Here is a 230,686-nt window from a genome sequence, read left to right as displayed (position 1 = left end):
TTAAATCTTCACATATTTCTTTTGCTGTAGCTTCACTAAAAGCATTTTCAATCCATATTTTTGAATCCGTATCTTGGACAATATATGGCGTCATGATATCTCCATTATTTACAAAAGCACTATAAATAGATGCCATTTGAACTGGATTCATTAGTATTTGACCTTGTCCATAACCACTATCTGCAATTTGAATTTCATCATTAAATTTATCACTTGTGTATTGTGATTTATTTAAAGATAATTCAAATGGAATTTTTTCACCAATTTTTAACTTTTTATAACCACTTTCTAGATTATCTTTACCGATTTCTAATGCAGCTTTTGCAAAATATACATTATCTGAATAAATCAATGCATTTTTTAAATTATTAGGTTCTGGTGCATGTAAGGTTGTTACATAATAACTTCCCCAATTCGAATCTTTTTGCCATTTCATTTCGGCATTAAAATCTTTATCCTTATCTAATGAATCAGTATCTAAACCAATTGCACCAGTAATTGGTTTCATAGAAGACCCAGGAACAAACGTTGCTTTAAAACGATTATTCAATGGCTTCATTTCATTATTATTTAATTCATCCCATTTTTCTGTAGATATTCCTAAAATAAAATCATTACTATTAAATGATGGCGTACTTACTAATGCAAGAATTTCTCCTGTATTAGGATTCATTGCTACAGAAGCACTTTTATCTTGTTGATAAGCATTATATAGCTCATTTTGTAAATTTATATCAATAGTTAAATTAATATCTTTTCCATCTTCTCTTTCTTGACTAACGATACTAGAAATTTCATCACCATTATTATTAGCAACATATATTTCTACACCATCTGTTCCTTTTAGCTCTTTTTCATACGCTGCTTCAATTCCACTACGTCCAATATATGATGTTTCACTGTATCCTTCACCTTTATGTTTTTTTAAATCATCTGCATTTACTTTTTGCATATATCCTATTAAATGTGATGTTACTTCACCATATGGATATGTTCTTACAATTGTTGTTGATAACTTAACCCCAGGTACTGTTAATAAATTATTTTTCAATGTTTCATCATTTTTAGTAATTGTTTTCAAAGGAACAAACGAATCATCTTTAATCCATGAAGCACTCATTGTTTTTTGAATACTTTCTTTTGTCAATCCTAATAACTGTCCTATTTTTTCATAATCATTTTCACCATTTAACTTACCTGGTACTAATCCTACTAAATATGCTTCACCTTCACCAGCTAACATATTTCCATTTCTATCATTTATATTTCCTCTAGTGGCTTCATCTTGACGAACCCTTATTTTATAATCTTTTTTTAAAGTAGGATAAATAAAACTATCATCCCAAGATATTTTTCCATCACTTATTACTGTTTCATTATCAAACTCTGCTTTCCCTGCAAGAGTATCCATATTTACATGATATTTTAACTTTCCATCTTCATTATCTGTAATTTCAATACTAATATTTTTTGCTTCAATACCTTCATAGATATTTTCATTTCTTTCTATAAACTCATCCTGACTATAATTTTTTTTAGATTCATCATCAAGCATTTCATAAAGTTGCTTATATTTACCTTGCTCAACTTTTGCATAGTAATCCTCTAATACTTTTTTAGAATCATCCCCTGATAATAGCATAAATGCGATAACTCCAACAATTACAACTGCAATTATACCTACAATAATTAAAATAATCTTCTTTTGATTATTTCTTTTATAATAAACATCATACATATTAATTTCCTCCTAACAACTTAAGTATATCATCTTTCTTTCAATATATCATCAACTAAAAAATACTTTGCTTAACCACAATACATTTTCCCAACCACACTGCCAATATACAAAATATAACTGTCAATACTACATATATAAATGCTGTTAGAACTTTCCCATTGCTAATTAAATCAACTGTTTCCAAAGAAAAAGTTGAAAAAGTAGTAAAACCTCCACATATCCCTGTCTTTAAAAATAATATAACTCTATTATCTAACGAATATTTACTACCTAAAGCAACAACTACCCCAATTACCATTGCTCCAATAATATTAATAATCATTGTATTTAAAAAAGTTACTTTAATTGGTACCAATCCCATTAAATAACGACAGATAGCACCAATAAATCCACCTATTCCAACTACCAAACATTCAATCATTTAAATACCCCTTTTTTATAACAAAAGGACTGTAAACACAGTCCTAATCTTCATTACCGTCCCAACAATAAGTACATAATTTACATTTATCTAAACCAATTGCTTCAATCATATCATCTAAACGATGATATCTAAGTGATGTAAAATTAGAACGTCTTCTAATTTCTTCACACATTGTTTTGTATCTTTCACTATCAGGATCAGCGTATTCTTTTAATACTTCTTCACTAACATTATCACCTTCTAATTTTTGAATCACACGACGTGTAATCAAATCCAATTCTGAACTAGAACGTGAGAAATTTAAATATTTACATCCAAACATAATTGGTGGACATGCTGGACGTACATGAACTTCTTTTGCACCACTATCATATAAGAATTGTGTTGTTTCCCCTAATTGTGTTCCACGAACAATCGAATCATCAATCAATAATAACTTTTTATCTTTGATTAACTCTTTTACTGGAATTAATTTCATTTTTGCAATCATGTTACGTTGTTTTTGGCTCGTAGGCATAAATGAACGAGGCCAAGTTGGCGTATATTTAATAAATGGTCTAGCAAACGGTATATTAGATGCATTAGAATATCCTACTGCATGAGCTATTCCTGAATCTGGTACCCCAGCAACACAATCTGGATGAACATCATCTCGTCCTGCTAATAAACTACCACAGCGATTACGCATGCATTCAACATTTACGCCTTCATAAGTTGAAGTTGGATAACCATAGTAAACCCATAAGAATGAACAAATTTTCATTTTATCTCCTGGTTCTTGTTTAACTTCAATTTTATTTGGTTGCATAAAAATAATTTCTCCAGGACCTAAATCACGATAATGATGATACCCCAGATTTAAAAAAGCACTGCTTTCAAATGTTACACAATACCCACTTGATTTTTCCCCGATAATTATAGGTGTTCTACCCAATTTATCTCTTGCCGCATATATTCCTTCAGCTGTTAAAATTAAAATACTCATTGACCCTTTTATTAATTCTTGAGCATGCTTAATCCCTTCAACAATATTATCTTTTTGACTAATTAATGCTGCTACTAATTCGGTTGGATTAATTTCTCCAGAACTCATTTCTAAAAAATGTGTTGTTCCATTATCAAAACACTCATTTTTTAACTGTTCTAAATTATTAATTCTACCAACAGTAGTAATAGCGAACGATCCTACACTAGATTTAACTAATAAAGGTTGTGCTTCATTATCAGAAATACATCCAACACCTAAATTACCCTCAAATTCTTCAATATCCTTTTCAAATTTAGTTCGAAAAGGAGAGTTTTGAATATTATGAATTGATCTTTGAAATCCATCAGCTCCATGTACTGCCATTCCAGCACGTCTTGTTCCTAAATGTGAATGATAATCAACTCCAAAAAACAAATCCAATACACAGCTCTCTTTTGAGGCTACACCAAAAAATCCACTCATTATTAATTCCTCCTAATTTTACATTTCTATTGTATATTATTTATCACAAATTTCCTACATTTTTTTATCATTTAAATAAAAAATTTACAAACAAATAAAAAAATGGCACTATCTTTTAACTATTAAACATAATATTCCTGTATCAAAAAAGAACAGTAACAATAAATATTGTCACTGTTTCTTTATTATTTTACTATTTTTTTCTTTTCTTTTTAAGAAATGTAATAACACTTAATGATGAAATTAATCCAAGTGTTCCTAACATATTAATATCATCTCCTGTTTTTACACTTGTAGTATCACCATTATTTACTGGTGTACTTACTGTATTCTCTACATTTGATGGTGTACTTGGATTTGCTTGTAATCCGGCTATTGCTTTTTCTAATGTTGCTTTTGCATTATCTACTTCTTTTTGAGTGGCATTTGGATTATCAAATACTGCTTTTGCTGTTAATAAAGCATTTTCTACTACAGCATATGATGCTTTTGTATAGTTTACTCCGTTTAATCCTTCTGCCTTATTGATTAATTCTTCTAATAAGCTCTTATCTGGAATTAATCTTAAGTTCAAGAATGCTGTTACTAATTCACTGTATGCATTGTTTACTTCTTCTTGAATTGCATTTAAATCTTCGTATACAGCAATTGCTTCATTTAATTCTGTTTCAAATGCTGTCCATGTATCCTCAGTATACTTATCAGCTTCTAATCCGCTGACTTTATCGATGAATGCTTTTAATGCTGTTTTATCGCCTTGTTTAAAGTCTAACATATGCATTGCACTAGCAAGTCTATCAAATGCATTATTTACTTGTTCTTGAGTTGCACTAGCATCATTGTAGATAGTATTAGCTTCATCTCTTGCTGCAATGAATTCATCAGCTACTGCTGGTACAACATTAGCTAAATCTTCATCAGTAATTGCATTAGCTAAATCTACTGCAATCTTTAATGCTGTTTTTTCAGCTTCTTCAACATAAACTGGTGGAAGAGTAATAGCTTTTTCTAAACCATTTACTTCAACTTCATAAATTCTTGCTGCTGAATCTCCACCTTGTGTTGGTGTATCAACAATTAATTTAACATATCTTGCAATACTTACTGGAACATTATCGCTAGTTAATCCTGCAACATTTTCTTTTACATTTGCAACTTCAACATATTCATTACCATCTTTACTTACTTCGATACGATAATCACGGGTATTCAATCCAGAACCTTCTCCACCAATTTCTGCATGTGAAATTGTTACATTTGTAACTGTCATTTCTTGTTCTAAATCAATATATAATGTATGTGGTCTGTTATAACCTGTTGCACACCATTTTGTTGATGTAATACCATCAATTGCTTTTTCCGGTGCTTCAGAAGCTGCTGTATAACTTGATGCTGTAGCTGTTTTTCCTTTTGATAAGTTAACTATTTCATTATTTGCTTCATTAGAAACAGTTATAATTCCTGTTTTTACCTCTTCATCTTCTCCTAATTTATTTTTAGCTTTTAATGAGATTGTATAAACCCCTTCTTTATCATAACTAATTACTGGATTTTCTTCAGTACTTGTTTCAATATTTGCACCTTCAAAAGTCCATTTTAAATCAGTTGAAGAAACAGAACTTGTGTTAGTTAATTGAATTTCTTGCCCTGGAGTAACAAAAGTACTTGAAACTTCAAATCCTGCAACAGCATTTGGATTATAGTTAACTGCTTCATTAATAAATTCTAACGCAGTTAATTCAGATACTTTTTTACCTGCTTTTAATGATGGTAAATTTGCATTTAATGTACTCTTTAACGAATCAATGCTTTCACTATCACCTTCACTATAAGCAATAAATAACTCTAAAGCTAGTTTATCATTTTCACCTAAACTTCTTAATTTATTTAAATTTGCATCACAATGACTTAATTGATCAGCTGGCAATAATTCTTGTAATTTATCTGCAGCAAGAATCATATTATCAAATTCAGTAGTCAATGCTTCGATTTCTGCGCTAGCATCTTGACCTTTTGCATTTTTCTTAATAAATTCATCCATTAATGCTCTTACTTCTGGCGCATCGGCTCTACCAGTAGAAGCCCATCCTGCTACCAATCTTGTAGAATGGTTAGCAAAAGTATACATATATGGTGCTAAATCACCATATATATTTGTAATACTATCTTTAAATGATTTATCATAATCATACGCTTCAGTATTCCATGAATAATCAGCACCAGTAGATAAAGTTATTTTTGATAAATCAGCATGTTCCATTGGATTCATTACTAAGAAATCTAATTCATTAGCTAATCCTTTATCTAATCCATAAACTGGTCCCAATCCTAATTTATCAGTAATATAATCAGTAACTGGATAATTCCACCAAATACCTACACGTTCACCATAAATACTTTTAATAAATTCAGCATTAGCAATATCAATTCCTTCAGGTACCACTGCAGTTCCTGTCCATAATACTTTAATACTTGAATCTAATGTTTCACTAAAATTCTTAGTATAAGTATTTAATTCAGTTCCATTACTCATTGCATTTGTATCATATTCAGTTGGAACAGTAATTAATGGTGTAATATCACCTTTAGCTTGAATAAATTCTTTATTAAAACGATTTAATAAATTTGCTTGTTCTGTTCCTTGTTTATTTGCAATATCATCGAAGAAAATAGCAAAACTTCTAACTCCCATATCATACATTGCTTGACATTTATTAACTAAAGCTTGATAATCCGCTTCTGCATTTTCACCTGTTAATTGAATATCAATACCTGGAGAAAGTGCAAATACAAAATCAACTTTATTTTGTTTAGAAGTTTCAATCAACTCATTCATGCGTCCCATTTCATTTTCTGGATAAGGATCACGCCATTTTTCACGATGATATACATCATCTTTTGGAGCATAGATATATGTATTTAATTTTGATTTACCATAAAATTCAATTTGATTTAATCTATCTTGATGAGACCATGGGTTACCATAGAAACCTTCAATAGATCCTCTAGTTGTCATTGTAGGTTCATCTTCAATTTTAGCTTCTTTTGATTTTAAAACTCCTTCATCATTAACTGCTAATTGTGTCAATGTTTGAACCCCATAGAATGTTCCATCACCATCTTTACCTTCGATTAATACAGTTCCATTATTATCGCTATCAACAGCTAATACATACCCTTCATCATCTAAAGTATCTGCATCTACCAATCCTAAATTATCTCTAGTTGCATCTAAACCATCTACTTCATCATCTTCTTCACCGATAATAATAGTAGTAGATCCTTCTTGATAATCATCATTTACAGTAATTGAATTACTTTCTAAAAATTCAGTTAATTCTCTAACTGCATCTGCATCAGCTACATCTTTTCCTTTAATATTAACCGAATTAGTTATAGCAAGAATATTTTCTTCATAAGTTACTTTCTTAGGTGTTGGTACTAAAACTGGATTATCAACACTTTTTTGAGTTAACGTAGTAGCATTAATTGCTGGTATATTATAAGCCATAGTTGATGTTAACATTGCTGCTACCAACGCTGTTTTAATCTTTTTATTATTCATACCTTTTCCCTTTCATCATATAAATTTTAATTAAAGTAGGGGAATGACTCATGCCATTTACCCTACTATTTATTTTTAATCATTTTCTTTTTTTCTAAGAACTTTAGCTCCTGCAATACTTAATAATGCTAATCCTGCTAATGTTCCTACTAGTGCATCATCACCTGTTTTTACACTTACTGTTGTATCACCGTTACTTACTGGTGTTTTTGCAATATTGTCTACTGGTGTATTTACATTAGCTTCTAAGCTATTGATTGCTTTTTCTAATGTAGCTTTTGCACTATCTATTTCTTTTTGAGTTGCATTTGGATTTTCATATACTGCTTTTGCCACGTTTAATGCTTTTGTTAAGCTATCAAATGTTGCTTTGGTATAGTTTGCTTCGTTTAATCCATTTGCTTGATTGATTAATCCTTCTAATAAACTCTTATCTGGAATTAATCTTAAGTTCAAGAATGCTGTTACCAATTCATTGTAAACATTATTTACTTCTTCTTGCATTGCATTTACATCATTATATACGCCAGTTGCTGCTGTTAAGACTTCATTAAATGGTATCCATGTAGCTTCTGTGTATTTAGCAGCTTCTAAGCCACTGACTTTATCAATAAATGCTTTTAAGGCTGTTTTATCACCTTTTACAAAGTCTAACATATGCATTACTTTAGCAAGCCTATCAAATGCATTATTTACTTGTTCTTGTGAAGCTGTTGCATCATTATATACTGCATTAGCTTCATCTCTTGCCACTTTGAATTCATCAGCTACAACAGGAATAACATTTTCTAAATCTTTATCAGTAACTGTATTAGCTAAATCAATTGCAATCTTTAAAGCAGTTTTATCAGTATCTGTAACTACTTCATCTGATAAACGATCTAATGCTGCGCGTAAATTTGCTTGAACTTCACTAGTATCAACGCTACCATTAACATATTCTTTTTGTGCTTCTATTAAAGCATCGGCCATATTAGAGACTAATGTTAAATCTTTATTAGTAATATCATATGTTTGTGCTTCTTTAATTAAATTTTTTAATGCACTGTCTTCTTCAATTTGTTCATATGTAAATTTAATATCTTGAATTTGATACCAATATTTCTTTCCCTCAGTCAATAAAATTTTTACATATTTTACAGGTATTTTTTCAAAATCAGCAGTATAATCTAAATCACCTTCACTAATATGACCTACCTTGATCCATGAATCATTATCACTAGAAACTAAAAGATCAGCACTCAAAATCGCATCTGCTCCAACATCACTAGGTTGAATAATATTAATACTACTCATATTTACTAGTTTAGGAAACTCAAATACAACTTCATCTCCTTCGTTTTGATCAGCTCCAAACCAACATTTTGTTGATGGATCATTATCAAGCATTTTATCATAGCTATACATATCGCTAGGATATACTTTATCATAATAACCATCTGCAGAAGTTACTGTAGGAGTATTTCCATCAGGTTTCATTAAATTTTCTTTTGCAGCTTCAATTAATTGATAATGTTCTTTCATTGTTTCAATTGTAATATCATCGCTGTACAATTCAGCTTTTCCATTATCAATAGCTAATTTATATTGATCATATCCAGATACATAATCTTTACTAGACAATGGATAAGTGACTTCTACATATAAAGGATAATATTCTAATTTTACTGCTTTAGCTTTAATAGCTAAAATAGCTTCTAAAGCTTGATCAACTGCCAATTGTTCACTATTTTCATCATCATAAATGATTTTTCCAGCATCATATGCAATTTGATAATCACTAAATGTTTCTCTAATATAATCTTTACTATTTAATTGATTGTTTATTTCTTTACCTAATTGTGTTTTATCACAATGTAATTCATATACAAAAGTGTAACTTTGATCTTCTTTTTGATAAGCACCACTTACTGTTCCTTCAGAAACTAAACGATATCCGTAAATATCATCTGCTTCAAAACTATATTTATCTCCAATCGTTCCATACTTAACAACTGGATCTTTTAAAACTTTCCCTGTATCACTTACAAAATTAAGTGTAACTTTTCCTACATTTTCAGCTGGTAATATCTCTCCTACTTCAGGTAAAGTAGACCCCTTTTCAACTCCAGCTACATGACCCAAAATACGATAATTTTCTTGGAATTCTTCAAAACTTACAACTGAATTACTAGATGTATTCCATGATTTTGTTGCCATTGCTCTCATTTCATCACTAACATCATCATAAATAACATCTTCATCGACTAGATTTGGATTATCACACCAAATCCCCATTGATACACCTTTAATAAATTCTGCATCATCATCTGTAGTATTTTGTTGAAACTTACCAGGTGTCCATTCATCAAAAATCTTTTTATCAGCATTTAAATTATCAAATGAATGCTGTTCACGACCATCAGTAGGTTTATCATTACGCAATACATAATAGAAGAAACTTGCATTAAAATTATAAATTGTATCATGTCCTTTATCAATAAATGTTTGTAAATTTGCAATATCTCGATTCCATGACATTTGTGACCAAAAATCAACCCCGATATAATCATGCATTTTTATCATTTGTGGTTTTTCACTATAAGATTTTTCACCATAATAAATACCATCATTCCAAATTCTTGGTTTAAATCCATGATCGTGTACAAACTCTGCTAAATCATTAATATATTTAGCTATAGCATCTTTCCAAATTGCATCAGGACCAATTGTTTCCTTTGCAAATTGATTTAAAACTGATTTATATTGTGTAGTAAATGGTGGACGATCAAATTCCATATATTCATCGCCACCAATATGGAAATCTGTACATCCTTCAAACAATTCCATATATTCCAAATATAAACTACGAATATATTCAACTGCCTCAGGATTTGTAATATCTAAACCTGATTTATAATGTTCTCCCGTATTACTAATTTGTCCATATTCCGGATGTGCTTTTAAAATTTGATCAACATGACCCGGACTATCAAAAGACGGAATTACTTTAATTCCATACTTATTAGCCTCTTTAATAATTTCCCTTACTTCTTCTTTAGTAAGGTATTGATCAGATACAATTGATGGATCTGTTTCGCATTCAATTCTAAACCCTAAATTTTCTGAAAAATGCATTTGTAAAGTATTCATCTTCATATATGACATTTCTCTAATTTGACGAATAAACCAATCCTTAGAAATATATTTACGAGCACAGTCAACATGAAGTCGACGTTCTGCCATTCTTGGATAATCAACAATTGTTCCATAAACTAAACCATTATTACTAACCATTAAATTTTGAATTGTTCTTAATCCATATAAAACAGCATTTTCACTAGCTCCTGTCAAACAAACACCATTTTCATCTATTTCAATGCGATAAGCTTCGTTACTATTTGTAGCATCTGTGATATTATTTACATCTTCAATTGTAATCAATATATCACTTGTTCCTGCTTCATTTCCATATACCATTGCAAATGGTGAACTACTAACAATTTCTTTTTCAACAAATTCTGCATTAATTAATTTTACAACTTCAGCTAATCTTTCATTTGTGATATTTTCTTGATTAGCTAAAATCACAAATCTTGAATCTGTAGTTAACTGCCAAATCTTATGAGATTCATCTGCTTGATATTCCTGTAAAATTGGATTTGTTAAAGCTTTTAATTGATTATCAGTCAAATTAGATACTTCTACATTTTCAACTATCGAAGTATTTGTTTTAGCTTCAACTAAATAAGCTCCATTTGAAAGCATAACAGATGAAACAACTAATAAAGATAAAGATACTTTTTTTAATTTTGTTATTTTCTCTTTCATATTATTATTCCCTTCTTTATTACCAAAAGTTAACTCACTAATTTCACATTAGTGAGTTAAACTTTTATCCCTAAAACTAATTTCTTTTCTTCTTTTTAAGAAATGCGATAGCACCTAATGATGAAATTAATCCAAGTGTTCCTAACATATTAACATCATCACCTGTTTTTACACTTGCAGTTGTATCACCATTACTTACTGGTGTTTTTACTGTGTTATCTACAGTTACTGTTTGTAAGTCTGCCATTGCTTTTGCTAAAACATCTTTTGCATTATCTACTTCTTTTTGTGTTGCATTTGGATTATCAAATACTACTTTAGCTTCATTTAAGGCTTTTGTTAATCCATCAAATGTTGCTTTGGTATAATTTGCACTTTCTAATCCTTCTGCTTGATTGATTAAATCTCCTAATAAATCTTTATTTGGAATTAATCTTAAGTTTAAGAAGGCTGTAACTAATTCATTATATGCATTATTTACTTCTTCTTGCATTGCATTAACATCTTCATATACACTAGTTGCTGCTGTTAAGGCATCATTGAATGGTGTCCATGTAGCTTCGGTGTATTTAACTGCTTCTAAACCACTTACTTTATCAATGAATGCTTTTAGGGCTGTTTTATCTCCTTTTACAAAGTTCAACATATGCATAGCTTCTGCTAAACGATCAAAAGCATTATTTACATCAGCTTGAGTAGCATTTACATTATCATATACATCTTTAGCTTGTTGTAATGCTGCTTTAAATTCTTCTACTACTACTGGTACAACATTAGCTAAATCTTCATCAGTTATTGTAGTTGCTAAGTCTAAGGCAATCTTTAATGTTGTTTTGTCTCCTTTATAGAATTCTAATTTTTGCATTACTTCTACTAGACGAGCAACTGCATTATCTACTTCAGTTTGTGTAGCATTTTCATTATTATAAATTGCATTTGCTTCATCTCTTGCTGCTTTAAATTCTTCAACTACTACTGGAATTACATTAATTAAAGCTTCATCAGTAACTGCATTTGCTTTATCTACTGCTACTTTTAATGCTGTTTTATTTACTTCTTCAACTTCTTTTTGAGATGCAATAATTTCATAAATTGAAGGTGTTGGGTTATTAGCGTGGAATGTTAATTTCACTTCTAAAATTGTTTTATTTACATCAAATGTATTTGTTCCCTTATCTAAAATTCCAATATCGCTCCAGTTACCTTCAACATCTTTAACACTTACTGTTGCATTGCAAATTGAAGTTGGATCTTGCATAATCATTAATCTACCAACATTAGTGATTGATGTCATTGCATAAGTTAAAGTATCCTCGTCAACTACACTGTCAGGTGCAAATGCACTTGTTAAATCACGGTCATATAAATTACTTACATTACCAGTTGTAATAGTTGTATCAATTATATCAATACTATCATCACCTAAATTATCAACTGTTTTATTAAATGGAATTTCAAAAACTTGTACCCAGTTATCACTAGATTCAGTTGCACTAAATCTAATATAACGTGCCATTTGTCCATCTGCATTAAACGCAGCTTCACTTACTAGTTGTCCTTCAACTGTTTTTGATTGATAATTTTCATCTTTGATGATATCTCCAATTTGTGTCCAGCTTACACCATCAGTTGAAATTTCCATTTTTGTTGCAGCAAAGCCATCAATTCCATGTGAAGGACCTTTTGGATTACCAGCATAATAAATTGCTGTATCATACAATGGAATTTCTTTTCCTAAATCAACGCGAACATAACTACCAACTGTTGCTCCTGCACTTGAATAAAATTTAGTATTAATATTTCCATCTAATGCATTAGCGATAACATTATTTCCATATGTTCCTAAGTCTGTTTCAACTGTTTTAGTACCTGTATTATATACTGGAGCTACAACAATATTATCAATTGTTACATCAATACTTGCTGTAGTTTTATTTACAACTCTTACACAAGTAGCTGTTGCATCAACAGTAGCTTTTAGTGTTCCATCTTCTATTGCACCTTCAACATCTTCCCAAACAATTCCATTAATTGAAGTTTGAACTTTTAAACTTTCAAGATTATTTCCAGTTATACTAACATTAGAAACTCTCATAGCTTTTGGTAAAGCGATACCAACAGTTTCATTAGCTTTCATTGTTCCAATAATTGAACTTACTTGGTAATTACCCTTAGTTAATTCAACTGTTTTGTCAGCTAATCCTGACATTGTTCCAATTACAGTTGCTTGAGTTTGTGGAAAAACATTGTCCATTAAGTTAGATTTTATTTGGTCTACTGAATCTTTTAATAAAGGTTTAATACGTTTTTCACAAACTTTAACAACATTCATTTTAGTTCCGTTTGATTCAAGACTTTCTACCTTATATGTTTCAGCTTCTTTTAATTTAATTTCTGTTGTGTTGATATTAGATAGACAAGCATCAACATCTCCATTTTCAGCATCAATAAATGCTTGCATACTTGAAATACCTGCCTTTGCAACAGCTTCATAAGCATTTAGATGTTGTTCAATTTCTTCATATAAATTTTTATCTTCGATATTTCTCAAAGCATCAACATCATTATCCATTCTTGTAAATTCATCTTTTAATGCAGTTGCTGCTTCAACGATTCCTTCTTTATTTTGAAGCGCTGCTTTAAATGCTTCAATAGTATCTACTAAATATCTAGATTCATCAAATTCAAATCCATCTTTTATATATGAAATATTGTCTGCAAAACGTTGGAATGATTCACTTGCTTCTGGGACTAACTCATCAATAGCTCTAACCCAACTACTTGTTCTTTCAAAACCACCGATATTCCATGAATAATCAGCTCCAGAGAAAATTGCAACTTTACTTGCTTCTGCTTGTGACATTGGATTTAAGAAAAAGCCACTTAAATTATCAACATCATTATCCAGATTTTCTAATGGTGACATCATTAAATTTCCATCACAATAATCATTTACTGGATAATTCCACCAAGCCGCTAAATTCTTATCAGTTACACCAGTTTGATTTTTTGGCCATTCATAAGCATCCTTTGTGATTGCAGACATTGTATTTGCACCTGTCCACATTACTACTACATCATCATCTAATGTGCTAAAAAATGGTTTGAAATAAGAAGTCATACTTGGTCCCCATCCATTACAATAACGAGTTCCAACTACAATTAATGGATCTACATCACCTTTTACTTTAACCCATTCACGATTAACACGATTAATTAAATCCGCATGTTGTTGCCCATTTACATATCCACCTAAATCATCATATGAAATCCCAAATTGACGAACTCCTAGATTATATAGCTGTTCAAATTTATTAATCAACGCATTATAATCAGCATCTGTACTATAATTAAAGCCATTTCCTGGATGCACGCTCCAGCAAAAATTCATATTATCTTTTTTACCTTCAGCTGCTAATTGACGTAATTCTTCAGCTTTATCATCAGGGTACAATTCACGCCATTGATCTTTATGATATGGATCATCTTTTGGCGCATAAATGTATGTATTCATTTTAAAATCACTTGATTCGCTCATCAATGATAAACGATCTTCAAAGCTCCAAGGATATCCATAAAATCCTTCAACAAATCCTCTTAACTTAACACTTGGATAATCAGAAATTACAGTCTCTGCAATCTTATTATCTTTAGTTTTTTGTTCCAACATTTGTGTTAGAGTCATAAGTCCATAATATGCTCCATCACTATCTGCACCAACGATTTTAATTTCACCTTTTTCATTAGTATCATTGTTTGCACTTAAAATATATCCCTGTTCTTCGCTTAAAGCCCCAATATTACCACCTAAATTTTCAGCACATTCATCACAATGTTCGCTTGTTGATGAAATCAAAATGTTTGCTTTACTGTTATCTACTTTATCCGAAATAGTATAACTAATTCCATTTTCTTTAAGAATTTTTTCTAACTTTGGAAGTGTTGCTGATTCTTGTTCACCATGAATTACAACATTTACTTCTCCTACTAAACTCATTCCTTCTCCAGAAGTATATGTTATTTCTTGAGGTTTAGGATAAACATCTACTTTGACATCACTTGATTCTTGTGGTGCAGCTAGTATTTGTACTGGATTAGCTGTTACTAACGAAAATGCAAATGATGCTGCTAATGTACTTTTTAAAATTTTTCCCGCTTTACTTTTCACTGTCTTTATCTCCTATACTTATTTTTAGTTAATGCTCAATTATTTCCCTCCTTTTTTGATTGAAAATGTAAAAGACCGCAAAAAGTCATACTTTTAGTATAACTTATCACGGTCTTGCCTAATTAAAGTAACAATCCAATCTACATTAACTATCTATAACAATCATAACACCATCTTCAAACAACATCAACCAATATTTTATCAATTATTAAAATATTTTTATACTAGTAATAATAAAACCCGTCTTTCGAAACTATCACTACATTTCTTTAGAACTTATGTCCAATTTTAATATCAAAAATACTGATTTTTTCAGTGTTTTTGATTTTTTTTATTTATTTTTTAGGATATAATATTCATAGTGGTAGTAGTGATATATTATTTGGAGGTGTTTTCATGGCGTATTTCCTTAAAACCCGTCTTTAGAAGTTCTCACTATGAATCTTTAGAAGTTAAAATATCATAAATTTTATTTTACGCTGATTTTATCAGCTTTTTTTATTACTTTTTCTTTTATTGAATTATTTTTTACATTATTATTAACATAGTGATAGTAATGATATATTATTGGAGGTGCTTCTATGTCTTATTTCTTTAAAAAAATCATCAAAATGGTCACACTTATCTTTCCTGCATTGAAAGTTGTTGCTCTCATTTGTTTCTTTATTAAACAAAATGAATATAAAATTGATCTATGCTTATCTACTTAAGCCTATAATAAGTATAAAACATTTCATGAAACGATTTTATAACTTTATGATAGCTTAAAATTTATGGATAATGATCGTACTTATTTTGAAACAGATAAAAAGGCCTCAAACTTACTTGATACCAATCAAATTCCTATCGAAAAAATCTACTCTAAGAATATTATTTAAAATCAAAAATCATGAACAAAGGAAAAGATAGATGTCATTGATAAAGAGTTTAATCATATACAAAATATCACATTTTCTAAGCATTTTAATGTTAAATATAATTACCAGAAACATCAAAAAATTGAATAAAATAAAAAATGATACAAACAAAAATCAAAGCATAATTAATGAATCAGCTATAAAAAACTACCGTTTTCAAGATATAATTTACTTGCCACATCTAAAACAGCCATGGATAGTCAAAATACTTATCATAACTTATGATATATTTAAAATCATAAAATCGATTTAGCTACAAAAAAATAATATACAAGCTCATTTTCTTATGTATTATTAAGCGGTTTTATTAAAAAACAACAAACTATTACTTAACAAAAACAAACAAAATTGAATAGGGGCTAAGAATTAAAATCTTTCGCCCCTTTCACAACACCGTGCGTAGGGTTCCCTACACGGCGTTTCATAAGTTTATAGAGTTGTAATAATCTAGTGCACTTATAAATCCGTATATTTTTAATACTTCATTTGTAAGTGTCCTTTTTAGTATGAAGCTATTGGCGATGTGCCAGTAGCTTTTTCTTGTGTTTGCCCATTCCCATGCCTTACTTTTATTAATACCTAGTTTTTGTAAATTTCTATACCTTGTTCTTACTAACTTCCATCTTTTCCAATATATCATTCGTATTCTTCTTCTCATCCATGAGTCTATTTCCCTTAGATGTTTACTCATATTCGCTATCCTATAGTAATTCACCCAACCTGTAATGTATTCTTTTAACTCTTTAGCTAATTCCTTACTTGATATTGGTCGGTTCCTTTTGGTGATTTCCTTTATTCTCTTTTTCATCTTTTCTTTAGATTTCTTGTGAACAGTGATTCGTACATTACCACTCTTCTCTATATAAAATCCAAAGCCCAAGAATTTTATATCAGTAATATAGGCTACCTTTGTCTTCTCTTGGTTCACTTTTACAAATAATTTCTCTTCTAAATATCTTGTCACTGTTTCTTTGACTCTCATTGCACTTCTTTTACTTTTGAATAGTATGACACAGTCATCTGCGTACCTTACAAATCGATTTCCTCTTCTTTCCATTTCTTTATCAAATTCATTAAGATATATATTTGATAATAATGGGCTGAGTGGCCCACCTTGGGGTACTCCTTTTGTAGTTTCTTCAAACTTATGTTTTACTATGACTCCTGCATTGAGATATTTATGTATGAGTGATATAACTCTTCCGTCTTTAATAGTTTGTGACAATATCTGTATAAGTCTTGAATGGTTGACTGTATCAAAGTACTTCTCTAAATCTAGGTCTACTGTATATCGATATCCTTCATTGGCGTATTCGACTACTTTTCTTACTGCTTGATGGGCATTTCTTCTTGGTCGGAACCCATAACTATTGTCACTGAATTGGGGTTCAAATATTGGTGTCAGTACCTGTACTATCGCCTGTTGTATGACCCTATCCGTCACTGTTGGAATTCCTAACTCTCTTTTCTTTCCGTTATCTTTTGGTATTTCTACTCTTTTAACGGCTTGTGGACTATAATGTCCCTCCATGATAAGTTTCTTTAGATAAGACCAGTGTTGTGCGAAATGCGTACGAACTTCTGCGACTTGCATTTTATCTACACCACCACTTCCCTTATTACTCATAACCCTTTGGATTGCCTTTTCTATATTGGCATCCTCCATAATTGTTTCAAGTAACTTCTCATGTACTACAAATCTATTGGTGTTCTTCGTATGTGATATCTCTTGTTTTGATGTAGGATACACTTCTCCACTATTGTCGTATTCCGTACTATCTTCATAGAGTAAGCCTAATGATAGTTGACAGTATCCTATTTTATCTTGAGTATCTTTCATTTCCAGTTCACCTCCTTATGTTCGGTCCTTCGCTAGATAACCATTACAGTTATCATCATCACTACTATGACCTCGGCTGACTTCCTAGGACAAACGTTTCCACCATGATTACATTTTCATCATGTTCCTAGGACCTCCCACGGTAAGACATAACACTTTCATCCTATGTACCCACTATCTTTACACTGCTTATTCCGTCGTACTATTGGACTTCGATTTGTTTAGCAATCTCATCCGATAAGCTTCTGCCTAAAATAGTTCGTATTCCTTGGGTCAGGACTTTGCCTCCAACTTCCTCCCGTTCACACCTTACGATGGATACCTTGTCTTCGGCTAGTGGTTGGTAGTACGAAACCCCCACAGTGGACTTTCACCACCTAGTCTTATGTCATGCGTGGCACACTAAAACAAAGACGGTAAGAATAATAAACTCTTACCGTTTTTTCAACTAAACTCTCACTATATTTAGATATTAAATAGTAAAACTGAATCTATACCAATAACATCAGTACCAACATCAAAATTTATTTTCAAAACAATTTACTATTTATATAATCAGTTAATTTTTTACCTGTTTTTCAATTCTATCTAATGCTTCAATAACATCCCAACAAAAAGAATCATAGCCCACAATATCAATAAATTGGTATCTTTGCATCTGTGATTTAACATTTTTTTGAACACCAGCAAATAATAATTGAATCTTATTATTTTGACATAATGAATGTATATTAGTTAATTCACGAATTCCAGATTCATCAATTGATGATACCCCTCGCATTGATAAAATAATATATCCAGTATCATTAATACACTTTTCAATTTCTAAACTAAGTTGCTCTTGGTTTGCAAAAAACAACGGTCCTGCCAAGTAAACAACTTTAGTATCTTGATGATGATAGTTCAATTCTTTCCCAACTCTATTTGGTTCAATATTACTAACTTCAATATCTAACTCTGAACTATTAATTACAAATAAAACAATTGAAACAAATACTCCGATAATGATTGCAACAGTCAAATCAAAAATAACCGTTGCTATCATTGTAATTAAAAATTGACTTAAATTAGTTTTTATTTTTTTAGTAAAAAATCCCCTAATTTCTTGCCACTCGTTCATTCTCCAAGCTGTCATAATTAAAACACCAGCAAGCGCAGATAATGGTATTTTCGACATATATGGTCCTAATAAAAACATTGAAATTAATAATGCAACAGAATGAAAAATACTAACTAATCGTGTTTGTCCCCCCGCTTTAATTGCAACGCTTGTTCTTGCAATTGCTGCAGTTGCTGGAACACCACCAAAAAATGGGATGATCATATTACCTATCCCTTGTGCAAATAATTCCTGATCAGCATTTAATTTTTCATTTTTCATTTTACTAGCACTAGCACCACACAATAACGATTCAATCATCCCTAACATTGCAATACTAAACGCCGGCATAACCAGATTACTAATATTTTTAAAATTAATTGCACCAATAGATAAACGCGCTTCAGGAAATAAAGTAGTTGGTATTGCCCCAACTTGTGCTACATCTAACTTAAATATCAAATTGATAATCAATGCAATAATAATTCCCGCAAGAGACGAGGGAAAAATACCTTCCCATTTTTTAGGCCAGAAAATCATTATCACAATGACCAACATTCCAAAAAATACTGCTTGAGCATTAATATCAAATCCCAATTCAAAATATGAAAATATTTTTTCTAACATATTTGAACCCTTTGAAGTTACACCAAAGAAATTATCAAGTTGACCTCCAGCAATAATAATTGCTATCCCACTTGTAAAACCTGTTATAACACTTGCAGGAATAAATGAAACAATTCTTCCAAATTTAAAAATCGAAGCTAACAAAAGCATTAATCCTGAAATAAAACTTGCAACAAAAACCCCCTGCAATCCATATGTTGTTGATAAACCAATTAAAATTGCAGACATAGCACCAGTAGGTCCCGAAATTTGATATGAAGCTCCTGATAATCCCCCTATCAACAAACCTGCAACAATTGCAGTAATCAACCCTGCTCCTGCATCTGCACCACTACTTACCCCAAAAGCAAGTGCTAATGGTAAAGCTACTGCTGCAACAGTTAAACCTGCTAAAGCATCTTTAATAAGTTTTTGGCTATTGTAGCCAAAAAATTCATTTTTCAATCTCGACATATAGTCATCAAACATTTTCCTTCTCCTTCTTTTAAAAATCCTTATCCATTATAATAGTAATTACGTATATTTAAAAGAAAAAATCTATTTATTATCATATATTTTTATTAAAGAATTGATTTTTTATGGTATATAACTATTTTCAAAATAATGATTATCTAGTTTTTTAGATTTTGAACTTTTTTTATTAACTTAAAGAAAAAATTGAAGAATTTAAAATAAAAAACTACTTTAGATACATTTAATTTATACTTTTCAAGTAAATAATCTATATATAAAAATAAACTTTAAATAAAAAAACAGTTATTAATATAAACTATATGTGTTTAGCTTATATTCTAACTGTTTTTATTTAAACATAATACTCATTTTTTCTAGGCTCTTCAAGTTTCTTAGTAAAAGCTTTAGCAAATTCTTGATATTCTTTATCATGATCCATATTTTTTGCATGCAATGGACAAACCTTAATACACCTAAAACATGAAATGCATTTATCACTAATTGTTTTACAATCATCATCAATTGCATGAACAGGACATTTTTCAACACAAATTCCACATTTTTCACATGTTTCATTTGTATCAGGATGAAACTTACCTTTACTAATCCCCTCACGATATGGATACTTACCTGGTACTGAAACAAATGAGAAATTATCATCACGTATTTTCAAACGTACTAAACTTCCAAATAATGTATCACTATATACATCATCTTTATTAGGACGTCCTACTTGAATATTTCCATATGTATGTTGACCAACTAAAGCTGCAGCTGCAATTGGAATAAACCCTTGTTCTTTTACAACGTTAAATAACTCTAATAACGCATCATCATAATGTCTATTTCCATAAGTAACAGTAATTACACATGCAGTATGATCACCAGTAAACTTTTTCAATCGTTTCAATGCTTCAGGTAAAATTCTTCCTCCATATACCGGAAAGCCAAATACAACTACATCATGACGATCAAAAGTCATTTCCTCAATAGAATTATCTGTAGTTAAATCTATTTCCGTTAGCTCTCCTTCAAGACCTCGTGCAATACTAGCAGCAGATTTCTTTGAAGTAAATGTAGGCGAAAAATAAATTGCATATGTTCGATTAATTTTCATACCTCTACCTCCACTATTTTATTATATAATAAACCTCAAATGTAAACTGTTTATTACATTTTAATCCATAATATAAAAAAACTAGTTAAACTAGTTTTTTATGCCATTTTTGTTAAATCATCTTTAATTTCATTGAAAGCAATAGCAATATTTAAGCCATGATCTCCAATTCTTTCAAAGTCAATTAAAGTTTCAGTATATAAAGCACTATGCTCAACCGTACATTTTTTATCACATAAACGGCTTAATTGATTTACAGCAAACTCATGTGTAGTGATATCAATACTATCTTCAATAACATCGACTTTTTCTACGATATTATGTAACTCTTCTCGATCTAAAACATTTAATTCTTCTAAAATATTTTTCGTTAGGTTATTCATAATAGAAATTTCTTTAAGCGCTTCATCAGAAAATTTTTCATCATCATCATAAAGTTTTTTTGCTCTTTGTGCAATATTAATTGCATGATCACCAACTCTTTCTAAATCTCCAGCCGTTTTTAAAAACAGACCGATTGATTTAGATTCTTCAATTGGATACTCAGCAGAAATTGCAGTAGTTGTAAATTTAATTATTTCTTTATTTAAGTAATCGATATACTTTTCATCTTTTAATAATTGTTTATGTTTTTCTTCATCATAATCAACAATCAATTCAAATGAACGTTGTACATTTTTTTGTACTACATTAACCATATTTTGTGTTTCATTAAATAATTGTGTACTAACAATTGCACTTGTACCAATATGAAAATCATTTGTAAAAATAGAAGAATCTAAATATTTACTAGATAATTTATCTTCAAAGCCTTCTTTTTCAGGTAAAATCTTATACGCTAAAGTAACTAATTTAGTTCCAAATGGTAACAAAATAATTGTTGTAGCAATATTGAACACTGTATGTACATTAGCAATTTGAGCTGGAATATTACCTGGTGTCAATGATTGTACAAAATCAGCAAACGGTAAAAGCATACTGATTGTTACAAATATAATAGTTCCAATTAAATTAAATGATAAATGAATAATAGTCGTTCTTTTTGCATTTCGACCAGTTCCAACACTTGCTAAAACTGCAGTAATACAAGTTCCAATATTTTGTCCAAATAATACATATATTGCTGAAGGTAATGTAACTGCACCACTTTTCGCAAGAGCCTGTAAAATCCCAACAGATGCTGACGAACTTTGGATAATTGCAGTAAAAACAGCACCCACTAAAATACCGATGAATGGATTTTCAAAAGTACTAACAATTTGTACAAACTCCGGTGAACTTCTAAGCGGAACCATGGCGTTAGACATCATTTCCATTCCCATGAATAAAATTCCTAATCCTCCAATAATTGTCCCAAAAGCGTCAGTTTTTTTACTTTTAAAAAATACAATCAATGCAATCCCGATAAACGCTATAATCGGTGCTAATGCTGTAATATCTATTGCAATTAACTGTCCAGTAATCGTAGTACCAATATTAGCACCCATGATTACCCAAACAGCATTTGTTAAATTCATCAATCCAGCATTAACAAATCCAACTACCATAACAGTAGTAGCTGAAGATGATTGAATAACTGCGGTAATTAGTGCACCCACTATTACTCCTAAAAAACGATTGGTTGTAAGTTTTTCTAAGATACTCTTCATCTTATTTCCGGCAGCTAATTCTAATCCATTAGACATCATCGTCATACCATATAAAAATAGCGCCAACCCGCCACACATAGCGAATATGTCTGTAAGTTTCATTCTTTACCCCCTGTAATTTGGTATATTTTTATATTCTTAAAAACACAAGGTAAATTTAACACAAAATTTACAATATGCAAACATTATTGACAAATCTTAACAAACTCTTAACTTTTCTAATTTATTTTTTAATATTTTTTCTTGACATCTGGTCAAAATAAATTGGTATTTAATATAGACATTTCATTATACCATGCTGTCTATAAACAAAATTAGGGCTATGCTTTTTTTGTCGGTATAGGAGGAAAAATATATTATTTAAAAACTGAACAAAGTTTTAATAGTGCTCATTTTTTACATGCTTAAGATATCTTAAATTATTTAAATGAAAATGAGGTTATAAATATTACTTTAACTGGTGGTGACCCATTACTTCAAGATAATATTAATAATTACATTAATATATTGATTGATCATGGTTACAGTGTTGACATTGCTCCATTTATTAATGGTACGATAACCTATCTTTATCAAAATTGAACCATCTATAATCGTTGATTACATGATCAAACATCATTTAAATAACATCACATTACAATTACAGTTACATAAATTTATATAGCATGCTAATAAAAGAGATGTTTAAAATGATAGATACTAAAAAATAGAAGAACACATTTATGAAATTATTAAAGCATTAAATGATAATCCTAATTGTGAAGATTTAAAAGAAACATCAAAACGAGTAGCTAAAATATATAAAGAAGTCTTCATGTCCATGAATTATACAAATGAACAAATCGCTAAAATCGTACTTTTGTACGATTTTATTTTTTAAATAACTAAGATACATATTGTTTTGATAAAAAATATATAATAAAATATTTTTGAAAGCGTATTCTTTGGCTCGTATACAGCTTTCATATTATTATTAAGGGGGAAAGGATGAATGAAAAAAACATTAAAAAAATTCTAAAATTAATGTTAGCATTTGTTATTTGCTTTTCACAAATATCATTATTTAACGTTAACGCACAAACAGATGACAATCTAGCATTAAATAAACCTGTGGAATATTCAGGTGTTGAAGGTGGAAAAGTTTCTAATGGTGAATGGAAATATCCACAATTTATTGGTGAAAATATTGTTGATGGTAAAACAGATACTCGTTGGTCTGCTGATAAAACAGATAACCAATGGATTATCGTTGATCTACAAAAGGAATATAGTCTAGATAGTGTTACAATCAACTTTCATGCTGAATCACCAGAATACGAGATTCAAATAGCTCGTGAAGACAAACAATTTAAAACTGTTAGTAATGTAACAAATGGCAGTACAAATGGAGCAAGTTATACTAAAACATTTAACTTAATGGGCCAAAATGCACGCTATGTAAAATATCAACAAAATAAAATGTGGAAACATAGCACTAATAATCAATTCTATGGTAGCAGTATTATTGAATTAACAATTAAAGAAAAGAAAAATATTTCTGTTAGTGATGATACTTTAAGAATTGGAACATTTAATATTGCTGCAAATAAACAACCAAACGTAGATGAATTACGTGAATTAACTGAAAAATATAAACTTGAAGTTGTTGGTTTACAAGAAGTTGATCGAAACACTGGACGTAATCCATATGATATGTTAAATGAATTTGCTAGTACTACATATCCAAGCACATATTTTTCTAAAGCAATTGATCATGATGGTGGTGAATATGGTATCGCTAGAGCTTCTAAATATGAATTAACTGACGGAAAAACTGTAAATGTTGATTCAACTGGAGCAACAGAACAACGTGTTTATCAACGAATGGTATTTAAAAAAGGTGATTATGAAATTGCTTTTTATAACACTCATTTAAGTTATGAAACTGAAGCAATTCGTAAAAAACAAATGAAAGAATTAAAGACTGCAATCCAAAATGATAGTACACCTTATATTATTGTTACTGGAGATTTTAATGCTGATCAACATCGAAGTGAATTCAATTTATTTTTAGAGGAGCTAGATATGGTCAATGGCTACCAAGGAAAATGGTATGATACATTTAATGGTGTAGATGAAACGATGAAAGTTAATAGCGTTGACAATATTTTAGTATCTAGAAATCTTGCTATTGAAAATATTGAAATGGTAGAAACATCTTTATCTGACCATAATCTATTACTTGCTCAAGTGAAATTCTTAGATGAACCACAAGTATCAAAAGAATGGTTACGTGCAACTATTGAAGATGCTAAATCTTACAATAGTGAGCTTTATACAAAAGATAGTTTTGGTGCACTACAAAAAATGATTGAAACAGCTAATGAAATATATAACCAAGATAATGTAACTCAGGATAAAGTAAATGAAACTGTAACATTATTAAATGACGCCATTGCTAATCTTGAATTATATAATCTAGCATATAAAGCTGATGTAACTGTTTCAGGATGTGAAGTTTCAGATGGACGTTTTACTGGTCCAATGGCAGTAGATGGTATCATTTCTGCTACTTCACGTTGGTCTGGGGCTAAAACAAATGAACAATGGATGTTAGTTGATTTAGGAAAAATAGTTGAAGCAAGTGAAATTATCATTCACTTTGAATCAGAATGTCCTGATTATGAAGTACAAGTTTCTAAAGATGGCAAAAACTTCACAACTATCTATAGTGATAGAATGCTAGTCAAGGAGATACTGTTTCAAAACAAATTTCATTTGATAAACAAGAAATTCGCTATGTAAAATACGTTCAACATAAAATGTGGAATCATAGCAATGGTAAACAATACAGTACTAGTATTTATGAATTAGAAGTATATAAAGAATTTAATATTGAAAATATTGAAATCTTAAATAAATATGATGTAATTTCTACTGGAGAAACTTTCCAATTAGAAACAAAAATATCACCTGATGTAGCTGCACACAAAAAACTTGCATATACAAGTAGTGATGAAAATATTCTTCAAGTAGATGAAACTGGAAAAGTAACAGCAATTGCTGCTGGAAAAGCAACAATTACAGTTATGGCTAAAGACAATCCAGAAATAAAAACTCAAAAAACAATTCGTGTGGTTGATGGTCCTATTAAAGCGTTAGAATTTCGATTTGATGCAACTGATATAAATCTTTCAACACGCGATACACGTTTTTTAGAATATACAGTTTATCCAGAAAATGCTGTAAACAAAGATGTGGCTGTAACTTGGACAAGCAGTAATCCTGAAGTTGCCGCATTGAACAAAATGGAAAAATAAAATGTCATACAGTTGGTGATACTGTAATTACTGTTACAAGTAAAGAGGATTTAAATGTTAAAGGAGAAATTACAGTTCATGTAACTACACCAAGTTATAATAGTCAATATGATATTATGCATGATCGCTGGTTACGTCGTGTAGTTGGTGAAAACTTAAATCTTAAAGATGAAGACATTGCTGCATATGTCAAGAATATTGATCAAGAAGGTCAAGAATTATGGTCATCTTTAAATAAAGATGCAGATCGTACTTATTTATGGCAAAGGATCCCAAGTGATACTGTTTCAGCTGATTATACTACTCAATTTACTAAAATAAAAAAATTAGCACTTGCTTTTGGTGTTGAAGGTACTTCATTATATGAAAATCCTGAATTATTAAAAGATATTATTAGTGCAATTAACTTTATGGTAGTAGATAAAAAATATAATGGTAGCTATTCAACTGGAAACTGGTGGGATTGGCAAATTGGATGTACTCAACCATTAGTTGATATTTTAATGATCATTTCTGATTATAGTAATGATGATACAATTAATTTAGCTACAAAGAGTATTGAAGGATATGCAAAAAGACCATCTATTCAATGGCCAAATTACACTGCAACTGGTGCAAATCGTACTGATATTGGTCTTTCTGTTTTAGGAAGTGCAATTATTGCTAAAAATGATGACCGTATGAATTTAGTTAAAGATGAAGTTCCAGATGTTATGAAGTTAGTAACTTCTGGTGATGGTCTATATAAAGATGGTTCAGTAATTCAACATACAAAACATGCTTATACTGGAAGTTATGGTAATGAATTATTAAAAGGTGTTGGAAAAATAAAATCTATTATTTCTGGCACAGATTTTGATATTTTAGATCCACGTATTGAAAATGTTTATAATACTGTATTAAATGGATATATTCCTTTAATACATAAAGGGCAAATGATGTCTATGGTAAATGGTCGTAGTATCTCTAGAGCACCTGGTACAAATCCATTTACAACTGAATTTGCTGCTGGTTCTGAAACTATTTCTAATATTATGTTACTTGCTAGCGGTGCTAGTGATGTTTATAAAAATCAATTTGAAGCAGCTGTTAAATATTGGTTAACTGAAAGTCAAGGTTATTATGATTTTTATGCTAATGCTAGAGATTTTGATGCTCTATTAGGGGCAAAAGAAATTATGAATGACTCTAGTATCAAGCCATCAATTTATACTGGAATGAAAGTATATGGATCAATGGATCGTGTTGTTCAAGTAAATGAAAATTATACTGCGGGATTAAGTATGTATTCTTCTCGTATTTATAATTATGAATTTGGTAATACAGAAAATAAACATGGTTGGCACACAGGTTCTGGTGTTTTATATATTTATAATGATGATTTAAAACAATATGGTGAAGGATATTGGCCTACCGTTGATCCATATCGTTTACCTGGAACAACTGTAGACACTAAAGAATTAGCAGATGGTGCTGGATATAATAAAACTTCACCACAATCTTGGATTGGTGGTACAACAAATGGTACAAATGGTACCGCAGCAATGTATTACAATTCAACAAATCTAGGATTAGGAATGGACTTAAAGGCCCAAAAATCTTGGTTCTTTTTAAATGGAATGATTGTGAATTTAGGAACAAATATCACAGGTTCTACTTCTGCAAGCATTGAAACAACTGTAGAAAATCGTATGATGACAAGTGATGAAAACAAAATTTCAATTAATGGAGTTAATTGGGATGAAACTAAAGAAAGTAAAACATTAGATAATGGTTCATATGTTCACTTTACTGGTACTGGTGAAGGTAATGATATTGGATATTATTTTATTAAAGGTGGAAATGTTGACTTTGCTAAAGATACAAGAACTGGTAGATATGATGATATAAATGAATATTTTGTAAATGACATTAATTATACAAATACATTCTTTAAAATGGGTATCAATCATGGTCAAAATGCAAATAATGATAGTTATGAATATGTTATCTTACCAGGAAGTAGTGAAGCTGAGCTTGAAAACTTTGCAAAAAATAACACAATTGAAGTAGTACGTAATGATACTGATGTTCAAGCAATTAAAGATAGTGTAAATGGTATATTTGCAATGAATGTATGGACTATGGATCCAGTTACTGTAGAAGGTATTACTGTAAATGATTCGGCATCTATTTATACTGAAACAAAAGATGGTATCATGACAATTAATGTTAGTGATCCAAAACAAAAAAATGTTACTTTAAATGTCAAATTAGAAAAAGGTTATGAAAATGTAATCCAAAAAGATGATACAGTAACTATTAATGAGGACGGAAGCTTTACAATTGATACTACTAAAAGTGCTGGAGCAACACATACAATTGTTGTAAACTTAGAAAAAACAGACAAAACAGCGTTAGGTATCGCTATCGATCTAGCAAACCAAGCTAATTTAGATAACGTAATTCCTGCTGTAGTAGAAGAATTCAATGCAGCATTACAAGAAGCTAAAGATGTATATAATAATGTAAATGCAACTCAAAAAGAAGTAAATAATGCATTTGATAGACTTGCTAAAGCAATGCATATGTTAGACTTTAAACAAGGTGATAAAACAGCATTAAAAGCATTCATCGATAAAGTTACCGGATTAGATTCATCTAAATATACAGAAAGTACATGGACAGCATTTGATAAGAAATTAACTGAAGCAAATGTTATATATAACGATGTAAATGCAATGCAAGAAGAAGTAAATACAGCTTACAGTGAATTAGTAACAGCATTCTTGAATTTAAGATTAATTCCAGATAAGAGTTTATTAGGAGATTTAATCAATCAAGCAGAAGGATTAGACAGTGCAAATTATACAAAAGCATCATTTGATGGATTAACAAAAGCATTAAATGAAGCAAAAGTAGTATTTGAAAATCCAAATGCTTCACAAGTTGAAGTAGATAGTGCAAAAGCTACATTAGAAAAAGCAATTGCAGAATTACAGGCTAATTCAAGTACATCATCAAATGTAGATAACACAGTAAGTACATCAGTAAATAACGCTGATAGTACAAGTGTTAAAACAGGTGATAAAAGCTTAGTAGGAATGTTTGCAACAATAACATTATTAAGTGTAGCAGGATACACATTATTAAAAAGAAAAGAAAACAACTAATAAATTGCACAAAATGGGATGATTTATTCATCTCATTTTCTTTTATATAAAAATAATTTTATATTTAAATACTTTGTTAAATTCATATCCTTTAAACAATAAAAAGAGATTTTATCCATTAAATTTACATTTCAATAAGATTAAAATCTCTTTTCAGTTTATTTATTACATAATAATTTTTGCAATTCATTTACAGTTTTAACAATATAATCAGCATGATATTGTTTAAATTCTTGGACATTTCCATATCCATATTCAACAGCTATACATGGAAGATTATGTTCATGAGCACCAATAATATCATGCATACGATCACCGACCATAATTGCATCACCAAAATTAATTTGCATACTTTTTAAAACATATTCAATAACTTCACCTTTTTTACTTCTTCCATTTAATTCACTACCACCAATAAAATCAAAATATTTACTTAAATTAAAATGATCCATTATCTTTTTTGCAAATACTTCTGGTTTAGAAGTTGCAAGGACTAAAATTTTATCTTCCTTCTTTAATGCTTTTAAACATTCTTCTATACCTTCATAAACTTTATTATCAAAAATACCATCTATTCGATAATACTCTCGATATTTTTCAACTGCTAAAATAGCATCTTCTTCATTAAATCTATAAAATTCCTTAAATGAGTCTTTTAACGGCGGTCCAATAAAAGGTATCAATTTACATAAATCATCAACCTCTATTCCAAAACTATTTAAGGCATAACGAACTGATTTTGTAATTCCTTGCATTGGATCCGTAAGAGTTCCATCTAAATCAAATAAAATATATTTTCTATCCATAACAACCTTCCTAATAACAAAAACAACTCTTTTCATGATCATTGACAATTCCTACAGCTTGTAAATAAGAATAAATTGTCACCGATCCTACAAAGCTCATTTTCCTTTTTTTCAAATCCTTAGAAATTTCATCAGATAATGCTGATGTGGTTTTAATCATATTATCTTGATTCTTTATTATCTGATAATTTGTAAAACCCCATAAATACTTTGAAAAACTACCAAATTCATTTTGTATCTCAATGAAAATTTTTGCATTTTTAATAGCAGCTGCAATTTTTCGTCTATTTCTAATAATATCTTTATTTTCCATTAACTGCTCAATTTTATTTTCATCATATCTTGCAATTTTATTAACATCAAAATTATCAAATGCTATTTTAAAAGATTCTCTTTTTTTTAAAATTGTAATCCAAGATAATCCTGCTTGAAATGTTTCTAATAAAAACATTTCGTATAACTTTTCATCATCATAAACAGGTTTCCCCCATTCATGATCATGATAATCTTTATATATTGTAGAATTTTCATCTACCCAACTACATCTTTTTACCATTGTTCTATCCTCTCTTTGTTATTTTAACATAAACTATAAAAGTTTTATATTTTTTATTGACTCAGATTTCTTTTTTGTATAATATGTTAGTTAGTTTAATCTAACATTAGGAGGAAATATGAATATTATTACAATAATTTGTTTAATCTTATTTTTATTATGTCTTGTTATTCCTATGAATAAAAAAATTTCACGCTATCACATTCCTTTAGCATGGTCATTACTTGTTTTTTCAATTATTCATGGTATTTTGGAAACAAAAAATACAGCTATGATTACTGGTAAACTTGCATGGCTAAGTTTATTAGTTGTTATCATATTTGCTTATATTTTAAAAAGAAATAATCTAAAATGGAAAAAATATAACATATTACTATCTATTATTTTTTCCATTTTAGTAGTTATTCACATAATACAAGCTATTGTACTATAAAAAATATTACTATATTAAATACATAAAAACCACTGTAAAAATTATCTACAGTGATTTTTTACTAAGATCTAATTTATACCTATCTGTTTTATATTATCTTCGTTGAACATTCTTCTAAATTAATTACTTCATCTACTATTGGTAAATAAAATTCTGGTTCGTGACTAACTAAAATAACAGCTCCTTTAAAAGCTTTAATTGCTGTTTGTAAAGATGCTTTAGCATCAACATCTAAATGATTTGTTGGTTCATCTAAGACTAATATATTAGCTTCACGATTCATAATTTTACATAATCTAACTTTCGCATTTTCACCACCGGATAAAACTTTCATCAACGATTGAATATGCTCAGTTGTCAATCCACATTTTGCTAACATAGATCTTATTTCACCATTATTACGATCTGGAAATTCATCCCATATATATTCTAGTGCAGTTTTATTTATAGCTGCTTCTTCTTGTTTAAAAAAACCTATTTCAACATATGGATCTTTTTCTACTATTCCACTATATGGTGTTTGCATACCAATTAGTGTTTTTAATAATGTTGTTTTTCCTAAACCATTGACTCCTTTAATCGCAATTTTTTTATTTCTTTCAAAAATAATATTCATTGGTTTTGTTAAAGGTGAATTATAGCCAATTACCAAATCTTTACACTCAAATAAGACCTTACCAGGTGTCCTTGCTTCAAGGAAAGAAAACGTTGGTTTAATCTTTTCTTTAGGTTTTGCAATCAAATCCATTTTATCTAACTTTTTCTGTCTTGAACTAGCCATATTTCTAGTTGCTACACGCGCTTTATTTCGAGCAATAAAATCTTCAAGATCAGCAATTTCCTTTTGTTGTTTTTGATAACTTGCTTCTTGTTGTCTTTTTTTTAATTCAATTTGTTGTATATAATAATTATAATCTCCTTTGTATCTAGTTAAAATTCCATCTTCTAAATGATATATAACATTAATAACCTGATTTAAAAAAGTAATATCATGACTAACTAAAATAAATGCGTTATCATAATTTTTCAAAAAATTAATTAACCAATTAATATGCTGCTCATCTAAATAATTAGTTGGTTCATCAAGAATCAAAATCATAGGATTTTCTAATAATAACTTAGTCAATAAAACCTTTGAACGTTGTCCTCCAGATAATGCATCTACCGGTTTATCTAAACCAATATCATTTAAACCCAAACCACTTGCAATTTCTTTGATTTTAACATCAATCATATAAAAACCACCATGATCCAATATTTCCTGTATTTCACCAACTTCTTCCATTAGTTTTTCCATTGTCTCACTATCACAATTTGCCATTTGCTCATACATCGATAACATTTCCTGTTCTAAATCAAAGTAATATTTAAAAGCATCTTGTAACACTTCATAAATCGTTTGACCTGGTTTTAAAACTGTATATTGATCTAAATATCCAGTTGTAATTCTTTTACACCATTCAATTTTACCAGCATCAGGGGTAATCTTACCAGTGATGATATTTAAAAAGGTTGATTTACCTTCTCCATTAGCACCAACTAATCCAATATGCTCCCCATTCAATAACCTAAAACTTGCATTTTCTAAAATTGTTCTTCCACCAAAATCATGACTCACATTTTCAACATTTAAAATACTCATTATTTACCTCTTTTCATACAAATATTTAAATAACATACAAGATAATACATAAAAAATGCAGCACACTACCTAACAATATCCACAAATGCCAAATACTATGCATATAGCGAATTTTATCTCCAAGAACATAAAAAACTGTTCCTGCAGTATAAGCTATTCCACCTAACACTAATAATAAAACTCCATTAAAACCTACTGCTTCTGGTAATAAATTAAATTTAAAAACGATGCACCATCCCATTACTAAATAACAAATCATTGAAAATTTAGCATTACTTTCAATATCTATCGCATTTAAAACAATTCCAATAATTGTAAAAATCCAAACAACAGCAAAAATTGTCCAACCCCAAAATGGATCAATTGGTCGAATTGAACATAATACTACCGGCGTATAAGTACCTGCAATCAAAACAAAAATAGAACAATGATCCATTATTTGAAACACTTTTTTGCCTTTAGTATTTGGCGATAATCCATGATAAATACTACTCATAGTATACAGTAAAATCATAGAAACCCCATATATAATTCCTGACACAATTCCATATCCATTACCTCTAATTGCGCCAAAAACAATACATAACACTAATACCGCTATTCCAAATGCCCCTCCCACAATATGAGTTACCATATTAAATATCTCTTCTCCTCGAGTATAATTTGGCAACACACGATCATCAAGCTTTGTTCGTTTCATAAATACCTCCATCATTATATTAAAACAACAGTTATTTTTTCTAAAATTCTTATAAGCATTTTAAATCCATTTAATAAATATTACTAGTATTTAATTTACTATATAATATAAAAAATAACATTTTTCTATTATTTCCCTGGAAATTTTTAAAATATTTACTTCACTAAAAGAGTTTAACATAATAATCATACTCAAACCATACATACATTAATTTTCTATAAAAAAATGTGGAAATACTATCCACATTACCTAATCATCTTTAACTCATAATCAAATCCATACTTTAAAATATAATCTTCCAATATCCAATCATTATCATAGATTATTTTAGCTATTTTTTTACCAACATATCTAAAATGCCACGGCTCATTAACAATTCCTGTAAAAGAAGAACGATCTTTAGGATATCTCAAAATAAAGCCATATTTATGTGCATTTTTTACCACCCACTTATACTCATCACTATCTCCAAATACCATTCTTTTTTTATCAACAACACTTTGACTAGTAAGATTAACACCTAATCCTAATTGATGTTCACTAGAACCTGGCTTTGAAACTAATTTACTAGCAGTTATTTTATCATACTTCCTAAAATACTCCTCATATATTTCCATTTGACTTTCATAACTGCGATATCCACTATTTAAAACTAAATGATAGCCTTTTTTTAATGCATCTTGGTACATCTCTTCCAAAGCTTTAGCTGCATCTTTACGTAATTTTTTATTATTACAATCAGGTGCAATTGGTTCTTTATTTGATGATATGTATTTGCTTATATCTTTAAATGTTATTCCATTTATATTTAAATATGGCTGTATTTTTGAATAACTATAGTTATTATCAATTAATATTTGAAAGTCATTAATTAAAGCATGTTTCATTAATGAAATCATTTGATCATAAGTATAATTTAATTTAATTAATTTTTTATAGTATTTATCATAAAATGTATCAATATATCCAATCACTTCTTTTTTTGATAATTGTTTTTTATATTCTTGATATTTTTGATATTCTAGATAATGTTTATCATTATCAATATCATTCCACGATTTAATATCAATCAATTCACTATTATTCAAAAAACGTTTAACTGTTTCATCATCTAAATTTAAAATAACACTCTGTTCACTAAATGAATAACCCTTTAAAAATAAATTAATTCGTTCAAAATTAAAGAAAACAAATCCCATTAAAATAACTAAAATCCCAATAATAACAATAATATTTTCTCTCGATACTCTTCTTTTTCTATGTAACATTAACATTCCCCTTTAATATAATTTTTATTATCATCTTTAATCTAATTACTACTACATTTATTAATTTTAATCCCTCCATAAAATCTATATTTGATATATATATAATAATATCTAAAAATGAAGAATGTTTTTTTAATATTCCCATATAAAATTACTACAAAAAACATAATAATTTATTACATTTTTATTACAAATAAAAATGATCTATCAAAGATAGATCATTTAAATAACTATTTATTTGAATTAATATATTTATTTACTTGTTTTTCTAAAATCTTAAATGGCGCAGGACCTGTAGATAAAATTACTTCATGAAAATCTACTGCTGAAAATTTATCCCCTAATTCTTTACTTGCATTATTATATAGATCCTCAAATAAGAATCCAGATAAATAATATTGTAAATAATTTGTAGGTGTTTCAATAAACAAATTATATTGTTCTAACATAACTTCTTCATCATCAATATTAAAATTTTCTTTCCAGTAATTCTTATAATCCTCATATGTCCATCCATCATAATGAATTCCAATATCCATTAAACCAATCACAATTGATGTAAATTTATCATTTAAACTTAAAAGATGCAACACATCTTTATCTTCTACTGGAGCATACTTATAACCATTCCATTCTACATATGTTGCCCAGCCTTCACTATATCCATTATAATCCATTAAATATCTTACTGTTGGAATATTCTTTTGTTGTTTAAAATACGTATGTTGATACATATGCCCTGGATATCCTTCATGTTCAATTGTTCCAAACAAACTTTGTGAATATTCACCATTTATATAGATTAATTCTGGTGTATCAATTGGTGCATCTATTTTTCCTTGTAAATAAGCTGCTGGTGAGAAATTATCCTTCCATGCATCAGGTACTGTAATAATTTCATAATTTAAATTATCAATTTTAGGAAAATCTGTATTTATTGCTGTTTTTAAATAATCTAATGTTTCTGATACTGAAGTGAAGTCTGAATATTTTACATCATTTAAATTTGTCATATTAGCCAAATCTGGATTTTCTTGTATCAATGTTGTCATTTCTTGGTAAACTTCAAGCATTTTATTTTGAAGATATTCTTTAACCTCTGCAACACTCATATCAGTTCCAACTTCACCTTTAAGCATATCTTCATAATATTCTTTTCCATTAGGACTAAAATATAATCCTTGATTTTCTGTATTAGTTGGTGTTATTTTCTTTAATTCTTCTTCTAAACTAAGATATGCATTCTTTAAATTAACCGATATTAATTGTTCATTTTTTTGTTTTGCTTCAGTTTTTTGTTCATCATTTAAAAATTCTACTTCATCAATTCTTTGATTAATTCTTTCAATTAAATAAGTGTCTGTATTAGCCGTATAATTTTGACATTGCTCGATTGTTTTTTCTAAAATATTTTTAGGTAACCCACTTTTATTTTCTTGACGTTCTTTTTCAATTTCAGCATATTCTAAAAAAGTTTCCTGAGCACTTTCTAACATATTAAAATAACTATCTAAATCATTTTGACGTTCGAACGTATACTCACTTAAAAGTAATGGTAATTGTGCTTGAAAGCTAATAAAACTTCCTAAATAATTATTATCTAAATCATAATATTTATAATGATATTCTCCTCTTTCTAAATAATCTACTAAAATATCATATGTTAACTGTTGATCTTTAGATAGTTTATAATAATCAAATTCCTTTAATTCTTTTAAAATTTTATCACTTTCTTTTTTACTTTCTTTATAATCCTCTTCATCGCTACATGGAAGTTCCAATAATTCTTCTTCAAAACCATAATTACTTGGATTTTCAAATGTAAACTCCAAATTCATATCATTATCACCAAGTAATTTAGTAGGCAATTTTTCTATATAAGCATCAAATTCTTTTGAATCATTTTTAGTACTAGTAGTGTCTTTAGTATTACTACATCCAACAACATTAAATGCTAATAGTAAACCCAAAACTACCGATATAACTTTTTTATAATTTTTCATCTTATCACCATCCATATTATATTATTAACATCTTTTAGTTATTTTCAAAAATTTAAATGCTAAATCTTTTTATTATATCAACTTCACCCCACATCCCTAATATTAAGATACCATTTATCTATTAAGATGTAAACACTAACAAAATGTCAAATATTAAAAGAAGTGAAAACACTTCTTTAATATTTGATTTAAAATAATTACACTTTTTAATATAATATTATATTAACTAAAAATTCCCCTTTAAATAAACATTTGCAATAATATTTGCCACTTCATCTAATCCTAAATCACTATTTAAAGTTAAATCAAAATTCTTTAATTGCCCCCATTTATTAGTAGTATAGTAATTATAATAATTACTTCTTGTTTTATCTTTTTTAATTACATACTTTTTATAATCATCATGTACCTCTTTATATTCATTTTTTACTCTTTTTATCCTAGATTCTAATGGTGCATGAATAAATACTTTTAATACATTATCATAATCCTCCAAAATATAATCAGCACATCCACTTACAATGATACAAGCATCATAATTTGCAAGATGACGAATGATTTTTGATTGCATTGTATATACCTGGTCATTTAAAGGTAAACTAAGTGTCCCAGATGATAGGCTGTACATAAAACCAGATGCTTTTTGTTCAGAAACTTTTCTAATTACATCAACATCAAATCCCATTTCTTTAGCAGCTAAATCAATAATTTCATTGTCATAATAAACAATTCCTAATTTTTCTGCTACTTTTTGTGCAATTATTCTTCCCCCTGAACCATATTCTCTAGCAATAGTTATAATTTTTTTAGCCATAAATGCTACCTCCTTTTTTATATTTTAACATACTTCATCTATCATATAGTAATATTTTTATTATATATTTAGACCATATTTAAATAAAAATTTAATAAAATATAATATTTGTACCAAAAAAAACATAGTGCTATAATGTTTTAGATAGGAGATGAGTTTAATGAGTAAAGTTGATATTATATCTGGCTTTCTTGGTGCCGGTAAAACAACGTTTATAAAAAAATTAATTAAGGAAGTATACCAAGATGAACAAATTGTATTGATTGAAAATGAATTTGGAGAAATCGGTATTGATGGTACATTTATGAATAATAGCGGCATAGAAGTAACTGAAATCAATTCTGGATGTATTTGTTGTAGCTTGGTTGGTGATTTTGAGGTATCATTAAAAGAGGTTTTAGAAACATATCATCCTGATCGAATTATTATTGAACCTTCAGGAGTAGGTAAATTATCTGATGTAATCAAAGCAGTTAATAATATTTCTAGTGATAAATTAGTTTTAGATAATTATATAACTGTAATTGATGCTAAAAAATGTCGTTTATATACTAAAAATTTTGGAGAATTCTTTAATAATCAAATTAAATATGCTTCATTGATTATTTTAAGCAGAACTCAAGATATTAGTGATTTCCAATTAGATGAATGCATCAAAATCATAAAAAAATATAATGATCATGTAAATATTATCACTACTCCTTGGCTTCAACTAACTAAACAAGCAATCACTAATGCCTTTAGTAATACCACTCTTCAAAGTGATTTATTGAAACAAGTAAATGAAGATCATGAATGTTGTCATCACGATCATCACGAGCACCATGAATGTTGCCATCATGAACATCACCAAGATCATGATCACCATGCCGATGAAGTATTTACTAGCTGGGGCATTCAAACACCTAAAAAATACTCAAAAATACAACTTGAAGCTATTTTAAAAAAACTAAGTGAACATAGTGAATATGGTAATATATTAAGAGCTAAGGGATATGTTGATAGTAGTGAGGGTAAGTGGTTATATTTTGATTTAGTTCCAGGTGAATATCAAATTCGCACAGGACAAGCTGATTTTACTGGAAGAATTTGTGTTATTGGTGAAAATTTAAATGATGATAAATTATCAGTTTTATTTGATGAGGTAAATTAATGGAAACACGTGTTTATATTTTTGCTGGATTTCTTGATAGTGGAAAAACTTCATTTATCAATGATACTTTAATGAATCCTGATTTCTATAGTGGTGAAGATACTTTATTGATTAGCTTTGAAGAAGGTGAAGTTTCATACAACGAAACATATTTAAAAAAGTCAAATACTGCCTTAGAAATATTAGACTATGAAAAATTTACCACTTTACAATTAAAGCAATTAGAATTAAAATATCGTCCTACTCAAATCATCATTGAAGCAAATGGAATGATGGATTTAAATGTTTTTGTAAAAGAAAAAATTCCAGAGAATTGGAATGTTGTACAAGTATTGACTACTATTAATGCAAATACTTTTAGTATGTATTTAAATAATATGCGTTCTTTAGTATATGGTCAAATTGTATTTAGTGACCTAGTTATTTTTAATCGTTATGATAAAAGTATTAAAAAATCAATGCTTAGAAATAATGTTAAAGCAATTAACAGCAACACTCAAATTATTTATGAATTTGAAAATGGTACCATTGATACAACCAATATTATTGATGATTTACCATTTGATGTTAATAAAGATTATTTAGAAATAGAAGACCATAATTTTGGTATTTTCTGCATGGATGCTATGGATCATCCAGATAAATATGTAAATAAAACAGTTAAATTGAAAGGTAAATTTATTGGTTTGGATCGTTTAATCGAAAATGGTTTTATTTTAGGTCGACAAGCTTTAGTTTGCTGTGAAGAAGATACATCATTAATTGGGATGGTTTGTATTAGTCCTCTTGCAAGTAAACTTATTCCTGAAGAATGGATTGTTGTTGAAGGAAAAATATCTACTAGTTATGATCAAGAATATCAAAAAGATATTCCTATTTTAACAGTTGAACAGTTAAAAGTAGTCCCTCCATTAAAAAATCAATATGTAACTTTTGATTAATAAAAACAGCCTAAGCTGTTTTTATTTTTTTTCTTCCAAAACTTTTTTAATATAATATGATAAAATATATGGCACCTTTTCTTCAAAAGTATCTAATTGGCAATTCAATAATTCCTTTATTTTATTCATTCGATAATTAATAGTATTTCGATGCATATATAAATTTTTAGCCATTGTTAGTTGACTTTCCCCATAAATTAAATAATAAAATAATGTTTTCTCCAATTCTCCATGATGTTTTTGATCATAATCTATTAATGGTTGCAATAATCGATGATACATTTCAATTAATATTTGTTTATCTTCAATTGAAAAAAGAATCTGATACACTCCCATATCCTCAAAAAACACTATTGGTAACTTAAATTGCATTGCCATTAAAACCGCTGCCTTAGCACGTTTATAACTTAAATAAACCTGTCCAAGATCTTTCATTTGACTACCTATTCCCAAATATACTCTTTTATCATCAATTCGCTTTTTAGACCGTTTATGCATTTTATTAATTATCACTTTTAATTCATCTTCCTTAAGATTATTAACTATCAAAACAAAGTATTCATCATACCAAAAAAAAGCATACGAACTATCAATTTTCTCAAAACATAATTCTATTTGAAAAGCTATTTTTCTTCTTTCAATAGCATTAAAATTATCCGATCCTTCTACCTTAATTAAAACGACTTGAAAATCACCATCAACATCAAACGCACTCATTAATTGAGATCTTGCCTCTTCAATTATCTGGTTATTAGTCAAAATTTCTTGAAAAAGTTTAGATAGTTCTCGGTCTTCTTTTTCAGAATATAAACAACGCATACAAAAATCTTTAATCAAATCGGCAAGATGAACTTCCCATGGTATTGTTAAAAGAGGAAACTCTTGCTCATTACAATAATCAATAATCGGCAATGGTATTTCAAATATATACTTGCCGATATTTATAATCAAACCAACACTATTATACTTTATTAAACATTTAATAAGCATAAAAAGTTCCTCTTCACTTTGAAATCCATGACCAGTCGTTACAACTAATTCTTTACCCCATAGCTGTTGAATTATTGTTGTATCTTCAATCATATGTACCCAACTAATTGTATTACTACATCCTTCTTGCCCCGCTAATAATTTTAAATGATACTGTTCTTGACTTTGGTTTAAAGCATCCGCTAATGTAAATCCCATATAGTACACCTCCTATTAATATTTTATCATTATTTGTGCATAATGCACAAATAAACTTTATTTTTTTATAATATTTGTCTATTTTATTATTAAAACAATGTTATATAATAATATTGTATTAAAAATAAGACATTTAGGAGGGATTTGTATGAACAGTATGTATGGTTATTTTGTAGTTGATAATAATTACGATAATTATCCTTCATGGATAAAAAGTGAAAACTATATTTTTTGTGAAAATTTCTCAAAGATCTTAAACTATTTTAAAAAAAGATAATAACTATTACCACTAACTAAATAATATTTCTAAAATAAAAACTACCGATATAATGTATTTCACATTAATTATCGGTAGTTTTATTTTATTGAACTGCAAAAGTTAATTCAGCTTTACAAACAACTTTACCATTTACTTTTGCTATTGCATCACCAATTCCAATTGGTCCTTTTTGTTTAGTTAAAACACATTCCATTTCTAATACATCACCTGGTACAACTTGCCCTTTAAATTTACATTTATTAATTCCCCCAAAGAAAGCAATTTTACCTTTATTTTCTTCTTTAGAAAGAATTGCAATACAACCAACTTGTGCCAATGCCTCAACAATCAAAACCCCAGGCATAACATGATGTTGTGGAAAATGTCCACAAAAGTGCATTTCATTTACACTAACACATTTGATTCCTTTTGCCCATTGACCTGGCTGATAATCAGTAATACGGTCAACTAAGGCAAATGGATAACGATGTGGATTGATTTCTTGAATTTGATTACTATTTAATTCCATCTTCTATTCTCCATATTTCTTAAATACAATTGTAGCATTATGTCCACCAAACCCCAATGAATTTGACATAGCTACATTTACTTCTTGTTTTCTTCCTTTATTAGGTACAATATCTAAATCGCAAAGTGGATCAGGTGTTGTGTAATTAATTGTTGGAGGGATAAATCCTTCTTCAATTGCTTTAACACAAATAACTCCTTCAATTCCTCCTGCCGCACCTAAACAATGTCCTGTATTTCCTTTAGTTGAAGAAACAGCAACGCTATTGGCTGCATCTTTTAATGCAGTTTTAATTGCCATAGTTTCACCTTTATCATTTAATGGTGTACTTGTACCATGAGCATTAATATAAGTTACATCTTCAGGTTTAATATTTGCATCTTCTAAAGCGTTGATCATTGCCTTAGCACCACCTGAACCATCTTCTAAAGGAGCAGTAATATGATGGGCATCACAACTAACTCCATAACCAATCATTTCACAGTAAATATGAGCACCTCTTGCTTTTGCATGTTCTAATTCTTCAAGAACAATTATTCCAGCACCTTCACCCATAACAAAACCACTGCGATTTGCATCAAAAGGAATTGATGCATGATTTGGATCATTGTTATCACAAAGAGCTTTCATTGAAGAGAAACCACCAATTCCAAGTGGTGTAATACTAGCTTCAGCTCCACCAGCAACAATAATATCTTGATATCCATCACGAATATTTCTAAAAGCATCACCAATTGCATTTGTTCCTCCAGCACATGCTGTAACTGGACAAGTACAAATTCCTTTAGCACCAAGTTCGATTGCAATATTTCCAGCCGCTAAGTTAGTAATTGCCATTGGCACAAAGAAAGGTGATACACGATCATATCCTTTTTCTAATCCTTTGCTATGATCTTTTTCAATTGTAGCAAGACCACCAATTCCACTAGAAACTACTACTCCAAAACGATCTGCATTAATATCTTCTATTTTTAATCCAGAATCTTTAAAAGCTTCTTTTGCAGCAATTACACCAAATTGAGTGAATCGATCCATTTTACGAATTGCTTTTTTATCTAAATAATCTGCTGGATTAAAATCTTTAACTTCACCTGCAATTTTAACTCTTGTTAATTCTTTATCATAATTAGTTATTTCAGCAATTCCGCAAACACCATCTTTAATACTTTTCCAAGTTTCTTCTACATTATGACCAATTGCATTAATTGCTCCTAATCCAGTAACTACAACTCTTCTTCTTTCCATCATATCTCTCCTTACATCGCCATTCCACCATCAACATGAATAGTTTGACCAGTAATATATTTTGCATCATCACTAGCTAAGAAAACTACAGTATTAGCAATATCGCTAACTTCACCAAAAACACCTAATGGAATTTGTTTAGCCATGCTATCTTTAATATCATCTGGTAAAACATCAGTCATCGCTGTTTTAATAAAACCAGGAGCAATAGCATTAACAGTAATTCCACGACTTCCAACTTCACGTGCTAAAGACATTGTCATCCCAATAATTCCAGCCTTACTAGCAGAATAATTTACTTGACCTGCATTTCCCATTACTCCAACTACAGAAGACATTGAAATAATTCTTCCATAACGTTGTTTCATCATGATTTTAGTAGCATGTTTCATACAATTCCATGTACCTTTTAAATTAACATCAATAACAGCATCAAAATCATTTTCTTTCATTCTCATTAATAATCCATCTTTAGTAATACCAGCATTATTAACTAAAACATCAACTCTTCCAAATTCTTTTACAACATCTTTAAACATTTTTTCAGTTTCTTCAAATGAAGCAACATTAGCTTGTACCAACATAACAGTTGCTCCTAAACTTTCTAATTCAGCTTTTGTTGCTTTAGCAATTGCTTCATTATCACCAAAATCAACATAATTAACAACTATCTTAGCTCCCTCTCGAGCACATGTTAAACAGATTTCTTTACCAATCCCTTGGGCTCCACCTGTTACTAAAACCACTTTATCTTTTAATCTCATGTTATTCTCCTTTTAACCCCATTAATGTTTTTTCTAATGATGCTTGATCTTCAACTTGATATGTTTTAATACTCTTATCTATTTTTCTAATAAATCCACTTAATACTTTTCCCGGACCAATTTCAATAATTGTATCCACCCCTTTAGAAATCATATAACGGATACTATCTTCAAAATAAACTGATGACATAACTTGTTTTTCTAACATCTTTGCAATACTAGTGCCAGGCTCTAATTCTTTTGCAGAACTATTAAATACAACTGGTATTTGCATTTCATTAAAAGTTACAGTAGTAAACTTTTCTTTAAGTTCTTTACTTGCTGGAGCTAATAATTCAGTATGGAATGGTCCACTAGTATTCAAAGGAATTGCACGACATGCTCCTTTTTCCAATGCTAACTCACTAGCTTTAGTTACGGCATCTACTTCTCCGGCAATAACTAATTGGCCAGGACAATTATAATTAGCAATCGCAACAAAACCTAAATCTTTAGCTTCATTAACCGCTTCATTTAACAATTCACGATCTAAACCAATAATTGCAAACATCTTACTTTCTATTCCTGCTGCAGCTCTTTCCATAGCTTGACCACGGAAACGAACTAAATCAATTGCATCGTTATCAGTTAATACACCAGCAGCATTTAATGCTGAATATTCACCTAAACTCAATCCTGCAACATAATCAGGTACAATTCCATTTTCCTTCAATAATCTTGTAGCAATTATCGCAACAGTAACCATACATGGTTGTGTATTACTAGTTTTTGATAATTCTTCAATTGGACCTTCAAAACATATTTTTTTTACATCAATATCTAAATCAATATTATCAAATACATCTTTAGCTATTTGATAATTATCATAAAATGATTTACCCATTCCAACTACTTGGCTACCTTGACCAGCATAAACAAATCCTATTTTACTCATTATTTAAGTCCCTCTTTCAATTCATCCATTAATTCTTTTACTGATACAATTTTATCATTATGATATCCGTTACTACCACTAAAAACTAATCCTTCATCAAGATTACCCTTTACAGCATTAATTAAAGCATCACTTATACAATAAGGAGTAGTTTTAATATCACATGGTACTAAACAATTATAACATCTTTTTACCGGAATTCGCTCACCAGCTTTTAATTTTTCAGTAAGTTTAGTCATAATTGCTCTACCTGGCATTCCTACTGGAGACTTAACAATTTCAATATCCTCTTTTTTAGCATCGATAAATGCCTGTTTATATTTATCACTTGCATCACATTCTTTAGTACAAATAAAGCGTGTTGCCATTTGTACCCCATCTACACCTAAATCTAAATACTCTTGAATATCTTTACTATCATAAATACCACCTGCAACAAAAATCGGTATTTCTTTTTGATATTTTTCAATAAAAGGTTGAATCGTTTCTTTTACTTCTTTAAAAATATCAGCCAATTTAGCTGTTGTTTTATTCAAAACATCTTCTTTATGAAAACCTAAATGACCACCTGCTTCACTACCTTCAATAACAATAAAGTCAGGTATCACCTTAAACTTACGATCCCATGTTTTACAAATCAATTTAGCTGCTTTTCCACTTGAAACAATTGGTGCTAACTTAATTTTAGTATCTTTTACTAATCCTGGTAAATTCAACGGTAATCCAGCCCCTGAAATAATTGCATCAATTTTATTTTTTACTGCAACTTCCACCATTCCTGCATAATCAGTAAGAGCAACCATTGCATTAATTGCAACTATTCCTTTACCTTTTGCAATCTCCTTTGCTTTTTGAATTTCATTAGCTAATTCTCGGCGATTAGCTTCTACAGTATTTTTTTCAAAATCTGCAGCTCGATATCCAGGTTGAGCCGTAGAAATAACTCCCATTCCTCCATTTAAAGCAACATTTCCTGCTAAATTTCCAAGTGAAATACCTACACCCATACCACCTTGAATTATCGGTACTTCTAGAGTCATTTCACCAATTTTTACGCTTTTCATATTTAAAACTCACTTTCTAGTCTTTTAAACTCTTGATTACAATCATCAAATAACTCTTTAATTATTGTCGCTACTGGTTTAATTTCATTTACCATTCCGGCAACTTGTCCTGCCATTAATGAACCAGTATCTATATCACCTTCAAGAACTGCTCTTTTTAAAGAACCTAGAGTATATTTTTCAAGTTCCATCATATCAGCACCCTCTTTTTCACGCTTGATATATTCTTTGGCCATCTTGTTTTTAATAATTCTAACTGGTGTCCCTGCAATTCTTCCTGTTACAGTTGTACTTGTATCTTTAGCTTTGATAATTGCTTGTTTATAATTATCATGAATTGGACATTCTTCACTTGCAAGTAAGCATGTTCCTACTTGTACCCCACATGCACCAAGAGCATAAGCTGCTAATAATTGTTTACCACTAGCAATTCCTCCAGCAGCAACAACCGGAACATTTACAGCCTCAACAACTTGAGGAACTAAAGACATTGTTGTTAATTCTCCAATATGTCCTCCTGCTTCTGTACCTTCAACAATAATTGCATCAACATTATATTTTTCTAAACGTTTAGCCAATGTAACACTTGGTACTACAGGTAAAACTTTAATTCCAGCTGCTTTCCATGCTTCAATATATTTACCAGGATTTCCAGCTCCAGTTGTTACAATTGGAACTTTTTCATCAATTACTAATTGAGCCATTTCATCAGCACAAGGATTAATTAACATAATATTTACACCAAATGGTTTATCAGTTAAACTACGACAAATTTCAATATTCTTTTTTAAAGTAGCTGTATCCATACCACCAGCTCCAATTAAACCTAAAGCCCCAGCATTTGATACACTAGCAGCAAATTCACCAGTTGCGATATTTGCCATTCCTCCTTGAATTAAAGGATATTTAATATTTAATATTTCATTTAATTTCATTTTTTAACTCCATTCTATCAATGTTGCACCCCAAGTTAAACCGCCACCAAAACCGACACAAATAATTTTATCTCCAGGATTCAACATTCCTTTTTCATTCATTTCACCTAATGCAAGTGGAATACTTGCTGCAGATGTATTTCCATATTCTTGTAAATTCATATAAAACTTTTCTTCAGTGGATTTCATTTTTTTATAAACATTTCTAATAATTCGATAATTTGCCTGATGACAAACTACATATTTAATATCATCAAGCGTTAGTGAAGTTTTTTCTAAAACAGCATCAATGCTTTCAGGAATTACTTTAACAGCAAATTTGAAAACATCTTGACCAGCCATTGTAAGATAATGATTATTTTCATTTTTATTAATTGCTGGAGCTTTTAATGCCTCTAAATTACCTGATGAATTGCAGTAACTAGCAAATATTCCGGTTCCTTTAGAAACAACAATCGCTCCTGCTCCATCGCCAAATAATACACATGTATTACGGTCTGTAAAATCAATAATTTTTGAAATTTCTTCACTACCAATTATTAAAGCATATTTATCATCCAAACTTTGTAATAATGAATGTGCAACAGTCAATGCATAAACAAATCCACTACAAGCTGCATTCAAATCAAAACACATTACTTCTTGTTCATTTAACCCTAAACGTTCTTGAATTAAACAAGCCATACTAGGGGTAAAATAATCAGGTGTCATTGTTGCACAAATAATTAAACCAATTTTATTTTTATCAATTTTTTCAATTGCCTTTAAAGCTGCCTGATACCCTAAATCCATACAGCTTTCATTTTCTACAATATGTCTTTTCTTTATTCCTGTCCTAGAAACAATCCACTCATCTGATGTTTCAACCATTTGCTCTAGGTCAAAATTATCAAGAACTTTTTGTGGTGCATAATATCCAGTTGACAACACTTTTAACCCATTCATATAATCTCCTAATATTTTTCTTTGACGTCTTCAAAGAAATAAACCAATTGCTGTAAAGATTTTATCAATAATTCATCATCAAGAACATGACTATCTTCACAAACTTTATTAACCATTTCTTCATGAAATTCTCTGTGAACTTTACAAGCACGATTACCTTTAGTCGTTAATTCAACTCTAATAATTCGTCGGTCAAGATCATCTTTACGACGCTTTACATAGCCTTTAACTTCCAATTTTTTTATTGCTGTTGTAATAGTTCCATTTGTTAATGTTGCTTTTGAAGCAATATTAGACATTGCAGGATTCGGTAAAGAACTAATTACATCAATTATGTGTAATTCTGATAAACTTAAATCCTCTATACCCTTACCTGACATATAGCGTCCTTCAATATCTAATATTTGATTAAATAATCTTACAAACAAATGATTAATTAATTCTCGATTTAAAATATCGCGATTAGTCATTAGTAATTCGACCCATTTCTCTAAATTTATTATATCGTTTAGTTATTAAAGAAGTTTTAGATAATTTCATTAATTCCTCTAGACTATCACGAATATATATTCTTAAGCGTTTATATACATATTCACGATTTTTAGTAATTCCACCGCGGGGTTCTTTAATAATCTTATCGATAATTTTCATCTCATATAAATCAGCAGAAGTCATTTTCATTAATTCAGCTGCTTCACTAACTCGACTACCATTTTTATCTTTCCATAAAATCGAAGCAAAACCTTCTGGTGATAAAACCGAATAAACACTATTTTCAAGCATTACCATACGATCACCAATACTTAATGCTAAAGCTCCACCGCTACCACCTTCACCAATTACAATAACAATAATTGGTACTGTTAGCTTCGACATTTCCATTAAATTACGGGCTATTGCTTCTCCAATTCCATGTTTTTCAGCCTTAAGTCCAGGATAAGCCCCTGGCGTATCTACAAAAGTAATAATTGGGCGATTAAATTTCTCTGCTTGTTTCATCAATCTCATTGCTTTACGATAACCCTCTGGTGACGACATTCCAAAATTACATTTTAAATTTTCTTCCAAAGTTCTACCTTTAAGATGACCAATTACAGTACATGGAATATTATTAAACATTGCTAATCCACCAACAATTGAACCATCATCTTTATATAGACGATCACCATGTAATTCAATAAAATCATCAAAAAGATTTTCAATATATTCATAAACATTTGGTCGATCAGCTTTACGTGCTAAATAAACACGATCATAAGCACTTATATTTCGATAAGCCTCCGCTTCAAGTTTAGCTTTTGTATTTTCTAAATCTTGAATCTGTAAAGTATGATCAATTTCTTGATCATCTTTTAACTTTAACAATTCCAATTCAATTTCTTTAATTTTAATCTCTTTTTCCTGAAGTGACATTATTGAACCCCCCGGCTATGCATTTTTAATAATTTAATAATTGTATTTCGCATATCTTTACGTTCTACAATCATATCAATAAACCCTTGATCTTGCATAAATTCTGTTTTTTGAAAACCATCTGGTAATTTCTGTTTTATTGTTGATTCAATTACTCGCGGTCCTGCAAAACCAATTAAAGCATCAGGTTCACCAATAATAATATCACCAAGCATTGCAAATGAAGCAGTTACTCCTCCATATGTTGGATTAGTAATATAAGATATATACAATAATCCTGCATCATTATGTCTTGCTAATGCTGCACTAGTTTTTGCCATTTGCATCAAAGAAATAATCCCCTCTTGCATTCTCGCTCCTCCAGAAGTAGTAAAAATAATCAGTGGCGTTTTTCTTTTTGTTGCATGTTCAATTGCTCTAGTTATTTTTTCACCAACTGCTCCAGACATACTTCCTACTAAAAAGCGTGCATCCATAACACAAACGACTACTTTTCTTCCATCAATTTTTCCTGTAGCACAAACAACTGCTTCGTCAAGACCAGTTGTTTGTTTTAATTTAGCTAATTTATCTTTATAGCCAGGAAACATCAAGGGATCATTAGATTTTATATATTGGTATAATTCTTTATATTTTCCCCCATCATATAAAAGATTTAAACGCGTATAAGCTCTCATTTTTAAATGAGCCCCACAAGCTGGACAAACATAATAATTTTCTTTAAGATCTTCACTTAAAATTGATTCTCCACATGTATCACATTTAGTATACAAACCATCTGGTACATCAATTCTTTTTTTATCCTGTAGTTTATTACGAAATGACTTAAATAAATTTAATTTCTCTTTTCGCTCTTTAAATAATTCTTCCATTTATTATCCCACCAACTTATCTAAGTTATTTTCAATAAAACTTGTATCAAAGTTTCCTTTTACATACTCTCCCGTATGTAAAATTAAATATTGTAATTCTTGATTAGTATCTATTCCATCAATCACCAATTCAGCTAAAACTCGACGCATTCTTCGAATCGCTTCTAAACGATTTGATCCATGAACAATAACTTTTGCAATCATTGAATCATAATGAGATGATACTTTATACCCTTGATACAATGCTGTGTCAATTCTAACCCCTAGTCCTCCAGGTAAATGTAAACTATTTACTGTCCCTGGACAAGGTCTAAATCCCTCTTTAGGGTTTTCAGCATTAATACGACATTCAATAGCATGACCATTTAAATGAATATCACTTTGTTTATAAGTTAATTTTTGATTAGCAGCTATTCTAATTTGTTCCTTGATTAAATCTACGCCAGTTATCATTTCAGTAATTGGATGTTCTACTTGAATACGCGTATTCATCTCAATGAAATAATAATTGCCATCTTGATCTAGAACATACTCAATCGTTCCTGCATTTCGATATCCAGCACCTTTAGCTGCTTTAATAGCATCTTCTCCCATTTTTTGTCTTAATAAAGGTGTTAAGGCTTTACTTGGTGCTTCTTCAATCATTTTTTGATTACGACGTTGAATTGAACAATCACGTTCTCCTAAATGAATAACATTGCCATAATTATCAGCTAAAATTTGGAATTCAATATGCTTTGGGTTCAAAATCAATTTTTCAATATACATATCATCATCTCCAAAACATGCTTTAGCTTCTGCCTTAGCTGTTAAATATGCATCATCAAATTCATCTTCACTAAAAGCCTTACGCATTCCACGTCCGCCACCTCCAGCTGAAGCTTTAATTAAAACTGGAAAACCAATTTCCTTAGCTACTTTTCTAGCATCTTCTAAAGTATTAACACTTCCATCACTTCCAGGAACTACCGGAACATTAGCTTCAATCATCTTTTGACGTGCCATACTTTTATTCCCCATCATATCTATAATATCACCACTTGGTCCAATAAAAGTCATTCCACATTCTTCAACCAATCGAGCAAATGTTGAATTTTCAGATAAAAAACCAAAACCTGGATGAATAGCATCACATCCAAGAGCAGTAGCTGCACTTAATATATTTTTCATATTCAAGTAACTATCTGTTGCTTTAGCTGAACCAATACAAACTGCATGATCTGCTAATTGTACATGTAACGAAGTACTATCAACATTAGAATAAATAGCTACAGCTTCAATTCCTAACTCCTGACAAGTTCGAATAATTCTTACCGCGATTTCGCCACGGTTGGCAATTAAAATTCGTTTAAACATACTTACTACCCTTCAATAATCATTAATACTTGATCATATTCTACCAAATCTTCAGTATTTGCCATAATTGCTGTTACTGTACCATCAATCGGTGCTTTAATTTCATTCATTACTTTCATCGCTTCAACAATACATAACACTTGTCCTGCTTTTACTTTACTACCTACTTCAACATATGGTTTAGCTGTTGGTGAACTAGCTGCATAAAACACCCCTACAATCGGTGATTTAACTGGTGTTCCTGATACCACTGGTTCTTCTTTAGCTTCAACAGGTGCTGCTTGGTTAACAGGGGCTTGTACCACTGGAGTTGCAACTGGTGCACTAACTACATTAACAGGTGCTACAGGTGCTTTTTCTAATTCCAATTTAACATCTTCCATTTCCACTTTCATTTTAAAAACTTCTGAATTTTCAAATTCACTGATAAGTTGTTTTACTAAATCAATTTTCATAACTTTCTCCTTTGTTTTGAGTATCAAAGTAAATTTCATTAAAAAATAAATGTTCATAGTTTGAACATCAAAATATTTTTTTGTAAAATTATTACCCAGTTAAACTGGGTAATAAAATTAAGCATTAGCTTTAATATAATCTACGATATCTTGTACTGTTTTGATTTCAGCAGCTTTTTCATCAGGAATTTCGATATCGAATTCTTCTTCAACAGCCATAATTAATTCAACTGCATCTAATGAATCAGCTTCTAAATCTTCTTTTAAATTAGCTTCTAAAGTTACTGCATCTTCATCGCAACTTAAAGAATCTACAATTATTTCTTTTACTTTTTCAAATTCTGCGTTCACGTTTATATCCTCCTCGTGTATATTACGCGTACATTATAACAAAATCAAAATATTTGTAAATAGTTTGATGTTCAAAATTTTTGTCAAAATATAAAAAAATGCCTGAAACACTAATAAAATCAATCATTTTATTAAAATTTTTTTATTACACAATCATATTTTTTACAATATTTTATATTATTATCTTCCTTCAAAAAACAAATTACTTATCTAAAAAACATAATATTAACACTTATTACACTAAACTACCTAAATTAAATACTTTCTACTTTATCTTTTAAAAAATATTTACAACAACTTTCAATTTGTTCCATTTTCATTTTACTATCAAGATTTTTATAATCCAATCTTCTAATTAACTTTTCAAGAAAACTATATTTACTTACATATTCAAAACTATACGTAAAATTCAATCCAAAAACTAGAGCTAAAAAAGATACCCAACGATCCAAATCAGTCTTTCGATTAATACTCAAAATAGTTTGCTGTTGCATAAATGTTTCAAAAATATCATCACTAATCATATCATTTTCCAAAACATTTTGACTAACATCCAAAAATGCTTCAAACGATTCTAATAATCCTGTATTAAAAATATCAATCTTATCCCCATCTCGAATAATTTGACAATGAAGATATGTATGATTATCTAAATCCGGTTCAATTTCATATTTATTATGATTAAATACTGCTGTTTTAATTAATGAATAATATTGCTTATCAATATCAAATAACTCAATTAAACCATCATTAAATAATATCTCAATTCCCAAAGCAGCATGATCAACTGTTTTATTATCAATAAAACTATCATATCTTCGTAATTGTTCAAATCTACCAATATCATGAAGTAAGCCTATCAATCCCGCTAGTTCAATATCTTCTTGTTCTAATTTTAAACTTTCTGCTATTTCTTGACAACGTTGCATAACACGATAAGTATGGCTTATCTTCAATGCAACTTTATCATCATTTATATTATATTTATGAACATAGTGATTAAATACTTGTTGTGCTTTTTTTAAATCAATCATTTTCTTCACCCAAATATATTATACTCAAATAAAAACTCTTTTACTATATAATCGACATTATTTTTTATATCAGCAAATAATTCTTTTCTTTACCACCTATAATATGCTATATTTATAGCCAAGGATGTGATCAAATGAAATTAAGACCTACAACAATTAATGACTTACCTGAAGTTATTGAAATAATCAATCAGGCAAAACTATATTTTAAAAACGAAGGAATCGATCAATGGCAAGATGGTTATCCCAATGAAGATTCAATTATTAATGATATTAATCAAAATGAAGCATATGTACTAGAAAATAACGGTAAAATTCTTGCAACTACAATGATTTCAAGTAATATTGAACCTACCTATAATTATATCGAGGGTAACTGGTTACAAAATGATAAATATATGGTCATTCATAGAATTGCCATACGTAATGATCAAAAAGGTAAAGGACTAGCTAAGATTATTATCGATGAAGCGTTGAAACTTCATCCAGATATCCATAGTATTCGTATTGATACTCATGATGATAATTTATCGATGCAACGTTTTTTAATTAAATATGGTTTTACATATTGTGGTACAATTTATCTTGAAAACAAAAGTACCCGTCGTGCTTATGAAAAAGTTTTTTAATTTAAGATAGTTATTTATTCTATGCATATTTTTAATAATTAAGCATATTTTTAAATATGTTTAAGGAGGTAAATATGTGGAAGAATACGGATTAATGATTTTAGATAATGTCGGTGGTATGGATTCAAAAGTGTCTACTATTAGTCAATATATGTATAACTATATTATTATTGATGATAGTTTTCGTGAATTAAAAACACTTTTTTTAGACATGGCTAAAGATGAAATGAAACATTTAAATATTTTAATGACCTTGGCTTTAACTTTAAATATGAATCCTAGATGGTGGACTTGTTTAAATGATCAATGTTGTTATTGGTCTCCATCTTATTTAAATTATAGTCGTCAAATTACAAATATTATTATTAACGCATTAGAAATGGAATATAAAATGATCAACAAATTATTATATCAAGTCAATATAATTGATGATCCAAAAATTATTTCTATTTTAAATCAAATTATCTACGACAACAAAAAACATATAACACTACTTAAAAAATGGGAGACTAAATTAGTTAGATAAACTAACTAATTAATCTTCCATCTTTTAATAATTGCAACAATTCTAGATTTTGTGTTGCACTACCAACATAATTATTTATACCATTCAATCTTGCTATCCTACTTCTATTTTCAAAACTAATATCTTCTCCAATTTGTTTTAGTGCATTAACAAAACTATCACCTACATAATCAGGATTCGATAAATAATTTATTTTCCCTTCAATTACCTGATCATTTACCCATCCTTGATCTTCACCAATCAAATAAGGATTTCGAGCATTTTTTACAACCTTAGTAATTCTTCCAACATTTCGATACGGTCTTAAAGGATTCGTTGACTCGCTTGTTAAAAAAACATAATTAAACCTTACATTATCTCCTACTTTATATCTTTCTACCGGAATATTTTTATTAAAGTTATTTTTTCCAGCTTCACTAATAATTTTTGGAAAATCTTTATAACAATAATTCAAATCAACTATCGTTGATATTCCTTCAACCCAACCGGTAGAAGAATATTGCCACATATCATAATCCTTATCAAAATTCAATTCTGCGGCATAATTAGCGACCCAGCGAGTATATTTATCAAAAATTTCACTAGTCAATTTTGTCTTCCACCAATATAAAGATGCATACATTCCTACAAAATAGCCATTTGCTTCTAATTCGTCAGCAAATGCCTTTGCGATATTTGCAATTACCTCATTTGATTGTCTTCCAGTTGTATTTTCGTCTTCTAAATCATAATATACTGGATATGCCATTTTATAATCTTTAACTAATCTCATAACATGACGAGCTTCACCTCTGGCATCTTCAACATTTTTAGCATATGAATATAAATATACTCCAAAAGGAATATTTAACCTAGTACACTCATCAGCATTACGTTTAAATAATTCATCATCTTGTCCAATTATATCCTGACCATATCCACATCGAATAATGGCAAAGTCAATATGATTTTTAACAACTTCCCAATTAATCAAACCTTGATATTGCGAAACATCAATTCCATTTGTTAACACATCTCTTCGTAACATTATTTTTCCTCCCATATAAATATATGATTAATTATAAAAAAATGTGTGAATTTTACATCAGTATTTTTATTTATTTTATAAATGTGTTATAATCACTCTGTTATGTTTTAACGAGATATATTTTTCAATTTAATATAACTTATAATGGAGGTAATAAAATGAAAAAACTGTTTATTTCTGCCCTTGGGGTATGTACAACATTAACATTAGTTGTTTCTCCATCTTCAATCAAAGCAACAGACTTTGAAGGACAAGAAGACAAGTATATGAAAATATGTTCTTCTTCTAATTTATCAGATAGTAATGTAAATACATGTAGAGAATTTAATTCATATTTAAAAAAGAAAAATAAAAACTTAACAAATCAAGTTAATAGTGCAAAATCAATCGTATCTGATACTAAAGCTAGTCTTGATAGTATTAGTGCTGAAATTACAACATTAAATGATCAAATTGCACAAAAGGAAGCTGAGATCAGTTATTTAGAAACTTCTATTTCTAACTTAGAAGCTAGTATTGAAAAAAAAGAAATTGAATTAAAAGATCGTATGTATTCCATGCAATCATATATGAATGATAATTCATACATAGAATATATATTTGGAGCTGCTGATTTTTCAGATATGTATTCAAGAATTGAAAGTATTAATGAATTGACTGCATATGATAAAGACCTAGTATCGCAATTAGCTGATGAAAAAGAGCAAGTCAAATCACAAAAAGATACTGTAGAAAGCGTAAAAGCCAATATTGAAAATCAACGAGAATCTAAAAAAACATTACAAGAACAATTCCAAGCATTATATATTAAACAAAATGCTGAAGTAATCGCCCAAGAAAAAGCTGCTTTACAAGCACAATATCAAAGCGATGAAATCGATGACAATCTAGCTGCTTTTGCTGCAGCTGTTAAAGAATCTGAAGTTTCTGATGGCAGTGTTATTTCAGGTGACTTGGAGATCGGAAATAAAATTGCAAATATGGCTTTAAGTAGACGTGGTAGCCCTTATGTATACGGTGCTTGCCATAGCATGTCAGAAATAGCTAATCCAAACCAATCGAGATTCGACTGTTCTGGTCTAGTTAACTGGGCTTTCTATCAATCAGGTGTAAACATTGGTAGCAACAGTACAAAAACATTGGCTAATAAAGGAGTTAGTGTATCACGTAGTAGTATGCAAGCTGGTGATATTATCTTATTTAGTAGCAATGGCAGTGCCAGTGGTATCCATCATGTAGGTATCTATATTGGTGGAGGAAATATGGTGCATGCTCCACAAACTGGTGACGTTGTAAAAATTGCTTCACTTAATAGTTCTTATTATCAGGCTCATTGGTATGATGTAAGAAGATTATATTAGATAAGCAACTTTGCTTATCTTTTTATTTAAATAATAAATTTCATAATTAGTATTTACTTATAACTTTATTTATAGGATAATTATTTTGTATCGAGGTGATTAAATGAAATTAAAAAAACTAATATCGTCATTGTTAGCATTGACAATCTTTTTATCAACATATTCAGGTATCATTCAAGTAAAAGCTATTGACTTTGAAGGTAATGAAGATAAATATATGAATCTATGCTCTTCATCAAATATCTCTAGAAGCAATAAATCTACTTGTGATCAATTCAATAAATATTTAAAACAAAAAAATAAAGATTTAAACTCTCAACTAGCAAATCAAAAACAAGCAGCTAGTGATACTAAAGCTACATTAGAAAGTGTACAAAAAGAATTAGAAACAATTAATCAACAAATTAGTGATAGAGAAGCAGAAATAAATTATTTAACTACTACTATTAATAATTTGCAAGCAAACATCGAAAAAAATAATCAAATATTAAGAGACCGTATGTATGCAATGCAATCATACACTAATGAAAATACATATATTGATTTTATTTTTGGTGCATCAAGTTTTTCTGATATGTTCTCTCGAATTGAAGGCTTTAATGAATTAACTAAAAATGATCAAGATTTAATTAAAGAACTTAGTGAACAAAGAGAACAAGTCAAAGAGCAACAAAAAACTTTAGAAGATGCCAAAGCTGTTTTAGTTAGTCAACAAAACGAACAAAAAGCTTTGCAAACTCAATACACTGCATTATTAGAAAAACAAAATAAGGATATTGCATATACTCAAAATGCAATCTATGACTATGGAGAAATGACCGAAGAATTAAATGCTGCTATTGAAGAATTCAATAAAAACGCATATGAAACCCCTACTCCTACTCCACCACCACCTGTTAATAATGGTGGAAATAACAATAGCAACAACGGTAACAACAATAATGACAATAATGATAGCAGTGATGAAAATGTTCCTCCAAGTGTTGGAGACTTAGGTGAAAGAATTTATGCTGCTGCCTACGCTAAACTAGGTAAATTATATTGGTGGGGAAAATCAGGTCCTGACTATTTTGATTGTTCTGGTCTTGTTTATTGGTCATTAAAACAGGCTGGTGTTTCTGGTGGTCGTGGAACTGCTGCTAGTTATTCACAGAAATGGTCAGCAGTTAGTTTCAACAATTCACAAACAGGTGATTTAGTATGCTTTGGTAGTCCCGCATATCATATTGGAATAGTAATTGTTAATGGTGATGGTAGTCGTTCTATGATTCATGCTGGTGGTGGAGATAGTTCTACTCATGGTAATGATCCAGATGCTAAAGTAAAAATTTCTTCAATAGAACCAGGTTCATATTATTATTCTAGAATTTCTACAATTAGAAGAGTTAGTTAACACTGATTTTAAAATCAGTGTTTTTTTAATTTACTTATTCAAATACATCAAATATAATGATATAATCTTCCAAAGAATGGGGGTTATTATGAAATACATACATCAATTTTTAATTATTATAACTATTTCTTTTATGGGTGAATTATTAAGTATATTATTACCTTTGCCAATACCTGCAAGTGTATATGGTTTAATAATTATGCTTATTTGCTTATTTACAAAAATTATTAAATTAAATCAAATTGAAGATGCTGCTAATTGGCTGATAATTATTATGCCTTTATTATTTGTTCCTTCAGCCGTTAGTTTAATTAATGTTGCTGATACACTGTTACAAGATATTTTAATTATCAGTGTAATTACTTTAGTTAGTACTATTATTGTAATGGTTGTAACAGGTAAAATCGCTCAATTAATTATCGAAAGAAAGGAACAAAATAAAAATGGATAAAGTATTTATAGAGACTGTATATTTTGGAATTGTAATAAGTTTATTAACATATTGGGTTGCAACAAAAATAAGAAAAAAATTTCCCTATCCAATATTTAATCCATTATTGATTAGTGCAATTATTACAATTACTATTTTAATTATTTTTGATATTGATTTTGAAACATATAATCAAGGTGCCAAGTTCATTACTATGTTACTAACACCTTCTACAGTTTGTTTAGCTGTACCATTATATAAACAAATACGAATATTAATTAAATATTTAGATGCTATTTTAATTAGTATTTTTGCTGGTACTATTGCTGGTATGTTTTCAATCTTTATTATGTGTTTATTAATGAAAGCAGATCCTACTATTTACTATTCTTTATTACCTAAATCAATTACTACTGCCATTGCAATTGGTGTAGCTGATAAAATTGGCGGTATTTCTACAATTACTGTTGGTGTTGTAATTGTTACTGGTATTCTAGGTGCCATTATTGCAAAAAGCATTTTCAAACTATTTAGAATTAAACATCCTGTTGCAATTGGTTTATCGCTAGGTAACGGTGCCCATGCAATTGGTACAGCAAAAGCTATTGAATTTGGAGAAATCGAAGGTGCGATGAGTAGTTTATCTATTGTTATAGCTGGCCTAATAACAGTAATAGTAGCACCAATTATGTCTTCATTACTTTAATCTAAAAGATTGTAAGAAATAATTCTTACAATCTTTTAATTTAGAATAATAAAAAGGTTGGATTTTACTCCAACCTCTAATATTTAACTTAATTATTTAGTTAATTCAGCAAAATATTTAATTGTTCTAACCATGTTAGAAGTGTATGAATTTTCATTATCATACCAAGCAACTGTTTGAACTTCAGTAGTTCCGTTATCTAATGGTTTAACCATAGTTTGAGTTGCATCAAATAAAGAACCATATGTAATTCCGATAATATCAGAAGATACTAATTGTTCTTCAGTATATCCAAATGATGGAGTAGTTGCTGCTTTCATAGCTGCATTTACTTGTTCAACTGTTACTTCACCTTCAACAACTGAAGTTAAGATAGTAGTTGATCCTGTAGGAACAGGTACACGTTGTGCTGAACCGATTAATTTTCCATTTAATTCTGGAATTACTAATCCGATTGCTTTAGCTGCACCAGTTGAGTTAGGTACAATGTTAACTGCAGCAGCACGTGCTCTTCTTAAATCACCTTTTCTATGAGGTCCATCTAATACCATTTGATCTCCAGTGTAAGCATGTACTGTTAACATGATACCTGATTTAATTGGAGCTAATTTATTTAAAGCGTTAGCCATAGGTGCTAAACAGTTAGTTGTACAAGATGCTGCAGAGATGATTGTATCATCAGCAGTTAAGATGTTTTCATTTACACCAAATACAACTGTTGGTAAGTCATTTCCTGCTGGAGCAGAAATAACAACTTTTTTAGCTCCTGCATCGATATGAGCTTGAGATTTAGCTTTAGAAGTATAGAAACCTGTACATTCTAATACTACGTCTACACCTAATTCACCCCAAGGTAATTTAGAAGCATCTGCTTCTGCGTAGATTTTAATTTCTTTTCCATCTACAGTGATTGATCCTTCACCAGCTTCAACTGTATCAGCTAATGCATATCTACCTTGTGCTGAATCATATTTTAATAAGTGTGCTAACATTTTTGGATCTGTTAAGTCGTTAATTGCAACAACTTCATATCCTTCAGCACCAAACATTTGTCTGAATGCAAGACGTCCAATACGTCCGAATCCATTAATAGCTACTTTTACTGCCATTCTATATATTCCTCCTTGAATCATTTTATGAACTTATTATATTCCAGAAATTGAAGAAAAGCAACTAATGAAACGGTTTTCATTTAAAAAATTTATCTTTTTATCATAAAGTAAAACTATTAGTACTTTTATCTACAAATATCTCGGGAGTTTGACAGTCATAATTGAAAAAAATTCAAAAAGCATTGATAGATGCTTTATTTTTTTGTCAACTTTTTTGTTATTTTATATCGTATTTTTTCGTATCTTGTGTTATAATATTTATATATTTTGGAGGTCTTTTATGCGTATCAATATTTCCAAATCTAAAAATCATGAATTTATCTATATTATCAGGGATATTTATAATAATGGTTCCCGTACTACTAAAATTTATCAAAAGCTTGGTAAGATCGAAGATCTCTGTTCTGAAAAAAACATGTCCAGAGATGAAGTCATTACCTGGGCAAAGAATTATGCTAAGGAACTGACTGTCAAAGACAATGACATCAATCAGGATACTATCATCCCCTTTGTCCCTACCAGAATCATCGATAAGGACGTTCAAAGAAAATTTAACTGCGGCTACCTTTTTCTTCAGTATATTTATTATCAGCTCCGCCTCGATAATATCTGCAGGAATATAAAAAACCGGCACCAGTTCAGCTATGATATCAATGCTGTTCTTTCTGATCTGATTTATTCAAGGATTCTATGTCCTTCAAGCAAGCGTTCTTCTTATGAGTTTTCTTCGACTCTGTTAGAAAAAACTAAATATGAGCTTCACGATGTTTATCGGGCTCTGTCTGTACTGGCAGAAGAATCTGACTATATTCAGTCTGAACTCTATAAAAACAGCCATTTTATAAAAACAAGAAATACCGGTGCATTATATTATGACTGCACTAATTACTATTTTGAAATTGAAGATGATGATGATTTCAGAAAATATGGTAAAAGCAAAGAAAATAGACCTAATCCAGTTGTAGGTATGGGACTTATGATGGATGGAGATGGTATTCCATTGGCTTTTGATCTATATGAAGGAAACAGGAACGAACAGACAACCTTGAAGCCTCTTGAAGAAAGAATTATCAAGGATTTTGAACTTTCAAAATTCATTTACTGCAGTGATGCCGGTCTTGCCTCTAAAACCAACAAGAAATTCAACAGCATACAGGATAGAGCATATATCATCACTCAGTCACTGAAGAAACTCAAAAAGGATGACAGGGAAGTTGCATTAAAACATAGCGGTTTCTATGAAATCGGTGTTGAAAACAGTCATAGGATCAATATTGATGAGATCGATTTCAGCGACGAGAAAAACCAAAACAGGATATTCTATAAGGAAATGCCCTTGGAAAGTCCTTTAGAGGAAAGACTTATCATTACATATTCACCTAAATATGCAAGCTATCAAAAGAAAATAAGAAACAGGCAGATCGAACGCGCAAGCAGGATGATAAATAAAAAAGGAAAATTGAAAAAGAACAGAAAGAATCCAAATGATCCTGCAAGATTTATTGAAAAACATACAACTGACAAAAACGGTGAAATCATAGAAGAATATTTTGCATTAAATCACGAAAAAATTCATGAAGAAGAGATGTATGATGGATTTTATGCCATTACTACAAATCTTGAAGATGACAATGTAAATGAGATCATCAAGGTTTCAGAAAGAAGATGGCAGATAGAGGAATGCTTCAGAATCATGAAAACAGATTTCAAAGCAAGACCGGTATATTTACAGAACAAAGAAAGAATCAAGGCGCATTTTCTCACATGTTTTATTTCATTGATCATTTATAGGCTATTGGCAGATAAACTGGAAAATAAATACACAGTAAATGAAATATTGAAAACACTAAGAGAAATGGAAGTGATAGATACCCAGTATAACGGTTATATACCAGCATATAAAAGAACACAGATAACGGATGAACTTCATCAGCTGTTCGGTTTTAGAACGGATTATGAGATAATTGGAAAGAAAAAAATGAGAAATATAATAAAAAATACGAAAATCAGATAATTTACGCATATTCAATACAAAAGAAAAAATCCAAAAAGTGCTGATATATTCAATACTTTATGGATTTTTTTATATTTACAACTGTCAAAGACGGGATTATATTCCAGAAATTGAAGAAAAGCAACTAATGAAACGGTTTTCATTTAAAAAATTTATCTTTTTATCATAAAGTAAAACTATTAGTACTTTTATCTACAAATATCTCAACTATATTTAAAATTATTTAGATAAAATATCTTTAACTAACATATGTTATTCGATTTTTTATATCGTTCATAAAAATAATTTTAATCAAATACATATTAAAATGAATAATTAAAAATTTAATATCTATACTTAAATATGGAGGTATAATATGCATTTAATTCCAACAGTTATTGAAAAAACAAATCAACGTGAATATGCTTATGACATATATTCTAGATTGCTAGAAGATCGTATTATCTTATTAACTGGCACTATTGATGACAAAATGGCAAGTAGTATTGTTGGTCAACTTCTTTATTTGGAATCAATTGATAACAGTGCTGATATCTATATGTATATAAATTCCCCAGGTGGCAGTATCAATGCCGGTATGGCTATATATGATACTATGAATTTTATAAAGTGTGATGTTTCGACTATTGTAATTGGCATGGCTGCAAGTATGGCCGCTTTTTTGCTAAGTGCTGGTACAAAAGGGAAACGTTGTAGCTTACCAAACAGTGAAATCATGATTCATCAACCACTTGGAGCATTCGAAGGACAAGCCAGTGATATTGAAATCAGTGCCAAAAGGATTCTAAAACAAAAAGAAAAATTAAATAAACTTTTAAGCAAAAATACAAATCAACCATTATCAAAAATAATTACAGATACCGATCGCGATTACTTTCTAGAACCCAATGAAGCTTTAGTCTATGGTATAATTGATGAAATAATATAAAAGCTAAAGGATTAAATTGATTCCTTTAGCTTTTATATTATTCTAAACTACGCATTTTTTGTCTAATAATTCTTAAATCTTCTGGTAACTCTTCATCTGGAATACTATCTACAAATGCTGTATTACCAACTGATTTTGCAGTTTCATAATACCAACATTTAAACTTAATTGTATCTAATGCTTCTTCCAATTGTTTTATTTGTTTTTCTACCTCATTTTTTTGATTTTGAAACAACTTCAAACGTGCATCAATTGTTTTATCTCCTTGAATCACTAAAAGAATAAATTTACGAATATCTTTTATTTGCATTCCTGTTGCCTTTAGACAATGTATAATCTTTAAAAATTCATAATCTTTTTCTTTAAAAACACGTATCCCGCCTTCTGTACGTTCTACAAAAGGCAACAATCCTTCTTTATCATAATAACGAATCGTTGATGATGAAACATTTAACATTTTTGACATTTCTCCAATTGTATATGTCATGATCTAAAAATTCCTTTCTATTATTTTTTATAAAAGTAACAAAAAAGTATTGATTTAAAGTTAACTTTAAGTTTTATAATACATTTAGATTATATAAATCTACATGAATCTTGTCAAGAAATCACTTATTTCTTAATCACAATAATTCATGAAAAATTTAAATATCTATAAATAAAATATTTAATGGAGGTTAATTTATGTTAGGTGATTTTACATATTCAAATCCTACAAAAATCTATTTTGGTGAAAACTCACTAGATAATCTTTCTACAGAACTTAAAAATTATGGAAAAAACGTATTATTAGTCTATGGTGGAGGATCAATTAAAAAAAATGGTATATATGATAAAGTAATTGATATCCTAAAAAAATGTGATAAAACAATTATAGAAGATGCAGGTGTAATGCCTAATCCAACAGTTGAAAAACTATATGAAGGCTGCAAACTTGCTCGTGAGGGTAATGTTGATTTAATTCTTGCTGTTGGTGGCGGAAGTGTTTGTGACTATGCTAAAGCAGTATCAGTTTCAACATATTGCAATGAAGACCCATGGGAAAAATATTATTTACGTATGGAAGACGTTGACAATAAAATTATTCCTGTAGGCTGTATTTTAACTATGGTTGGAACTGGTTCCGAAATGAATGGTGGTTCAGTTATTACTAATCATGAACAAAAATTAAAAATTGGGCATGTTTTTGGTGATAATGTTTTTCCAAAATTCTCAATCCTCAATCCAACATTCACATATACTTTACCAAAATATCAAATGATAGCTGGTTTTTATGACATCATGTCTCATATTTTAGAACAATATTTCTCAGGTGAAGATGATAATACTTCCGACTATATTATGGAAGGATTATTAAAATCATTAATTCATTCATCAAAAATAGCAGTAAATGATCCAACAAATTATGAAGCACGAAGCAATATCATGTGGATAGCAACTTGGGCTTTAAATACTTTAGTTGCTAAAGGAAAAACTACTGATTGGATGGTACATATGATTGGTCAATCAATTGGTGCTTATACTGATGCAACTCACGGAATGACTCTTGCTGCTGTATCTATCCCTTATTATAAATATATTTGCCCTTATGGATTAAATAAATTTAAACGTTATGCAATCAATGTATGGGATGTATTAAGTGAAGGAAAAACTGATGAACAAATCGCTAATGAAGGGCTTGAATGTATGGAAAAATATATGCGTGACCTTGGTTTAGTAATGAATATTAGTGATTTAGGTGTTAAAGAAGAAATGCTTGAGGGAATTGCTGAAGGTACATTTATTATGAATGGTGGTTATAAAGTTCTTACAAAAGATGAAATTATAACTATTTTAAAACAAAGTATGAAATAATTTATCAATTTTCTATTCACCGGAATTTATTTCCGGTGATTTTTTAATTTTAAATAATATTTCATTGTAATTATGAAAATCAATATAAAATTAATTTAATTACATATCTGAATTTTTTGCAAAATAAAAAGCCAGATACATTATCTAGCTTTCATAACATCTTTGTTTTTTTATATTCATAAGCCAGTAAGCATGTTAACATGAACATCCCTCCTGGTAAACAAAAAACAATAAAATGATACCACTTTAATTTAATCCCTTTAAATCGATTAAACACTTTTAATTTCCCTTTTCATTTTATAATTAAAAATAAAATTAATTATAGTCATCTTCAATTGTTGAATCCACATCTTCTTCAGGTTCTTCTGGTACATCTTCTTCTTCAGCATAAATATCATTCATATCAATATGAACTTCACTAAATGTATGTCGACTTCTTAAATCCCAATTATTTTCACCAACTGTAATAAAACGCCCATCTAAAGTAATGTTAGTATAAAATAATGATTCTTTTTCATTTCTTTTTTCTTCATCAAATTTTTTCATTTGACAAACTTCATTCCACAATTTATAAAAATTAACTGCTGTTTTCTTTTTTGTCATTAATTCATATGCTACATCAACCATAGACATATTATAATATCTATCCATACTATCCATCTTTAAATCCTCCTACATTTTTTCTGGGGCACTTACACCAATTAAATTCAATGCATTAGCCATTGTTATTCTAGTTGCCTCAACTAACGATAATCTTTGCTTACTTAATTCTATATTATTTTCATCGATAACATAACATTCATTATAAAAACTATGAAACAATTGTGCTAATCGTTGAATATAATTAGCAATTTTATGTGGTGCTCTATTAATAGCACTATCTACAATTACATTTCTAAATTCATTAATATGTTTAACTAATTCAATTTCTTTATTATTAACTAGCAAATCAAATTTATCACTATAGTCAATCTTTGCTTTATCTGCCTGAGTTTTAATTGAACACATTCTTGCATGAGCGTATTGTGCATAATAAACAGGATTTTCATTTGAATGAGATTTAGCTAATCCAATATCAAAATCAAAAGGTGTATTGGCTGCTTTTGATACAAAGAAGTAACGTGTAGCATCTACTCCAATTTCTTCAATTAAATCTTTAATAGTTACTGCATTTCCAGTTCTTTTAGACATTTTAACTGGTTCACCGTTATTCATCATTCTAACCATTTGAATAATATCAATATTTAATTGATCAGCATTATATCCAAGAGCTTGAATTGCTGCCTTCATACGATTAATATATCCATGATGATCTGCACCTAACAAGTCAACTAAATATTCATAGCCACGATCTAATTTATTTAAATGATAAGCAATATCCGGTGTCAAATAAGTATATGATCCATCGCTTTTAATTAGTACACGATTTTTATCATCACCAAATTCAGTTGATTTAAACCATAAAGCTCCATCTTCTTCATATGTATATCCAGCTTCTTTTAATTTTTCAATTGTTGGTACAACTTTATTTTCTTCATATAAAGAAGTTTCTGAAAACCAAACATCAAAAGAAACTCTAAACTCATTTAAAATATCTTTTATTTTTTGTAACTCATATTCAGTTCCCTTAGCTCTAAAATAAGCAATCGCTTTATCTTCAGGTAATCCTAAATACTTATCACCTTCAATTTCTTTAATCTTATTTGCAATATCAATAATATCCTTACCATGATATCCATCTTCTGGCATCGTAACCTCTTTACCAAAAGCTTGTTGATAACGCGCATATAAAGATAATGCTAAATTATGAATTTGATTTCCCGCATCATTTATATAATATTCACGTGTAACATCATAACCTGCTGCTTCCATAATACGACAAATACTATCCCCAACAGCCGCACCTTTAGCATGACCTAAATGCAAATCTCCAGTTGGATTAGCAGAAACAAACTCTACATTATATTTAATTCCATTTCCATAATTGCTTTTACCATAATTTTCTTTTTCATCTAATACTTCTTTTATAATTGATGTCATTGCATCTTTAGCTAAAAATAAATTAATAAATCCTGGACCCGCTATTTCTATTTTTTCAATATTGGCAGTTTCTTTATCTATCGCTTCTACTATTGCAGTAGCAATTTCACGTGGATTTCTTTTTAATAATTTTGTTAATTGCATTGCTAAATTTGTTGAATAATCACCATGTGTTTTATCTCTAGGAATCTCAATTATAATATTTTCTTGATCATAATCTTCCACAAATCCACGTGATATTATTGCTTTTTTCAATACATTTTTTAAAGTTGCTTCTATCTTATTAATTGCCATTATTGTCCTCCTTACGTCTTTACCACATATCTTTATTAAATTACCATTAAAGCCCCATTAAGTCAATGTTTTTAAAACAATTTATCCAAAAACTATATCTTATAATAATGGTGCAAACACTCTTAATATTGCCTCAGTCCATCCTCTAAACTTACCATGCATAACATCAACTTGCGTTATTTCTTTTGACAAAGTAATTGTCTTTAAGAAGTCATTTTTTATATCTTTAATCGCTGATGTCTGATAAATATACACACCACATTCAAAGTGCAAATACAAACTACGATAATCCAAATTTATTGTTCCTACAGTAGCCACTTTATCATCACAAACAAAGTTTTTTGCATGAATAAACCCTGGTGTATATTCATATATTTTTACACCCTCATTAATCAATATTTCATAATAAGAGCGTGTAACTTTATATACTAGTTTTTTATCTGGAATCCCCGGTGTTATAATTCTTACATCGACCCCTCTTTGTACAGCTAAACACAAAGCATTTTTTAATTCATCATTAATAATCAAGTAAGGTGTATTAATGTATATATATTTTTGAGCTTGATTTATCATATTTAAATAAACATTTTTACCTACCGGTTTATTATCTAACGGTGAATCTCCATATGGTAAAATATAACCATCTGGTCTTATTTTATCAACACTGTAATGACGCGGATGATATTTATCATAATCTTCAAAACTATTTAAAGATGCATTCCATGTCACCAAAAACATCAATGTTAAATTCCATACCGCCTCACCTTTAATCATTACCCCTGTATCTTTCCAGTGACCATATTTAACTTTTTCGTTGATATATTCATCAGCAAGATTAAATCCACCACTAAAACCAATATTTCCATCAATTACCGTGATTTTACGATGATCACGGGTATTCATTACTGCTGAAATAAATGGGACAAAATGATTAAATGAGATACATTTAATTCCATAACTCTCCAATTTTTGATAATACTTAAACGGTAACATCGTTAAAGAACCTACATCATCATACATAAAACGAACTTCAACGCCTTCTTTAACTTTCTGTTTTAAAATATTTAAAACTGCATCAAACATCTTACCCTCTTCAACAATAAAATATTCCATAAAAATAAAATGTTTAGCTTTAGCAAGTTCCTCTAACAAATCCAAATAAGCTTCTTCTCCTAAAGAATAATATTTAATCTCACTATTATTATAAACAGGAAAATTTTCATTAACTAAATACTTAATTTGTCCCTTAATAATAGGATCAGCAATTTCTTCAAGAACATGATTTGGATAAATATATGGATTAGTTGCTTTACTTTGTTTATCAAAAGCAATCTGCAATTTTTTTGCTGGTTTTTTATTTCCAAAAGTAAGATACAAAACACCGCCAAAAACAGGAAAAGATAAAATTGGAACTAACCAAATAATTTTATAACTAGGATCATCATCTTTATTTATAATATACAATACAACCAACAAACTTAACATCATAAATATTATTTTAAAAACCCATAAGTCAATAAATAAAGTATATGCAAATATTAAAATAGCAATTATTTGGATAATAATCAAAATAATTGAAACAACTATACGATTCGATAAAAACTCTAATCCCTTTTTCATCTCTATCACTCCTTTTGACTACAACTTAAACTATTTAAAATTAAATATTCATCCCATTTTAAATTAATTTTCTAATTGTAAATACGAAACCATTAAATAAACACTACTAATCAAATTATTTCCATCATACAATTCATACCTTAATTTAAGTGGATTTTCATATTGATAAGAGATTAACTTTGTTTTTAACAAAACAACTCCATAATCAGTTTCATATTCATTTACAATTTCATCATTTAAGACCAAATGCAACACACTCTTTCCATTATGTAAAATAACTTTATCCAGCATAATTTCAATCTTAATCTCTTTATCCCCTTTAAAACTTATTGTTTTTCCGTTACTAGTATTTTTTAAATATCCATTCGTATCAAACTTTATCGTTTCTTGATGACTATCATATTTAAAAACACTTCTATATTTAACCTTAATTGGCTCCATCATATGTCTCCTTTAATAAAAATTATATTTATTTTATCACATTAAAAATTAATACGGTGTATATTATAACACAAATTTGCTAATAATAGTTTTGGTGAGAAAATGAAAAAATTTATAAAAATAATCTTAACTATTTTAACTATCATGACAACTTCACTTTTATCATTATATGTTATTGCATACTTAATAGGTTCTCCAGATTTAAATAAAAATAGATATCTAAAACTATATGATAACAATCAACAAATTTATTATCAGTCAATCAATGATTATGCTGGTCACTATGTTTCTTTGGATAATGTCAGTCAATATTTCAAAGACAGTATCGTAGCTATCGAAGATCGTCGCTTCTATCAACACCGTGGTTTTGATCCTATTGGTATTTTAAGAGCTATAAAAGTAAATATCACAAATCAAGATAAATCACAAGGGGCTAGTACAATAACTCAACAATATGCTCGTTTACTATACTTAACAAACGAAAAATCCTGGTCTCGTAAAATAAAAGAGGCTTTTTTAACCATGCAACTTGAAACCCATTTAAGTAAAGATTTGATCCTTGAAGGTTATATAAATAACGTATATTTTGGTCATGGTATTTATGGTATCGAAAATGCTGCACGCTATTTTTACGATAAAAGCGCCAAAGATTTAAATTTAAACGAGAGCTCTATGCTTGCTGGAATAGTTAATGGACCTACTTATTTTTCACCACTAAATGATGAAGAAAGCGCCAGAAAAAGACAAGGTGTCGTTTTAGACGCACTAATCGATACCAAAAAAATCACTAAACAACAAAAACAGGAAGTTTTAAATAGTCCTTTAAATCTAGCAAGTGAACATAAAGTTGATGAAAATCTATCAAATAATTTCTATAAAGATACCGTTATTGATGAATTAGAAGAGCTAGGATATTATAATAATACTTACTTAAATCAAGGTTTAAATGTATATACAACATTAGATTCTGACTATCAAAAAGTATTAGAACAAAGCGCTACTAATTATACAAAAGACAGCGAAGTAGAAACATCAAGTATTGTCGTTGAACCTTACACTAGTAAAATTTTAGGATTAATAGGCGGTAAAGATTATTCAAAATCACAGTTCAATCGAGCAACTAAAGCAAATCGTCAAATTGGAAGTACTATCAAACCATTATTATATTATTTAGCATTAGAAAATGGTTTTAGTCCTACAACAACTTTTTTAAACGAACCTACAACTTTTAAATTAGAAGACAATACAACTTATAGTCCTGGTAATTTCAATGATAAATACGCATATAAAGAAATCAATCTTGCTCAAGCAATTGCAGTATCTGATAACATATATGCAGTAAAAACACATCTTTTTCTTGGCAAAGAAAACCTTGCTTCTTTAATTAAAAAATTTGGTATTGAAGATGTAGAAGCAAATGCTTCTCTTGCATTAGGAACATTAAATACTAATATTTATAATCTTGCTAATATGTATAATACACTTGCAAGTGAAGGAGTATATAATCATTTATATACTATTGAAAAAATCACTAATAATGAAGGTAAAATTATTTATCAACATAAAGCACAAAATAAACAAATGTTGAATAAAGATAGTTGCTTGGCTCTATCACAATTATTAACCGCTTCTTTTGATAATCGATATAGCACTTATTTACAAGCTACTATGGCTACATATAAACTAGAAAATACTAATGCCTGTAAAACTGGAAGTACTGACTTTGATAATTTAGCTGTAGCGTATAATCCTAATGTTTTAGTAGCTAGTTGGGTTGGATATGATGATAATCGAAAAATGAAAACATCAAATGATAAAACTGTAGCAAAAAAAACAGTTGTAGATGTATTGAATTACACTAATGAAACTCAAGATGTTAAATGGTATAAACCTACTAAAAATCTTCAAGCAATCGCTATTGATCCAATTAGCAGTGAATTTGACGAAAATGGTATAGTATATTGGTTCAAGAAAAAGCAATCCTGAATAAATTATTCAGGATAAAATATTTTATGATCAATTTTATTCTTACTAGAATTGGTTATTGCCCCAACAATTTCTGATACTTCTGGTAACAACTTTAATTCATGATTAACTAATATCTCAATTGCATTAACTTCATTATTATCATAATACAAATATGGAATTTGACTTTGATCATCACTTACAACATAATATCTTACTGCAATTCCACTTTTAGCAAATTCTTTTATGATTTTTATCTTTTCTTCTTCATTATTTAAATCTCGATATGCAAATAATTTACGATTTAAAAATCGATCACATAAATCAGCTAAAATTTTATCATTACTTTCACTTAATAATCTAAAATAATATAGAACGATACTTTCATCTAATTTAACATAATCTACCTCATTAACATTTCCATCTAAAAAGGGGTTTAAATAGCGAATATCTCCAAAATCATATCCTTCATTATATAAATCTTTCATTCTTCTAAAAATACTAATCAACAATTGCTCATAGCTTCTTGATGTAGGATGATAATAAACTTGCCAATACATATGATATCTTGCTAGAATGTAATTTTCTATTGCTTGAACCCCAGAATATTTATAAACAATTTTATTATCTACTACTTTCATCACTCGTAAAATTCTATATAAATCAAAATGACCATACGTAGTCCCTGTAAAATAAGAGTCTCGCAATAAATAATCCATTCTATCAGCATCTAACTGACTAGATATCATTTGAATTAAAATAGTATTAGGATGTGTTTTTTCAATAATACTGCTAACTTTTTTAGAAAAACCTTTTTCAAAAGATTCTAAAATACAATTAACCTCACTATTTCCATTAATAATTTTAACTGTATACTCTTCATGATTTAATCCAAAAGCACCTTCAAAACAATGTGAAAATGGTCCATGACCAAGATCATGTAATAATGCTGCACACATAACTGTCAACTTATCATAATCACTAAGATACTTACCAACCTCACTATTAAAAATCATTTTTCGAACAATAAAATATACCCCTAAACAATGACAAAAACGTGAATGTTCTGCGCTTTGGTATACCAAATGTGTTCCACCCAATTGTTTTATTCTTCTTAATCTTTGCATTTCTTTAGAATTAATTAAATCAAGTATAACCGGTTGATCAACATGTATATAATTATGTACAGCATCACGAAATACTTTACTATCATCTAATTTTGTATCGTTTAAGTTATAATTTTTTGCCTTCATAATTACACCCCCTTTTTATTTACATTATAATATACACCATAAGTTTATGCTATCTTTCTAAATTATTCATTTTAAATACATAAAAGGTTAGATTTTAATCTAACCCTCTAAAATAATTTTATTCTTCACTATTATTTTTCTTTTCATAATAATTTCTAACTAACATTTGTGTTTTTCTAATATGATGCTGTATTTTTTCTTTAGCTAATTTTTTATCACGTGCTAAAATAGCTTCATATATTTCACGGTGTTCTTTAGCAGCCGAAATTAAACGATCTGGTTGACGAATTGAATGTCTAGAAGTTACATGAATATAATAATTAATATCACTTAAAAGTTGTTCAAAATATTTAGATTGTGTACAACGATATATAGCATCATGGAAAGCAATATTAATATCATTGAATTTTTCTTGATCACCTTTTTTAGCATAAAATTCCATCAAATCATATACTTCTTTAATCTTTTCTAATTCATCTTCTGTAATTCTTTCAATTGCTAATTGAATTGCAAGTCCTTCTAACGCATAACGAATTTCCAGCATATCATCAATATCACGATGAGAAAATCCTAAAACATATACACCCTTATTAGGAATACTTTTAACTAATCCTTCTAATTCTAATTGCTTTAAGGCTTCTCGGATAGGTGTTCTAGAAATATTCAGTTCCTTTGATAAAGCAACTTCATTAAGTTTTTGACCTTGAACATATTCTTCATTTAAAATTTTATCACGTAGAACATTAAAAATCTTATTTCCTAACGACCCATGTCCTGCATTTTCTAATAAATTCTTTGCCATATCTTACCCTAACTTCCTTATAATTGCATCTGTAAATTCTTCTGTTGTAGCATTACCGCCAATATCAGGAGTAATCGTAATTCCTTCTTCAACTACTGCTTGTAATGCTATTTTTAACTTATTAGCATCTTCAACTTTACCTAGCGCTTCCAACATTAAAGCAAACGCTAATAATAATGCACTTGGATTAGCTATACCTTTACCTGCAATATCAGGTGCACTACCATGAACAGCTTCATAAATTCGATACTCATCGCCAATATTTCCACTTGGTGCAAATCCTAATCCACCAACTAATCCAGCACACAAATCAGAAACGATATCACCATATAAATTAGGCGCTACTAAAACATCAAATGTTTCAGGACGAATAACTAATTGCATACACATATTATCTACAATTACTTCTTGTGCTTCGATTTCTGGATAATCCTTTGCTACATCTCTAAATGCCTCTAAAAATAATCCGTCTGTATATTTCATAATATTTGCTTTATGAATAGCAGTTACTTTTTTACGATTATTATTTTTTGCATATTCAAAAGCATATCGACAAATCTTTTCACTTGCTTCTCTTGTAATTAATTTAATTCCATTTGCCATATTAGGATTGATCATATATTCAATCCCTTTATATAAATCCTCTGTATTTTCACGGATAATAACTAAATCAATATTTTCATAACGAGAATTGATTCCTTTAAAAGACTTTATTGGTCGCACATTAGCATAAGTAGCAAACTGTTGTCTTAAAGCAACATTAACGCTTCTAAACCCTGTTCCTATCGGTGTCGCAGTTGGACCTTTTAGCGCCCATTTATATTCTTTTATTGCATCAATTAACCCTGGTTCAAATACCTCTTTTGTTTTAGCGGCATATTCGCCACCAGCTTGATACTCCATCCATTCAATATCTAAATTCATCGCTTTAGTAATATCAACTACACTTTTTGATATTTCTTTACCAATTCCATCTCCAGGTATCAATACAGCTTTCATTAAAAATCACCTCCTAATTCTTTAATAGCGTTTAATAATCCCCCATATTTAATCATTACTTTTTCTCTTGGCGATAAAGTTAAACTTGCATTAATCGACTCATTAGTATTTTCATTAATAACTTTAACTTCTCCATTATTTTCAACTACTTCTTTAATATTTATAATTTTATAACTATCATGATCATTGAAGAAATCTTGTTCATCAGCTTTAATCACTAATGGTAAAATACCATTATTAATCAAATTAGAACGATGAATTCTTGCAAAAGAAACTGCAAAAATAGCTTTTATTTTCAAATAATTAGGAACTAAAGCAGCATGCTCACGAGAACTTCCTTGTCCATAATTATCACCACCAACAATAAATCCACCATTATTAGCTACTGCTCGATTATAAAATTCTGGATCAACTTTACTAAATGAAAATTTAGCTAAATATGGTACATTTGAACGATATGGCAATAATTTACTATCAGAAGGAACAATATGATCAGTTGAAATATTGTCACCTACTTTTAAAACAACTTTTCCAGTTATTTCATCTTGAATCTTATCACCACGTGGTACTGGTTTAATATTTGGTCCCATATACACTTCATTATTTTCATCATATTCATCAATAAAGAAATTTTCATTTTTAATAAATGGTGTATTTGGCACATCAGCTAAATACATATCATCTTCAAATTCTTGTGACATATATCCTTTAATCGCACTCAACGCTGCCACTTCTGGAGATACCAAATAAACACTTGCATCATTAGTTCCAGAACGTCCTTTAAAATTACGGTTAATTGTTCTAAGTGAAATTCCTTTAGACAAAGGTGCTTGTCCCATACCAATACATGGCCCGCATCCACACTCAAGAATACGTGCTCCTGCCTGTACCATATCACCTAAAGCCCCATTTTTAGCAAGCATTGCTAAAATCGAACTAGATCCAGGTGCAATTACCAAAGAAACATGTTCAGCCACTTTTCTTCCTTTTAAAATTTTTGCAGCTTTCATCATATCTGCAAAAGATGAATTTGTACAGCTTCCAATTACTACTTGATTAATTTTCATTCCTTCAAGTTCTTTAACCGGAACAACCGCATCAGGACTATGTGGTTTAGCTGTCATTGGTACTAATGTACTCAAATCAACTGTCAATTCTTGATCATAAGTAGCATCTTCATCAGCTTTAATTTCAATATAATCTTCAACTCGTCCTTGTTGTTGTAAATATTCTTTAGTTCGCTTGTCAGTTGGGAAAATTGAAGTTGTCGCCCCAAGTTCTGCTCCCATATTACAAATAGTTGCTCGATCTGTTAAAGATAGCGACGCAATTCCTTTGCCAGTATATTCAATAATTTTATTAACGCCACCTTTAACCGTTAACTGTTGTAAAATATATAAAATAATATCCTTAGCACTTACCCATGGTGCCTTTTTACCAACCAAATTAACTTTAACTACACTTGGACATTGTAAATAATATTTACCAGTAGCCATTGCTACAGCTACATCTAATCCACCAGCACCAATTGCAATCATCCCCATTGCCCCACAAGTTGGTGTATGTGAATCAGAACCAACTAATGTTTTACCAGGTTTCGCAAAATTTTCCAATTGTAATTGATGACATACTCCATTACCTGGTTTTGAAAATACAATCCCATGTTTTTTAGCTACACTACGGATAAATTCATGGTCATCCATATTTTCAAATCCAGTTTGTAACATATTATGATCAATATAAGCTACTGCTTTTTCAACAGCAACGTGTTTAATATTCATAGCTTCTAATTGAAGATAAGCCATAGTCCCTGTAGAATCCTGTGTTAATGTTTGATCTATTTGAATCCCAATTTGTTCACCAGGAATTAACTTTCCTTCTTTAAGTTTACTATTTAAAATTTTATATGCTAAATTCATACCCATTCTATCACACCCCCGCATTCTCTATATTGCATACAATTATACAAAAAAACAATCTTGATTACAACCCTTTATGTGAAATTTTAAAATAAGTTAAGTAATTTATTATAACTTCACCTTTATACCAAGAAAAATATTAAAACAAATAAAAAATACTCTTTTTATTAATCTATAAAACAAAAATAGGGGAGTAATTCCCCTTTGACTAACCATTAAATATCCAAAGCATAAGCTATTGCTAGTTTAGCTGTTTCTTCAATTGCACTTATATGACAACGCTCCATTCCGTGTGAATTAATACATGCCATTCCAAAAGCCGCTGCATAAACATTATTTCCAGCTCTTATTGCTGCATTTGCATCAGTTCCATAACGGTAAAAAACATCAACACAATAATTTAAATTAGCTTTCTTAGCTTGCAAAATAATTCGATTAGTTAATCCACGATCATATGGAGAATAATTATCTTTTGCACATATACTTACTGTTGTTTCATTTCCATGATAATCTGGTCCAATTAAACCAATATCTAAAGCAACATATTCACTTACTTCTTCAGGTACATATGCACCTCCATGTCCAATTTCTTCATATAATGGGAAAGCTAATAATGTACGATATTTAGGTTTTAAATTATTTCGTTTAAAATAAGCAATCATTTCAAACAACGCAGCTACTGCCGCTTTATCATCAATAAAACGAGATTTAACATATCCTGATGGTGTATATTCAAAATGTGGATCAATTGAAATAACATCACCATGATCAATTCCTAAATTCATAACATCTTCTTTAGACTTAACATCTTCGTGTAAAATAACTTCCATATGTAATTCATCACGTGGTGCTGTTCTAGCATCATCAAACACATGAACTGAATGTGATTTACAAATAACCATTCCTCGATATTTTCTACCATCACGTGTATGAATAGTTACTCCTTCACCTTCAATACTTGAATAATTTATTCCACCTAATTGACGAACTTCTAAATGACCTTCGTCAGTAATATGACGAATAATCAAACCAATTGTATCAAGATGAGCCCCCATACAAACCGTTTTAGAATTATCTTCACCCTCTAAAGTAATATAACCTGTTCTTTTTCGATCATAAGTCACTTCATATCCAAATTCCTTAGCTTTCTTTTCTAAAAAAGGATGAATTTCTTCATAATAGCTCACAGGACTTGGTACATTAATAAACTCTTTGCAAAATTCTACAATTTCTTTTCTATCAACTGAAATTTCCATCTTCAATACCTCTATTAATCTTATTTTTTATTATCATATAAATGACACGCACATTTATGCCCTGGTTCCACTTCTTTTAACTCAGGACGTACTGACTTACAAATTTCCATTGCTTTAGGACATCTTGTAACAAAACGACATCCTTTAGGTGGATTAGCCGGACTTGGTACATCTCCACCCAAAATTTCTTTATCATCAATACGTTCACTTGAAATCTTAGGAATCGCTGAAAATAATGCTTGAGTATAAGGATGTAATGGATTATTATAAAGTGCTTTTTTATCAGCCATTTCCATCATATTTCCTAAATACATTACCCCTACTCGATCAGCAATATGTTTTACAACACTTAAATCATGAGAGATAAAAATATATGCAATTCCTAATTTTTGTTGTAATTCCTTTAATAAATTAATAATTTTTGCTTGAATTGAAACATCTAGTGCTGAAACTGGTTCATCACAAATAATTAATTTTGGCTGTAAAGCAATTGCTCGAGCAATTCCGATTCTTTGACGTTGACCTCCAGAAAACTCATGAGGATAACGATACAAATAATCCAAATTTAAACCAACTTGTTTCATTACTTCAATAATTCGATCATCACGTTCTTTTTTTGTTTTATATATTTTAGCAATATCAATTGGTTCTCCAATAATATCTTTAACTGTCATTCTAGGATTTAATGAAGCATAAGGATCTTGAAAAATTAATTTAATATTTTCTCTTGCTTTTTTTAACTCTTTTCCTTTTAATGCTGTAAAATCCTGTCCATCTAAAATAACTTTACCATCAGTAGGTTCAATCAAACGAATAACACTCTTACCCATTGTTGACTTACCACAACCAGATTCCCCTACAATTCCAAAAGTTTCTCCAACCTTAACATCAAAACTAATATCATCTACTGCTTTGACAAAACCATTTGAACGCTTTAATGAAGATGATTTAACAGGATAATACTTTTTTAAATGTTCAACTTTTAATAAAATATCATCATTTTTTTCCATTACTTATCCTCCTTTTCCCACTCTTCATGATATTTCCAACAACGTACTAAATGACCATTGTCTGCATCGATCATTGCTGGACATTTTTTATGGCAAAGATCTTTTGCATATTTACATCTAGGTGCAAAAAAACATCCTTCTGGTAGTTCATATAACATTGGAACAGAACCAGGAATTACTTCTAACTCTTCTTCACTATCAGAATCAATATCTGGAATAGATTTCATTAATCCAACAGTATAAGGATGTAACGGATTTTTAAATAAATCATTTACACTTGTATATTCAACAATCTTTCCAGCATACATTACAATAACATTATCAGCCATTTCAGAAATTACTCCCATGTCATGGGTAATCAATAATACTGATGAATTCATTTCATATTTTAAACGATTAATTAATTTTAAAATCTGTGCCTGAATTGTAACATCAAGAGCAGTTGTAGGTTCATCACAAATTAACAATGACGGTTTACAAGATAATGCCATTGCAATCATAATTCTTTGCCTCATTCCTCCAGATAATTGATGTGGACAAGAAGCAAATACTTTTTCAGGCATTGGTATTCCAACTAATGAAATCATTTCTAACGCTCTTTTTTTAGCATCTTCTTTAGAAATATTTTCATGAGTTAAAACAGCTTCCATTATTTGTTTACCAACTGTAACTACTGGATTTAAGGAAGTCATTGGCTCTTGAAAAATCATTGAAATTTCTTTACCACGAATATTTTGAATTTCACGCTCTGATTTCTTTAACAAATCCTCACCTTTATATATAATCTCTCCCGATGTAATTTTACCAGGAGGAGAAGGAATCAATTGCATTAATGATAATGCTGTCATACTTTTCCCACATCCAGATTCTCCTACTACACCTAAAGTTTCACCGGGATGAACTGTAAAACTAACTTCTTGAACAGCTGGTAAAGCTCCACGATCAGTAAAAAAGGTAATCCCAAGATTGTTAACTTTTAATAATTCTTTATTTTCACTCATATTTTCACCTCTTACGATCTTAATTTAGGATCTAATGCATCACGTAATCCATCACCTAACATATTAAATGCTAATACTGTAATAATAATTGCTAACCCTGGAATTACACTATAATATGTTGCACTTCTAATATAAGGTTGTGAAAAACTAATCATAGAACCCCAACTAGACATTGGTGGTCTAACTCCTAAACCTAAAAAGCTTAATGATGCTTCTGACATGATAGCACTTGGAATACCTAAAGTAACAGTTACAATTAACGTAGATAAGCAGTTAGGTAATAAGTGTTTCATAATAATTTTAAAACTACTTCCCCCACTAATCTTACATGCATCAATATATTCCATTTTCTTTAAACGCATTACATCACCACGAATCAACCTTGCAGTAGAAGCCCAACCTAAAAGTCCTAATGCAAGATATAAATTAACCAAACCAGGTCCTAAAACAAACATGATTGCAATTGCAAATAATAAGAATGGAAAAGATGAAAATACTTGAATGATAAAAGAAATTACAGCATCAACTTTTCCACCAAAGTATCCTGCACATACTCCCATTGTATAACCAATAACAGTTGCAATAATTTGTGAAACAACTCCAACACTTAAAGAAATACGGCAACCATATACAATTCTTGAAAAAATATCTCGACCCAAATCATCAGTTCCAAACCAATGTTGAGCACTTGGTGGCATTAAACGTTCAGTTAAAACCTGAGCATCTGGATCATATGGTGCAATCCATGGTGCAAATAAAGCAACTAAACATAAAATAATAACAATTCCTAAACAAGCCATTGCCACTTTATTCTTTTTAAATATATTCCAACTTATCGACCAATAACTATGATAAGTCTTATCTTTTTTCTTAAACATATTAATTTTCAGACTCCTTTCCTAAACGTATACGCGGATCGGCAACTGTATATAAAATATCAATAACTAAATACATAATTACACAAATAACAGCAATATACATAACTCCGCCTTGTACAATAGGCAAATCACGAGTATTAATACTATCGACTAGCATTTTTCCAATTCCTGGAATCGAAAATACTGACTCTACTAATACCGAACCAGTCAAAATATTTCCTAAATCTGTACCTGCAATAGTTATAATTGGTATTAGGGCATTTCTAAGTGCATGCTTAATAACTACTGTCCATTTTTTTAATCCTTTTGCATGAGCGGTACGGATATAATCTTGTGATAAAACTTCTAACATACTTGTTCTAGTAATTCTGGCAATACTTGCTGCATAACGGGTTCCTAAAGCAATCCCTGGTAATATAAAAGATGCAAAACTATCTATTCCCGATAATGGCAAAAGATTCAGCTTTAAACAAATAACAATCTGTAAGATAATTGCAATCCAGAAAGCTGGTGCAGAAATACCAACAACAGAAATAGTCATTAAAAGTGAATCAATCCATTTACCACGATTAACCGCAGCAATTACCCCTACTCCAACACCTAAAATTACAGCAATTACATAAGCTACACCTGCTAATTTTGCTGTAACTGCAAAAGTTGAAGTTAAAATATCAATAACTGGTCGATTTTGAAAATATGAAACTCCAAAATCACCATGAAGCATATTAGTAAACCAATTAATATATTGTGTAACAATTGGTTGATCTAATCCCATTTCATGAGTAACACGAGCAATTGTAGCTTGATCAGCTTGTTCACCAAGCATAATTTCTACTGGGTTACCAGGTACAATATTTAAAACAAAGAAAGTAATTAAAGAAATACAAAAAATAACCCCAATTGCTTGTAATATTCGTTTTAACAAATACTTACCCATATTTTTCCTCCTTCCATACTTATCAAGAATTAATCCATAGATACGAATATGGAATGCATAATGCATTCCATATTTATTACCTCTGAATTAAATCTTATTTTTTACTTAAATCAATATCGATATTATATAAATGATAAATCAAGTTACCTAATTTAGCATTCTTTACATATGGTTTAGCAACAAACTGTAATTTTGGATAATATAAAGGAATTGTTGCATAGTCTTCACGAGATAAAATATAATCTGCTTGTTTATACAATTCTTCACGTTTTGCATCATCACCAACAGTTTGACGAGCTTCAGTCATTAATGCATCGAATTCAGGATTGTTATAAAAAACACCTTTTCCAACTGCATTTTCAGAATAATAATATGTATACATTTGATTATCTGCATCGGCATATAATGGGAACCATCCTACGATAGTTGCTTGTAAACTTCCTTCGCTACGAGATGATGTCCAAACACCATTATCGATAACTTCTACATTCATTGTAATTCCTGCTTCTTTTAAATAAGCTTGAATTGCAGTAGCGATTTTTTCTTCTTTCGCTCTAACTTTAGCAGTAAACTCAACATTTGTAAGTCCCGCTTCAGCTAAAACCTGTTTTGCTTTATCAACATTATATTCATATGTTCCTAAAGTATCATCATAACCAGGTACTCCTGGATTTAAGAATGATGATGCAGGTTCAGCAGCACCACTTAATACTGTTTCACATAACTCTTCACGGTTAATAGCAAGTGAAATAGCTTCTCTTACTTTAGCATTATCTAATGCTGGATCAGTAACTTTAAGTGATAAGAAATATGTTCCTAATGGTGTGATTTGTGTAATTTCATCAGCAAAATCACCATTTTTATATTGATCTAATAACTGATTATCTAAATCACACATATCAATATTTCCTTGTTCATATTCCATCATTTTTGTACTTATATCATCAATATATACAACTTCCAAACGATCTAAATTAGGTTTACCACCATGATAATCCTTATTTGGTTCCATTACGACTTTAGTCGCTTCATCATTTTCAACAATTACATAAGGTCCTGTACCAATCAAGTTAGTTCCTCTACCCCATTGATCTCCAGCTTTTTCACAAGCTTCACTAGGATAAATAGATGCATAATCCATTCCTAAATTAGCAATAAATGGTGCAAATTTATATGCTAATTTAATTGTAAAATGATAATCATCTTGAATTTGAATTCCTGATAATTCAGTAGCTGTACCAGCTAGCATTTCACTAGCTCCTTCAATCATGTCATACATATATGTATTAACTGAGCCAGTTTCTGGTGTAAACATTCTTTCAAATGTGTATTTAACATCCTCAGCAGTTAAATCAGTTCCATCACTAAACTTAACATCTTCTTTTAATTCAAAAGAATAAGTTAATCCATCTTCTGATACTGTTGGAAAATCGGTAATCAACACACATTCTTCTTCATTATCGTCATTCCAACGCATTAAGCTTTCAACAACATTATCAGCAACTGATGATGCTCCTGAATTAGAATTTGTTTGCATATCTAATCCAACTTTTGGATTAGATTGTCCAAAACGAAATACCTTTTCATCACTGCTTTCACTATTTCCGCCACCGCATCCTACTAAAGATACTGTCATAGCTGCAATTGCAAAAACAGAAACAAATCTTTTTAGTCCTTTCATTTTTTACCTCCCTGTCATACATTTTTTATTAATATTACACAAAAAGTATACATTATTATTTAATTTTACATCCAGCTACTTTGTTAAAATATGTTTTTATTTGCAAAATTATGTATATTTTTCCAGTAATATACACATATTATATCAAATCGTCTTTTCCCTTTCAATATTGTATACAGAAAATATTGTATCTTTGTATACATCGATAAAGATATTATTATAATAATATCTGTTTTTTACAAAAAAATTATTATATTATAAGTATATCTCTAAATTTTAATCATCCATTATAAAATCACCTATCTCGATCACAATAAATAGAATCAGAGGTTTTAATCTTGTTGACTGTAAATAATTGATAAAATATGGTAAAATTACTAACGGTGATAAATATGTTAATAGAATGTTCAAATATAAAAAAATCTTTTCAGGGAATTCCATTATTAAAAGATATAACTTTTAAAGTAGATAATCATGATAAAATTGCTATTATTGGTGTAAACGGTGCAGGGAAAACTACTATTTTAAAAATTATATCAGGTGAAGAAGAGTATGATAGTGGAAATCTTTTTTGTAACAAGGACTTATCATTAAGTTACTTAAAGCAACAGCATGATTTAAATATGAATAAAACAGTATATGAAACGGGTTTAGATGTGTTTTCATCATTAATTGCCATTGAAAATAAATTACGTGAATTAGAAACAATGATGTCAAATAATCAAAGCGAAAAAATATTAAGTGAATATGATCGTCTAACTCATGAGTTTCAACAAAAAGATGGTTATAGTTATCCAAGTAAATTAACAGGTGTATTAAAAGGACTCGGTTTTAGTGAAGAAGAATTTAATTATAAGGTATCGATGTTATCCGGAGGTCAAAAAACAAGATTAGCTCTTGCTAGAATGCTATTACAAGAACCTAAATTGTTATTGCTTGACGAACCTACTAACCATTTAGATAGTATGGCAATTAATTTTCTAGAAGGCTATTTAAAAAATTATCCTCATGCCCTTATAATAGTAAGTCATGATCGCTATTTTATTGATCAAGTATCTAATAAAATTATTGAAATAGAAAACGGTAAATCTAAAACATATAAATGTAAATATAATGAATACTCTATTTTAAAGAAAAAACAAAGAGCAGTAGATTTAAAACATTATATCAATCAACAAAAAGAAATTAAACGTATCCAAGAAAGTATTGATACTTTAAAATCTTTTAATCGCGAAAAACAAATCAAACGAGCTGAATCCAAAGAAAAACAATTAGCTAAAATAGAACGAATTGAACGTCCAGAAAATTTACCTGATACGATTACAATTAATTTTAAACCTAATCGTGAATCTGGATTTGATGTTTTAAAAATTGAAAATCTTGCGGTCAAATTTGATGATATATTATTTCAAAATATTAATATTGATATAAAAAAACAAGAACGTGTTGCTCTTGTTGGTGATAATGGTATTGGTAAAACAACTTTATTTAAAACCATTTTAAATTTATTAACTCCATATCTTGGTAAAATTAAATTTGGTAGTAAAGTAGATATTGCATATTATGATCAAGAACATCAAACACTTTCAATGAATAAAACAATTTTTAATGAAATTAGTGATAATTTCCCTAAAATGACAAATACTGAAATACGTAATACTTTAGCTTTATTTAATTTTAAAGGTGATGATGTGTTTAAAGAAATTTCATTATTATCTGGTGGTGAAAAAGGTCGTGTTGTATTAACTGAAATTTTATTGAAACAAGCTAATTTTTTAATTCTTGATGAACCTACCAACCACTTAGATATTGCTTCAAAAGAAGTACTTGAAGATGCTTTGAATCAATTTGAGGGAACTATTTTCTTTATTAGTCATGATCGTTACTTTATCAACAAAGTTGCTACTAGAGTAATCGAATTAACAAATAATCAAGCAATTAGTTATGACGGTAATTATGATACATATTTTAATCATAAAATCATTGATAAACCTATAAAAAAAGAAAACAAAGATTATTTAAGTATGAAGCAACAAAATGCACTATATCGAAAACAACAAAATAAAATAAAAAAAGTAGAAACAAATATTTCAAATATCGAAAACCAAATCAAAACATTAACTGAACAACTACAAAGTGATGAAGTATTAAATGATTATCAAAAATATAATCAAATAAATGATGAAATAAATGTTTTAGAAACTCAACTTAATGAACTTATGGAAGAATGGGAAATGCTTCAAGCGGTATAATTTTTATACCGCTTTTACTTTTTTTACATTCAATATACAATAATTCTCTTCAACCCCTGATCCTTCACAATCAACATAATTAACCTTTACAATACAATTATTTCTATTATCACTATTACTTAAAAAAACAAAATCCCCTTGCTTAATTCCTTCTTCTTTACAAACAATTAAATGACTGATAGCACCACTATTAATCTTTTTAAAACTATTATTATCAAGTAATAAATTTACCATTTCCCCACCTCCCCATCAGCTAACTAACTTATGGTTTATTCTAATTTCAATTGTCTTATCTTGATAATCAATATTTGTTGTTTGTTTTCTTTTAGGTTTTATATTTAACCATAATGGATAAATAAGAAATCGTAGTAATATAGTTAAAGATAATAGTGCTAAGGTAATTGAAACTCCTAACATTAATGGTTTTATTAACATATAATATTCCTCCAAAATTGACTATCTAATTAAACTATATTCATAAAATAATTTTTTATGAATAATAAGCACCTAATAAATAAATCACATTTTAAATAAATATTTTGTCAAACAAAGTAATAACATAAAAAATCTTTAGATTTACTACAATAATTAGATTTTAATTTATATAAAATTATGTCTTTTTAATTAAAAATACTAAAAAATAGGATGTAATAAAGTTATCTGCATTATTACATCCTATTTATATTTTTTATTCACATACAAATTCTTCTAAAACAATCGAATCTTTATCTTTTTTAAAATACGCCTGCGTTTCCATAACAATCTCTTTTCTAAGTCCAATTAATCCTATTAAATTTGGAAGTGCCATACATCCATTAACAATATCTGCCAAAATGAAAATAAACTCTAAAGACATAAATGGACCAATAGCAATAAACACAATAAAAATAAATTTATAATAAGGAATTGCTTTCAATCCTTTTAAATAGTACATACATCTTTCACCATAATAATTCCATCCAATAATAGTTGTAAATGCAAAGAAAATAAGACCAATATTAACAACATATTTACCAATCATCGGAATAAACAATCCTTTATTAAACGCAAGTGTTGTCATTGCTGCTCCTTCTAAACCACTTGTATGACTATTTGTAAGTAAAATCGCAAGTCCGGTCATTGTACAAATAACAATCGTATCAATAAAAGTTCCGGTCATCGATACAAGCCCTTGTTCAACACATGAATCAGTTTTAGCAGCTGCTGCTGCAATTGGAGCACTACCTAAACCACTTTCATTAGAAAAAATACCTCTACTAATTCCTTTTTGCATTGCCATCACCATAGTAATACCAACGCCTCCACCCAATGCCGCTTGAGGATTAAAAGCAGATTGAATAACTAACATAATTACATGAGGAATTACATTTAAATGCGTAACTAAAATGATTACAACTCCGCCAATATAAAACACGCACATCAAAGGAATTACTTTTTCAGCCACATTTGCAATTCTTTTAATCCCGCCTACAGTAATAAATCCCACACAGATTGTAAGAATAATTGCTGTTACATAAGGTGGGATATTAAACGATAAAAACATCGCATCAGAAATAGATTTAACTTGCGTAAATGTCCCAATTCCTAACAAGGCTACTGCTACTCCAAAAAAAGCAAACAATTTTGCTAAAAACTTATTACCCAACCCACGTTCTAAATAATACATGGGACCGCCAGCCATCTGGTCATTTTCATCTTTGACCCGATAACGAATCGCTAATAATCCTTCAGCATATTTAGTTGCCATTCCAAAAAATGCAGAAACCCACATCCAAAACAATGCTCCTGGACCACCTGCAGCTATCGCTGTAGCAACCCCTACAATATTTCCAGTTCCTACAGTTGATGACAAAGCTGTACACAAAGCTTGAAAACTAGAAACATCACCTTCTTTATTGTTTTCTTTTTTAAAAATTAATTTAAATGCCAATTTTAATTTGATTAATTGTATTAATTTTAATTTATACGTAAAATAAATCCCTGTTCCTAACAATAAACAAATTAACGGTAATCCCCATACCAATTCATTAATTTTCTTCAATAATTCTGTAAAAAACTCCATAAAAAAACTCCTTCTTAAATAATTAAGTCGGAATTAATAATGAAAAAAAACTATTTAAGCCATTGTCCTTTTACCTGAGAGTTTCACCTATATATAGGTTTGCTCCTTCGGTGCTTAATTCAATAAGTCTCTCCAATGGTTCGTCCAATAGCGATCCTTTTACCTGAAATCTTTAACTCTTCGGTGTTCTTTTAGAATCTCTTTCGCCATTATCATCCGATATACATATCCATTATACGCTAATTGTATACAATTGCAAACTTTTTTTATAAATATATAATAAAATTATTATTTGTTATTTTTATACTACTAGTTTATAATGATTTTATGAAAAAAATTAGATATTTTATACCTGCTATTATTTGGATGATTTTTATCTTTATTATGTCTCATACAAATGGGAATGATTCATCAAATCAAAGCAACTTTATTGCACAAATTATTTTAAGATTTATAAATGTTGATTTAAATATTTTAACATTTATTATTCGAAAAATTGCACATATGTGTGAATATGCGATATTATTTCTATTAATATATTATGGTTTACATAAAACAATTAAATATCAATATAAGCTATTAATATCTTTAATAATCTCTATTTTATATGCGTGCAGTGATGAATTTCATCAAATATTTATTTCTGGTCGTAGCGGTCAATTTAAAGATGTAATAATCGATACTACTGGGATGATAATAATGCTTTCAATCATCTATTTATGGCAAAAAGAAAAGAAGTCTAATCATCATTATTAAATTTCTTTTCTTTTTTTATTTTTTCAATACTCTCCTTTAATTTATCAATCGCTTTATCTATAGTTTCTAAATCAATTTCTGTATCGTCTTTTTGTCCCTCTAAATCAAAATTATCACTTTGTTCTTCTAAAATAGCACTAAATGATGAATTAGAAGCTAAAATATCGCCTACAACATTAAACCATGCACCTAACGCTGCTTGTTCAAGAACATCAAATTCATTAGTTAACAAATATCCCACAATAACTGCCATACCTGTAAAACTATATGAGTCCAACTTAATATTGAACACCTTAATCATCTTCTTTTTTATTGATTACTTTGTTTGCAATATCCAATCCCTTTATCAAAATCTGTGGCACTTTATAGCCGCATTCTACAATATTTTCAATAATCGATCTAATTTCATTTATTGCCAAAGAAGCTAAAACAAACCAACCTAACATCGTCGTAATACTTAAATCAATTTTTAACACTTCACCTATTTCAATAAACAAGACTGATGTACTAAAAGAAACTAGAATAATTAACCAATACCCTAATTTTTTTATAACTCCTTTAAATCCTTTAATTGAATTTTCTTTTTTAGTCATCCTTGCCTTCATCCATCCTGTAATAAAATCAATTACATTAAATAACAAAAACAAAACAAACAAAATCCAATGTTCTCCTAAAACCATTGTTAAAAAAGTTACAATCCCACCAACAATCGCATTATATGAATCTATATAATTCAACTCACTTAAACTATTCACTTTCTCACCTCATAATATTTTATTCCAAAAACAAAAAAAGGTGTAAACATAAAAAAAGGACAAAAATAAATTTTGTCCATTGGGTGATAAATCACAACTTTTATGATTATCTCCCTTTTTTTGTTTTATAATAGAACTGGTGATTTTAGATGATTGATTTAGCTGTACCTACTGATACATTAGCTCTTTTTAATTTAAGACAATATTTTAAAAAAAATTCTAAAGAATCTTTTAAATACATTTTCTTTGATAATTTTGAATATATTCACAATCTTTATCTTTCTGGTAAATTGCGTGATATTACTTTTGATAATATTCAAAAAACTATTCTTTGCTCCTCTGTTTATTTAGGTTTCGATCTTTTCGAATGCCCTAACTGCGGTCATGAAACTATTGTCCCTCATACCTGTTCTTCCAGATTCTGCAGCAAATGCGGTTCAAAAGCTGCCCAGCAACGTGCTGCTCATGTTTCTGCTATGGCTTTTGAATCAAAACATCGACACATTGTTTTTACTATCCCTAAAGAACTTAGACCTTTCTTTTTAAAAGACAGATCTCTTCTTGAGGGTTTCTTCACTGTATCTCGCAATGTACTGGCTTCTCTTTTCAATGACTGTAAATACCGTAAAATGAAAAACAGATTTAAAAAGAATCATATCTGCAAAAAAACAAAGCACAAATCCAAATATCTCTACAAAGATACCAGAAATAATATTATATTTGGTGCTATCGCTTCATTGCATACTTTTGGGCGTAATCTCCAATGGAATCCTCATATTCATATTTTAGTATGTGAAGATGCATACGATACAAAAAATGATAAAATTAAAAACTTTTCCTTTATGTCCTATAAAAAACTAAGACAGACATGGCGATATCAGCTACTTGATTATCTTGATAAAAGAATCGGTAACAATGAGACCTTCAGAAGACTAAAACTCTGGTATTATACTAAATACACTGAAGGTTTCTATGTCCATGCTCCTAAATTCAAAAAAGATCAGGATGAAGACGATATCAATGATTGCGTTAAATATATCACCAGGTATACCAGCAGACCGGTCATGGCCGAAAGCAGGATAGTAAAATATGATGATATCAATAAAACAGTTCACTGGTTTTATCACCGACACGAAGATGATAAGCGTATTGATGTAATCGAACCAGTTACCAGTTTTATCAATAATGTTGTTCTACACTGTCCTGAAAGAAATTTTAAGATGGTAAGATATTTTGGATTCTATGCAAACAAAAGTTTAAAGACATATGACAGAATGGCAGAACTGGTTGGAAAAAAACTTAAACGTAAAGTTCAGTACAAAAAAGAAAGAGCAGCAGCAGCTAAAATAAATAAGGAAAAGACACATTTCAGATATTATATGATACAATCATTTCAGAGGGATCCTCTACTATGTACATGTGGAGAAATAATGAATTATGCAGAGACATATGATCCTTTTGAAGGAGGGATAAAAAATGACAGACGATATCGAAACGGATGCATCTACAACTCAAAGTATCTCAAAAGTCGAACCAGACCAGCAGCAACAGGGATGGACTGATGAAGAACTTATGCAGTTTATTGAAAATGATGTAATGGTCAGGATGAAATGTGAATCATGCGGGTATGAAGAAGACGTACCTGATTGGATACTGGAAGAATTTTTGGAAATAGAATTACATAACGGATCAAAAGAAAGAAGATACAGCTGCCAATGTCCAGAGTGTAATAAAAACATGTTCAGGAAATAATATTTTCTGACACTTTTTTGGGTACCTTATTTTAAAGGTACCCTTATAGTTTTATTTTTACAATATACCCGTTGACGAATCCAAATTCTTATTAAATAAAAAAAGTTATAAGCATTGCCTATAACTCTTAAATTCCAAACAATAAATCTACATAAGTAGGAATTGGCCAATATTTAGCATCAACTGATTCTTCAATCATATCAGTTATTTCTCTTAATGATTGCATTGATGTAAATACATAATCACGCCAAACAATTGCTTGTTTTTCAATATTATCATCTAAATTTTGTGCAAATTTAATATTTTGCTCTAACTTATCCATTTCCTCTTTCATTAATTTAACTTGTTTAGTTAATTTATTAGCATCTTTAAATAAGAATTCAGCATCTAAATCGGCATTTTTAATTGATACAATTTCTGAAGAAAGCTTAGCTAAATAATCACAAACCGCAGGATAAAGTTGGGTTTTAGCCATCTTTAAAGCCGTTAATCCTTCTAATTGAATTGTTTTTATATAACTTTCTAATAATATTTCATGACGAGCTTTTAATTCAATATCACTATAAACACCTAAACGTTTAAACATATCAACATTCTTTTGATCTTTTAAACAATTTAATGCATCAACTGTATTTTTATTATTAAGCAATCCTAGTTCTTTGGCCTTTTCTTCCCATTTTGCTGAATAACCATCACCATTAAAAATAATACGTCGATGCTTAGTTATAAATTCTTTTACCACTGTTTCAAATGACTTACCACCATCAATTTCATCAGCCATAACTTCCATTGAATCTGCAAAAATAGAATTTAACACTGTATTTGGTCCAGCAATGGATTGACTAGAACCGACCCCTCTAAACTCAAATTTATTACCTGTAAAGGCAAAAGGAGAAGTACGATTACGATCTGTATTATCTTTAGAAAAAGTTGGAACAACTGATACTCCTGTTGCAAAACGAGATGTATTTGCTTTTTTAATTTCCTTACCTTCACAAATTTCATCAATAAGAGCTTCCAAATCCTCACCTAAAAACATTGAAATAATGGCTGGAGGGGCTTCATTAGCTCCCAAACGATGATCATTTCCTGCGCTTGCAATACTCATGCGCATTAAATCAGCATACATATCAACTGCTCTAATTGTACATGCAAGTGCAGCTATAAATGGTTTATTTTCTGCTGGATTATTTCCTGGATTAAATAAATTAATACCAGTATTAGTAATAACCGACCAATTATCATGTTTTCCAGATCCATTAACACCTGCAAATGGTTTTTCATGCAATAAACAACGAAGTCCATGTTTTTTAGCAATATCTTGCATTATTTGCATTAATAAATGATTGTTATCAGTTGTAATGTTAACTTTGGAATATACACAAGCCACTTCGTGTTGTGCTGGTGCAACTTCATTATGCTTTGTTTTTGAAGGAATTCCATACCTCCATAATTCATGGTCTAAATCTTTCATAAACGCTGCTACTTTACGTTTAAGACTACCAAAGTAATGATCTTCAAGTTCTTGTCCTTTTGGCGCCATTGTGCCAAATAAAGTACGACCAGTTAATTTTAAATCCATTCTTTGCTGATAATACTCATCTAACACTAAAAAATATTCTTGTTCAGCACCAACTGATGCTGTTACTTTTGTTACACCTTCAACTCCTAATAATGGTAATAATCTACATGCAGCTTTTGATAAAGCATCACATGATCTTAATAATGGTGTTTTTTTATCCAGTGCCTCACCTGTATATGAACAAAATAAAGTTGGTATATATAAACTGCTATCCTTTACAAATGCTGGCGAAGTACAATCCCATGCAGTATATCCTCTAGCTTCAAATGTTGCTCTTAAGCCTCCAGATGGAAAAGATGAAGCATCAGGCTCTCCTTTTCTTAAAGTCTTTCCACTAAATTCTAATACTGCTTTAGAACCATCCGGTTCAATAAATGCATCATGTTTTTCTGCTGTTAATCCAGTCATTGGCATAAACCAATGAGTAAAATGTGTTGCTCCATTTTCTAATGCCCATATTTTCATCGCATTAGCAATTACTGTTGCACATTCTTTTGATAATTCTTCTCCCTTATCTAAAGATGCATGAAACTCTTTATAAATAGATTTTGGAATTCGTTCCTTCATTACATCATCACTAAATGTTAAACATCCATAATCCTCTAATAATCTAGTCATTTCCATTTTACAGCCCTCCTTATAACTTTTATTAATTATATATTACATATATGTTTGTATGCCGTTATTATACAGTTACTTTTTTTCAGTGTGAATAAAATGATAATTTTTTATTTATATAATATTATTTTATTATCTAAATAGTACCAATAACATATTTTATTTAATATCAAATATACAAAAAGACAATTTACATTGCCTTTTCAAACTTTATTCTTTTAATAATGCTATTATCAAACTCTTTAATCATAAATTCATCATTTTCATAGATACCATAACTATTATTACCTTCTTTAGGTAAAGAAATAGAAGAAGGATTAATAATATAAATTCCATTTTCTATTTTCATAACTTGTTTATGAATATGTCCATAAACAAAAATATCTCCACTATTTAAATTAGGCAAATTATTCTCATCAAATAAATGTCCATGTGTCAAAAAGAAATGATGATTATCAACATCAATTGTAGCATAATCACTACGAATTGGAAAATCTAAAACCATTTGATCAACTTCAGCATCACAGTTACCACGAACAGCTATTATTTTATTTTTATAAGCATTCAATAAACTAATAACTTTTTTAGGAGCATACTCTTTAGGTAAATCATTACGAGGTCCATGATATAAAATATCACCTAATATGATTAACTTATCTGCTTTTTCTTTTTCAAACTTTTTAATTGCTTCATTAGCATAATAAAATGATCCATGTATATCAGATATAAACATTAATTTCATTTAAACTAAATCCTCCTTTACTGGATAACGTACAATTGTTTTTAAATTCTCTGGTGCTACATACTCTGGTTTATTTAAATATATTTCGTGATGAAATCCACTTAATTTCAAATTAGCAACAGTTATATATTCCATAATTTCCTTAGTAGAATTTATCTCTGTATTATAAGGTCCAATATGTAGCATTTGAATACATTCACCTTCTTCAAATTCCTTGAAATAAACATCTAAAATATAAGAATTATTTGTTTTAGCTAATAATTCCGCCTTAACTTTTTCTAATATTTCTTCTGTTAATATAGGGGGCTGTAACATCATTAAAGTATATTTTATCATTTGTTTTCTTGTTACATCAAAATGACTATTATCATATGTATCCCAAATCCCCTCCAATTTAGATCCACTAAAAGTGATACCTTCATTTTGATAATATTTTCTTAAAGACTTATTAATTGCAAACATTAATTTTGACTTATCTTTAAATTCTAAAACAGTAGGATTACCAATTCCATCTATTGCAATATATTTTAACTTAGGCACTACTATTTGGCTAATCTTTTTAGTAGTCGCCCGATACAATTGCGGATATTCTTTTTTTATATCAAACTTTATCATATTTCATCGCCCTCTTTCACCATTATTCTACTTCTTAAGGTACAGAACTAATATTTTATTATATCTTCAAGACAAAAGCGCCTTTAATTATATCTTATCCTGGCGCTTTTATATATCATTTTTTAAATATTTATCAAAAATTTTTCTTATCCCTTCTTTTGAGGCTACTCCCTCATGTAATTTAATATTACCATCAAATAACGCAGGCACATAATAATAATCATATCGATTAGCTATTTCAATGTTTTCTTGTTCATCAATTAATTCAATTTCAATACTTTGATATATTGGATTTTCTTGTTTCAATTCCTCAATCCAAGCACGAGCTCTTTTACAATGTGGACAATTTTCTAAAATAAACATTTTCATTTTACTAATCTCTTCTAATTGTTTTAATAACAACTGGCTCATTAGGACAATCTTGAAAGTTTCTTGGCATATTGGCAATTTTATCAACTATTTCTAGTCCCTCAGTAATTTTTCCAAATGCAGCATATTGCCCATCTAAATGTGGAGCATCTTCATGCATAATAAAAAACTGTGAAGAAGCTGAATCTGGAACCATTGTACGAGCCATTGATAATACGCCACGTGTATGTAACAAATCATTTTTTACACCATTACTACTAAATTCTCCTTTAATACTTTTAGCTTCATGATGATTAAAGTCTTTATCATACCCACCACCTTGGATCATAAATCCAGGGATAACACGGTGGAAGATTAACCCTGCAAAAAAATCTTGATCAATTAAATTTAAAAAATTTTCAACTGTAATTGGGGCAATTTCAGGATAAAGTTCTCCTTTCATTACTTCTCCATCTTCCATTTCAATAGCAATTTTTACTGTTTCCATTTATTTTCTCCTCTCTTTTCTTCAATTTTCGCATCAATAATTTGATTTGCAAACTTTCTCTCTTTTCTTTTCTTATTCAAAATCAAACCAATAATAATTAAAATCGCAAAAATAATCAATACCATGATAATTGAATCAACTAACTCAAACTGATAAGCAGTTGCTACAATCAAACATAAATTAATGATATTAAAAGTACCTGATAATTTATGTTTGCCATTAACCATAAAATTAAGTGCCAAAGCATTACAAACAAACATTGCAATAACTAATCCTACTTCCATTATTAGTCTCCTTATTTATGATAGTTTTCATTTTTCATAATCTTAAATGCTCGATAAATCTGTTCTACTAAAATCAATCTCATTAACTGATGAGGAAAGGTCATTTTTGAAAAGCTTAATCGATAATTAGCACGCTCTAATATTTTAGAACCATGTCCTAAAGATCCCCCGATAACAAAATCAATTGTACTTTTTCCATTTATCATACAACTTTCCACTTGTTTTGACAATTCAACTGAATCAATCTGATTACCTGAAACATCTAATAAAATAACATAATCATCTTGTTTTATTTTATCAAGAATCTTTATTCCCTCTTTATCTTTTATAATGACCTCATTAGCAAGTGAACAATTATCAGGAATACTTTCATCTGCTACTTCGTATATTTCAACTTTACAATACCCTTTTAATCTTTTTATATACTCATTTACTCCAGCTACTAAATACTTTTCTTTTAATTTACCAACACATATTATTTTAATCTTCATAATCTCCCCCACTAATAACATTAACCTGACTAGCAACTTTAATGTTATTAAAATCTAGATTATATTCATAAAAAATTTTCATATATGTTGTTAATGCTACTTGCTCACTATTAGCTTCTTCACTTAGATGTGCTAAAACAATCTCCTTAGTTCTATCACCAATCAATTCAACCATTAATCTGGCACTATAAACATTATCTAAATGACCTACATCTCCTTGAATTCTTTGCTTTAAAAAATAAGGACGATTAGTTTTCATTAGCATTTCAACATCATGATTACTTTCAATAATATAATAATCTAAATTATTAATATATTGTCGATTTTTTTGCGAAACGTATCCTGTATCTGTCATATATAAAATACTTTCTTTTTTTCCTTTAATGACATATGCTAGAGGACTTGTAGCATCATGAGAAATACTTAAAGGCATAATTTCATAATGTGCTAAATTAAATGATTTATATGGGGTTAGTTCATGAGCAGTATCAATATCTTTTATACACCCTTTACCACAATAACATATCTTATTATCAAATATATTTATATTTTTATTGTGATCATAATGATCGTGTGTTAAAAGTACATAATTAATATTATTTTCATTAAAACCCAAGTTATTTAATTTATATAATAGCTGTTTTCTACTGATTCCACAATCAATTAATATTCCAATTCCTTCATCAAAAATAAAAGTACTATTTCCTTTAGAACCACTCGCTAAAACATGAAATTGCATCTACTCACTCCCTCTTTTTTGTAAAAGTATTATAACATAAATATTTTTTGTTTACAGTTAATGAATAATTTTTTAATAAATAAATCAAAAAAGGGGACTAAGCCCCTTAATTTTTAAATTATTTGAATCCGTATTTTTTATTAAATTTATCAACTCGTCCATCTGCACTAGCAAATCTTTGTTTACCAGTATAAAAAGGATGACAATTTGAGCAAGTATCAACACGTACTTCATCTAAAACTGATCCACTTTCAAATTCGTTTCCACAAGAAGTACAAACTACTTTTACTTTTTTGTAATTTGGATGAATTCCTTTTTTCATTTTTTTATCTCCTTCCGCCTTATAGTCTTCTTTACTACAAAGTAAGTTTCTTATGTATGATAACATTAATATCTTATTTTTTCAAGTAAATTTTAAATTTTATTCCACAAAATAACAATTTATTAATTAAACACTCTTATTTTAATTCCAATGATAAAATACGTTCCAAATGTAAAGCTAAATAACCTATCTCTGTTTCTGGAATTTCTTTATCTAATACTTTTGATAGCTGTTGGCACATATTTGTTGCTTGTTCATATGCAAACGGAAATTTAGTTTTTGTAAAATCACTAATATCCATTTGTAATTTTTCTTTAGTATCTAATCTTAATAATAAATATTTGAGATGATTCATTAAACGTGTATAAGAAATTGAATTTTCATCAATAGTAATTCTTAAATCTTTTCTTAACTGATCAATATTTTCACGAATAACTTCCATTACTTGAATTGATTCAGTTGTTTTACTTGTACTTATTGCTGAATGAACATGTAATGTAATGTATCCAACCTCATTATCAGGAATTTTATACTGAGTATATTTTTCAATGATTTCTCGCCCTTTTAAAGCTATCTTATATTCTTCTGGGAAAAGTAATTCTATATCTTTAGTAAAAGGATTATTTATTTCCATTTTATTTTCTAACCTTGAAATTGCAAATTCGATATGATCAACCAATGGTAATAATATTTTTTCGTCAACATGATCAAATTGTATTTTAGCTAAACGAATAATTTCTGACGCTATTTCGATAAAGATAGGATTAATACTAACGATATCTTTTTCTATATTTCTTTTTCCATTTCCTTTTTCTACCAATGCATATTCTTGACATTGCTCATCTGGTTGAAATAACTCTCCAACCTTCTTTTTAAATCCTATTCCTTTACCTAAAAAAATAACTTCCTGATTATCTTTTAAAGCTAAAAGCGTGTTGTTATTCAATACTTTTACAATCTCATACATTGTCAACGTTCCTCCTTTTTAATAAATCCAATTAATTCACCTTGCTCTTTATACCCATATAATTTCACAAATTCCGTATCTTTTGATGCATTTATAACAATAATCATAATTTCTTCACTTACAGCATTAGCTTTAATATAGTCAAGATCAACTTTCCATAATATATCTCCAGGCATAACATCCTGATTATTTTCAACAAAAAGTTCAAATCCTTTTCCATTTAAAGCAACTGTATTAATACCAAAATGAATCAATAATTCTAAGTTATTTTCAAGTGTAATCCCAATAGCATGTTTAGTTGGAAAAATCATTGTTATTTTACCCTTACATGGAGATCTAATAATATTATCCTCTGGTAATATTATTAGTCCATCACCCAATAACTTTTTAGCCACCATCTCATCTTTGGAATCACTTAATTCTTTAACCACGCCATTAACAATACTATTAAGTTCATAAATATTATTATCAACTATACTACTTTCAATATCATCATCTCGATTATTTTCTAAATATTCCTCTAATTTAGCCTTAATAATCGAAGCACGTGGTCCATATATAACTTGAATAACTTCCCCACTACAAACAACACCAGCAGCACCAGATTGTTTCAATAACCCCTCATCAATCTTATTCATATCTAAAATTGTTGCACGTAATCTCGTTACACAACAATCAAGTTCTTTAAAATTACTACGTCCTCCTAATCCTTTGATTACATAAACTGATTGTAAATCAACTGTATTATTTTCATCTTTAGACTTTTCTGAATTTTTAAAAACTGTAATCTCTTGATAACCGTCTCGTCCAAGCGTTTTAAGATTATATTTTATAATTAAATACTTGAATATTATATAATACAATAAAAAATAAACAATACCTACAGGGATGATCATCATCCAATTAGTCTTACTTTGTCCTTGTAGAACACCAAACATAATAAAGTCAATTAAACCACCAGAAAATGTTAACCCAACTGTAATATTTAAAATATGTGCAACCATATATGCACTACCTGCTAATAAAACCTGAACTCCAAATAAAATTGGTGCAACAAATATAAAAGAAAATTCAATTGGTTCTGTGATACCAGTAAACATACTAGTTAAGGCTGCTGATAACAATAAACCTCCGCATGCTTTTTTATTTTTAGAATCAGCACATTGATACATAGCCAAAGCTGCTCCTGGTAACCCGAAAATCATAAAAATAAATTCTCCAGTAAAATACCTTGTTGCTTCAACACTATAATGGACTAGATTAGGATCAGTCATTTGTGCAAAAAATATATTTTGTGCTCCTTGTACTATCGTCCCATCCACAACCATAGTACCACCAACTGCAGTTTGCCAAAATGGTAAATAAAATAAATGATGAAGCCCAAAAGGAACTAAACAACGTTTAATAATTCCAAAGATAAATGTGCCAATATATCCTGTTCCCGTAATAAAATGACCTAATGAATATATACTATTTTGGATAATTGGCCAAATATAGAACATTATTATGCCAACTATAATAAATACTAATGTAGAAATAATTGGTACAAACCGTGTTCCTCCAAAAAAAGAAAAAACATCAGGAAATTCAATTTTATAATAACGATTATGTAAAAAAGAGACTCCTAAGCCTACTAAAATTCCTCCAAAGGCGCCCATTTCTAAAGTTTGAATACCACACATTGAAGTTATTGTACCTTGAATAACATCACTAGATACAGTTCCATCAGATAATAACTGTCCATCAATCATCAACATTGAATTTATTGTTGTATGCATAACAAAAAAGGCAATGACTGCTGATAACACTGCGACTCCTTTTTCTTTTTTTGCCATTCCCAAAGAAACACCAGCAGCAAAAATTAATGGCAAATCATCAAATATTGCACTTGCAACATTTTTTAAAATAAGCATAAAAGAATAAATCAATGTCCCCTCTCCCAAAACTGATTCAAGCTGATATGCTTCAATCATTGACTGATTAGTCAATGCCATTGCAATTCCTTGCAACAATCCCGCAATTGGCAATATTGCAATAGGTAACATAAAGCTTTTGCCAATACGCTGCATTGTACTTAATATTCTATTTTTCATTTTTCCCTCCATATCATAAAATTAAATCCCAAATTTAAATATAATTTTACGATACAGTATATATCGTAATACTGCTTTTATATAATTTAAAAATATCCCGTTATTACTATATTATACTAAATAATTAAAAAAATAAATTTTTATTTAAAAAAAATTAATCTTTTTATAAAAAAAAAATAAAAATATCCCATATTTACAACAAAAGGATATTTTCAATATAAGTATTAATATTATTTTTTCTTCGTCTTGATTCTAAACAGTCTCTTCAGTCCTCGGCCTACTACCTGAAAGAAACTCAGTGACTTTACCAGCCGGTTCGATTCTATATATTTGTTTACTGCTCTCAATGTCGCCTTGTTGTCTCTTGTTGAAAATGTAAACCTTCCGTTTTGCTTCGTCACTATCGCAAAGCGCGGTATCCATTTCCCTTTAAAGTTTACTGATGCCATCACATAGTCTATCTCTTCCCATGGTATCTGGATATAGTCCTTGAGATTCTTTTCATTATAGAATTCAAATGCCTTGTCCCCTATCATCACCTTCCCATAGTTCGCCATCCCCAGATATGATGTCGCCGCTACTGTATAGTCTACTTTTGTATTCATTGACTGTACCATCTGTATTCTCCTATTTCTCTGTATAAAAAGCTCGGTTTCCCCGAGCTTTTCTTTTACATGATTCCTATTAAATGTGCTCCAATACCTACTATGAATAATGCGATGATTATTATGATTGGTGACACTTTTTTCTTTAATAGCCAGCAGCATAGTAATGTTAATAATAATGCTGCAAGCCCTGGAATTAACTGATCCAAGTTTTGTTGTAATGTTGTTACTTTTACTTCATCCAATGCTGAAGCTCCCAATTGACTGTATGTTGTCAATGCTGACTTGATCCCTTCTGCTCCTGATGGCAGATTTGACCAGTCAATGAATGCTCCTGCTGATTGTGTTACTTCTGATACTGTTGGTGTAAATGAAATACTTACCCAGCGTTGTACCAGTGATCCGATTATGAACATCCCTAATAGTGATGCCCCTTGTGTGATCTTTCCTAATAGCCCTCCTGATAAGTCTTTCGCTATTGATGTTCCTACTTTGTATCCGAATTCTTGTGTATACCAGATGAATGCCATTCTGATTATGTTCCATGCAAAGAAGAATAGTAATGGCCCCACGATATTTCCGCTTAATGCAAGTGATGCTCCTAAGGCACCTAATATCGGTCTTAATGTAAACCAGAATACTGGATCCCCTACTCCGGCTAATGGCCCCATCATTCCGACCTTAACCCCTTGGATTGCCTGGTCGTTGATTTCTGCTCCATTTGCTCTTTCTTCTTCCAACGCTAATGTTACACCCATTACTGGTGCTGATACATATGGATGTGTATTATAGAATTCCATATGTCTCTTTAATGCTTCTATTTGATCCTCTTTATTTGGATATAGTCTTTTGATGGCTGGTATTATTGAATAACACCATCCTCCGTTTTGCATACGTTCATAGTTCCATGAACCTTGAAGGAACTGATGACGCCATGCAACAGACATACGATCTTTTTTTGTTAACTTATATTTTTCTGCCATGTTTATTTTTCTCCCTTCAAGATTAATAATCGTTTAAGATATCTCCTAATGGGTCTCCAGAACCTCCGGCTCCGTTTCCTCCATTAGATCCGCCATTTTCTTTTAATCCTAAATAGATTAATGCTAATGCGATTCCAATTGCCCCTAGTGCAATTAATGTTAATTCTCCAATTGCTGCTAGTACGAACCCTAGTGCAAAGAATGGCCATGTTTCTTTTGTTGACATCATGTTGATTACCATTGCGTAACCTACTGCTGCTACCATTCCCCCACCGATTGTCATACCGTCTGCTAACCATGATGGCATTTGATTCAATGCCCCTGTTACTGCTGATGCTGGTACGAAGCAAAGTGCAGCTGCTGGGATTGCGATTCTGACACCTTGTAATAAGATCGCTAAGATTTGCCACATTTCCATTGATCTCATGTTTCCTTTTTCTGCTGCTGCATCCATGAAGTGTACCATTGGAATTGCAATTGTACGGCAGATCATTGTTAAGAATAATCCAGCTACTGAAAGTGGAATTGCTACTGCAATTGATGTTGAAATAGCAGTTTGCACATCAGTGCTTCCTCCTTCTAATCCTAACACCATGATGATTGCTGATGCTACTGATGCAAGTGCAGCATCAGGTGCAATTGCAGCACCTACGTTTGCCCATCCAAGTGCAATCATCTGTAGCGAACCTCCTAGAATGATTCCTTCTGTTGCATGTCCGCTTACGATACCTATTAAGGTACATGCCACTAGTGGTTGATGGAACTGGAATTCATCTAATACCCCTTCCATACCTGCTAGCAGGGCAACTATAATAATTAATATTACTGTTATGATTGACATTATAATTTCCTCCTAAGCATTTCCTAATTCGGCTTTTGCCTTTTTAAGAAGATTATCGATATTTTCTTTTGAATCACTTGGTACCTTGCGGATATCAAATTTGATTCCTTTCGATTTTATTTTCTCGATTGTTTTTACATCATCTTTATCCATTGCGATTGCTTTATTTACAACCACTTTTCCAATTGAATGCGCCATTGATCCGATGTTTAGTTCTTTGATCTCTACTCCACCTTCGATTGCTTTCAATGCATCCTGTGGTGTTTCAAACAGCAGCATCGCTTTTGTATTTCCAAATCGTGGATCCTTAGCTACCTTGATCATTTTATCAACTGGTACTACATTAGCTTTTACTCCTGGTGGCGCTGCCTGTTCGATCATTTTCTTACGAAGATCATCTCGTGCTACTGAATCTGATACTACGATGATTCGATTTGGATTTGTTGTCTTTGTCCATGTTGTAGCTACCTGTCCATGAAGCAAACGTGTATCGATACGTGCAAGTACATATTTGATCTTTCCGTCTCCGATCACTGTTCCTTCCGGAATTGCTCCTTGAACTGCTGCTTTTGTAGCTGCTGGAGCTGCTTTTACCGGTTCCAGTTTTTCAGGTTTTACTTTTACACCTTCTCTTGCAACTTCTACGATATGTTTTGCAATTTCATGTGCAGTTTGCATTGATAGACGAGAAGCATAAGCTTCAATCAGCATTGGCAAGTTCAAACCAGTAACGATTGCCCATGTGTCTTCATGTCCGTCGATTAGTCCATTAGATTGATTGAAAGGTGTACCACCCCATAAATCAACTAAAAACAAGACCTGTTCCTGATTTTCGAATGTAGCAATTGCTTCTTCTATCTTTGCCTTTAAATCATCTGGTCCTTCGCTAGGCTGTAATGTTACAGCTTTTACATCCTGCTGTTCTCCAAAGATCATTGATCCGGATTGTAGGATTCCGTTTGCGAATTCTCCATGACTAGCAAGAATAATTCCTACCATCTTTTTCTCCTCCCTTTTAGTATGAATTTTTATTAATTTCATAAAACGATGTAACTTAATATTATTGAGAAAACTCTCAAACAATTAAAAAGACATTAACTGTACTCAAAAATATACAAAGTCTACTAGACTCAATATATAATTTTGTATAGTTAATGCCTGCTTGACCAGTTACACACTTTTTACATTTATAATTATACCATTTAATATCAATTATGTCTACTGATTATGTTGATTTTTTTATTATATCATAAAATAATGTTATTATTTAACTAAAAAAGTTAATATATTCTTCATATTATAAAAATGTAAACTTGTTATTTTTTAACAGAATTTTATAATCGAAATCTGTTAATAATGCAAATCGTGAAGTATTTAAATACAATAAGTAATTAGAACATCACATAACAGAGAATGTAATACTTAAAAATTTATTTAAATCTTTGTACTTAGCTTAGAATAAAATAACAAGTAAATAAAATGTCCCATATGGTAATTGGGAAGTTATATATCATTGGAAATAGACTTTACACAAAATAATTTACAGGCGGAGGTGCGGACAATTTCTTGGACCTTTTTATTTCAAGATCCAGTAATTGTCTGTACTCTTTCGGACTTAGATAATTTAACGATTTCTTTATTCTTTTAGTATTGTACCATACAATATACTCGTTTATAAGAAATATAAATTCTTCTATACTAATATCATTTCATTTTTCATTCTTCCAAAGAACCCTTCGCATGCTGAGTTATCTGGCGAACAGCCTTTTCTGGACATACTTCTTTGAAATCCATACCTATTCATTCTATTGATCCATTCTGGCCATCGATAATGCGCTCCACGGTCACTGTGTATGATGGGCTTTTCTCCGTTTTTCAGTGTTTTATGGTATTCATCTAACATACTGTTGACGAGTTCTGCATTTGGATTTGTACTGATTTTCCATGCAGTCACCATCCCATCAAAACAATCTATGATTGGTGAAAGATATACCTTTCCAGCCGGTATCGAAAATTCAGTAATATCTGTCAGCATTTTCTGATTAGGTTTGTCAGAATGGAAATTCCTGTTAATAAGATTTTCAGCTGCTTTCGAAATTTCTCCTATATAGGAACTGTATTTCTTGGTCTTTTTGATTTTAACTACCAAATGATTTTCTTTCATAATCCTTCTAACAATTTTTTCGGATATAATGATATTTTGTTTTTTCAGCAAGGCATAGATCCTTCGATAGCCATATCTGCTATCATTTTTATGAAATAAATGCATAATTTCATTAGTTGTCACTTCGTATTTTCCTTTTGAATAGATAATCTTATGCTGATAGCAATAACTACTTTTTGAAATATCCATCCTTTTCAAAAGCAATGACAATGAATATTTATCTCTTAGGGCATCGATGATCATTGTCTTTTCTTTGTTTTTTAAATTAAACTGATCGATGCCCTGATCTTTTTTAATATTTTAATTGTCTCTTTAAGAATATCATTTTCCATTTCTAATTCTTTGATTTTTGATACAAGTTCTTCTTGTCTAGAATCATGGCCGGACGTATCTGTAATGATTTTACCACGAGGTAAATGTTTCTTTTTACTGACCAATGAAGATGCACCTCCAACAACATATTTTCTTCTCCAAAGATAGATACTCGCTCCTGAGTAACCAGTTTCCTCTGATACTGATTTTATCTCTTCTCCTTCTTGAAAGCAACGACGAATGATTGATAATTTTAATTCTAGTGATGGATGTCTTCTGTGCTCAGGTGTATCTCAATAATCAACATGGTTCAGTTTCTTAATTTCGATATTTCTATTTTTAATCCATGTATACATATTTTATCTAGTAGGATACCTTAGTTTATTGATTACTTTAGCCATTGAACCGGTTTGATCATATACTGAAAGTGCTAGTTGTTTTTCTTATTTTGTATATGACATAAATTTTCTTCCAATACGTTATTTCTGACCCAAGAAATTATCCGCATCTCCCTCTTTTAAAAGCGATAGGTATTTTAAAAAGGAATATTGATCATAATCAATATTCCCTTTACATTTTAGAGCAATTTTCACTAAAGCACTTAATTATTAAAAGCATCCTTTACGTTAATTACATGAATCTTCTTTTTTTCTAAGAACTTTAGCTCCTACAATACTTAATAACGCAAGCCCTGCTAATGTTCCTAACATATTAACATCATCACCTGTTTTTACACTTGTAGTATCACCATTATTTACTGGTGTTTTTACTGTATTGTCTACATTTGATGGTGTACTTGGATTTGCTTGTAATCCGGCTATTGCTTTTTCTAATGTTGCTTTTGCATTGTCTACTTCTTGTGTTGCATTTGGATTTTCATATACTGCTTTTGCTGTTAATAAAGCATTTTCTACTGCAGCATATGATGCTTTTGTATAGTTTACTCCGTTTAATCCTTCTGCCTTATTGATTAATTCTTCTAATAAGCTCTTATCTGGAATTAATCTTAAGTTCAAGAATGCTGTTACTAATTCACTGTATGCATTGTTTACTTCTTCTTGCATTGCATTTAAATCTTCATATACTGCTACTGCTTCATTTAATTCTGTTTCAAATACTGTCCATGTAGCTTCTGTATATTTAGCAGCTTCTAATCCGCTAACTTTATCGATAAATGCTTTTAATGCTGTTTTATCGCCTTGTTTAAAGTCTAACATATGCATAGCGTTAGCAAGCCTATCAAATGCATTATTTACTTCTTCTTGAGTAGCACTAACATTATTATATACTGCATTAGCTTCATCTCTTGCCATTTTGAATTCATCAACTACTGCTTGTACAACATTAGCTAAATCTTCATCAGTAATTGCATTAGCTAGATCTACTGCAATTTTTAATGCTGTTTTGTCTACAACTTCTCCACTCACTTTATTTTGTTTTGCAAGCCATTGCCATGCATTTACTCCATTTTCATCATAGCATTCGTTGTTATCAAAGTATACCCATGACCAGTGTCCATCATATGTATATGGTGTTCCATCTGCATTTGTAAATCTTCCTGTTGTGTCATGTACATCTTCAAATGCTGATACATGAATATTTTTTGCTCCTGCTTCTATTAATCTTGCTACTGTTGCTTCTGTACATAATTCTGGATTTACTGTTCTATCTGTTTTTGCATATGTAAACCAGATTGGCATATCTTTGATTGATTCTATTTGTTCATCGCTTATATATTGATCTTGGAATGCTTCACAAATCGGATATGCTGCCGCAAAATAATCTGGATGTTTTAAAATCATTTCCATTGTCATATATCCACCGTTTGAACATCCTCCGATGATTATACGATTTGTATCGATATCTTCATTTGATTTTACATATGTTTCTATCAATTCAAATAGGCTTTCTGCATAGCATGATCCCTTGTCTCCATTTTGATAAGCCCCTGTACCATCATCCATCCACATTGTTGGTGATTGTGGTGCTAATACATATGCTCCTTTAAATAATTCTTGGAATTCATCTCCTGCTAATGCTGTTACTTCATTTGCAAGTAAATCGATTGTTGGATCTACTCCACCTTCTCCTGCTCCATGTAACCAGATTACTAATGCATTTTTCTGATTATCTTCTGCCGGTAAGTATTCTGCATATGAATATGTTGTTCCATCTGTTGCAGTATATGTTTTTGTTGTATCAAAACCATCTAACTGTGGACAGATTCTTTCAGCTGGGTCTGATACATTGATGTCTGCTTCAATTGCTAATGCATTAACTGTTTCTTCTCCAGCTGTCAATGTCATGCCATCTACTAATGATACATTTAATTTATATGTTTCGCACCATACATTTCTTCCGCTCATGAAATCATAGAAGAATGGTGATCCTTCACTTGGTGAAACATACATTTCAATTGTAATATAGTTTGAACTGCTTTCAACCTTATTACCATTAGCATCAGATGTATATGCATCTGTCACTGTTCTAGCTACTGGTTGATTTGTATAAGATTGTTTTTCTTCTACTACATTGAATTTTTCTTTACTGACTGAGCTACTGTCAATCGCTTTATCTAATTCGATTACTGTTTTTGTTACTGCTGGTCCCCAGTCATCACCAACAATATACGCTTTTTGTGTTCCTGATGCTGTAACTTCACTTATAGCCATTGTAGGGGTTTTACATATTCCAATGACCATGAGCATACAAATCAGGCAACTCATTAATTTTTTTAGCATCTTTATTCTCCTTTCTTTCTAATATATATATTATATAAAAATTTTCTATACTAAATAGGGCAATTTTTTTACTAAATAGCGTCATTTTCTCATCATATTTCTAAATTTTGCTGGAGTCATATGATTTTTCCGTTTAAATATTTGACAAAATGATTTAGTATTTGGAAAGCCATTTTCAAAGGCAATATCAATAATTGAATAATCAGTTTCAATCAATTCTTCTTCTGCATGTTCCAACCTTATTTGATATAGATATTTTTTCACTGTTAAATTTAAATTTTCTTTAAATAATTTAGATAGATATCCTGATGATATTTTAAATGTATCTGCAATTTGTTGTACTGTCAGCTCATTTTGATAATTATCTTCTATATATTTTGTAATTTTTACAATCTTATTTTTGCACTTATTGTCTTTCAATTTTAAGCAATCACTTTTTTCTCTAGATAATTTACTTAATAAAATAAATACAACTTTTTGAAGATAACTTTTCATTCTTATATCATTATACTTTTCCTTACTTTCATAAAATCTAATTATCTCTATTAAAGTACGCATTAATGCTTTATTAACTTTTTCATCGGGTTGTTGAAAAGAAAATATATCTATTTGTGGGCAACATTCTTTCATATAATCATAACTAATTTGTAAAGCATACCCTTTATATATTTTTTCATCCTTTATTCCATTAATAGCATGAATAATTTTTGAGTTAATAATGTATACTTTTCCAGCACTTATCTCCACATTGATTCCATTCACCCATAATTCAAATTTGCCATATAAAGGTATTAAAATTTCAATACTACTATGCCAATGTTTTTCAATTATATTTCCTTCACTTTCTTCATTAAAAAAATCATATAATTTTATAGGCAAATTGTCATTATATACAATTTTTTCATATTTATACATCTATTAATCACATCCATTTTTATTAGCTTTTATTTTAACAGTATAACATTATTTATCATATAATTAATCTTTATTTATAATCGTATTTTACCTATCTCATTAATTTTATTTTTATAAAAAAACTCATAGCAAATGAATTTCATTTCTATGAGTTTTTACAAGGAAATCTGTCTATATTTTTGAGAAAAACATTTCTGTTATCTATTTACTAATTTTCTTTTCTTTTAAGTAATACTGCTCCAGCTAAGCTTAATAATGTGATTCCTCCAAATAATCCTGTTAAGCTTTCATCTCCTGTTTTTACACTTGCTGTTGTATCTCCACTGTTTACTGGTGTTTTTACTGTACTGTCTACTGTATTGTCTACAGCTGGTGTACTTGGAGTTACTGGCGTATTATTTACTACTAATCCTTCTACTGCTTTTGTTAATACAGTTTCGGCATTTGCAACTTCTTCACTTGTTGCATTTTCATTGCTCATTACATTTTCTGCTAATACTAATGCATCACTTACATTTTTCCATGTATCAGCTGTATAATTTGCTGCTACTAATGCTTTTGTTTGATTGATTAGATCTTCTAATTTATCTTTATTTGGTACTAATCTTAAGTTCAAATATGCTTTTACTAAATTAGTATATGCATTATCTACTTCTTCTTGCATTGCATTTTCATTTGCTAATACTGTATTTCCTGTTCCTAATGCTGCTGCAAATGCTGTCCATGTAGCTGGTGTATATTCTTCTTCAACTGTATTTTCTACTTTTGTGATGAATGAACGTAATGCTGCTTTATCTCCTTTAATGAAATCTAGCATTTGGATAGCTGTTGCTAAACGATCAAATGATGCATCTACTGTTTCTTGTTCTGCAGTAGCATCTTCTAAGATTGCTTTTGCTTCTTCTAATGCTGCTTTAAGTTCATTTGCTACAGCTGGTACTACGTTTTCTAATTCTTCATCTGCTATATTGCTTGCTACATCTACTGCGATTTGCAATGCTGTTTTATTTACTGATGTTACTTCTGATTTTGTTACATCTAAGAATAATCCTAATCCTGCAGATTCAGTAAATTTACCAATTTCTACTTCTACACCATTTTCAACACCAATTTTCTTAAATTGTGTTGAATCCATAATTACATTTAATACATTACGAGTTGCTTTTTGTAAATCTCCTAATGGAAGTGTTACTCCAGTTGCTTCTGCAATTGATTTTGAAGATCCACCTGGCATAATTAAGTCATTTCCAGCATGCATAGAGTTTACTGGTGTTGATTGTCCTCCACCCCAGTCTGTCATAATCAATCCATTGAATCCCCATTCTCCTCTAGGAATATCTGTACATAAATCATAGTCATCAGCACCTGGCATAGCATTATTTAAATTATAACATGTCATAAGCGCCATTGGGTTAGCAGTTTTTACTGCAATTTCAAATCCTTTTAAATAAATTTCACGTAAAGCACGTTCTGTAATTGTGTTATTAACTGCATTACGATTATCTTCTTGATTGTTTGCTGCATAATGTTTCAATGTAACTCCAATACCTTCATGACTTTGAACACCTAATGTTGTTGAAGCTGCAGTTACTCCTGCTACTAATGGATCTTCTGAATAATATTCGAAGTTACGTCCACATAATGGATTTCTATGAATATTCATACCTGGCGCTAACCACATAGTTACACCCATTTCAAGCATTTCTTCTCCAATAGCTTCACCAAATTGTTTTGCAACGTCTTTATCCCAAGATTGTGCAATTAATGTTCCAATTGGGAAAGCTGTACAATATTGATAATAAGTTGTTCCATCTTCTTCATAACTTTGAGTAATACGAATTCCTGCTGGCCCATCTGCTAATACTGTATTTGGAATAGCTCTTGTTTCATAATATTTAGATGTAGTTTCACCTGCAGCACCTTTTACACTATTTGCTTGGGCACCGATAATTGGTTCACTACCTCCACCCCATCCAAGTCCTTCAACAATATTAGACATTTCTTCAACAGAAAGACTTGCAAGCAATTCTTCCATTGTTACAGTTCCTTGATATACATCTAATAATGTTGGATTTTCTTTTGTTTTTTCTACATATTGAATAGTTTCTTCATATGGTTCAATCAACTGACTTGGAGTTGTATTGTTTCCACTTGGAGCTTTTGTATAACGTGGATTAGCTTCTTGATCCACTACTGTATAATCACTGCCTTCATAAACATATGAGATTACACTTTCATCATCATATTCTGAAGCATTATTTACTGTTTCAATTGCATTTGCATCAAGTTCAAATCTTTCAGCTTTTGCAATTTCTTCAGCTTCTCCTTCATATGTATATGGTGTAGCACCTTCATTTGATAAAGTGTCTATTTCTTCATCTTGTACCATTTGATTACTTAATTGTTCTGTTACTTTATTTGAATCTAAGTTAATTACTGCTTCTACACTTGTATTTCTTGAACTATTTCCAACTCTAACTAAATAATCTCCATCTTCCATTACATATGCTGCTAAATCTTCTGAATAAGCAGACATTTCAGTAGTTGCATATGATAATGTCAATGTTTGTGACTCACCAGGTGCCAATGTATCTGTTTTTCCATATGTTGCTAATTCTTGATATGGTTTTTCAAGAGCCCCATCCGGTGCAGAGAAGTATACTTCTACTACTTCTTTTCCAGAATATTGTTTTCCTACATTTGTTACTTTAACATCGACTGTTACATTTTCTTCATCTACAGTTACATCTTTAACATCAATATTAAAATCTGTATATGATAAACCATAACCGAATTCATATGCAGGTGTTACATTAAATGTATCAAAATAACGATATCCTACGTAAATATCATCTGTATAATCTTCTTGTGTAGTATTTACATCATTTTTACCAAAAGTTTCTGATGATGAATAATCTTCATAATTTACTGCCCATGTATCTGTAAGTTTTCCTGATGGTGTAACTTCACCATTTAGTACTTTTACAACAGCGTCACCACCGCGCATACCAGCTTGTGACATAAGTAATAAACTATCTAATCCTTCAATTTCATGGAAGAATTTAGTATCAATAATTCCTCCAACATTCAATACAACAATTACATTATCGAAGTTAGCTACCACTTTTTTCAAGTTTTCTTCTTCATTACTCCATAATTGATAATCACCTTCTGCATCTAATCGATCCGCAAATTCCCCCGAATTACGCGCAATTACATAAACTGCAGTAGTTGTTCCATCTTGTTTGGCTTCTTCAATTTGAGCATCACTAATAAGTGTATCTTCTACTTTTGGTGATCCCAATAGACCTCCAGATGAGCCACCTGTTTCTTCATCATAATATGCTTCAAATTCATTTAACTAATTTTCAGATGTAACATTATATCCGGCATTTTTAAATCCATCCCATACACTTGTTACACTACGTTGATTAACATCACCTGATCCAGTACCACCTTTTACTGTTTTTACTGCACCTCCACCAAACAATGCAACATTTCCACTTGATGCCATCGGAAGAACATTGTTGTTATTTTCTAATAAAACCATTCCTTGTGTCGCAAGGTTCATTGAAAGTTCAGCATTTTTTTCTTCACGTGCTGAAATACTACCATCAGTTGTTTTAGCAAATGCTGGAACCATACTTGTCATCGCAAGTGCAGCTGACATAGAAGTTGCAAGCACTCGCTTATATGTTTTTTTCATGCTTTCTCTCCTTTCACGATTAAGTTGCAAATAATTTCTAGCTAATGTTTAATAGAAAGCGCGCATTTCTATTAAAAAAGGCATTAACAATACTAATCCTACAAAGTCATAAACTTTCTAAGGTTGAGTATAGTTAATGCCTACATTACTAGTTACACACTATTTAACAACTTATTTAACTGTCTAAATTATAAAAAATATTTACTAAAATGTAAATAGTATACGGTTAAATTTTTAATTTAACTAAATTTTATCCATTTATAACTACTGAATTTGCAAACTAAAATTTAAACAAGGTATTGTGTTTAATTACTTATTATAACTTTATGAATCAAGTAATACATGATATTATTTTTACGAAAAACATCTATATCATTTATTGATATTTAAAAAAGTTTATATGCGAAAGGAATAAAATAAGAAACAATGAGAGAACGTATAGTTGTGCGTAAGCATGAAAGAATTAATTATTCAAAAAATACATTTTATACTTTACTTCACACCCATCACGATAAAGACAATTATATCGATTATCATTGTCATAATAGCATCGAGATTACCTATGTTGTGAAAGGATTAAAAGTACAATGTATGGAAGATGAAAAAATTATTGCTCCAACTGGGACACTTTTATTAGTCAATTCAGGAGTAATTCACGATATAGATGTTAAAAATGGATTAGAAGGAATTGTTTTATTGATTGATCGAGATTATATAGATAGTATTTGTCCTAAATGTAAAGATCATGGTTTTAGTCTAAAAACAAATTTAGACGCTAGTAAAGAAATTATTGATTATTTATTTAAATTAGTTACTGCTCATGAAAAAAACAACTTATTGGATGCACATATTATTGTTTTAAAAATTATTAAAATCTTAGCTGAGAAATTAATTGTTGATGGATTTTATATTAAAGAAAAACATGATGATGAAAGTTATGAATTAGTTATTTCTATCATAAAATACATTAATCAACATTATCAGCAAAAAATAACATTAGATAAACTAGCACTTATTACTAATTATAATAAATCATACTTATCAAATATTTTCAAAAAGAAAACCGGTATTACAATTTTTGAATATTTACGTAATGTTCGTTTAGAACATTGCTTATCAGATTTAAAATATAAAAATAATACCATTGTTGAAATTGCACTAAATAACGGATTTGCAAATATTCAAATATTTAATCGTATTTTTAAAGAAATATATAAAATTACCCCAAAACAATATCGAAAAAAACAATATATAAAGATTAATGAAGATTAAAATAAATATATAACAATAAATGAATATTCTCCTATGCTAAAGTAAACACGAAAAGGAGGATATTATGAAAAGAATTAAAAAATTTTTATTATCATTTATTTCTGCAATGTTAATTGCAACAATGTTTACATCTAATCTTAATGCATTAGATATAAACAGTGAATTTATCCAAAATGTAAATACTGCAAATACATTTGGATATGTTAATTATGAAACAGATCAATTTGAAGCTTATAGTAATGTTGAAGGAAGTGCTGGAAATTATACAAGCATAGCTTCAAAAATTTACAAACCACTATCTGGAGATACATTAATTGTAGTATTTCATGGAAATGGTGAAGGTGGGGTTGATGGCATTTGTAATAACTATGCTCAACTAGCTGGTAATCGTTTAGCAGTTACATACACAACTGACGAGTTACAAAGCGCTTTTAAAGGTGCATATGTATTAGCTTTCCAAGCACCTGATTATTGGTACAATGATTATACCCAACAAGCAAAAGCCATTATTGATCAAGCAGTTGATGAATTTAATATTAAAGAAGTATTTATTTCTGGACTTTCAGCTGGTGGACTAATGTCTCAAAGAATGTTAGCTACGTATGGTAATTATTTTTCAGGTGCTTTAATTTCTTGTTCTGCAATTGCTAAAAATGACCAATATATCGAAGGTCTTGGTGGCGATTATAGTAATGCTACTGAATATTTAGATGCTAATGACTCATATACTGACGGAAAAACATTTAAAAAACCTAATGATTATGATCAATATTTAAATAATTATAATATTTGGCTAGAAAATATTGCAAAAAGTAATGTACCAATTTTTATGGTTCATTGTTATAATGATCCAACTATTTATTATAAATGGACAGAATTAGCTTATAATACTATTAAAAATTATCGTGAAACTAACGGATTAGATGGTGATGTATATTGTGGTTTAATTGAAAATGTTAGTTATCCTGATGAAACTTATAGTAGTGGGCATTGGTCATGGATAAAAATGTTAAACGGAGATGTGTATGCATCAACTAATACCGGATTAGATACCATCACTTGGTTTAAATCACTATCAACATCAACTAATACATATCAACCCAAATTAGTTAGTAATCAAGTATCTCAACCAGTAGATAAAGCCAATACATATACTTACAACTTAATTGCTACTGTAACAAATAGCGGAGAAAAAATAACTTCTATTGAAATTAATATGAATGGCAAAAAGATCGATTCTACAAAATTGACACCAGAAATGTTTAAAATTACTGGATATAATACAGATGCTAGTGGTTTAGCAGTTGATAATGTAAAATCAGAAGGAATTTTTGGTACAGTTGATAACCCTATTAATATTGATGTTGAAAAAGTAAGTGTTAATGAACAAGGAAATATTGTTTTAGATCTTGCAACACAAAAAGGTGTACTAAATTATACTTCACTATCTCGTAATTTAACAACAAACATTAGATATGATATTGCTGATACAGTTTTACCATTTATTGATGAAAACAGTTCATTAACATCTAATAACATAGCAACGTCTATAAAAACAGGAGATTCAGTTAATACTGTATTGACTGGTAGTATTATGATTATTTCTTTAATAATTATAATTACAATTAACAAAAATGAAAAAATAACTAATTAATATTTTAAACAACTATATAACTCATAACATCAGGTACTCTTTTGAGTACCTTTATAATATATTTGATGCATTTAGTAAATTTAAATTTAATTTAAAAGAGATTTCATGTTCTATTGTACATACAATAGTTTTTTTGAAATCTCTTATTATTTATTAATCTTTCTTTCTTGTTAATACTATATATCCAGCTACACTCAATAATGCAATTGTCACAAACATTCCTACAGAGCTTTCATCACCTGTTTTAACACTTACTGTTGTATCACCATTATTTACTGGTGCACTTACTGTGTTATCTGCTGGTGTATTTACATTAGTTTCTAAGCTATTGATCGCTTTTTCTAATGTAGCTTTAGCATTGTCTACTTCTTTTTGAGTTGCATTTTTATTTGTTAATACGTTTTTAGCATTTGCTAAAGCATCATTTACAACTTGAACTGTTGCTTTACTATAGCTAGCTAAATTTAATCCTTCTGCTTTGTTAATTAAATCTTCTAATAAGCTCTTATCTGGAATTAATCTTAAATTCAAGAATGCTGTTACTAACTCTTTGTAAGTTGCATCTACTTCTTCTTGCATTGCATTTTCGTCATTATATACATTATTTGCTGTTACTAATGCATCATTGAATGGCGTCCATGTAGCTTCTGTATATTTATCAGCTTCTAGTCCACTAACTTTATCAATAAATGCTTTTAATGCTGTTTTGTCACCTTTTACAAAGTCTAACATATGCATTGCACTTGCAAGTCGATCAAATGCATTATTTATTTCTTCTTGAGTTGCACTAGCATTGTTATAAACTGCATTAGCTTCATCTCTAGCAGCTTTAAATTCATCAGCTACTGCTTTTACTACATTTTCTAAATCTTCATCAGTAATTGCATTAGCTAAATCAAGTGCAATCTTTAATGCTGTTTTATCTGTTATTTCATTACCATAGGCACGTAATTCTTTTACATGGAAACCTTCATTAGCTGAATTATACAACCCTACCAATTTAATATAACGCGCAGTTATTTGATCAGCACTAAATTCATATGTATCACCAGTAACTAATGATGGTGCTTCTCCATATGTTTCTTTACGATTCGCTACTTTTTGCCATGTTTCATTATCTTTACTTACATATAGATCATAATCATAATAACGTTTACCATCATAATAATTAACAACATTCATACGGTCAATTAAATAATCTTTTCCTAAATCAATGATGATATATGGTGTAACTTCACCATTCCAAGCAATACCATCCCAATATGTATCAACTATTCCATCATTTACATTTGTTGCATAACCACCACCTGGAGCTCCAGGGCTATCAGGACGTTCTTGATTAGCAAAAACATCTTTTTCTAATGCAATGTTACCAACATTTTCTGGTACTTCTACATAAGTAGAACATTCATTAATTACTCTTTCTACAACTGTTTTTACATTTTCAGGTAAATTATCAGCATATCTTTGATAATTTTGTAAATCCCAATCAGCATAGATCCAATCCATACATAAATCATGATAATTAACTAAATTAGTTTTAGCACTACCAAATTCTAATATTTCTTCACTTTGATCCAAATATGCTTGCCATATAACTTTATAAATATCATTAATCATTCCTTCATAATTACGATAAGCATAAGTACCTAAAGTTGTTGAAGGAGCCCATACAGTAATTAATGTTTTAGCATTTATAATCATTGAATCATAGGCAAAATCGTCACTATTAGTATCTTTTGCCCAATCAACAGCACGGCCTACCCATTCACCAATCAATAAATCTTGTTGTGTTCCACATACTTCATTTAAAAGATCAATTGCATTTAAATATTGTTCTTTTAATGATTTAAAATTATCTATTTCTTTAGCATCATATGCCGTCTTTAAATCACCTAATCTTACAACAGCATAATTATTTACTACTTGTCGCATGATTTCAGTCAAATCATAACGATATGCTTCACTTGCAGATAATTTATCATAATCTTTATACAATAATTCCAATGCTTCTTCTAATTCACTAGCAGTGTATGGTAAACCATATTGCACTAAACTAGGATCGCTTCTTGCAATAACATCAGTTGTTTTACCACTTCGACTATAAACAGTCTTCAATAAAATATCCCAAGCTTCTCCTGCGCTTTCAGAATAATCTCCATAACGCCTCAATACATATTCATCTAGCCAATCATCTAAATCAATAGTATCTTGTTGCCATGCCATATCTAAAAGCAATTCATATATCATCGGATTATCATAAGTTGCCTCTGAAATAAATCCAATTCCTTTCATATGTTCAGCTTGAGTAGATGCTTTATTAATTCGATTAATAATTTCTTTTGGTCTTCCATCCATTGATGGATTACCACCATAATTTTCAAGCATACACCATACCCAACTAGTTGAATTAAACTCATCACTTTCTAATACTGTACCATTATATTCAGTTTTATCCCAATATGAATCATAGGCATCATTTAATCCATTTAAATCCAAAATAATTACATGATCTTCGCGATCATCACCCATTCCTTTTAACAAATCATTAGTTGGATTACTCCACCAAGCCTGAACCATCCAAACAGCTTCTTGATCATATTCCAAAAGTGAATTTAATACTTCTCTAGAAATAACATCATCAGTTAAATCAGATGGTCTTTTTCCACCTTCATGGAATGGGTCAACAGCATAATAATTACTTGTCTTACCAAATGCCCATTCTTGTGCTTCATAAAATAATTTTGCATATTGATCATAAAGCTCACCATCTGTTCTAATCATATCTGGACGTGGTACACCACACCAATTTCCTTGTTCCAAAATTTCAACATCTTGATAATCAGTAAAATTGTTTGGTACCATTCCTGCATAACCTTGAAGCACTGTCTGCATTCCTAAAGAATTTTTCCACCTTTGATTTTCACGTGCCATTTCCAAGCGTCCCTTTACCCATTCATCAGATACCGGTCCACCAATTACTTCCATATTATCCATAAATTGCCATGCATAATACGTTGGTCCCGCAAGCCAATCTTTAGCACTATCAAAATCATAACCAAAATTCATTAAAAATTTAATCCAAACAGCTTCTTGTCCTGCTAAATCTAAAACTACATTAACTCCATTTAACGCTAACCAATCATACTCTTTTTGAAACATCTTTGCATCAGCATATGAAAAAGTATAATTAAGAGTACAATAATTAAAACCATATCTAATTTCATAAGGTGTATATTGATAAATTGTCTTGTCTACCTTAATAAGTTTATCTGGCATCTTTGTTTGATTAGCTTGCTCAGAAATATTAACTTTACAATAATTTTTTAAATAATAATTTAAACCTGTTGCTAATGAGATACCATCATTTCCTGTAATTAAAATTTTATCATTTGCATTACTAACAGTATAATAATCATACTCAGCGTATTCTTGTTTAGGATTTTTTGCTAATTTAAAAGTAAACCAATCACGATATTTTTCACCTAAATTACGATCAATAATGCCATATACATTTTCTATTGTTTCTGCTTCAGTAATTTCTGTAGCATAACTTGTTTTATCATATGGTTCTATACCTAAGATTTCATCAATTGTTCCTGTTCTTAGTACTTCTTTATTTTCATTTGTAGCCTTCCCATGAATTCTTACTTCAGATAACAACGAAGTACTCGTATCACTAACATATTCTAAATAAACACGTACAATTCGATAAGTTGAATTCTCTAAGTTCGTTAAATCAATCTTATATCCATCATTATCAGCTGTATCTTTGCTACGTTCTTTATAAAGACGATCATAATTAGAACCATCAACACTGCCATAAATACTAAAATAATAATAGCGTCCTTCTTTTACTGGTACTTTGATAATTATTTCTGATAAATCATAATTTTCTAATAAATCAATATCAAAATAAGCTGGTGCAAATGCACCTGTACAATAAGTAACATCAAAACCGTCATTAATATTATTAATTGCTTTCGTATTTAAATGACTTGTTACTGGTTTTGAAAAAGCAATATTTTCAGGATCACTAGGATCACCAATTGGTGCTTGATAATCAGGATCAATTTTTCCATAAACTTCAAATTCATACATATGCACACTTTTATTCGTTGGTTCAACAATAACTTTAGAATTATATGTCATATTAACTCGAACAAAACGTGCATTGACAGGCTGATCTAAAACAAATGTTTCACCAGCATATGCTAAACCATCTTCAGCAGTTCTTTTAGCTACTTCTTGCCATTTTGCCCCATCCAAACTCACTTCAATATTATATTCATAATATCTAATTCCATCGACATATGGATAAGCTTTCATTTTATTTATAAAATAACCACTGCCTAAATCAATAATAAAACTTTGTGGCGATTCTTCAGATGCCGCACCACCATCCCAGAATTCTCCTGTAGTTGAACCATCAGTAATTACATCAGGTACTGTTCCATTATCTGAATTAGTAGCTGAAACGTTTTTATGCAAAGCAACATTTTCATCATCACTAGCCACAAAACCCCAAACTTCAAATTCAGCCATATGTACTGATTGATTGGCATTATTGTAAGTCATAGTAACTTTAATATACCTAGTATTTAGAGAATCAAAAGTATATGTTTCATCTTCAAAAGCATCAACCGTTCCATAAGTTTCGTTACGATCAGCAACTTTTTGCCAATTTTTACCATCTAAACTTACTTCAATATAATACAAATAGTAACGATTCTTTTCTAAAACAGGTGTTGCTTTCATTTCTTCAATAACACACTCTTCACCTAGATCAATTATAAAATATTGACCATTATCACCGTATTTTCCACCATCCCAATAGTTTCCTTTATTTCCATCAACAATTCTTTCAGGATTTCTTTCATAATCGGTATTTGATGCAGTGATTTTTTTTCTAAGTGCTAAATTAGTTGGACTTAAAGATTCATCATATTCTTGTCCAAATGCTTCTATTTCTGCAATAATTGCCATATCTTGACTATTATTACTAGTAATTGTCACTTTAATTTCATTAGTAACAATTGCTTCTGGTAATACATATTCACTATAGTATTTATGACCAACAGTTGTTGTATCATTATTTTCATCATAATTTGTTCCACTATACAAATCTACAAATTGATTAGTAATACTATCATAATATGAAAATTTAAAACTTAATTGATTTTCATAACTTTCATCATAATTTTTAAAAACAACTCTAACCTTATCAATACTATATTTATTATGTAACTTAATCCCTGCATATGCCATAGATGTTTGTGCTGACCAAACAGTTTGATAATTTCCATCATTTAAAAATGTAACATCACCAACTGTTGCAATTGTTGATTGTGCATAAGCATCACCATCACCAGCAATATTCATCTCATCATCTAAATTCAAGGCATCGCCTACTACAATAGATTGTGACAATAAACTCACCATACAACATATACAAACAATAAAACTCAAGGTCTTTTTAATTAATTTGTTCACGTTTATCATCGCTTTATAACACTTCTTCCCCATTAATATTTTATAAAACAAGTGATTTTATAACGTTTACCTCCATTAATTTTTAAACCCATATAAATATAACTCATTACAAACTACATTCCCCAATAATTTTTATATTTATCCTAACTCCTATTTTCAATAATTCCCCCTTTTCATTTAAATTAAAAATATCAAAATCACTTGATTATAAGCGTAGATCATATAATTATTATATCATTTAACTCTTACAAAAAATACTAAATCTAATCTATTAAATTTGAAAAAAAATGAAATTATCAATATTTTATCACTTTTAATACTCAACCTTTTAACATGAATAACTAAACCTATTTAAAGCAAATTATTAAAAACAACAATATATTCAATTCTAATAAAATGAGCTTAAAACAAATATATTTTTCATTACTCCTTCTATCTACACATATTATATCACTAAACAAATAGTAAAATTTTACAATGATTAGTAAAATTATACACTACATATATTTAAATAAAAAGAGATTTCATAACTACTATAAGCAGTAGTTTTAGAAATCTCTAGTTAATTATTAATCTTCTTTTTTTCTAAGAACTTTAGCTCCTGCAATACTTAATAATGCTAGTCCTGCTAATGTTCCTACTAGTGCATCATCACCTGTTTTTACACTTACTGTTGTATCGCCATTACTTACAGGTGTACTTACTGTGTTATCAGTTGTTACTGTTTGTAATCCAGCCATTGCTTTGGCTAAAACATCTTTTGCACTATTTACTTGTTCTTGAGTTGCATTTGGATCATCAAATACCGCTTTTGCTTCATTTAATGCTTTTGTTAATCCATCAAATGATGCTTTTGTATAGTTTGCTACGTTTAATCCATTTGCTTGATTGATTAAATCTTCTAATAAGTCTTTATTAGGGATTAATCTTAAGTTTACAAATGCTTTTACTAACTCAGTATATACTGTATTTATTTCTTCTTGCATTGCATTTTCATCGTTATATACGTTAGTTGCTGCTGTTAATGCATCATTAAATGGTGTCCATGTATCTTCTGTATACTTGCTACTTTCTAAACCACTTACTTTATCAATAAATGTTTTTAATGACGCTTTATCACCTTTAATAAAGTCTAACATATGCATTGCATTAGCCAATCTATCAAATACATTGTTAACTTCTTCTTGTGTTGCTTTATCATCAGCATAAACTGCTTCAGCATTAGCAAGCGCTTCTTTAAATTCTTTTGCTACTACAGGAATCACAGTATCTAAATGCTCTTGAGTTATTTCTTTTGCAGCTGCAATTGCAATTGATAACAATTCTTTATCTGCTTCAACATCTGGTTGATCAGATACTACTTGATGAACATAGAATTCAGCAGCAGCAGCAAATGGTTTACCTGGATTATTTGTTACACCATCAAGTGCAATAAATTTTAATTTTCTAGCTGTTACCTGGTCAAATTTAATTATCTTTTCTTCACCATTACCATCCCAAGTTCCTTCTTCAATAATTGGAACCCATTCATCACTATTTTCTACTTGATAATATAATGAATATTTAGTAATGTTACCATTTGTTCCACTTGAACGAGGTATATATGTTAATTTATTGATATCATATGTTTTATTCATATCAACAATAACTTCTGCTGGTAAGTTTTTGTATGGGCTATAAGATGTATGCCAAATTGTTGATAAATTACCATCAAATGCATAACTAATAGGTCCTTCTGTACCCATATCTGATTGTTCATTATTTGTAGTTACAGTGAAAGTTTTACCATCAAGTATTGTAGTATCTTTTTGAACTCCTTCACTAACAACTACATTATCGATTGTTGCATCGATTGCATTGCTTGTTGAACCGATTCTTTGAATTGGTAATAATAATGTTCCAACACCATAACCACCATTATTATTTCCTAGACTTAAACCTGGTTTAATATTTTCTTGTTTTACTTCACCAGTTTCATCCACATATTTACCAACAGCATTATATTTTTCACCGTTAACAAATAAGTAAGTACGAATACCATCAGTACTAATAGCTAAATGAACTTTTTGGCCAACTGGTAATTTATATCCAAATGAGAAATCATATAATTCACGTTTATATCCTAAAGTACCATCATCCAAGATGCGAATATCATGCACATAACGTTCATTACCTGGTGCATCTGCTTCAAATAAAATTTCTCCTGGTTTTGCTTCTTGATTTAATGTAATATCAAATTCTAATGTATTTCCTGTTGCTAATTTTTCAATTGGTGTTGTCACATAGCTTTCATCACCGCTTAATGTTAAAGCACCTTTTTCAAATTTAGCATTAACATCTGTTAATAAATCACGATTATTTTCTGATGCATCACCTTTAGTGTCATTAGCTTCAAATTTATATTCCATATATTTTCCATCTTTAGCAGATGCTTTATGATATGGATTATGACCTGGTGCATCACCTAATTGTTCAACTGTTTCAGTTAATTCAGCATAAGTTGTTTCTTTAGCGTCACCCCAGTTTTTAGAAGCAAGAGTTGGCACTGCTTGAATAAAACGATCATAAATATCTACTTCGCTAATACCATTAGCACGAGTATCAATACTATCGTTCCAAATCGCAAATGTACTTCCTAACATTTGTTCAGATGCTGCAGAAATTTCTACACCACCAATACTATTAACTTGCCAATTATTAAATAATCTTTGTGTATTTAAGTAATCTCCATAATATCCTGCAGCAGGTACCATGTATAAATCACCATCAACTGTATTAATTAATTGATATCCTTGTTCATACATATCTTTAGGCTGTGCATACGGATTATACCAGCAATTCATTTGTACATTTTTACTACGAACTGGTGTACTTCCATTTTTATGTGATAAACTTCCCCACATACGTACAGTTGGATTAGTTTCTTGAACATGTTCAATAATATCATCAGAGAACTTACGGAATGCTTCTGCATCACCATAGTATTCATCAGTACCAACATGAACTACCATGCTTGAATCAAACATATCTTCTGTCAAATATTCATCCCATAACTTTTTAACAAAGTTAGAACTATCAGCATAATGTTCATCAGATAAGTCAAATTGTTCCCCTGCTCTTGCAGCATTTCCTTCAACTGTTTTCTTTAAATGTAAATCTGGACGAACATCCATGAAAGCACCAGAATGTCCTGGAGCATCAAATTCAGGAACAATATTAACACCCATTTCTCGACTGTCTAAAATAAATTCTCTAAATTCTTTCTTAGAATAAGATAAGTCTGTTGAAGTCAAATCAGCAGCATTAGCAACACCTTTAGAATCGCCTTCAATTACTTGTCCTTTTTTAATATCAGATTCTAGACGGAATCCTGTATATGCTTTTTCCATCGCAGTTTCAACTGAACCATAATCTTCATAGAAAATTAAATTGTCATTTAAATGCACTTGGAAATCATTCATTTTATAATATGCCATTTCTTTAGCGATAGAATTTAATGTTTCCATTGAAACTGGTTTACGAGCTACATCCAAACTGAAACTACGTACTGAATATTTAGGATAATCACGAGTTAAACCTTTTGGCATTGTATCATCTTCTAGTTTTAAAATTTGTAACATCGATCTAGTTGACCAATACGCCCCAGTTGATTGCTCTGCCTTAATTGTTACGATATCATCGATATCCATGATATATCCTTCTTTACCTAAATTATTAGTAGTATCTTTTGTAAAGAAGATATCTCCTGGTTTAGCTGTTTCATCAGTTACAATCTCTAATTCTTTACCGCTAGCTTCTTTATAATCAGCTTGGAAAGCTTGTGCGGCTTTAGTAGCAATATCTTTAGCACTAGCATCAATTACTAAACGTGTACTTGCTTTTACTTTAAAGTCACCAGATTCTCCATGCCATTCAGCTAGTTCAGGAATTACAGTTGGTTTTGTATTTTCTCCAGCTGTTTCATGAATACCTGGAATTGTAAGCGCTAATTCTGTTGTAGATTCAGCAGTTTCTTCACCTTTTGTAATTTTATAAATTCCTTTTATTGCTGTATCTGTTAATGGTTGATAAATCTTACCATCTTTTGCAACGATTTGTTCTAAATCAGCTAAAAATTCAACCTTAAATCCTTCTGGAACTTCTGGTAAAACTAAAGCTGTTTGATCTTCATTAAAAGTAGGTGCTGTTTTTAACTTAGCAGCAGCTTCTTTTGCTGTATCATCAGGTTCAATATCTGGACTTTCAACTTTTGGCACATTTGCATATGCTTCAAATTCATACAATGAAACATTTGGCCAATTATTGTTACCACCATTATATTTAGTAACATTTAACTTAACATATTTTGCCCATACAGCTTTATCTAAAGTAATAACTTCTTCAGTTTCACTTACAGCTTCACTACTTGTATAGACATCTTCATAACTTGTGCCATCATTAGATACTGAAATCGTATATTGTTCAATATTTGCTCTTTCCCAAAAAATCTTGAAAGACCTTACTCGTTGACTTACTGGTAACTCAATTGTCAATGTTCGAGCTAAATTACTAGAATTAGTATCAGTTGCCCAACGTGAAGCTTTATCTTTAGTATTTCCATCAATAGCTTTATCTGGTGTAAATGATGTTCCACTTTCAGAATTACTAGCTGTTGCTTTTCCTTCACGATTGTAGTTTTCATCTGGCAATAAATCATCTGGAATATCATTTTCATATACTTGGAATTCATATACTGAAACTGATTTCCAATCAGCATCTGGATTGCCGTCAACATATTTACCATTGTATCCAGTAACTAGTAAACGTACATATTGAGCAGTTACAGCTTCATCTAAATGGATTGTTTCTACTACATCAGAAATTTCTCCATTACCATCTTTAGTGTAAACTGTTTCCCAATCACCATCACCAGTATTTGATGTTTGAATTTGATATTCGGTAATATTTTGTCTTTCCCATGCAATTACAAATGATTGGAAAGTTTTAGTTTCACCTAAATCAACTTTCAACCAAGCTTCTTCAGTCCCATTAAGTTGACTAGTTCCCCAACGAGATTGATCTGCTTTATTTTCTGCATCACGATTGACAATTCCATCAACCGCTTTAGTAGCTTTAAATTCTGTTCCCGACTCTTCTTCACTAGCAGTTGCTGTTTTACCCTTAGCAAGGTTAACTAAATCAGTTGTTCCCGGTTCAGTATCAAGTAACGCAGCTGCATCATTTCGAGCCTGAACCCCTAATAGTTGTGGTGAAACAGTACTTAATACCATTCCTCCAACTAGTAAGGCATTGGCTACTTTAATTTTTACGTCCTTCATAATCTATATCCTTTTCCTTCCTTTCGAATTGATAGCGTTATCAAAGCTATCAGTATGGATATTATTACATAAATAACATAATCTAGCAATAAGTGTACTTTATTTTTACACAAAATAAACATAAATAAATTATTATATATATAATCTTTAAAATCATTTTTAAAAACATTATTATCTACCAATAAAACAAATCCCATAACTTTTTAAGCTTCAATTTCTTCATCTATCAACTTTTAAATTCATTTCAATAAACATAAAAAGAGATTTCGTAATCCAATATCATTAAGTTAAGATGACAATATTTAACCAGGAATTATATGAAAATATATTTTTCCTGGTTTTTAATATTTATTCAAGCTAAAAAAGTGTAGTCTTGAAACTACATCTGTCAAGGTATATAATAAACTATGTTAGTTATATCTATAGTTAAAGTATACGACAGTCTTTGGCCTGACATGTCGCTTGTATTTTCTGCCAGGGCGGATCGGCAGGATCTCTTTAGCTATCAGATGCTCTACAGGTGGATTCTTTCCACCTTTTTTTCTTAAAAACTCTCTGATGATATGTACAGATCTTGTGAAATTAACCTGATATGTATATTTAATCTTGTCCTTTTTAGGGATTTTTATTTCCTGAACAATCCTTTGACAAAAATTATACATAAGCATACGTGCATAGATTTCCTGCTGTATCAGTTCTCTTTTTTTGGCATGCAGTGCATTGAGTCCAATGGCATACTTGAGTTCTCGAAATGAAGTTTCCTCTCCCCATCTCATATCGTATATTTCACTGATTTCTTCCATTAAGAATTCCTCTCTGCTCAGATTGGTAATGACAGTTTCATAGGTGTTTTCGGTAATTTTGAATCTCACGACTCTGCAGTTGAACTCATACCAAGGATTTTGCTTGTTCATAAAATCAAATCTCATATTCTTAGGGACAAATTTATATATATCAGGACAAGCTTTCGTCATTTTTGTTTGTTTCAAGGTCAGCATTCTAGACACATCAACATCAAATTCACCATCAGGAAATGGACCAAGTGATTTTGTGATACTTGATTGAGATTCGATATCCCTGACACGAATCAAATATTTATGTCCTGAGTGTACAACATGTTCAAAACCATTGTAGGATTCATAGCCTCTATCGGCAATGAAGATGGCCTTTTGACCATCATATCTGTCAACAAGCTGACAGAAGGCACCATGTTCATCCCTTTTAGCTTCGCCCTGTATGATAATGTCATCATAGGTACGTTCCATCAGATCATAACTCGCATTTAAGTGATAGGCAGAAAAAGGCTTTGCAAGAGTGCCATGTCTTAATACCGTTGTTTCATCATCAAAGATGGTATTATCAATAGGCAGTTCACTGCCATCGATGGCCAATAGCCTATAGCCATGATATAACTTTTTCTTGAATGTCTTTTTGTTGAAGCCATCAAACAAAGTCCTGAATGCTTCAGGCTTAATCTTGCTTCTGGCCTGAACAAAGGCAGAAGCAGAAGGTGTAGCAATAGAAAAGTCATTGAATTTAAGAAGCTCATCCTTGATAGGAGAAGCACCCATACAAAGGACAATCTTCATGGTTGTTTCAAAGTCAAGCTTTCTGTTTCTGGTGAAATCAGTATCAGGATTGACACAGAAGATAGAGCAGACATCAAAAAGATTTTTGATATTGTGAAAAAGAACGTTTTTAAGATGTTTATAGTTATTCATGTTCAAGTACCTCCAACATATACCTATAAACAATAGGCCTATTATCAATAGAAAATTGATAATAGGCCGCACACTATCATTGTAATGTCAATACTTTTCTTTTTTAAAAATGATAAAAAATCTCATAAAAAAGAGAGGGTATATTTGCAATATAACCCTCGAATGCCATTAAAACCTTAACTTAATGACATTGAATTTAATTAGCTTTTTTCTGTACGATAAATAGTGAATTTAACATCAATTGTAACATTTAAATTTTGTAATGTTTCTAAAACATGACGTTTTTCTTTTTTGATATGGTAATAATGTGGTGTCATTTTAAGAAGATTTAAAGCATCTTCACGATTATCGATTTTTATTTGTTGTACAAGATCATAACTTTCCACTTTTTCTAAATCTAGTCTAATATATTTATCACTCTTAACTTTAATTTCATCATAAATTAAATGCTTGATTTCAATTAAATGATTAGGATTAGCAGTAACGTGGATTACATAGCCACCAGGTTTTAATGTTCTTTTTAATTCATCAAGATTAACTACGGTAAATAATGCAGTAATAAAATCTAAAGAATGATCAATGATTGGTAAATTTTTACTATTACCAACTAACCAATATACTTCTTTTGTATATTTAGTTGCCATATTTATTGCTTCTTTTGAAATATCTAAGCCATAAATATTATCTTTCTTAAATGCTTCTTTTAAACTTTTTGTATAATATCCTTCACCACAACCTAAATCTAGAATATCTAAAGAGTTATTATTACGATATTTTTTAATACAATTAATTACATTTTCTAGGATGATATCATAATAACCTTTTGTTAGATATGCTTTTCTTGCAATAAGACTTTCTTTACTATCACCTGGGTTATTTGTTGCTTTATCAGGATTTAAAAGTAAATTTAGATATTTACTTTTAGCAATATCATAACAATGATTATTTTCACATTTATATGAATTATTTACTTGTACGATTGGTTTATGACATTTTGGACATGCTAATTTATGCATAATTTCACCTCGAAGCTATTATAACATAAATATAAAATATGGTATAATATTATCTTGAAAGAGATAATATTAATATAAAATATGGTATAATATTATCTTGAAAGAGATAATATTAATATAAAATTAGTTTTTTATTTATGATATGTAATTTTAAGGCGGATAAGGAGATGTTTATGGAGATAAAGATAGAACCGGCTAAAAAAGAAGATGCCAGAAGACTACTTGACATTTATACACCTTACATTTTAAATACTGCAATTACATTTGAATATACTATTCCTACAGTAGAAGAGTTTGAACAAAGAATTGAAAATACGCTAATTAAATATCCGTATCTAGTGGCTAAAAAAGATGATTTAATTGTAGGGTATGCTTATACCTCAGCATTTAAAAATCGAGCAGCATATGATTGGGCTGTTGAAACATCTATTTATATTGATATGAACTATCGTGGCTTAGGAATTGGTAAATTGTTGTATGATGAATTAGAAAAGATAACTAAGTTACAAAATATTTTAAATATGAATGCTTGTATTGCTATTCCTGATGAGGGAAGTGTTATTTTTCATAAGAAAATGGGTTATTTAGAAGTTGCTTATTTTCATCAATGTGGTTATAAGTTTGATAAGTGGTATGATATGATATGGATGGAAAAAATAGTTGGAGAACATACTTTAAATCCACCTAAAGTTATCCCTTTTTCATTATTAGATTATTTTAATTAGGAGGTAAAGATGGTTTTTTTTAGAAAGAAGAAACAAGTTGATTTAGATGAGTTATTTAAAGCAAAATACAAAGAGATTAATGAAATTGTTGCAAGTGGGCAACGAGAAATGGATTTTGAAATCCAAATTTCACAATTTGAACTAGCTTATCATAAATATGATGAGTTATTGGAATTGATTGATCAAGGTGTTGATTATGATCGTCAACATTTTGAAATGTTAAAGCAAGATTTAAAGAAACAGATTGATTTGTTAAAGGGATTGAATTATGAAGATTAAAGCATATCATAAAAGTTTTGAATATACTTATACTTTAGGGGTGTTTGAAACCATTGAGTTATTAAAAAATAAGCCTGATTTAGTATTAAGAGTATATATTAAAAGTAATTCTTATAAAAATAAAGGTATTGGTATTATTGATGATTTATGTAAAAGAAATAAGATTGATTTGATTGAAAGTGATAATACTATTAATAAGTTATCTAAAAAAGATAATTGTTTTGCGATTGCGATTATTAAAAAATACAGTATGGAATTAAAAAATACTAATCATGTTGTATTAGTAAATCCAGGTGATATGGGAAATATGGGAACAATTATTAGAACAATGCTTGGGTTTGGATATAATGATTTAGCGATTATTAGACCTGGAGTAGATGTATTTGATCCTAAGGTTGTTAGAGCATCAATGGGAGCGATATTTAATATTAATTTTGAATATTTTGATACTTTTGATGATTATTTACATAAATATCCTAATAGAGATATTTATCCATTAATGTTAAAAGGGGCAAAAAATATTCATTTAATTGAGCCTGATGATAAAAATTATTCTTTGGTTTTTGGTAATGAAAGCAGTGGATTACCAGATGAGTTTTTAAATTATGGACAAAGTATTTTTATCCCGCATAGTGATAAAATTGATTCATTAAATTTGTCGATGGCTTTGGGGATAACATTGTATCATTTTTCTAAAGATATATTTAAATCAAAGCAAGTTTTAAGATAGTAAAACAAAGTAATCGCTTACTATGAGTAAAATTAAAGAAAATAGACAAAAATCTAAATGATACTATGGAAATTTGATTTAAATAATAGTATTATATATGTGATAAAAGAAAAGGAGAAATATTATGGGATTAGTATCAGCAACAGAAATGTTAAATAAAGCAAAAGAAGGACATTATGCAGTTGGTCAATTTAACATTAATAACTTAGAATGGACAAAATCTATTCTTTTAACTGCAGAAGAATTAAAGGCACCAGTAATTTTAGGAGTATCTGAAGGTGCTGCTAAATATATGACTGGATTTAAAACTGTTTCAGCTATGGTAGCTGCAATGGTTGATTCTTTAGGAATTACTGTACCAGTAGCTTTACACTTAGATCATGGTAGCTATGATGGAGCTAAAGCTGCATTAGAAGCAGGATTCTCTTCAATCATGTTTGATGGGTCTCATTATTCAATTGAAGAAAACTTAGAAAAAACTAAAGAAATGGTTGAATTATGCCATGCAAAAGGTGTTTCTATTGAAGCTGAAGTTGGATCTATCGGTGGAGAAGAAGATGGTGTTATTGGTAAAGGTGAAGTTGCCGATCCAAAAGAATGTAGAATGATTGCTGATTTAGGAGTTGACTTCTTAGCAGCAGGTATCGGAAATATTCATGGTAAATATCCTGAAAATTGGGCAGGTTTAGATTTTGATGCATTAGATGCAATTCAACAAGAAACTGGAAAATTACCTTTAGTATTACATGGTGGAACTGGAATTCCTGAAGAAATGATTAAAAAAGCTATTAATTTAGGTGTTTCTAAAATCAATGTAAATACTGAATGTCAATTATATTTCCAAGAAGCTACAAGAAAATATATTGAAGCTGGAAAAGATTTAGAAGGTAAAGGATTCGATCCTCGTAAATTATTAGCTCCTGGAGCAGAAGCAATTAAACAATGTGTTAAAGAAAAAATGGAAATCTTTGGATGCATTGGTAAAGCATAATTAAATTATTATTTAAGGAATCTCGATTAGAGATTCTTTTTTTCTTTATAAAGTATTTGTTTATTCTACAAAATATTTAAATAATTAGTGTATATATTAATAAAGTGATGATATTAATAAATCCTGTAATACTTTTATAACTATAATTATGTGAAATTATAAAAAATATTTTACTATTTTAATTGTTTAAAAATACAAATTTAGGTTGTTTTTAACAATAAATTAATATATAGTAGTAGCAGAGATTAAAAATAGAAGGAGGACTAAGATGAGTGAAGTAATTGCTATTGAGGGTGGAAATAAATTAAATGGAACTGTAGTTATAAGTGGTGCAAAGAATGCAACGGTTGCACTTATACCCGCAATTGTCTTAGCAGATAGTCCTGTAACTGTATATGGTGTGCCAAATATTTCTGATGTTGATGCATTAGGAGTGTTATTAAAAGAATTAAATTGTAAGGTTGAAAAAAATGAAGATATATTAGTAGTTGATCCTACTAATTTAGAAAATATACCATTAGTAGGTGAAGCAGTTGATAAATTAAGAGCTTCTTATTATTTTATGGGAGCATTATTAGGTAAATGCAAAAAAGTTACGATGAAGATGCCAGGTGGTTGTTTTTTAGGCCCACGTCCTATAGATTTACATATTAAAGGATTTGAGGCTTTAGGCGCTAAAGTTGATTATAGTAATGATGGAACATATACGATAGAAGCTAAGCGATTAGTAGGAAATAAAATATATTTAGATTTTGCTTCAGTAGGAGCGACAATTAATATTTTACTTGCTGCTGTTAAAGCTGAAGGTAAAACAACAATTGAAAATGCTGCTAAAGAACCAGAAATAATTGATGTAGTAAACTTACTTACAAAAATGGGAGCAAAAATTCGTGGAGCTGGTACGGATACTATTACAATTGAAGGTGTTGAAAAATTAAATGGTTGTAATCACGAAATAATTCCCGATCGTATTGAAGCCGGAACATTTTTGATAATTGCTGCAGCTGCTGGTGAAAAAGTAATTGTGCAAAATGTTATTCCTCAACATTTAGAAGCTGTAACATCTAAATTAAAAGAAATTGGTGTTAAAATGGATATTGTTGGTGATAGTATAATTGTTCATGGCGGAATAGAAAATTTAAAGCCAGTTGATATAAGAACGCAAGTATATCCAGGCTTTGCAACAGATTTACAACAACCTCTAACTACTTTATTGACACAGTGTCAAGGTGAATCACAAGTTGTTGAAACAATTTATCCAGAACGTTTTGGACATTGTTATCAGTTAAATTCAATGGGAGCTAATATTATTCAAGAAGAAGCGATGTGTTTTGTAAATGGGCCAACTCCATTGCACGGTACAAGAGTTTATGCAACTGATTTAAGATGTGGTGCTGCTTTGATCGTTGCAGGATTAATGGCAAAAGGAGTTACAGAAATTGGTAATGTTTATCATATTGATCGTGGATATGATAATATTGATCATAAACTTGTTTCTTTAGGAGCAGTTATTACTCGTCGTCAAGTTGAGGATTAGTATTTAATGTAAATATTTATAAAAATAGTGATACTTTTGGTTAAGTGTCACTTTTTTTGTGTTGATTTTTACTAATGATTGTAAAATTTTACTAATAATTTAATGATATAATAAAAGCAAGGAGGAGGAAAAATGAAAAAGATAGGGAAAATTTTTTTGTCTACCTTATTATGTTCGAGCATGCTTGTAGTACCAAACTATAAAGTAATGGCTCAAGAAAATGGTAGAATCACAAATATTAGCGCTAGTGGTAAAAGCAGTAGTAATCATGAAGCTAATTTGGCAATTGATGGAAATAAGGATACTTATTATATGACGCCAGCTTCTAATACGATGCAAGATCATTATCGTAATATTGATTTAAATTTAGATGGGATATATGAACTTTCTAAAATTGTTATTTATAACAACGAAGGCTCATATAATCATTATCAGATTTATACATCTAGTGATGGTGTTAATTATGATAAAGTTGCTTATAAATCTGATGATAAAATGGCTAGCGATACAGGGGATGAATATACTTTAGATGTCAATGCTAGTCATGTAAGAATTAATTTAAGTTATAATTCAAATCAAATGGAAGGAAATTTGGCTGAAGTAGAATTATATGGCTCTAAAGTTGGCGAGTTAAATGATAAAATTGAAAAAATAGAAGTAGCTGATTTTAAAGATACAAAATGGGTCAAAGAGTATGAAAAATTTTCTACTGATGAAAATTATGCTAATGATAAAACAATTAAAGAAATGTCTGCTTTAGTTGGACGTGTTATTGGAGAAAAATGGCAAGATTCATTTGTATTTGAAATAAGAGAAGCAAATGATGGTAAAGATGTTTTTGAAATTGAAAATGGTGAAAATGGAAAAATCGTTATTCGTGGAAATGATGGAGTTTCGATGGCATCAGCTTTCAATTATTATTTAAGATATTATTGTAATGTTGATTATAATCCACTTTTTGCTTCGCAATTAAAGATGCCAGAAACATTACCGCAATTAAATAGTAAAATTGTAAAAGAGACACAGTACGATTATCGTTATGCTTTAAATTTCTGTACATATTCATATACAATGGCATTTTGGAATTGGGATGAATATGAGGCATTTTTAGATTGGGCAGCAATGTCTGGTATTAATACAATGTTAGATATTGTAGGGCAAGAAGAAGTAATTCGACGTACTTTAAGTGCATATGGATATAGCGATGAAGAAATAAAAGAATATATTGCAGGTCCTGGATATTTTGCATGGTTCTATATGCAAAATATGACTAGCTATGGTGGAAAATTACCTAATAATTGGTTTGAAGAACGTGTTGAATTAGCTAGAAAGATGCATGATAGAATGCAAACATATGGAATTACACCTGTATTAAGTGGCTTTTCAGGGCAAGTGCCAACTAATTTTAAAGATAAATACCAAGATGTACAATATGTAGCACAAGGTAGTTGGTGTGGTTATGAAAGACCTGATATGTTAAGAACATATGTTGATAATGGTGGAACAGATTATTTTTCACAAATGGCTGATGTTTTCTATAAAGCACAGCGTGATATCTTTGGTGATGTAACAAATATTTATGCAGTTGATCCATTCCATGAAGGTGGAAAAATTGGGGATATGAATTATACTAAAGTGTATGAAACAGTTCAAAAGAAAATGATGGAAAATGATGAAGATGCAATTTGGTTAATTCAAGAATGGTCAGGAAGTATAGCTAGTAATCCAAGTAAATTAATTAATTTGGATAAAGAACATGTAATTGTTTTAGATTTATTTTCTGAAGTAAGTCCAAGAAATTCAGCATTAGAAGCTGCTGATACACCATGGATTTGGAATATGCTTCATAACTTTGGGGGACGTATGGGATTAGATGCAAATCCTGAAAAAGTTTCACAAAATATTCCTAATACATATCAAAATAGTGAACATATGGTAGGAATTGGAATGACTCCAGAAGCAATTGAAAATTCACCAATGGCTTATGAATTACTTTGGGATATGACTTGGACAAAAGATCCAATTGATTTTCGTCAATGGTGCCAAGATTATGCTAAACGTATATATGGAGGAACTAACGAAGATATTGAAGAAGTTTGGAATATTTTATTAGATACTGGATATAATCGAAAAGATAATTACTATCAAGGAGCGCCTGAGTCAGTAATTAATGCTCGTCCAACAACAAACTTTACATCAGCTTCTTCTTGGGGACATAGTACAATTAATTATGATAAAGAAGAACTAGAACGCGCTGTTTATTTAATGGCAAAAAATTATGATGAGTTTAAAGATAGTCCAGCATTTATTTATGATTTATCTGATATTACTAGACAATTGATTTCTAATTCAGCTCAAGAATATCATAAAGCTATGGTAAATGCTTATCAAGCAGGGAATCTTAGTGAATTTGAAGTTTTATCTGATAAATTTTTAGAAATGATTTTATTACAAGATCAAATTTTATCAACTAATAGTGACTTTTTAGTTGGTAAATGGATAGAACAAGCAAGAACAATGATCGAAGATAGTGATGATTGGACAAAAGACTTATTTGAATTTAATGCCCGTGATTTAATTACAACATGGGGTGGTTTGAAAAATGCCAATGGTGGCGGTTTAAGAGATTATTCAAATCGTCAATGGGCTGGTCTTACAAAAGATTATTATTATCCAAGATGGCAAAAATGGATCAATGATGTTAAAGAAGCAATGAAAAATAACACTGCTGTTCCTTCTACTGATTGGTTTTTAATGGAATGGGAGTGGGCAAATTTAAAATCTGATGAAGGTAATGAATATAGTATTGAAGCTTCAAATTTGGCTTTAGATGAATTAGCAATGAAAGCTTATAATGAATATTCAATATCAAGCTTGGAAAATTTAGTGGGAAATGTTGAAGAAAAGGAAAATATTGCATTAGGAAAAAAAGTTAGTGCATCAATAAATAATGTACCTACTAATCCAACAGATAATTTAACAGATGGTAATAAAGAAACTACTTGGATAGGTGAAAGCAATGTTTCTAGTTTTGATTTAACAGTGGATTTAGAAGCTGAATCAAGTATTGATGGAATGGAAATATCATTAAAACAAATAGCAGGTGGTTTTCCATATACATATAAAGTAGAAGTTTTTAGTGAAAATCAATGGAATGTTGTTGCTCAAAATGATGATGGAGAAATAACAAGTCAAACATTAATAGATTATAAAGGGATTGCAAGTAAAGTAAGATTTACATTTAATACTACTGATACTTCAATTATTCCTGAAGTTGCTGAACTTGCAATTTATGGTAAAGTTGAAAAACAACCAAATTATAAAAATATTGCAGTAGGTGCACCAGTAACTACTCCAGAGGGAACAACTACAAAAATTACAGATGACGATCCTAGTACATTGTGGGTAAGAAATGGAGATAAGTATCCAGCATTATTAACATTGGATTTAGGTAAAGAAGAATATGTAGATGTTCTAGAATTATATTTTGAAAAACCTGGATTAAGATATCAATATGATGTTGTAATTGAAGATGGTAATGGAAACAAAACAACACTTCAAGATAAAAGTGATAATACTGAAGATTTAGCAGGAATGTATAGATTACCAGTAAATCAAAAAGTACAGAAAGTATATGTTAATTTAATGGCAAGAGCACCAGGAGGAGAATTCTATTTAGCATGGCCAGCTTTAGCTGAAATTAAGTTATTACAAGAAACTGAAATTGAATTTGAATATCAAAATATTGCTTATGGAAAACCAGGGCATGTAATTAATCAAAATTCATATGATAGTAGTAAATTAACTGATGGATCAACTACTGGTTTAGAAAATGTAGGACATGATGATTTCCCTACTACTTTCCAAGTTGATTTAGGTAGTGAACAGTTTATTGAAGAAGTAAAGATTTATTTTGAAAAACCAGGAATTAGATTTAAGTTTAAAGTTGAAGTAGAAGACTTAGCTGGAAATAAAACAGTAATTTTGGATAAAACAGATAATGTTGATGATTTAGATGCATCATATACTATTGATGCTAAAGTAAATGGTGCTAAGGTTAATGTAGTTATTGAGGGAAGAGCTCCTGGTGGTGAATTTTATTTAGCTTCACCAGCAATGACTGAAATAGAAGTTTTCGCTAAACCAGAAACAATTACTAATGATAGTAAAGTTAGTGGAAATATGTCTTTAACTGATGAACAAAAATCAGCATTAATTGATAATGATAATGCTACTAGTGTTGAATTTAATTCAAATGAAGAAAAAGAACTTATTTTTGAATTTGATAAATTAGTTGATATTTATGCTTATGAATTATATAAGTTAAGTGATGAAGCACTTCAATATAAAGTGGAATATTTATCAAGTGATAATAATTGGGAAGTTTTAAGTGATGAAAGTAATAATTTAGATAATAGTAGTAAATATGTAGGAGAGTTTGATGCCGTTTTAACAAATAAAGTATGTTTGACTATATTTAATAATAGTTGTAATATAAGCGGATTTAATGTATATCGTTATGATCCAACTATTGAATTAGAATCATATATTGGTAATATCGAAAATAAAGTATCTAAAGTTGAAATTGGTGAATACGCTGGAAATTATTCTTTAGAAGCTAAACAAGTATTAGATGATAAGATTTCTAAAACAAGAGAATTGATTGATAGTGATATTAATTCATTAGAAGTTAAACAACAGCAAGAGGAATTAAATAAGGCATATAATGAGTTTTTAAGATCATATATTAGCGTTGATCGAACTGCATTATTAGTAGAATTAACTGAAGTAAATGAATTATTAAAATTAGATAGCTTAAAAGATAATGTTTTATTAAATGAAGCTTATGTAAATGCTAAAAATGTTTATGATACATATAAAGTAACTCAAGTAGAATTAGATAATAGTACAAAGTTATTAAAAGAAGCAAAAGATGAAGCACTATTACTTATTTCTAAACAAGAAATTTATCAAGAACAATTAGCAATTGCAAAAGAATTAATTGAGACTACAGAAATCGGTGAATATAATGGAAATGTTAGTCAAGAAACAATGGATGTATTTAAAAATACAATTGATAACATTGAAAAGGGATATGCTGATGCAATTACTGCTGATGATGTAGAAGAGATTATTAATAGTTTAAAAGAAGCTATTGAAACATTTAATGATAATATTATTGTAGTTGATAAGACAGAATTAAAAGCTGTAATTGATGACGCGACTAATTTAAATGAAAATGACTATACTAAAGAATCATGGAATGCAATGCAAGAAGTATTGATGGAAGCAAAAACTGTTTTGGAAACTGAAAAAGTAACAAATAAACAAGTTGAAGATGCTAAAAATAATTTATTGAAAGCAATTGATGATTTAGTAAAAGTAAAGGTTGATAAAACAGCATTAAAGATTGCAGTAGACCTAGCTAATGCACTTACTGATGAAGATTTAGCTAATGTTGTACCAGTAGTAGCTAATGAATTCAAAGCAGCTAGAGATGAAGCAAATGCAGTTTATAACAATGTTAGTGCTACTCAAGATGAAGTAAACAATGCATTTGATAGACTTGCTAGTGCAATGCAAAAACTAGAATTTTTCAAAGGAGATAAAAAAGCATTAAAAGCATTTATTGATGATGTTACAGGATTAGATGCAACTAAATATACTCAAACTACATGGACAGCATTTAATGATGCATTAACAGCAGCAAATGATGTATATGGTGATGTAAATGCAATGCAAGAAGAAGTAAATGAAGCATATACTAATTTAGTAACAGCATTCTTGAACTTAAGATTAATTTCAGATAAGAGTCTATTAGAAGAATTAATCAATCAAGCAAATGGATTAAACGTAGCAAATTATACAAAAGAATCATTTGATGGATTAACAAAAGCATTAGATGAAGCAAAAGTAGTATTTGATAATCCAGATGCAACGCAAAAAGAAGTAGATAGTGCAAAAGATGTTCTAGCAAAAGCTCTTGCTGGATTACAAACAGTAACAACTGATAACACAGTAAAAACACCAGTAAATAAAAGTGATACTACTGTAAGTGTAAAAACAGGAGATGAAAGCTTAGCTGGAATGTTAGCAGGCCTTGCATTATTAAGCGTAGCTGGATATGCAGTATTAAGAAGAAAAGAAGATTAATAATTAATAAGAGATTTCTAAAATTACTATGTTTATAGTAGGTTATGAACAATGTCATTAAGTTAAGGTTTTAATGGCGCTTGAGAGGTATATGAAAATGTACCTCTCTTTTTTGTTTGAAATATTTATTGTTTTTTAAAGATAAGTATTGACATTACAGTGATAGTGTGCGGCCTATCATCAATTTTCTATTGATAATAGGCCTATTGTTTATAGGTATATGTTGGAGGTACTTGAACATGAATAGTTATAAACATCTTAAAAACGTTCTTTTTCACAATATCAAAAATCTTTCTGATGTCTGCTCTATCTTCTGTGTCAATCCTGATACTGATTTCACCAGAAACAGAATGCTTGACTTTGAAACAACCATGAAGATTGTCCTTTGTACGGGTGCTTCTCCTATCAAGGATGAGCTTCTTAAATTCAATGACTTTTCTATTACTACACCTTCTGCTTCTGCCTTTGTCCAGGCTAGAAGCAAGATTAAGCCTGAAGCATTCAGGACTTTGTTTGATGGCTTCAACAAAAAGACATTCAAGAAAAAGTTATATCATGGCTATAGGCTATTGGCCATTGATGGCAGTGAACTGCCTATTGATAATACCATCTTTGATGATGAAACAACGGTATTAAGACATGGCACTCTTGCAAAAACTTTTTCTGCCTATCACTTAAATGCGAGTTATGATCTGATGGAACGTACCTATGATGACATTATCATACAGGGCGAAGCTAAAAGGGATGAACATGGTGCCTTCTGTCAGCTTGTTGACAGATATGATGGTCAAAAGGCCATCTTCATTGCCGATAGAGGCTATGAATCCTACAATGGTTTTGAACACGTTGTACACTCAGGACATAAATATTTGATTCGTGTCAGGGATATCGAATCTCAATCAAGTATCACAAAATCACTTGGTCCGTTTCCTGATGGTGAATTTGATGTTGATGTGTCTAGAATGCTGACCTTGAAACAAACAAAAATGATAAAGGCTTGTCCTGATGTATATAAATTTGTACCTAAGAATATGAGATTTGATTTTATGAACAAGCAAAATCCTTGGTATGAGTTCAACTGCAGAGTCGTGAGACTCAAAATTACCGAAAACACCTATGAAACTGTCATTACCAATTTGAGCAGAAATGAGTTTTCAATGGAAGATATCTGCGAAATTTACAATATGAGATGGGGAGAGGAAACTTCATTTCGAGAACTCAAGTATGCCATTGGACTCAATGCACTGCATGCCAAAAAAAGAGAACTGATACAGCAGGAAATCTATGCACGCATGCTTATGTATAATTTCTGTCAAAGGATTGTACAGGAAATAAAAATCCCTAAAAAGGACAAGATTAAATATACATATCAGGTTAATTTCACAAGATCTGTACATATCATCAGAGAGTTTTTAAGAAAAAAAGGTGGAAAGAATCCACCTGTAGAGCATCTGATAGCTAAAGAGATCCTGCCGATCCGCCCTGGCAGAAAATACAAGCGACATGTCAGGCCAAAGACTGTCGTATACTTTAACTATAGATATAACTAACATAATTTATTATATACCTTGACAGATGTAGTTTCAAGACTACACTTTTTTAGCTTGAATAAATATTAAAAACCAGGAAAGATATATTTTCATATAATTCCTGGTTGAATATTGTCATCTTAACTTAATGACATTGAATTAAATTAGCTTTTTTTATCAATTATTCTATTTAGACTCCTTTAAACGTTCAATAAGAGAACTTTGATTAAATAATTTTTTATAAGCAAATAATGGCACAAATATACATATTATAATAACTATGATAATTGCACATAGTAGCGGTATAACAGGAATCGTAAAGGAAATTTCCATATAATTCATTGATTGAAAACATAAATAAGTAATTAATGTACCAACTGTTAAAGTAATTAAAATAGAACAAATGGCATAAATTAAACCTTCTCTAATTAACAATTTATTTATTTGCTTTCTTGACATTCCAATACTTTCCATAATCGAAAAAGTCATTTTCCTATTTTGGATATTACAAACTATCGTATTTGTATAATTTAATATACCTTCTATCAATAATAAAAGTGCAATAATCGTTCCTACTTTCATCATATCTGTTTGTGAAGCTTGAATTACTTTCATATTATCCAATTTTGATTCAATTAATAAATCATTACTATCATCATTATTTTTCAATAAATTCAAAATTTGATTTTCAACTTGTTCATCATAACTATTATCATATTTTATATTAAGATTTAAAATATAAGATTCATCAGTTAATGTATCTAAATAATCCTGACTAATAATAAAATCAGCTCCAATATTTCTTGTAGCGCCATAATAACCTTCATAACTTATAGCCCCAATTTTAATTTCATTTAACTGATTACCTAAATAAAAATTAATCTTATCATTATTTATATAATCTTGATCCACTTCAAAACCTGGATATTGAATAATACATGTCTTGCCTGCTAAAAAATCTTGTTTATCAACAACCCCATTAAGGATTTGATTTAAATAATCAAATTCAGCCTCATCAATTCCTTTTAACATACCATAATAGTTTTCTGGATTACTTTGATACTTAGAAATTGTTTCTTCATATGACATATAAGGTCGTATTTCAATAAAATTCTTGATCCAACTATTAGAAAAATCATCATATGGAAAAATTATTGGTACTCCTGTTGTTTTATGCACTTCTTTTATACCTTTAATTTCTTTGATTTCTTTTAACAAATAATTTGTAATAATTGGTTGAATTGAATTAATATTTTCAGATGTTTGAGTTGAATTTTGAATAATAAAATCACCATCCCAATAATTAGGTATAACAGTTCGTTTCCCCTGACTATCAATAATCGTAGTAAAACAATAAAAAACTGATAAACTAGTAGCTAAAGACAAAAATACTATACTTGTCTTCTTCTTATCTTTTTTTACTTGTTCAACTGCCATTTGCCAAAATAAATTTCCATTTTGGGTTTTTTTATAATTACGAATTTTCATATTTTTTTGATAATATTTCGTTGCTTCGATTGGAGAAATATTAGCTGCCATCTTAATTGGTTTTTTTATTCCCCATAAAATAGCTATTACACTAACAACAACACTTAAAATCAAAACACTAGGATAAAAATGTATCTCCAGATTACTTATTGAAATCCCTAATATCTTCATTACATAAGGAACCAAAAAGAAAGAAATTACTATGGCTAAAAAGATTCCTAATACAATAGCAATTATTCCAATATATAATATCTGTTTCCTAATAAATTTAACTAACTGTTTTTTTGTCATCCCTAAACTTTGCAACAATCCATAATATCGAATATTTCTAGAAACTGACAAATACAACATATTATAAATTAAAAGATATGCACTTAAACAAATCACAAAACCTAAACCACAAATACCTAATAGTACTTTAAAAGAATTTTCAATATAAGGTAACGGTTGAAAAGATTGTCTTTGTGATAAATTTAATGATTGCTCCATTTTATCTATTGTTGATTTCATAACATAATTACTTTTTAATTTAATACATAAAATCCCATCATATTCTAAATTATATCCCGTTTGCTCATAAAACTCCTTAGAAACATAAATAACTGACTTATCACCATAACCATCCCATATTCCACTAATAATAAATTCCTCATTGTAAACTCCCATGTTATTTTCATAAGTCATTAATATCCTATCACCGACAGTCAAACTCTCTTTTCCACAATTTTTTAAAGCTTCTTTTGTAACCATTAATTCATTTTTAGCTTGTGGATAAGTTCCTTCTATTTTAGTTTTAGCTAATAAAGCTTGCTTTTGCCAAAAAACATCATCACACCATAACAAACCAACTTCTACAGTTTCATCAAATTCTGTATTTTTAATAAAACCTGCATACGCTTCAATTCCAACGCTTTCAACTTTATTGTTATTTTTTAAAAGATTCAATTGCTGATCATTAAAACCATTCATTATTGCAATATCATATTGGGCTCCATTTAATCTGGTATTTTGTAACCTGCTTAAATCTAAATAAGTAATTCCAATTGTTATCACACAAAAAAGCATTAAAGCAGATAAAACGATTGTAAAAAACAAAATACTAAAGCTCTTTTTATTATTTTTTATTGTCTTTTTAGCTAATCTATCAATGATCATACTATTATTATTCTTTAGCATTTAAATCACTTCCAATTAGAATTCTTCCATCTTCAATTTGTACAATCCTATCTGCCATTTGTGCAATATCATTATCATGAGTAATTACAATAAGAGTTTGTTGGTATTTTTTGGAAAGTACTTTTAATAATCCAATTACATCATGACTTGCTAATGTATCAAGATTTCCAGTTGGTTCATCAGCTAAAATAATTGCCGGTTTTATTGCCAAAGCTCGAGCAATTGCTACTCTTTGTTGTTCACCACCAGAAAGCATAGTTGGGTACATTTCTTTTTTATCACTAATATTAAGATTTTTTAGTAGTTCTTGAATAAATTGTTGATCTATGTATGCTCCATCTAGTTTTAAAGGAAAAGTAATATTTTCATACACATTTAAATCAGGAATTAAATTATATTGCTGAAAAACAAAACCTACTTTTCTTCTTCTAAATATTGCCATTTGCTCATTGTTCATTTTAGATAGATCAATGTCATCAACAATAACTGTTCCCTCGCTAGGAATATCCAATCCACCTATCATATGAAGAAGCGTACTTTTGCCACTCCCTGACTTTCCAATAATTGAAACAAATTCTCCTTTTTTCACCACAAAATCTATTCCATCTATTGCTTTTACAATATGATTTCCAACATAATAATATTTTTTTAATGCTTGTGTTTTTACAATAATATCATTCATACTTTCACCTCCATCTACTAATCATCATACAATATAAAAATCACAAACCTTTCACAAAAAGAAAAAATCACAAAATTGTGATTTTAATTTGGTAAATAGATAATAAACGTACTTCCTTGTCCAACTTCAGATTTAACTTCAATATAACCATCCTGTAACGTAATTATTTTTCTTGCTAAATAAAGACCAATTCCAATCCCTTCATCATCGTGGATTTCCGGTTCACGATAAAACCTTGAAAAAATTAGTCCTTGTCTATTTAAAGCAATTCCTTTTCCAGTATCTTGAATTGCTATTTTTGTAAAAATTTCCTGTTTACATACAGAAACATAAATATTACCATTTGACTCAGTATATTTTATCGCATTATCTAAAATATTAAAAACTGCTTCACCAGTCCATTTTTTATCAAAATTCAAAAGAATCTTTTCATCACAATCGACATGTATTGTAATATTTTTTTTATCTGCTTTTAAAACCACTGCATTTATTGCTACAACGAGCATCTCAAAAACTGAATTTACTTTCTTTTGAATTTTAATTACATCAGTTTCTAAACGAGATATTTTTACCATACTTTGTAACAGAAAATCTAATTTATCTACTTGTACATTTATTTTCTTTAAATACTCAATCTCACTACCAATATCTTTTTTATCTAATAATATTTCTAAATAAAGTTTAATATTTGCAATTGGTGTTTTAGTTTGATGTGAAATATCTCCTACTAATTCTTTTAATGTTTCTTTTTCTTTAATAATTTCTTTGTTTTTTAGACTATACATGTTTGAAAGACGAAGTAATCGTTCATAAATCATCTCCCATAAGCTATCTTTATTATATGATTTTGATTCTATTTCTTTTTCATTAAGTAAATCATTTAAACAACTATCCAATTTATGATTAAAATCATAAATATCACGTTGCAAACAATGATTTTTCCATATCAAATAAACTATTAATCCTACTAAAAAAATAATTATAAAAAATAAAACTACTTCCATATATATCCCATTCCATATACATTTGAAATATAAGTATGTTCTTTAGTTTCAATTTTTTTACGTAATCTATTAATATTAACAGCTAAAGTATGTTTATCCATTAATTGTATTCCTTCATCCCAAAGAGAATCTAGAAGTAGTGAATATGTAAGTAATTGCCCTTTATGTTCAATTAATTTTTTTAAAATTCGATACTCAGTAGGTGTTAATGCACATTCATCATCTTCTTTTTTAACTGTTCCTAATTCAAAATCAATTTTAATAAAGCCATCATCAAATACATTTAATTTTTTTTGCTCTCTTGATAATATCACCGAAATCTTTTTCAATAATATTTTCATTGAAAATGGTTTTGTAACATAATCATCTGCTCCTAATTCATAACCACTTAAAACATCATCTTCCAAATCTCGTGCTGAAAGAAAAACAACCGGTATATTATATCGTGCTTTTAACCATTTACAAAACTCAAATCCATTTCCATCAGGTAAATTAACATCCAAAATAGTAAGATCAATAGTATTCTTATCAATCAATGACTTTGCCTCTTTACATAAATGAGCACTAAAAACACGATAATTTTCTTTCATTAAAGAATGATAAATTATATTATTTAATTCTCTATCATCTTCTAAAACAAGAATCGAATTCATAATATTTTCCCCCTATAAAATATCTACTTACTTTTAAGTATAACAAATAAATATTTTTTTAAATAGTAAAAACCAATTAATTTTTAAAAGAAAAAAGACTTAACACATAAAGTTAAATCTAAACTTTATAGTTAAGTCCTATTATGTATTCTACGGGAAAATGAATACAACTATAGATATTTGGGACAAGATTATAATACCACATATTTCAACAAATTGTTTTCAAATGATGAAAATCTATTTTCAAGTTTTGAAATTTTAATAATCAATATCCCCGATATATCCCCCAAATTCAAAATAAACAATACTATCATCACTTGATTTAAAAACAATCTTTACATAATTATCATCAATAAAACGATATATCTTAGCTTTAGCATTAGGAATCATCTCTTTTTTAAAAATCACACTTATTTCCTTAAAATAGTGATCTTTAAAAAATTCAATTGGCATAACATCAAAAGCCCACTCAATATATCTACTATTATTAAAATGTTGATTTATATCAACATCACTATACAAAACAGTTCTTTCCATTACTAAAGATAATTCTAAATTATCTTTAATTTCATGAAAATTATCAAGTGTATATGGATATGAAATAATTTCTGGCATTTTTATTCCTGCTTTATCTGGTTTAATAATTCTTCTTTTTTGAATATCTATTAATGTCCATACTGAATAAATTGCTGCAATCTCTTCTTTATTTTCATCCTCAACCCAATAATTACGTGAAAACTGAATTCTTTTATAGCCACTAGCTCGTGTATATAAATTTATTAATTCATTGCTTTTTATCGGTCTTTTTAAAATAATTGTTTCTTTTGTTAAAACAAACGTATAGTCTTTAGCAATCTTTTCATTCCAAATTTCAATTTCCTTAGCATTAATTGTCGCTAAATCTGATAATTTAGACATCAAATCTGAGATTTTATAATTACCACTATAATCACACTCTTGTCCATGTATTAATAATTTTAAAGATGAGATTTTATTTTCCATAATATACCCCCTTGTTATCTCAATAATAATGTAAAAAATTAATAATGTATAGTGTATGTTAATAAAAAAGTAAAGATTTATGTGATATTATTAATATATGATATCAAAGTTGAGGTGATAAAATTGAAGCGAAAACGAAAAATAAATAAGAAAAATGTCACCATTCTTATTATTGTAAATACAATAATAATTTCATCTATGATAATTTTAATTAGTAACTTATTTTCTTCACCAAGTCCTCCATCTAAACAAAAAAAGATAAAAACAAAAGATTCATTAACATCAATAAATTATTACATTCCATCATATAAAAAGCGCTATAATAACTATAAAGCTAATCACCCTGAGTTATCAAATAAAGATATTGTAACAAGAGTAAATATGAATCTTGATCATAACTTCTATGCCCATACAATTATTCAGGCCAAGCCAAATGATTTAAATACATTAGTAAATAAATACTATAAATTAGATGAAAGCTTTGCACCAACTGATTTAGTTTATATTAATGATGCCTATACAAGTCATGATGATCCCGCTTATCAATATCGAAAGCATCAAGCATCAAAACGTCTTTACAATGATTTTGTAGCTCTTCGAAACAAGTGTCGGGAAAATGGAATTAATTTATATGTTGTAAGTGGTTATCGTTCAACTGCAAGTCAAAGAAAAAGTTATCAACATATGGCAGATACATATAGTATTGCTGAAGCTGATAAAACATGTAGTCGTCCTGGTCATAGTGAACATACACTTGGACTTGCATGTGATATTGCTTTAGACAATTACAGTTTTGAAAATATTACCAATCATCCTAAATATCCGTGGTTTGCTAGTATTTTAGCTGATTATGGATTTATCATTCGTTATCCTGAAGGAAAAGAATCGTTAACTGGTTATAGTTATGAACCGTGGCATATTCGTTATTTAGGAGTTAATTTAGCTAAAAAAGTTATTGATAGTAAATTAACATACGATGAATATTATGCTCGTAATTTTATATTGGATAATTAAAAAAAATCTTGTATAATAAAATTAATGAAAGAAGGAGTATATTTAATGGAGGCTATTTTTAATGTTTTACCTTTTTTAGTATTTTTATTTTTATTGTGGTTTACATATATAAATATATCTTACGCTTTTAACTTACATCAAGCTCGTAAAGAAGATCGTACTTTAACTTCTTGTCTAAGTGATACCGGTAAATATTTTTATATAATCCTTTTAATTATATACATTTGTGTTCTTTTATTTTTTATAATATTTTCAATTTTATGTTTTATCAATGGCATCTTAAATAATATTTATATGCCATTACTTATAATAACTTTTGTATCTTTGATTACTTGTATTTTATTACAGCAAATAATCTATGTAGGACATCGCCAAATGATGATTGGTAAAATTAAATTAGATTATCGTAAAATCAAACGTGTTACTTATCCTAAATCTAGTAAACTAAGATTTATATATGGACAAAAATCATATGAAACATCACTTCGATTTATCGATGATTTTAAACTTAAAAAAGCATTACAACAGACTAGATAAAAATCATTTTATTATTCTAAATATAAAGAAGAGAATAAATTATTGAAAACCTATCACAATAATTTATTCTCTTTTATATTAAATAAAGATTAATTTGAAATCATATACTAAATAGCCTTATTGATGAACTTATATTTTTTAAAATATACAAAAAGGAGTTTTATCATAAAACTCCTATTATTTAGCCCAATAAATATCTATAATATTGTCTAAATCATCATCAAATTCTTCATCCATACTAAACAACTATCTTCTTTAATTTTTTTTCAAACTCACGTCGTGAAAACATTACAATTGCTCCACAACCCAAACATTTAATTTTAATATCTGCACCCATTCTAATAATTTGCCATTGATTAGATTTTTTACATGGATGCGGTTTTTTCATTTCCACAATATCATTTAATTTATATTCCATCTTAACCACCATTCCGTTTATAAAAAGCATCAATAGTATTTTTCATCAACATCGTTATTGTCATTGGTCCAACTCCCCCAGGTACTGGAGTAATTGCTTTTACAATATCCTTTACATCATCAAAATCAACATCACCACATAATTTATTATTTTCATCGCGATTGATTCCTACATCTAAAATAATTGCTCCATCTTTAACATATTCATGATTAAAAAACTTTGCTTTTCCAATTGCAGCAATTAAAACATCCGCTCTTTTACATGCTTCTTTTAAATTCTTGGTTTTACTATGAGCAATAGTTACAGTTGCGTTTTTTTGTAAACATAATAGTGCTACCGGTTTTCCAACAATATTACTCCGTCCAACAATTACCACTTCTTTCCCTTCTAAATCATAGCCAATTTCATCTAACAAAACTAACATACCTTTAGGTGTACAAGGGACTAATGACTTTTCTCCAAGAAAAAGATTAGCAATATTATTAGGATGAAAACCATCTACATCCTTACTAGGATCAATTGCATTTAAAACTTTTTGTTCATCAATATGTTCAGGTAATGGTAACTGTACCAAAATTCCATCAACATTATCATCCTTATTTAATTTATCAATTTCCTGTAACAATTCTTCTTCACTAAATGAACTATCATGATATAAAAGATCAGATTCAATCCCTATATACTTGCATCCACGTTCCTTATTTCTAACATAAGTTTGACTTGCTTGATTATCGCCAACTAAAATAACTGTCAATTTAGGTAAACGAGGATATCTTTTTTTTATCTCTTCAACTTCCAATTTTAACTGATCTTTAATTTTTAAAGATATATCCTTACCACTAATAATCATCATTAAATCCCCCTTTAATTATTACACACAATTATATCAAAATATTTTTTTCATGCAACAATTAAATAACTTCATCAAGATATTGTTGATAATCCTTTAATATCGTCTCTAATTCTTCAAAAGTATTAATTTTTGATAATTCATTTTTAACTCTTGCAGAAGACTTTAACCCTTTAATATACCATGGAGCATGTCCTCGCATTTGAAACATAGCTACTTTCTCTGGTTCTATTTCCATTAATTTTTTTGCATGTGATAAACATTGAGCTATTTTTTCTTGATAAGTCGGTTCTTCAATAATAACACCTGTTTCAAGCGATTGAACAACTTGCTTGATTAACCAAGGATTTCCTAAAGCTGCTCTTCCAATCATTACAGCATCAACACCTGTTTCTTCTAACATTCTTCTAGCATCTTCAACACTTCTAACATCACCATTTCCAATTACCGGTATCTTTACAGCTGCTTTAACATCTGCAATGATCTTCCAATCAGCTTTGCCTTCATACATTTGTGACCGTGTTCTTCCATGAATTGCAATCGCACTAGCTCCAGCTTTTTCAATTAATTTAGCGACTTCAACAGCATTAATATGTTTTGAATCAAAACCACTTCTAATCTTTACAGTTACCGGTTTTGAAACATTGTCCACTATTCCCTTAACAATCTCATAAATTTTATCAGGATAAAGCAATAATTTACTACCAGCATCAGCTTTTAATACTTTATTAACCGGACATCCCATATTAATATCAATAATATCACAATTAGAATGTTGATCAATAAACTTAGCTGCCTTTACCATAGTCCCTACTTCACCACCAAATAACTGAATACTAACAGGATGTTCTCCATCATCCACTTGAAGCATATCAATTGTTTTAGTATTTCCGTAACATAAAGCTTTGTCACTAACCATTTCAGAATAAACTAATCCAGCTCCAAAATCCTTAATTATCTTTCTAAATGCCATATTTGTGATTCCTGCCATTGGTGCCATCACTACTTGATTTTTTATTTCAATATTACCAATCTTAAACATCAACTCACTCCTCTTGTGTATCTTACCAATTATTAAAAAAAAATGGAATATAAAAGTATAAAATTATTTTAAATGATCATACTATTTATAGATAACTTACAACTTCCCCGCTATTTTTAATAGAGTAAGTTATCTAGTTAGTTATAATCCTAATATGTTGGATTCCAACAAAGAAAGGCTTCCCCCGCCTTTCTTTTATTTTATTTAGAATATAAATAAAACCCTCTATTAACTCACTTGTTAATAGAAGGTTAACATATAAAATCAATTCTATTTTAAATCTTTTCTATAATTTCTTTTAATTCATCTTCACTAAAATTATATTCAGTATTACAGAACTGACAATGTAATTGACATCCATGATCTTCATCAATCATCGCTTGTAACTCATCTTTACCAACAGTAATCAATGCTTCTGATAATTTTTCTTTAGAACAATCACATTTAAAAAATAAATCTTGTGTTTCTGTAATCTCTACATCATCAAATAATGATCTTAAAATATCTTCAGGTGTTTTTCCCTCATTAATCAATTGAGAAACTGGCGGACATTGTTTAACTGCATTTTCAATATAAGTAATATCTTCCTCAGTAGCTTCTGGAAGTAATTGGATTATAAACCCTCCTGAAGCTAATACTTCATTTGTATCATTGACTAATACACCAACTGAAACAACGGAAGGTGTTTGTTCACTTACTGCAAAATAATAACTAAAATCATCTCCGATTTCACCTGTTTGAAGTGGCACTGAGCCAGTAAACGGTTCTTTTAACCCCATATCTCTAACTACTTGTAAAGTCCCTTCATGACCAACTGCTACTCCTACTGCCAATTTACCAGTATCATTATATGTATAATGAACTTCTGGATTAGCCACAAAACCTTTAATATTTCCATCACCATTAGTAACATTGATCATTGTTCCAATTGGACCACCACCATTAATGATGACTGTCATTTTTTCAGAATTCTTATTCATTCTTGCCATCATTAAAGTTGCTGACATCATTCTTCCAAGCGCAGCTGAGGCAGTAGGCCATAAATTATGATTTTTTCTTGCTACATCTACTAGATTTGTTGTTCTACAAGCAAAAACACGACAATTTTTACTATTCACTAATCCTCTAACTAAATAATCTTTCATACCATTCTCCTATAAAAATACAACAATTGATGATAATACCATCGGTATTATCATGCAAGCAATAATAAACAAAATAAATACTTTACGTTTGACTTTATCCACTATCATCACCTCTAAATATGAAAAAAAGCGGATACCGCTTTATTTCATATCATCTAATAAATCATCTGCATTATCAAATGAAACAGTTGTTTGATTATCATTTGAATTATCACTATTTTCATCGTTTGTTCCATCATGACGATCTAACATACGGCCAGTATTAAATAATGCTTCAATTTGTTCTCCTGCTAATGTTTCATACTCTAACAATGCATCTGCAATAATAACTAACTTATCTTTATTAGCTTCAATAATTTCCTTAGCTTTAGCATAACATTCATCAATGATCTTACGAACTTGTACATCAATTTCATAAGCAATTTGCCCTGAATGTGAATTGCTATGTTGTGTATAATCACGTCCTAAAAATACATTTCCTTGTTCAGAATCATATTTAATAGGTCCCAGTTCAGACATACCTAATTCTGTAACCATCATTCTAGCAATTCTTGTTGCCTGTTCAATATCATTATGAGCTCCAGAACTTACATCACCAAAGAAAATTTCTTCAGCAACACGTCCCCCCATAAATCCTGCAATATTAGCTTCTAATTGCGTCTTTGTTTGGAAATAAGTTTCTTCTTTTGGTGTCATTAGGTTATATCCACCTGCTTGTCCACGAGGAACAATTGTAACTTTTTGAACTTTATTAGCATCTTCAAGTGCTAATCCTAAAACTGCATGCCCAGCTTCATGATAAGCTACTAAACGACGTTCTTTTTCACTATATTTACGTGATTTCTTTGCCGGTCCACCCATAACACGATCAATTGCTTCATCAATATCACCCATTGAAATAACTTTATGATTTTCACGAACCGCTAATAATGCTGCTTCATTTAAAACATTTTCCAATTCAGCTCCTGAAAAACCTGGTGTTCTTTGAGCAATATTAGTAAAATCAACATCTGGTGCAAATTTTTTATTTCGTGCATGTACTTTTAAAATTTCAGTACGTGCATTTTTATCAGGGTTTGCCACTTGAATTTGACGGTCAAAACGTCCTGGACGTAATAATGCCGGATCTAATACATCAACACGGTTAGTTGCTGCCAAAATGATAATTCCTTCATTACCGCTAAATCCATCCATTTCAACTAATAACTGGTTCAATGTTTGTTCACGTTCATCATGGCCGCCACCCATTCCAGTTCCTCTTTGACGTCCTACAGCATCAATTTCATCAATGAAAATAATACATGGTGCTGTTTGTTTAGCTTTTTTAAACATATCACGAACACGTCCAGCTCCAACTCCGACAAACATTTCTACGAATTCAGAACCAGAAATAGAATAATATGGCACACTCGCTTCACCAGAAACAGCTCTTGCAAGTAATGTTTTACCAGTACCTGGTGGGCCTACAAGTAATACTCCTTTAGGAATTCTAGCACCCATTTGAGCAAATTTCTTTGGATTTTTTAAGAATTCAACTAATTCTTTCAATTCTTCTTTTTCTTCATCTGCTCCGGCTACATCAGAAAATCTTGTTGTTTGATTTTTTTCTAATTTAGCTCTAGAATTTCCAAATTCAAATGCTTTAGCATTTCCACCACCTTGTGACATCATTTTAAAAATAAAAAACATTCCACCTAATAACAGTACATATGGTAGTATATTTAAAAGTACTCTTGTAAACATTCCTCGATCATTAGGATCTACAACAGTAGTTTCAATATCTTTTTCGTTTAATAAACTTGTCAACGATTGCATCTCTGCTTCTGTATTAGGAATAGTTGTTGTAAATGATACTTCAGATGATTTTCCATCATTCTTTTTAGTATAGCTTCCTGAAACATCAATAACTAATGATGATGGAACAATTTCAACTTCCTTAATTTTTTCTTCTTGCACTACTTCTACAAACTCATTGTACTTAAGTTCTCTACCAGTGGTTTGATTCATAAAAGTAACCATTCCGCCTATTACAATCAGTACTAGTAGCCAAGGAAGAATTGATTTTAATAATCCGTTCTTACTGTTCATAAACTCTCCTTACTTATAACATTCTTCTTTTAAAATACCTACATATGGCAATTGACGATATTTCTCATTAAAATCTAAGCCATATCCAACAACAAAAGCATTTGGAATTTTAAATCCAACATAATCAGCTTTCATATCAATAATACGACCTTCTTCTTTATCTAACATCGTAACAATTTTTACACTATTAGCATTACGCTTTAAAAGCATCTCTTTAACATTGTATAATGTCTTTCCAGTATCAAGAATATCTTCAACAATTAAAATGTTCTTGCCACTAACATCTTCCTTTAAATCCTGTTTAACTACAAGTGTTTTAGATTCAACACCATCATAACTACTTACATTCATGTAATCAAATGTAACATCACTATTTAAATGCTTAGCAAGTTCTGCCATAAAAGGTACAGAACCTTTTAATAATCCTACTAATAAAACTTCTTTACCTTCATAATCTTTATCAATAATTTTTCCTAATTCTTTACATTTTTCAATAATTTGTTCTTCACTAATTAAAATTTCTTTTATATTCTTATGCATTTAAATCACCTCTAATCCATACATGATTATAATTTTACCACATATAAATTAGGTTTTGAATATAAATACCTAATATTTTTTGCAAGATGCGGTACTAAAATAATTTCATTGTCACTATTTACAACAATTGGCCAATTTTCTCTTTGGCTTTTAGGAACTTTATTATCAATATATAGACGTGATATTTTCTTAGTTCCTCCAGAAGTAACAATTACATCACCAGGTTTATAAGACCTTATCATGATAGGAAAGTCTTCATCAGTCAAATATACCCCCTCATTTAAATGACCTTTTTTACTTAAATAAAAGTGTTCATGTTTATCATAAACTAATTGTTCATATTTTAAACAATAACCAGAGCTATTTTTTGACTTTGAAACACGTATATTATTATATTCTTTTATGAACCTAATATTAACAGGTAAATCCATTTCAATATTAGGTTTGTCACTATTAATTTGTTTAATTATTTCCTTAATTAAAGAATCACTTATTAATGGTGGATAAACATTTTCTTTAATAATTTCATAAATAAAACATTCCAAAAGATTATCAGGTATTAAATGATAATCAATCATTTCTTTTTGGTGATACTGATGAATATAAACTTGAACTAACTCAAGATTTTTTAAATATCTTTCATTATGATGTTTTGCCTGGATTAATAATTCCTCAATTTGTTTTTCACTATACTTCTTTAAAGTAACATTACGAACAAAATCACGAGTAAAATCAGTTTCAAAATTAGTATAATCATCTCGATAAAATACATTATAATCATGACAATAATTTCTTAAAGCTTGCTTTCTAACCTCTAAAAAAGGCCTAATTACAACTACCCCAAAAACATCACTTACATCTTTAATCCCTAAATAACCTTTTGTATTATTACGTTGCAGTTGCATTACAATATTTTCAATTACATCATCCAAATGATGAGCTAAAACAACTTCATTAGTGTTATATTTATTAGCAATTTCCCGATAAAATTGATAACGCAATTCCCTAGCCTGCATCTGAAAATTTTCTTTACTATACAGTTTACTATCAATCTCTTTAACAAAACAAGCAATATCATGCATCTTACAATAATCTTCTACTGTCTTTTGGTCCAAATCACTATCATTTCGTAAATGATAATTTACATGACAAACAACCATTCGATAACCTTTTTTTTGCATAATATCCAATAAAGCCATCGAATCACAACCACCAGATACACCCACTACATATAATTTATTAAAATTCAGTAATTTTTTCAAATTTTCCATTGTACCACCTCAAGTATTGTCCCCATTATAACAGATAATTTATAAAATTAATACTTTCAAATAAAAAGACCGTTATAAACGATCTAATTATCATTTCTTGCATTAACTACCTTTACAACAATAATACTTATATCATCCAAATTATTATCTTCTAAAACTTTATCCATCAATAATGTAGCTACTTCTTGAGGATGTAATTGATCAATCAAATCCAAATTATCATTAATAATATTTTCAAAATTATCTCCTGTTCCATCACTTGACATAATAATAATATCATCACTTTTTAATGCCATTTCATAAGATGACATCTTTAATTTAGAAACAATTCCTACTGGTAAGGAATTAGTCGTAATTTTTTCAATGATCTTATTTCTTATATGGTAACTAGGATTAGCTCCATATTTAATCAGTTTCATCTTTGCATTAGCTAAATTAATGTTGCATAAATCTAAGGTTGTAAACATATCATTATGATTTTTAATTTTTAACAATGCATTAACAGAATCAATAGTATCTTTTAAACTAATTCCATTTAAAATCAATTTTGATAATACTTCTAGTGTTAGTTTACTTTCACTAGCTGCTATTTTTCCTTGTCCCATTCCATCACTTAAAGCTAAATAATGATCATTATCTTGATGAAATGTACTAAAAGAATCCCCACAATATAGTGGTTCTAAAGCATATTGTTGTATCCCATATTGTAAAGAAAAATTAGGTTGATGTTTTAACACTACTGAAGTATAGCCTAAATGATGCATTATATCTTTAATCGAAACAACTTCTAGTGATTCATTTAAATAACTTTCTACAATTGGTATTAATTCATTGATAACTTCTTCTTTACTTATGTCTAATAATCCTATTTCTAATGTATAAACATTTAATGAGATATCGTGTTTATATAAATATGTAACATTAAATTGATAACCTAATAAATGTTCTTTCAACAAATCATTTTCAAATGGCATTTGTTTTAAAGAATCACTAAAATTATCAAATACTTCACTTAACAAAGAAAATTCATAAAATAAATCCTTTTTCAAATAAAAATTTTCTTGATTAACTCGTTTAATTTTTTCATAACTTTCCCTGTATTCATCAATCGCATCAATAATTTTTTGAGGATTAATACAGTTATGTTTTATATATTCATTATCTTCATTATTAAAATTATACTTAAATCCCTTATTAATCAACTTACCTAATCGACTAATCCCACCATCTTGATAAAAACATAAATCTCGACTTGGACAATGTAAACACACATCTTCATATACATATCCAACAAACTCTCCAATATTTACATCTCGATTAAATTCTTGAAAAATATTAGTCAATTGTCTAAACAAAGAAGCAAATGTATTAACTCGTTGAATCAATTTGTTACGCCCTGTGATATTTTTATATTCATCAGTAAGTAAATTTGAACGTTTTTTTATATTAGGAACAAATAAAAATAAAGCAGCACTTATTATAATAATAAAGTTATAATAATAATAATCATATTCAATAAAAAACGGTAAAATAAGATGGCTTAAAATATATACAGTTGAACATATAAGTTTATTAGGTGGCTTATACATAAAGAAAACACTAAATGGCAGTATTAAAGATAATATATTATCTTTAAATGATGAACTAATAAACATTAATGTAATTGACATATATAACATTGGGGGCATTGTATTATTAATACCTAAATAATAAACACTCAATAATAAATAAAAACGTAATAATAACATCATATAAATTTGATTAACTTCCAACAACGAAACAATTGCAAACATTATCATTATCGAAAGAATCATCATCCGCTTATTTGTATAAACATCAATTGTATTATGAATAAAAAGCGGTACAATTTCTAAGCTCAATATACTATGTATTAAAGTAAAACTTAAAACAACTAATATTTCAACATAACTATAGTTATATATATATAAATAAATTAAACTTACTAAACCTATAATCAAAGTAATATGCTTACTTTTAATAAATTTAAAATACATCAATACCTGCATCATTACTACACTTGTTAAAGATATCAGTACCTCCATATAACTATCATAAAATAATAATGATGTTAATACTAATGCTGCCATATATATAATCAAATGCTGATAACCACACATAAAAGAAATCACCAACATCGAAACTACAAAGCATAGTGATGTATCATACATCTTTACTAAACTCAAAAGAATTGTTAAACCAAAAATTGCTACATAGACCATCCTAATATTTTTTATCTTTGTTTTACTCTTTTCTACTGACAAATCCATTTCATTCACCTCGTAATACAAATTATATGTATTTTAAAATAAATAATTTGTCATAATTTAAAACAAACATAAAAAAGCTATCTATTTATTTCAAATCTAATTTAAATCCAATATCTCCCATAAGTATAGACTTTTCATATTGCACAAAACCCATATTTTTTAATAATCTAATTGATCTATAATTATCATTATAAACATGTGCAAAAACTCGCTCAAAATAATATTCATCTTTTAAAATTGTTAATAATGCTCTTAACGACTCTGTTGCATAACCATGATGCCAATAATCACTATCAAAAGTATAACCGATAGTTATTGAACTAGGTTCAATAACTTCAAAAAAATAATCACCTATCAAACACCCTGTCTCTTTTAATACCACTCCTAGTTGATATGTCCCTCTTTTTCCTTCAAAAGGATGTTTTATACAATATTCTATTCTTTTAACAGCTTTATTATATGGATAATGCCACCAAGATTGATAAAAAGCCACTTCCTTTTTATTTCGATATTCACTTAATCTCATTGCATCAGACATTTGTAATTCTCTTATTAATAATCGTTGCGTTTCAAAACTTTCCAATTTTCTTACCCTTATAAAGTAACTTTAAACAAAAAAATATTATCTATCTATATTACAATATTTTTTCCTCTTTAAAGTTACCATTATTTCCTTTCCTATCTCTTATCCAATAACTTTTTAATATTAAATATTCAGTCATTCTTTCCTATATAAATTTTAAAATTCATTTACATCTTCTCTATTAAAAATAACTCAGTATATCTTAAATTTATAGTAAACTCTACTTTATATAATAATATTATGTATTTGTATTTAAATTATTAAAATTTAAACCTACTTTTGACATCTAAAAAATTACTTAATACAACTATATTATAATATATCTATTTTAACTTTTTAATAATTATTAAAAGCTTAACAAGATAATTTAAATAAATAGGTATTATAAAATTAAATGGGAATAAAGGTGCTTTTTAAAATCTGATAGGGACTTGAAACAAAAATTTCAAGTCCCTATCAGATTTTATAACGCCAATAAATATCATTGGAAATTTTTTATAATATTAAAACTAACACTTAACACGCACATAGCATGTGGTATTTACTTCATAATAAAAACATCCATAGAGCTTATTAACACAATGAATGTTTTCATATTTATTTGTTTCTTACTTTAAATTCCGATAAATAAATAACATACGGTCTTTGCCGTTTATATCTTTAATAATTTCATACGGATCATTAGGAAAATATTTTTGCAACGCTTCTTCCATCAGTTCTCTTTGATCGAAGCCCATTTCAAAAGCTAACAATGCGCGTTCGTTCAATAACTCATTTACCCTTTCAAAAATCTTACGATAAAAATACAATCCGTCATTTCCACCAAATAATGCCACATGCGGTTCATTATCTTTAACAACAGCTTCTATTTCTTGTTCTTGAGGTATATAAGGTGGATTAGAAACAAATATATCTACTTTAAGATTTTTCTCAATTAAAGGCTGTAACATATCCCCAACTAAAAATTCAACATCTGCTTTTAAATTATTAGCATTTTCCTTTGCAACAGTAAGTGCTAAATCAGAAATATCTGTAGCATAGACTTTTAATTTAGGTTCTTCTAAAGCTAAACTTATTGCAATTGCTCCACTACCTGTTCCAACATCACACAATGTAATATTTTTATAACCTGAAAAATAATCATCGATACGATATAAAATATTTTCAACTAATTCTTCTGTTTCATAACGAGGAATTAAAACATTTTCATTTACTTTGAAATCACGTCCAAAAAATGTTTCTACTCCTTTAATATATTGAATCGGTCTACCATTATAGTATTCTTCCATTCCCATTAAAAACTGCTTTTCTAATTCTTTATCAACTTCTTCATCATACATCAAATAAAGTTCATGTGGTTCTTTATTGGCTAAATGATAAAACAAAACTTTTGCAGCATTTACATCCTTATTACTATCATCCAAACGACTTTCAGCTTGTTTAATTAACTCTTTTACAGTTGTCATTAATTTTGTCCTTCCAATTTTAAACGTTGATCTTCATTAATTAACGCTGTAATAATATCATCCAATTTACCTTCAATAATTCGATCTAATTGTTGAATTGTTAATCCAATACGATGATCAGTTACACGATTTTGTGGATAATTATATGTTCTAATCTTTTCAGCACGATCTCCAGTTCCAACTTTACTTTTTCTTTCACTTTCAACTTGTTGATCTTGTTGTTGTTGATAATAATCATAGATTCTTGCGATCAAAGCTTTCATTGCCTTATCCTTATTATCATGTTGTGAACGACCATCTTGACTTGCTGCAACAATCCCAGTTGGAATATGCGTAATTCTTACCGCTGAATCAGTTTTATTAATATGCTGTCCACCAGCACCACTAGCACGATAAGTATCAATTCTTAAATCATTTTTATTAATTTCTACATCTACTTCTTCTACTTCAGGCATAACTAAAACTGTTGCTGTAGAAGTGTGTACTCTTCCCTGCGTTTCTGTTTTAGGTACACGTTGAACACGGTGTGATCCAGATTCAAACTTTAATTTTCCATAGACCCCTTCACCTTTAACCATAAAAGAAATTAAAGAATATCCTCCAGCTTCAGCATCAATGGCTTCCATAACTTCAACTTTCCATCCTTGTGATTCTGCATATTTTACATACATACGATATAAATCACCAGCAAAAATATTTCCTTCATCACCACCGGCTGCACCACGAATTTCCATAATTACATCTTTATTATCATTAGGATCTTTTGGAATTAATTCAATTTCTAATTTTTTAATAACATCAGGTAATTTTTCTTCCAATTCAGCTAGTTCCATTTTAGCCATTTCTTTAATCTCAGGATCATGTTCTTTAGCTAGTTCTTTAGCTTCTTCAATTCCATTTTCAATTTCTTTATACTCTTGATATAAATCATATGCTGCTTGTAATGATGCTTGTTCTTTTGTTACATCTGTCATCTTTTTAATATCACTACCAATATCAGGATCCATCAGCATATGTCCTAATTCTTCATATCTGTTTTCCATTGTTTTTAAACGTTCTAACATACTTTCATTCATGATTTATACCTCCAAACCTCTCATATTATATAATAAACATAAAAAATAAGCAAAATATATTTTACTTGATTTCAACACAATTATTTAACATTTAAATAAAAATTTATTCATATTAATTATAGTTCACATTGAGTTCACCTAACCATTTTATTATATAGGTGTAGTAGAAAACTACCCCTCCCTTTAATCATAGAATATAGAAGACAAGTTACTAATGTAACTTGTCTTTATTTTTATATTAAAACTTATTAGGTCGATTGCGTACCTCATGACAGTGTCGACATCGAGGTTCATAATGCTCAACAGCTCCAATTAATACAACAGGATCTTCAAAAGAAGCCGGTTTTCCATCGACTAATCTTTGAGTTCTAGTTGCAGGAGCTCCACATTTAGCACAAACAGCCGTTAATTTAGTAACAAACTCTGCTCGAGTAAGCAACTCTGGCATCACTCCAAAAGATTCACCTCTAAAATCTTTATCCAAACCTGCCACTATTACTCTTATGCCTTTATCAGCTAAATATTCACATACATCTACAATATCTTTATCAAAAAACTGAATTTCATCAATTGCTACAACTTCAACATCATCATTGACTAATTTTAAAATATCTTGCGCTTTTTCAACAATCTTACAAGGTACTCGAGATCCTGAATGAGATACAATTTCTGTATCTGAATAACGATTATCAACCTTTGGTTTAAATACGACGATATTTTTTTTAGCATAACTTAAAACATTTATTCTACGAATTAGCTCTTCTGTTTTACCAGAAAACATACATCCACAAATTACTTCTAACCAACCTCCACGATATTGATGATACATTATTAAACTTATCCTTTCTTTAGCTTCTAATATCTCTTATTCCATCACTAGTACCATCAGGTCCAATATGAGCTAAATCAGAAAAACGGCTATAATTTTTTTCAAACGCCAAATTAACTTCACCAGTTGCACCATTACGATGTTTCGCAATAATTATTTCAGTTAAACCAGTTTCTTCAGTTTTATTATCTTCATTATTTTTATAATAATCTTCACGATAAATAAAAGAAACGATGTCTGCATCCTGTTCAATTGCTCCAGATTCTCTTAAATCCGACATCATTGGACGTTTATTAGGTCGTTGTTCAACTGAACGCGATAACTGTGATAACGAAATAACAGGTACTTCTAACTCTCTGGCTAATGCTTTTAGTGTTCTTGAAATTTCAGAAACTTCTTGTTGTCTATTTTCACGATTTTTAGATGATGAAGTAATCAACTGTAAATAATCGATTACAATCATTTTTAATCCATGTTCTGATTTTAATTTTCTACTTTTAGCAACAATATCATTAATTTTAATCCCTGGACTATCATCTATATACAAATTACATTTAGATACACGTTCAGCCGCTGCATAATATTTATTGGCATTAGTTTTTAAAACTTCACCTGTACGCATTGAGGCCCCTTCGATACTTCCCATTGAACAAATAATACGCTGTACTAATTGTTCAGCTGGCATTTCCAATGAAAATATAGCTACCGGTTCTTTAGATTTATATGCGGCATTATGAGCGATATTCAGTGCAAAAGCTGTTTTCCCCATCGCTGGACGAGCTGCTAAAATAATTAAATCACCTTTTTGAAAACCTGAAGTTATTTTATCAAGATCACGAAATCCTGATCTAACCCCTGAAATATTCCCATCAATTTTTTGTAACATATTTAAACGATCTGTCACGCTTTTAATAACACTACGAATTTCTCTAAACTCTCCGGCACTTCGATCTTGTGTTACTTGAAGAATAGTTCTTTCGGTTTCATCTATAAAAGCATCGATATTATCAACATCATCATATGCACTTTCAGCAATTCTTGTCGTTTCCCTAATAATTCTTCTTAAAATTGCTTTATCATGTAATATCTTTAAATAATATTCACTATGAGCAACAGTTGGAACAGATTCACTTAAACGGAATAAATAATCAACGCCACCAATTTTATCTAATTGATTATGATCCATAAGATAAGATGTTACCGTGGTAACATCTACAGGCATACCATCTTCATTGATAGCAGCCATTGCTTTAAAAATATTTTGATGATTAATATCATAAAAATCATCTTCTACTGTTTTATTTAAGATATCAATACATATATCTTTTGATATTAACATTGCTCCTAACAATGATCTTTCTGCCTCTATATCATGAGGATATTTACGAGTTGTCATAATATTCTCCTATTGTTCTTTTAAATGAACATTAATTGTTGCAACTATTCCTTTATATAAATCAACTTTTAATTTTGTATAACCAAGTCCTCCAATTGGATGTCCGTCAATAAACTTTCTTTTATCTATTTTAATATCGTACTCATCTCTTAACTTCTCTACTACTTGTTTAGTTGAAATGCTTCCAAACGTCTTTCCATCTTTTCCAGATTTTAAAGTAAATTCAAGAGTAATTTCCTCAATTCTTTTAGCTAATTCTTTAGCCTTAGCTTGATTTTCTAAATCAACTTGATGAGCTTTTTCCTTTTCATTTTCTACAATTTTACGACTTGTATCTGTTTCCAAAACAGCTAATTTATTTTTAATCAAAAAGTTTTGCCCATAACCATCAGCAACTTTTACAGTATCTCCTTTTTTCCCTAATTTCTTAACATCTTGTAATAAAATAACTTTCATTATTCACTCTTCCTTTCATCTAAATAATTATTAATCGCTTCTTCTAATAAATTAATGGCACCTGTAACAGTTTCATTTTTCAATTGACAAGCTGCCATTGAAAAATGACCTCCACCACCTAATTTTTCCATAATTAATTGAACATTTATATCACGGGTACTTCTAGAACTAATTGATACTTCATCCTTCCCAGTTTTTCCTACAATAAAAACTGCCTTTACACCACTAATTCCTAATAACTCATTACCAGCTTTTGCCAATAATGTTCTACTATATATTTTATCTGCCTTTCCAAAAGCAATCAAGATATCTTTTCCATATTTATAAGCCGTTTGCGTAATTGATAATTTTGTCAATGTAGTATCATAATCATCTTCTAAATACTTATATGCTTCTCCTACATTTGCCTGTAATTCTTTTAATTTAGCCGCAGCTTGAAATGTTCTTGTTCCTACTCTAGTCCTAAAATAATTAGTATCTATCAACATTCCCGTATACATGATCGTTGCTTCACGTTCAGTTACACTAATTTCTTCTTTTTGATATTCAAAAAGTTCTACAATTAACTCTACAGTAGATGAGGCTGCCGGCTCTAAATAAGTTAAAAGTGGTAAATCGATAAATTCTTCCCCACGACGATGATGATCAATGACAACCTTATTATTAACAATATCTAAAATATTTTCATCAATTGCAAGTGATGGCTTATGATTATCAACTGCAACTAATAAACTTTTTGGTGATACTACCTCATGAACATAACCAGCTGAAATAAACACATCTCGATATCTTTCATCATCCATTAAATTCTTTGCAACTACTGCCGTTTTTTCTTCTAGTGAATCATAATTTATAATAATATACGCTTTTTTATCATAGGCTCTACATAATGCATACATTGCAATTGAAGCCCCAAATGAATCAAAATCAGATTGTTTATGCCCCATGATAAAGATATTATCAGCTTGCTTTATCAAGCCAGCTAATGTTTGCGCAATAACTCTAGCTCTAATCATACTAGATTTTTCAAAACTTTCACTATCTCCACCAAAATAACGAATTGGCTCATCATTTGATTTTACAGTAACTTGATCACCGCCACGTGAATAACATAATGATAAAGCTGAAAATGCTAATTCATCAAGTTCACGTAAAATATTACTACCTCGCCCAATTCCAATTGATAAAGTCATAACTTGTCCTAATTCTTCACTTTTTTCTCTAAAAGTATCTAGTAAAACAAATTTATCTTCTACTTGTTTTCGATAAGTACGTTCATTAAATATTGCGATATAACCATCGCTTTTATATCTTTTTAAGATTACACCATTTTCCTTAGCCCAATCAAGCATAGTTTGTCTTGATACCGATTGAATTGAAGCAGCACTTTGTTCATCTGCTAGTTCAATTGATTCTTCATAATTATCAATCGTTATATAAGCTACACATATCTGTTGATCTTCAAATTCTTTAGCTACTCCTACATAATCACTAACATCTTTTAAATAAAGTATTCGACTTTCTTTGCTATTATACGCCTCAAATTTACGTGAATTAATATCTATAATCTTTATATCATCATCTTCAAATAATGATGCCAATAACGGTTGCCATTCCAATAATTTTTTACCAATAATATTTATATCCATCTCATGAAGCAAATCACTTACCCATACAACATTTCTATTTTCATCATATTTAACTAATCCAATTCCTCCAAAAATAAGTGCATTTTTAGCCTCATCACCTAAAACATCACTAACACTCATATTATTATCTTTAATAATGCTAATAGCATAAAATATAATACTAATAATTATTATATTTTTAACAAATATATATATTAATAATGTTAAAGAAGTACTACTAGATATAAAAATATGTCCTAATATTGCTAAAACAATTTCACATAACAATAAAACTATAACAATATTTTTTAGCCTCGACATCTTTACCGTCATTACACTCACCACCCTTAATAACTTCATTATAACATAGTCACTACTTAAAACAGAATTTTATAAACTATACTAACATTTATTTCGTTTACTTAATTTACCGATAATAATATCAAAGTATGATCTAATTACATATGATTCACATACAAACATAAATATCCACAATAATGCAAAACCAATTTCTGGCGTAACAATATTTTTTAACCAAGGAATAACATTCATTATATCACGATATATCTCTAATCCTTCTTTATAAACATCAATTCCTAAAAGTCCGCCCATCAAAAAGAAAATAATAAAATTTTTTAGTGCGGATACAACTATTAGACCATATTTAGAAAAACGTTTACTTTTATTATTATGCAAACAATACCCATAAAAAACCCCAAGAATTAAAGTGATACTAGCATACAAAGCAAAAAACATTTCTCCTACTAAAAAAAGCACAACAAATGTTACTACCAGTACACTTAAAGCGGCTTTATAATCATATAAATATGCATAATACGCAAGAGCCAAGACCATTATATATGAAAAAATAATATCAAAAATACTTCCAGTATATATATTTATCAGTCCTAAAACACCAAATAATGATGCCAACATAGCCCCCTGTGACATTATTTTGACTTTATTTCCACTCATATTTCCTCCATAAAATAATAAACATTTATCAAATAATAACATATTAATATTGTATGTTCAATTATTAGATATACTCTAAATTTTATTAAAAAAGGACTATTTCTACTATTTAGGATACTCATTGTATGGATTATAAAAATTTAGCCATTATAATATTAAATGGCGCAACTCCCTCTCCACGTTGCGCCTTTTTTATTTTCTATAAACATATAAAAAGCTAGTAACCTAGCTTTCTTCAATTACACCCATTAATTCCAAAATACGATTTAAATCTTTAGTATCAGTATATTTTATTGTTAAAGTATTTTCATCAACTTTAATTTTTGTTCTAAACTTCTTTCTTAATAACCCTTCAACATAAACCAATTCTTTAGATTTTATCACTTTAGGACGTTCTTTACGACTATTTCCTAACTCAATTCCTTTAACCACATTTTCTACGTCTCGAACAGATAGTCCTTCATCGATACAACGTTTAGCAAGAGCCTCAGCTTTTTCTTTTGGTAATGTTATTAAACAACGAGCATGCCCCATTGACATTTTTCCCTCTAATACATAATTTTGAATCATCTCAGGTAACTGTAACAATCTAAGCGTATTAGCAATATAGCTTCGTGATTTACCAATTCTTTTTGCTAGCTGTTCTTGAGTAAGTCCTAATTTATCCATCATCGATAAATAAGCTTTCGCTTCTTCAATTGAATTTAAATCTTCTCTTTGAATATTTTCTAACAATGCTATTTCCATCATTTGATCATCAGTAAAATCAACGATGATTGCTGGAACAGTACTTAAACCAGCCTTTTTAGCAGCACGACATCTTCTTTCACCGGCTACAATCTCATAGCCTTGGATAGATGATTTTAAAATAACTGGTTGAAAAATCCCATGTTCTTTAATTGATATAGCTAATTCTTCTAATTTTTCTTCATCAAACAACTTACGTGGCTGATAAGGATTTGGACGAATTTCATCTAAAGAAATATTAATGTGCTTTGTTTCTGGTGTATTTTTTTCAATGTCATCAATTAACGCAGAAATATCACCACCAAAAATAGCATCTAGTCCTTTACCTAATTTTTTATTTTTAACTGTACTGCTCTTTTTTGTAGCCGTACTTTTTTTTGTATTACTTGGCATTACGTTTACACACTTCCTTTGCAAAATCTCGATATGCTCTGGCACCTTCTGAATTATTATCATAATCAAAAATAGCCAATCCTTCTGATGGTGCTTCAGATAATTTAATATTTCTTGGAATTGCAGTTTTATAAACCTTTTCCTTAAAATATTTACGAACTTCTTGGGAAACTTCAACTCCAAGATTAGTTCGTTGATCTAACATTGTCAATAAAATACCTTCTATTGTCAAACGTGGATTAAAAACACTTTGTGTTAATAAAATTGTATTTAATAACTGTGTTAATCCCTCTAATGCATAATACTCACATTGCACTGGAATTAAAACTGAATCACAAGCAGTAAGAGCATTAGTATTTAATAACCCTAATGCTGGAGGGCAATCAATAATTATATAATTATAATCATCTTTTATTTGATCTATTGCTTTTTTTAAACGCTGTTCACGCCCTCTTTTTATATTTGCTAACTCTAAATCAGCACCTGCTAAATCAATACTCCCAGGAGCAACATCTAACTTAGCAATATATGAAGGAACAATTACATCTTTCATCTCACATTCTTCAACAATAATATTATATGTTGACAATTCAATATTATCACGATCAATTCCAATACCTTGTGTAGCATTAGCTTGGGGATCCATATCAACTAGAAGTACCCTATTTTTAGCTTTTGCAAGTGCCGCTGCTAAATTAATACTAGTAGTTGTTTTTCCAACTCCGCCTTTTTGATTTGTGATTGCAATTATTTTTGTCATTATTTAACCTCCCTTGAGTACTTCTTACCTATAGTTTCACCTAATTTTACCACAGTTTCTTTATCTTCATTTGTATTTTTAATAATATCATCATCAATAATCACTTGATTATCTTTAAATAAAATAATTACTGTAGATCCACCAAATTCAAAATATCCCTTTTCTTCACCTTTATGACAATATTTTTTGTCATAATTCACAATTTTACCAACCATCATGGCTCCAACTTCCATTTGAATCAGCTTTCCAAAATTCTTTGATTCAATAATAGTATAATTACGACTATTACGCTTATAAATTGGATAATAATCATTGGCTATAGGATTAACCGTATGAAATTCACCCGGTATATATTTACTTTCAACAATTTTTCCATCATCAATATAACTATAGCGATGATAATCATCTACACTCAATCTAAAAATCAAACAATAGCCATTTAAATATTCCTTAGCCAATATATCATTATTCAATAAATCTGATAAAGAATATAATGTATTCTTTATCAGAAAACAACTATCATCATCTATTCGATAACATGATAATTTAGAATCCGCAGGACTAATTAACACATTATCATTCACTAAAAAAGGACGTTTTCCTTCGATTATCTTACGCGTAAAAAAATCATTATAACTTGTAAATTTCTTATCAATATACTGCGACATATCAATTTTATTTTCTTCAATAAACGATTTTATCATATGTTTAGACAAACTAGAATTCATATACCAGCCGCCAATGTTACTAACAAACCGACAAACAAGAATTTTTAAAACACATCTGCCAATAACTGTACCATAAAGTTTTTCCAACAAATTATTTTGTTTTTCACCATTAGTTATAACATTTCCCAAGCGATCAACAACTATCATTTCATCACCACAATCTGAATCAACTCTATAATAACAAGTATTCCTAAAGCCACTAATCCTTTTGATTGAACCTTAGGTACTTTAAAATCAACAATAAATAAAATTCCTGTAATTAACATCAATGCCCCATATAAATATGATAATTCAAAAATAACATATCTAAATGCATAAGCTAATGGCAAAATAAAAGAAGAAGTTGTTACAGGTAATCCTTGATAATACTTTCTTTTTTCATCTGTTTCTTGTTGCCTAGTTTCTTCTTTAACATTAAAATAAGCTAATCTTATAACAGCTGCTAAAACATAAAAAATCTCTATTGCTAGCCATCCAATTGAACTTAAACCTACATTATATCCTAGAATAGCTGGAAAAACTCCAAAAGCAACTAAATCACATAATGAATCAATTTGAATTCCAAAGCGCTTTTCTTCATCAGTGCGATTTTTCTTGCTACGAGCTACCATTCCATCAAATGTATCACAAATACCACACATTATTAAACATATAAATGCCCACTGGTACATTCCATTAAATGACAAATGAATTCCTGCCATTGCAAACACTAACGACAAATATGTAAGAATAACCGTATAACTATAATAACCGATCATTTTTCTACTCCCTATAATTTTTTTGACAAAAATAGTATAGCATATATTTAGCTAATAATGTACATTAATATAAATTTTGTCTTTTAAATAAACCTTTTATAATAACTAAAAATACTTTTAAAACAACGTATATCATAAAAAGACTTATAAAAGAAAAAGGCGTAAATTCGCCTACTAAAGCTATAATAGCTAAAGAGATTAAAAACATCTAATCAAATCATCAAACGAAAAATTTCGTTTGATTCTTTAACTATAGCTATGATTAACATCTATATTATATACTCTTAAAAATCTAGGTTCAAGAATACTTTTTCTATAATTAAAAACCAGAAGAAGATATATTTATCTTACTTCTGGTAATATTTTGTTATTTTAATTACAGCAGTCTTTAATCAATTATTTATAAAATCTACTATCTGCATATAAAACAATCTTATCATTTTCTAAAGATTTTGGTACATCAATAATCCTTTGATTAGATGAACCTCTAAACCTAAGCTTACGATCCTTTAATCCATCTACAAATGGACCATCAACTAATACATCTACATAAGATAATATATCAACATCAAAATTCTTAATATCTTCATACAGAAAAGCTGAATAAAGCCAGATTGTTTTATCTTTACAGCATTCTTTAACTCGTTTTAATAATCTAAAAACATCATTTCTATTTTCTAACTCTAACGGTTCTCCACCAAGAACTGTTAACCCAGAAATATGTGGACGTTTAATTAAATCAATCAAAGTATTTTCAATATCAACATCAAATTCTTCACCACCACAAAAATCCCATGTTTCTTGATTAAAACAATTAAAACAATGACGGTGACATCCTTGAACATATAAAGAAACCCTTATACCTTCACCATTTGCTATATCTGTTTTTCTAATTTGTGCATATCTCATTACTACTCACCTAACAAGTGATTATCTAAATGAACAAAACGTTCAGCTATTTCTTGAGTTCTTCCTTGATTCCAGAAATTATCACCTAAATACCCGCAAGTACGACGACATACATTTAAAGTTTTATGATTTCTGTTACCACAATTTGGACAATACCATTCACGATTTTCATCTAATAAAATTTCACCATCATAACCACATTCTTGGCAATAATCAGATTTTGTATTAATTTCTGCATATTGAATAGTTTCATACATATAATCAATCAATTCACTAAGAGCATCTAAATTTTCAGACATATTTGTAACTTCAACATAACTAATTGCTCCACCTGATGAAAGTTTTTGGAATTTTGCTTCTATTCCAAGTTTATCAAAGGCATCAATATGTTCTCTAACATTAACATGATAAGAATTAGTTAAATAATCTTTATCTGTAATTCCCTCTACAATTCCAAAACGTTTTTTCAATGCTTTTGCAAAAGTATATGTAGTTGATTCAGCTGGCGTTCCATATAAACCAAATCCAAGTCCTGTTTCTTTTTTCCAACTATCACAAGCTTCTCTTAAACGTTCCATGATCTTTGTTGCTAGTTCATTACCTTCTTTAGAAGTATGCGTACTACCAATTAAAGCAACAACACATTCATATAATCCAATATAACCTAAAGAAATTGTTGAATATCCATTTTCTAATAACTTATCAATTGTTTCACCTGATTTTAAACGAGCTAATGCCCCATAACGCCAGTGAATTGGACTAACATCACCGACTGTTCCTTTTAAACTTTCATGTCTTAATAATAATGCTTCTTTACATAATTCAAGTCTTTCATCTAAAATTTTCCAAAAAACTTCAAGATTATGGTTCGCAGATAATCCCGCATCAGCTAAATTTAATGTTACGACCCCTTGATTAAAACGACCATACCATTTATATTCGCCATTTTCATCTTTCCAAGGTGATAAGAAGCTACGACATCCCATACATGGGAATACTTCACCTTCATAATTTTCTCTCATAATTTTAGCAGAAATAAAATCAGGCATCATTCGTTTAGAAACACATTTTACAGCTAAATCTGTTAAATAACGATATTCACTATCTTGAGGTACATTATTATCATCCAATACATAAAGTAATTTAGGAAATGCTGGTGTTACATATGCACCAACTGGATTCTTCATTCCAACATATCTTTGTCTTAATGTTTCTTCAATTAACATTGCTGTTTCTTTAATATATTCAGGCTCTTCTCTTAAATACATAAATACTGATAAAAATGGTGCTTGTCCATTTGTAGTAGAGAATGTATTAATTTGATACTGAATTGTTTGAATTCCCGCTTTAATTTCATCTTTTAATCTTGCATTAGCAATTTTATCAATTTGTTCTTGAGTATAATCTATTCCTACTAATTGACCTTCTCGACGAACATTACGTTGATGCTTTTCATAGCTTAATCTTACATATGGAGATAAATGAGCTAATGAAATCGTTTGTCCACCATATTGACCATTTGCAACTTGTTGTACAATTTGTGTTGCAACTGTACAAGCTGTTTGCAATGATTTAGGTGTTTCAATTAATTTATCATTAATTACTGTTCCTTTAGCAAACATATCCTTTAAATTAACTAAATCGCAATTATGCATCTTTTGAATATAATAATCCATATCATGAAAATGAATAATTCCATCATCATGAGCTTGAACAATCTTTGGAGGCAACAACAATCTACGACAATAATCTCTAGAAAATTCACCTGCAATCAAATCTCTTTGAGTTGCTAAAACAGTAGCATCTTTATTAGAGTTTTCTTCCATTGCTTCCTTATTAGTTTGATTAACAATTCCATAAATTTCATTATCGATTGTATTAGTTTCACGTTGAAATTCTCTTACCTTACGATAACCCTCATATGCCTTAGCTGTTAAAATTTGTCCTTTTTCAATTAACTTTTCAAAAACTTGTCCTTCAATACGATAAATTGAAATATTATTTCCATCAAACTCATGCCATTTTTCAATTTCAACAGCAATATCATGAGCACATTTGGTATCAACAATTCCGCTACCACATTTCATCGCTTTTAAGATTGCATTTTCAATTTTTGATGCATCAAAATCAACTTTTTGTCCATCTCTTTTAATTACCTTCATACACACTTTCCCTCCTACAAAATTATTGTTTATATAATATCAAATTTAAAATCAAATGCTTAATTACTACACCAAACATTTCTAAATTATAACCGATATTACGCTAAATTTCTTTATTTTTAGAAAATTAGTAAATAAAAAATTTAAGATGGTTATTTTACAAAAAACCTTTATTTTAAGATGTTGCTTTTTCCTAAATATCTCAAAAAAAAGCAATTCTTTAACGCTAAACTCATTTAACGCTTAGAATTTTAACAAGTATATTATGATAAATCAAATTTAATACACCATAATTAATAAAAAATTTTTTATTCCATTTTTTATAAAAAATATAATATAAATTTTGTAAGTAGTTATATCACTTCATAAAGATTTAATCCTGTCCTACAAAATCATTGAAAATAAGAAATTATTGTAACCTGTTAATCTTATCCATTTACACAATATTACATCATCTTACCCCTGATCCAAAAATGATCAATTAATTGAGCTATCAAGAAAAAATTATTTTAAGTAAAAATATAGAATTTATCAAAACAAAGAGATACAATAAATTATAATTGATACAAAAGAGTTGTATTCGGGGGGATTTAATTTGGATAAAGCATGGAAATATAAAATAGAAAGTGGTAAAACACCTGTAATTTTGACATTTTTAATGTCTGGCTTATTTTGCCTACTTACACTATGGCTGTACAAAACAAACAACAAAGCAGTCATATTTGCAGAAATTTTTACTACATTGATGGTACTTGTTTTTATACTTGCAATATACCGTCTTTTATTTTATAAAGTGCTGATTTTTGATGAGGGCTTTTATTATCAAACAAGCATCAATAACGGAAAGTATTATACTTATGACGATATTGAAAAAGCATGGATCAACTCCGGTAGATCTCAAAATGGTGGACAAGGTGAATATTGTAATATTGCACTTTATAACAAAAAAATGATTCGTTTCCAGTTCTTCTATAATGATAAAAAAGGCGTTGCTTATTTAATTAAACGAGCAAACACTAAGACACAAAGTATCAAGACAAACACCCTAAAAGAAAAAGAAGATTATTTGATTGACGGTAAAGTTTTTGGCAAAACAAGAATTACGTTTGGTATGATAATACTTGCTGTAGTTGCTTTCATTGATGCTTTTTTAATCAAAGAAATTAGTTTTAATTTTATTATTATTCCAAGTATTATAATAGTTATTATCATTGCTTTATTTCTGTTTAATTATTACTTATTTTTTCAAATTAAAATCAAAAATAATAGTTTTTACTGTCGAACAACTCCATTTAACGGACGGTACTACAAATATAGTGAAATTGCAGACCGTCGAAAGGTTAAAAGAGTTGTAAAACACCGAAGTTACGGTAACGGTTCATTACACAGAAATTATTACTTCTATTTTGAATTTATCGATAATAAAGGGGAAAAACATGAATTTCAATACGAGCAACAAATTCATGAATATGAAGTGAATATATTAAAAGACAGAATAGAAGCAGCAAAAAGTTAAAAAATGGCATAATTATAAAAAAAGGAACAATTTTTACAATAATCTTTAGAATAATGGGAATTATTGTATTAATTCTTGGTATTCAAATGATCGGTGAAGGTATTTACAACTACATAAATGAACATAATCAAAAAGACTGGATTTCCGCAACTGCTTATTAGCGATATTTTAAGTGAGTATTCGGGTACTCATCATAATCGTCATGTCAATTATGATATTACCTATCAATACGAAGTTGACAGAAATAAACTCTAAAATAGAAGTAAAGCAATGAAACTGTACGATAAAATCAAAATAAAGTACAATCCTAGTGAACCAGAAAGTTCAACCGATATTTTAACACCAAGTATTAAAAATTTAGTACCTTTTCTTGCCTCTGGAACAATATTTATCACAATCGGATTTTTCCTATCTGGCGCTCGGGCACTCACTTGTAAGATACGGCACAAAGGTGAAATGAAAGAAAAGGAAATTCTTCCACCTGAAGAACATATCAACTCCAATAAAACGAACAAGAATAATCGAAATCTGGCTTTAAGAATTTTGGTTGTTTTGATATTGTTAGGTGGTACTTTTTGTTAATAAAACTGTTTCCAGGTATTCGTCTCATAAAAACAGATCAATTCATAGAAATCGTTGATGCTGCTGGTTATACAGCTAATGATACATCGACTAAACTAAGCCAGAATTGAAAAGTAGGTTCTATGCTTAAAGAAGCATACTCATTTAACGATGATAATATCAAAATAGATTTTGTTGTTATAGATACAATAGAAAGTGATAGTGTATTATTTAATAGTATGACACTTCCTATATCAAACGAAGAGATTAAAGACTCTCACGGAATAGTTCATGAGTTTTATTCAGTAGAAAACAAAACACTTTATATAGCAAAAATTCATATCAGCAACACAATTCTTTATGTTTCAGCGCAAGCTGAGTATAAACCAGAAGCTGAAAAATATTAAAAGAACTTGAATATTAGAAAAATAATATATTAAAGTTGAGTGTTTGATAAATAAAAATTTATTTTTTAATTTAAAAAGATAACCCATAACTCGGTTATCTTTTCTTTATATATTTTAATAATATTGTCTATCATATGTACGATATCGACGATTTAAAATAGCATATACAATAATTAATACTATACCTATAACAGCACAAATAATCCCCGCTATATTCAAACTATTGACTGCTATATCTATCGTTGTACCTAAAATTCTTTGACCAATAGCGACCTCTACTACATTAACTATCATTGGTACTATCACTCCCACAATAACTCCTGATACAATTAATGAAATTCCTGAAAACAATGACCACTTAAAAAATGACTTGTTAATAATTCCAAGTAACACAATAATCACAACTAAACTTATAATACATAATATCTTTGTTACGTTATTATTCAACGCATCATATGTTTTAATAACTTGTTTAGCCGAAGAATCCATATTTTCTATTTTATCAACTGTTTGATCGATTTGATTTTTTAAGTTACTATCTTCATCAGTTAATTTATTTTGAATTTCTTTTATTTGTTCTTCAGGAATATCTTTTCCTAGTGCTTCTTCTATTACAGGGACATTTTGATCTATAGCAACTGATATTTCATTTAATATTGTTTCACTATCGACTTTATTACCACTACTAATTGAATCACTAATATGATTCAATAAATCATTTGCTACTTCATTTATAGCTTCATTATCCTTTATTACATTTTCCAGTACATCAATATTTTCACTACTTACATCAGGAAAAGTGTTCGCTAAAACTTCTTTCATATTATTACTTACTTCTTCTTCAAAAAATGCATTACTAATTGTTTTAGTTGATATTGTTCGAATTGATAAACTAATTACTAGCAATACCACAACACAAGCCATTATTATAGTTAAAAATACATTTATAACCTTTTTCATCATTTGTCCTCCTTTTTTATAATTATAACTTTTTTTCATTAAAAATACTAAATTCTTTTAATTTTTTTTATTTAGTGTATAATAATCTAAAAAATATAAAAAAGGAGATACTATGCAAACAATAGCAAAATTTCTAAAAATATCAAAAGAACAATTTATTAACGACTTTAAAAATACTCTTGATAATTATGATGAATCTCAAATTGAAAACATATATGAAACAATCAAGCTTCCTAAAAGAGCAACTATTGGTTCTGCTGGATATGATTTTTATACTCCAATTAATTTTACATTAAAACCTCAAGAAACCATCAATATTCCTACTGGAATTAGAGTTAAAATTAATGAAGGATGGTTTTTAGCTATTTTTCCAAGAAGTGGATTAGGATTTAAATATCGTCTTCAATTAAATAATACTGTAGGGATAATTGATAGTGACTATTTTAATAGTGATAATGAAGGCCATATTTTTATTAAAATTACAAATGATAGTAATGAAAATAAAACTGTAGAATTAAATGCTGGACAAGGTTTTGCTCAAGGTATATTCATGCCTTTTGGTCTTGTTGAAGATGATGATACAACTGATCAACGTAATGGTGGTTTTGGTTCTACAAACAAATAAAAAGATTGTTTGTGCAATCTTTTTATTTTAGCAAAAATTGTGCCCATTTTCGTTCTATCTTATCTATATTATCTTGATAATAAAACAATCTATCTAAATAATACTTAATCTTATTATTGACTTCTTCTTGATAATTGTCACGATTTTTATAAACAATTGCACTTAATTCATAAAAAGCTAGTCCCATTGCATGTTTTCTTGCATGAACTGTAGATAATCCTTGTCCAATAGCATGACATAAAGAAATATAATATATATCATCTATTTCTTTACATACACGATGACAATCTAAAATTGCTTTTTTAGCTATTGGCATTTTTATCATTCCACTAGCCCATTGTTGGCACATATCATATGCATTTCTTGGTCTAAGTTCATTTGGATACTGTTGTTCAAAAATTTCTAATGGCTTTAAAACACATTCAAACGCCCATAAAACTAATACTCTTTTATTTTGGATTTCCATCAAAGCAATCAATTCTTGTAAACATGCACTATCAAAAGAAAACAATATTTTATTTTTCTTTTTTAATCTTATTTCTACATCCTGATACATAATCTCTCCCACACTTTTATTCATATCTATCATAAATCAAAAAAGTAAGCAATTTTGCTTACTTTAATTTTTAGCAAATTGTGAATTATATAACTTTTCATATTCACCTTTTTTAGCTAATAATTCTTCATGTGTTCCTTGTTCCACAATATCACCATTATTAATAACTAAAATTAAATCCGCACTTTTAATCGTCGATAGACGATGGGCAATAACAAAACTAGTTCTTCCTTGCATTACTTTTTGCATCGCATCTTGAAGCATTTTTTCTAATCTTGTATCGACTGATGATGTTGCTTCATCAAGAATTAAAATTTGTGGATTTTTTAATATAGCTCTAGCAATAGTCAATAACTGTTTTTCACCCTGAGAAATATTATTAGCTTCTTCATTAATATGAAAATCATAACCTCCTGGTAATGTTCTGATAAAATGATGAACATTAGCCATTTTTGCAGCTTGAATTATTTCATCTTTACGAGCATTTAAACGCCCATAACGAATGTTATCATAAATACTACCAGAATATAACCACGTATCTTGTAATACCATCCCAAACATCGAACGTAATTCTTCTCTTGGTAAATCACGAATATCAACACCATCAATTTTAATACTACCGCCTTTAACATCATAAAAACGTAATAATAAATTAATAATAGTTGTTTTCCCAGCACCGGTTGGTCCTACGATTGCTACCATTTGACCACTTTTTACATTAACATTTAAATCTTTCATTAAATTCTCTTCATAATAACCAAATTGTACATGTTCAAATTGAACATTACCTTGAACATTTTCAATATGTTTTGCAGGTGAAGCTTCAGGTATTTCTTCTTGTTCTTCCAATAATTCGACAATTCTACTTAATGCTGCAAAAGCTGCTTGGATTTGAGCTGATAAATTAGATATTTGTGATAATGGATCATTAATTTGCCAAATATAGCGAATAAATGCTTGTAATTGTCCAACTAAAAATGTTCCAGTAATTACTTCGGCTGTTCCAATTACTGCAACTGTTCCAATCGCTAAATAAGTTACAAGCGAATTTAAAGGTGCTATTGTTGATGAAACAAACTGTGCTTTAAAAGCATTAGTTTTTAAATCTTTATTTATTTCTTTAAATTTATCAATAGCTTCATCTTGTTGATTATATAAAAGAATTTCATTATAACCTGTATACATTTCTGTAATTGTACTATTAAGTTTACCTAACGTATCTTGTTGACTTTTAAATAACTTTTGACTTTTTCCTACAACAATTCTTGTAATTATTAAAGATAGTGGAATAATCATTGTTCCTACAATTGCCATTTTAGGATTAATAATATACATCATTGTAAGTGCTAATGTTACCATTAAAATTCCGCTTATAATTTGGGTAAAACTTTGTTGCAAAGCATTAGATACAGCATCAACATCATTAGTTATTCTACTCAATACATCTCCAAAATGATGATTATCAAAATATCTTACTGGTAATTTACGAATTTTATTTTGCAAAGCATTACGTAAATCTTCCATTGAATGTTGGATCCCATTTGTAAGAAAGACTACCGATATCATCTGAGATACTGTTTTAAAAATATAAATTATAAATAATAAAATAATAATTTTTAAAACTGCATTAAAATTAATATTTATATTACTTAGACCACTACTTTTAGCAATATCACTAGCTAATTGAGTTGTAATCATTCCTTCAAAAGTAGGTGCAAGAACAATCGTAATATTAAAAACCAGGATCATTAAAATTGCAATTACAAAATTCCATTTATATGGTTTGATAAAAGGCATTAAGCCACTTACTGTCTTTTTCAAATTACGCTTCTTTTTCATAACCTAACTCCTCTTCACTTAATTGAGAAATTGCAATTTCACGATAAATACTACATTCTTTTAACAATTGATGATGTTTTCCATGTCCCACTACTTTTCCTTCATTTAATACAATAATTTGATCTGCTTCCATAATACTAGATATTCTTTGCGCAATTACTAACATGATTGAATCCTTTAATTCCTTTTTTAACTCATGTCTTAAAGTTGCATCAGTTTTAAAATCCAAAGCTGAAAAGGAATCATCAAAAATATAAATTGGAGCTTTACGTACTAATGCTCTAGCAATACTTAAACGTTGTTTTTGTCCACCTGATACATTTGTTGCTCCCTCACTAATTTCTTCATCAAAACCATGTTCTTTTTCCATAATAAACGAATATGCTTGAGCAATTTTAGCTGCATGTTCAATTTCTTCCATAGTTGCATCTTTTTTCCCAAATCTAATATTTTCTGCGATACTACCACTAAACAAAATAGCTTTTTGAGGAATTACTCCTAACATATCACGTAATTTTAAAAGATCATAATTTCGAATATCTTGATTATTTATCTTTATGCTTCCACTTGTTACATCATAAAATCTTGGAATAAGATTAACCAAGGTACTTTTTCCAGAACCAGTACTACCAATAAATGCAACCATTTCACCTTTTTTAGCCTTAAATGTAACATCTGATAAAACAGGTTCCTCTCCATCTGGATACACAAAAGTCACATGGTCAAATTCAATTGTAGTTTCATCATCCACAACATTATCTTGAATCGTATTTTTTACTAATGGATCTAAATTGAAAACTGCTTCAATTCTTTTTGCAGATACTTCAGCTCGAGGGTACATCATAAATACGGTACAAAATAACATGATTGAAAACATCGCATGAAATAAATAATCCATAAAAGCCACTAATTGTCCAATCTCTAAAGAACCAGTCGAAATTAAATGAGATGCTACCCAATAGATTGATAAACCAGCAATATTCATCAACATAAAAAATATTGGTTGTGTCATTGACATAATTTTAAACAATTTCTTAGAAAAAGTAGTAAACGCATCATTTGTTTTATTAAAACGTTTTTGTTCATAATCATCATTATTAAATGCCCTAATAACTCTAATCCCACTTAGATTTTCTCTTGAAATTCGATTTAGATCATCTAACGATTTCTGCTGATTTTCAGATATTGGTTTCGTTACTTTAGCAACAAAAACAACCCCTAAAATAATTAATGGAATCGTTGCAGCAATAATATATGATAATGGAAGCGAAGCTCTTGCTGTCATAATAAAACTAAAAATAAACATAATTGGTGTCATTAACGCAGTTCTTAGCAATACATTAACAAATTGTTGTATTTGAAAAGCATCATTATTAGTTCTTGTAATCATTGAAGATATTCCAATTTTATTAAATTCACTTGCAGTAAACTGTTGAGCTTTTATAAAAATATCATTTCGAATATCATGAGTTATCGCTGTAGAAATTTTAGCACAGCAGTATCCTAGGGCAATTGTTCCTCCAACTCCAATAAATGAAACTAAAGCTATGCAGCCTCCCATCATATAAATAAAATTTACATCTTTATTAGCAACACCTGTATCAATCATGGTCGCTACAATCGTTGGAATTCCTAATTCTACTAAAATAAATCCAAATACAGATAATACATTAAAAAAGAATAATAATTTATATCTCTTTAAATATCTTAATATTAATTTCATTCCCCTTGTATGATAATTGGACTAAAATATCATACTTCACTCCTTTCCTCTAATTTAAATACAATTGTTTACTGTAGCTTGAATATTTTATTTAAATATTCAACTAATCTCTTTTAATAAACAAATATCTTTATTATTTTACACAAAAATTGACTAACTTATATTTCATAATCCTTTAGTTAGTCTTTTAATTGTATTATCAGATGGTCTATTTTATAATAGACTATAAGGTTACCTTATAGTCAAGGGGGATTTAAATGAAAGAAAAATTATTAACTTGTGGAACATTTGCTAAAATATGTGGCATTGAAAAACATGTTCTTTTTCATTATGATGAAATTGATTTATTTAAACCAATTTATGTTAACGAAAAAGGTTATCGTTATTATTCTTATCATCAATATGACACTTTTAAAGTAATTATGGCCCTAAAAAAACTAGGAATGTCATTAAAAGATATTAAAACATATTTAGATAAAAGAAATCCGCAATTATTTTTAGAATTATTAAATCAACAAGAACATAAATTAATTGAATATATCAATGAACTACAACAAATTCATGAAATGTTAAAAAATTTCAAAACACTTACTAGCGATGCTTTAAATGCTAACTATAATGAAATAAAAATCGAATACTTAGATGAAACAAAATTATTACTATCTGCCAACTCAGAAAATTCATCTTCTAAAGATTTTTCTAACTTTATGAATGAATACACATCATTTATCGAAAACAATCATATCATTACAGGTGAATTTGTCGGAGTGATGATAGAAATTGATAATATTTATAATAATCAGATTTATAACTATTCTTACTTATTTACTACTTCTAATAATATTACTAAACATACATTTATAAAAAAAGCTGGTCATTATTTATGTGGTTATCATCATGGTAGTTATGATAAATTATATGATTCATATCTTCGTATGCTAGATTACGCTAAAGAACATAATATTAAATTAGGTAAGTTTGCATATGAAGAATATATTCTTTTTGATGTTTGTGAAGCATCAAAAGATAATTATCTTACTCGTATCACCATGGAAATTGATGAATAAGAAAAAAGATGTAATACTTGAATTATTACATCCTTATTTTTTTACTTTTAATGTGATTACATATTCTTCGTCTGCTTCTTGTGTTTCACTTGTAACATCTATACCAGATTTTTGAATCAAATCAATTGCCTGATTAATTGTATTCATCGCAATTTTGAAGTTTTTTGATATTTTAGTTGTTACCTTTTTAGGTTTTTCCTTAGTTTTAACTGGTTTATTAATCAATGTTTCAGTTTGTTTTACATTTAATGATTTTTTTAAGACTTCTTTTAATACTTCTTGTTGTTTTTGTTCATCCAAAGATAACATTGCGCGAGCATGACGTTCTGTAATTTGTTTAGCTTTTAAAGCATATTTTACATCATCCGATAATTTTAATAGTCTTAACTTATTAGCAATCGTTGACTGTTTTTTTCCAACTTTATTTGCTAGTTCAGTTTGATTCATATTATATGTATCAATCAATGTCTTATATGCACTAGCTTCTTCTATTGGTGATAAGTTTTCACGTTGGATATTTTCAATAATTGCATATGTATCAACTTGTTTATCATCAATATCTTTAATTACACAAGGAATTGTTTTCAAACCCGCTAGCTTACATGCTCGAAAACGTCTTTCACCAGCAATTATTTGGTAATTACGATTATATTTACGAACAATTATTGGTTGAATCAATCCATTTTCTTTAATTGAAGTTGCTAATTCTTCAATTTTTTCATCATCAAATACTTTGCGAGGTTGATTTTCATTTGCTTCAATTTTATTTATATCAATTTGTTTATATACTTTCTCTAACATATTCTCTCCTACAATGGTTGTTTTTTAATTTTAGCGAACATGCGGGGATATTTATTAGGTGTTGCTTTTACTTTCTTTATAATAATATTACTTCGATGATTATCATTAGTTAAAGTAAAATCATTTACACTCCCTACTTTTCCCCCTAAAATCCCAATACCTTTTTTAGCTTCATTTAATTCCTCATCTGCTTTAAGTCCTTTTAATGATAAAAAATATCCTCCTACTTTAACAAGCGGTAAACAAAGTTCATCTAATATATTTAATCTAGCAACTGCTCTTGCCATTACAACATCACATTTTTCACGATTTTCTTTAGCATATTCTTCAGCTCTAGCACTAATTGCTTTACAATTAGTTAATTCTAAAGCTCCAAATAAATGGTTTAAAAAAGTAATTCTTTTTGTAAGTGAATCAACAATTGTCACTTTCAAATCAGGATAAATTATTTTCAAAGGAATGCTCGGAAATCCGGCTCCAGCACCTACATCAACAATACTTTGACTAGCAAATTCAAAATCAAAAGCAATTGTAATTGAATCATAAAAATGTTTTAAATAAACACTTTCTTCATCAGTTATAGCCGTTAAATTCATTTTCTCATTCCATTCAACTAATAACTTAAAATATTTATCAAATTGCTCAATTTGTTTATCACTTAGTATAATTCCTTTATTTTTCAATAATTCAATAAATTCTTCTTTAGACATAAATTATTCCTCATTATACTTTTGTTTCAAATAAATTAATAATACTGAAATATCAGCAGGATTTATTCCTGAAATTCTTGATGCTTGACCAATTGTCAAAGGACGAATACTACTTAGTTTTTGTTTTGCTTCTAAAGCTAAATTACTAATTTCATTATAATCAACATCTTCAGGAATTTTCTTTTCTTCCATTTTCTTTTGTTTTTCAGCTTGACGCATTGCCTTATCAATATAACCCTTATATTTAATTAAAATAGTAATTCTTTTTCTTTCCTCTTCATTTAAATCAGGTGCATCTATAAATGGTAAAATCTTTTCATAATCAAGTTCCGGTCTTTTAATTAACTCCTTAGCACTAATTCCTTCATTTAATCGTGTTGAACCTAATTGTTCCAATACATCATTAATTGGATGCTTTGGCGTAAATCTAATTGTATCAAGGCGAGCGATTTCATTAAAAATATTAGACATTTTATTTAAATATTGCTGATAAATATCATCACTAATCAAACCAACATCATGACCATATTTCATTAATCTTTCATCAGCATTATCATGACGAATTAATAGACGATATTCAGCTCTACTAGTCAACATACGATACGGTTCTTCTGTTCCTTTTGTTACCAAATCATCTATCATAACACCAATATATGCTTCATCACGTTTTAAAATTAATGGTTCTTTATTTTGATTTTTTAACGTTGCATTAATACCCGCAATCAATCCTTGACTAGCCGCTTCTTCATAACCGCTTGTTCCATTAATTTGACCTGCTGTAAATAAGTTTTTAATGATTTTTGTTTCTAATGATGGCCAAAGTTGTAATGGATCAATTGCATCATATTCAATAGCATAGGCATATTTCAAGATTTTACAATGTTCAAGTCCTGGAATCGTTCTAATCATTTCTTCTTGAACATCATGTGGTAATGATGTTGAAAAACCTTGAACATAAATAGTATTCATTTCCTTAGACTCTGGTTCTAAAAAGATTTGATGTTGTGGTTTATCAGAAAACTTAACAATTTTATCTTCTATTGATGGACAATATCGAGGTCCAACCCCACTAACATAACCACCATACATACTTGAACGATGCAAATTTTCTTTTATTATTTTATGCGTTTTTTCATTTGTATATGTTAAATAACAAGGTACTTGCTCATCTATTGGAATAAACTTATTTGTTTGATAACTAAATGCTAACTTTGCATCACTACCAGGCTGTAAACTTGTTTTAGAATAATCAACACTATTTATCTCCACTCTAGGAGGAGTCCCTGTTTTTAAACGTTGAATTCGTAATCCTAACTCCTTTAAACGTGTTGATAAATATTTACACTCTTCTTGATCATCAGGACCACTAGCATGCTTTTGATCACCACATAATATTTCTGCTTTTAAATATGTTCCTGTTGTTAAAATCACAGTTTTTCCAATAATTTCTTGACCATTAGCCAAAATAACCCCTTTTACACAGTTATCTTCAACCATTAAATCCTCTACCATACCTTCAATAATATCTAAATTATCTTGTTTTTTCAAAACTGCCTGCATATATCTAGGATAAGCTTTTTTATCAGCTTGAGCTCTTAAAGATTGTACCCCTGGACCTTTAGCAGTATTTAACATTTTCATTTGTAAATATGTCTCATCAGCTGTTTTTGCCATTTGTCCACCTAAAGCATCAATTTCACGGACAATTATTCCTTTAGCCGGCCCTCCAATTGAGGTATTACAAGGAAGGCTTCCAACATTATCAAAATTTGCAGTTATTAAAACTGTTTTTTGTTTCATTCTAGCTGGCGCCAATGCTGCCTCAATTCCCGCATGACCACCACCAACTACAATTACATCATACATTACATATCCCTCCTTAATCCTAATCTATTGTACTACAAATTTATTATTTTTAAAACAATTATCCCCCTACAATCAAAAAAACTCTTGTTTTACAACAAGAGAATAACTGTTTATTATTTTAATTTTTATCTTCATTAGCTACATCTGTTATTTTTTCATCAATTTCTTTGTTATCAACTTCTTCAACTATATTTTCTTCAATAATTTTATCTGTTGATTTTTCATCATCGTTTACATTTTTTTCAATTATCTTTTCACCAGCTTCTTCGTTATCAGCTTTTTTTTCTGCATTTTCTTCACTAATTTCTTCTTTTACTTCTTCATCAATTTCTTCTTGAGTTTCTTCTTTTGAATTATCTTTTATTCTTACACCATCAATTACACGGCCAAAGAAAATAAAAGCAAAACTATAAAATATATAACTTGCACAATTACTTATAAAAAATGAAATAATTTCTAAAAAATTTGCTGACCAACTTAATGTTCCTTGAGTTATATACATTTCTACAGTATCATTCGCTAATTTGACTGTGTAAAACAAGTAGATAATTGTTAATATTGCCATAACATAGCATACTAATGTAAACACTGGTTTACTAAAAAATTTTTTTATTTTTCCCATTTTATTAAATCCTCTCTTCAATTTAAATAAGATTTTATAAATAAAATTTCGTATAATTATGTGATTGTTAAATAAATATTCACATTAAATAAAAAAGACAGGCAAAAATACTATTTCACCTGACTTTTTTTATTTATTTCCAAAAGTTCTTACCGTTACCTACAGAAACAATTTTAAATTGAGTATTATTAGAAGTACCACCAGTAAAATACTTACCAGCTTCAGTTCCATTAAATATATCAATCTTATTTCCTTTAATTGCCCCTCCACGGTCTACAACAATACCATATGCAGTTGATTCAATACTTAAATTATGATTAGTGATTTCAATAATTGTTCCAAACGGAATAGATGGATCTGCTGCTAAACAATAATACGAACGTCCATTATATGTTAACTTTGGACTATTAGACCCTTGAACACCAGTAATCGGACTTAATTTGATTCCTGTTGATGATGTTCCATTTCCTCCAACACAATCTCCACCGTATGTTGTTAACTTACCAGTAAAATAAGCCCCAGGTTGAACTTTTCCGGTTTCAATTATCGTATCACTAGCAGGTATTATTACCTCACTATTAACCAATTCTCGTTTAGATTCTTTACCATTATGATAAGTTACACGATAAGTATTTTTTACTTTTCCTTCTTGTCCTTGTTGCGTAACTTTAGTTGTAAATAATTCTAATCCACTAGTATTAACTGTATTAGATGCTATTGTATTAACTTCATCTATATTTGCTTCATTAATTCTAGTTATTTGAATTAAATCACCATCATTTACAACATAGTTTAAATCTTGATTTAATAAATCCTGTGGATTTAAAGAAATTTCCAAATCGTCTAATACATTAGACACTGCAGCTTGTCTTACTAAATAATCCTTCTGCGCTTGTTCACCATCTTGAACCTTAACATCAATAGTTTCAACATAGTTATCAATTTGGTTTGCAGCACCGGTATTTAAAGTCGTTGCTACAATTCCAACATAGGCAATCATCACTACAACCAACCCCTTCATACAGGGGTCAGCATTAATAACAGCCTCTTTAATTTTTTTCATTAATTTTCCTCCTATTTAATACCAAAAATATTTTTGGCATTAAACGTTGTCTTACTTGCAACGTTTTCTATCTCCATGTTCTTTAGCTTAGCTATTTCCTGGGCAATATACACAACATTTGCAGGCTCATTTAACTTTCCTCTAAATGGATGAGGTGTTAAATAAGGACAGTCAGTTTCAATTAATAAATTTTCAATGTTAATATTTGCTGCCACATCTTTGGGAACTCTTGCATTCTTAAATGTCACTGGTCCAGCTAAAGAAATGTAGAAACCTAGCTCAACAAACCTTTTTGCCATTTCTACAGAACCACTATAACAATGCATAATTCCACGATGTCCATTTTGTTTTAGCACTTCATAAGTATCTTCATAAGCATCTCGACAATGAATAATAACAGGTTTATCATGTTTCTTGGCTAAATCCATTTGCCATTGAAAAACCTCTAACTGCTTTTCTTTACTGACAGTATCCCAATAATAATCAAGACCGATTTCACCAAGTGCTACAACGCAAGGATCTTCTAAGTACTTATCGATAATGTTTATTTGTTCTTTCGTTGTGTTTTTGCAATCATTAGGTCCAATGCCAACTGCAGCATATATAAACTCGTATTGTTTAGCTAACTCGATTGCAATTTTTGATGATTCTAAATCATAGCCTACAACAACCATATTTGTAACCTCGTTGTTTAAAGCATTTTGAATAAACATATCGTGATCTTCATATAAATCTTCACTATTTAAATGACAATGAGTATCAAAGTACATAAATTTCACCTCGGCTGTATCTTAACAAAATCAATTTCATTTGTCAAATATCTAAAAAAATAAATACCAATAACAAATGAAATATCTAGTTAAAATCAACATTTTTTTACTACACATATCTTTTTACTCTATTTTTCAGCCTACAAATTTAGACAAAAGATAAATTTTATCATGAATATTAAGTACTCTTGTAAAAAAATATCAAATATATTATTTCCAATAAAAAGATATTTATACAAAAAGCGGTAAGTAAACTTACCGTTTTATTCATATTATTTATCAAAATCAAACATTTCAAACACATTAGAAACAGGTTCACAATTTTCAATATTTTCAATTGTTCTAGCAAGCAATACTGCAACTGTAACAATCTTCAATTTAGGGAACATTTTTTCTTCTGGTAACTTAATTGTATCAGTTACAACTACTTCATCAGCAGAAGAATTTTGTAATCTTTCTACTGCTGGTCCAGAAAATACTGGATGTGTACAAGCAACATGAACTGATTTAGCACCTTTTTCTTTTAACATTTCAATTCCAGCAACAATTGTACCACCTGTATCAATCATATCATCAACCATAATACAATTCTTACCTTCAACATCACCTAATACACCCATTATTTCAGCAACATTAGGTTTAGGTCTTCTTTTATCGATAATCGCTACAGGAGCATCTAAAGCAACTGCTAATTTACGAGCTCTAGTAGCACCACCATGATCAGGAGAAACTACACAAATATCACTGATATTCTTTTTCTTAAAGTAATTCGAAATAAGCGGTAATGCTTGCATTTCATCTACTGGAATATCAAAGAAACCTTGAATTTGTGCAGCATGTAAATCAACTGTAACAACGCGATTAATTCCAGCTACGGTCAATAAATCTGCTATTAACTTAGAAGTAATTGGCTGTCTAGGTTTAGCTTTACGATCTTGACGAGCATATCCAAAATAAGGAATAATTGCTGTAATTTCTTTAGCTGAAGCTCTTTTCAAAGCATCTGCTAAAACTAAGATTTCCATTAGATTTTCAGTAACAGGATTACTTGTAGATTGTACAATATATACATCTTTACCACGTACTGATTCTCCAATTTCAACTAAAATTTCTCCATCTGCAAAATGATGTACTTTACTTTTACCTACATTAGTTCCTAATTCTTTTGCAATATCTTTTGCCAATTCTTCACTAGCTGATAGTGCAAATACAGTTATCTTATTTTTCATTTTTTTCTCCTATTTTCCTTTTTTATTTCTTTTTTCTTCTAATACTTTAGCATATCCTTCTTTATTAACTTGACGCGCACGAGCAATTGCAAATGCTTCATCATTAACATCATCTGTAACTGTTGAACCTGCCGCTACATAAGCATTAGCTCCAACTGTTACCGGTGCAATTAAGTTACTATTACAACCAATAAAAGCATTATCATTGATAATTGTTTGGAATTTATTTTTACCATCATAATTTGAAGTAATTGTTCCACATCCCATATTTACATTACTTCCTACGGTCGCATCACCTACATAAGTCAAATGAGCGGCTTTGCTGCCATTTCCAAAAACTGTTTTTTTCATTTCTACAAAGTTACCAATATGCACATTATCTAAAATATGGCAATTAGTTCTTAAACGTGCAAACGGTCCAATATCTACTCCATTTTCAATAACTGAATCACTAATTACTGAAAATTTAATTTCTACATTATCTTTGATTTCAACATTTTCAAATTCACAGTATGGCCCAATATGACAATTAGCACCTATACTAGATTTACCTTTGATTACACAACCTGGTTCAATTGTCGTATCTGGAGCAATTTTAACATCTACACCAATATAAGTATTATTGATATCAATAATATTTACCCCATTTAATAAATGTTTTTTATTCACTTTAAGTTGTAATGCTTTAGTAGCTTCTGCTAATTCCACACGATCATTGATTCCACCAACTTCGGCTAAATCAGCAATTTTATAACCACCAACTTTTAAATTATCATTATTCATGATTTCAATAACATCTGTAATATAATATTCATTTTGAGCATTGTTATTAGTTACCTTTTCTAATGCTTTAAATAATGCTTCATTATCAAAGCAATATTCTCCACAATTCATCTCACTAATTTTAACTTGCTCTGGTGTACAATCTTTAAACTCAACAATTCCCTTAACCTGATCACTTTCTCTAATTACTCGACCAAATTTTTTATCCAAGTCACAATCACAAGTCATAATTGTACCCATTAATTGATTATCATTATGATAGTCAATTAGATTTTTTAATGTTTCTTTAGTAATTAATGGAGCATCTCCATTTAAAACAACTGTTGTACCAGACTTATTAGCTAATACATCTTTACATTGCATCAATGCATGTCCTGTTCCCAGTTGCTCTCGTTGATAAACAATATTTACATCATCTAACAACTTTTCAACTTCTTTCGCTTTATGTCCTAAAATCACATAAATCTCATCTACACCTAGTTGTTTTAATTCATCAACAATATGATTGATCATCGGTTTATATAAAACCTCATGAACAACTTTAGGCTTATCTGATTTCATTCTGGTTCCTTTACCAGCTGCCATCACTACCGCATAAGTTTTCATTTTAACACCTCTTAACAACAACATAATATCAAATATTTAACATTTATTAAAGGAAAAATATACAAAAAATGCTTTTATATTGAAAAGAAATCGCTTTAATAAGTAAGTTATAAAAATAAAAACAGTTAATTCAAATATATGACATCAACTGTTTACTTCAAATTATCCTATTTATCTTTCATTTAAAATTTCTGTTTTTCGAACAAAATAATATTTTCCCTTAAAATATTTAAAACCTTTTTCTAAAATTTTATCATCTCTTGTAAGACCAAAAACACAAGACCCACTTCCTGACATTAAAGCTCCATCAAAACCAATTTCTAACATAGCTTGTTTAATATCATTAATTTCAGGAACCATCTTAATTGATGGTTCTTCTAACGTATTTTGTAAATTATCAATTACTGTTTGATAATCATCTTCATAAATTCCTTTAACCATTAACCTACAATCTTGATGAATCGCTTTATTTAAATCTAGACTATTAAAAGACTTTTTAGTTGAAACACCTTTTTTTGGTTTAACTAATAATACCTTACATTCAAAAAGATAATCAATAAACTCTAATTTTTCTCCAATTCCACTAACAAGAGCCATTTTTTGATATACACAAAAAGGAATATCCGCTCCAACTTCTTTTCCTAAAGTAGCCATTTGTTCTTCAGTCAAATTTAAATAAAACAACTTATTCATTGCTTTAATAACTGCAGCCCCATCAGCACTACCACCAGCTAAACCTGCTTGAGTTGGAATATGCTTATAAACATATATTTTAACACCTTTTTTGATTCCATATCTTTCTTTTATCAAAGCTACAACTTTATACATGATATTTCGTTTATCAGTTGGCATTACTTTACTATTTGTTTCAATTATAATCCCACTTTCAATCGTATTAATATAAATCAAATCATGTAAAGTAATTGGTGCTATGACCATTTCTAATTCATGATAACCATCTTCTCTTTTTCTTACAACATCTAATGCTAAATTAATTTTTGCATATGCTTTTACTTTCATTATTTCACCTACTTGTTGGATAAATTTTTCTTGCGACTCCGCGTGTATCTATTCCTCCAATACCTAAATGCTTGTTAGAAGTCTTAGCTACAATTTTTTCTAAATCAACATAATTTTTAATACTGGCATTGGCAATTTGACTAACAATAAAAACAGGATCTAATGCATGGATATTTTTTCGACTTGGACTTGAAGCAAAATTCGCCCCACTAGCTAATAATAATTCATAATATGACTGACATGCTCCTGCAAAAATAATTAGGCTATCTTTATCATCTTGATAAAGTCTTGCTTTTCTAATTGCTTCAACAAAATCTTTAGTATGCAAGTAACTATTAATGTTTTTACGATCACTATTTTTTTTCATCGCATCATGTCCGGTAATAACTAATAAATCAGGACGATGTTTTTCTAATAATGGAATGATTTTATCTTTTATTTCACTTTCTTCCATATAATAACCATATACCGTTATATTAAATTCTTTATATTTATCTAGACACATCTTCAAATAATCTTTATCACCATCAATATGCAAGACACTACCTTTTAAACATGGTTTATTTTCTACTACAATATCACTTTTTTCACTACTAAAATCACTTAATTCTAAATCACTTTCTTCACTATCAGCAACTAATCGATACTCAATTCCTTTTAAATAATAAATATCATCTTTAATATCAATAATTTTAAAATAAATATCTTTACCATATTTTTTTCGACTCACTATGTCGCCAATTTTCATCAATATCACCACTTTATTATATGCATTTAAATCATATCAGTGATATTTTTAAAATCATTTAACGATAATTCTTCACTTCTTTTTTTTGTATCAATTTTACATTTTTCTAATATCTCCAATGCATTACTATATTCTTTTTTTAAATTATTATAAATTGTTTTTCGTCGTTGTTTAAAACAAACATTCAATATATCATATAGTTTTAAATTCGGCTTTTTAGTTAATACTATTTTTATAATTGCAGAATCAACATGCGGAGCAGGTAAAAACACATTTTTATTAACAGTAAACAAATACTCAACTTTTCCCATATCTTTAATCATTAATAATAATGGATTTTTATAATCACTAGTCATTTTCAAAGCAACTTCTTTTTGTACCATTACAATCAATTGATCAATATTACAATCACTTAAAATAACTTTTTCAATTATTGCTGTAGTAATATAGTACGGTAAATTAGCCACCAAATACACTTTTGAATATGTTTTTTTTAAATCAACTACAATTTTATTTATCTCTTGTTTCATAAAATCGCCAAAAATGATTTCAAGATTGTCAGCAATTAAAAACTCATCATATACCGGTCTAAATCTTTCATCAATTTCAAAACTAATTACTTTTCCACCATAGCGTGATAGCATTTGTGTTAGAGCTCCAATTCCTGGTCCAACTTCAATAACTGCCACATCTTTATCGATTCTTGTTTCTTTGATGATTTTGTTTACCACATTTATATCAATCAAAAAATTTTGTCCATATTTTTTTAGCGCATTTAAATTATACTTATCTAATATATACTTGGTCGTACTAAGTGTCGCTATATCTTTCATTAACCATTCACTCTTTCTTTATGTTCATCTAATTTTTTTAAAACATCTTCTTTACTAATTCCAACCATATTTAACCTTTTAAATAAAGTCTTAACATTTCCATAGCCTAGATTAAATAAATTATATACTAATAATCTTCGCTGTTTATTTCCAATAATATCTAAATCAATAAACTCATGCCATGTAATACTTTGATTATCAACATCAAAACTAACCACATTTTCTAAAGCTAATACAACTGCTTCTTTATTAGCTTCAGCAATCCCTAACTTCTTTTTACCAGTAGCATCTTTTTTAGAAACAAAGGCATGTTTGCAATTAGGAACAACTGCTTGAATTTGATCTCGTATTTTTTTTCCAGGAAAATCTGGATCTGTCAAAACAATGGCGCCTCTAGTTTTATTAGCCTCTTTAATTAATCCTAATGTTTTTTTATCTAGTGCTAAGCCATGGGTTTCAATTGTATCTACTTCAAATAATTCTTTTAATAAAGCTGTATCGCTTTTCCCTTCTACCACTATTATCTCTTTTATTTTCTTCATATCTTCACCTATATTCTATCCTATATATTAACATATCCGCTATTTAAAAAACAAGCAGTTACCTTACAGGCTAACTACTTGTTTTTATTTTTATTTATCATCATATTCTTTATAGTCAACATCAATTATATCATCATCTTGATAATCATATGTATCTTGATAATAGGCCTTTTTTGTTTCTTCAACTTTTTCTTCGAATTCTTTATTAAATTCTTCAATTCTTTTTTTATACATATATTTTTTAATTGATGACCAGATTATTAATATAATAATAATCAACCATACAATTGGACTAGTAAGTAAATTTAAAATTAGACTCAGGATAACAATAATAAATAAAATTACTAAAACAGCATAATAAAATCCCATGACATCAACTCCTTATTTAAATTCAAATAATTCTTTAATTCTAATAGCTAAACCATCTGCTATTTTTTCTATCGATTTCAAAGAAATATTTCTCGTTCCTCTTTCAACATCAGAAATATAATTCTTTGATAAACCACAACGAAATGCTAATTCTTCTTGTGAAATATTTTGTTTCAAACGCAATTCTTTAACTCTTTGCCCAAATCTCATTTCAATTTTATCCATCTCATTCATTCTCCATTTGAATTAATCTTTTAGCTTCATCACTAATTTTTTTAAAGCGATGATGCAACCCTGATTTACTAATAGTTTGTCCCGTTTCTTCATAATAAACTTGAGCTAATTCATTTAAAGACATTTCGGGATATTTTCTTCTAATCAACGCTACTGAACGAGTTTTTTCATCAAGCATTTCTAATCCCATAAACATATCAACTATATTGATGTCATCAATTTGTTTATTAGCACTAGCAAGTGACTTAATTTCATTTGCAATATCACAATTATTCCAACGATTTACTGTATTAGACATATTTCGATCAATACGTGTACTTTCAAAATTCATAACCGATCTACTTGCTCCCATTGCCCTTAAAAAATCACCTATTTTCTCTGACGATTTTAAATAAACAACATATCTATTTCTTCTTTTAATTATTTTTGCATTCAATTCAAAATTATTCATCAACTGTGCAATAAAATTGGCATATTCCTCTTCTGCAAAACTCATTTCTAAATGATAATTAGAAGTCTCTGGATTATTAACACTGCCACAAGCTAAAAATGCTCCAGCTAAATATGCTCTAATACAGCATTCTTTTTGAAAAATCTTTTTATCAGGAATAATATGAAATCCAAGTCCATCCATTAATGACAGATCATCTAAAATTTCTCTAGCTTTTGTAACCTTTAAAATATAAACATTATTTTTCTTTAACTTCATTTTACGTGAAACAATAAATTCAATTTGTGGATCATATTCATCTTTCAACATTTTATGAATTTTAGATGCTATTTTAGCATTTTCTGTTCTAATCGTTAAAGAAAGACCATAACTAGATAATGAAAGCGTTCCATTGATTTTGATTATTGCACATAACATTGCTCTTTGACAACATGATTCAAAATCATTAAAAACAACATCTTCTTTTACTACTCTAGAAAAAGATACCATAACTACTCCTAATGATCAGCATCACGATGCAAACGATGTACTTGATAATATTGACTATAATAATCTGCAAAATAATTTGTTAAAGTTACTGAACGATGTTGTCCACCCGTACATCCGATTCCAATAACTAAATGCATTTTACCTTCTTTTTCATATTCCTTTAATAAATAATCAAGAAACTCAGTTGTCTTTTCCACAAAAATCTTTGTTTCTTCTTTTTCCATGACATAATCATAAACAGCTTGATCATTTCCAGTTAATTGTCTTAACTCTTCAATATAAAACGGATTAGGTAAAAAACGAACATCAAGCAATAAATCAGCATCTTTAGGAACACCATGTTTATAACCAAAAGATACAAATGTAATTCTAAAAGGATCTAATTTCCCTTTATTAAAATAATCTTCTAATAAATCTTGAAATCTTGCTCCCTTTAATTTAGTAGTATCTATATATATATTAGCTAATCTAGAAATCGGTTCAGCTAAACGTCTTTCAAATTCAATTGCTTCAAGTAATGAAGAAGCTTTATTAGAAATCAACAATGGATGTGATCTTCTTGTTTGTTTATATCTTTTAACTAATGTTTCATCATCACAATCTAAAAATACTACAGTTAAATTGATCCAATCTAAATTATTTAATAACCTAATTGCTTTTAAAGCATCTTCAAGACTTACTGCCATAGCAACTCTTTGATACTGTGAATTATCTTGAACTAATTCAGCAAACTCAGTTAATAATGGTACTGGATAATTATCTATACAACGAAATGCTAAGTTTTCAAAACATGCCATCGCACTAGTTTTTCCTGCCCCAGACATTCCTGTTACAATTACAACTTCAACTTGATCCATAATTCTCACTTCACTTTCTACAATTACATTTTATCAAATTTACAACGATAAGTGTACGTTATTTTATATATTTTCTCAAGTCTTTACTACATTTATATTATTACAATATTTAACTAAAAATATTATAATAAAAACTTAATGGATAAAATCCACTAAGCTTTACTTTCCAAATAATGAGCAATCTGTTGTCCTGCAACTGCTCCATCATTAGCAGCAGTTACAACTTGTCTTAATATTTTTTGACGAACATCACCAGCTGCATAAATCCCAGGTACTTTTGTTTTCATCGTTTCATCAGTGATAATATAGCCATGTTCATCGCAAATACCTAAGTCTGATACAAAATTAGTTATTGGATCTAATCCCACAAATGGAAAAACACCTTTAACTGCTAGTTCACTAATTTCTCCTGTTTTACTATCTTCTAAAGCTAATTTATCTACTTTACCATCTTTTTCAATTAAATGATGTGGTTTCTTTAAAAAATGAATCTCTATTTTTTCATTAGCATAAACATGATCTTGAATAATCTTATCCGCTCTAAATACATCACGACGAACAATTAAATGCACTTTACTTACAAATTTTGTTAAATAAACAGCTTCTTCTAAAGCTGAATTTCCACCACCAATTACTGCAACTTCTTCATCTTTGAAAAATGGACCATCACATACAGCACAATATGAAACTCCATGACCAGTTAACTCATCTTCCATCGGTATTTGCATTTTTCTTTCTTTTGTCCCCGTTGCAATCAATACAGCTTTAGCTTGGTATGTATTATCAGTAGTTACAACTTCTTTATAATCTTCGTGATCAATAATCTTAGTTACTTCACCAAATACCTGTTGACCACCAAATGATAATGCATGTTCATACATTTCATAAGCTAATTCCGGACCAGTTTTCTTTTTTTGACCTGGCCAATTCTCAATTTCAGCACTGACGTTTAATTTTCCCCCAGGTGCTCCACTATCCAACATTAATACATTTAAACCTGCTCTTGAAGCATATAGACAAGCACTAAGCCCAGCTGGACCAGCACCAATTATAATTAAATCATTCATTTTATCACTCCTTGCTTTGTCTATAGTATACCATACGATTGATTATCATATAACTATTTTGCTTTATTATTTTAATATCTAATCATATATTTTGATTAATTATGAATAATAATGATTAATTTTGATTATTTTTATTGACCTTGATATAATGCAGTGTTATATTTTAATTAGATAGCATTTATTATTTTATTTGGTTTGTTACAAATTTTAAGTTAAGGAGAAAAAATATGGCTAAGATTAATATTGATGGTGTACAGAATTGTGAAGTAAGCATTAAAATTCCTTGTGAAAAATCACCATTTGAACAATTAGAAATCATGGAAGCTTATACAAAAGCTTATCAAGAAAGTGCTAATTTAGATAAGGCAAGAAGAGAAATCAATTGTTTAAAAGTAATTTATCCAACTTTATTTAGATCAATTGAAGAAACTGATTTAATTGCTGGACGTTTAGATTTTTTGCCAATTGGCTTTGGTTGTGTCACAAGTGTTGGTGGCGTAGGTCATTATTGTGTATTTCATAAACTAAGAGAATTTAAAGAATTATTGGACACTGAAAAGCAAAAAACAAGAATTGATGTTTTATATGATTTTTGGCAAGAACATGATGTCAAAGCATTATATTGTCAAGATATTTTAAATGATACTACAACTGGTAGATTTATTGATTGTAAATACCCATTTATGGCTACTGCTAGACTTTCTGGAATGATGTTGGATTATCAAAAATTAATGAAATTAGGAATAAATGGAATTATTGATTTACTTAAAGAAAAAAATCAAAATGAATTTATTAAAGCATCAATTGATGCTATGATATTATTAAAAAATGTAATCGAAAGACAAAAAGAGCTAGTTAATGAAGCCATTGAAAGAACAACTAATATCAAGCGTAAAAGCGAATTAACATTAATGTATAATAGCTTAGATTATATTAAAGAAAATAAACCAAAAACATTTCATCAAGCATTACAACTATTTTGGATTTATGCTTTATGTGCTGTGGTTATCAACTATGGAAGAATGGATATTGTTTTAGGTCCCTATTTAAAACATGATCTTGATAATCATATTATTAATGAAGAAGAAGCCTATCGTTATATAAAATCATTATGGTTAATGATTGAAAATAGACGGACAACTGTTAATGGCCGAATTATCGTTGGTGGCGCTGGAAGAGAAAATGAAGAAGCTTGTGATATGTTTACCCGTCTTTGTTTAAAAGTATGTAAAGATACAAGATATGTAGAACCTCAATTTACATTACGTCTATATAAAAACACTCCCGAAGATATTAAAGATCTAGCCTATGAATGTATTGCTTCAGGAGCTACTTATCCTACTCTTTATAATGATGAAGTAAATATTCCAGCAGTTGAATATGCAATGAATATTGATCGAAAAAAAGCTGAACAATATGTTCCCTTTGGCTGTGGTGAGTTTGTTATCCAAGGTAAAAGTGTCGGAACTCCAAATACATTATTAAATCTTGTAAAAATTATGCAATTAGCACTTAATCAAGGATATGATCCAATAGATCATATTTATAAAGCTGGTCCAATTAAAGTTAAGCTATTAAGTGAAATGAAAACTTTTGACGATTTTTATAATCAGTATAAAAAACTACTAGATTATTATTTTGATTTAAGTGTAGAAGCACAGCTTCATAGTTATAAAGTCATGAATCAAGAAGTATCATTTCTATTTACATCAATTTTAATGGATGATTGTATTAATCGTGAAAAATCATTACTTGATGGTGGTGTTGAAATTTTAGGTGGCACAAATGAAACATATGGTAATATTAATTCATCAGATGCTTTATATGCGATAAAAACTTTAGTATATGATCAAAAAAAATATACATTAGAACAACTAAACCAAGCTGCATTACATAATTATGTTGGCTATGAAAAGATTCAAAAAGATATTTTAAATCTTCCTAAATATGGTAATGACCACAAAGAATGCGATGAAATGGCAATTGATTTATATGAATATGTCGCTAAAGGAATCAGACAAAGAGGGATAGATAATCACATGGATTATTATTTAATCGTAATCTCTAATAATCAAACAAACACTGATTGGGGTCATCAAACAGATGCATCTTTAGATGGTAGAAAAAAAGGAATATATATGAATCCCGCAAATAACCCTCAAGGTGGTGCAGCAAAAAATGGACCTACTGCCTGTTTAAATTCATTAGCTAAATTTAATGCAAAATATCATGGTGGCAGTGTACAAAACATGAAATTTACTCCTAGAATGATGCACGAGGATAAAGAAAAAGTTAAAATACTATTTGATACTTACTTTAAAAAAGGGGGTTGCCAACTAATGGTAACTTGCGTTGATCATGGTGTTTTAGAAGATGCACAAAAGCATCCTGAAAATTATCCTGATTTAATCGTTCGAGTAGCTGGTTATAGTGCTGTGTTTGTTAATTTAACACCTGATATTCAAGCCGAGTTATTAAGCAGGGTGCTTTATGATTAATGTTTTCAATATTGAAAAATTTGCTACTCATGATGGACCAGGGATTCGCACTACGATCTTTTTAAAAGGTTGTAATCTTCACTGTCCTTGGTGTGCTAATCCTGAAAGTTGGTCGATTAAACCAACGTTAATGTATGATTTGCGTAAATGTATAAAATGTAAAAAATGTGTAAATGTCTGTAAACAAAAAGCTATCAGTTTTGATAAAAAGTTTTTATATGATCGTTTGAAATGTATTTATTGTAAAAAGTGTAGTGAAAGTTGTTTAACACAAGCTCTTACATTTGCGGGAAAAGAGCTATCAATCAATACTATTGTAGATGAAGTAATGAAAGATAAAGATTATTTCGATAATAGTAATGGCGGGATTACTATTTCTGGTGGTGAGCCATTTGTTCAATTTATTGCAATGATGAAATTAATCAAAGAATTAAAAAAACAAGATTTACATATTGCAATTGAAACAACCGGTAATTATTCATTAGAATATTTAAAACAGGCTTTGCCCTATCTTGATTTATTTTTATTTGATATTAAACATTTAAACTATCAAAAAATCAAAGACGTTATTGGCGGAAATCCACAACTCATATTTAATAACTTAAGATTTCTTGCTAATACATGTCCTGAAAAAGTAATTATCCGAGTACCTGTTATTCCTTATTTTAATAATGATGAAAAAACACTACAGTCAATTATTGATTTAGCTTACAAATTAAATATTACTAATATCAATCTACTTCCCTACCACACACTTGGAAAAAATAAATGGAAACAGATGAATAAACAATATTATTTAGAAAATGAAAAAATGTTAAAAAAAGAAACTTTAAAAAAATATATTCAATATGGTAATGATAAAGGAATGCATATTAAAATAGGAGGATAAAAATATTTAGTCATGTTATCTAAAGAAAGAATGTATCGTATTTTAAATTTGTTGAAGGAACAGACTTTTGTAACAGTTAAACAACTGATGGAAGAATTTGATGTTTCTAGATCATCGATTATGAGAGATTTGATTGAATTAGAAAATCTAGGTTTGATTAAACGCGAAAGAGGTGGCGCGGTTGCTAAAGATGTAGCTAATTTAACTTTATCAAGTTTTAATGAAGCTCCAGTAATTGATAAAGAATCACTATACATTGAAGAAAAACAACGTATTTGTAAAAAAGCAGCACAAAGAATTAAAAATGGTGATTGTATTTATATTGATTCTGGAACTACACCAGTCTATTTGTTACCTCATATTATTGATAAACAGATTAAAATCGTAACACCAAGTACTTATTTAATTCGAAAACTACCTAATAGTTTTAAAGGAGATATCTTTTTATTAGGCGGTATGTTTAAGAAGAGTTATGATATGTCTTATGGGGCTTTGACATTGGAAATGATTAAACAATTTAATTTTGATCATGCATTTTTTAGTACTAATGGTGTAAACTTAGAAAATGGTGAAGTATATATTTTTGAATTTGCAATTGGTGCAGTTAAAAAAGAAATTATGAAGCGATGTCTAAATAACTATTTACTGATTGATTCATCAAAGTTTAATATTAGAGCTATTTGTACATGGGCAAATAGTAATGAATTTAACAGTGTATATGTTAATGAATTTGAAACAGATATCGAATTACCTGGTAACTATATTGTATGTAACAATAAAGAAATATAGTAATTATTAAATAAATGGAGGAAATAACATGAAAACAACAGACGAAAGAAAAAGAAAAATTATTGAAAGTATGAAAGGTGGATTAATTGTATCTTGTCAAGTACAACATGATGATCCTATTTACACTGATGACATGGTTATAAAAATGGCAGAAGCTGCAAAATGGGCAGGAGCTGTAGGTATTAGAGCCAATTCTCCTGAACAAATTAAAGCTATCAAAAAAGCTGTTCCTGATTTACCAATGATTGGACTATGGAAAGTTTGGTATGAAGATACAGATGTATTTATTACTCCAACAATAAAAGAAGCGAAAGCTGTTTTTGAAGCTGGAGCAGAAATTATTGCATTAGATTGTACATCACAAATTAATCATGATGGAACCCCGGCTTGTGAATTAATAAAAAAAGTTAAACAAGAAATCCCTGAAGCAATTATTTTTGCTGATGTATCTAACTTAGAAGAAGCACATCATGCTGTTGAAAATGGCGCAGATATCGTTGCTCCTACTTTATATGGTTATACAAAAGAAACTGCTAATATTGAAGGACCTGATTATCGTATGTTTGCTAGAATGTGTCGTGAATTAGGTGATCAAGCATATGTAATGATGGAAGGTCATTTATATACTCCAGAAGATGCGATGAAGTGTATTTTCTTAGGAGCTCATAGCGTTGTGGTAGGTAGTGCCATTACAAGACCTCATTTAACTGCAAAAAGATTTGTTGATTTATTAAGTGGCTATCAAAATAATTGGCGTGATGCTGAAAAAGCTAAACATTAATTTAGAGGTAAAGAAAATGAAAATTGCAATTATCTTTGATAGCTGTACAGGAAATACTGAAAAAGTTGCTTTAAGCATTCAAGAAGCTTGTCAAAATGAAGAAATAGTATGTTTTAAAGATAGTCAAAAAATTGAAGAAGCTGATTTGATTTTTTTAGGAACATGGGTTGATAAAGGAAATTGTAGTATAAAAATTCAAAATATTCTTAAAACACTTAAAAATAAAAAGATTGCTTTTTTTGCAACTGCTGGATTTGGTGATAGTCAAGAATATTATGATAAATTAGCTAATCGTTTTGATAGTTTTGTTGATTCAAGTAATCAAATTTTAGGTCATTATTTCTGTCAAGGCAAAATGCCACTAACTGTCCGTGAGCGCTATATTAAAATGATTCATGAACATCCAGAAGATAAGAACTTAAAAGTTAGTCTTGATAATTTTGATAAAGCATTATTGCATCCAGATCAAAATGATTTAAAAAATGCTAAAGACTACGCTTTAAATATTTTGAATCAATTAAAATAAATATAAAAAAGATTAAATATCATTGATTTATCAATAATGTTTAATCTTTATTTTTTTCCACTTTTTTATAATCTTATTTAATTACCAATTCCTGTTAATACTTTATTTTTTATACTCTCAATTTTTTTACAACACTCAACATGATTATTGTCAAGTAATCCTATACAATTAACATAACCTTCCAATATTTCTAATTTAAAATAATCTAATAAAAACTCTGGGAAGGCACTTAATATCATTACACATTCATAGTCATTTATATATTCGCTTAATTGTTTTTCAAAAATTGTTTGTGGTGTAATCTTTTTTATATATTCTTTTCTTGACAACTTCATTTGTAAATTAAATAAACAATATATTGAATTTACATATTTTTTTAATGCAAATTTCCAATCACTAATATCAAAATGATTTAAATTATCTCGTATAGTACATTTTGCAACAAGTGCCTTATATTGTCTACCAATATTAATTTTTGAAAAACATTCTCCAGCATCATTACAAATCTCCTGTACATTAAAATGCTTAATAGCTTCTATCATTGGATAACTTATATACATTTTTCCATTTTCAGTTTCATTATCAAAGGTTTCAAGCATTTTTTTCATGATTTCATTAGGATTACAATCACTAGGCAAATTATTATTATGACCATCATAATCAAAGAATAAATATATTTCAGAAAAGTCATCCTTATTCAAACTTCTAAAATCAATAGAATTTATTTGATCTACTCTTTTAGTATTCTGTTCACTGCTTAATTCCTTAACAAGTTCAATAACATCTGTTTCACCATCATCATCACATAACCTTTTCCAAATCGTATAGACATTAGTACAGGCAGGTAACATAATGGCCTCAATTTCAACTTTACTAAAAAATTTATTTTGTAAATTTCTTATCACCATTGGTTCAGCTTTAACACCTTCAATAATAAATGCAATTTTTGTTTTAATACTATTATTCATCAAAAGCACCGGCTTTATACATTTTTTGAAGATTATGAGCTTTCCTTAATTCTTTTTCAGTTAAATCACACATTGCTCTAATTCCATTATTTTGAAGAATAAATAGACAATCTGGTCTAAATACGTTATTATTCATTAAATTTGTATTATGAGAAGTGAATATAACTTGGGCATCTGTTTTATCAATAATTTCATTAACTACTTCTTGAGATAATTCATAATGATAATATGCATCAAATTCATCCATAAATATAAATGATGCACTACTTGCATTTATTAACCAGTAATAAAATAATGCTAATGCTCTTGTTCCAGCTGAAGCAACAGAATAAAAATTAGCCTCACCATTTCTATATTTAACAAATATTTGATTTTTACCATTAACTTCCCTTGAAAAAAGTTCACAACTGATATCAAGTCTATTTAAAAAATGTTGAAAGTCTTCTAATTTTTTTCTTTTTACAATTGCATCAGATATCGATTCACTTCCAACTGTATATCCAATATATCGATTATAATCAAGCGAATAAAATAGTAACATATTATCAACAAATTCGATAAACTTTCTAAAAATATTATTAGTTTCATCATTTTTTAAAACCGAATTATTATTAATATATTTTACAAACGATAATTTATTATTATCAATGATAATATTTAAATTTTCTGTTCCTTTTAAAGTACAAAATCCTTTATTATTTAGATAATCATATTCAATAACAGTATTACCATCAATTATCAAAGTTTCCTCATACAATTCTTCAGGATCAAGTTTTGAATATTTATAATTCACTTTTTTCCCATCAAACTGAAACAAATAATTAAAAGATACTTTTTTTATTTCAGAATTTAAATTACTATATGGATATATTTCGCTTAAATTTTTCTGTTTATCAGTTAAATGATTTACAATATCAAATATTGCATATCCAATATTCGATTTTCCTGCAGCATTTTTTCCGAAAATTACTCCACTACGAACAATTCCATCTTTAATTAGATTTTCTTTAAACTCATATCCTTTTGTTTTTGATAAATCCAATATTATTTTATTTTCAAAATTTTTAAAATTTTCAACTTCAAACCTTACTAACATAATCAACACCTTCTCTTTTCTAAATAATAACGTGTTTATTTTTATTTTTCAATAATATCCGTAAAAAAATTACGGTAAGCTTATAATATTTATTAATCCTTGGCTATACAAATTAATTTCAAAACAGTATTATTATACTATTTTATTTTTTTATACAATTCAATTATACAACTATTCATACAAATAAAGTGTAAAAAATTGTCTTACTTATATATTTGATAAAATTTCTTTATTGATTTAATACCATCAATAATAGATGTTTATCTAAAATACTTAGCTACTCCAGATTTCAAACCAATAAATGAAGATAAGAACTTAAAAGTTAGTCTTGATAATTTTGATAAAGCATTATTGCATCCAGATCAAAATGATTTAAAAAATGCTAAAGACTACGCTTTAAATATTTTGAATCAATTAAAATAATTATTTTTATAATAAAAGAAGTAGATAAATCTATATCCATTAATACTGGCGTGATTTTACTACTTTTTTTTATTATTTAATATCAATTTTTCAAAAATATTATTAGATAGTTTTAAGATTAGTATAAGTATCAAGTTGTTCAGTTATTAATAAATTCATTTTTTCTAAATACTCTTTAGGCAATTCATCAAAATTATCATATCTTTTATCTAAGTCAAAACCATGTTCCAGCCCACTTAGATACTTATCATCAATTTTTATATTATATTGGGCTGCCAAACCAGAAATTTCTACTTCTTTAGTTTCTTCACTATCAATGATTGATATATCTTCATATAAATAATATTTTATATTAACAGTATATCTTCCATATTCAATAGTATCTTTCAAAGTAGCTGTAGCATTAATCATTCTATAAGTGGTATATAGGTCTGTTCCCTCACTAGTTACTGTAAACATATTACCACAAGTTATACCAATTGTTTGGAAATTGACTCTTATTTTATTACATTCACATTTACCATCCTCAGTAGTTGAAAGTTTATCTAGTTTTAGATATTTTGAAAAATCTCCTAATTCAGATTCACAATTAACATGACGACCAATTCTACTACTTAATCCACGAGGCCTACCACATGCACAGCATAAAGTTAAAAGCAACATGACAATACAAATTTTATTTATTTTTTTCATTTCTCACCTCACCTCTTTTTTTAAAATGCTTTCCTTACTTACATATTATCATGTAATATATAAAAATCAATCTATATAATCTTGAATAAAAATAAACTACTTAGCTACAAACTAATAAATAATATAAAAAATAGATGCTATCTAGCATAGCATCTAAAATATAATAAATCTTTATCATTTTCTTTAAATATCATTATCAACTGATTTAATCACTAGTTTGCCATATTTCTTACAATAAATATATCCAAAAATACCAACAACCACAAAAACAAGCGATACTAATTGTGCAGTTCTTAATCCCATAAAATACAAACTATCAGTTCTCAATCCTTCAATAAAAAATCTAAAAATTCCATACCAAATAAAATAACTAAAGAACTGTTCACCTTGCTTAGTTTGAATTTTACGAATAACAAAATAAATCACTAAAAAACCAATAACATTAGCAATCGATTCATACAAAAATGTAGGATGATAATATGTACCATTAATATACATACCATCAATTATAAACTGAGGTAAATGCAGTGATTGAAGGAAATCTAAGCTAACGACACCGCCATAAGCTTCTTGATTGAAAAAATTTCCCCATCGCCCTAATGCTTGAGCAATTAATACACCTGGCATAATTGCATCTCCAGCGACTAAAAAATCAATATTATGCTTTTTAAAATACCACCAGCTAAAAATTAACCCCGTTATTATTCCTCCTTGAATCGCTAAGCCACCATGTCTAAACATAATAATTTCAATTGGGTTACTAGCATATAATTCATCCCACATAAAAATTACATACCAAATTCTTGCTCCAATTATTCCAATTATCAATAATCCAAAAAAATAATCAGATAAAATATCTTTATTGTAACCAATCTTTTTAAAATTATGTTGACCTATTTTATAAGCAATAAACGCACCTGTTATAATTAAGATAGCATACCAGGCAATTGAAAGACTTCCAATTTGTAAAAATGTTTTACTATCGGGAAAAAAAGTCATATTCTACTCCTTATTTTTATCAATATTCTTTAAAATACGTTCAACAAACTCTTTACTAGAATCTACACCATATTCACGTAATCGCATATTCATTACAGCCGCTTCAATAATCACTGACATACTACGACCACTTGAAACAGGAACAACAATCTTTGGAATTTTCACTCCTAAAATTTCTTCAGTTGAATCATTTTCTTCTACTCCTACACGAGTATATTCACGAGAAGGTACCCAACGATCTAATTGTATAATCAAATCCACTTTATCTTTATCTAAAATTGAACTAATTCCAAACATCTTTGAAACATCAATAACACCAATTCCACGAATCTCTAATAGATTAGTTAATACTTCTGGGGCTTTACCAACAATGCTTTGTCCTAAATGATACAACTCTACAGCATCATCAGCCACTAGTAAATGACCTCTTTTAACTAACTCCAACGCAATCTCTGATTTACCGATTCCACTATCGCCTTTAATAATAACCCCTTTACCATAAATATTTAAAAATACACCATGAATTAATGTTTCTGGAGCTAAAGCTTCATCAAGAATACTAGTTAATTCAATTGAAACTCTTCCGGTAGATACTTCAGTTACAAAGATTGGAAATTCTCTTTCTTTAGCTATTTCCATCAAAATTGGTGGACATTCATTTCCTTTTGCAATAATAATACATGGTACCTCATCATTAACTAAAAATGGAAATATTTCACGTTGTCTAGCTTCAGACATTTCACTAATAAATGCTGATTCTTTGTCACCAAATATAATTATTCTACGAAAATCACTATGTTTAAAAAAACCGGCTAATTCAAATCCTGGACGATTTATTTCTGCAACATATATTGGTCTTTTTAAGGCATCCTCATTTCCAGTAACTTGAACATACTGCTCCTTATTTAATATCTCTCCAATGGTAATTGACTTTGGCATATTTATACCCTCCTACAACATCTTTCTTAAAAAACTTCCTGTATAGCTTTCTTTACAAGCCGCAACTTTTTCAGGTGTTCCTGATATAACGACTTTTCCACCACCATCGCCACCTTCAGGTCCTAAATCAATAATATAATCAGCCACTTTAATTACATCTAAATTATGTTCGATAATTATAACTGTATCACCTTGTTCTACAATTCTCTGTAAAACTGTAATCAATCTCGATACATCATCACTATGTAATCCTGTTGTTGGCTCATCTAAAATGTATACTGTTTTGCCAGTTGCTTTTTTTTGCAATTCACTAGCTAATTTAACTCTTTGCGCCTCTCCTCCAGAAAGAGTAGTCGCACTTTGTCCTAATTTAATATAACCTAAACCAACATCTTTTAAAGTTTGTAATTTATTTTTTATTCTCGGTAAATTATCAAAAAATTCTACCGCTTCTTCTATTGTCATTTCTAAAACATCATATATATTTTTATCTTTATATGTTACTTGTAAAGTTTCTTCATTATATCTTTTTCCACCACATTCTTGGCATGGCACATAGACATCAGGTAAAAAATGCATTGAAATACGCTTTAGACCATCACCTTGACACGCTTCACAACGGCCACCTTTAACATTAAAACTAAAACGGCCTTTATCATAACCGCGCATTTTAGCCTCATTAGTTTGTGCAAATAAATCACGAATATCATCAAATACTCCAGTATATGTAACCGGATTAGAACGTGGTGTTCTTCCAATTGGATCTTGGCTAACTTCAATAACTTTATCAATATTTTCTAAACCTAATATTTCTTTATGTTTACCAGGTTTTTCTTTAGAATGATAGATTTTTGCCATCATTGCTTTACCCATAATTTCATTTACTAAAGTACTCTTTCCACTACCAGAAACTCCTGTAACAACACACATACAGCCAAGTGGAAATTTTACATTTATATTTTTTAAATTATTTTCTTTAGCTCCTTTGATCCAAATATAATTGCCGTTTCCTTTACGACGTTTTTTAGGAACATCTATTTTTAATCGTCCCGATAAATATTGTCCTGTAATTGATTCTTTACATGCCATTACTTCTTCAGGAGTTCCAGCAACAATGACCTTACCACCATGGACACCAGCACCAGGGCCAATATCAACAATAAAATCACTTGCACGCATTGTATCTTCATCATGTTCAACGACTAAAACACTATTACCTAAATCACGAATATTTTGTAAAGTCGCAATCAATTTATCATTATCACGTTGATGTAACCCAATTGAAGGTTCATCTAATACATATAAAACACCGGTTAATCTTGAACCAATTTGTGTCGCTAAACGGATACGTTGAGCTTCTCCACCAGATAATCCTCCAGCTTTTCTTGAGAGTGTTAAATATCCTAATCCTACATCATTTAAAAATCCTAAACGATCTTTAATCTCTTTTAAAACTAAATGAGCAATTTTACTTTCATATTCGTTCAATTTTAATTCTTCAACAAATTCTAATGCTTTTTGAATTGACATGTCAGTAAATTCACTAATATTTAATCCTCCAACCCGTACACTTAAAACTTGGTCATTTAATCTTCTTCCTTTACATGTAGGACAAGTATGTTCTGCCATAAATGAAGCATACCATTCCTTAGACCATGATGAGGTTGTTTCTTCAAATCTTCTTTCAATTAATGTTTTTACTCCTTCAATTGGTTTAGTTGTTTTAGAAACATTTCCACTACTAGATATAATTTCATATGTTATTGGTTTATTAGAACCTTCTAAAATTATCTTCAATTCTTTTTTAGAAAAATCTTTTAACGGTTTATCTAAATCTATATTATATGTTTTACACAAGATCAAAAACCTTTGCCATTCAATTCGATCCGTACCTACTGATGTTTTAAAATATCTAATTCCTCCTTGATTAATACTTAAATTCCAATCAGGAATCAATAAATCAACATCAACTTCATTTTTAACACCTAAACCACGACAATCATGACAAGCTCCTAATGGGTTATTAAAAGAAAATAGACGTGGTTCTAATTTAGGAACACTAAAACCACAAATTGGACAAGCTAAATGCTCAGAAAACAATTTTTCACTTTCATCACTTAAATTAGCAACAATAACTTCGCCACCAGTTAATTTAAGTCCAACTTCCAAAGAATCAATCAAACGACTACGATATCCTTCTTTTTTAATAATTCGATCTATAACTACATCAATATTATGCTTCTTATTTTTATCAAGCTCGATTCCTTCATCCAATAATCTAACTTCACCATCAACTTGAACTCTAATATAACCATCTTTTAATAAATCTTCAAATAAATCCTTAAACGTTCCTTTTTGATTCTTTACAACTCGTGCTAGTACCTGTAACTTACTACCATCTGGATATTGATCAATAATATCTGCCATTTGTTTAATCGTTTGCGATTCAATAACCGTATTATGCTCTGGACAATATGCCTTACCGATTCTTGCATACAACAATCTTAAATAATCAAATATTTCAGTAACCGTTCCAACCGTTGAACGAGGATTATTAGATGTTGTTTTTTGGTCGATTGCTATTGCCGGCGAAAGTCCCTCAATACTATCAACATCCGGTTTTTCCATATTCCCTAAAAATTGTCTTGCATAAGCACTTAATGATTCAACATAACGACGTTGTCCTTCTGCATAAATAGTATTAAATGCTAAAGAAGTTTTCCCAGAACCCGATAATCCTGTCATAATTACAAGTTTATTTTTAGGTATTTCAATATCTATATTCTTTAAATTATTTTCTCTAGCCCCTTTAATAACTAGTTTATCATTTTTCATACTCTACCTACCTTTTATCATTTTCAAAATCGATGCCTTATCATGACCTCTTAATTGTAAATCATAAGCATATTCTAATAACTCTTTATATCTAGATGTTTGTTTTATTCCTAGCTTTTTTAAATCATTTCCACCAACAATCGCCTTTTTACAACTAGTTCCTAACTTAAACATCTTTTCTTTCATAATTGAATCAAAATGATTTATACTTTCATGTTCATCTTTATATCTACCTAGTTTATCACATTTTGTAATTAAAATTAAGTCTTCAATTTTAACTATTCCATCAATCCCTTTTAAAATCCTTAAATAACTATAATCCTTTGCTCCATTTCTAACCATATTCATTAAATGCATATGATAATAAATAATTGTCTTAATATACTTTTGTAATTTTTTATCCACGATCAAAGACTTTAATTGTTCATCAAATACCTTTACTCCGGCTTCATTATGTTTAGGAGCATGACCCTCTTTAGTTGTAACAACTGGTTTTCCAATATCATGCAACAAAGCGCCCCACATAAACCCAAGGGGATAAGCAGTTTTATGACGACATAAAGCTGCTAAATCAGTTACTAATAAAGTATGTTTCCAAACATCACCTTCAGGGTGATAGTCTAATCTTTGCTTTGTTGATGATAAAACATCAAGACATGGGTACAATGCTTTAATATCTTTTAAAAATGATAAGCCAATTGATGGTCGATTACTTAAAAGGAGCTTGTTGTATTCTTGAAACACTCGTTCATTACTTAAATATTTTAACATTCCTTTTTTTACCATTTCTTTACAAATATTTTTTGTTTTTGCTTCAACAAAAAATTCAAATCTTGATGCAAATTGCGCTACTCTTAAAACTCTAAGGGGATCTTCTTCAAATGTTTTTTTATCAACCATTCTTAAAGTACGCTTATTTAAATCTTCAATTCCTCCATAAAAATCATAAATTTTTCCTGTCTTAACTTCATACATTAGTGCATTAACTGTTAAATCTCTTCTTAAAGCTGCAGTTTTTAAGTCAAGATCTTTATTTACTTCTACTTTAAAATCTTGATGCCTATTACCAATTTTAATTTCTGTTCTAGGAAGCGCAAAATCGTAATTAGCTAAAACATCCAATTTTAAAATGCCAAATGATTTACCAATACAATTTACATTACCATATTTCTTCAAAATATTTTCCAATTGTTCAATTGATAAACCATAAACCTCAACATCAACATCATGATAATCCACATGCCCATACATCAACATATCCCGAACTATGCCACCAACTAAAAATGCTCGACCATTTTGATTATAAATATCTTCAAATATTTTATTTGCACAATTACAAAATCTAAACTTATTTTTCACCTTGTAACTCCATAATAATATCTCTAAGTTCCATTGCTCTTTCAAAATCAAGCACTTTAGCAGCATCTTTCATTTGTTTTTCTAATTCATGAATCATTGCTTGTTTATCCTTCTTACTAGCCTTACGCCCTTTCTTGACTAAACTTGCTGCATCATCAATAACTTCTTGACCGCGAATAGCATCACGAATTTCTTTATGAATTGTAGTTGGAATAATATTATGTTCTTTATTATAAGCATCTTGAATTTTACGACGTCGATTGGTTTCTTCAATGGCATAAGCCATTGAATCTGTTATCTTATCACCGTACATAATAACTTCCCCATTACTATTACGCGCAGCACGACCAATTGTTTGAATCAATGAACGATTACTACGTAAAAAACCTTCTTTATCTGCATCTAGAATACATACTAGACTAACTTCAGGTAAATCTAGACCTTCTCTTAATAGGTTGATTCCTACTAATACATCATATTTACCAATCCTTAAATCTCTTAATATTTCAGTTCGTTCTAGTGTTTTTGTATCACTATGTAAATATGCTACTTTAATTCCTAATTCTTTTAAATAAGCACTTAAGTCTTCAGCCATTCGTTTAGTTAGGGTTGTAATTAAAACTCTTTCATTTTTTTCTTGACGCATTTTTATTTCACTAATAATATCATCAATTTGATTTGCAGTTGGACGTACTTCAATTTTAGGATCAAGCAAACCAGTAGGACGAATAATTTGTTCAACTACTTCATTATTAACATGTTCCAATTCATAATCACCAGGAGTTGCTGATACATAAATAACTTGATTAATTATTTTTTCAAATTCTTCAAATCTAAGCGGACGATTATCTAAAGCGCTTGGCAATCTAAAACCGTATTCTACCAATGTCTCTTTTCTTGAACGATCGCCATTATACATTCCTCTTACTTGTGGTAACATAACGTGACTTTCATCAACAATCATTAAAAAGTCTTTAGGAAAATAATCGATTAATGTATAAGGACGTTGTCCTTCTTTACGACCATCAATGTGTCGTGAATAGTTTTCAATTCCTGGACACATTCCTACTTCTCTTAACATTTCTACATCATGACGTGTACGTTGATCTAGACGTTCATATTCTAAAAGCTTTGTTTCATCTCTAAATTCTTTTAATCTTTCTTCTAGTTCTTTGGTAATTGTATCACAAGCTTTTAAAATCTGTTCTTTTTTTGTGACATAACCATATGCTGGATAAATTGTATAAGTATTATAGGCTCCTAAAACATGACCAGTTAACGGATCAACCTCGGTTATTCTTTCAACTGTATCTCCAAATAATTCAATTCTAATTAACCAGTTTTCAGTATGTCCTGGGACAATTTCAATAACATCACCGCGAACTCTAAAAGTTCCCTTTGTCTGTTCAATATCGTTACGTTGATATTGACGATCAACTAAATATGTAAGTAATTCTTTACGATCAATATCTTGGCCAACCCGTAAAGCAAAAATCATTTCTTTATACTGTTCAGGGTTCCCTAACCCATATATTGATGCTACTGATGCTACCACGATAACATCTTCACGTTCAATTAATGAATTCATTGCTGCACTTCTAAGCATCTCTATTTCATAATTAGTTTTAGCATTTTTATCAATATATAAATCCCTACCTGGAATATATGCTTCAGGCTGATAAAAATCGAAGTTTGAAATAAAATATTCTACGCGATTTTCAGGAAAAAATTCTTTTAATTCAGAATATAATTGACCTGCCAAAGTCTTATTATGAGCTAAAACAAGCGTCGGTTTATTAACAGCAGCAATAACATTAGAAACTGTAAATGTTTTTCCAGTTCCCGTTCCTCCAAGTAAAACTTGTTCTTTTTTACCGGCCTTAACTCCGGCAACTAATTTATCGATTGCTTCTATTTGATCTCCCATCGGTTTAAAGGGAGAAACTAATTTAAATTGATGCATTTGTTTGCCTCCTTTAAGTCGTCTCTATTATACCAAGAAAACATATAAGTTAAAAGAATTATACCCATGTCAGCTGTTTATAAAGTAAAAAGGATGCAAAATGCATCCTTATTTTATCGTTTTAATTGTTTTAATTCCAAAAGTAAAATAAATAATATGGAACAACCATACTAACGCTAATACAATTCGACCAATAACTACTTGATTCATCATAACAAATCCAACTGTCATTAAGATTGTAACTAATATCATAATTCTAATCTTAGTTTTCCACGTCATTCCTTTACCATTTACAAAACTCTCTAAATTACTTTTATATAACTTAGTACTAACAAACCAATCATTTAGTCGTTTAGAACTTTTAGTAAAACAGATTGTAGCTAAAAGTAAAAATGGAAACGCTGGAATCAAAGGTAAAATAGCACCAATTGCCCCAAACACTACACCAATACATCCTATGACAATCAATAATCCTCTTTTTATTTTCATATAGTTAGCTTTCTACTTTCAATAAAATGTCGCAATGCTAAAACAGGATGATAAAAAAGCATTCTTGGTCCTGAAAAACGCATAACTTCTTTTATTTTCTTTTGCATATCTGGTTTATAACAATGTACTTTACATTTAGAACAAAATGTTTTTGTTTCCATAAAGGGACATTTATTGATTCGCATATTAGCATAATTTAAAAGCTCATTACACTCTGTACATAAATGTCTACTATGATGTTTTTTACAACAATACAAGCTAATCATTTCTTTAATCATCCGTTTTTCTTTTTCACGTTTTTCAACAATTTTATCCCGCATCAGCTTATCCTCCCGTGTTCAACACAATAGACATTATCAACAATTCTCATTGTCGATTGGCGATGTGATACTAATACAATTGTTCGATCTTCTTTTTCTTCATTAATTGCTTTTAAAATTATTCCTTCATTTAAACTATCTAAATTACTAGTTGGCTCATCTAATAACATAAACGGAGCATCATGTAAAAAAGCCCTAGCTAAACCAATTCTTTGTTTTTGGCCACTTGATAATGTATCTCCTAATTCACCTACTAGTGTATCATATCCTTTTGGTAACGTTAAAATAAAATCATGAATAGCTGCTTTTTTACATGCTTCAACAATTTCTTCATCACTTGCATCTAACTTTGCAATTAAAAGATTATTTTTAATACTATCATGAAAAAGATGTGTTTCTTGATTAACAAAACTTTCCATATTACGTAGATTACTTGTATTTATTTTAGAAACATCTTCATCAGATATTTTTATACTACCTTCTTTAACATCCCAAAAACGCATAAATAATTTAAGTAAGGTTGATTTTCCACTACCACTACATCCTACAATTCCAGTAATAGAATTTTTAGGTATTTTTAACGATAGATTAGATAAAATGATTTCATCATCATATGAAAAAGTAACATTTTTTGCTTTAGCATTTAAAAATTCAATTTCTTTATTACCAGTTATTTCACTTACAACTGGTTTTTCTTCTAAAATATCTAAAACTCGATTTCCAGCAGCAAAAGTATTTTGTAAAGTACTTCCTAGATTAGCTAAAGCAATAACCGGACCAAATGATGAAAATAATGTTAATGTTGAAATTAAAACACCATCAAAACCAATTATATTTTTTTGATATAATAAAGATGAAATAAATAACATTAAAAAATCAAAAATTAAAATAATACTATTTGTTATCGCTGTATTTCTACCAAAATTTATTTTCATTTTTTCTTCTTCTACAATAAGTTCATCAGTATATTCATCCATATCTAATAAACGTTTTTGACTGTTATTATACTGTAGAATTTCTGATAATCCACGTAAACTATCTAATACAAAGCTACTAAGATTTCCTGATTTAGTTCTAAATTTTAAACCATCATTACCATTTAACTTAGAAATGATCATAGGAATAATCAGACCAATAAACAAATATGCCATAAATGCTATTAATCCTAATAACCAATGATAACTTCCAATAAAACCAATCATAATTATCGAAAATAATAATGCAATTACAATTGGTGAAATCGTATGTGCATAAAATACTTCTAATAATTCTATGTCAGAGGTAATAACTGCAATTAAATTCCCTTTATCACGACCTTCTAATTTAGCAGGACACAATTTTCTTAAAGCAACAAAGACCTTATCTCGAAGCAATGCTAATAATTTAAAAGCAATATAGTGATTACATGATTGTTCTATGTATCGAAAAACGCCACGAAACAAAGCACATAAAAGAATAATAATAAAAATAGTACTTAAATTTATTCCAATATTAAAATCTAAAACATCTAAAATTGCATAACCACTTAAAATAGTTATAAAACTAGCACAAAGATGACCAATTAATCCCATTAATATTGCAAGAATCATATAAAGGGTCAGTGGCTTTACTAATTTAATAAGAGATAACATCACTTTATATCCACTACGCTGCTTCATTATCTATCCCTCCTATGCCATATGTTTCCAATTCTTTTTGTTTACTCCATAAACGATAATATATATTATGATTATTTAATAATTCTTCATGCTTTCCTGATTCAATTACTTTTCCATTATCTAATGCGTATATACAATTTGCTTTTACAACATTTGCCAGTCGATGTGAAATCATAATAATTGTTTTTGTCTTAGAAAGTTCATATATTTGATTAATTATTTCATTTTCACTTTCAACATCAATATTTGATGTTGCCTCATCAAATATATAAATTAGGCTGTCATGTAATAATGCTCTAGCAAGAGCCAATCTTTGTCGTTGTCCACCTGATAAATTACTAGCTTTTTCTAACAATTTAGTATCAAGTCCTTGTTGTTCTTTAAAATACTGACTCAAATTAACCTGTTTTAAAACATCCCATAATTCTTTATCACTGGCATCTTTTTTAGCCATACATAAGTTATCTCTAACAGTTCCTTTAAATAAATAACTTTGATTACCTATATAAGTAATATTTTCCATTAGACTACTTTCACTGATCTTAGCTAAATCTACATTACCTACCTTAACACTTCCTCGATAACCTTTATTTCCTCCCGTTAAAATTGCAGCTAAAGTAGATTTCCCACTTCCGCTTTCACCTACAATTCCAATCAACTCACCTTTAGAAATATTCATATCAATATTTGATAAAACATCATTATTTTCTTCATAACTAAAACTCAACTGATTAAGTTTAATATCATAGTTATTAATTGGAAATTGATCTGTAGATAAATTATTTTCTTTTAAATCTATTATTTTAAAGATTTTATCACTTGCTGCCATTCCATTCATTGCAATATGGAAAAATGAACCTAATTGTCGCATTGGAATAAAGAAATCTACAGATAACAAAATAATAAAAACACATCCAAATAAATTAATTTGACCATTTAAATAGTAATAAACAGAGACAATCATTCCTAAAGCTGCTCCACCATAAGCAACTAAATCCATAATCGCAATGGAATTAAGCTGCATAATTAAAACCTTCATTGTAATCTTTCTAAATTTCTCAGCTTCAATATTCATTTCATTATTTTTAAACTCATCACTTTGATAAATCTTTAAAGTAGTTAGTCCCTGTAAATTTTCAAGAAATGTATCACCTAAAGATGTATATTGTCCCCAATATTTAGATAACAGCTTTTTTGCCCATGTTTGTACTACAGCAATCGAGATAGGAATTAGTGGCACACATATCAATAATATACTTGCAACAACAATATTAATAAATCCTATTACAATAAATAATGTAATTGGGGCAATCATAGCATAAAAAAACTGTGGTAAATATGCTCCAAAATATGTTTCTAATTGTTCTACCCCTTCAACAGCTACTTGCACAACCTCAGAAGTTTTAATTTGTTCTTTGTATGATAATCCAATTTTAAGTAGTTTATCATAAATCATTGGTCGAAGTTTTTTCTTTACAATTTTAGATGATTGAAAACTCATTCGATTAGCTAAAATTGTAAAACCACTTCTTACAATAATTGTAATTAATACAATAATGAGTGTATTTATAAAAATATCACCTGTTACATTTTTTAAAAATACACTTTCCATAAATTTTGCTAAGCTAAACATCATAATAATATTTGCCAATAACGTAAAACACTGAAAAATAACATTTAAGATAATGTATTTTTTACTTTCCTTTACTGTATTAATTAATCGCTTATTGATCATCATAAATAATTTTCACCTTCATTTCATTCATTTATAGTCAAAAATGTCTAACAGATATTTTAAAATAATAGTTAGATTAATATAACATTTGTATTTTAATCTATTTTATATCTCTTGTCAATGTTATGTGAATATAACTTTTTTATCTAAACTATAAATATTTTAATAATTCTTTATATTTAATTTATTGATTATTAAATACTAATATGTATAATATTATTGAATTTTGGAGAAAGGAAAAAATAAGATTATATCAATTAAATTTAATAACTATAATCTTATAAATTAGTAAATATGGATCAAAGAAAAAAGAAAATATTAAGTATAGTAATTCTGATAGCAGTAATACTGATAGTTAGTATTGGGTGGTTTGTTATTAAAAATAACAAATATGATGCCTATAATCAGTATAATACCGACAATAAGGATACTGGAGAAGTAATGCATTATAGTAAAGAAAGTGATAAGCTGTATGTTTCTCTATTTTATCCAAAAACCGAAAGTAAAAAACTTAATCGCATTATCAATGATTACTACACAGAATATCTTAATCATCAAAAAAACAATAAAGATAGTAAAGATATTATTTATATGGATTATTCAACTGATAAAGTATTTGACCAGTATCTTAATCTTTCATTTACAGTTGAGCGATATAACGAAGATAATAAAAAAACAGCTACTGAAACTAAACGCTTTGCTTATGATTTAAATAACGAAAAGATGCTTAGTGTAAATGACTGTCTAAGAAGATCTTATAAAAGAGCATTAGCAAATATCAACGGAATAGCTGAAATTGAACCTGAACATACAGAACTTAAAATCGGGGAAAAAAATCTAATAATTTATAACAATGACAAAGAAAAAATAGAAATAAATTATGAGCAAAATAAAGAACTGATCAGGCTGGCAAATAAAAATATTCCATCTGAAGCACCGTTAGATGTAAAAGAACCAGCAGCACAGCCCAAAATAGATCCAAATAAAAAAATGATAGCAATAACATTAGATGACGGACCCCATAAAAGCAATACAATAAGAACAGTAGAACTGTTTGAAAAATATAACGGAAGAGCAACTTTTTTAATGCTAGGGAAGAATGTAAAACAGTATCCAGAAATAGTAAAAACAGTATATGAACAAGGATTTGAAATAGGGAGTCATTCATGGGATCATCCGGATTTCAGAAAACTTGATGCAAATGGAATAGAAAAACAGATAGTAGATACACAAAATGAGATATTCAAAATAACAGGATATGAACCAGAAATCATCCGACCACCATATGGAGCAGTGAATGAAACAGCAAAACAGGTAATAGCAGATAATGGAATGAAGATAGCACTGTGGAATTTAGATACAGAAGACTGGAAAGTAAAGAATGCAAGTAAAATAAAGGAAACAATAGTAAACAAAGCATTTGATGGAGCAGTAATATTGATACATGATATTCATACATTTACGATAGATGGATTAGAGATGGCATTAGAGGAACTAAATAGAAATGGCTACCAGTTTGTAACGTTGGAAACCTTAAGTCAATATAAAGAATTGAAAAATGTTATACGTTAAAATAAAACCAGCTTGAACTAATAGTTTTAGCTGGTTTTGTTTTTATATTTAATTCATAATTTCAAGTAATTTTTTATATTGATAATCATTAGCCGGTTCATCAATAAAAATAAGTAATTTACTTAATAAAATATCTTTATCATGATCTTGATAAATTCCATCAACTGTTAAATTATTGGTACTTTCAAATTGCTTTAAAGCTGCAACAGTTTCATTTGAAAAATAACCATCCTCTCTTTTACAATCATAACCTAATATCTTTAATCCTTTTTGTAGTGATTTAACATTACTATCGACACAATCAAAGCTTAAATTATTTTCAATTACTCTAGTTGAAATTTCACTAATATCAGTATTTTCAACTAAATAATCAGGCGTTAATCCCTCACCATTAATCCATTTACCGCTAGGTAACATCCAACGAGCATAAGTATATTTTAATACAGAACCATCACTTAATTGCTTCTGTGTTTGAGCAGTTCCTTTTCCATAAGTCTGGCTTCCTACTAATTTAAAATTACATAGTTCCTGTAGTGCCCCAGCAACAACTTCTGAAGCAGAAGCAGTCTGTCCATCAACTAAAATATAACTATTAGGAAAATTATATTTTGGTCCATCAGATGCCTTAGCTTTTTGAGCAGCACCTTTTTTTTCTTTCATTTGATACATTGTTTGACCTTTATCAACAAACAAATTTAACACATCATTAGCAGCTACTAAATAGCCCCCACCATTACCTCGTAAATCAAAAACAATATTATTAATTTTTGCATCAACAAACTGTTCCAAATAATTTTCTACTTCTTCACCGGTTGATGACCCGAATGTCGTAATTTCAATATAACCAAATTTTTTTCCATTTTCTTCTCTTATTTCACCATTTACTGCCGTTTCTACATTACCTCTTTTTACATCAGCAACAAAATTTTCATTATTTCGATATCCAGATAATTTAACTATTGTTCCTGCTTCACCACGAACTAGTTTTTTTACTTCTTCGCTATCTTTACCTATAATATCAGTATTATCAACTTTATTAATAATGTCACCTACTTTAATATTGCTGGCACTAGCCGGACTATTTGGATAAACTTCAGTAACAAGAATCCCACTATTTAAACTTATAAACCCAATCCCTATACCATCAAAATTACCATCTACACTTTGATTAAATGCTAATGATTCCTCAAAGGTAAAGTATGATGAATGAATATCCTCTAAGGAACTTACTAAAGCAGCAATTGAGTTACCTTCAATATTAACTTTTGTATCATTTGGATTATACCAGTCATTTTTTAAGATATGATATGCTTCATCTAAAATAGTAGTATCACCACTACTTTTTATTATATTATTATTTTGATTATTGATTATATAACCAAAGATAAAGCCAATTCCTAAACAAATAATCATTGAAACGATGAAAAGAATTTCTTTTATTCGTCTTTTTTTTATTACCTTTTTTGGTTGTGGCCTTGATTCTATATTTTTTTCCATGCTTTCACCCCACTTTATATATTCTAGCATATAATTTTAAGATTACATAGAAAAATTTATCATTCCATATAAGCATTAATTCCTTTTACTATTCCATCAACAATTTTATCTTGATAACTACTCTCACCTAATAATTTATCTTCTTCATAATTAGATAAAAAACCCATTTCTACAATTGTTACTGGTACTGTGCACCAATTAATTCCACTCATTGTATCACTAATCATCACGCCACGATTTCTACTCCCTGTTTGGCTACAAATATTATCCACAATACATTTCGATAAATTATAAGATGCCTTAGCAATTTGACTACAATAAGGATTATTTAAGGATGGTGCCATTGTTAATGTTCCACTAACACTACTAGAATCAGCACTATTACAATGTAATCTAATAAAAGCGGTGCAATTACTATCGTTAGCAATCATCGCTCTTTCACGATTAGAAATATTAACATCTTGATTAGTTCGAATCATTTTTACCTGATATCCTGATGTTTCTAATTTTTGTTGTAATTTTATTGCAACTTCTAAATTAATCACAGATTCTAACTTACCAGTACCAACCCCTGTTGCACCTGTAGTTACTTTTGCTTTTGTTTCGCTAGCTCCAGGTCCAATTGGTTCTTGTTCACTATTTCCATGAGCCTGATGTCCCGCATCAATTACAATTAAATGATTATTTTTAATTACAGATAAATCCTGTTCTTGATTAATTGGTTCTTGTGGTTCTTTGATTGTTTCAGGTAACTTTATCTCTCTTTGATTAGTTATATATGATATTTCTTGTTGCTTTAAAATATTTGTTTTAATTATATCTTTTTGTTGCTCTTGATTGACACAACCTGTAACTAATAGACTTATAAATAATAATTTTATTATATTTTTCATACTCTTCCCCTTTTAACTATTACATATAATTTAACACGATTTTATTAGTTTTTAAAGACTATAAAAAAATGTCTAGATAAATTATCTAGACATAATTTTTGTAAAATTATTAACTATTAATAATTGCATTTAATTCATTATCAATCATTTCTCTTAATGTTTCACAACTCTTATCAAATTTACTTTGATCAACATCATTTAAATGTAATGTCATGATTTTAGAAACACCATTTCGATTAATTATTGCAGGTACTCCAATATATAAGCCTTCTTGCTTATACTCTCCTTGTTGATAAGCAGAAACAGTCAAAACCGCATTTTCATTACTTAAAATAGCTGTAATTAAACGATTTAAAGATAATCCAATTCCATAATAAGTAGCATTTTTTCTTTTAATAATTTCATATGCTGCTTGTTGTACTTCCTTATATATATTATGCATTTCATTCATATCAATACCCATTTCAACAACATATTCCATCATACTCTTGCAACCAATATAAGTGTTCATCCATGGAACGAATGAAGAATCACCATGCTCACCTAAAATATAAGCATGAATATTTGTTGAAGCAATATTTAAATGTTCACTCAATAAATATCTTAATCTTGCTGTATCTAAAATAGTACCACTTCCAATTACCCTATTAGTAGGTAAACCTGATACTTTTTGCACTACATAACTCATTAGATCAACTGGGTTACTTGCAACAATAATAATTCCATCAAAACCAGTATCCATAATTGATCGTGTAATAGATTTCATAATTTTAGCATTGATGCTTGCTAACTCTAATCTTGTTTGACCTGGTTTTTGAGCTGCACCGGCAGTAATTACTACTATATCAGCATCTTTACAATCACTATAATCACCAGCTTTTACTTTTAAACTACTTTTACTATATGGAAGCCCATGGCTAATATCCATTGCTTCTCCAACTGCTTTTTCTTGATCGATATCAATCAATACTAACTCATCTATTCCTCCTGTATTTAATACAGAATAAGCCATTGACATCCCCACCAAGCCTGTTCCAACTAATACAACTTTCTTTAAATCATCATTTCTTTCCATGTGATTCCCTCCTATATTTAAATAATAATAATTATTATTGTTTTTGTCATCTAATATGCTCTATAATTTATTATCACCAAAATAAAAATAAACATACTACTAAAATCCTAAAATTGAAATTATATAACCAGCTGCTAAAGCAACTAAATATGAAATAATTAATATTTTAAAGGAAATTTTTTTATTATCACTATATTTTAATAATGCTAATGTTCCTACCCCAGCACTTGTAGTTAAACCTGTAAATAATGCTCCAAAACTTAAACCACCACTTACATATAATTGCGTTAAGACTACCGAACCTGCACAATTAGGAATAAAACCTATTAATCCAGCAATAATAGGCTGAAATTGCATATTTGTTTTCAACAACGTACTTAAATTTTCCTCACCTATATATGTAATTAGGACAGTAAAAACTATATTTGTTAATAAAATAAAGACAAAAATATTAAATGTATGTTTTAAAGCTGGTACAACTATTCCATCTTTACAACCACAGTCACATGGCGCAATTTGCAAATATTCATAATCATCTCTATTTCTATGTTCAAAATAATCAACTATTAATCCTACTAATGTTCCTAATACTATTTTACCAATAATTAATATTACTAGCACTTTCCATAAATTAAGATGAATTGCTAAAATTGCTAAAGCCTCATCACTTGTAGCAATGAATATAGCCAGTAAAGTTCCAGTTGTAAGATATTTCATTGAATATAATTTTGCTGCAACAACAGAAAAACCACATTGTGGAATACAACCTACAATCGATCCAATAAATGGGCCTATTTTATCATATTTTAAGATTTTATTAGTTATATCTTTATTTGATAGATACTCAACTAACAAACAGGCAATAAATAATATTGGTAATGTTACTAATGATTCTTCAATCGGTTCAATTAATATTTCCATTTCTGCACCCCAATTCTATAAATTAAATCATATAATATCATAATATTAAATATTTGCAATTATTATACTTTTATATCAAAACAATAAAAAAAGATGATTTACTTAATAAATCATCAAATTCTATCTATTTATCTAATTTATTTAAAATTAAACCAATTCCTAAAAAGATAAATGTAAAAGCAAGGAAACCACCAGAAGTAGCTAACAATGTTTGAGCAACCACTACCCATTGTTCTAGTAATGATACTCCAGCTTGTTGTGCTGAACTAGCTAAGTTTATCCAACCATATGCAGTTACAAATATAGTTATGATTAAAAATAAAACAGATAATACATAAAATAATATCGCTGATTTCTTTTTCATATTAAACACTCCATTCCAAAATATTTTATCATAAATAAAAGATAAAGTAAAAGAGGAATTATCTCCATAGATCCAATTCCCCTTTTTACTAAATAAAATCTATTTCTTTAAAATATTGATTATTTTAATTATTTAGATTTTTTTCTTCTTTTTGCACCGAACATTGCAATAGATGCTAATGCTAAACCAGCAATTGATGATAACATACTTGTTGAATCACCTGTTGCAATAGCAGTCTTATCACCAGCATTTACTTTATCACCAGAAGCAACATTATTGTCTGCACTAACTGGTACTAAAGCATCAATGCTTGCTTGTAATCCTTCTACAGCAGCTTTAACTGCAGCTTCATCAGCACTTTCATTTGCTAATGTTGATTGAGCAACTAATAATGCAGAACGTAAGTTTGCATAAGAATCAGCTGTATAATTAGCAGCTTCAAAGCTTTGTGCTTTATTAATTAAATCTTCTAATAAATCTTTATTTGGAATTAATCTCAATTCTAGATATGCTCTTACTAATGCTTCATAAGCAGCATTTACTTCATCTTGAGTTGCGTCTTTATTTGCAAGCACTTCATTAGCTTTTGCCATTGGATCAGCAAGTTTTGCCCATGATGCTTCTGTATATAATTTTTCATCTAATCCATTAACTTTATCTACCATTGCTTGTAATGCTGTCTTATCAGCAACAACAACTAATTGTGCATATCCATCTTTTAAGTTATTTAATGCTTCTTTTACTTCATATTCTAAGGCATTTTCATCATCTCTAACAGCGATTGCTGCATCTAATGCACCTTTAAATACTTCCCATGAAGCTGTAGTATAATTATTTTCTTCAAGTTTACTATATTCTTCAACTAATTTTATTAATTCTGTTTTGTCACCTTTTACAAAGTCTACCATTTGAATAGCTGTTGCAAGGCGGAAGAATGAAGCATCAACTGTAACTTGATCAGCATTTGAGTCAGCTAAAATTCCTTCAGCTTCTGCAAGTGCTGCGTTGAATTCTGCCACTACCGCAGGAATAACATTGTTTAATGCTCCTTGTTCTTTAAGTGCATTTGCAGTAGTTACTGCTGCTTCTAATGCAGCTTTATTTACTGTTTCTACTTCTCCACTTTCAGTAGTTCCATAGAAGTTTAATTCAGCGATAGATGCATATGCATTATTTCTATCACCTAATGATTCGATTGCAATAAATCTTACATATTGAGCTTTTGTTGTATCAAATTTAATTTCTTTTTCTTTACCAGGATCAGTCAATGAATTACCATCATTTTCTAGATATCCTTCAACAACTGGTGTAAATGCAGTTCCATCAGTACTTACTTCAATACGATAATGTGTAATATGTCCATTACGACTATTTTGACGTGGTAACATATTAACTTGTTCTAAGTCATAAACAGCACCTAAATCAATAGTTACATATTGTGGTAATTTATAACTTGAATTGTAATTTGAATGCCAAATTGTATCTGTTTTACCATCAATTGTATAACTTGCATCTTCTTTTTCTGCAGCAGACATACTTGATTCATCATAACGTTTTAATGTATTTTGAGGAATTAAGTTTTGACTAGATGGTTGATCAGTATTAGAACCTTTGAATTCTAATTCTTTCATTGCATTAACAATGTCAATTGTAATTTTATCAACAGCAGCTTGAGTTACGTCTTTTGAAGAAATTAATTCTTTTGCACTAGTAACTAATCCTTTTACTTTAGCATAACTTTCAACTGTATATAAGTTTTCATATAAATCTTCAAACTTATCAATTTGTCCTTGTAATACAGACGTATCTACACCTTCAACAACTTTAAATTCTTTAGTAGCAGTAAATTGTCCATCTTCTGATGTTGCAGTTAAAGTTACTGTTCCTTCTTTAATACCTTGAACTGCATAAATATATTTATCTTCCATTGGAATTTTAATTACTTTTGCAATAGTTTCATCACTACTTGTAATTTCGTAGAATGGATTACTTGCATTATCTGGTGTTACAACAGCAGATACTTCTGCAATCGCACCTGTGTATACACTATCAGCACTATCTTTAGTGAATTCAATACCTGTAGCTTTTACTGCACTATCAGTTTCAAATTCAATTTCACGTAATGATAACATACGGTTTGTTTCACTACCAGTAGTTGTTCCAGTAGCTGTACCAGTACTTGTTAATGGTGTAATTACTACACGATCGATATTTGTAGCTTCTTTAGGAACTGTAAATTCAAACACTTCTCTATTTTCATTAATAGTTCCTAAATCATATTCTGTATCACCAGCATAAGCAGTTGCTTTAATACTTGTTACAGAGCCGTTACCACCTACACGGTTATAAACTTTAATTGTTTTTAATGGTTCTGCTTCATTAAATGTAAAATTCATATCTGTAGGAAGTTTTACTTCTTCAGCAATATCTCCAGCTTCAGGATAAGTATTTAAATACCATTTGAATTCTGCAAGTGTTCCAGATTTATCACCATCAAATAATAATTCCTTCCAGTTAGATTGTTGCCATAATTCACTACCATCCATGCCTTGTTTTTTATCATTATCAAATGTAATAGCTTTGATATCATTTAATCCTAAGACATCTTTTGTTTCTGGAGCTGTTGGTTCTTGTGTAATATCAATCAAAGCATCAGCTTTTGATAAATCTTGACCAACTACGATTGCTTGTGTAGCTTTTGTATCCCAATTAAAATCTTGAGTAGCTCTAATTGTAACTTTAGCAAGACTTCCAGTTCCGTTAATTAATTCTTGTGTTCCTTCATTAGCGAAACATACATAGTTATCAACTGAACCATCATTATGGAATCTAGTTTTTGAGAAGTTTCTCATAAATACTGTTGATAATGAGGCGCTACCAAAATTAGTTACTTCAAATAAGTCAGTATCAACCGGCATTTCAACACTAAATGCATTAACGTTCTTTAAACCAATTCCATAAAAGTCTAATGTTACTTCATCTCCAGCTTTAATATCTGTTTTTGAAGGAACTATTTCAATCTTACCTTCAACACCTTTTGCAGCTTGTGAAGGATTTACAGGTTCATCACCTAACATTCTAGATACAAATGAAATATCATAGGCATCAATAATTTGGTTATTATCAATATTTCCTAATGTTGAATATTCCCAATCGTTATCAACTGGTTTCAATCCAACATAGTTTTCATAGAATGTTAAGTCATTATTGTCAACTTTACCTGAGTTATTAACATCACCAACAACCCAAGCATTTGTACCATCTAATTTATATGGTGTAATTTCAGAAGCAGAGAAGAATCCACCTTTTGATTCTAAAACACTTAATTTTAAGTAGCGTGCTTTTACACCATTTAACGTAACTTCCTTAATATCTGGATCTTCCATACTACTTGAGTATGTCCAAGCAGCATTTTCTTTTCCATCCCATACTTTTGTATAATTGATACCATCTAAACTTGCATAGACATCCATACGTGTAACAGTACCATTACCTTTGTTATCCATACGTGGTTGGTAAGTCAATTTATCAAGTTGATAAGCCGCTCCTAAGTCTAATGTCATCATTTGATCTGGAGTTACAGCTTTTGTTGAGTGGAACATTGTATTTGTATTATGGTCAAATGCATCTTCTAAATCTCCCCATGAATCTCCATAGCTCCAATCTGCAGTAAAATTAGGCACATTACGATATGGATTATCATCAGTTTGAATATTAAGTGGTTGAGACCATGCAGAATAATGACCATCAGCTCTTACTGCACGCACACGATATGTATGATCAGTTAAATATTTTAATCCACTATGTGTATAAGTAGAATCTAAAATATTTCTATATACTGTACCATCTACTTCAATATCGTAACTTACCGCATCTTCCATATCATCCCAATCAAGAATAATTTCAGAATCTGTTTTTGATTGTTCTACAAAGTTTGTAGGAACAGCTACTGATGAATCTTCAATATCTTCACCTAAATCTTGAGTGTTTTCAAATCCTTCAACATTTACAGTGAAGTCATATTCAGTAATATCTACTTTTTCAGCAGATTTTACATATAATTTTGGTGTTGTTGTTTCTTCAATATTAGCATATTTAGTTCCCTCAGTTGCATAATCTTTAACAATTACAGAAGGATTTTCATTATAGAAGTATACATTACCTTTAGCCGCATCATATTCTTCTTGAGTTGAAACAGCTGTAAATACAACATCTTTACCAGCAACATTACCTGTTACTTTTGTTGGTGCTTTTGAAGCATTTACTACAAATTCAGTAGATCTTTCTTTTACCATTCCAGAATAACTTCCTACTGATTTTTCTGCTTTTAAAGTAGCAATTCCATCTTTAACATCAGAAGTTAATAAAGTTTTACTAGATGCTCCACCTAATGTTTTACCATCATCTTCATATGCTTCAAATTGTGTTGAACCATATGGATAGAATTCAACAATACGTTGTGATCTATCTAGACCATCTGTATTTGTTTCTGATACTGCTTCAGGGTTATTGTTTTCTGCATACATAGGAATGATTGACCCATTTTTTACAAATAATGGCAATTTCCAGATAGGAGCATCAAAGTTATTTAATACTTGTCCACCTCGATATTGTTTTCCTGTAAAATAATCAATCCATACATCGCTTGTTCCAGGTAAATAGATATCATTTCTAACATCATTTCCTTCTGCATCAGCAGCTGTGTTTTGGTAAATTGGTGCTACTAAGAAATTATCTCCCCACATATATTGGTATTGAGTAGCAGTTCCTAAAGTATAAGCATTTTCTTCTTCCAAGAACATTGCTCTAATCATTGGTAATCCACCTTCAGCAGTTGCTTCATGTGAAATTGTATTAATATATGGCATTAATTGAGCCTTTAATTTTAAATAAGTTCTATTGATAGATGTTACATCTTCACCTAAAGCCCAAGGTGTTTTTTGATTAGATCCCCATCCATCCATATCTAACATATATGTACTGAATGCTTTCCATTGGAAATCACGTGTGTTAATAATTTTATTACTTCCACCAAAGATTCCATCCATGTCACTACCTACATTTGGTTGACCTGATAAAGCTGTTCCAATATAAGTTGGAATATGGAATCTAATATATTCCCAATTTCCTCCTGATTGGTCACCAGTCCAAATACCACCATAACGTTGAGTACCTGCCCAACCATCTAAAGTAACAATAGCTGGTTTTAATCCAGATCTAGAAGCGATTGCATCATAAGCAACACTTACACCGTTTAAAGCAAATGAGTATGCAGGACCTACCCAAGCAACATCGGTTTTAGTTGCATGAACACCAGCTTCAACTTCTTTATAAATATCACGTTCACCTTTTTGAGGGTTACTTGGATCAGCAGGCCATAAATTTGATTGTGTCCATAACCCTGTTTCAACCCCATTTGCCTTTGCAAAATCAGCAAAGTTTTTTAAGTTATCAATATCTCCAGCTTGAGTATCTGCTTGACCATAACCACAACCATAACCATCATTTGGAGCAAACCAACCCAAAGGCATATCATTTGCTTTGTGATCTTCAATAACTTGTTGAGCTGTAGTATTACCACCTAATAATGTTTCTTTAACTCCACCATTATCAGATTGTGATTCTTTATACCATTTATCACCTAATTTAACTGCTCCGCTAGTTCCTTCTGGTACTTCTAACCAGTAATCACGGTTGTAGCAGTTTAAATGCCCTAAATATGAAGCATATTCAGGTAATTCAGCAGGTGTACCAGTTAATTCATAGTAATCACCTAAAATATCCTCAGCACTATCATCTACAAAATAATAAGCATCAAATCTTTTTTCATTATGAGTAGTTGTAACAGTTCCGTCACCTTTTGAATCAAAATCGTATTGACCAGGTTTCCATGTATTTCTTACAACCCCATAACCATCCGTTGACCAATAGAATGGATTAGGGCTGGCTACTGATCCATCAACCCAAGTATTTGTAGCTACAATTTTGATAGATTTACCTTTGTGTGAGAAGTAACCATTTTGTGTCCCTCCACCAAAGAAATATTCTTTTTCATTAGTTTTTAATGTTTGAACAGTACTTCCTGATTTATATTTTAATGGTGCAGCTTCTTCCCATACAACTGTTCCATCAGCTTTCATTAATTTCATTAATGAAGTTTCTTTAACTATTTCTAATTTAATTTTATCAGTTGAAATAGTATATTTATCTCCATCATCTGTTAATTCAGGAACTACATCATATTCAGCTTTATATTGATCATCTGTTTTATTTGTAATAGTTGCAGTATGATCACTTCCATTAGGTGTTGGATATTCTTGGAACTCTTCTCCTTCAGGAGCCATATACATTCTAAATACATTTTGTTCTAAGAATGTAAAACGAATTTTTTCACCTGTTCTAATAGTT

186 protein-coding genes, 3 pseudogenes and 2 riboswitches (2 of these 191 cut by a window edge) are annotated in these 230,686 nt (G+C 29.3%); of the genes and pseudogenes, 44 read left to right on the top strand and 145 right to left on the bottom strand.

Features of this window, described 5'->3' with window-relative positions; all coding sequences use genetic code 11:
- The 10 genes from NQ543_RS01440 to NQ543_RS01395 form a co-directional block, all read right to left on the bottom strand.
- On the bottom strand, nucleotides 1–1,738 hold the 5' portion of the coding sequence (locus NQ543_RS01440) for a penicillin-binding transpeptidase domain-containing protein (RefSeq protein ID WP_004610581.1). 263 nt of this gene lie to the left of the window's left edge; 1,738 of the gene's 2,001 nt are visible here — the first part of the coding sequence; it begins with the start codon at nucleotides 1,736–1,738; its stop codon lies beyond the left edge, outside the window.
- Nucleotides 1,739–1,793: 55 nt separating this feature from the next.
- Nucleotides 1,794–2,162 (bottom strand): fluoride efflux transporter CrcB, encoded by a 369-nt coding sequence (gene crcB / locus NQ543_RS01435; protein WP_004610582.1) that lies wholly within the window; start codon nucleotides 2,160–2,162, stop codon nucleotides 1,794–1,796.
- 43 nt (nucleotides 2,163–2,205) lie between these two features.
- Complete coding sequence (locus NQ543_RS01430; protein WP_004610583.1) at nucleotides 2,206–3,615, bottom strand: amidophosphoribosyltransferase; 1,410 nt, start codon at nucleotides 3,613–3,615, stop codon at nucleotides 2,206–2,208.
- A 193-nt stretch (nucleotides 3,616–3,808) separates the two neighbouring features.
- On the bottom strand, nucleotides 3,809–7,180 hold the full coding sequence (locus NQ543_RS01425) for a beta-N-acetylglucosaminidase domain-containing protein (protein ID WP_004610584.1): 3,372 nt from the start codon (nucleotides 7,178–7,180) through the stop codon (nucleotides 3,809–3,811).
- Nucleotides 7,181–7,255: 75 nt separating this feature from the next.
- Nucleotides 7,256–10,990, bottom strand: coding sequence for a family 20 glycosylhydrolase (locus NQ543_RS01420; RefSeq protein WP_004610585.1), 3,735 nt, complete (start codon nucleotides 10,988–10,990; stop codon nucleotides 7,256–7,258).
- Nucleotides 10,991–11,066: 76 nt separating this feature from the next.
- Complete coding sequence (locus NQ543_RS01415; protein WP_004610586.1) at nucleotides 11,067–15,158, bottom strand: beta-N-acetylglucosaminidase domain-containing protein; 4,092 nt, start codon at nucleotides 15,156–15,158, stop codon at nucleotides 11,067–11,069.
- A 1,338-nt stretch (nucleotides 15,159–16,496) separates the two neighbouring features.
- Nucleotides 16,497–17,915: a group II intron reverse transcriptase/maturase gene (gene ltrA, locus NQ543_RS01410; RefSeq protein ID WP_004608658.1), complete on the bottom strand. Its 1,419-nt coding sequence runs from the start codon at nucleotides 17,913–17,915 to the stop codon at nucleotides 16,497–16,499.
- A 559-nt stretch (nucleotides 17,916–18,474) separates the two neighbouring features.
- Nucleotides 18,475–20,109, bottom strand: coding sequence for a SulP family inorganic anion transporter (locus tag NQ543_RS01405; RefSeq protein ID WP_004610587.1), 1,635 nt, complete (start codon nucleotides 20,107–20,109; stop codon nucleotides 18,475–18,477).
- 337 nt (nucleotides 20,110–20,446) lie between these two features.
- Nucleotides 20,447–21,211, bottom strand: a complete 765-nt coding sequence (locus tag NQ543_RS01400; protein ID WP_004610588.1) for a 4Fe-4S binding protein — start codon at nucleotides 21,209–21,211, stop codon at nucleotides 20,447–20,449.
- A 98-nt stretch (nucleotides 21,212–21,309) separates the two neighbouring features.
- Nucleotides 21,310–22,962 (bottom strand): Na/Pi cotransporter family protein, encoded by a 1,653-nt coding sequence (locus NQ543_RS01395; RefSeq protein WP_004610589.1) that lies wholly within the window; start codon nucleotides 22,960–22,962, stop codon nucleotides 21,310–21,312.
- 604 nt (nucleotides 22,963–23,566) lie between these two features.
- On the opposite strand from NQ543_RS01395, the gene NQ543_RS01390 reads away from it, so the two are divergent.
- The 4 genes from NQ543_RS01390 (at nucleotide 23,567) to NQ543_RS01375 (ending at nucleotide 29,311) form a co-directional block, all read left to right on the top strand.
- Complete coding sequence (locus NQ543_RS01390) at nucleotides 23,567–23,740, top strand: GTP cyclohydrolase I (RefSeq protein WP_083784311.1); 174 nt, start codon at nucleotides 23,567–23,569, stop codon at nucleotides 23,738–23,740.
- Nucleotides 23,741–23,847: 107 nt separating this feature from the next.
- Nucleotides 23,848–25,644, top strand: a complete 1,797-nt coding sequence (locus tag NQ543_RS01385) for a galactose-binding domain-containing protein (RefSeq protein WP_004610590.1) — start codon at nucleotides 23,848–23,850, stop codon at nucleotides 25,642–25,644.
- Nucleotides 25,645–25,661: 17 nt separating this feature from the next.
- Nucleotides 25,662–26,159, top strand: coding sequence for an Ig-like domain-containing protein (locus NQ543_RS01380; protein ID WP_004610591.1), 498 nt, complete (start codon nucleotides 25,662–25,664; stop codon nucleotides 26,157–26,159).
- Between the two features lie 116 nt (nucleotides 26,160–26,275).
- Nucleotides 26,276–29,311, top strand: a complete 3,036-nt coding sequence (locus NQ543_RS01375; RefSeq protein WP_004610592.1) for a polysaccharide lyase family 8 super-sandwich domain-containing protein — start codon at nucleotides 26,276–26,278, stop codon at nucleotides 29,309–29,311.
- A gap of 158 nt (nucleotides 29,312–29,469) precedes the next feature.
- Here the strand turns inward: NQ543_RS01375 and NQ543_RS01370 are convergent, their stop codons facing one another.
- Nucleotides 29,470–30,117, bottom strand: coding sequence for an HAD family hydrolase (locus tag NQ543_RS01370; RefSeq protein ID WP_039904715.1), 648 nt, complete (start codon nucleotides 30,115–30,117; stop codon nucleotides 29,470–29,472).
- Between the two features lie 10 nt (nucleotides 30,118–30,127).
- On the bottom strand, nucleotides 30,128–30,673 hold the full coding sequence (locus NQ543_RS01365; protein ID WP_004610594.1) for a DNA-3-methyladenine glycosylase I: 546 nt from the start codon (nucleotides 30,671–30,673) through the stop codon (nucleotides 30,128–30,130).
- Nucleotides 30,674–30,791: 118 nt separating this feature from the next.
- Between NQ543_RS01365 and NQ543_RS01360 the strand changes: the two genes are divergently transcribed.
- Nucleotides 30,792–31,106 carry a hypothetical protein gene (locus tag NQ543_RS01360; RefSeq protein ID WP_004610595.1) on the top strand — a complete coding sequence of 105 codons (315 nt, stop codon included), beginning with the start codon at nucleotides 30,792–30,794 and terminating at the stop codon, nucleotides 31,104–31,106.
- 88 nt (nucleotides 31,107–31,194) lie between these two features.
- Here NQ543_RS01360 and NQ543_RS01355 read toward each other — a convergent pair whose 3' ends face one another.
- The 5 genes from NQ543_RS01355 to NQ543_RS01335 form a co-directional block, all read right to left on the bottom strand.
- Entirely contained in the window at nucleotides 31,195–32,748 is a 1,554-nt protein-coding gene (locus NQ543_RS01355; RefSeq protein ID WP_004610596.1) for an ABC-F family ATP-binding cassette domain-containing protein, read from the bottom strand.
- Nucleotides 32,749–32,773: 25 nt separating this feature from the next.
- Nucleotides 32,774–33,448: a PAQR family membrane homeostasis protein TrhA gene (trhA, locus tag NQ543_RS01350; RefSeq protein ID WP_039904717.1), complete on the bottom strand. Its 675-nt coding sequence runs from the start codon at nucleotides 33,446–33,448 to the stop codon at nucleotides 32,774–32,776.
- Nucleotides 33,449–33,693: 245 nt separating this feature from the next.
- The gene (locus NQ543_RS01345) at nucleotides 33,694–34,716 is read right to left on the bottom strand and encodes a M15 family metallopeptidase (protein ID WP_230197319.1); all 1,023 of its coding nucleotides are present in this window, start codon (nucleotides 34,714–34,716) and stop codon (nucleotides 33,694–33,696) included.
- 230 nt (nucleotides 34,717–34,946) lie between these two features.
- Nucleotides 34,947–36,719 (bottom strand): DUF885 domain-containing protein, encoded by a 1,773-nt coding sequence (locus NQ543_RS01340; protein WP_039904718.1) that lies wholly within the window; start codon nucleotides 36,717–36,719, stop codon nucleotides 34,947–34,949.
- 226 nt (nucleotides 36,720–36,945) lie between these two features.
- The gene (locus NQ543_RS01335; protein ID WP_004610601.1) at nucleotides 36,946–37,533 is read right to left on the bottom strand and encodes a cytidylate kinase-like family protein; all 588 of its coding nucleotides are present in this window, start codon (nucleotides 37,531–37,533) and stop codon (nucleotides 36,946–36,948) included.
- A gap of 160 nt (nucleotides 37,534–37,693) precedes the next feature.
- Between NQ543_RS01335 and NQ543_RS01330 the strand changes: the two genes are divergently transcribed.
- A complete protein-coding gene (locus NQ543_RS01330) occupies nucleotides 37,694–38,686 on the top strand; it encodes a CobW family GTP-binding protein (RefSeq protein WP_004610602.1) in 993 nt (330 codons plus the stop codon).
- Complete coding sequence (locus NQ543_RS01325) at nucleotides 38,686–39,627, top strand: TIGR03943 family putative permease subunit (protein WP_004610603.1); 942 nt, start codon at nucleotides 38,686–38,688, stop codon at nucleotides 39,625–39,627. The genes NQ543_RS01330 and NQ543_RS01325 overlap by 1 nt, the downstream gene beginning before the upstream one ends.
- A gap of 21 nt (nucleotides 39,628–39,648) precedes the next feature.
- Here the strand turns inward: NQ543_RS01325 and NQ543_RS01320 are convergent, their stop codons facing one another.
- Complete coding sequence (locus NQ543_RS01320; RefSeq protein ID WP_004610604.1) at nucleotides 39,649–40,815, bottom strand: PucR family transcriptional regulator; 1,167 nt, start codon at nucleotides 40,813–40,815, stop codon at nucleotides 39,649–39,651.
- A gap of 148 nt (nucleotides 40,816–40,963) precedes the next feature.
- Between NQ543_RS01320 and NQ543_RS01315 the strand changes: the two genes are divergently transcribed.
- Nucleotides 40,964–41,092, top strand: a complete 129-nt coding sequence (locus tag NQ543_RS01315) for a hypothetical protein (protein WP_259295640.1) — start codon at nucleotides 40,964–40,966, stop codon at nucleotides 41,090–41,092.
- Between the two features lie 85 nt (nucleotides 41,093–41,177).
- Here NQ543_RS01315 and fabZ read toward each other — a convergent pair whose 3' ends face one another.
- The 14 genes from fabZ to NQ543_RS01245 all read right to left on the bottom strand — a co-directional run bounded on the left by fabZ (nucleotide 41,178) and on the right by NQ543_RS01245 (nucleotide 52,971).
- Entirely contained in the window at nucleotides 41,178–41,603 is a 426-nt protein-coding gene (fabZ, locus tag NQ543_RS01310) for a 3-hydroxyacyl-ACP dehydratase FabZ (RefSeq protein WP_004610605.1), read from the bottom strand.
- A 3-nt stretch (nucleotides 41,604–41,606) separates the two neighbouring features.
- Nucleotides 41,607–42,848: a beta-ketoacyl-ACP synthase II gene (fabF, locus tag NQ543_RS01305; RefSeq protein ID WP_039904721.1), complete on the bottom strand. Its 1,242-nt coding sequence runs from the start codon at nucleotides 42,846–42,848 to the stop codon at nucleotides 41,607–41,609.
- Nucleotides 42,849–42,859: 11 nt separating this feature from the next.
- Nucleotides 42,860–43,612: a 3-oxoacyl-[acyl-carrier-protein] reductase gene (fabG, locus tag NQ543_RS01300; protein ID WP_004610607.1), complete on the bottom strand. Its 753-nt coding sequence runs from the start codon at nucleotides 43,610–43,612 to the stop codon at nucleotides 42,860–42,862.
- 1 nt (nucleotide 43,613) lies between these two features.
- Nucleotides 43,614–44,546, bottom strand: coding sequence for an ACP S-malonyltransferase (gene fabD / locus NQ543_RS01295; protein WP_004610608.1), 933 nt, complete (start codon nucleotides 44,544–44,546; stop codon nucleotides 43,614–43,616).
- On the bottom strand, nucleotides 44,546–45,610 hold the full coding sequence (locus tag NQ543_RS01290) for an NAD(P)H-dependent flavin oxidoreductase (RefSeq protein WP_004610609.1): 1,065 nt from the start codon (nucleotides 45,608–45,610) through the stop codon (nucleotides 44,546–44,548). The genes fabD and NQ543_RS01290 overlap by 1 nt, the downstream gene beginning before the upstream one ends.
- 2 nt (nucleotides 45,611–45,612) lie before the next feature.
- Entirely contained in the window at nucleotides 45,613–46,545 is a 933-nt protein-coding gene (locus tag NQ543_RS01285) for a DUF561 domain-containing protein (RefSeq protein ID WP_004610610.1), read from the bottom strand.
- A gap of 3 nt (nucleotides 46,546–46,548) precedes the next feature.
- A complete protein-coding gene (locus NQ543_RS01280; RefSeq protein WP_004610611.1) occupies nucleotides 46,549–47,490 on the bottom strand; it encodes a beta-ketoacyl-ACP synthase III in 942 nt (313 codons plus the stop codon).
- Nucleotides 47,491–47,498: 8 nt separating this feature from the next.
- Complete coding sequence (locus NQ543_RS01275) at nucleotides 47,499–47,960, bottom strand: MarR family winged helix-turn-helix transcriptional regulator (protein WP_004610612.1); 462 nt, start codon at nucleotides 47,958–47,960, stop codon at nucleotides 47,499–47,501.
- Nucleotides 47,953–48,903 carry an acetyl-CoA carboxylase carboxyltransferase subunit alpha gene (locus NQ543_RS01270; protein ID WP_004610613.1) on the bottom strand — a complete coding sequence of 317 codons (951 nt, stop codon included), beginning with the start codon at nucleotides 48,901–48,903 and terminating at the stop codon, nucleotides 47,953–47,955. The genes NQ543_RS01275 and NQ543_RS01270 overlap by 8 nt, the downstream gene beginning before the upstream one ends.
- The gene (gene accD / locus NQ543_RS01265; RefSeq protein WP_004610614.1) at nucleotides 48,903–49,775 is read right to left on the bottom strand and encodes an acetyl-CoA carboxylase, carboxyltransferase subunit beta; all 873 of its coding nucleotides are present in this window, start codon (nucleotides 49,773–49,775) and stop codon (nucleotides 48,903–48,905) included. The genes NQ543_RS01270 and accD overlap by 1 nt, the downstream gene beginning before the upstream one ends.
- Nucleotides 49,776–49,778: 3 nt before the next feature.
- Nucleotides 49,779–51,131 carry an acetyl-CoA carboxylase biotin carboxylase subunit gene (locus NQ543_RS01260; RefSeq protein WP_004610615.1) on the bottom strand — a complete coding sequence of 451 codons (1,353 nt, stop codon included), beginning with the start codon at nucleotides 51,129–51,131 and terminating at the stop codon, nucleotides 49,779–49,781.
- A 5-nt stretch (nucleotides 51,132–51,136) separates the two neighbouring features.
- A complete protein-coding gene (gene accB, locus NQ543_RS01255) occupies nucleotides 51,137–51,586 on the bottom strand; it encodes an acetyl-CoA carboxylase biotin carboxyl carrier protein (protein WP_039904723.1) in 450 nt (149 codons plus the stop codon).
- Between the two features lie 117 nt (nucleotides 51,587–51,703).
- Nucleotides 51,704–51,937 carry an acyl carrier protein gene (gene acpP, locus NQ543_RS01250; protein ID WP_004610617.1) on the bottom strand — a complete coding sequence of 78 codons (234 nt, stop codon included), beginning with the start codon at nucleotides 51,935–51,937 and terminating at the stop codon, nucleotides 51,704–51,706.
- Between the two features lie 254 nt (nucleotides 51,938–52,191).
- On the bottom strand, nucleotides 52,192–52,971 hold the full coding sequence (locus NQ543_RS01245; RefSeq protein ID WP_004610618.1) for an HD domain-containing protein: 780 nt from the start codon (nucleotides 52,969–52,971) through the stop codon (nucleotides 52,192–52,194).
- A 134-nt stretch (nucleotides 52,972–53,105) separates the two neighbouring features.
- Between NQ543_RS01245 and NQ543_RS01240 the strand changes: the two genes are divergently transcribed.
- Both NQ543_RS01240 and NQ543_RS01235 read left to right on the top strand, forming a co-directional pair.
- On the top strand, nucleotides 53,106–53,600 hold the full coding sequence (locus tag NQ543_RS01240; protein ID WP_004610619.1) for a GNAT family N-acetyltransferase: 495 nt from the start codon (nucleotides 53,106–53,108) through the stop codon (nucleotides 53,598–53,600).
- A 76-nt stretch (nucleotides 53,601–53,676) separates the two neighbouring features.
- Nucleotides 53,677–54,126 carry a ferritin family protein gene (locus tag NQ543_RS01235; protein WP_004610620.1) on the top strand — a complete coding sequence of 150 codons (450 nt, stop codon included), beginning with the start codon at nucleotides 53,677–53,679 and terminating at the stop codon, nucleotides 54,124–54,126.
- A gap of 1 nt (nucleotide 54,127) precedes the next feature.
- On the opposite strand, the gene NQ543_RS01230 is transcribed toward NQ543_RS01235, so the two are convergent.
- Nucleotides 54,128–55,153, bottom strand: a complete 1,026-nt coding sequence (locus NQ543_RS01230; RefSeq protein WP_230197320.1) for a glycoside hydrolase family 25 protein — start codon at nucleotides 55,151–55,153, stop codon at nucleotides 54,128–54,130.
- A 158-nt stretch (nucleotides 55,154–55,311) separates the two neighbouring features.
- Between NQ543_RS01230 and NQ543_RS01225 the strand changes: the two genes are divergently transcribed.
- The 4 genes from NQ543_RS01225 (at nucleotide 55,312) to NQ543_RS01210 (ending at nucleotide 59,043) form a co-directional block, all read left to right on the top strand.
- On the top strand, nucleotides 55,312–56,514 hold the full coding sequence (locus tag NQ543_RS01225; RefSeq protein WP_004610622.1) for a C40 family peptidase: 1,203 nt from the start codon (nucleotides 55,312–55,314) through the stop codon (nucleotides 56,512–56,514).
- 103 nt (nucleotides 56,515–56,617) lie between these two features.
- Nucleotides 56,618–57,907, top strand: a complete 1,290-nt coding sequence (locus tag NQ543_RS01220; protein ID WP_004610623.1) for a coiled-coil domain-containing protein — start codon at nucleotides 56,618–56,620, stop codon at nucleotides 57,905–57,907.
- Nucleotides 57,908–57,995: 88 nt separating this feature from the next.
- Nucleotides 57,996–58,358, top strand: coding sequence for a CidA/LrgA family protein (locus NQ543_RS01215; protein ID WP_039904725.1), 363 nt, complete (start codon nucleotides 57,996–57,998; stop codon nucleotides 58,356–58,358).
- Nucleotides 58,351–59,043: an LrgB family protein gene (locus tag NQ543_RS01210; protein ID WP_004610625.1), complete on the top strand. Its 693-nt coding sequence runs from the start codon at nucleotides 58,351–58,353 to the stop codon at nucleotides 59,041–59,043. Before NQ543_RS01215 ends, NQ543_RS01210 begins: the two co-directional genes overlap by 8 nt.
- A gap of 92 nt (nucleotides 59,044–59,135) precedes the next feature.
- On the opposite strand, the gene gap is transcribed toward NQ543_RS01210, so the two are convergent.
- Entirely contained in the window at nucleotides 59,136–60,152 is a 1,017-nt protein-coding gene (gene gap / locus NQ543_RS01205; RefSeq protein ID WP_039904727.1) for a type I glyceraldehyde-3-phosphate dehydrogenase, read from the bottom strand.
- Nucleotides 60,153–60,435: 283 nt separating this feature from the next.
- Here gap and NQ543_RS01200 point away from each other — a divergent pair, with 283 nt between their 5' ends.
- A complete protein-coding gene (locus NQ543_RS01200) occupies nucleotides 60,436–62,169 on the top strand; it encodes an IS1634 family transposase (protein WP_004608716.1) in 1,734 nt (577 codons plus the stop codon).
- Nucleotides 62,170–62,524: 355 nt separating this feature from the next.
- On the top strand, nucleotides 62,525–63,097 hold the full coding sequence (locus NQ543_RS01195; RefSeq protein WP_004610628.1) for an ATP-dependent Clp protease proteolytic subunit: 573 nt from the start codon (nucleotides 62,525–62,527) through the stop codon (nucleotides 63,095–63,097).
- 37 nt (nucleotides 63,098–63,134) lie between these two features.
- Here the strand turns inward: NQ543_RS01195 and NQ543_RS01190 are convergent, their stop codons facing one another.
- Nucleotides 63,135–63,584, bottom strand: a complete 450-nt coding sequence (locus NQ543_RS01190; protein ID WP_004610629.1) for a MerR family transcriptional regulator — start codon at nucleotides 63,582–63,584, stop codon at nucleotides 63,135–63,137.
- 197 nt (nucleotides 63,585–63,781) lie between these two features.
- Between NQ543_RS01190 and NQ543_RS01185 the strand changes: the two genes are divergently transcribed.
- Entirely contained in the window at nucleotides 63,782–64,951 is a 1,170-nt protein-coding gene (locus NQ543_RS01185) for an iron-containing alcohol dehydrogenase (protein ID WP_004610630.1), read from the top strand.
- 315 nt (nucleotides 64,952–65,266) lie between these two features.
- Here the strand turns inward: NQ543_RS01185 and rpoE are convergent, their stop codons facing one another.
- From rpoE to NQ543_RS01165, 4 genes are all read right to left on the bottom strand, one after another.
- The gene (rpoE, locus tag NQ543_RS01180) at nucleotides 65,267–65,611 is read right to left on the bottom strand and encodes a DNA-directed RNA polymerase subunit delta (RefSeq protein ID WP_004610632.1); all 345 of its coding nucleotides are present in this window, start codon (nucleotides 65,609–65,611) and stop codon (nucleotides 65,267–65,269) included.
- Nucleotides 65,612–65,623: 12 nt separating this feature from the next.
- Nucleotides 65,624–67,285 carry an arginine--tRNA ligase gene (gene argS, locus NQ543_RS01175; RefSeq protein WP_004610633.1) on the bottom strand — a complete coding sequence of 554 codons (1,662 nt, stop codon included), beginning with the start codon at nucleotides 67,283–67,285 and terminating at the stop codon, nucleotides 65,624–65,626.
- A 99-nt stretch (nucleotides 67,286–67,384) separates the two neighbouring features.
- On the bottom strand, nucleotides 67,385–68,905 hold the full coding sequence (gene cls / locus NQ543_RS01170) for a cardiolipin synthase (RefSeq protein WP_004610634.1): 1,521 nt from the start codon (nucleotides 68,903–68,905) through the stop codon (nucleotides 67,385–67,387).
- Nucleotides 68,906–68,968: 63 nt separating this feature from the next.
- The gene (locus NQ543_RS01165) at nucleotides 68,969–69,346 is read right to left on the bottom strand and encodes a DUF1934 domain-containing protein (RefSeq protein WP_224758202.1); all 378 of its coding nucleotides are present in this window, start codon (nucleotides 69,344–69,346) and stop codon (nucleotides 68,969–68,971) included.
- Between the two features lie 102 nt (nucleotides 69,347–69,448).
- Here NQ543_RS01165 and NQ543_RS01160 point away from each other — a divergent pair, with 102 nt between their 5' ends.
- Entirely contained in the window at nucleotides 69,449–71,332 is a 1,884-nt protein-coding gene (locus tag NQ543_RS01160) for a transglycosylase domain-containing protein (RefSeq protein ID WP_004610636.1), read from the top strand.
- A gap of 5 nt (nucleotides 71,333–71,337) precedes the next feature.
- On the opposite strand, the gene NQ543_RS01155 is transcribed toward NQ543_RS01160, so the two are convergent.
- The 10 genes from NQ543_RS01155 to NQ543_RS01110 form a co-directional block, all read right to left on the bottom strand.
- Nucleotides 71,338–72,564: an HD domain-containing protein gene (locus tag NQ543_RS01155; RefSeq protein WP_004610637.1), complete on the bottom strand. Its 1,227-nt coding sequence runs from the start codon at nucleotides 72,562–72,564 to the stop codon at nucleotides 71,338–71,340.
- Nucleotides 72,565–72,682: 118 nt separating this feature from the next.
- The gene (locus NQ543_RS01150) at nucleotides 72,683–73,366 is read right to left on the bottom strand and encodes a GntR family transcriptional regulator (protein WP_004610638.1); all 684 of its coding nucleotides are present in this window, start codon (nucleotides 73,364–73,366) and stop codon (nucleotides 72,683–72,685) included.
- Nucleotides 73,367–73,369: 3 nt separating this feature from the next.
- On the bottom strand, nucleotides 73,370–74,365 hold the full coding sequence (locus NQ543_RS01145; RefSeq protein ID WP_004610639.1) for an isocitrate/isopropylmalate dehydrogenase family protein: 996 nt from the start codon (nucleotides 74,363–74,365) through the stop codon (nucleotides 73,370–73,372).
- Nucleotides 74,365–76,290, bottom strand: coding sequence for an aconitate hydratase (locus NQ543_RS01140; protein WP_039904729.1), 1,926 nt, complete (start codon nucleotides 76,288–76,290; stop codon nucleotides 74,365–74,367). The genes NQ543_RS01145 and NQ543_RS01140 overlap by 1 nt, the downstream gene beginning before the upstream one ends.
- A 209-nt stretch (nucleotides 76,291–76,499) precedes the next feature.
- Nucleotides 76,500–77,540 carry a M42 family metallopeptidase gene (locus tag NQ543_RS01135; RefSeq protein WP_004610641.1) on the bottom strand — a complete coding sequence of 347 codons (1,041 nt, stop codon included), beginning with the start codon at nucleotides 77,538–77,540 and terminating at the stop codon, nucleotides 76,500–76,502.
- A 20-nt stretch (nucleotides 77,541–77,560) separates the two neighbouring features.
- Nucleotides 77,561–78,550, bottom strand: coding sequence for an ABC transporter ATP-binding protein (locus NQ543_RS01130; RefSeq protein ID WP_004610642.1), 990 nt, complete (start codon nucleotides 78,548–78,550; stop codon nucleotides 77,561–77,563).
- The gene (locus NQ543_RS01125) at nucleotides 78,550–79,551 is read right to left on the bottom strand and encodes an ABC transporter ATP-binding protein (protein WP_004610643.1); all 1,002 of its coding nucleotides are present in this window, start codon (nucleotides 79,549–79,551) and stop codon (nucleotides 78,550–78,552) included. The genes NQ543_RS01130 and NQ543_RS01125 overlap by 1 nt, the downstream gene beginning before the upstream one ends.
- 11 nt (nucleotides 79,552–79,562) lie before the next feature.
- On the bottom strand, nucleotides 79,563–80,429 hold the full coding sequence (locus NQ543_RS01120; RefSeq protein WP_004610644.1) for an ABC transporter permease: 867 nt from the start codon (nucleotides 80,427–80,429) through the stop codon (nucleotides 79,563–79,565).
- Nucleotide 80,430: 1 nt separating this feature from the next.
- Complete coding sequence (locus NQ543_RS01115) at nucleotides 80,431–81,366, bottom strand: ABC transporter permease (RefSeq protein WP_039904731.1); 936 nt, start codon at nucleotides 81,364–81,366, stop codon at nucleotides 80,431–80,433.
- Between the two features lie 94 nt (nucleotides 81,367–81,460).
- Nucleotides 81,461–83,047: an ABC transporter substrate-binding protein gene (locus NQ543_RS01110; RefSeq protein WP_004610646.1), complete on the bottom strand. Its 1,587-nt coding sequence runs from the start codon at nucleotides 83,045–83,047 to the stop codon at nucleotides 81,461–81,463.
- A gap of 392 nt (nucleotides 83,048–83,439) precedes the next feature.
- Between NQ543_RS01110 and abc-f the strand changes: the two genes are divergently transcribed.
- On the top strand, nucleotides 83,440–85,299 hold the full coding sequence (gene abc-f / locus NQ543_RS01105) for a ribosomal protection-like ABC-F family protein (RefSeq protein WP_039904733.1): 1,860 nt from the start codon (nucleotides 83,440–83,442) through the stop codon (nucleotides 85,297–85,299).
- A 3-nt stretch (nucleotides 85,300–85,302) separates the two neighbouring features.
- Here abc-f and NQ543_RS01100 read toward each other — a convergent pair whose 3' ends face one another.
- From NQ543_RS01100 to NQ543_RS01090, 3 genes are all read right to left on the bottom strand, one after another.
- Nucleotides 85,303–85,533, bottom strand: coding sequence for a hypothetical protein (locus NQ543_RS01100; RefSeq protein WP_004610649.1), 231 nt, complete (start codon nucleotides 85,531–85,533; stop codon nucleotides 85,303–85,305).
- Nucleotides 85,534–85,548: 15 nt separating this feature from the next.
- Complete coding sequence (locus NQ543_RS01095; protein WP_004610650.1) at nucleotides 85,549–85,734, bottom strand: hypothetical protein; 186 nt, start codon at nucleotides 85,732–85,734, stop codon at nucleotides 85,549–85,551.
- 253 nt (nucleotides 85,735–85,987) lie between these two features.
- Complete coding sequence (locus NQ543_RS01090) at nucleotides 85,988–87,361, bottom strand: alanine/glycine:cation symporter family protein (protein WP_004610651.1); 1,374 nt, start codon at nucleotides 87,359–87,361, stop codon at nucleotides 85,988–85,990.
- Between the two features lie 53 nt (nucleotides 87,362–87,414).
- A riboswitch (glycine riboswitch) is annotated at nucleotides 87,415–87,502 on the bottom strand.
- Nucleotides 87,503–87,577: riboswitch (glycine riboswitch) on the bottom strand.
- A gap of 111 nt (nucleotides 87,578–87,688) precedes the next feature.
- On the opposite strand from NQ543_RS01090, the gene NQ543_RS01085 reads away from it, so the two are divergent.
- Nucleotides 87,689–88,117 (top strand): VanZ family protein, encoded by a 429-nt coding sequence (locus NQ543_RS01085; RefSeq protein WP_004610652.1) that lies wholly within the window; start codon nucleotides 87,689–87,691, stop codon nucleotides 88,115–88,117.
- On the opposite strand, the gene NQ543_RS01080 is transcribed toward NQ543_RS01085, so the two are convergent.
- Both NQ543_RS01080 and NQ543_RS01075 read right to left on the bottom strand, forming a co-directional pair.
- On the bottom strand, nucleotides 88,101–88,418 hold the full coding sequence (locus tag NQ543_RS01080) for a hypothetical protein (RefSeq protein WP_004610653.1): 318 nt from the start codon (nucleotides 88,416–88,418) through the stop codon (nucleotides 88,101–88,103). The genes NQ543_RS01085 and NQ543_RS01080 overlap by 17 nt on opposite strands.
- Nucleotides 88,411–88,872, bottom strand: coding sequence for a phage holin family protein (locus tag NQ543_RS01075; protein ID WP_004610654.1), 462 nt, complete (start codon nucleotides 88,870–88,872; stop codon nucleotides 88,411–88,413). The genes NQ543_RS01080 and NQ543_RS01075 overlap by 8 nt, the downstream gene beginning before the upstream one ends.
- A gap of 149 nt (nucleotides 88,873–89,021) precedes the next feature.
- Between NQ543_RS01075 and NQ543_RS01070 the strand changes: the two genes are divergently transcribed.
- Together NQ543_RS01070 and NQ543_RS01065 are read left to right on the top strand one after the other, a co-directional pair.
- Entirely contained in the window at nucleotides 89,022–90,434 is a 1,413-nt protein-coding gene (locus NQ543_RS01070) for an IS91 family transposase (RefSeq protein ID WP_004608941.1), read from the top strand.
- 10 nt (nucleotides 90,435–90,444) lie between these two features.
- Nucleotides 90,445–90,624 (top strand): hypothetical protein, encoded by a 180-nt coding sequence (locus NQ543_RS01065; RefSeq protein WP_004608942.1) that lies wholly within the window; start codon nucleotides 90,445–90,447, stop codon nucleotides 90,622–90,624.
- Nucleotides 90,625–90,751: 127 nt separating this feature from the next.
- Here the strand turns inward: NQ543_RS01065 and NQ543_RS01060 are convergent, their stop codons facing one another.
- From NQ543_RS01060 to NQ543_RS00960, 21 genes and pseudogenes are all read right to left on the bottom strand, one after another.
- The gene (locus tag NQ543_RS01060) at nucleotides 90,752–92,830 is read right to left on the bottom strand and encodes a glutamine synthetase III family protein (RefSeq protein WP_004610655.1); all 2,079 of its coding nucleotides are present in this window, start codon (nucleotides 92,828–92,830) and stop codon (nucleotides 90,752–90,754) included.
- A gap of 184 nt (nucleotides 92,831–93,014) precedes the next feature.
- Complete coding sequence (gene yfcE / locus NQ543_RS01055; RefSeq protein ID WP_004610656.1) at nucleotides 93,015–93,566, bottom strand: phosphodiesterase; 552 nt, start codon at nucleotides 93,564–93,566, stop codon at nucleotides 93,015–93,017.
- Nucleotides 93,567–94,181, bottom strand: coding sequence for a GyrI-like domain-containing protein (locus tag NQ543_RS01050; protein WP_004610657.1), 615 nt, complete (start codon nucleotides 94,179–94,181; stop codon nucleotides 93,567–93,569).
- A gap of 108 nt (nucleotides 94,182–94,289) precedes the next feature.
- Entirely contained in the window at nucleotides 94,290–94,550 is a 261-nt protein-coding gene (locus NQ543_RS01045; RefSeq protein ID WP_039904738.1) for a glutaredoxin domain-containing protein, read from the bottom strand.
- Between the two features lie 4 nt (nucleotides 94,551–94,554).
- Nucleotides 94,555–95,037, bottom strand: a complete 483-nt coding sequence (locus NQ543_RS01040; RefSeq protein ID WP_004610659.1) for a peptidylprolyl isomerase — start codon at nucleotides 95,035–95,037, stop codon at nucleotides 94,555–94,557.
- Nucleotides 95,025–95,321 carry a hypothetical protein gene (locus NQ543_RS01035; RefSeq protein WP_004610660.1) on the bottom strand — a complete coding sequence of 99 codons (297 nt, stop codon included), beginning with the start codon at nucleotides 95,319–95,321 and terminating at the stop codon, nucleotides 95,025–95,027. The genes NQ543_RS01040 and NQ543_RS01035 overlap by 13 nt, the downstream gene beginning before the upstream one ends.
- An 11-nt stretch (nucleotides 95,322–95,332) precedes the next feature.
- Entirely contained in the window at nucleotides 95,333–95,812 is a 480-nt protein-coding gene (gene rlmH, locus NQ543_RS01030; RefSeq protein WP_004610661.1) for a 23S rRNA (pseudouridine(1915)-N(3))-methyltransferase RlmH, read from the bottom strand.
- The gene (locus NQ543_RS01025; RefSeq protein ID WP_004610662.1) at nucleotides 95,802–96,551 is read right to left on the bottom strand and encodes an MBL fold metallo-hydrolase; all 750 of its coding nucleotides are present in this window, start codon (nucleotides 96,549–96,551) and stop codon (nucleotides 95,802–95,804) included. Before NQ543_RS01025 ends, rlmH begins: the two co-directional genes overlap by 11 nt.
- Nucleotides 96,552–96,669: 118 nt before the next feature.
- Nucleotides 96,670–96,873 (bottom strand): 50S ribosomal protein L31, encoded by a 204-nt coding sequence (rpmE, locus tag NQ543_RS01020; protein ID WP_024722144.1) that lies wholly within the window; start codon nucleotides 96,871–96,873, stop codon nucleotides 96,670–96,672.
- Nucleotides 96,874–97,009: 136 nt separating this feature from the next.
- The gene (locus tag NQ543_RS01015) at nucleotides 97,010–97,840 is read right to left on the bottom strand and encodes a PRD domain-containing protein (protein WP_004610664.1); all 831 of its coding nucleotides are present in this window, start codon (nucleotides 97,838–97,840) and stop codon (nucleotides 97,010–97,012) included.
- 2 nt (nucleotides 97,841–97,842) lie between these two features.
- Nucleotides 97,843–99,933, bottom strand: coding sequence for a PTS sugar transporter subunit IIABC (locus NQ543_RS01010; protein ID WP_039904741.1), 2,091 nt, complete (start codon nucleotides 99,931–99,933; stop codon nucleotides 97,843–97,845).
- A gap of 230 nt (nucleotides 99,934–100,163) precedes the next feature.
- The gene (locus NQ543_RS01005) at nucleotides 100,164–100,550 is read right to left on the bottom strand and encodes a DUF956 family protein (RefSeq protein WP_004610666.1); all 387 of its coding nucleotides are present in this window, start codon (nucleotides 100,548–100,550) and stop codon (nucleotides 100,164–100,166) included.
- Nucleotides 100,551–100,603: 53 nt separating this feature from the next.
- On the bottom strand, nucleotides 100,604–101,521 hold the full coding sequence (locus NQ543_RS01000) for a PTS system mannose/fructose/sorbose family transporter subunit IID (protein WP_004609502.1): 918 nt from the start codon (nucleotides 101,519–101,521) through the stop codon (nucleotides 100,604–100,606).
- A 22-nt stretch (nucleotides 101,522–101,543) separates the two neighbouring features.
- On the bottom strand, nucleotides 101,544–102,362 hold the full coding sequence (locus NQ543_RS00995; protein WP_004609501.1) for a PTS mannose/fructose/sorbose transporter subunit IIC: 819 nt from the start codon (nucleotides 102,360–102,362) through the stop codon (nucleotides 101,544–101,546).
- Nucleotides 102,363–102,374: 12 nt separating this feature from the next.
- Nucleotides 102,375–103,361 (bottom strand): mannose/fructose/sorbose PTS transporter subunit IIB, encoded by a 987-nt coding sequence (locus tag NQ543_RS00990; RefSeq protein ID WP_004609500.1) that lies wholly within the window; start codon nucleotides 103,359–103,361, stop codon nucleotides 102,375–102,377.
- A gap of 527 nt (nucleotides 103,362–103,888) precedes the next feature.
- A pseudogene (locus NQ543_RS00985) lies at nucleotides 103,889–104,769 on the bottom strand (IS3 family transposase).
- Between the two features lie 17 nt (nucleotides 104,770–104,786).
- Nucleotides 104,787–105,092: pseudogene (locus NQ543_RS00980) on the bottom strand (transposase); the annotation flags it as partial.
- 372 nt (nucleotides 105,093–105,464) lie between these two features.
- On the bottom strand, nucleotides 105,465–107,579 hold the full coding sequence (locus NQ543_RS00975) for a prolyl oligopeptidase family serine peptidase (RefSeq protein WP_083784304.1): 2,115 nt from the start codon (nucleotides 107,577–107,579) through the stop codon (nucleotides 105,465–105,467).
- Nucleotides 107,580–107,660: 81 nt separating this feature from the next.
- Nucleotides 107,661–108,494: an AraC family transcriptional regulator gene (locus NQ543_RS00970; RefSeq protein ID WP_004610672.1), complete on the bottom strand. Its 834-nt coding sequence runs from the start codon at nucleotides 108,492–108,494 to the stop codon at nucleotides 107,661–107,663.
- A 208-nt stretch (nucleotides 108,495–108,702) separates the two neighbouring features.
- Nucleotides 108,703–109,311, bottom strand: a complete 609-nt coding sequence (locus NQ543_RS00965) for an LPXTG cell wall anchor domain-containing protein (RefSeq protein ID WP_259935718.1) — start codon at nucleotides 109,309–109,311, stop codon at nucleotides 108,703–108,705.
- A gap of 6 nt (nucleotides 109,312–109,317) precedes the next feature.
- Nucleotides 109,318–112,044: pseudogene (locus NQ543_RS00960) on the bottom strand (glycoside hydrolase family 3 protein); the annotation flags it as partial.
- A gap of 582 nt (nucleotides 112,045–112,626) precedes the next feature.
- Here NQ543_RS00960 and NQ543_RS00955 point away from each other — a divergent pair.
- Nucleotides 112,627–113,472, top strand: coding sequence for an AraC family transcriptional regulator (locus tag NQ543_RS00955; RefSeq protein ID WP_004610675.1), 846 nt, complete (start codon nucleotides 112,627–112,629; stop codon nucleotides 113,470–113,472).
- Nucleotides 113,473–113,536: 64 nt separating this feature from the next.
- Nucleotides 113,537–115,126 (top strand): prolyl oligopeptidase family serine peptidase, encoded by a 1,590-nt coding sequence (locus tag NQ543_RS00950; RefSeq protein ID WP_004610676.1) that lies wholly within the window; start codon nucleotides 113,537–113,539, stop codon nucleotides 115,124–115,126.
- Nucleotides 115,127–115,279: 153 nt separating this feature from the next.
- Here the strand turns inward: NQ543_RS00950 and NQ543_RS00945 are convergent, their stop codons facing one another.
- The 4 genes from NQ543_RS00945 to NQ543_RS00930 all read right to left on the bottom strand — a co-directional run bounded on the left by NQ543_RS00945 (nucleotide 115,280) and on the right by NQ543_RS00930 (nucleotide 128,674).
- Nucleotides 115,280–120,556, bottom strand: a complete 5,277-nt coding sequence (locus tag NQ543_RS00945) for an alpha-N-acetylglucosaminidase TIM-barrel domain-containing protein (RefSeq protein WP_039904742.1) — start codon at nucleotides 120,554–120,556, stop codon at nucleotides 115,280–115,282.
- A 632-nt stretch (nucleotides 120,557–121,188) separates the two neighbouring features.
- Nucleotides 121,189–125,937 carry a discoidin domain-containing protein gene (locus NQ543_RS00940; protein ID WP_004610678.1) on the bottom strand — a complete coding sequence of 1,583 codons (4,749 nt, stop codon included), beginning with the start codon at nucleotides 125,935–125,937 and terminating at the stop codon, nucleotides 121,189–121,191.
- 410 nt (nucleotides 125,938–126,347) lie between these two features.
- Nucleotides 126,348–127,658 carry an IS4 family transposase gene (locus NQ543_RS00935; protein ID WP_039904744.1) on the bottom strand — a complete coding sequence of 437 codons (1,311 nt, stop codon included), beginning with the start codon at nucleotides 127,656–127,658 and terminating at the stop codon, nucleotides 126,348–126,350.
- 200 nt (nucleotides 127,659–127,858) lie between these two features.
- Nucleotides 127,859–128,674: a methyltransferase domain-containing protein gene (locus tag NQ543_RS00930; protein WP_004610681.1), complete on the bottom strand. Its 816-nt coding sequence runs from the start codon at nucleotides 128,672–128,674 to the stop codon at nucleotides 127,859–127,861.
- Between the two features lie 173 nt (nucleotides 128,675–128,847).
- Between NQ543_RS00930 and NQ543_RS00925 the strand changes: the two genes are divergently transcribed.
- The 7 genes from NQ543_RS00925 (at nucleotide 128,848) to NQ543_RS00895 (ending at nucleotide 140,639) form a co-directional block, all read left to right on the top strand.
- Nucleotides 128,848–129,399 (top strand): GNAT family N-acetyltransferase, encoded by a 552-nt coding sequence (locus NQ543_RS00925; protein ID WP_204243907.1) that lies wholly within the window; start codon nucleotides 128,848–128,850, stop codon nucleotides 129,397–129,399.
- 9 nt (nucleotides 129,400–129,408) lie between these two features.
- Nucleotides 129,409–129,678 carry a hypothetical protein gene (locus NQ543_RS00920; protein WP_004610683.1) on the top strand — a complete coding sequence of 90 codons (270 nt, stop codon included), beginning with the start codon at nucleotides 129,409–129,411 and terminating at the stop codon, nucleotides 129,676–129,678.
- Entirely contained in the window at nucleotides 129,668–130,408 is a 741-nt protein-coding gene (locus tag NQ543_RS00915; RefSeq protein WP_004610684.1) for a TrmH family RNA methyltransferase, read from the top strand. The genes NQ543_RS00920 and NQ543_RS00915 overlap by 11 nt, the downstream gene beginning before the upstream one ends.
- A 124-nt stretch (nucleotides 130,409–130,532) precedes the next feature.
- The gene (gene fba, locus NQ543_RS00910) at nucleotides 130,533–131,399 is read left to right on the top strand and encodes a class II fructose-1,6-bisphosphate aldolase (RefSeq protein ID WP_004610685.1); all 867 of its coding nucleotides are present in this window, start codon (nucleotides 130,533–130,535) and stop codon (nucleotides 131,397–131,399) included.
- A 268-nt stretch (nucleotides 131,400–131,667) separates the two neighbouring features.
- The gene (locus NQ543_RS00905) at nucleotides 131,668–132,936 is read left to right on the top strand and encodes a UDP-N-acetylglucosamine 1-carboxyvinyltransferase (RefSeq protein WP_004610686.1); all 1,269 of its coding nucleotides are present in this window, start codon (nucleotides 131,668–131,670) and stop codon (nucleotides 132,934–132,936) included.
- 132 nt (nucleotides 132,937–133,068) lie between these two features.
- Nucleotides 133,069–139,089: an alpha-N-acetylglucosaminidase TIM-barrel domain-containing protein gene (locus tag NQ543_RS00900; protein ID WP_050752830.1), complete on the top strand. Its 6,021-nt coding sequence runs from the start codon at nucleotides 133,069–133,071 to the stop codon at nucleotides 139,087–139,089.
- Between the two features lie 239 nt (nucleotides 139,090–139,328).
- Nucleotides 139,329–140,639 carry an IS4 family transposase gene (locus NQ543_RS00895; protein ID WP_039904749.1) on the top strand — a complete coding sequence of 437 codons (1,311 nt, stop codon included), beginning with the start codon at nucleotides 139,329–139,331 and terminating at the stop codon, nucleotides 140,637–140,639.
- A 165-nt stretch (nucleotides 140,640–140,804) separates the two neighbouring features.
- Here the strand turns inward: NQ543_RS00895 and NQ543_RS00890 are convergent, their stop codons facing one another.
- The 5 genes from NQ543_RS00890 to NQ543_RS00870 all read right to left on the bottom strand — a co-directional run bounded on the left by NQ543_RS00890 (nucleotide 140,805) and on the right by NQ543_RS00870 (nucleotide 146,623).
- Complete coding sequence (locus NQ543_RS00890; RefSeq protein WP_004610689.1) at nucleotides 140,805–143,282, bottom strand: ABC transporter permease; 2,478 nt, start codon at nucleotides 143,280–143,282, stop codon at nucleotides 140,805–140,807.
- The gene (locus NQ543_RS00885; protein ID WP_004610690.1) at nucleotides 143,269–143,964 is read right to left on the bottom strand and encodes an ABC transporter ATP-binding protein; all 696 of its coding nucleotides are present in this window, start codon (nucleotides 143,962–143,964) and stop codon (nucleotides 143,269–143,271) included. Before NQ543_RS00885 ends, NQ543_RS00890 begins: the two co-directional genes overlap by 14 nt.
- Nucleotides 143,965–144,047: 83 nt before the next feature.
- Nucleotides 144,048–144,968 carry a sensor histidine kinase gene (locus NQ543_RS00880; RefSeq protein WP_004610691.1) on the bottom strand — a complete coding sequence of 307 codons (921 nt, stop codon included), beginning with the start codon at nucleotides 144,966–144,968 and terminating at the stop codon, nucleotides 144,048–144,050.
- Nucleotides 144,959–145,621, bottom strand: a complete 663-nt coding sequence (locus NQ543_RS00875) for a response regulator transcription factor (protein WP_004610692.1) — start codon at nucleotides 145,619–145,621, stop codon at nucleotides 144,959–144,961. The genes NQ543_RS00880 and NQ543_RS00875 overlap by 10 nt, the downstream gene beginning before the upstream one ends.
- Nucleotides 145,622–145,879: 258 nt before the next feature.
- Nucleotides 145,880–146,623, bottom strand: coding sequence for an acyl-[acyl-carrier-protein] thioesterase (locus tag NQ543_RS00870; protein WP_004610693.1), 744 nt, complete (start codon nucleotides 146,621–146,623; stop codon nucleotides 145,880–145,882).
- A 114-nt stretch (nucleotides 146,624–146,737) separates the two neighbouring features.
- Between NQ543_RS00870 and NQ543_RS00865 the strand changes: the two genes are divergently transcribed.
- The gene (locus tag NQ543_RS00865; RefSeq protein WP_412610800.1) at nucleotides 146,738–147,637 is read left to right on the top strand and encodes a M15 family metallopeptidase; all 900 of its coding nucleotides are present in this window, start codon (nucleotides 146,738–146,740) and stop codon (nucleotides 147,635–147,637) included.
- Between the two features lie 45 nt (nucleotides 147,638–147,682).
- Nucleotides 147,683–148,174: a hypothetical protein gene (locus NQ543_RS00860; protein WP_039904751.1), complete on the top strand. Its 492-nt coding sequence runs from the start codon at nucleotides 147,683–147,685 to the stop codon at nucleotides 148,172–148,174.
- A 238-nt stretch (nucleotides 148,175–148,412) separates the two neighbouring features.
- On the opposite strand, the gene NQ543_RS00855 is transcribed toward NQ543_RS00860, so the two are convergent.
- The 22 genes from NQ543_RS00855 to nrdD form a co-directional block, all read right to left on the bottom strand.
- The gene (locus NQ543_RS00855) at nucleotides 148,413–148,604 is read right to left on the bottom strand and encodes a DUF951 domain-containing protein (RefSeq protein ID WP_004610696.1); all 192 of its coding nucleotides are present in this window, start codon (nucleotides 148,602–148,604) and stop codon (nucleotides 148,413–148,415) included.
- Nucleotides 148,594–149,442: a bifunctional methylenetetrahydrofolate dehydrogenase/methenyltetrahydrofolate cyclohydrolase FolD gene (folD, locus tag NQ543_RS00850; protein ID WP_039904854.1), complete on the bottom strand. Its 849-nt coding sequence runs from the start codon at nucleotides 149,440–149,442 to the stop codon at nucleotides 148,594–148,596. Before folD ends, NQ543_RS00855 begins: the two co-directional genes overlap by 11 nt.
- Nucleotides 149,443–149,503: 61 nt before the next feature.
- A complete protein-coding gene (dusB, locus tag NQ543_RS00845) occupies nucleotides 149,504–150,484 on the bottom strand; it encodes a tRNA dihydrouridine synthase DusB (protein WP_004610698.1) in 981 nt (326 codons plus the stop codon).
- A 275-nt stretch (nucleotides 150,485–150,759) separates the two neighbouring features.
- Nucleotides 150,760–151,629 carry an Hsp33 family molecular chaperone HslO gene (gene hslO / locus NQ543_RS00840; RefSeq protein WP_004610699.1) on the bottom strand — a complete coding sequence of 290 codons (870 nt, stop codon included), beginning with the start codon at nucleotides 151,627–151,629 and terminating at the stop codon, nucleotides 150,760–150,762.
- Between the two features lie 141 nt (nucleotides 151,630–151,770).
- The gene (gene ftsH, locus NQ543_RS00835; RefSeq protein ID WP_004610700.1) at nucleotides 151,771–153,717 is read right to left on the bottom strand and encodes an ATP-dependent zinc metalloprotease FtsH; all 1,947 of its coding nucleotides are present in this window, start codon (nucleotides 153,715–153,717) and stop codon (nucleotides 151,771–151,773) included.
- A gap of 9 nt (nucleotides 153,718–153,726) precedes the next feature.
- On the bottom strand, nucleotides 153,727–154,257 hold the full coding sequence (hpt, locus tag NQ543_RS00830; protein WP_004610701.1) for a hypoxanthine phosphoribosyltransferase: 531 nt from the start codon (nucleotides 154,255–154,257) through the stop codon (nucleotides 153,727–153,729).
- 26 nt (nucleotides 154,258–154,283) lie between these two features.
- On the bottom strand, nucleotides 154,284–155,528 hold the full coding sequence (tilS, locus tag NQ543_RS00825; RefSeq protein ID WP_004610702.1) for a tRNA lysidine(34) synthetase TilS: 1,245 nt from the start codon (nucleotides 155,526–155,528) through the stop codon (nucleotides 154,284–154,286).
- An 83-nt stretch (nucleotides 155,529–155,611) separates the two neighbouring features.
- Nucleotides 155,612–157,816, bottom strand: a complete 2,205-nt coding sequence (locus tag NQ543_RS00820; protein ID WP_039904756.1) for a PP2C family serine/threonine-protein phosphatase — start codon at nucleotides 157,814–157,816, stop codon at nucleotides 155,612–155,614.
- Nucleotides 157,817–157,901: 85 nt separating this feature from the next.
- A complete protein-coding gene (locus tag NQ543_RS00815; protein WP_039904757.1) occupies nucleotides 157,902–158,399 on the bottom strand; it encodes a GNAT family N-acetyltransferase in 498 nt (165 codons plus the stop codon).
- Nucleotides 158,400–159,007: 608 nt separating this feature from the next.
- Nucleotides 159,008–159,865, bottom strand: a complete 858-nt coding sequence (gene prmC / locus NQ543_RS00810; RefSeq protein WP_004610705.1) for a peptide chain release factor N(5)-glutamine methyltransferase — start codon at nucleotides 159,863–159,865, stop codon at nucleotides 159,008–159,010.
- Nucleotides 159,865–160,941, bottom strand: a complete 1,077-nt coding sequence (prfA, locus tag NQ543_RS00805; protein ID WP_004610706.1) for a peptide chain release factor 1 — start codon at nucleotides 160,939–160,941, stop codon at nucleotides 159,865–159,867. Before prfA ends, prmC begins: the two co-directional genes overlap by 1 nt.
- Nucleotides 160,942–161,179: 238 nt before the next feature.
- Nucleotides 161,180–161,770 carry a thymidine kinase gene (locus NQ543_RS00800; protein ID WP_004610707.1) on the bottom strand — a complete coding sequence of 197 codons (591 nt, stop codon included), beginning with the start codon at nucleotides 161,768–161,770 and terminating at the stop codon, nucleotides 161,180–161,182.
- A 19-nt stretch (nucleotides 161,771–161,789) separates the two neighbouring features.
- A complete protein-coding gene (dnaB, locus tag NQ543_RS00795; RefSeq protein ID WP_004610708.1) occupies nucleotides 161,790–163,166 on the bottom strand; it encodes a replicative DNA helicase in 1,377 nt (458 codons plus the stop codon).
- A gap of 9 nt (nucleotides 163,167–163,175) precedes the next feature.
- The gene (rplI, locus tag NQ543_RS00790) at nucleotides 163,176–163,622 is read right to left on the bottom strand and encodes a 50S ribosomal protein L9 (protein ID WP_004610709.1); all 447 of its coding nucleotides are present in this window, start codon (nucleotides 163,620–163,622) and stop codon (nucleotides 163,176–163,178) included.
- Nucleotides 163,622–165,583 (bottom strand): GGDEF domain-containing protein, encoded by a 1,962-nt coding sequence (locus NQ543_RS00785; protein ID WP_039904760.1) that lies wholly within the window; start codon nucleotides 165,581–165,583, stop codon nucleotides 163,622–163,624. The genes rplI and NQ543_RS00785 overlap by 1 nt, the downstream gene beginning before the upstream one ends.
- Before the next feature lie 69 nt (nucleotides 165,584–165,652).
- Nucleotides 165,653–166,225 carry a DUF2232 domain-containing protein gene (locus tag NQ543_RS00780; protein ID WP_039904761.1) on the bottom strand — a complete coding sequence of 191 codons (573 nt, stop codon included), beginning with the start codon at nucleotides 166,223–166,225 and terminating at the stop codon, nucleotides 165,653–165,655.
- Nucleotides 166,226–166,450: 225 nt separating this feature from the next.
- Nucleotides 166,451–167,365 (bottom strand): ParB/RepB/Spo0J family partition protein, encoded by a 915-nt coding sequence (locus NQ543_RS00775; RefSeq protein ID WP_004610712.1) that lies wholly within the window; start codon nucleotides 167,363–167,365, stop codon nucleotides 166,451–166,453.
- The gene (locus tag NQ543_RS00770) at nucleotides 167,355–168,125 is read right to left on the bottom strand and encodes a ParA family protein (protein WP_004610713.1); all 771 of its coding nucleotides are present in this window, start codon (nucleotides 168,123–168,125) and stop codon (nucleotides 167,355–167,357) included. Before NQ543_RS00770 ends, NQ543_RS00775 begins: the two co-directional genes overlap by 11 nt.
- Nucleotides 168,125–169,000 carry a phosphatidylserine decarboxylase gene (locus tag NQ543_RS00765; RefSeq protein ID WP_004610714.1) on the bottom strand — a complete coding sequence of 292 codons (876 nt, stop codon included), beginning with the start codon at nucleotides 168,998–169,000 and terminating at the stop codon, nucleotides 168,125–168,127. The genes NQ543_RS00770 and NQ543_RS00765 overlap by 1 nt, the downstream gene beginning before the upstream one ends.
- Entirely contained in the window at nucleotides 168,997–169,611 is a 615-nt protein-coding gene (locus NQ543_RS00760; RefSeq protein WP_039904763.1) for a CDP-alcohol phosphatidyltransferase family protein, read from the bottom strand. Before NQ543_RS00760 ends, NQ543_RS00765 begins: the two co-directional genes overlap by 4 nt.
- A 396-nt stretch (nucleotides 169,612–170,007) precedes the next feature.
- Entirely contained in the window at nucleotides 170,008–170,520 is a 513-nt protein-coding gene (nrdG, locus tag NQ543_RS00755) for an anaerobic ribonucleoside-triphosphate reductase activating protein (protein WP_004610717.1), read from the bottom strand.
- Between the two features lie 2 nt (nucleotides 170,521–170,522).
- Nucleotides 170,523–172,682, bottom strand: coding sequence for an anaerobic ribonucleoside-triphosphate reductase (nrdD, locus tag NQ543_RS00750; RefSeq protein WP_004610718.1), 2,160 nt, complete (start codon nucleotides 172,680–172,682; stop codon nucleotides 170,523–170,525).
- A 595-nt stretch (nucleotides 172,683–173,277) separates the two neighbouring features.
- On the opposite strand from nrdD, the gene NQ543_RS00745 reads away from it, so the two are divergent.
- The 3 genes from NQ543_RS00745 to NQ543_RS00735 all read left to right on the top strand — a co-directional run bounded on the left by NQ543_RS00745 (nucleotide 173,278) and on the right by NQ543_RS00735 (nucleotide 175,166).
- Nucleotides 173,278–174,198 carry a hypothetical protein gene (locus NQ543_RS00745; protein WP_004610719.1) on the top strand — a complete coding sequence of 307 codons (921 nt, stop codon included), beginning with the start codon at nucleotides 173,278–173,280 and terminating at the stop codon, nucleotides 174,196–174,198.
- Nucleotides 174,199–174,468: 270 nt separating this feature from the next.
- Nucleotides 174,469–174,780 carry a hypothetical protein gene (locus tag NQ543_RS00740; RefSeq protein ID WP_004610720.1) on the top strand — a complete coding sequence of 104 codons (312 nt, stop codon included), beginning with the start codon at nucleotides 174,469–174,471 and terminating at the stop codon, nucleotides 174,778–174,780.
- A gap of 122 nt (nucleotides 174,781–174,902) precedes the next feature.
- Nucleotides 174,903–175,166: a hypothetical protein gene (locus tag NQ543_RS00735; protein ID WP_004610721.1), complete on the top strand. Its 264-nt coding sequence runs from the start codon at nucleotides 174,903–174,905 to the stop codon at nucleotides 175,164–175,166.
- A 114-nt stretch (nucleotides 175,167–175,280) separates the two neighbouring features.
- Here NQ543_RS00735 and NQ543_RS00730 read toward each other — a convergent pair whose 3' ends face one another.
- Nucleotides 175,281–176,126, bottom strand: a complete 846-nt coding sequence (locus NQ543_RS00730) for a hypothetical protein (RefSeq protein ID WP_039904766.1) — start codon at nucleotides 176,124–176,126, stop codon at nucleotides 175,281–175,283.
- A 112-nt stretch (nucleotides 176,127–176,238) separates the two neighbouring features.
- Between NQ543_RS00730 and NQ543_RS00725 the strand changes: the two genes are divergently transcribed.
- Nucleotides 176,239–176,751, top strand: a complete 513-nt coding sequence (locus NQ543_RS00725) for a dUTP diphosphatase (RefSeq protein WP_004610723.1) — start codon at nucleotides 176,239–176,241, stop codon at nucleotides 176,749–176,751.
- Between the two features lie 22 nt (nucleotides 176,752–176,773).
- Here NQ543_RS00725 and NQ543_RS00720 read toward each other — a convergent pair whose 3' ends face one another.
- The 3 genes from NQ543_RS00720 to NQ543_RS00710 all read right to left on the bottom strand — a co-directional run bounded on the left by NQ543_RS00720 (nucleotide 176,774) and on the right by NQ543_RS00710 (nucleotide 180,869).
- Nucleotides 176,774–177,307: a putative immunity protein gene (locus NQ543_RS00720; protein ID WP_039904767.1), complete on the bottom strand. Its 534-nt coding sequence runs from the start codon at nucleotides 177,305–177,307 to the stop codon at nucleotides 176,774–176,776.
- Nucleotides 177,308–177,370: 63 nt separating this feature from the next.
- Entirely contained in the window at nucleotides 177,371–179,146 is a 1,776-nt protein-coding gene (locus NQ543_RS00715; protein ID WP_004610725.1) for an ABC transporter ATP-binding protein, read from the bottom strand.
- Entirely contained in the window at nucleotides 179,130–180,869 is a 1,740-nt protein-coding gene (locus NQ543_RS00710) for an ABC transporter ATP-binding protein (protein ID WP_004610726.1), read from the bottom strand. Before NQ543_RS00710 ends, NQ543_RS00715 begins: the two co-directional genes overlap by 17 nt.
- A 257-nt stretch (nucleotides 180,870–181,126) precedes the next feature.
- On the opposite strand from NQ543_RS00710, the gene NQ543_RS00705 reads away from it, so the two are divergent.
- On the top strand, nucleotides 181,127–181,936 hold the full coding sequence (locus tag NQ543_RS00705; protein WP_004610727.1) for a MerR family transcriptional regulator: 810 nt from the start codon (nucleotides 181,127–181,129) through the stop codon (nucleotides 181,934–181,936).
- 33 nt (nucleotides 181,937–181,969) lie between these two features.
- Here NQ543_RS00705 and noc read toward each other — a convergent pair whose 3' ends face one another.
- From noc to trxB, 17 genes are all read right to left on the bottom strand, one after another.
- Nucleotides 181,970–182,737, bottom strand: a complete 768-nt coding sequence (gene noc, locus NQ543_RS00700; protein WP_004610728.1) for a nucleoid occlusion protein — start codon at nucleotides 182,735–182,737, stop codon at nucleotides 181,970–181,972.
- 8 nt (nucleotides 182,738–182,745) lie between these two features.
- On the bottom strand, nucleotides 182,746–183,447 hold the full coding sequence (gene rsmG / locus NQ543_RS00695; RefSeq protein ID WP_004610729.1) for a 16S rRNA (guanine(527)-N(7))-methyltransferase RsmG: 702 nt from the start codon (nucleotides 183,445–183,447) through the stop codon (nucleotides 182,746–182,748).
- Between the two features lie 3 nt (nucleotides 183,448–183,450).
- Nucleotides 183,451–185,313, bottom strand: a complete 1,863-nt coding sequence (gene mnmG / locus NQ543_RS00690) for a tRNA uridine-5-carboxymethylaminomethyl(34) synthesis enzyme MnmG (protein ID WP_004610730.1) — start codon at nucleotides 185,311–185,313, stop codon at nucleotides 183,451–183,453.
- Nucleotides 185,314–185,431: 118 nt separating this feature from the next.
- Complete coding sequence (locus tag NQ543_RS00685; RefSeq protein ID WP_004610731.1) at nucleotides 185,432–185,935, bottom strand: hypothetical protein; 504 nt, start codon at nucleotides 185,933–185,935, stop codon at nucleotides 185,432–185,434.
- Between the two features lie 133 nt (nucleotides 185,936–186,068).
- Entirely contained in the window at nucleotides 186,069–186,998 is a 930-nt protein-coding gene (locus tag NQ543_RS00680) for a G5 domain-containing protein (RefSeq protein WP_004610732.1), read from the bottom strand.
- Between the two features lie 11 nt (nucleotides 186,999–187,009).
- Nucleotides 187,010–187,768, bottom strand: coding sequence for a TatD family hydrolase (locus NQ543_RS00675; protein ID WP_004610733.1), 759 nt, complete (start codon nucleotides 187,766–187,768; stop codon nucleotides 187,010–187,012).
- Nucleotides 187,769–188,040: 272 nt separating this feature from the next.
- Complete coding sequence (locus NQ543_RS00670) at nucleotides 188,041–188,997, bottom strand: ribose-phosphate diphosphokinase (RefSeq protein WP_004610734.1); 957 nt, start codon at nucleotides 188,995–188,997, stop codon at nucleotides 188,041–188,043.
- Between the two features lie 9 nt (nucleotides 188,998–189,006).
- The gene (gene glmU / locus NQ543_RS00665; RefSeq protein WP_039904768.1) at nucleotides 189,007–190,386 is read right to left on the bottom strand and encodes a bifunctional UDP-N-acetylglucosamine diphosphorylase/glucosamine-1-phosphate N-acetyltransferase GlmU; all 1,380 of its coding nucleotides are present in this window, start codon (nucleotides 190,384–190,386) and stop codon (nucleotides 189,007–189,009) included.
- 171 nt (nucleotides 190,387–190,557) lie between these two features.
- Nucleotides 190,558–191,406, bottom strand: coding sequence for a 4-(cytidine 5'-diphospho)-2-C-methyl-D-erythritol kinase (gene ispE / locus NQ543_RS00660; protein WP_004610736.1), 849 nt, complete (start codon nucleotides 191,404–191,406; stop codon nucleotides 190,558–190,560).
- A 4-nt stretch (nucleotides 191,407–191,410) separates the two neighbouring features.
- Entirely contained in the window at nucleotides 191,411–192,154 is a 744-nt protein-coding gene (locus NQ543_RS00655) for a sporulation peptidase YabG (protein ID WP_004610737.1), read from the bottom strand.
- 26 nt (nucleotides 192,155–192,180) lie between these two features.
- Nucleotides 192,181–192,987, bottom strand: coding sequence for a 16S rRNA (adenine(1518)-N(6)/adenine(1519)-N(6))-dimethyltransferase RsmA (gene rsmA, locus NQ543_RS00650; protein WP_004610738.1), 807 nt, complete (start codon nucleotides 192,985–192,987; stop codon nucleotides 192,181–192,183).
- A complete protein-coding gene (gene rnmV, locus NQ543_RS00645) occupies nucleotides 192,987–193,529 on the bottom strand; it encodes a ribonuclease M5 (protein WP_004610739.1) in 543 nt (180 codons plus the stop codon). Before rnmV ends, rsmA begins: the two co-directional genes overlap by 1 nt.
- 90 nt (nucleotides 193,530–193,619) lie before the next feature.
- Nucleotides 193,620–193,898, bottom strand: coding sequence for a hypothetical protein (locus tag NQ543_RS00640; RefSeq protein WP_004610740.1), 279 nt, complete (start codon nucleotides 193,896–193,898; stop codon nucleotides 193,620–193,622).
- Nucleotides 193,899–193,910: 12 nt separating this feature from the next.
- The gene (locus NQ543_RS00635; protein WP_039904770.1) at nucleotides 193,911–194,123 is read right to left on the bottom strand and encodes a helix-turn-helix domain-containing protein; all 213 of its coding nucleotides are present in this window, start codon (nucleotides 194,121–194,123) and stop codon (nucleotides 193,911–193,913) included.
- A gap of 1 nt (nucleotide 194,124) precedes the next feature.
- Nucleotides 194,125–195,072 (bottom strand): DNA-binding protein WhiA, encoded by a 948-nt coding sequence (whiA, locus tag NQ543_RS00630; protein ID WP_004610742.1) that lies wholly within the window; start codon nucleotides 195,070–195,072, stop codon nucleotides 194,125–194,127.
- An 8-nt stretch (nucleotides 195,073–195,080) separates the two neighbouring features.
- Entirely contained in the window at nucleotides 195,081–195,929 is an 849-nt protein-coding gene (rapZ, locus tag NQ543_RS00625) for an RNase adapter RapZ (RefSeq protein ID WP_004610743.1), read from the bottom strand.
- A 152-nt stretch (nucleotides 195,930–196,081) separates the two neighbouring features.
- Nucleotides 196,082–196,996 (bottom strand): thioredoxin-disulfide reductase, encoded by a 915-nt coding sequence (trxB, locus tag NQ543_RS00620; RefSeq protein ID WP_004610744.1) that lies wholly within the window; start codon nucleotides 196,994–196,996, stop codon nucleotides 196,082–196,084.
- A 227-nt stretch (nucleotides 196,997–197,223) separates the two neighbouring features.
- On the opposite strand from trxB, the gene NQ543_RS00615 reads away from it, so the two are divergent.
- From NQ543_RS00615 to bilS, 5 genes are read left to right on the top strand one after another with little or no spacing between them, the layout of a single operon-like run.
- A complete protein-coding gene (locus tag NQ543_RS00615; protein WP_004610745.1) occupies nucleotides 197,224–199,494 on the top strand; it encodes a pyruvate formate lyase family protein in 2,271 nt (756 codons plus the stop codon).
- Nucleotides 199,487–200,383, top strand: a complete 897-nt coding sequence (locus NQ543_RS00610; RefSeq protein ID WP_004610746.1) for a glycyl-radical enzyme activating protein — start codon at nucleotides 199,487–199,489, stop codon at nucleotides 200,381–200,383. The genes NQ543_RS00615 and NQ543_RS00610 overlap by 8 nt, the downstream gene beginning before the upstream one ends.
- Before the next feature lie 12 nt (nucleotides 200,384–200,395).
- Nucleotides 200,396–201,172 carry a DeoR/GlpR family DNA-binding transcription regulator gene (locus tag NQ543_RS00605; protein ID WP_004610747.1) on the top strand — a complete coding sequence of 259 codons (777 nt, stop codon included), beginning with the start codon at nucleotides 200,396–200,398 and terminating at the stop codon, nucleotides 201,170–201,172.
- A 28-nt stretch (nucleotides 201,173–201,200) separates the two neighbouring features.
- Nucleotides 201,201–201,953, top strand: a complete 753-nt coding sequence (locus tag NQ543_RS00600) for an N-acetylmannosamine-6-phosphate 2-epimerase (RefSeq protein WP_004610748.1) — start codon at nucleotides 201,201–201,203, stop codon at nucleotides 201,951–201,953.
- Nucleotides 201,954–201,969: 16 nt separating this feature from the next.
- Nucleotides 201,970–202,479, top strand: coding sequence for a flavodoxin family protein BilS (bilS, locus tag NQ543_RS00595; RefSeq protein ID WP_039904772.1), 510 nt, complete (start codon nucleotides 201,970–201,972; stop codon nucleotides 202,477–202,479).
- A gap of 77 nt (nucleotides 202,480–202,556) precedes the next feature.
- Here the strand turns inward: bilS and NQ543_RS00590 are convergent, their stop codons facing one another.
- From NQ543_RS00590 to NQ543_RS00535, 12 genes are all read right to left on the bottom strand, one after another.
- Complete coding sequence (locus NQ543_RS00590) at nucleotides 202,557–203,447, bottom strand: hypothetical protein (RefSeq protein ID WP_004610750.1); 891 nt, start codon at nucleotides 203,445–203,447, stop codon at nucleotides 202,557–202,559.
- Nucleotides 203,440–204,543 carry an AAA family ATPase gene (locus tag NQ543_RS00585; protein ID WP_004610751.1) on the bottom strand — a complete coding sequence of 368 codons (1,104 nt, stop codon included), beginning with the start codon at nucleotides 204,541–204,543 and terminating at the stop codon, nucleotides 203,440–203,442. Before NQ543_RS00585 ends, NQ543_RS00590 begins: the two co-directional genes overlap by 8 nt.
- A gap of 525 nt (nucleotides 204,544–205,068) precedes the next feature.
- Nucleotides 205,069–205,659 carry a hypothetical protein gene (locus NQ543_RS00580; RefSeq protein ID WP_004610752.1) on the bottom strand — a complete coding sequence of 197 codons (591 nt, stop codon included), beginning with the start codon at nucleotides 205,657–205,659 and terminating at the stop codon, nucleotides 205,069–205,071.
- Nucleotides 205,660–205,842: 183 nt separating this feature from the next.
- Entirely contained in the window at nucleotides 205,843–206,658 is an 816-nt protein-coding gene (gene lgt, locus NQ543_RS00575; RefSeq protein WP_004610753.1) for a prolipoprotein diacylglyceryl transferase, read from the bottom strand.
- Nucleotides 206,659–206,661: 3 nt separating this feature from the next.
- Nucleotides 206,662–207,597 carry an HPr(Ser) kinase/phosphatase gene (hprK, locus tag NQ543_RS00570; RefSeq protein ID WP_004610754.1) on the bottom strand — a complete coding sequence of 312 codons (936 nt, stop codon included), beginning with the start codon at nucleotides 207,595–207,597 and terminating at the stop codon, nucleotides 206,662–206,664.
- Nucleotides 207,598–207,609: 12 nt separating this feature from the next.
- Nucleotides 207,610–210,432, bottom strand: a complete 2,823-nt coding sequence (uvrA, locus tag NQ543_RS00565; RefSeq protein ID WP_004610755.1) for an excinuclease ABC subunit UvrA — start codon at nucleotides 210,430–210,432, stop codon at nucleotides 207,610–207,612.
- Nucleotides 210,433–210,435: 3 nt separating this feature from the next.
- Nucleotides 210,436–211,791 (bottom strand): CCA tRNA nucleotidyltransferase, encoded by a 1,356-nt coding sequence (locus tag NQ543_RS00560; RefSeq protein WP_004610756.1) that lies wholly within the window; start codon nucleotides 211,789–211,791, stop codon nucleotides 210,436–210,438.
- Nucleotides 211,781–213,754 (bottom strand): excinuclease ABC subunit UvrB, encoded by a 1,974-nt coding sequence (uvrB, locus tag NQ543_RS00555; protein ID WP_004610757.1) that lies wholly within the window; start codon nucleotides 213,752–213,754, stop codon nucleotides 211,781–211,783. The genes NQ543_RS00560 and uvrB overlap by 11 nt, the downstream gene beginning before the upstream one ends.
- Nucleotides 213,755–213,862: 108 nt before the next feature.
- Nucleotides 213,863–214,243, bottom strand: a complete 381-nt coding sequence (locus NQ543_RS00550) for a YbaN family protein (RefSeq protein WP_004610758.1) — start codon at nucleotides 214,241–214,243, stop codon at nucleotides 213,863–213,865.
- Entirely contained in the window at nucleotides 214,240–214,563 is a 324-nt protein-coding gene (locus tag NQ543_RS00545; protein ID WP_004610759.1) for a nitrous oxide-stimulated promoter family protein, read from the bottom strand. The genes NQ543_RS00550 and NQ543_RS00545 overlap by 4 nt, the downstream gene beginning before the upstream one ends.
- The gene (locus NQ543_RS00540) at nucleotides 214,563–216,221 is read right to left on the bottom strand and encodes an amino acid ABC transporter ATP-binding/permease protein (RefSeq protein WP_004610760.1); all 1,659 of its coding nucleotides are present in this window, start codon (nucleotides 216,219–216,221) and stop codon (nucleotides 214,563–214,565) included. Before NQ543_RS00540 ends, NQ543_RS00545 begins: the two co-directional genes overlap by 1 nt.
- Nucleotides 216,208–217,959, bottom strand: coding sequence for an ABC transporter ATP-binding protein/permease (locus tag NQ543_RS00535; protein WP_004610761.1), 1,752 nt, complete (start codon nucleotides 217,957–217,959; stop codon nucleotides 216,208–216,210). The genes NQ543_RS00540 and NQ543_RS00535 overlap by 14 nt, the downstream gene beginning before the upstream one ends.
- Before the next feature lie 291 nt (nucleotides 217,960–218,250).
- On the opposite strand from NQ543_RS00535, the gene NQ543_RS00530 reads away from it, so the two are divergent.
- Nucleotides 218,251–219,528, top strand: coding sequence for a polysaccharide deacetylase family protein (locus NQ543_RS00530; protein ID WP_004610762.1), 1,278 nt, complete (start codon nucleotides 218,251–218,253; stop codon nucleotides 219,526–219,528).
- A 48-nt stretch (nucleotides 219,529–219,576) separates the two neighbouring features.
- Here NQ543_RS00530 and NQ543_RS00525 read toward each other — a convergent pair whose 3' ends face one another.
- From NQ543_RS00525 to NQ543_RS00500, 6 genes are all read right to left on the bottom strand, one after another.
- Nucleotides 219,577–221,025, bottom strand: a complete 1,449-nt coding sequence (locus tag NQ543_RS00525; protein ID WP_039904777.1) for a S41 family peptidase — start codon at nucleotides 221,023–221,025, stop codon at nucleotides 219,577–219,579.
- Between the two features lie 59 nt (nucleotides 221,026–221,084).
- Nucleotides 221,085–221,918 carry an N-acetylmuramoyl-L-alanine amidase gene (locus tag NQ543_RS00520; RefSeq protein WP_004610764.1) on the bottom strand — a complete coding sequence of 278 codons (834 nt, stop codon included), beginning with the start codon at nucleotides 221,916–221,918 and terminating at the stop codon, nucleotides 221,085–221,087.
- Between the two features lie 109 nt (nucleotides 221,919–222,027).
- Nucleotides 222,028–222,993, bottom strand: coding sequence for an L-lactate dehydrogenase (locus tag NQ543_RS00515; protein ID WP_004610765.1), 966 nt, complete (start codon nucleotides 222,991–222,993; stop codon nucleotides 222,028–222,030).
- Nucleotides 222,994–223,092: 99 nt separating this feature from the next.
- On the bottom strand, nucleotides 223,093–223,914 hold the full coding sequence (locus tag NQ543_RS00510; RefSeq protein ID WP_004610766.1) for a putative manganese transporter: 822 nt from the start codon (nucleotides 223,912–223,914) through the stop codon (nucleotides 223,093–223,095).
- 124 nt (nucleotides 223,915–224,038) lie between these two features.
- Nucleotides 224,039–224,278 carry a hypothetical protein gene (locus NQ543_RS00505; RefSeq protein WP_004610767.1) on the bottom strand — a complete coding sequence of 80 codons (240 nt, stop codon included), beginning with the start codon at nucleotides 224,276–224,278 and terminating at the stop codon, nucleotides 224,039–224,041.
- A 128-nt stretch (nucleotides 224,279–224,406) separates the two neighbouring features.
- On the bottom strand, nucleotides 224,407–230,686 hold the 3' portion of the coding sequence (locus NQ543_RS00500; RefSeq protein ID WP_050752831.1) for a discoidin domain-containing protein. It continues 203 nt past the right edge of the window; 6,280 of the gene's 6,483 nt are visible here — the last part of the coding sequence; its start codon lies beyond the right edge, outside the window; the stop codon is at nucleotides 224,407–224,409.

The organism is Thomasclavelia spiroformis DSM 1552, from assembly GCF_025149465.1.
GTDB classification, from domain to species: domain Bacteria; phylum Bacillota_I; class Bacilli_A; order Erysipelotrichales; family Coprobacillaceae; genus Thomasclavelia; species Thomasclavelia spiroformis.
The sequence above is the reverse complement of the archived record's forward strand: the minus strand, read 5'-3'. Positions and strand labels throughout refer to the sequence as shown.

Excerpts from the sequence above, each read along its gene's own strand:
- NQ543_RS00950 (WP_004610676.1), top strand. The coding sequence starts at position 113,537 with ATGAAAAGAATTAAAAAATTTTTATTATCATTTATTTCTGCAATGTTA.
- NQ543_RS00735 (WP_004610721.1), top strand. The coding sequence starts at position 174,903 with ATGCTTAAAGAAGCATACTCATTTAACGATGATAATATCAAAATAGAT.
- NQ543_RS01225 (WP_004610622.1), top strand. The coding sequence starts at position 55,312 with ATGAAAAAACTGTTTATTTCTGCCCTTGGGGTATGTACAACATTAACA.
- NQ543_RS00655 (WP_004610737.1), bottom strand. The coding sequence starts at position 192,154 with ATGAAAATTGGCGACATAGTGAGTCGAAAAAAATATGGTAAAGATATT.
- NQ543_RS00770 (WP_004610713.1), bottom strand. The coding sequence starts at position 168,125 with ATGACAAAAATAATTGCAATCACAAATCAAAAAGGCGGAGTTGGAAAA.
- trxB (WP_004610744.1), bottom strand. The coding sequence starts at position 196,996 with ATGAATGATTTAATTATAATTGGTGCTGGTCCAGCTGGGCTTAGTGCT.
- NQ543_RS01195 (WP_004610628.1), top strand. The coding sequence starts at position 62,525 with ATGCATTTAATTCCAACAGTTATTGAAAAAACAAATCAACGTGAATAT.
- dusB (WP_004610698.1), bottom strand. The coding sequence starts at position 150,484 with ATGTTTAAGATTGGTAATATTGAAATAAAAAATCAAGTAGTGATGGCA.
- uvrB (WP_004610757.1), bottom strand. The coding sequence starts at position 213,754 with ATGCATCAATTTAAATTAGTTTCTCCCTTTAAACCGATGGGAGATCAA.
- NQ543_RS01395 (WP_004610589.1), bottom strand. The coding sequence starts at position 22,962 with ATGAAACTTACAGACATATTCGCTATGTGTGGCGGGTTGGCGCTATTT.
- NQ543_RS00990 (WP_004609500.1), bottom strand. The coding sequence starts at position 103,361 with ATGGTAGGAATTATTCTTGCTAGTCATGGAGAATTCGCAAACGGAATC.
- NQ543_RS01160 (WP_004610636.1), top strand. The coding sequence starts at position 69,449 with ATGAAAAAATTTATAAAAATAATCTTAACTATTTTAACTATCATGACA.
- dnaB (WP_004610708.1), bottom strand. The coding sequence starts at position 163,166 with ATGACAACTCGTAAATATCCTCATGATATAGAGGCAGAAAGATCATTG.
- NQ543_RS00520 (WP_004610764.1), bottom strand. The coding sequence starts at position 221,918 with ATGAAAAATATAATAAAATTATTATTTATAAGTCTATTAGTTACAGGT.
- NQ543_RS00995 (WP_004609501.1), bottom strand. The coding sequence starts at position 102,362 with ATGTCAATCATAACAGTAATATTAATTATTATAGTTGCCCTGCTAGCA.
- fabD (WP_004610608.1), bottom strand. The coding sequence starts at position 44,546 with ATGAGTAAAATAGGATTTGTTTATGCTGGTCAAGGTAGCCAAGTAGTT.
- NQ543_RS01185 (WP_004610630.1), top strand. The coding sequence starts at position 63,782 with ATGTTAGGTGATTTTACATATTCAAATCCTACAAAAATCTATTTTGGT.
- NQ543_RS01210 (WP_004610625.1), top strand. The coding sequence starts at position 58,351 with ATGGATAAAGTATTTATAGAGACTGTATATTTTGGAATTGTAATAAGT.
- NQ543_RS01245 (WP_004610618.1), bottom strand. The coding sequence starts at position 52,971 with ATGATTGATTTAAAAAAAGCACAACAAGTATTTAATCACTATGTTCAT.
- NQ543_RS00675 (WP_004610733.1), bottom strand. The coding sequence starts at position 187,768 with ATGTACTTTGATACTCATTGTCATTTAAATAGTGAAGATTTATATGAA.
- NQ543_RS01115 (WP_039904731.1), bottom strand. The coding sequence starts at position 81,366 with ATGGGTAAGTATTTGTTAAAACGAATATTACAAGCAATTGGGGTTATT.
- fabF (WP_039904721.1), bottom strand. The coding sequence starts at position 42,848 with ATGGAAAGAAGAAGAGTTGTAGTTACTGGATTAGGAGCAATTAATGCA.
- NQ543_RS01270 (WP_004610613.1), bottom strand. The coding sequence starts at position 48,903 with ATGTCACTTCAGGAAAAAGAGATTAAAATTAAAGAAATTGAATTGGAA.
- NQ543_RS00900 (WP_050752830.1), top strand. The coding sequence starts at position 133,069 with ATGAAAAAGATAGGGAAAATTTTTTTGTCTACCTTATTATGTTCGAGC.
- whiA (WP_004610742.1), bottom strand. The coding sequence starts at position 195,072 with ATGGTATCTTTTTCTAGAGTAGTAAAAGAAGATGTTGTTTTTAATGAT.
- NQ543_RS01380 (WP_004610591.1), top strand. The coding sequence starts at position 25,662 with ATGTGGAATCATAGCAATGGTAAACAATACAGTACTAGTATTTATGAA.
- fba (WP_004610685.1), top strand. The coding sequence starts at position 130,533 with ATGGGATTAGTATCAGCAACAGAAATGTTAAATAAAGCAAAAGAAGGA.
- NQ543_RS01125 (WP_004610643.1), bottom strand. The coding sequence starts at position 79,551 with ATGAGTGAAAATAAAGAATTATTAAAAGTTAACAATCTTGGGATTACC.
- NQ543_RS01155 (WP_004610637.1), bottom strand. The coding sequence starts at position 72,564 with ATGAAGGCAAAAAATTATAACTTAAACGATACAAAATTAGATGATAGT.
- NQ543_RS00710 (WP_004610726.1), bottom strand. The coding sequence starts at position 180,869 with ATGAAATTAATATTAAGATATTTAAAGAGATATAAATTATTATTCTTT.
- NQ543_RS00670 (WP_004610734.1), bottom strand. The coding sequence starts at position 188,997 with ATGAAAAATAAGATAACTGTATTTGCACTATCAGCTAGTGAAGAATTG.
- NQ543_RS01290 (WP_004610609.1), bottom strand. The coding sequence starts at position 45,610 with ATGAAAAGCGTAAAAATTGGTGAAATGACTCTAGAAGTACCGATAATT.
- NQ543_RS00685 (WP_004610731.1), bottom strand. The coding sequence starts at position 185,935 with ATGGGAAAAATAAAAAAATTTTTTAGTAAACCAGTGTTTACATTAGTA.
- NQ543_RS01120 (WP_004610644.1), bottom strand. The coding sequence starts at position 80,429 with ATGTTTAAGAAAAAAGATAAGACTTATCATAGTTATTGGTCGATAAGT.
- NQ543_RS00880 (WP_004610691.1), bottom strand. The coding sequence starts at position 144,968 with ATGGAAGTAGTTTTATTTTTTATAATTATTTTTTTAGTAGGATTAATA.
- NQ543_RS00870 (WP_004610693.1), bottom strand. The coding sequence starts at position 146,623 with ATGGAAAATAAAATCTCATCTTTAAAATTATTAATACATGGACAAGAG.
- NQ543_RS01045 (WP_039904738.1), bottom strand. The coding sequence starts at position 94,550 with ATGAAAATGTTTATTTTAGAAAATTGTCCACATTGTAAAAGAGCTCGT.
- NQ543_RS01085 (WP_004610652.1), top strand. The coding sequence starts at position 87,689 with ATGAAAAAAATTAGATATTTTATACCTGCTATTATTTGGATGATTTTT.
- NQ543_RS01010 (WP_039904741.1), bottom strand. The coding sequence starts at position 99,933 with ATGAAAAATAGAATATTAAGTACAATGCAGCGTATTGGCAAAAGCTTT.
- folD (WP_039904854.1), bottom strand. The coding sequence starts at position 149,442 with ATGATTATTAGTGGTAAGGATATATCTTTAAAAATTAAAGATCAGTTA.
- NQ543_RS00605 (WP_004610747.1), top strand. The coding sequence starts at position 200,396 with ATGTTATCTAAAGAAAGAATGTATCGTATTTTAAATTTGTTGAAGGAA.
- NQ543_RS01260 (WP_004610615.1), bottom strand. The coding sequence starts at position 51,131 with ATGTTTAAACGAATTTTAATTGCCAACCGTGGCGAAATCGCGGTAAGA.
- NQ543_RS01015 (WP_004610664.1), bottom strand. The coding sequence starts at position 97,840 with ATGTATGAGATTGTAAAAGTATTGAATAACAACACGCTTTTAGCTTTA.
- NQ543_RS01230 (WP_230197320.1), bottom strand. The coding sequence starts at position 55,153 with ATGTTACGAAGAGATGTGTTAACAAATGGAATTGATGTTTCGCAATAT.
- NQ543_RS01145 (WP_004610639.1), bottom strand. The coding sequence starts at position 74,365 with ATGAAAGCTGTATTGATACCTGGAGATGGAATTGGTAAAGAAATATCA.
- prmC (WP_004610705.1), bottom strand. The coding sequence starts at position 159,865 with ATGACAACTGTAAAAGAGTTAATTAAACAAGCTGAAAGTCGTTTGGAT.
- NQ543_RS00720 (WP_039904767.1), bottom strand. The coding sequence starts at position 177,307 with ATGTATCAGGATGTAGAAATAAGATTAAAAAAGAAAAATAAAATATTG.
- NQ543_RS01375 (WP_004610592.1), top strand. The coding sequence starts at position 26,276 with ATGCATGATCGCTGGTTACGTCGTGTAGTTGGTGAAAACTTAAATCTT.
- NQ543_RS00965 (WP_259935718.1), bottom strand. The coding sequence starts at position 109,311 with ATGCTAGATTTCATTAAAGGAGATAAAGCAGCATTACGTTCATTCATC.
- nrdG (WP_004610717.1), bottom strand. The coding sequence starts at position 170,520 with ATGAGATATGCACAAATTAGAAAAACAGATATAGCAAATGGTGAAGGT.
- trhA (WP_039904717.1), bottom strand. The coding sequence starts at position 33,448 with ATGAAACGAACAAAGCTTGATGATCGTGTGTTGCCAAATTATACTCGA.
- NQ543_RS01285 (WP_004610610.1), bottom strand. The coding sequence starts at position 46,545 with ATGAAATTAAATGAAATATTAAATATTAAATATCCTTTAATTCAAGGA.
- lgt (WP_004610753.1), bottom strand. The coding sequence starts at position 206,658 with ATGACTTTTTTTCCCGATAGTAAAACATTTTTACAAATTGGAAGTCTT.
- NQ543_RS00540 (WP_004610760.1), bottom strand. The coding sequence starts at position 216,221 with ATGAAGCAGCGTAGTGGATATAAAGTGATGTTATCTCTTATTAAATTA.
- NQ543_RS00800 (WP_004610707.1), bottom strand. The coding sequence starts at position 161,770 with ATGTATCATCAATATCGTGGAGGTTGGTTAGAAGTAATTTGTGGATGT.
- NQ543_RS01110 (WP_004610646.1), bottom strand. The coding sequence starts at position 83,047 with ATGAAAGGACTAAAAAGATTTGTTTCTGTTTTTGCAATTGCAGCTATG.
- NQ543_RS01090 (WP_004610651.1), bottom strand. The coding sequence starts at position 87,361 with ATGGAGTTTTTTACAGAATTATTGAAGAAAATTAATGAATTGGTATGG.
- NQ543_RS01275 (WP_004610612.1), bottom strand. The coding sequence starts at position 47,960 with ATGACTAATCGCGATATTTTAAATCGAGAATTAATTAATCATTTGTTT.
- NQ543_RS00895 (WP_039904749.1), top strand. The coding sequence starts at position 139,329 with ATGAATAGTTATAAACATCTTAAAAACGTTCTTTTTCACAATATCAAA.
- fabZ (WP_004610605.1), bottom strand. The coding sequence starts at position 41,603 with ATGGAATTAAATAGTAATCAAATTCAAGAAATCAATCCACATCGTTAT.
- NQ543_RS01400 (WP_004610588.1), bottom strand. The coding sequence starts at position 21,211 with ATGAAAATTAATCGAACATATGCAATTTATTTTTCGCCTACATTTACT.
- NQ543_RS01320 (WP_004610604.1), bottom strand. The coding sequence starts at position 40,815 with ATGGGATTTACATTAGCGGATGCTTTAAACCAAAGTCAAGAACAGTAT.
- NQ543_RS00535 (WP_004610761.1), bottom strand. The coding sequence starts at position 217,959 with ATGATGATCAATAAGCGATTAATTAATACAGTAAAGGAAAGTAAAAAA.
- accD (WP_004610614.1), bottom strand. The coding sequence starts at position 49,775 with ATGGAAGAATTATTTAAAGAGCGAAAAGAGAAATTAAATTTATTTAAG.
- NQ543_RS00935 (WP_039904744.1), bottom strand. The coding sequence starts at position 127,658 with ATGAATAACTATAAACATCTTAAAAACGTTCTTTTTCACAATATCAAA.
- NQ543_RS00640 (WP_004610740.1), bottom strand. The coding sequence starts at position 193,898 with ATGGGATTTTATTATGCTGTTTTAGTAATTTTATTTATTATTGTTATC.
- rapZ (WP_004610743.1), bottom strand. The coding sequence starts at position 195,929 with ATGGATCAAGTTGAAGTTGTAATTGTAACAGGAATGTCTGGGGCAGGA.
- NQ543_RS00725 (WP_004610723.1), top strand. The coding sequence starts at position 176,239 with ATGCAAACAATAGCAAAATTTCTAAAAATATCAAAAGAACAATTTATT.
- gap (WP_039904727.1), bottom strand. The coding sequence starts at position 60,152 with ATGGCAGTAAAAGTAGCTATTAATGGATTCGGACGTATTGGACGTCTT.
- ftsH (WP_004610700.1), bottom strand. The coding sequence starts at position 153,717 with ATGAACAGTAAGAACGGATTATTAAAATCAATTCTTCCTTGGCTACTA.
- rsmA (WP_004610738.1), bottom strand. The coding sequence starts at position 192,987 with ATGAAAGATATAGCGACACTTAGTACGACCAAGTATATATTAGATAAG.
- NQ543_RS00510 (WP_004610766.1), bottom strand. The coding sequence starts at position 223,914 with ATGGAAATATTAATTGAACCGATTGAAGAATCATTAGTAACATTACCA.
- NQ543_RS00775 (WP_004610712.1), bottom strand. The coding sequence starts at position 167,365 with ATGCCAAGTAATACAAAAAAAAGTACGGCTACAAAAAAGAGCAGTACA.
- NQ543_RS00860 (WP_039904751.1), top strand. The coding sequence starts at position 147,683 with ATGGAGGCTATTTTTAATGTTTTACCTTTTTTAGTATTTTTATTTTTA.
- prfA (WP_004610706.1), bottom strand. The coding sequence starts at position 160,941 with ATGAATGAAAGTATGTTAGAACGTTTAAAAACAATGGAAAACAGATAT.
- NQ543_RS00905 (WP_004610686.1), top strand. The coding sequence starts at position 131,668 with ATGAGTGAAGTAATTGCTATTGAGGGTGGAAATAAATTAAATGGAACT.
- NQ543_RS01345 (WP_230197319.1), bottom strand. The coding sequence starts at position 34,716 with ATGTTACATAGAAAAAGAAGAGTATCGAGAGAAAATATTATTGTTATT.
- cls (WP_004610634.1), bottom strand. The coding sequence starts at position 68,905 with ATGAAAAAGGGATTAGAGTTTTTATCGAATCGTATAGTTGTTTCAATT.
- NQ543_RS00515 (WP_004610765.1), bottom strand. The coding sequence starts at position 222,993 with ATGGAAAGAAATGATGATTTAAAGAAAGTTGTATTAGTTGGAACAGGC.
- NQ543_RS00730 (WP_039904766.1), bottom strand. The coding sequence starts at position 176,126 with ATGAAAAAGGTTATAAATGTATTTTTAACTATAATAATGGCTTGTGTT.
- NQ543_RS00780 (WP_039904761.1), bottom strand. The coding sequence starts at position 166,225 with ATGAGTGGAAATAAAGTCAAAATAATGTCACAGGGGGCTATGTTGGCA.
- NQ543_RS01330 (WP_004610602.1), top strand. The coding sequence starts at position 37,694 with ATGAGTAAAGTTGATATTATATCTGGCTTTCTTGGTGCCGGTAAAACA.
- NQ543_RS00525 (WP_039904777.1), bottom strand. The coding sequence starts at position 221,025 with ATGGAAAAAAATATAGAATCAAGGCCACAACCAAAAAAGGTAATAAAA.
- NQ543_RS00615 (WP_004610745.1), top strand. The coding sequence starts at position 197,224 with ATGGCTAAGATTAATATTGATGGTGTACAGAATTGTGAAGTAAGCATT.
- NQ543_RS00970 (WP_004610672.1), bottom strand. The coding sequence starts at position 108,494 with ATGTATAAATATGAAAAAATTGTATATAATGACAATTTGCCTATAAAA.
- NQ543_RS00920 (WP_004610683.1), top strand. The coding sequence starts at position 129,409 with ATGGTTTTTTTTAGAAAGAAGAAACAAGTTGATTTAGATGAGTTATTT.
- NQ543_RS01425 (WP_004610584.1), bottom strand. The coding sequence starts at position 7,180 with ATGAATAATAAAAAGATTAAAACAGCGTTGGTAGCAGCAATGTTAACA.
- accB (WP_039904723.1), bottom strand. The coding sequence starts at position 51,586 with ATGAAAATTGATTTAGTAAAACAACTTATCAGTGAATTTGAAAATTCA.
- noc (WP_004610728.1), bottom strand. The coding sequence starts at position 182,737 with ATGTTAGAGAAAGTATATAAACAAATTGATATAAATAAAATTGAAGCA.
- NQ543_RS00785 (WP_039904760.1), bottom strand. The coding sequence starts at position 165,583 with ATGACGGTAAAGATGTCGAGGCTAAAAAATATTGTTATAGTTTTATTG.
- NQ543_RS01065 (WP_004608942.1), top strand. The coding sequence starts at position 90,445 with ATGCAGTTTATTGAAAATGATGTAATGGTCAGGATGAAATGTGAATCA.
- NQ543_RS00680 (WP_004610732.1), bottom strand. The coding sequence starts at position 186,998 with ATGAAAAAAATTAAAGAGGCTGTTATTAATGCTGACCCCTGTATGAAG.
- NQ543_RS01325 (WP_004610603.1), top strand. The coding sequence starts at position 38,686 with ATGGAAACACGTGTTTATATTTTTGCTGGATTTCTTGATAGTGGAAAA.
- NQ543_RS00740 (WP_004610720.1), top strand. The coding sequence starts at position 174,469 with ATGAAACTGTACGATAAAATCAAAATAAAGTACAATCCTAGTGAACCA.
- NQ543_RS01140 (WP_039904729.1), bottom strand. The coding sequence starts at position 76,290 with ATGGGTATGAATTTAGCATATAAAATTTTAAATAGTAAACTTAAAGAA.
- rsmG (WP_004610729.1), bottom strand. The coding sequence starts at position 183,447 with ATGTCTAAAGAAGAATTTATTGAATTATTGAAAAATAAAGGAATTATA.
- NQ543_RS00890 (WP_004610689.1), bottom strand. The coding sequence starts at position 143,282 with ATGCTAAAGAATAATAATAGTATGATCATTGATAGATTAGCTAAAAAG.
- NQ543_RS00915 (WP_004610684.1), top strand. The coding sequence starts at position 129,668 with ATGAAGATTAAAGCATATCATAAAAGTTTTGAATATACTTATACTTTA.
- NQ543_RS01430 (WP_004610583.1), bottom strand. The coding sequence starts at position 3,615 with ATGAGTGGATTTTTTGGTGTAGCCTCAAAAGAGAGCTGTGTATTGGAT.
- NQ543_RS01000 (WP_004609502.1), bottom strand. The coding sequence starts at position 101,521 with ATGGCAGAAAAATATAAGTTAACAAAAAAAGATCGTATGTCTGTTGCA.
- NQ543_RS00610 (WP_004610746.1), top strand. The coding sequence starts at position 199,487 with ATGATTAATGTTTTCAATATTGAAAAATTTGCTACTCATGATGGACCA.
- NQ543_RS00925 (WP_204243907.1), top strand. The coding sequence starts at position 128,848 with ATGGAGATAAAGATAGAACCGGCTAAAAAAGAAGATGCCAGAAGACTA.
- NQ543_RS01280 (WP_004610611.1), bottom strand. The coding sequence starts at position 47,490 with ATGAATGGGTTAAAAGTGTTGTCAACTGGATATTATGCACCACAAAAA.
- NQ543_RS00765 (WP_004610714.1), bottom strand. The coding sequence starts at position 169,000 with ATGATAGTTGTTGATCGCTTGGGAAATGTTATAACTAATGGTGAAAAA.
- NQ543_RS01050 (WP_004610657.1), bottom strand. The coding sequence starts at position 94,181 with ATGATAAAGTTTGATATAAAAAAAGAATATCCGCAATTGTATCGGGCG.
- NQ543_RS00580 (WP_004610752.1), bottom strand. The coding sequence starts at position 205,659 with ATGAAAAAAATAAATAAAATTTGTATTGTCATGTTGCTTTTAACTTTA.
- NQ543_RS00975 (WP_083784304.1), bottom strand. The coding sequence starts at position 107,579 with ATGCTAAAAAAATTAATGAGTTGCCTGATTTGTATGCTCATGGTCATT.
- NQ543_RS01095 (WP_004610650.1), bottom strand. The coding sequence starts at position 85,734 with ATGTTAATAAAACCATTAATGTTAGGAGTTTCAATTACCTTAGCACTA.
- NQ543_RS00550 (WP_004610758.1), bottom strand. The coding sequence starts at position 214,243 with ATGAAAATAAAAAGAGGATTATTGATTGTCATAGGATGTATTGGTGTA.
- crcB (WP_004610582.1), bottom strand. The coding sequence starts at position 2,162 with ATGATTGAATGTTTGGTAGTTGGAATAGGTGGATTTATTGGTGCTATC.
- NQ543_RS00705 (WP_004610727.1), top strand. The coding sequence starts at position 181,127 with ATGAAAGAAAAATTATTAACTTGTGGAACATTTGCTAAAATATGTGGC.
- NQ543_RS00930 (WP_004610681.1), bottom strand. The coding sequence starts at position 128,674 with ATGCATAAATTAGCATGTCCAAAATGTCATAAACCAATCGTACAAGTA.
- NQ543_RS01060 (WP_004610655.1), bottom strand. The coding sequence starts at position 92,830 with ATGGAAATGACTAGATTATTAGAGGATTATGGATGTTTAACATTTAGT.
- NQ543_RS01150 (WP_004610638.1), bottom strand. The coding sequence starts at position 73,366 with ATGGCAAAGAATTTATTAGAAAATGCAGGACATGGGTCGTTAGGAAAT.
- NQ543_RS01035 (WP_004610660.1), bottom strand. The coding sequence starts at position 95,321 with ATGGAAGTAGGATTAGTTATTGCAATGTTTGTTTGTAATGCTTTGGCA.
- NQ543_RS01070 (WP_004608941.1), top strand. The coding sequence starts at position 89,022 with ATGATTGATTTAGCTGTACCTACTGATACATTAGCTCTTTTTAATTTA.
- fabG (WP_004610607.1), bottom strand. The coding sequence starts at position 43,612 with ATGAGATTAAAAGATAAAGTGGTTTTAGTAACAGGTGGAGCCCAAGGG.
- NQ543_RS01100 (WP_004610649.1), bottom strand. The coding sequence starts at position 85,533 with ATGGTAAATTTATTACTTGATAATAATAGTTTTAAAAAGATTAATAGT.
- NQ543_RS00585 (WP_004610751.1), bottom strand. The coding sequence starts at position 204,543 with ATGTTAGTAAGGTTTGAAGTTGAAAATTTTAAAAATTTTGAAAATAAA.
- NQ543_RS01215 (WP_039904725.1), top strand. The coding sequence starts at position 57,996 with ATGAAATACATACATCAATTTTTAATTATTATAACTATTTCTTTTATG.
- bilS (WP_039904772.1), top strand. The coding sequence starts at position 201,970 with ATGAAAATTGCAATTATCTTTGATAGCTGTACAGGAAATACTGAAAAA.
- NQ543_RS00955 (WP_004610675.1), top strand. The coding sequence starts at position 112,627 with ATGAGAGAACGTATAGTTGTGCGTAAGCATGAAAGAATTAATTATTCA.
- NQ543_RS01315 (WP_259295640.1), top strand. The coding sequence starts at position 40,964 with ATGAACAGTATGTATGGTTATTTTGTAGTTGATAATAATTACGATAAT.
- rpoE (WP_004610632.1), bottom strand. The coding sequence starts at position 65,611 with ATGGATAGTATGGATAGATATTATAATATGTCTATGGTTGATGTAGCA.
- ltrA (WP_004608658.1), bottom strand. The coding sequence starts at position 17,915 with ATGAAAGATACTCAAGATAAAATAGGATACTGTCAACTATCATTAGGC.
- NQ543_RS01190 (WP_004610629.1), bottom strand. The coding sequence starts at position 63,584 with ATGACATATACAATTGGAGAAATGTCAAAAATGTTAAATGTTTCATCA.
- NQ543_RS01405 (WP_004610587.1), bottom strand. The coding sequence starts at position 20,109 with ATGTTTGATGACTATATGTCGAGATTGAAAAATGAATTTTTTGGCTAC.
- NQ543_RS01355 (WP_004610596.1), bottom strand. The coding sequence starts at position 32,748 with ATGAGTATTTTAAATGTTGAAAATGTGAGTCATGATTTTGGTGGAAGA.
- NQ543_RS01220 (WP_004610623.1), top strand. The coding sequence starts at position 56,618 with ATGAAATTAAAAAAACTAATATCGTCATTGTTAGCATTGACAATCTTT.
- NQ543_RS01365 (WP_004610594.1), bottom strand. The coding sequence starts at position 30,673 with ATGGTAAAAAGATGTAGTTGGGTAGATGAAAATTCTACAATATATAAA.
- NQ543_RS01335 (WP_004610601.1), bottom strand. The coding sequence starts at position 37,533 with ATGGCTAAAAAAATTATAACTATTGCTAGAGAATATGGTTCAGGGGGA.
- glmU (WP_039904768.1), bottom strand. The coding sequence starts at position 190,386 with ATGAAAACTTATGCGGTAGTGATGGCAGCTGGTAAAGGAACCAGAATG.
- hslO (WP_004610699.1), bottom strand. The coding sequence starts at position 151,629 with ATGAAAGATTATTTAGTTAGAGGATTAGTGAATAGTAAAAATTGTCGT.
- NQ543_RS00545 (WP_004610759.1), bottom strand. The coding sequence starts at position 214,563 with ATGCGGGATAAAATTGTTGAAAAACGTGAAAAAGAAAAACGGATGATT.
- NQ543_RS00600 (WP_004610748.1), top strand. The coding sequence starts at position 201,201 with ATGAAAACAACAGACGAAAGAAAAAGAAAAATTATTGAAAGTATGAAA.
- NQ543_RS01360 (WP_004610595.1), top strand. The coding sequence starts at position 30,792 with ATGAATATTATTACAATAATTTGTTTAATCTTATTTTTATTATGTCTT.
- uvrA (WP_004610755.1), bottom strand. The coding sequence starts at position 210,432 with ATGAAAAATGATAAACTAGTTATTAAAGGGGCTAGAGAAAATAATTTA.
- abc-f (WP_039904733.1), top strand. The coding sequence starts at position 83,440 with ATGTTAATAGAATGTTCAAATATAAAAAAATCTTTTCAGGGAATTCCA.
- NQ543_RS01165 (WP_224758202.1), bottom strand. The coding sequence starts at position 69,346 with ATGGAGCCAATTAAGGTTAAATATAGAAGTGTTTTTAAATATGATAGT.
- NQ543_RS01025 (WP_004610662.1), bottom strand. The coding sequence starts at position 96,551 with ATGCAATTTCATGTTTTAGCGAGTGGTTCTAAAGGAAATAGTACTTTT.
- argS (WP_004610633.1), bottom strand. The coding sequence starts at position 67,285 with ATGGCAATTAATAAGATAGAAGCAACTTTAAAAAATGTATTGAAAAAA.
- NQ543_RS00590 (WP_004610750.1), bottom strand. The coding sequence starts at position 203,447 with ATGAATAATAGTATTAAAACAAAAATTGCATTTATTATTGAAGGTGTT.
- NQ543_RS01005 (WP_004610666.1), bottom strand. The coding sequence starts at position 100,550 with ATGGTACAGTCAATGAATACAAAAGTAGACTATACAGTAGCGGCGACA.
- NQ543_RS01200 (WP_004608716.1), top strand. The coding sequence starts at position 60,436 with ATGCGTATCAATATTTCCAAATCTAAAAATCATGAATTTATCTATATT.
- rpmE (WP_024722144.1), bottom strand. The coding sequence starts at position 96,873 with ATGAAAAAAGGAATTCATCCAAATTACAAAAAAGTAAAAGTAGTTTGT.
- NQ543_RS01135 (WP_004610641.1), bottom strand. The coding sequence starts at position 77,540 with ATGGAAATTTCAGTTGATAGAAAAGAAATTGTAGAATTTTGCAAAGAG.
- NQ543_RS01420 (WP_004610585.1), bottom strand. The coding sequence starts at position 10,990 with ATGAAAGAGAAAATAACAAAATTAAAAAAAGTATCTTTATCTTTATTA.
- NQ543_RS00820 (WP_039904756.1), bottom strand. The coding sequence starts at position 157,816 with ATGGATTTGTCAGTAGAAAAGAGTAAAACAAAGATAAAAAATATTAGG.
- tilS (WP_004610702.1), bottom strand. The coding sequence starts at position 155,528 with ATGGAAAATTTGAAAAAATTACTGAATTTTAATAAATTATATGTAGTG.
- rnmV (WP_004610739.1), bottom strand. The coding sequence starts at position 193,529 with ATGAAGAAAATAAAAGAGATAATAGTGGTAGAAGGGAAAAGCGATACA.
- rlmH (WP_004610661.1), bottom strand. The coding sequence starts at position 95,812 with ATGAAGATTAAAATAATATGTGTTGGTAAATTAAAAGAAAAGTATTTA.
- NQ543_RS01130 (WP_004610642.1), bottom strand. The coding sequence starts at position 78,550 with ATGGAAAAAAATGATGATATTTTATTAAAAGTTGAACATTTAAAAAAG.
- NQ543_RS01340 (WP_039904718.1), bottom strand. The coding sequence starts at position 36,719 with ATGAAAAATTATAAAAAAGTTATATCGGTAGTTTTGGGTTTACTATTA.
- NQ543_RS00530 (WP_004610762.1), top strand. The coding sequence starts at position 218,251 with ATGGATCAAAGAAAAAAGAAAATATTAAGTATAGTAATTCTGATAGCA.
- NQ543_RS00855 (WP_004610696.1), bottom strand. The coding sequence starts at position 148,604 with ATGGTGGTTAAGATGGAATATAAATTAAATGATATTGTGGAAATGAAA.
- NQ543_RS01385 (WP_004610590.1), top strand. The coding sequence starts at position 23,848 with ATGAATGAAAAAAACATTAAAAAAATTCTAAAATTAATGTTAGCATTT.
- hpt (WP_004610701.1), bottom strand. The coding sequence starts at position 154,257 with ATGCATAAGAATATAAAAGAAATTTTAATTAGTGAAGAACAAATTATT.
- NQ543_RS01370 (WP_039904715.1), bottom strand. The coding sequence starts at position 30,117 with ATGGATAGAAAATATATTTTATTTGATTTAGATGGAACTCTTACGGAT.
- NQ543_RS00940 (WP_004610678.1), bottom strand. The coding sequence starts at position 125,937 with ATGAAGGACGTAAAAATTAAAGTAGCCAATGCCTTACTAGTTGGAGGA.
- NQ543_RS00505 (WP_004610767.1), bottom strand. The coding sequence starts at position 224,278 with ATGAAAAAGAAATCAGCGATATTATTTTATGTATTATCTGTTTTATTT.
- NQ543_RS00885 (WP_004610690.1), bottom strand. The coding sequence starts at position 143,964 with ATGAATGATATTATTGTAAAAACACAAGCATTAAAAAAATATTATTAT.
- mnmG (WP_004610730.1), bottom strand. The coding sequence starts at position 185,313 with ATGTATGATGTAATTGTAGTTGGTGGTGGTCATGCGGGAATTGAGGCA.
- ispE (WP_004610736.1), bottom strand. The coding sequence starts at position 191,406 with ATGAAAGTAAAAGCATATGCAAAAATTAATTTAGCATTAGATGTTGTA.
- hprK (WP_004610754.1), bottom strand. The coding sequence starts at position 207,597 with ATGCCAAAGTCAATTACCATTGGAGAGATATTAAATAAGGAGCAGTAT.
- NQ543_RS00760 (WP_039904763.1), bottom strand. The coding sequence starts at position 169,611 with ATGATCGGTTATTATAGTTATACGGTTATTCTTACATATTTGTCGTTA.
- nrdD (WP_004610718.1), bottom strand. The coding sequence starts at position 172,682 with ATGAAGGTAATTAAAAGAGATGGACAAAAAGTTGATTTTGATGCATCA.
- rplI (WP_004610709.1), bottom strand. The coding sequence starts at position 163,622 with ATGAAAGTTATTTTATTACAAGATGTTAAGAAATTAGGGAAAAAAGGA.
- NQ543_RS00635 (WP_039904770.1), bottom strand. The coding sequence starts at position 194,123 with ATGGATAAAATTGAAATGAGATTTGGGCAAAGAGTTAAAGAATTGCGT.
- NQ543_RS01040 (WP_004610659.1), bottom strand. The coding sequence starts at position 95,037 with ATGGAAACAGTAAAAATTGCTATTGAAATGGAAGATGGAGAAGTAATG.
- NQ543_RS00715 (WP_004610725.1), bottom strand. The coding sequence starts at position 179,146 with ATGAAAAAGAAGCGTAATTTGAAAAAGACAGTAAGTGGCTTAATGCCT.
- yfcE (WP_004610656.1), bottom strand. The coding sequence starts at position 93,566 with ATGAAATTAATGTTTATATCTGATATACATGGATCATTTTATTATGCT.
- NQ543_RS01240 (WP_004610619.1), top strand. The coding sequence starts at position 53,106 with ATGAAATTAAGACCTACAACAATTAATGACTTACCTGAAGTTATTGAA.
- NQ543_RS00875 (WP_004610692.1), bottom strand. The coding sequence starts at position 145,621 with ATGAATTCGATTCTTGTTTTAGAAGATGATAGAGAATTAAATAATATA.
- NQ543_RS01080 (WP_004610653.1), bottom strand. The coding sequence starts at position 88,418 with ATGATTAAGGTGTTCAATATTAAGTTGGACTCATATAGTTTTACAGGT.